The organism is Arthrobacter sp. ATA002, from assembly GCF_026898095.1.
Taxonomy (GTDB): Bacteria; Actinomycetota; Actinomycetes; order Actinomycetales; family Micrococcaceae; genus Arthrobacter_B.
Window position 1 is genome coordinate 3,204,740 of the sequence record NZ_CP114015.1, and the last position, 226,106, is coordinate 3,430,845.

Here is a 226,106-nt window from a genome sequence, read left to right on the forward strand (position 1 = left end):
ATCCGCTCCTGGACCGGGCGGACCGCCTCACCGATGTTGGCCACGAAGTTGGCGACCAGATCGTCCTTCTCCCACTGCTCCAGCAGCTGGTAGCGCTGGCCGGCCTGGATGTAGTCATTGGTGCGCGGAATCCGGGCCCGGGTCAGCTTTCCGGTCAGGTCCGGCCCCTGCTCCTCATGTGCGGGCTTGACCGCCTCCGGAATGCCGCCGGTGATGGACGGTTCGTAGTTCACGTGCGGGTTCTGCCCCGGTGCGAGGTCCGTGAAGTAGGACATCTGGCCGCCGCGCTGGTTGGTGGCCGCGGGAGCGTGCTTGGGCGAGTTTACCGGCAGCTGCAGGTAGTTGGGGCCAACCCGGTAGCGCTGGGTGTCGGAGTAGCTGAAGGTGCGGCCCACCAGCATCTTGTCGTCCGAGAAGTCCAGCCCGTCCACCAGGACACCGGTGCCGAAGGAGATCTGCTCGGCCTCGTTGTGGTGGTCGGTGATGTTCCGGTTCAGGGTCATGGTGCCCACGTACTTCGGCTCGAAGTCCTGCTCCGGCCAGGTCTTGGTGTCATCCAGCGGATCCCAGTCCAGCTCCGGGTGATCGTGGTCATCCATCATCTGCACGTACAGGTCCCACTTGGGATAGTTGCCCGATTCGATGGCTTCGTACAGATCCTTGGAGGCATGGCCGAGGTCATTGGCCTGGATGTTCGCCGCGTCCTCCTCGGTCAGCGACTTCACGCCCTGCTGCGGCAGCCAGTGGTACTTCACCAGCTTGGTGTCGCCCTGCTCGTTCACCCACTTGTAGGTGTTCACTCCGAAGCCCTGCATGTGCCGGTAATCCGACGGGATGCCGCGCGGGCTGAAAAGGTTCACCAGCATGTGCATGGATTCGGGGGTCTGGGACATGAAGTCGAAGATCCGGGCCGGTTCCTGCCGGAAGGTGATGGGGTCCGGCTTCAGGGAGTGGATGACATCCGGGAACTTGATGGCATCGCGAATGAAGAACACCCCCAGGTTGTTGCCCACCAGGTCCCAGTTGCCGTCCTCGGTGTAGAACTTCACCGCGAACCCGCGCGGATCACGGGCAGTTTCGGAGGAGTCCCGGCCGCCGATCACGGTGGAGAACCGGATGGCGACGTCGGTCTTCTTGCCCGGTTCGGCCAGCAGCCGGGCCCGGGTGTAGCGCTCGATGGGTTCATCGCCCCATTTGCCGGACGCCTCGAATTCGCCGTAGGCGACGAATCCGCGGGCATGCACTACGCGCTCCGGGATGCGTTCCCGGTCGAAATGGCTGATCTTCTCCAGGAACGGATAATTTTCCAGGGTGGCCGGACCGCGCGGACCCACGGTGCGGCTGTTCTGGTTGTCATAAACAGGGTGGCCCTGCCTCGTGGTCAGGTGCTGCTGGACGGCGTCGTGTCCGTCACCGGCGGCGGAATTCTGGTTTGCGGCGTCTGTCATCACGGTTCTCTCTGTCTCGAGGTCATGGGCTGATCAGGGTTTACCTTCCTCACTCCACTCTTGTTGCGCGGTACGTCACTCGTCAAGCCCGATCGGGGACGCTGCAGTGGCGGCCGCGGCCTCCCCTTGGCAGACTGGGGCCATGACTACCGACGAACGGCCCCCTGTTGTCGAGCTGACCCCGGAGCAGAGCTGGAAGTATCTGGAGAAGACCTACCACGGCCGTTTAGCGGTCAGCGTAGCCAACCGGCCCAGTATCTATCCGCTGAACTACTACGCACACGACGGCTTGATCCTGTTCCGCACCAGCCCCGGCACCAAGCTGGCGGAGCTTACCGTCAATGACCATGTTGCCTTCGAAGCGGACGGCATCCTCAGCGACCAGGCCTGGTCGGTGGTGGTCAAAGGCACTACGCGGCTGCTCGAGGCACAGAGCGAGATCGACGCGGCCGACGAACTGCCGCTGCAGCCGTGGGTGCGCACTTTGAAGTACCGCTATGTGGAAATCATCCCGGAGACCATCACCGGCAGGTTCTTCAATTTGGGCCCGGAACCGGAACGGTATCCCGAAGAGATCTGACCGGGCCGCGGCGCTCAGGCCGAGGTCAGCTGCTGCGCATCGAGGATCCGCACGCCCGCCGCGTCCAGGCGCCGGCGGGTTTCCGCCTCGTCCACACGCTCTCCGACTGTCCGGTCCTCCTCCAGCGGAACCACCGAATGAACCACTGAGTCCCCGTACACGTGCACCATGTTGAACGCCTGTCCGGCATCCTGTCCGCGGGTTCCGGGCGTCGCCAGGTCCTGGGTGTAGCACGTGGCCGAGGCGACGGAGACGGGGACCCCCGCGAAGGTCGCGAACGTGGAGTAGTGCAGGTGCCCGGCAATGATCGACCGCACGTCGGTCCCCTCCACCACCGCGGCCAGGTCCCGCTGGTGGCGCAGCTCCACCAGGACGGTCAGGTCCTGGACGCTGGGCACCGGAGGATGGTGCATGGCCAGGATTGTTCCGTCCGGCGCCGGTTTCCGCAGGACGTCCCGGAGCCAGTCCAGCTGCGAACCGCTGAGTTCGCCGTGGTGATAGCCGGGGACAGTGGTGTCAAGGGTGATGATCCGCAGTCCGTTGACCAGGTAGACGCGGTCCACCGGCGCCATGTCCGGCGCTTCGTCCAGCAGTGCCGCTTTGAAGTTTCCCCGGTGGTCATGATTGCCCATGGCCCAGATCACCCGGGCTCCCATCCGTTCGGCGGCAGGCAGGACAATGTTCCGGAGTTTGGCGTAGGCCTGCCGTTCTCCTTTATCAGCCAGATCGCCGGTAATGACGATGGCCTCGGGCTTTTGCCCGGAACTTTCCAGCCTGTCGAAGAGCCCGGCCAGTTTTGCCCGGCTGTCCACTGCTCCGTAAAGCGGGCCGGTGCCGCCGACCAGGTGCGTGTCGCTGAGGTGAAGAATGAAATGACGCGGCCGGGGGTGCTCGGCCGGGAGGAAATCCATGAGGACCTTCTAGTGTCGACGACAGCTGCTACTGCGTTCCTTCACCTCCATGAAAGCAGAGTTTTGAGCTGAGGGTTAACCAAGGCCGGCGTGTTCTCCCCCGGCCTGTCCAGGCCACCGCCCGGACGGGACCGGGCAGCCGCCTGTGCGGGTGGATGGCATGCTCTGGCGCACTTTCCCTCCCGGCCGTAGGCTCAGGGATGTCAGCGACGTCACGGAAGGACCCCCCATGAGAATCAGCCACATTCCGCTGCGCCTGGTCACCGGCGCCTACATCCTCAATTCCGGCCTGGGCAAGCGCAACCTCGACAAGGAAAGCGCCGCCGGCCTGCAGCAGATGGCTTCCAATGCCTTCCCGCAGGTCATGGACCTTGATGCGGTCCGGTTCGGCAAGCTGCTGAGCGCCGCCGAGATCACCGTGGGCGTGACCCTGCTGACCCCGTTTATCCCGAGCCGGCTCGCCGGACTGGTCCTCGGAGTATTTTCGGGCGGAATGCTGACCATGTATGCCAAGACCCCGGGTCTTACCGAAGCTGACGGCGTCCGGCCGACGGCGCAGGGCACACCGCTCGCCAAGGACGTATGGATGGCCGGCATTGCCGCTTCGCTGCTCCTGGACCGCAGGAACAGGACCAAGATCAAGGAAGTCACCAAGGTCAAGGAAGTCAAGGTGCCGGCGCCGGTCAAGGCCGGCGTGGCTGCTGCTGCCATCAAGACCGCCAAGAATGTCGCTGGGAAGAAGGAGCGGAAGGACGGCAGGAAGTCCAAGTCCGCCAAGTAAGGCCTCATTCCGGCCGGGGAACTTCCGGTCTGGGAACTGTTACGTAACACGCAACACATCGGAAACATGCCGGTGCCAGAATTCCCCCCATGTTCCTGACTCCCTCTGACACGGAGAAGCTGCTGCTCAGTGTGGCCGGCATGGTCGCGCGCGACCGCCGGGCCCGCGGCGTGCGGCTCAATTATCCGGAAGCCGTCGCGCTCATCTCATGCTGGGTCATGGAACGGGCCCGGGAGGGCGGCCTGGTGGCGGACCTGATGAGTGAGGGCCGCAGCGTCCTGGGCCGTGATGACGTGATGGAAGGCGTTCCGGAAATGATCCCGGACCTGCAGATTGAGGCCACCTTCCCTGACGGCCGCAAGCTCGTGACCATCACGGATCCCATCTCATGAGCGCTCCCCTCGTCCCCGGTGAGCTCCGCCCGGCAGCCGGCGGGCTTTCCTTGAATGCCGGCCGTGAAACCCGGCAGCTGGTGGTGACCAACACCGGCGACCGGCCGGTCCAGGTTGGCTCGCATTTCCACTTCGCCGATGTCAACCCGGCACTGGCCTTTGACCGGGCTGCAGCCGCCGGTTTCCGGCTGAACGTGCCGGCCGGCACCGCGGTGCGCTTTGAACCCGGAGCATCCCGGGACGTGGCGCTGGTCCGGCTGGCCGGCAGCGCCAGCGTGCCCGGCCTGCGGATCCGCCCGGACAACGACGGCGGCGCGGGCGCGGGCGCGGGCGGCGCCCCTGCACCCGTTTCCCCGTCCGCCCCGAAAGCGGAGGGCTGACATGGAGATTTCACGGCACGACTACGCGCACCTGTACGGGCCCACAGTGGGAGACTCCGTCCGGCTCGGCGACACCGACCTGTGGATCAGCCCGGAAAAGGATTACACCTTCGGCGGCGACGAATCGGTGTTTGGCGGCGGCAAGAACATCCGCGAATCCATGGCCCAGTCCACCCGCACCTCGGCCGAAGGAGCCCCGGACCTGATCATCACCAATGTGCTGATCGTGGACCACTGGGGCATCGTCCGCGCCGACGTCGGGGTCAGGAACGGACGCATCGCCGGCATCGGCAAGTCCGGGAACCCCGACATCATGGACGGAATCGATCCGGCGCTGGTGATCGGTCCCGGCACCGAGGTGATTGCCGGCGAAGGACGGATCCTCACCGCCGGCGGCATCGACACCCACGTGCACCTGCTGGGTACCGACGCGCTGCGGGAGGCACTGGCCGCCGGCATCACCACCGTGGGCGGCGGCGGCACCGGACCCGCGGAAGGGTCCAAGGCCACCACCGTCACCCCCGGTGCCTGGAACCTGCAGGTGATGCACCGGGCCCTGGACACCCTGCCCATGAATTTCCTGCTGTACGGCAAGGGCAACACCGTGAGCCAGGCTGCCCTGGAGGAACAAGCCCTGGCCGGTGCCGCCGGCTACAAGGTCCACGAGGACTGGGGCTCCACCCCGGCAGCCATTGACGCGGCGCTGACCGCCGCGGACCGGTGGGGCGTGCAGGTGGCGCTGCACGCCGACTCCCTCAACGAGGCCGGTTACGTGCAGGACACCCTGGCCGCCATCAAGGGCCGCGGCATCCACGTCTTCCACGCCGAGGGCGCCGGCGGAGGCCACGCCCCGGACATCATCACGGTCGCTTCCTCCGTCAATGTGCTGCCCGCCTCCACCAATCCCACGCTCCCGTTCACAGTGAACACCGTGGCCGAGCACCTCGACATGCTGATGGTCTGCCACCACCTGAACCCGCGGATCCCGGAGGACCTGGCCTTCGCGGAGTCACGGATCCGGGCCAACACCATGATGGCCGAGGACGTACTGCAGGACCTGGGCGCCATGTCCATCACGTCCTCGGATGCGCAGGCCATGGGACGCATCGGTGAAACAATCACGCGCACCTGGCAGGTGGCCCACATTATGAAGGACTACATGGGGCCCGCTGAGTCCGCGCTTCCCGCGGACAATGAGCGGGTGCGCCGGTACATCGCCAAATACACCATCTGCCCCGCCGTGGCCCACGGCATCGACGCCGAAGTCGGCTCCGTGGAGGCCGGCAAGATGGCCGACTTGGTGCTGTGGAACCCGGCGTTTTTCGGCGTCCGGCCGTCACTGGTGATCAAGGGCGGCGCCATCGTCGCGGGACAGATGGGCGACCCGAATGCCTCCCTGCCCACTCCGCAGCCGGTCTGGATGCGCGAGTCGCTGGCGGGGCGGGCGGCGTCGGCTCCGCATCTGTCCACCTCGTTCGTGGCGCAGGCGGCACTTGATGACGGTCTGGCGGACCGGCTGGGCCTGGTGCGGAAGCTGACCGCAATCAGGTCCACCCGGAACGTGACCAAGGCGTCCTTGCCCAACAACACCGCGCTGCCGGACATCCGCGTGAATCCCGAGACCTTCATGGTCAGCATCGACGGGCAGCTCATCGAACCCGCGCCCGCCGCCGAGCTGCCCCTGACCCAGCGCTACTCCCTGTTCTAGGCCGCCGCGGTGACCGAGACCATTCCCCCCGCCGCCGAGTCGGCAGTAGCGGCCTTCCTGCTCGCCGATTCCCGGCTGCCCTCGGGCGCCTATTCCCATTCCGCAGGCCTGGAGCCGGCGGTGATGGCAGGGCTGCAGGCCGACGGCGTCTATCCCTATCTGGTGTCCCGGCTGCAGAGTGTCGTGCGCATGGAGACAGCAGCGGCCGTGCTGGCCCACCGGCGGGCGGCGGTGCTGGCCGCCGGCCCGCCCTCCGGGGAGCACGACGGCGGCGGGGACCCGCCGGCCTTCGCCGCCCTGGAAGCAGCACTGGATGCCCGCACTCCCTCCCCCGCGCAGCGGGACGCCTCCCGGCGGCTCGGGCGGGGAATGCTGCGGCTGGCGCTGACGCTCAAAGCGGGAAACTGCGCCGTCGCCACCCTCAAACGGGAGGTTCCGCGCCCCACCCGCCCGGTGGCGCTGGGGGTTGCGGCGCAGGCCCTGGGCGTGGGCGAACTGCAGCTGGCGAAACTCTGCTGCTACGACGATGCGCAGTCGGTGGTTGCCGCCGCCCTGAAACTGCTGCCCATCGATCCCATGTCCGCCACCGCCTGGATCCTGGCCGCCGAACCGCAGATCAACGCCGTCGCCCACCACGCGGTGCAGGCCCGGACGGCCGAAGACATCCCCGCACTCAGCGCTCCCTGGATGGAGCACTGGGCCGAAGACCACACCGAAAGAACAAGGAGACTATTCGTTGCCTGAGAACACCGCACCGAAGACCAACCACACCGCCGATACCGCTGCGGACCCGTCCCGTTCCCTGCGCCTGGGCGTCGCCGGACCGGTGGGAACCGGCAAGAGTTCCCTGATTGCCACAATCTGCCGCGCCATGGCCGGGGAACTCTCCATTGGGGTCATCACCAACGACATCTACACGGACGAGGACGCCCGGTTCCTGCGCTCGGCCGGTGTCCTGCCCGCCGAACGGATCCGTGCCGTGGAAACCGGTGCCTGCCCGCACACTGCCATCCGCGACGACGTCACCACCAACCTGCTGGCGGTCGAAGACCTGGAGGTGGACTTCGCCCCGCTGGACCTGGTGCTGGTGGAAAGCGGCGGAGACAACCTGACGGCCACCTTCTCCCCTGCCCTCGTGGATGCCCAGATCTTTGTCCTGGATGTGGCCGGCGGCGGCGATGTGGCCCGCAAGGGCGGCCCGGGATTGCCCGGGCCGACCTGCTGGTCATCAACAAGATCGATCTGGCCCCGCACGTGGACGTGGACGTGGACCTGATGGTCGCCGACGCCACCGCAGCCCGCGAGAGCGGCCCGGTGCTGGCGCTTTCCCGCAAACAGCAGCACACCATCGATGACCTCAGCGCGTGGGTCCGCTCCATGGTGGCCCTGCACCGCACCGGTTCGCACACGCCGCAGGATCCGGGCCCTATGGCGCCGCACTTCCATGCCGATGAGGACGGCGGCTACATCCACACCCATGATGAGGAGCCCGACACTGTTCCGCACCGGCACTGAGCCCCGCCCCACCCGGATCTGCGTGGAAGCGTCCGGCGGACGGGCCCGCTTTTCAGTGCTGGACCAGGGCCTGTACCTGGCGCCCCGGCCGGTTCACGGCGGCGCCAACCCGCTGCACCTGCGCGTGGCGCTGATCGGCATCCACATGATGCTGCTGGGCGGCGACGACGTCCGGATCGAGGTGTCCGTCGGCGAGGGGGTCACGCTGGAGGTGGTTGAGCCGGCCGGCCTGGTGGCCTACGACGCCGAAGGGGTGCCGTCCCGCTGGTCGCTGCAGGCCGAGCTGGGACCCAACGCCGCCCTGATTTGGGACGGGGCCTCCTTCGTCGCGGCAGCAGGCTCGAACGTCCTCCGGGAAACCCGGGTGCACCTGGCCGCCGGTGCCCGCGCCCTGGTCCGCGAAACCCTGGTGCTCGGCCGCAGCGGCGAATCCGGCGGCAGCCTTCGCAGCGTCACGCGGCTTACAGGGCCGGCCGGAGACTGGCTGTACGACGACCTGGATCTGACCGGGCCCCGGGCCCGCGCCGTCGGGATCCTCGGCGGCTCCAAAGTTCTCGGGGGCGCGACGGCGGCGGGCTGGCGTCCGGCGGAACTGCCGGCAGCGGACGGAGCGGATGGAGATGATGCAGCGTCCGGAGCGGCCGGGGACGCCGCACCGCACCGGGTGCGCCGCTTCGATCTTGCGGCGCCCGGCGCCGTCGCACGGAGCCTGGCCGGGGACGCCCATACCGCCGACGGCGGAACCGGAGCGGTGTTTACCGCGTGGCGTGACGAGTTGCTGCAAACAGCCGGCGTCCGAGGACACCGTGGTGCGGGGCAAACAGATACACCAGCGTGAACACGGCCCCCTGGCACAGCACCATCATTCCGCCCGGTGACGTGTCCAGGTACCAGCTCAGGTACAGCCCCGCAACGGAACAGGCCACCGAGATGCCCGGGGCGATCAGCAGCATGCGGTTGAACCGGTCGGTGAGCAGGTGGGCGGTGGCTCCCGGGATGATCAGCATGGCCACCACCAGGATGACTCCCACTGCCTGGAGTGCGACGACGGAGGTCAGCGCCAGCAGCCCCAGGAGGGCGGCGCCGAGCATGCGCGGACTGAGGCCGACGGCGTAGGCATGGGTGCGGTCGAAGGCGTAGAGAGTGAAGTCCCGCCGCTTGAGCAGCAGGGCCAGCAGCGTCAGCCCGCCCAGAACGGCAACCTGGGTGAGGTCGGCGGCGCTGACGCCGAGGATGTTGCCGAAAATGATGTGGTTCAGGTCTGTTTGGCTGGGGGTGACGGAAATAAGCACCAGTCCCAGCGCGAAGAGCGTGGTGAAGACGATGCCCATCGCAGCGTCTTCCTTGACCCGGCTGGTTCCGTTCACCAGCCCAATCAGCGCCACGGCAATGAAGCCGAAAAGGACCGCGCCGACGGCGAACGGTGCCCCGGCAATGTACGCCAGCACCACGCCCGGCAGCACCGCGTGGGACACGGCATCCCCCATCAGCGACCAGCCGATGAGGACGAGCCAGCAGGAGAGCACTCCGCAGACGGCGGCCGCAATGACAGCCACGGCCACGGCCCGGAGCATGAAGTCATAGCTGAGCGGGTCGAGCAGGATCTCAAGCATGGCCGGCTCCGGTCCGGGGCGCCGGCGTGCGGGCCTGCCCGGCCGCGGCGGCCGGATCCAGGCCGAAGGCGCGGGCCAGGTGCTCGGGACGCAGCACCTCAGAGGGATGTCCATGGACCAGGACCCGGCGCATCAGCAGCGCGGCCTCGTCGGCCAGGCCGGGCAGGGCCTGCAGGTCATGGGTGGAAACGAGGATGCTGCAGCCGTCATCGGCCAGCGCCCGCAGCTGGGAGGTAATCGTGGCCTCGGACCGTTTATCCACCCCGGCGAACGGCTCGTCCAGCAGCAGCACCGAGGCTTCCTGGGCGATGCCGCGGGCGACGAAGGCCCGCTTCTTCTGTCCGCCGGACAGCCGGCCAATCTGCCGGTCCGCGAATTCGCCCAGTTCCACCCGTTCCAGCGCGCGGTCCGCTGCCTCGTGGTCCGTTTTCCGCGGACGGCGGGTGAATCCCATCCGCCCGTAGCGGCCCATCAGCACCACGTCGCGCACGGAAACGGGAAAGGACCAATCCACTTCCTCGCTCTGCGGAACGTAGGCCACCTCGCCCCGGCGGCGGGCCGGGACGGCGGTGCTCCGTGGATAAGCACTCCGCCGGCATCGGGTTTCACCAGTCCCATGATGGTTTTGAAGAGCGTGGACTTGCCGGAACCGTTCATCCCCACCAATCCGCAGATGCTGCCGGAACCGAGGGTGAGGCTGGCACCGTCGAGCGCCGTGACGTCTCCGTACCGGACGGTCACGGCGTTCACCTCTACAGCCGGCACGCTCACGCCGCGCCCCGGTGAGGCCGTCGACAATGACGCGGCTGTCATGGCGCAGCAGGTCCAGGTAGGTGGGAACCGGGCCGTCAGCCCCGGAGAGCGAATCCACGTACAGGACGCCGCCGAACCCGGCGCCGCTGGCCTCGACCACCTGCTGCATGGGTGCGTCGGAGACGGTCGACTCGCAGAAGACCGCCGGGACATTGTTCCCGCGCACGAACTCTATGGTCTCCGTGATCTGCTGCGGCGTGGCCTGCTGCTCGGAGTTGACCGCCCAGAGGTACTGCTCGGTGAGTCCGGCATCACGCGCCAAGTAGGAAAATGCGCCTTCGCAGGTCACCAGGGCGCGCTGGGTCGGGGGAAGGGTGGCCAGTTCGCCGGCCAACTCATCCTGAACCGTCTGCAGTTCTGCCTTGTAGGCGGATCCGTTGGCTTCATAGTCGGCTGCGTTCGCCGGATCGAGGCCGCTCAGGGCCGCCACGATATTGTCCACGTAGACCTGGCCGTTCACCGGGGACATCCAGGCGTGCGGATTGGGTTTCCCCGCAGACACATCATCGGCAATGTTGATGGTCTGCACCCCCTCGCTGACGACCACGTGGGGTACGTCGACGTCGGCCACGAACTTGGCGAACCAGGCCTCCAGGTTCAGGCCGTTATCCAGGATCAGGTCGGCGGAAACGGCTCTGCGGAGATCCCCCGGCGTTGGCTCGTAGCCGTGGATCTCGGAACCTGGTTTGGTGATGGATTCCACCCGGACATGGTCTCCGGCCACGTTTTGCGCCATGTCCGCCAGCACCGTGAAGGTGGTGAGCACCACCGGCCGTTCGTCGTCAGCGGGCTCCGCCCCGGCGGAGCCGCTGCATCCGGCAAGGACCAGCAAGCTCAGGAGCGCGGCGGCTGTGCGAAGCGGTGTGAAGAGAGTGTGTGGGGTCATGGCAGGACCCTAGTATTAGGCATGCCGCATACACAAGTTCGGTTCACCTAACATTTCACGGTCCGTCATTCGATCCCCGGACTGGCGGCCGGGAGCCCTGCGTGATTAAGTTGGCCCAGCCGCGCCGAGGAAAAGGAAAAACCGGATGACCGGAGATTTGCCTGGATGGAAACTCTTTGAGCAGTTTGCCGTGAAGGTCAACGGCATCACAGTAACCGGCCGCATTTCACGGACCGGCGGAGCAGCCGGCAAGCCTCCGCTGCTGCTGCTGCACGGCCATCCGGAAACGCACCTGATGTGGCACCGGATCGCGGATGCCCTGGCGGAAGAGTTCACTGTGGTGGCCCCCGACCTGCGCGGCTACGGCGGCTCCTCCAAACCGGCGGGAGAGGGGACCACTCCACGTACAGCAAGCGCGAAATGGCGCTGGACGCAGTCCTGCTCATGGAGCATTTCGGCGCGGAGCGGGGCTTCGGCAGTTTCGCACTGTGTGCCCACGACCGCGGGGCCAGGGTGGGGCACCGGATGCTGGCCGACCATCCCGGCCGGGTTACGAAGGCCATGTTCCTGGATATCGCCCCGACGCTGGACATGTACGCGGGAACCGACCGGGACTTCGCCGAGGCGTACTTTCACTGGTTTTTCCTGATCCAGCCGGAGCCCCTTCCCGAGGCCCTGATCGAGGCCAGTCCGCGCTCCTACGTTCAGAACATCATGGGCAGCCGCTACGCCGGACTGGCACCGTTTCCGGCGCCGGTCCTGGACGCGTATGTGGCCGCCCTGTCCTCCCCGGCGCCGTCCACGCCATGTGCGAGGACTACCGCGCCGCGGCAACCATCGATCTCGAGCACGACCGGGCGGACCGGGCGGCAGGCCGCACTCCGGACGTTCCGCTGCGTGTGCTGTGGGGAGCGCACGGGGTCGTGGAAAAGCAGTTTGATCCGCTCGCACTGTGGGGCAAAGCAGTGCCCGGCGCCACCGGCAGGGCGGTGGACGCCGGGCACTATCTTCCCGAGGAAGCTCCCGGCGAAGTCCTGGCCGAGATGCTCGCGTTCTTTTAGTACACGATCCCGAAGACCCAGACCGCCAGTGTGAAGGTCACCAGCGTAGTGAGCACCAGGGCGATCAGGTTCAGCCATATCCCGGACTTAACCATGTCGGCGATCTGCACGTGGCCCGAGGAGAAGGCAATGGCGTTCGGCGGAGTTGCCACGGGCAGCATGAAGGCACAGGTGGCGGCCAGAGCCACCGGGATGACCAGCAGCAGCGGATCAATGCCCAGGCCCAGGGCGACTCCGCCGATCAGCGGCAGGAACGTGGCCGCCGTCGCCGTGTTGCTCGTCAGTTCCGTCAGGCCCAGGACCAGGCCGGCAATCACCAGCACGATCAGGATGAGCGGCAGCGCCTCCAGACCTGACACCTTGGTGCCGATCCACTCGCTCAGCCCGCTGGCCGTAAAACGGGAGGACAGGGCCAGGCCGCCGCCGAACAGGATCAGGATGTCCCACGGCAGTTCCTTGGCGCTGGACCAGTCCAGCAGCGGCACTCCCGTCCTGACGCTGGCCGGAATGACAAAGAGCAGGACCGCAACGCCCATGGCGATCACGGCGTCGGCAATGTTGGAGCCCGGCCACAGCAGCGGCACCGTGATCCAGGAAGCGGCGGCCAGGACAAAGATGGCCAGCACCTGCTTCTCACCGAAGGACATGGCCCCGAGTTTCTTGTATTCACGCTGGATCATTTCCCGGCCGCCGGGGATTTCGGTGATCTCGGGCTTGAAGATCACACAGGTCAGCAGGTACCAGGCAATGGCCATAAAAATTACGGCGAGCGGCACGCCCACCAGCATCCACTGGCCAAACCCGATGTTCACGTCATGGGCGTCCGCCATGTAGCCCACCATCAGCGCGTTGGGCGGCGTACCAATAATGGTGCCCAGCGACCCGATGGACGCGGAATAGGCAATACCGAGCATCAGCGCAATGCTGAAGTTCCCTGGAGCTTTCTTCTCTTCATTGAGGTTGGCCACGAGGGTCAGCACGGAAATGCCGATCGGCAGCATCATGACCGCGGTGGCGGTGTTGGAGACCCACATGCTGAGGAATCCGGTGGCCACCATGAACCCGGCAATCAGCTGCCTGGGCTTGGTTCCGACCAGGAGGACGGTGGCCAGGGCGATGCGCCGGTGAAGATTCCAGCGCTGGAGTGCCAGGGCGAGGAAGAACCCGCCCATGAACAGGAAAATGATGGGGTCGGCGTAGGGCGGTGCTGTTTCCTGGATCGTGGCAACACCGAGTGCCGGGAACAGCAGGAGGGGAAGCAGGGCTGTGGCGGCGAGCGGGATCGCTTCCGTCATCCACCAGACCGCCATCAGCACGGCGACGGCGGCGGTCGCGCGGGCGGGCTGGGCCAGGTCCTGGGGCATGATGAAATAGACGAGGACGCCCAGGACAACGCCGAGCAGCAGCCCTGACCGCTTGCGCCGGAGTACCCGTCTGTCCTCGGCGGGGGCGAGCATCCCCGGTGCTGTGTCTTGATCGCTCTCCGTGCCTTGTTCGGCATTCGGCGGCGCTGGTTCGGCAGTCGGTCTTGTCGGCATCGTCAAGGGTCGGTCCTCCGGATGAGTGGGCGGGCGTCCCACCATCCAACCCCACCGGGGCGGCAGAGTAAAAAAGTCCGGTGGTGGAGGCGGAGGGTGCCGCCGCTACTGCACCCGGGAAACCAGCCCTTCGGCGACCATCCAGTCATAGGCCACCTGCTCCGGTTCTTCCCCCTGCACGTCCACCTTGAGGTTCAGCGAGCGCATGGTTTCGTCGTCGAGCCTTTCCGCCACCTGTTCCAGCACCGCTTCCAGCTCCGGATACTTTTGCAGCGTCTCCGTGTAGATCACCGGTGCCGCGTTGTAGGCGGGAAAGAAGTTGCGGTCGTCTTCCAGCACGAGCAGGTCGAGGGCATCGATCCGGCCGTCGGTGGCGAAGACTTCGCCCACCAGGCACTCGCCCTGGTCCACCGCGCCGTAAACGGCTCCCGTGTCATAGATCCCGACGTTCTGCTCCGGAACGACGGTGCCGCGGTCAAGGCCGTAGAGCGCCAGCATGGGGTTGAACCCGTCCTGCCGGGAATTGAACTCGGCATCCACGCAAAACGTGAGGTCCTCCACCGGAAGGGCAGCCAGGTCCGAAATGCTGGTCACTCCCAGTTCCGCGGCCAGGTCCCGGCTCATGGCCAGGGCATAGGTGTTGTTCAGTTCCGCCGGCGCTCCCCAGGTCAGGCCGTTGGCCTGGTCCGCGTCGTAGACCGCCTGCCACTGCTCCTGCTGGTCCGGGATTCCCTGCTCATACCCCAGGTAGGTCAGCCACGCTGTGCCGGTGTATTCCCACATGATGTCCGCCTGCCCGCTGCGCAGGAGTTCCCGGGCCGGCAGGCTGCCGGGAACGTTGCTCAGGTCAGTGACCTGGAATCCGGCCGCTTTGGACGCCAGCACGGCCATTTTGCCCAGGATGAGCTGTTCGGTGAAGTTCTTCGAGGTCACGGTCACCGATGCGTCGTCCGGCAGGCCCGGGACCGGCTCGATGCTTCCCGCGGCGACCGGAGGAACGTAGGACCCCGCGGGCTGCAGTCCGCAGCCGCCCAGGACCAGCAGGACGGCGGCGAGCGCGGCGGCCAGTGCAGCGGCGCTTCGGGAACGCAGGGGAAGCTTTGTCCGCATCACAGTCCTTTCGGCCGGGCCAGGTACTCCACCAGACGGCCCACCCAGTCCACCATCAGCGCCAGCAGGGCAACCGTGACGGCGCCGCTGACCAGCACCCGGGGAAGATTCAGGTTGACTCCGGTGGTGATCAGCACACCCAGCCCGCCGCCGTTGATGAATGTGGCGAGGGCTCCAGTCCCGACCAGCAGCACCAGGGCGGTGCGGATGCCGGCCAGCATCAGCGGCACGGCCAGGGGAAGCTCCACCCGGAGCAGGACCCGGGTGGCACTCATTCCCATGCCGCGTCCGGCCTCCACCAGCCGCGCATCCACACTGTCCAGCCCGACCATGGTGTTGCGCAGCACCGGCAGCAGCGCGTACAGGACCAGAGCGGCCACTGCCGTCCAAAAGCCGAACCCCAGCCAGAAGGCGAGCAGGACCACGAGGCCGATCGCCGGCGCCGCCTGCCCGATGTTGACGACGGCGAGGACCGGACCGGTCAGGAAGCGCAGCGGGCCGCGGGTCAGCAGGATTCCCAGCGGGATCGCCACGGCGAGGACGATCACCGCGGAGATTAGCGTCAGGCGCAGGTGTTCCACGGTGTAGACCCAGAGCGTCTGCGGCGCCAGGGTCGCGAGTTCGGTTTCCGACAGTTCGGTGGCCGACAGCCAGAACAGCAGCAGGGCCACGGCGGCGAGGATCGCGGCCAGCTGCCAGATCAGTCCGCGGGCCGAGTTGTCCCGGACCGGGGCGCCCGCTGTTGTGTTGGTGTACCGCCGCTCCTTTGCGTCCGCATCCTTCGACGCCGGCGCCGCTGCCGCTGCGCCGATGCGCCGCCCGGCCGCCTGGCTGCTGCTCATGACAGGCCTGCTTCCGCTGCCGGGCGCCGGGCCCGCACGGCCTGCAGGACCAGCGGCGCATCAATAACCCCGGCGAGCCTTCCTGCGCGTCCGTGGCCAGTGCCAGACCCGAGGCTGAAATGAGGATGGCGTTCAGCGCATCGGCGAGGGTGTCATCGGGTCCCACCAGCGGCAGGTCAGCCTCCCGGCTCTCCGGCAGGGACTGCAGCCGTTCCAGTTCGGCCACCGGGATCCAGGCAAGGGGCCGTCCGTCCCCGTCAACGACGGCTGCGTGGTCCTGTCCCGCGTCCAAGACCCGGGCCAGCACCTCCCCGGGGCTGCTGTCCGGGGTTCCGGCCACCACCGGCAGCGCAGGAACGGCGCTGACCAGCGCCAGGCCCAACTGCTTGAGTCCGGCGTCGGAGCCGGTGAACTGGCGCACGAAGTCGTTGGCGGGGGCAGCGAGGATTTGGCCGGGGGAATCGTACTGGACCAGCCGTCCGCCTTCGGCAAACACGGCGATCCGGTCCCCCAGTTTCACTGCCTCGTTGAAGTCGTGCGTCACGAACACAATGGTCTTTTGCAGGTCGGAGTGGATGCTGACCAGTTCATCCTGAAGCCGCTCCCGGGTGATGGGATCCACGGCGCCGAACGGCTCGTCCATGAGCAGCACGGGCGGATCGGCGGCGAGTGCCCTCGCTACCCCCACCCGCTGCTGCTGGCCTCCGGACAGTTCCTTCGGGTACCGGTCCCGGTACCGGGCGGGATCCAGGGACACCAGTTCCAGCAGTTCGTCCACCCGGCGGGCGGTGCGGCCCCTGTTCCAGCCGAGCATGGAGGGAACGACGGCGATGTTCGCCGCCACGCTCATGTGCGGAAACAGGCCGCCGGCCTGGATGACGTAGCCGATGCCGCGGCGCAGTTCGTCGGCGTCGGCGCCGGTGATGTCGCTGCCGCCGAGCAGGATCCGCCCCGACGTTGGCTCGATGAGCCGGTTAATCATTTTCAGGGTGGTGGTTTTTCCGCAGCCGGACGGGCCCACGAGCATGACCATGTCACCGGCGGGGATTTCCATGTTCAGGTTGTTCACTGCGGCCCGGTCCTGCCCGGGAAAACGTTTGGAGACGTTTTCCAGCTGGATGCCTTCGGAGGAGGGGGACGAGGCGGAAAGATTCGTTTCAGACACGGATACCTCGCGGGATTGTGAGCCTGCCCAGTCCAACGAGCAGCAGGTCAAGGATGAGGGCCAGCAGCACGACGCCGACCACTCCGGTCACCACTGATTCCAGGGAGTTGGCTCCGCCCAGCCTGGACAGGCCGGAGAAGATGAAGCCGCCCAGCCCGGGGCCGAGGGCGTACGCGGCCACGGCGGCTATGCCCATCACCATCTGGCCGGAAACGCGGATGCCTGCCAGGATCACCGGCCACGCCAGCGGAAGTTCAATCCGTAAGAAGATGCGGATCCGCCCCATGCCCAGGCCCCGGGCGGCTTCCACGGTGCTCGCCGGGACCTCGGACAATCCGACAATGGCATTGCGGAGGATCGGCAGCAGGGCGAAGAACCCCACGACGACGACGGCCGGGCGGACGCCGAAACCCAGGGGTGTGATCAGCAGCCCGATCATGGCGAAGGACGGAATGGTCAGGCCGATGGCGCTGATACTGTCAGCGGCCGAGCGCAGCACCGGGCTGCGGTACGCCAGCGCCGCAGCGAGGACGGCCAGGACGGCGGCGGCCACCAGGCACTGGGCCACCAGGCTGAAGTGCTGCCAACTGGAAAACAGGATGTCGTTAAGACGCTGGGCCACGAATTCATTCACGCCAAACCCACTTCCGGTGTCGGGTGGGGAGCCTGCAGTCTTTCCAGCGTAGACCGGCCCGGGACGCCTGTGCAGGGGCCAGTCCGGCGGGGGCGGGCTAGGGGATCAAAACCAGCCGGATCGGGTTGCCCTCCTTGGCATCGAGTTGTTTGACCGCCTGCGCGGCATCCCGCAGCGGTATGCGTGCACTGACGGACTTCGCGAAGTCCAGCCGGCCCAGCCGGGCCAGTTTCACTAGTTCCGGCACATGCTGCGCTTCAGAACCGTAGTGCCCCAGGATCTGCTTGCGGGCGTAGGAGAAACCCGTACTGTCGCTGATGGTGATCGGAGTGCCGCTTAATCCCACCAGCACCAGCCGGCCGTGCCGTCCGAGGCTTTTGACGGCCTGGGCACGGACCGCGTCGACGCCGGCAAAGTCCAGGGCCGCGTCCAGCCCCCGGCCGTCGGTGGCGGCTTTGACGGCACCGCTGAAATCCTCTGCCAGCGGATCCAAGGCGTAATCGGCACCATAATCGAGGGCCCGCTGCCGTGCTTCGGGAAGCGGGTCCACGGCAATGATGGGCGCGGCTCCGACCAGGCGCAGCAACTGGACCCCGTGTGCCCCCAGCCCGCCGATGCCCCATACTCCGACGGCTTCACCGGCCCGCACGCCGGCCGTGGACGAGATGGCAGCCCAGGGGGTGGACACGGCGTCGGGGATGATGGATGCCTGGTCGAAGGGAATGTCATCCCCGAGCGGAACCAGGACGCCGGCCGGAACGACGACGTAGTCGGCCCAGCCGCCGTCGTAGTCCACGCCCATGGTCAGGGTGGCGCCCCGGTGCTCGTACCCGGCCTGGATGACGACGCGGTCGCCCGCCGCCGCGGAAGTCACTCCGGGCCGGGCAGGTCAACCGTGCCGGCGGCTTCGTGGCCCAGGGTGACTTCGCTGCCCTGGAGGAACTGCGGGCGCAGCAGGCCCTGGATGAGGTGCACGTCGGAAAGGCAGACACCGGCGGCGCCCACCTTGACCCGGACAAACCCGGGGCCGGGCTCCGGAATCGGAACCTCCGACAGCGTGAATTCCTTCGTCTCGATGTTGAGACGTCCTGCGAGCATGGTGCCGGCTGACATGGGAACCTCTTTTCACTGGGGAACGGCGGGACTGCCCGCCGTTCCCCATTATGTTCCCCGCCGCCGTCAGGCGTTCAAAATAACCTTCAGGGCTCCGGTCTCGGCGGCCCGCGAGAACGTGTCGTAGGCTTCCATGATGTCCTCGAGCGGATAGCGGTGGCTGATGAACTCGTCGGCGGGGAGCTTGCCCTCCGCGATCAGCTTGAGCAGCATCGATGTGGTGTTGGTGTTCACCAGTCCGGTGCTGATGTCGATGTTCTGGATCCACAGCCGGTCCAGCTCCAGACTGACGGGTTTACCGTGCACGCCCACGTTAGCCACGTTGCCGCCGGGCCGGACGATCCTGGTGCACATGTCAAAGGTGGCGGGAATGCCGACGGCTTCCACTGCCACATCCACTCCCCATCCGTCCGTTTCGGCCATGATCTGCTCGAGCCAGTCCTGCTCGCCGGAGTTTACGCCGTGGGTGGCGCCAAACCTGCGGGCCTGTTCCACCCGGTTGACGTCCAGGTCCACGGCGATGACCTTAGCCGCCCCGTACAGTCCGGCGGTGGCGATGACCGCCAGGCCCACGGGTCCGGCGCCGATCACCGCGACGACGTCACCGGGCTTCACCTGTCCGTACTGCACCCCGATCTCGAAGCCGGTGGGAAAGATGTCGCTGAGCAGGACCCCGTGTTCGTCGGAGACGTTTTCAGGCAGCCGGTACATGGAAGTGTTCGCATACGGCACCCGCACATACTCGGCCTGCGTCCCGTCGATCAGGTGCCCGAAGATCCAGCCGATGCCCGGCTGGCCCTCGTCTCCCGTGCAGTGCGAGTACAGGCCTTCCTTGCAGAAGCTGCACGAACCGTCCGCCGAGACGCAGGAGAGAATGACTTTGTCCCCGGCTTTGAAGGCGTTGACGCCCGAGCCGGTTTCCGTCACGGTGCCAACCCCTTCGTGCCCGAGAACCCGCCCCGGCGTCACCGCCGGCACATCCCCCTTGAGGATGTGCAGATCGGTTCCGCAGATTGTGGTGCTGTCGATCTTAACGATGGCGTCCCGCGGTTCCTGAATTTGCGGATCCGGCACGTCCTTCCAGGATTTCTGTCCGGGTCCTTCGTACACGAGTGCTTTCATGGTGTCCTCATCTGCTCCCGCCGGCCAACTGCAGGCTGTGATGCCAGCCTGGTTCGGGTGAATCCGGGAACGGGCCTGTCGGCTCCGCAAGGGCCGGTCATTTTCCAGCCTAGGAGCGGGGCGGGATCGTCCGTAAGGGGCCGGGCCTATTCCCCGTCAACATAGAGCCAGTTCCCTCCGGTCCGGACGAAGCGGCTGGTTTCCTCCTGCACCCCGCGACCGGCGCCGTCGCGGTAGTGGGCACGGAACCGAACGGTCCCGCGCCCGTCCAGCGGTCCGCCGGCGGCGGTTTCCAGGATGTCCAGGCGCCGCCACTGCAGTTCCGGGTCCAGGTCCAGGGCTGCCGGGCGGGTGGAGGGATGCCAGGTGTCCAGGAGGTACTGCCGTCTGCCCGCGGCGAAGGCGGAATACCGCGAGCGCATCAGCGCTTCGGCCGTGGGGGCTGTTTGTGCTCCCGAGTGATACTTGCCGCAGCAGGCGGCGTACGTTTCGCCCCCTGAGGCACGGGCAGCGGTCCCCGGGTGCGGGCACGGCGAAGGCAGGATCCGGTGTGTTCATTCGTCCAGTATTCCGGGTTTCGGGAACTGCCTTCGCCGTTTCACGGCCCCGGGGCTAGTTTCCCCCGCCGCTCAGGGAAAGCTCGGTTTCCAGGTTCAGGCGGACCGCGGCGATCGCGTCGCTGATCCGGTCCTCGCGGGTTCCGGACACCTCCCCCAGCTGCTCCGCTGCGTCCAGCCGCACCGTCAGCTCCTCCAGAGCCGAAAGCGCCGCCTCGTAGTCCCCCGCCGCAGCAGATTCGGAGACTTCGGCCACCTGGGCCTGGAGCTCCTCCGCTGCCTTCGGCTCAAGTGCCGGCACCTCGCAGCCAGCCAGCACGGCCACGGCAGCCATCCCTGCGGCCACCGCCAGCGCACCCCTGCGGTACCTCACGGAGTAACGCTTTCCTGCAGCTCCTGCAGGTGTTCGCCGAGCTGTCCGGGAACCGCCGGATACCCCTGGTTCTGGGGAAAGACCCCCAGCCGTTCGGCCACCAGGATCACTGACGTCACCAGCACAGCCATTGCGACCATGGCCAGCAGACTCCTTCCCGCCAGCGCCAGCCGTGACGGGCGCTGCGGCGCCGCCGCTGCTGCACCGGCAGTCCCATTCCGGGCAGGTCCACTTCGAGGCGCTGATCCGATCCGGGGCGGAACCCGGGGCGGGGACACCGCACGGTACACGCCGCCGGAGTCCGCGGAATGGTACACGGGCCCGTCATGCTCCGGACGGGCGGGGTGGGCCGGCTCCGAAACCGGCTCCGGTTCCTCCACTGCCCGGCCGGTCGTACGGAGGTCCCCGGCCGTGCTGACGCCGCCGGCGGTGGCACCGCCGTCGTCGTCAGCAGTTTCCACCGCCTGCTCCGGCCGCGGCAGGGGCAACGGTTCCGGCAGCCCGCCGGCGGTCCAGCGGTACTCCAGCAGGGCCGCCGAAACTTCCGCCGCGGAGGGCCGCTGATCGGGGTCGCGGGTCGTCATGGACTTCAGCAGGCTGCACCAGTAGTTCCCGAGTTCCGCCGGAACCTCCGGGTCACGGCTCAGCCGGGCAATGGCTGCCTCGACGGCGCTGCCGCCAAATTCAATCCGCCCGGTCACCGATTCCAGCAGCACCAGGCCCAGGGAGTAAATATCGCTGGAAAATCCGACGTCCTGGGCACTGGCCTGCTCCGGGCTGAGATAATTGGCGGTGCCCAGCGTGGCATTCGCGGCCGTGATCCGGGCGCCGTCGAGCATCCGCGCAATGCCGAAATCCGTGAGCTTGGCCCGCGGCAGGGTACCGGCTATCACCGGAGGAAGCAGGATGTTCGCCGGTTTCACGTCACGGTGAATGACTCCCCGTCCGTGGATGTACGCCAGCGCGCCGGCCAGTTCGGCCCCCAGATAGGCGGCCTGGTCCGGTGCGAGCCTCCTGACGTCGCGGAGCTGCTTGCGCAGGTCCGGTCCGTCCACAAGTTCCATCACCAGGAAGGCGCGGGGTTCGCCGGCTTCGCCGTCGTCGCGGCCGGCGTCGTCCTTGCCGGCGTCAAAAAGTGTTACCAGGCCCGGATGGGAAAGGGACGCCAGTAAACGCATTTCGGTTTCCTGGCGGTCAACGTCGTCTGGGGCGACTGCGCTGGCCCGGAAGAGCTTCACGGCAATGTCACGGCCGAGAGCTTCGTCCTGTCCTCGGTAGACGGTGGCCATGCCACCGTGGCCTATGGGTTCGTTGAGACGGTAACGCCCTGAAATGAGCCGGTTGAGGCCATTTGCTGCGAAACTTTCCATACTGCAACCTCTTCTCGCCCTTCCAGCGTAGCTGAGGGAAATCGTGGCGTAGATGGGCCGTGACGACTTTTTTTAGGCCCCCGGGGGGGCCTCGCGCAAGCGTTGCCGCTGCGCTAAACTGCCCTGCCGCGGCGGTTCACTTCAGCGCGGCGGCAGGGCAGTTCGGGAGGGTTTCCGCGCAGGTTCAGTGCCTTGTGAGAAGGCCTTCATGACGGCGTCCACCAGCTGCTGGATACCGAGCACGATGAACAGCAGGGCGGTAATTCCCAGGGCGATGTTGGTGTGCAGTTTGTTCGCCCAGGCCTTTGGTACCCGGCTGCCGTTGAGCAGGCCGAGCAGCGTGATCGCCAGGAACGGCATGAAGAGGGAGCCGAGGACGCCGTAGGCCAGGATCAGGCCAATCGGCTTGCCAAGGATGAACAGGAGCATCGGGGGGAAGGTCAGCCACAGCACATAGAACTTGAAGTACTTGCCGCCGACGCGGGTGTCCGGATGGCCGGATTCCCTGCCGCGCATGTTGCCCCAGAAATCGGCGAACATCAGGGACACCCCGTTCCAGACACCGATGATGGAGGAGAAGGATGCGGCCCAGAACCCCACCAGGAATCCGGTGCCGACGAAGTCGCCGTATTCGGCCTTCAGCACGTCGTAGAGGTCCAGCAGGCCCTCGTCGCCCGAGCTGAGGGAAACACCGGCGGACCGGACCACTTCGGCGCCGACGATCAGCATCGCGATGACGAAAATGCCGGTCATGACGTACGCCATCGAGTTGTCGATGCGCATGACCTTCATCCACTTGGGCGTGTACCAGCCCTTTTCCCGCAGCCAGTAGCCGTACGCGGCGAGGGTAATGGTTCCGCCGACGCCTCCGGCCAGCGCCAGCGTGTAGACGACGCCGCCCTCGGGGATGGTCGGCACCAGTCCGGTGAACATCTCCGGCAGGTTCGGCGCCGCGATGACGGCGAGCCCGACAACGGTGACGAACATGATGCCCACCAGGACCGCCGTGATTTTTTCGAAGGTCGCATACCGGCCGAACCAGACCATGACAAAGCCGGCCAGGCCCATGAAAATGGCGAAGGCCCACAACGGAATCCCCGGGAACAGGGCGGCCAGCGGCAGTGCTGCCGAGGACATGGCGGTGGCTCCGTAAACAAAGCCCCAGATCATGATGTATGGGCCGAAGTACCAGGTGGTCCATTTCCCCAGTGAACGCCATCCCTCAAAGATGGTCTTGCCGGTGGCCAGGGTGTACCGGCCGGCGCCTTCCACCAGGATGATCTTGAGGATCACGCCGAGGATGACGGCCCAGAGCAGCCCATAACCGTATTTGGAGCCGGCCACCAGGGTGGCAACCATGTCGGCCGCTCCCACTCCGGCGGCGGCAACCACCAGCCCCGGGCCGATGACCTTCCACTTGGCTGGTGCGCCGCCGTCGTCATCCACGCGGTCCGCGTGCGTGCCCTGCGGCTGGGGAGGAGAACTGTTGTTGGCCATGTGCCCGGGAATTCCTTACTGCTTGCTTGAATTTGGACAGCCGCCATCAACTGTGGTTGCCGTCACGGGGATGTATGCATTGTCTCACGCTGGATGCCTGCTCCCCGCTGTGTTACCGGCCGTCAGCCCACGGGTCCACAGCGGCGGCACCAAGCACGGAATAGTCCTGCGGCCGGTCCGTAACCACACACAGGTCATGGAGGATGGCGGTCGAGGCCGTTAGTGCAGTGAGCGTTCCGGCACCGTGATCCATCCGCGCGGAAGCGAGCGCCGTCTCGTGGTCCACGGGCAGGATGTGGCAGGCATAGCGTCCGGTCAGTTCGCGCAGCCAGGACAGGTCGGGGTCGGGCAGCTCCCCCAGGGCCAGGACCGAGATGAAGATCCGAAGGCTGCTGCGGTTCCGCAAGAAGCCGACGACGGCGGGGCTGGCCTTGCCGCTGCGGATATCGGCCAGCACGGGAACGTCCAGCAGCAGCCCGGAGCGCCCGTTCATTGCCGGTCCTCCGTTCCGGCCAGCAGGAAATCCACGAAGGAGGCCCGGGCCGTGACCACCTGCTCATAATCGTGCAGGGATACTGCCTGCAGCACGGTGTCCGGCTGTTCGGAGGATGCGGCGCGGGGATGCGCCGGGGTGTTGGCTGGGGCTGGGGTCATGAGAATACGGCGCGTGCGCCGGTCCTTTCGGCGTGCTCTTGCCGGCACCGGTTGCCCGAAGGGCGAGTGCTGGCCGCTTCTTCATCCGAACCACCCAACGAGCGTGGGGTTGGTATGCGGCCAAGTCGGAGCTTGGCGGCCGCAGTTCTTGAAGCTGTTGGCAGTATAACCAGCTTTGCCCCCGGCCCGCGTCAGCGCACGTGTTGCCTCGGCACTGTTGCGCCCGGCGACCGGAAGCAGGAAAAACTGTTGACCGGGACAGGTCTCGGGGCTAGCGTTCATCGAACTGGTCAGACCAGTTCGATGACCGGGCGCACGGCCACAGGCACCGGCCGGCCGGAGAGCAGGAGGACCCCGCGTGACCAATCCACGACCCCACCCGGACGGACTTCCCCTCGGGGCAGACCACCTGCGCTGGGCGGAATGCGCACAGACCGAACCCGTGCTCTTCCCCTTCGACGGCACCGAGGTGGCCCGTGCGCCGGTGGGCACGGCGGAACACGCGGCGCAGGCGCTGGAAACGGCGGCCGCCGCCCGTCCGGAGCTGGCAGCGCTGAGCAGCGGCCGCAGGCGTGCCGTTCTGCTCGCCGTGCAGAACATCCTCGCGGAGCACCGGGCCGCCTTCGAGGACCTGCTGGTCCTCGAAACGGGCAAACCCCTGGTCGACTGCCGGACGGAGGTCGCGCGGACGCTCACCACATGGAGTGCTGCGGCCGAGGAAGTGGCACACATCCGCGGAGAAACCGTGCCCCTGGATCTGCAGCCGCAGGGCGAAGGAATGCTGGGCTACTACACCCGCCGTCCGGCCGGCGTCGTCGTCGGCATTTCCGGCTTCAACTATCCCCTGCTGCTTGCCAGCCACAAACTGGCTCCGGCCCTTGCCGCCGGATGCCCCGTCATCCTCAAGCCCTCCCCCGAAGCGCCGCTGGCCGCCCTGTGGGCAGTTGACCTGATCCGCGGGGTGCTGGCGGCCCACGGCATAACGCCCGGCGCGGTTCAGCTGGTGACCGGAGGCGCGGAGGCCGGGGAGGCGCTGGTGAAGGATCCGCGCACGGCCGTCGTTTCGTTCACCGGCTCCGCCGCCGTCGGGCACCGCATCGCCCGGGACGCCGCACCGCGCAGGGTGCTGCTGGAACTCGGGTCGAACACGGGTTTGATCGTGGCTGAGGATGCCAACCTGTCCGCTGCCGTGGATGCGGTGATCCGCGGCGGTTTCTACGCCAACGGCCAGGCGTGCATCTCCGTGCAGCGGGTGGTGCTCACCGAACCGGTCGCTGACGCTTTTGAGGAGCTGCTGCTCTCGCGCCTTCCCGGGGTCCTCGTGGGCGACCCGCGCGACGGGAACACCCGGCTGGCGGAAGTCATTGATTCCGCTGCGGCTGACCGGATCTCGTCCTGGATTACGGCGGCGGTGGACGGCGGCGCCCGGCTCCTGGCCGGCGGGACGGCGGAGGGCAGGTCGGTGCCGCCCACCGTCCTGGCGGATGTGCCGCCGGACTGCGCGGTGTGGCGGGAGGAGGTGTTCGGCCCGGTCGTGTGCCTGCAGCGGGTGCCGAATTTTGCCGCCGCCGTCGAGTCCGTCAATGATTCCCGGTACGGCCTGCACGCAGCCGTGTACACGGCATCCCTGCAGAATGCCTTTGCTGCCATTAACGCGCTCGACGTCGGCGGAGTGGTGGTCAATGAAATTCCGGGCTTCCGCTCCGACATCATGCCCTACGGCGGCGTCAAGGATTCCGGCATCGGCCGGGAGGGGCCGCGGTACGCCATCGAGGAATTCACGGTCACCCGCATGGCCCTCATCCGCCCCGAATAGCACCATCCCCCGTTCATCCTTATGGAAGCAGACGCATGAAGTACGCGAACCTCTTTGACCTCGCCGGACGCCGCATGATGGTGGTGGGCGCCGGAAGCGGCATCGGCCGCGAAGCAGCCCTGGCCCTGGGCGCCCACGGGGCAAAGGTGGTGTGCGCGGACCGGGACGCTGCATCCGCGACAGCCGCTGCCGGGCTGGCCGGCCCCGGCGCCGAGGCCCTGGCGCTCGATGTCCTGGACACAGCCGCCGTGGAGGCTGCCGCGGAGCGGTACGCGGACCTTGATGCCCTCGTCTTCACAGCCGCCACCAATGTGCGCAAACGCATCGCGGACTACACCATGGAGGAATTCGACCGGGTGGTCAATTTGAACCTCCGGGCGTCCTTCGCCCTGATTCGTGCGTTTGCCCCGCGCATGGCCGCCAACGGGGGCGGGAGCATCATCGGGTTCTCCTCCATCCGGGCATCCACGGTCGAGCCGGGCCAGGGTGTCTATGCGGCGACGAAGGCCGGGCTCGTCCAGCTGGCGAAAACGGCTGCCGCGGAGTTCGGCCCGGCCGGTGTCCGGGTGAACGTGGTTGCACCGGGCGTCGTCGAGACACCGCTGACCGCGCAAATTAAGGAAAATCCCGCCTGGTACGACGCGTACGCGGCGAAAAGCGCGCTGGGCCGCTGGTCCCGTCCGGAGGAGCTGGCCGGCGCCGTGGTGTATCTGGCCTCCGACGCCTCCAGTTTCGTCACCGGATCCGTCCTGACGGTCGACGGCGGCTGGACCGCCGTCGACGGACGCTTTGACCCGCCTGCCTCCTAGCGCAGTCCCGCCCAGCCGGGCACGGCCGACGCCGGGCGGTTGGCTTCGTACCAGGCGGCGGCGCGGAGCAGCCGGTCATCGCTGCCCACCGGACCGGAGAGCTGAACCCCGATCGGGCGTCCGTCCGCGGTAAACCCGCAGTTGACCGTGGCCGCCGGCTGGCCCGACATGTTGTACGGAACCGTGAAACCGATGTGGGACATGGTCCGGTCCGGGTCCGGGTCAGGCATCGGCTGTTCCGCCGGAAAAGCGGCCATGGGCGCCACCGGCGAAATCACGACGTCGAACGCTGCCGTTGCGCTGATGGTCCGCTGCCGCACCGAGTCCATGCAGTGGTAGTGGCGGATGGTGTCGGCGCCGCTGAACGAGGCCCCGCGGGAGCACCACCGGGCAACGTATTCCAACACGAGCGGCCGGTCCTCCGGTGCCAGGAGCTCGAAGTCGGCCCAGGACCGGGTGCGCCAGAAGTTGTCCAGTCCGTCCAACAGCTCCTGGTCCATAAACGGACCCAGCACTTCCGGAACGGCGCCGGCCGCGGCGAACACGTCCGCCACGCCCTGCACCGCCGCCAGGATTTCCGGCTCCACCGCAGCTCCGCAGCCGGCATCCAGGTGCAGCGCCACTTTCAGCTGCTCCACGCCGGCGGGGGCGGCGTCCCAGTCCATTTCCGGATACGGCCGGGTGGAATAGTCGCGCATGTCATGCCGGGCGACCAGGCTCATGAGCGCGGCCGCGTCCCCGACGGTCCGGGCCAGCGGACCGGCGGCACGGCCGGGGTAGGGCATGTCCAGGGGAACCAGGCCTGCGCTGGGCTTGAGCGCCGCCAGCCCCTGCCAGGTTCCCGGCAGGCGGATGGAGCCGCCGATGTCGGTGCCGACGTGCAGCGGGCCGTACGCGGCGGCAGCGGCGGAACCGGCCCCGGCGCTGGAACCGCCCGTGGTCCATGCCGGGTTCCAGGCGCCGCGGGAAATTCCGTGCCGGCTGGAGACGCCGGAGGAAAGCATCCCCCAGTCCGGCATGGTGGTGGAGCCGAGAATGACCACACCGGCTTCGACCAGCCGGTCGGTGACCGGTGCGTTGGCGGCGCTCACCGGTGGATGGGGAAGCGCCGTTCCGGAGGGTTTGGGATGGCCCGCCCGGGCAATGTTCTCCTTCACGGTGCACGGAACGCCGTCGTAGTGGCTAAGCGGAGCCCCGGCCCGCCAGCGGGCGGCGCTCGCGCGTGCCTGCGCCCGAACGTCGGCGGCGTCGAAGAGATACAACGCGTTCAGCTCCGGTTCGCGGTCCCGTATCCGTGCTACGACTGCCTCTGCGACATCCTCCGGAGTCACGGCTCCGGAGCTGAAGGCCCGGCTCATGTCAGCGGCCGACAGCGCATGCAGCGGAACCTGCTCCGCGTGGGCCCCGGCGGTGGAACCCGGCTCGTGTGCAGTTTCAGTCATCGTGGACCTCCGTTGTGCGGGTTAGGGCTGGGCCTGCCGTGCTGCCAGTTCCCCCGCAGGGTCATGGAGGAGCGCACCAGGGCTTTCGTGTAGTTCTGGACGGGGTTGTCGTAAATCTGCGCGGTCCTGCCGCTTTCCACGATCAGCCCCTGGTGCATGACCACCACGTTGTCGCAGATGTGCCGCACCACCCCGAGGTCGTGGGAAACAAAGACCAGGGTCAGCCGGTAGCGCTCCACCAGGTCGGAGAGCAGGTTCAGCACCTGGGCCCGGACCGAGACGTCCAGGGCGCTCACCGGCTCGTCGGCCACCAGCACCCGGGGTTCGCAGATCAGGGCCCGGGCGATGGAAATCCGCTGGCGCTGGCCGCCGGAGAACTGGTGCGGGAACCGGTCGGCTGCGTCCGGGCCCAGGCCCACGGCCTCGAGCATTTCCTCCACCCGGTCCCGGTGCCTGCGGGCATTGGCCGGCTGTCCCGGAAGCAGCAGCGGTTCAGCGACGATATCCCTGACCCGCATCCTCGGGTCCAGGGATCCCATGGGATCCTGGAACACGATCTGGAGCTGCCGGCGCAGCTGCAGGAGCTGGCCTTCACGGGCGCCGGCCACTTCGTTTCCGGCCACGCGCACGCTGCCCGACGTCGGCTGGTCCAGCCCCGCAAGGATCCGCAGCAGCGTGGATTTTCCGGATCCCGACTCCCCCACCACGCCAAAGCGCTGGCCGGCCGCAACATCGAAGGAGATGCCCCGCAGGGCGTGCACCTCATCGGGCTTCCCGAACAGGGTGGTCCGGCCCCGGCGGTACGTCCGGACCAGGTCCTTCACGCTGATCAGCGGTGCGCCGCCGTCCGGCTCCACCGCCGCGGCTTTGGGGACTGTGGCGGCTGTGGCGACGGTGGCGGCTGTGGCGGCGGTGGCGGCTGTGGCGGCGGTGGCGGCTGTGGCGGCGGTGGCGGCTGTGGCGGCGTCTTGTTCGTGCAGGGCGGCAGGCCGGGCCGGCGTTCCGGGCGGGGCTGCCGGCGTTCCGGGCGGGGCCGCCGGCGTTCCGGGCGGCGGCGGAGCGTACTCGGCGGCCGACGCAACGGTGAAGAGCCGGCCGCGGCTGTCCGTCGCCTCGAGGTCCGAGGCGCCCAGCAGGGCCTTGGTGTACAGGTGCCGGGGCCGGGTAAAGACGTCGTCGGCGTCTCCTTCTTCCACCACCTGCCCGTTGTTCATCACGAGGACGCGTTCGCAGATGTTCGCGACCACGGAGAGGTCATGGGTGATGAACAGGAGGCCGGTGCCCCGTTCACTGACCGCTTCCAGGATCAGATCCAGCACCTGGCGCTGCACCGTCACATCCAGCGCCGTGGTGGGCTCATCGCAGATCAGCAGTGCCGGGTCATTGGCCAGCGCCATGGCCAGCATGACGCGCTGGCGCTGGCCGCCGGAGAGCTGATGCGGATAGGCTGCGGCGGTTTGGGCGGGATGCGGCAGCCGGACGGATGCGAGCATCTCGACGGCCCGGGCGGCTGCGTCGCGGGAATTGTCCGCCGTGCGGTGCTTGAGCATCACCTCAGCGACCTGCTTCCCCACCTTCATCAGCGGGTTAAGCGCGGTGAGGGGTTCCTGGAAAACCATGGTCATGTCGTTGCCGCGGATCCGGCGCAGCCGCGCATCGGGCGCGCCCACCAGGTTCCCCTCCGTTCCGGCGAGCCGGATGGAGCCGTCCGCGGAGACGCCGTCGGGAAGCAGCCCCATCAGGGCAGTGGCCGTCATCGACTTGCCCGAACCGGATTCACCGATGAGCCCCACCCGCTCTCCCCTGCCCAGGGACAGGGAGAAATCGTCGACGAGAACCCGGTCCTTCGTGGAAATGGTCAGGTTCTCGACCTGCAGCAATGGCTCGGACACGGGCTACCGGCCTCCGTTCAGCTTCGGATCGAACCGGTCACGCAGGCCGTCGCCGAGCAGGTTGAAGCCCAGGACGGCCACTGCAATGGCGGCACCGGGCCAAATGGCCAGTGACGGCTGGCTGCCAAGGAACTGCTGGGACTCCTGCAGCATGCGTCCCCAGGACGGCACCGGCGGAGGGGTGCCCAGCCCCAGGAAAGACAGGGCTGCTTCAGCCAGGACCGCCAGGGCAAAGGTCACGGAGCACTGCACCACCACCATGCCGGCAATATTCGGCAGCACGTGCCGGCGGGCGATCCGCAGTCCGCTTTGGCTTGAAGCCCGCGCGGCAAGAACATATTCCGTGCTCATCACCTGCAGGGTGCCGCTGCGCGCCACCCTGGCAAAACCGGGAATGGACCCGATCCCGATGGCAACCATGGCTGTTCCGGTTCCCGCGCCGAACACGGCGCCGAACACGATGGCGACCAGCAGAGCCGGAAAGGCCAGCAGAATGTCGGTGCCCCGCATGGTGACTTCTTCGGTGATGCCGCCGCGCATGCCGGCCAGGACGCCCAGCGGTGTTCCCACCAGCAGGGCAATGCCGACGGCGATCAGCCCCACGAACAGCGTAATGCGGGCGCCGTAGAGGATCCCCGAAAACACGTCGCGCCCGTAGCGGTCAGTGCCCATCAGGTGATCGGCGCTGGAACCGAGCAGCCGGTCCGAAGGCACGGCCCGCACCGGGTCGTACGGCGTCCAGAAGAAGGATAGGAGTGCTGCCAGGACGACCACTCCAACCAGCAGCGACCCCACGAGGAGGGTGGCGGAGATCCGCCGTTTCGGGGCGCTGGTCGACGGCGAACCGGCGGTTCCGGGGACGGCGGTGGGAATTTCGCTCAACGTCCTAGGCCTTCTTTCGGATGCGCGGGTCAAGGACGGTGTACAGGACATCCACCACCAGGTTAACGATGAGGGTGACCGCCACGAGCACCATCACCACGGACTGAACCGTCAGCAGGTCGCGGTTGCCCACCGCGTCCAGGAGCATCGATCCCAGTCCCGGAATCACGAAGACCCGTTCAATGACGACGGCGCCGATAATCAGTGCCGCGAACTGGACGCTGGCGACAGTGAGGACCGGAATGGCGGCATTGCGCAGCCCGTGCTTCACCAGGGCTTCAAGCTTGCCCAGGCCTTTGGCACGGGCGGTGCGGAGATAGTCCTCGCTCATGATTTCCAGGACGGCCGAGCGGACGTACCGGGTCAGGATGGCTCCCTGTACGGAGGCGAGGGCCAGCACGGGCAGGCACACCCGGCGCAGGAAGTCGCCGAAGTCCTCTCCCGGCGGAGTCCAGCCGTTGGCGGGGAACCACCCCAACCCCACCGCGAAGACCACAACGAGCATGATTCCGGCCAGGAAACCGGGAATAGCCACACCCACCTGACTCAGTCCGCTGAGCAGGATCCCGCCAACCTGCCGGTGGCGGACGGCCATGAGGGTGCCGAACGGGATCGCGATCAGCAGGGCTGCGAGCATGGCCAGCCCCACCAGGATCAAACTGACCTGCACCCGGTCCAGGACCTGCGGGCTGATGTCCTGCCGCGTCACGTAGCTCACGCCAAAGTCACCGCGGGGCAGCCCCAGCACCCAGTCGAAATACTGCACTGCGAGGGGCCGGTCGGTGCCAAACTCCCGGCGGGTCGCGGCCAGCAGTTCCGGCGTCGCATTCACGCCCAGGGCGATCTGCGCCGGATCGCCGGGCACGGCGCGCATGAAGAAGAATACGGCCACCGTTGCCGCAACGAAGGTGACGGCAAAGCGTGCTGCGTTGATCAGCAGCCTCAGACCCATGGTGCCGCTACTCCCAGCCGATGGACCCCAGGTCCAGGGCTTCCGTGACTGAGTTGGCGGGGATCCCGGTGACGTCGGCCTTGGCTACCACGATGTTCGGGAAGAGGAAGAGCACTCCGGCCGCGGCGTCGTCGGTAATGGTGCGCACCACCTCCTGCATCCCGGAAATGTAGCCGGCCTCGTCGGCGGTATCGGCGGCGGCTGCCGTTTCGGCGATGGCTGAATTGTCGTAGCCCAGGTAGTAGTCGGGGTTGTTGAACATGGTGAGCAGGTCCCGGCTTTCCACCGCCAGGACCACGGACATGTCGTAGTCGTGCTGGGTGAAGACCTGGTCGAGCCATACCGCGGGGAACTCCGCGGATTCGATGGTGGCATTGATGCCCACCTCGGCCAGCTGTGACACCACGATCTCGGAAACCGCGGTGGCGTAGGGACGCGTCGGAACGGTAAACGTGATGTCGAGGTTCCCGGCACCGGCTTCCGCCAGCAGCGCCCGTGACTTCTCCGGGTCGTAGGGGTATTTCCCGTTGAGGTCTTCGTAGTACGGGTCCGTGGGCGGAACCGGCGCACCGATCAGCGTGCCGTAGCCGCTCCAGGCCGTGTCGATGACGGCCTGGTTGTCGATGGCGTGCAGCACCGCCTGGCGGACACGGACGTCGTCGAACGGGGCCCTCCTGTTATTCATCGACAGCATGATCTCGCCGTTGGAGGTGCCGTCGAGCACCTGGTAGGCCGGGTCGCTTTCGAAGTCGGCCAGCAGCTCCGGCGCCTGCATGTTGTGCACCACGTCCACGTCTCCGGAGCGGAGGGCATTGGTGGTCGCGACGGCGTCGGCGAAGTACTTCAGGGTGGCCGTCCCGACCTTCGGCGCCTCGCCCCAGTAATCGTCCCGTGCCTTCATGTCGATGGACTGCCCGCGGTTCCAGGCTTCAATGGTGAAGGGGCCGGTGCCGATCGCAGTGGCGGCCAGGTCGTCCACCCCGTTCTCGTCGAACATCGCCCCCACAGGGGTGCCAAGGTCGAAGAGCCAGGCGTTCGAGGGCCGGGCCAGGACAACCTCCACCTCCGTGTCCCCCAGGACGTTGACCGCTTCCACCACTGACATCTTGGTTTTCAGGCTCGAGACCCAGGCGTCGGACAGGACGCGCTCGATGCTGAACTTAACGTCGTCGGCGGTGAAGGCCTCTCCGTTCGAGAAGGTCACGTCCGGCCGCAGGCTGAACGTATAGGTCCGGCGGTCATCGCTGATCTCCCAGGACTCGGCCAACAGCGGCTGGATGGTGCCTTCCTGGTCGATCTCGACCAGGCCTTCGTAAACGTTGGACATCAGTGCCTGGGGAATCGCCGCGCCCGCTGTGGTGGTGAAGTCCAGGTTGGTGGGTTCCCCGGTCAACGCCACCGTGATGTCCGTCCGTTCCGACGGCTCGGCGGCTTCCGTGCCGCCCGAGCCTGCCGAACAGGCCGAAAGGGACAGCGCCGCGGCCAGGATGACGGCAGGTACCCGCAGGTGAGTGGGTCGCATTAGGATTCTCCATCTTCGAAAAGTGCCGGGGACACCGATGGCGTCCAGCCAACAGCATGCACATATATATGTCTACACGTTGGAAGGTCAGACCAGTTACAAAAAGTCCGAAACGGGGTGCGCTGCTCCCCACAGCCGGGTACATTCGGTACTCACCCGTCAACCGGAGGACCGCATGAGCAAGATTAGCTTCACCCCGGCTGTTCCTGTGCTGACCTATGAGCGCGTCGTGGAGCAGATCGAGGAAGCCATCCTCTCCGGCGCCCTGGCACCGGGACAGCATTTGCCGAGCGAGCGGGAACTCGTGGTCCAGTTCTCCGTCAGCCGGCCCACGGTCCGGGAAGCCCTGCGGGTGCTGCAAAGCCGGGGGCTGATCGCGTCGCGCCCCGGAGTCCGGACCGGACCCGAGGTGCTGCCGCTCACCGGGCTGGCGCTGGAGCGCTCCTTCAGCACCCTCACGCGCGTGGCAGCCCTGTCCCTGTCCGATCTGGTGCAGTTCCGGGTCATCCTGGAAAGCTCGGCCTGCCGCCTGGCCGCCACGCTGCACACCGGCGAGCAGCTCGACGCCATGTCATCCGCCGTCGGACGCATGAAAGCATCGGTGCACGACGCCGACATGTTCAGCCGTGCCGATCTGGACTTCCACACCGCCGTCTGGGAGGCAAGCGGCAATCTGCTGCTCCAAACCAGCGGGCAGGCCGTCTCGGCAGCGATCCTGAGCCTCATGAATGACAGGATTTCCATGGCTCCGGATCCCCGCCTCGCCATGGAGGAGTCAGCCGCCAGCGACCGCATCCTCTTTGAAGCCATCGCCGCCGGAGCCGCGTCGGCCGCCGGAGCCCATGCCCGCGCGGCTATTGCGGATCATTTTGCACTGTATCTGGACGACCGCGGCAGGACAGCGCTGGCCGCCCTCGCCGCCGGGGCTTAACGAAGAAACAGGACGGGAAATGCTTCCCGTCCTGCAACTTATTCAAGCCGTTCCCGAAGGAACCCAAATCTGGATTTAGAGGGCCTGGATGTTTACGGCCTGGGGACCCTTGGGGCCCTGCTCGGTGTCGAAGCTAACCTTCTGGTTCTCTTCGAGGGAGCGGTAGCCACTCGAGTTGATAGCGGAGTAGTGAGCGAAAACGTCGGCGCTTCCGTCATCGGGCTCGATGAAGCCGAAGCCCTTTTCGGAGTTGAACCATTTCACGGTACCTGTTGCCATTTTTAATCATCCTTCTAAAGAAACCACCCCCGACCTTCGGGGAGTTTCACGCTGCAGCGCCGTACGCGGCAATCTATAGAAAAAGCGGCTGGCCCTTGATTTGGGCTTCGCCGCTTGGAACACAGAACGCCCCACGCTACAACTTCGTCCAGTATACACAGGGCCCCCGAAGCGCGGCACCCCTGTTGCCGTACTACTCGTTAGGCTGATGGTATGCGTTCCGCCACCGTTTCCGCCGCTTCGGACCCGTCCCGTCAGCAGGCGCCATCATCCATCTTTCCGCCCGTACCCTCCCCCATCGACGCGTATCTGCAAAAAATCCACTCCGAAATTGCGGAGTTGAAGGACGGCAAGCCGTACAGCAACATTCCGGCCATGGCCAACGTGGATCCCAACAACTTTGGCATCGCGCTGGCAACGGCCGACGGATTCGTCTACGAGATCGGTGACACGCGCGAGGAATTCAGCATCCAGTCCATCTCCAAACCCTTCACCTACGGCCTGGCCCTGGCGGACAGGGGCATGGAGGCCGTGGATGCGAAGGTGGACGTGGAGCCTTCCGGGGACTCCTTTAACGAGATATCCCTGGCCGAAGGCACCGGCCGCCCGGCCAACGCCATGATCAATGCCGGCGCCCTCACCGCAACCTCCCTGGTCCGCGGCTCCGGCGGCATCACCCGCTTCAACCGGATCCTGAACACATACTCCGCCTTCGCCGGCCGCCAGCTGTCAGTCAGTGAACGCACCTACCGGTCCGAACTGAAGTCCGGCCACCGCAACCATGCCCTGGCCTACCTGCTGCGGTCCTTCGACATCATTGAGTCTGATCCCGCACCGGTCATCAAGGACTACTTCCGCCAGTGCTCGGTCATGGTCAACACCCTGGATCTGGCCATGATGGCAGCCACCCTCGCCAACAGCGGCCGCAACCCGCTCTCCGGAGACCAGGTGCTGGAGATTGCACCCGTCGAGCGGGTCCTGTCGGTCATGGCCACCTGCGGGATGTACGACGACGCCGGTGCCTGGCTCTCCAGCGTCGGCATGCCGGCCAAGTCCGGCGTCGGCGGCGGCACCATTGCCGTCCTGCCCGGGCAGGTTGGCCTCGCCGTCTATTCGCCCCCTCTGGACGCGCACGGCTCAAGCGTCCGCGGGGTGGCCACCAGCCAGCGGATCTCCCATGACATGCAGCTGCATTTCGTCCGGGCGGCGCGGACCGGCCGCTCCGCCATCCGCAACGTCTTTGACATCACGGCCGCCCCGTCGGGTGTGCGGCGCACCGACGAAGCCAGCGAGGTGCTGCGCAGCCACGGCCACCGCGCCCGGGTCCTGGAGCTCAACGGAGACCTGCTCTTCGCCGGTGCCGAATCCGTGGTGCGGGCAGTCTCCGGCCTGGAGGACGACGTCGAACTCGTGGTCCTGGACCTGCGCAGCGTCGATGAGGTTTCCGGGGTGGCGCTTCGCCTGTTCGCTGAGTCGGCCGCGATGCTGGCCGGGACCGGCCGCGGTCTGGTGCTCGTGGACGGCGAGGGAACCGTCGCCGAAGACCTCTCCGGGAGGGGGCTGGAGGTTCCCACGTTCGTGACCCGCAACGCCGCCGTCGAATACTGCGAGAGCCGGCTCATCGACTCTTACGGAACCGAACTCATCATGCCGGACGTGATGGAACCCGTGGATTCTCCGGCGCTGCGGCAGCTCGCTCCCGAGGATGCCGCGGCAGTCCAGGAGCGCATGCTGGAACGGGACTACGACGACGGCGATGTCATCCGCCGGGTCGGGCAGCGGTTTGGCGGGGTCTTCTTCATTGTCTCCGGCACCGTCACCACCTCCATGCCGGCACCGGATGGTTCCCGGATCAAGCTCACCACCCTGGGGCCGGGCATGACCTTCGGGGAAATGGCACTGGCCGAGGACCGGCGCCAGGAAACCACGGTGAAGGCGGGCGGCCGGTTACGGCTGAAGGTCCTGACCGCCGACACCATGGAGTCCCTCGAGGAGGAAAACCCCCGGCTGGCGGTGGAGCTATGGAAAGCCCTCACCCGCGATGCCTACACCCGGGTGGAGCAGTACCTGCGGGAGAGCGCGCTGCGCGCCCGGGATTGACGCACCCCGGCCCGGGTTTCGCAGACTCCCGGGCCGGGGCGGCGGCCGCTTCCGCAGTGGCAGGGAAGAATCCCGCGGGCCGGGCCCGGTGTTCGAGTTAGACACAAAAGCAGGACGGGAAACCCGTCCTGCTTTTGTAAGGCAGATCAGTACAAGTACTGAACCAAAGTCTCTAAATTAGAGCGCCTGGATGTTCGTAGCCTGGGGACCCTTGGGGCCCTGCTCGGTATCAAAGCTAACCTTCTGGTTCTCGTCCAGGGACTTGTAACCATTGGAGTTGATAGCGGAGTAGTGAGCGAACACGTCGGCGCTGCCGTCATCGGGCTCGATGAAGCCGAAGCCCTTTTCGGAGTTGAACCATTTCACGGTACCTGTAGCCATTTTAATATTCCTTCTGGATTGAAGCAGATCCCGACTTTCGGGTAGCTTCAGTCGCGGTGTTCCTTACCGCTTTTACAGAAAAGCGGCTAGCCCGTTTGGGGTTTCGCCGCTTGAAATACAAAATGCGCAACAACCAACAACTGAGTAAGACTCTACACCACTTTCGCTGCGGCGGTTAATCGGCCTCCCTGAACACCTGAACATCCCTGACTGCCGGTGATCGGGCCTCCCCGCTGCGGCCCGATCACCGGCAGCGGGGCCCCTATCGGGGCATCAGCAGATGGGCGGGAATTGCAGACTGGTCCGTGATCCGCCGCAGCAGCATCGGGTCGATAAGTTCCCCGCGGCGCAGAACGCTGACATCGCCCGTCGGTTCCAGAATGACCAGGGCCACCTCGGAGAAGTTCCTGATGCCGGCCTGGCGCAGCTTGAAGTACACCTCATCCTCTTCAATGCGGGCGGCCTTCAACCCGCCCTGCACAAGGTCCTCGCCCGCCATCAGAAGAATCGGTCTACTCGAGAGGTAAGCGCCGCGCCTGGTCCGCCGCAGCACGGCCTCCAGCCGGAACAGGGCAAACATGGTCGCCAGACCAATGATCCCGGCGGCCAGCGTGGGGGTGTTCCCCAGCACAACGCGCCCCAGCACCGAGCCGAAGGCGATCACTATGGCTTTGTCCATCGTGGACCAGCTCGCCAGCGCGCGCTGTCCGGCTGTCCGGATAAGGACAAAGAAGGCTGCATAAATGCCGATGGCGGACAGGACAACCGCGAGCGCTTCCAGCGGCGTAATTCCGAGATTCTGCCACACTGTCATTCTCCTCACGTTGAAAGGACGGAACCGTGTTCCGGTTCCGGACAGTCAGCGGCGACGGAGAGCGTCTGGCCTGGTTTGTGCATGCTGCAGCCGGCGCCTGCAGCCGCGTGCCCGCTAGAAAAATGCTAGCCGTGCGGACCCGCGCCGTGACAGGCCGCGGACCGGGCGGAGCCGGCTCAAAGCCGAGACGGCCGGCTGGCGGGGAGGGCTCCGGCGGCGGCCGCCGCCTGCGCCTCCCCTGCAGCCTGGCCGGGCGCCGCATTGTTAGCCGGCCGCCGCTCCGCCGGCCATGGACTGGACAGCGCGGTAGGCAAAGACCATGGCCGAGCCCAGCGGAATCCCCGGTCCCGGATAGAAACGGCCGGAGAAGGATGCGCTGGTATTGCCGACTGCGTAGAGCCCCGGAATCGGGTCACCGCCGTCGGTGAGGACACGGGCGTCCGGATCCGTGCGCAATCCGCCCTTGGTGCCCAGATCGCTGAGCACCATGCGGGCAGCAAAATACGGCGGCTGCGCCACCGGCACCAGGGCGGGATTGGGGCCGTGCGAGGGGTCTGTGAAGAAGAGGTCGTAGGGGTCCTCGCCGCGGTGGAAATCCTCGTCCACTCCGCTCTCGGCAAACCCGTTGAACCGGGCGACGGTGTCGGTCAGGGCAGCCGGGGGCAGACCCGTCAGTTCCGCCAGTTCCCCTACGGTCTCCGCCTGGAGCCACGTTCCCGCCGACAGATGCTCCGCGGGGGAAGTGTTGTCCGGGCGCATGATGGCCGGCAGCTCCTCCGAAGCGCGAATCGAAGATAAACCAGGAGGGAATCCGGTCAGCAGCAGCCGCCGCCATGACCCGTCCCATCTGGTCGTAGGGAAGGGACTCATTCGCAAAGCGCTTTCCGTTTCCGTCCACCATGAGCCCGCCACGGAAGCCGAGGGTGAAGGCGCAGTCTCCGGCAGGCTGCGCGGCCCCGGGCACCACCAGGCCTGGTCCATAAGTTCAACGGCGCCCCCTGCCTCCCGGGCGGCGCGGATAGCGACGCCGTTGTTGGCGGCCGCCGGAGCCATGGTCCAGTCCGCCGAGCCGGGCGTGCCGTTATCGGCGCGCATCTGCGGATTCGCCTCGAATCCACCCGCCCCCAGAAGCACACCCGCACGGGCACGCACCCGGCCCGGACCGCCGGAGCCTTCCACCGTCAGGCCCACTGCTTTGCCGTCCTCAATGACAAGGCCGGTCATCGCCGTGCCCGTAAGCACCGTCCCGTTTCCCGTATTGGTCAGGGCCAGCAGCAGGCGTCCGATCAGTGCCTGCCCCGCGGTGAGCGGACCGTCCGGATGTGACTTTCCCAGCCGGTCCCGTTCGATCCGGGGCCGCACCAGCGCGGCCAGCTCGCCGATCTCTTCACGCGGCAGGTCCACAGGCATGATGGACCGTCCCACTTCCATCCGTCCCGGGCCCGGGAAGTAATCAGGAAACGCCGTCCATCGGAACTCGATGGCCGGATCGTGCTCCAGTGCCTTGACGAGCTCGGGTGCCGTAGCCAGGAACGCTTCCCGGCGCTCCGCCTGGTCCCCGCCGAGCAGCGATACCAGAAACGTGTTGGCCGCTTCCCGGGAATCCTGCACGCCGGCACGTTCCTGCACCTGGGTCCCCGGCAGCCAGCAGGAGGCCCCTGCATAGGAAGAGGCCCCGCCCAGGAGGTCCGTCTTTTCAAGCACCAGGGTTTTCAAACCGCGGGACGCAGCGCTGAAGGCCCCCGCCATTGCTCCGGCACCGGACCCAACCACGACGACGTCGTACTCGCTGTCCCATTCCTGCCCAATGTTTTGCCCGTTTGCCATGGTTTCCCTTTTCGTCGTCGCCGGTGGAACGCAGGCCCGGCTGCGGTGTTCCGCCGGATGGCCCGCCCCTTAGATTGTCAGGCGGAAAATCCGGTGGTCCGGGCTGTCCCACACATCGGGACTGGCCCAGCCGGCGGTGTCACATGTGCCTAGCCTCAAGGTTCGAGACGTTCGCACACGGGTGTATTTGAAGGGAACGGTTCCAGATGAGCATTGTTGAGTCAGACCAGGACGAGATCAGGCAAATTGAATCAGGTGAGGTACCCACGCGCTACGCGCGTGGATGGCACTGTCTTGGCCTGTCGGATAAGTACAAGGACGGCAAGCCGCACACTGTCAATGCCTTTGGCCAGAAGCTGGTGATTTTCACCGGAAGCGACGGCAAGATCAATGTGCTGGACGCCTATTGCCGCCATCTGGGCGGTGACCTTTCCAAGGGCACCGTCAAGGGCAACGAAATTGCCTGCCCGTTCCACGACTGGCGCTGGGGCGGCGACGGACGCTGCAAGTCCGTTCCGTACAGCCGGCGGGTACCCATGCGCGCCCGCACGAGTACGTGGCAGACCATGGACCAGGACGGCCTCCTGTTCGTCTGGAATGATCCGGAAGGCAACCCGCCGCCGGAAGACGTCGCGATTCCCCGCATTGAGGGCGCCGAGGACGAGGGCTGGACCAAGTGGGTCTGGAACGAGATTGTGGTCAACACCAGCACCCGCGAAGTCATCGACAACGTCGTCGATATGGCCCACTTCTTCTATATCCACAACAACTTCCCCACCTACTTTAAGAACGTCTTCGAGGGGCATGTCGCCACCCAGTACTTCGACGGCATCGGCCGTGAGGACGTCACCCCGGCCAATCCGGATCCCCGCGCTCCGAAGATGCAGAAGACCAGTTCGGTGGCTTCCTACTACGGTCCGTCCTTCATGATCGACGATCTGGTTTACACGTACGAGACCTTCGAGATGAAGACGGTCCTCATCAATGGGCATTACCCCATCGATGAGAACTCCTTTGTCCTGATGTCGGGGATCATCGTGGAAAAGAAGCCGGAGCTGCCGGGGGATCCGGACCAAATTGCCACCACCCAGGCACAGTACATCCTCCGGGGCTTCAACCAGGATGTGGAGATCTGGCAGAACAAGGCCCGGATCGACAACCCGCTGCTGTGCGAAGAGGACGGCGCCGTCTACCAGCTGCGCCGGTGGTACGAGCAGTTCTTCGTGGACGTGGCCGACGTCAAGCCGGAGATGACCGACCGCTTTGAGCATGAGCTGGACACGAGCCGGCCGGTGGAGAGCTGGCAAAAGGAAGTGTCGAACAATCTGGCCCTGCGCAAGGCTGCCGAGGGGCAGTTGATCTAATGACAGCGCGCAGCGATCTCCGCATGCTGGACAATCCGATGCAGCCGCTGGACTGCAGCGCCTGCGCTGCCTCCGTGCTGGTGCGCAAGTCGAATTGGCAGCAGACCAGCATCCAATGGAATGAAACCGCGCAGAAGGCTTGCCGGGAGCGTCCGCTCGCCTGCCGGGGAGACAGCCCGACGGAACAGTTCGCCGGCTGCGAGACCTTGGGGGCGACCATCCGCAATGCCTCCCTGGAGGGCAGGATTGACGTGATTTTCAAGGACGTGCCGGAGAAGTAACCCGGGATGCACGAAAACACGAAAGCGGAAGGGGCCGGTTCCCAGTGAACCGGCCCCTTCCGCTTTGCTGTGCCCTGCTCCGTTACCGTTACCTGGTTACTCGTCGTAGGTAATCCTGACCTTCTCGCTGACGGCCACCGCCTGGCAGGCCAGAATGTAGCCCTCACCGAGGTCCGCCGCGTCCAGGACTTCGTTCTTTTCCATCCGGATCTCGCCCTCCACAATGCGGCAGGTGCACGCACTGCAGGCCCCTTCCCGGCAGGAGTACGGAGCATCCATTCCGGAGTTCAGCAGGACATCGAGCAACCGGCTGCCGCCCGGCCAGGACAGGGACCGGGTCTCGCCGTCCAATCGGACCTCCACTTCGGTGCTCTCCCCCTCGACGTCGTGAACAATTGCTGCCGACGGCGCAAAGGGATCGGTGCCCAGGGAGGTGAACCGCTCAATGTGCACCTGTTCCTTCGGCATGCCCAGGGCCTCCAGGGCCTGGGCAACGCAGTCCATGAACGGCCCGGGGCCGCAGATGAAGACGTCACGGTCTGTGTAGGGTGCCGCCAGGGCACCGATGGAGGGCTGGTCCGGCAGCCCCTGGACGGTTCCAAGCCAATGGATGACCGTGAGCCGGCCGGGATGCTGCTGGGACAGGGCGATGAGTTCGTCCCGGAAGATAATGGAGGACTCGTCCTGGTTGGCATAAACCAGCGTCACCAGTCCGGTTCCGGCCACCAGCGCCGATTTCAGGATGGACATGACCGGTGTGACGCCGCTGCCTCCGGCGAACAGGAGGAAATCCCTGTCCAGCGAGCCCGGGGTGAAGGTTCCCGCCGGACGCAGGACGTCCAGGACGTTGCCTTCCACCACGTTGTCGCACAGCCAGTTTGAACCGTAGCCGTCCCTGGTGCGCTTGACCGTGACCTTAAGCTTTTCGTCCTGCTGCGGCGAGCTGCACAGCGAGTAGCAGCGTGCAGCGCCGCCGGGACGGTCGCTTGGAATCCGGATGGTGAGGAACTGCCCCGGCTTGTAGGTGAAGGTTGTGCCCGGCTCCCCCTCCGGTTCCAGAACGAGGGTATGGGCGTCCGGTGTTTCCCGGATGACCTCCACCACCCGCACCTGCAGGGGCGCCACGACTGACGAGGTGCTCATGATGCCGCTTCTTCCCGGCGCAGGAAGGCCAGTACGGTGCTTTCGAAAGCAGCTTTCTGTTCGATCATTGCCCAGTGCCCGCAGTTGGGGAACACATGCAGTTCCACGTCGGGAATGGTGCGCAGCGGCACCAGTACGCCGTCCAGCGGGGAAACCCGGTCATCACGGCCCCAGGTGATCAGCGTTTTGGCCTTGAGCTTGTGCAGCTGCGCCCAGGCCGGCGCGGCCTCGGAAGTGGCCGCCGCCGCAGCTGCAGCCTTCATGGCGGCCCTGCTGTACATCCTGCGGGCGCTGGCCAGCGTCGTCGGGTCGGTGGCCTGCTGCCAGCGTTCGTTGATCAGTTCCTCGGTGACCAGCCCCTGGTCATAGACCATGGACTCCAGCCACTGGACCAACCGCTCGCGGGTGGGATCTTCGGTGAAGGCAATCAGGAGATTGATCCCCTCGGCAGGTGAGGGGCTGAAGATATTCATGCCCATGCCGCCCAGCGTGACCAGCCGCCGCACCCGGTCCGGGTGAGCGATGGCGAACCGCGTGCCGATCATGCCGCCCATCGAGTTGCCGATGATGTCCACGCGGCCCAGGCCCAGTCCGTCCACCAGATCGATGACGGCCTGTCCCCCGGCCTGCATGGGATGCAGGTCCGAGGGGTCGCTGACGCCAAATCCCGGAAATTCCAGCACATAGCAGCGGAAGTGCCCGGCGAAGGCCGGAAGGATGCCCTTGAAGTTGCCCATGCCGGTCACCCCGGGGCCGGAGCCGTGCAGGAAGACCAGCGGCGGGCCCTCACCCGCTTCGTGGTAGCGCAGCACGCCGTTGGCGGTCTGCAGCTCGCGCAGCACTGTACGGCCGGTTCCGGCCGCACTGCCCTCTTCATGTCGAAGGTCCGTGGTCATTTCTCAGGCTCCTCGTGTACGAATCTCTTCGGTCTTCCTGAACCCTAAACAGTCCCCGCAAGGCGCAGCCACGCAGGTCCCGATCACCGGGATGGACCCGCGGTGGCCGCGGACCCGCAGCCAATCCCGGTGACCGGGACATTCCCGGCTGCCCCGCGCCGAAGAACCCTAGATTTTGCACAGAGGCGGAGTGCAGGCCCTGATGAGGAAGCGAGAAGCATCAATGACAACCACCGTAAATTCCGATGTGCTGACCGAGCGCGGCGAAGAACTTCGCTCCTACGGCCAGCCCAACGAAGACCTGGGCAAGCTCAACGACGGAACCGTCGATATTCTTCGCCAGTCCGGCGTCATGAAGCTGCTGGCCCCCGTCGAGTACGGCGGCACCCGGGCGCACCCCACGGAGTTCGCGGAAACAGTCATGAAGATCGCCAGCCTCGACGGCGCAGCCGGCTGGGTGGCAGGCGTCGTCGGCGTGCACCCCTGGGAGCTCGAGCTGATGGCTCCGAAGCTCCAGGAGGAGATCTGGGGAACCGACGACAACACCTGGGTGTCCTCCCCCTACGCCCCTATGGGCGTTGTCATCCCGGCCGACGGCGGCTACCGGTTCAGCGGACACTGGCAGTTCTCCAGCGGCACGGACCACGCGCAGTGGGTCATCCTCGGCGCCTTCGTCGGCGACGCCGAGGGCAAGCCCCTGATGCCCTATGAATCAGTGCATGTGGTGGTCCCGCGCGCCGACTACACCATCGTGGAAGACTCCTGGGACGTGGTGGGACTGCGCGGCACGGGCAGCAAGGACGTCATCATCAAGGACATTTTTGTCCCCGGGTACCGGGTCATCAACCAGGCCGACCTGTTCAGCGGCAAGGTGGCCCGCGATGCAGGCAAGACAGAGCCCATCCACCGCATTCCGTTCTACAGCCTGTTCCCTCTCGGCCTGACCTCCGCTGTGGTGGGCATCGCCGAGGAGCCTTGCACGCGCACCTGGAGTACCAGCGCAACCGCATGCAGGGCAACGGCTTCAAGAGCACCGAGGATCCCTACTCGATGTACGCAGTCAGCGAGGCCGCCGGAGAAATCCGGGCCTCCCGCTCCGCACTCCTGGACAACATCAGCAGGATCTATGACACGGCCGCCGCCGGCCGCGAAATCAGCCTCGAGCAGCGCGCCGTGGGCCGCCGCACCCAAATCCAGGCTGCCTGGCGCGCCGTCGCCGCCGTCGACACGATCCTGTCCCGTTCCGGCGGCAACGGGCTGCGGATGAACAATCCGATCCAGCGCTTCTGGCGCGACGCCCACATGGGCCTTGCCCACGCCATCCACGTACCCGGCCCCACCTACCATGCAGCAGTCCTGACGGAACTGGGCGTGGAACCGCCGGCAAAACTGGCCTCGATGGTCTAGCGCCGGGCGGTCCCCGGCACAAGCAGCGACTCTCAACCCAACAGCAAAGCGAGGAACACCATGACTCACATTCGAGGACTGGGCTATCTCAAGGTCCAGACCCAGCACATCGACCGCTGGCGTGAACTCACCGTTGAAGGTCTCGGCTTCGCCGAGGCCGTGGGCCCCGACCCCGACGGCCTGTACCTGCGCATGGACGAACGCGAAGCACGCCTGATCGTCCTCCCGGGGACTTCGGACCGGGTCCTGGCCGTGGGCTGGGAAGTCCGCGACCAGTTCGCCCTGGCGCAGGTGGCCAGGGACGTGGAAGCGGCCGGAATCACCGTCACCTGGCTTAATGAGGAAGAAGCGGACCAGCGCGGGTTGGAACAGGTCATCACCTTCGCTGACCCGGGCGGAACTCCGGTGGAGATCTTCTTCGGCCCCCGGCTGGACCACAGCATCCTGAAGACCGGTTACGCCCAGAAGTTCGTCACCGGCGCGCAGGGCATGGGCCACGTTGTCCTGCCCACGATGGCAATGGACAAGACCACGTCCTTCTACACCGACGTGCTGGGCTTCCTGCCCCGCGGCGCCGTCCGGCTGGGTCCGCGCCGCCCGGCCAACCGTTTCCGGTTCTTCGGCGTCAACCAGCGCCACCACAGTCTTGCCATTGGCGGTGCGCCCCATGCCGATGCGCCGGGTCTGGTGCACCTGATGGTTGAGGTCGAGGACCTGGACACCGTGGGGCGGGCTCTGGACAAGGTCACGAAGCAGGGCTTCAAGCTGTCGGCAACGCTCGGACGCCACACCAACGACAAGATGGTCTCCTTCTATGTTCGGGCTCCCGGCGGCTGGGACATCGAGTACGGCACCGAGGGCATGCTGGTGGATGAGACCTACTTCACGGCTGAGGAGATCACGGCCGAAAGCTACTGGGGCCATGATCATTCGGGCGCAGCGGACGAGCCGCTGGCCGCGTTTGTTCCCCAGAGCGCTGCCGTTTAGCCCCGCAACAAGCTGCCGGACCTCCGGGCGCGGGAAAGCCGCAACAACCGGTTTCCCCCTCCGCCCGGCGGTCCGTCTTCATCCGCTCCGCCGTTAGGAAACCCATGACTGCCTCCGCATCCGGCGCTGTTTCGTCGCCCAGCGCTGTTTCATCACCCGGACCGGTATCCGGGAGCGACGTTGAGCTGATCCGGCGCCTGACCCACGAGTACGTGTCCGCCCTTGACGGCGGCCGGCTCGACGACCTGGTGTCCCTGTTCACCGAGGACGGCGTCTGGGACGGCACCGGCTGGGGAATTCCCGCGGTTCAGGGGTCCGCCGCCCTGCGGGGGTTCTTCGAATCCACGATGTCCTCCAACCGCGGCACCTGCCATCTGGTCCTCAACCACATTATTGACGTTGAGGGGAACTCAGCGACGGGCACCGCCTACTTCCATGCCTTTGGCCGGCGCCTCGACGGCAGTCTGCAGGATTCCCTGGGACTGTATTCGGACGTGTTTGCCAGGACCTCCCGGGGATGGAAGTTCGCACGCCGCTCGGTGTCCGGGCTGCTGGCTTCCCCGGCTGCAGACTAAGCAACGGCTGATGCGGGCACCCGGACGCCAGCCGCTTTGGAAAGACGCGGGCCCGGACTGCTGCCCGGGCCCGCGTGCGTTCCGGCAGTCAGGAGCCGGTCCGACGGTCCTGCGGGAGATCCCCGGGAAACAGCGCCGCCGATACGCGGCGTGCGGCATCCAGGACCAGCGGAGCCACGCGTTCAATGGGATCCCTGACGGTGCCCACCAGGGAAATGCTTGCCACCGGCTCGCGCCGGCTCCGGATGGCCGCGGCCACGCAGGAAATCCCCTCGTAGCTCTCACCGGATTCATACGCCAGCCCGCCGCGCTGGCGGATCCGGTTCAGTTCCGCGTACAGGGCGGGAACATCCCTGATGGTCCGCGGCGTGTTTGCCGGCAGTCCGTGCCGGAACATCTCGTCCAGCTGCTCCGGGTTGATCCAGGCCAGCATGGACTTTCCCAGTGCCGTTGCATGGGCGGGCGCATTGCCGCCCACCCGCGACGGAACGGAGGTGGCCGAGCGGCCGCCGGCCTTGTCCAGATAATGGATGCTGGTGCCGTTCAGGACTGCCAGATGGACCACCATTCCGGTGCGCATCTGCAGGCTGTGCAGCAGGGGCGCAGCTTCCGCACGGATCCGGCTGTTTCCATTGTCCAGCCCGCCGAACTGCAGGGACCGCCAGCCCATCCGGTAGCCGTCCGGGGTGTGTTCCAGCCACCCCAGCTGCACCAGCTGATCCAGGATCCGGTGGGTCGTCGAGCGGGGCAGCCGGGTCCTGGAGGCTATCTCGTCCAGCAGCAGCCGGACGGAGCGCGAATCGAACACCTCCATGATCAGTGTCATCCTCGCCGCCATGGCGGGGGGCGGGCCGGAGGGTGCCGCGGCCGGCGCCCAGTCGACAGGAGCTGCAGTCAGGGAAACACTCATCGGCACCGCCCGGGAACATCGCCGGCGGAACGCCGGGGTGACCTGCAACAGGAAACATTCATTAGCTGGGACCTCCTTGGCACATCTATGGACCACAAAACCTATGTGAGCTAACGCACATTTGTTGCTTCACTGTACACATCACTACAGGAGTTGCGCCACCCTTTCCCATCCCGCTCTTCGGGACTGCCCCCGGGCAGGGCCGCACATCGGCGCAATACTGAAGGCTCACTTGGGAGGGACAGATGACTGCAACCATCGAGACCGCACCGGTTCAACCGGCAGGCATTGCGGAATTGGCAGCTCGGCTGCGCCGTGCCGAGCGGGACGGAACGCCGGTTGAGCCAATCCGCGGCCTGCTCGCGGACGGCGGCATCAGTGCTGCCTATGATGTCCAGCGAACCAACGAGGACGCCTGGATTGCCGAAGGCCGGCGCGTGGTTGGGCGCAAGATCGGGCTCACGTCACGTGCCGTACAGGCGCAGATGGGCGTGGACCAGCCGGACTTCGGCGTCCTCTTCGCGGACATGTGCCTGGCCGAGGGCGAAGCGCTGGCGGCCGGGGCGGTCCTGCAGCCGCGGGTTGAAGCCGAAGTGGCCCTTGTCCTGAAAAAGGACCTCCCCGAGCCGGACACCACACTCACCGAGCTGATTGCCGCCGTCGACTACCTGCTTCCGGCTATTGAGATTGTCGGGTCGAGAATCACCAACTGGGATATCTCCATCCTGGACACCATCGCCGACAACGCATCCAGCGGACAAATAGTTACCGGCACCCGCCCTGTCACGCCGTCGTCAATTGACCTGGCGGCCGCCGGCATGGTCATGGAGGTCAACGGCACGGTGGAATCAGTGGGCTCCGGCGCTGCCTGCCTCGGCCATCCCTACCGTGCCGCGCTCTGGCTGGTGAGGCGCATGGCGGAGCTGGAACGGCCGCTGAAGGCAGGCGAAATCGTCATGACCGGAGCCCTCGGCCCCATGGTCGCTTTTCCGCCCGGCGCCAATGCAGTCGTAAACATTCAGGGACTCGGACAGGTCCGCATCAAACATGAGGAGAAGTAGTGGGAACCAAGGAACTCTGGCCGGTGGCCATCATCGGCTCCGGCAACATCGGAACCGATCTGATGATCAAGGTGCTGCGCGGGGCCACACGGCTGGAAATGGGTGCCATGGTGGGCATCGACCCGGAGTCCGACGGCCTCCGGCGAGCCGCCGGCATGGGCGTTCCCACCACCGCGGACGGCATCCAGGGCCTGCTTGAGCTGCCCAATTTCAAGGACATCAAAGTGGTTTTCGATGCCACCAGCGCCTCCGCCCACCTCGCCAACTGGGAGCTGCTGAAGGACACCGGCGTTCGCGTGCTGGACCTGACGCCGGCCGCCGTCGGACCCTACTGCGTCCCGGTGGTGAACATTGAGGACCATCTGGATGACACCAACCTGAACATGGTCACCTGCGGCGGGCAGGCCACCGTGCCCATGGTCGCCGCGGTCTCGCAGGTGGCTCCGGTGCGCTACGCCGAGATCGTGTCCTCCGTTGCATCCCGTTCAGCCGGGCCCGGCACCCGCGCCAATATCGACGAGTTCACCGAAACCACGGCCCGTGCCCTGGTGGAGGTCGGCGGAGCGGCGGAGGGCAAGGCCATCATCATCATGAATCCTGCCGAGCCGCCGATGATGATGCGGAACACGGTCTACTGCCTGGTTGACGGCGAAACAGACCATGCCGCCATAGCCGCGTCGGTCGAGGCCATGGCCGCAAAGGTGCAGAAGTACGTTCCCGGGTACAAGCTCAAGCAGACGGTGCAGTTCGAGACCTTTGGCCCGGAGAATGCACTACACATCCCGGACACCGGCAGTTTCACCGGCACCCGGGTCACCGTGATGCTGGAAGTGACCGGCGCGGCGCACTATCTTCCCGCCTATGCGGGCAACCTGGACATCATGACCTCCGCTGCCATGGCCGTCGCCGAACGCTGGGCCGAACGCGGCGGAGTCCAAGAACAAAACATCGCTGCGGCGATGCAGGAGGCATAACCATGAGCAGGCTCTACATCTCCGACGTCACCCTTCGTGACGGCATGCATGCCATCCGGCACCAGTACACGGTGGACCAGGCCGTGGCCATCGCCACCGCCCTGGACGCGGCCGGCGTCGCGTCCATCGAGGTTGCCCACGGCGACGGGATCAACGGATCCTCCTGCGTGTACGGATTCGGGGCCCACACGGACCTGGAATGGATTTCCGCGGTTGCGGGCGCCGTCAAGCAGGCCAAGGTTGCCACGCTGGCTCTGCCCGGGATCGCCACCATCCACCACCTCAAGGATGCCAACAGCGCCGGTGCTTCGGTGGTTCGCGTGGCCACCCACTGCACCGAGGCCGACGTTTCAGCCCAGCACATCGGCGCCGCCCGGGACCTGGGAATGGACACCGTGGGCTTCCTGATGATGTCCCATATGTCTCCTCCCGCCGAACTGGCCAAGCAGGCCAAACTCATGGAAAGTTACGGCGCCACCTGCGTGTATGTGGTCGACTCGGGAGGTGCCCTGACCATGCCCGGCGTGGCCGAACGGATTGACGCCTTCCGGCAGGTACTGGACCCGGCCACTGAGATCGGCATCCACGCCCACGAGAATCTCTCACTGTCCGTGGCAAACTCCCTCACCGCTGTGGAACACGGCGCCAACCGGGTGGATGCGTCGCTGGCCGGCATGGGAGCCGGAGCCGGGAATGCTCCGCTGGAGGCGTTCATTGCCGCGGCAGACAAGTTTGGTCTTGACCACGGCTGCAACCTGCCGGCGCTGATGGACGCGGCCGACGACCTGGTGCGTCCGTTGCAGGACCGCCCGGTCCGGGTGGACCGGGAAACCCTGTCGCTGGGTTACGCCGGGGTGTACTCCAGCTTCCTGCGGCACGCGGAAACGGCCAGCACCCGTTACGGCATCCCCACCGCCGACATCCTGATGGAACTGGGCCGGCGGCGCATGGTGGGCGGCCAGGAAGACATGATCGTGGACGTGGCCCTGGACCTGCTGGCCCAGAAATAAACCGTCCAACCGCTTTCGAAAGGAACCACAATGACCGAAGTCAGCATGGAACAGCAGCGGCCGCTCACGAGCGATCCGATGGTTTTCCGCAACGTGCTGGGCCACTTCCCCACGGGCGTGGTTCTGATTACCGGCATGGCCGAGGACGGCGAGCCGGTGGGCATGATTGTGGGTTCCTTCACCTCGGTGTCGCTGGATCCGCCGTTGGTGGCGTTCCTGCCCACCGTCGCTTCGCGGACCTTCAGCAAGCTCCGCACTGCCGGTTCCTTCTGTGTCAATGTGCTTGCTGCGGACCAGGAGGACCTGTGCCGCCGCTTTGCCGGCAAGTCCGCGGACAAGTTCGCCGGCTTGTCCTGGCAGCCGTCGCCGCTCGGCGCACCTGTGCTGGACGGGGTGGTGGCCTACATCGACTGCACCTTCGATTCGATCAACGATGCCGGCGACCACTACATCGTCCTGGGCGCCGTCCATGAGCTGCAGGTGTGCAGCCCGGTGGCACCGCTGCTGTTCTTCCAGGGCGGGTACGGCCGCTTTGCTCCGATGTCGCTGAGCGCCCCCTTCGACGCGGACCTGATTGCCGGCGTCCGGCTGGCCGAGCGCGGCCGGAACGAAATGGAGCGGCTCGCCGCGGAGCTGGGTGTCGAATGTGCGGCCATGGCCGTCATCAGCGACCAGCTGGCCGTCATAGTCGCCGCCGCCGGTACGGCTCCGGAACAGGACGAACGCATCGGCGAACGCATTCCGCTGATGCCCCCCATGGGCGAACTCTGCCTTGCCTGGGAAGATCAGAAAACGATCGACCGCTGGCTGTCCCGTGCCCTGCCCAGCGACGAATGCACTCCCGACGAATACCGGGGGCGCCTGGAAGCGGTGCGGAAGCGCGGCTGGTCCATCACGATGCGGGGCGGTTACCGGGACGATCAGGTTTTCGAGGCCCTCCGCGAGTATTCCGCCGGCACCTACACCCCGGCCAAGGAACGCGAAATCCGCGAGATCATCTCCCGCACCTCCAACAGCTACGCTCCGGTGGAGCTGGAGGAAGGGCAGACGTACGACGTCGATTCCCTGCTCGCACCCGTCTTCGATGCCGCCGGAAAGGTCCGGCTGGTGCTGCGCATCGCCAACCTGCCCCGCCACGCCGAAGCATCCCGGATCCAGGCCTTGGCGCAGGAACTGCTGTCTGCGGCGCAGGCAATCGGCGCCGTGGCCGACGACTGAGGTTCAGCTCCGGGGCGGAGGGACCGAACCTGCCAGGACCTGTTCGGCTGCCCGGTGCAGACCGGTGGCCAACAGATCGGCCAGCAGCTCCGGTTCCCAGGTGCGTGCGTCGATCTGCCGGCTGAGCAGCAGGCCTTCCAGGAACCGGAAGAGACACTCGGACAGATGCTCCGCCAGCTCGGCTCCGTATGCTCCCGTGCCTGTGTCCGGCAGCACGGTGGAGAACCATTCCGCCGTTGTGCTCTGCATGTTTTCCATCACCGCCTCCAGACCCTGGACGCCGCCGAGGGCACGGTTGCTGTCCCGGAGCAGGAGCAGCAACCCCAGCCGCAGGATCCCGGTACCGGCGGACGTTCCCGCGAGGACATCCCGGAGCTGGCTGCGAAGCGGCACAGTCCAGTGGATGTTTTCTTTTCCGGACCGGCCGGACAGCACCGGCTGGACCGCTTCCCACTTCTCCGCAGCGCCGGCCACCACCTCCGCCACAAGGTCATCCTTGTCCTTGAAGAACCAGTAGAGCGAGCTCGCCGGCAGGGCGGCCCGTTCGCAAACCCGGGCTACCGTGACGCCGTCGTATCCGAATTCCGCGATGATTTCCTCGGCCGCCTGCAGGAAGGCCTGGCGCCCGGACTCGGTGCCGGTGCGCTCCACCGCCTGCACCGGTGCGCCTTCATAAGCGATCGGACGGCCGGCCGCCAGTTCAGCCAAGCGGTCCGCCATCGCCTCCAGGGACAGCGCCAGCAACCAGACAATGCGGTCCTCATCGAACCGGCGCCCCGCGTGCCGCCGGAGGAAGTAACTGTCCCGGACCGCGAAGGTGAGGTTGCCCAGCATCAGGGCTCCAACGGCCCGCTGCTCCATGTGCCCGGGGAGGCCGGGTTCCCACCATCGGGCCAGCCAGTCAATGCTCTCCCGCCGGATTTCCAGGAACCGGTCCCGGGTCGGTGCGTCCTCAGATGGCCGGACCACGGCCATCTGCAGCCCAAAACGCCAAAAGTCCTCGCGGGGCCACTGGAAAATCTGCTTATACAAATCCGCGCTCCGGTCGTCGCCCGAGGCAAACTCCGGCCACGTGGGGATTACCCGCAGATGGGCGCCGATGGCATATTCCAGGGCCGCTGCAATGAGTTGTTCCTTGTCCGAAAAGTGCCAGTATATGGAACTGGCTGACAGGCCGGTGGCCTTCCGGACCATGGAAATCCTGGTTCCCTCATAGCCGTGGCGGGCGGCAAGCCGCATGGTCTCTTCAAGGATCCGTTCGCGGGTTTGTTCGCCCTGCCGGTTTTTCCGGTCCGTCTTGCGCTGTGCCACTACCACCCAATGTTTTCCGTTCGAAACCCGGTCAGTTCCGGCGGGTTCATCCTTACACAGCCCGTTGCCCGCCGTCCGCCGCGGTCCCGGCTACCGATACCGGCCCAAACACGGATTGCCCGAGATAGGGCAGCATCAGCGCCTTTTGTTCCGGGGCGATCCGCAGCAGCCTGCCGGTTTCCCCCTCCACAAAAGCGAGCGTGGTCTCCGCTTGGGCGCAGGCCTGTGCCGTGACGGGATCCCTGATGACGTAGGCGATCGTGAAGCTCGCGCCTTTGAGCGCGCTGATCCAGACGGCGATCTCCGCCGGAATGGTGCGGTAAGTCAAGGGCGAGAGGTACTTGACCCGGTGCTCCGCTACGAGTGCCTGGGTGCCTGCGGGCACGTCGTTGAAGAGTGCGACAGCGGGTTCGCGCCCCGGGCCGGCGGTTCCGCCGGGAGGCCCGAAGGCATGAATTCTGGCCTCTTCGAGAATCCGCAGAATTTCCACATTATTGACGTGCCCGTAGGCGTCCATATCCCCCCAGCGCATGCCGACGGAGCACCGGATGACCTGCGGGGTTTCATTCATGGTTCGTTTCTAGCACACGCTGCGGCCCTCACCTTCCCGGCACCGCTGCGGCCGCTGCACCGGCACGCCGGCCAAAGAACGTGCCCTCGCCCAGGGAAGTGCCGCTGATGTATCCCTGTCCGTAGATCCCTGCGGTGGCGCGGCCGGCAGCGTAGAGGCCCGGAACCGGTGCCCCGGAGACGTCCAGCACTTCGCCGTCCATTCCGGTGCGCAGCCCGCCGAGCGTGAAGACACTCGCGCCGCCCCCGCCGGTGGAACCCGACTCGGGAGAGGTCATGCCGCGGCTGACATCGATGGCGGCGAAGGGCGGTTCCAGGGGCCGCAGCCAGCGCTTGTTCTTGGCGAAGTACGGGTCCTCCCCGCAGCCGCGTGCCGGTTGTACTCATGCACCGTCCCTGCCAGCGACCCCTCGGGCATGCCCACTTCCTGTTCGAGTTCTTCGATGGTCTCCGCCGCGTAGTGCGGCACCACGCCCCAGCGTTCCTCGACCGGGACTTCCTCGTAGGCCTGCTCATCGAGGATGACCCACACGGCCAGGTCCTGCTTGAAGAGGGCGGCCTGCCCGAGCAGCCCGGGATACTGGTCCTCGTTGATGAACCGCTGCCCCACCGCATTCACCAGCAGGCCCCGGACCACCAGCCCCGGAATCAGGGTGATCCCCACTTGGGCGGAGGACATCCGTGCCGTGCCGGCGCCCAGCGCCTGGGCCATGCGGATTCCGTGTCCGTCGTCCCCGCCGTCGCTCGTTACCCCCAGCCCCGTGAGCCGCGGGGCATGCAGGGCCACCATCTCGGCGTTGTCGGCGAAACCGCCCGTGGTCAGGATGACGCCCCGCCGGGCACGGTAGGTCACTGTCTTTCCGAAATGAGTGGCAACCACACCGGTAACCGTGCCGCCGTCGAGAATGAGCTGCCCGGCATAGGTGTCGGTGTGGACCCGGATACCCGCCCGCTCCACGGCCTCGGCCAACACTTTCATCAGCACCTTGCCGCCGTAGCCTTCCGAGGTAACCCGGTGTCCGCGGGGTGCAGGCTTTGCGACGGCGGCAAAAGGCATGGCGTTTTCACCCAGCCACATCAGTCCGTCGTCGGTGGGCGGCACCCAGGACGGGCTGTCCCACAGCGAGGGCTTGAACGGGACGCCGCAGCTGCTCAGCCACTCGTAATGTTCCAGGCTGCCCTCGCAGTAAGCGCGGATCTTCCCGGCATCGGCGTGCGGCCCCAGTGCCGCCAGCAGGTAGGCTTCCATGTCCTCGGCAGTATCGGTGAACCCGCATGCCTGCTGGATGGGCGTGCCGCCGCCGAGGTAGATCTCGCCGCCGGAATGGGCTGACGAGCCGCCTCCCCCGCCGGCACGTTCCAGGAGGATAACGTCCGCGCCGGAGGCCCGGGCCTCCAGGGCGGCGGCCGCCCCGGCGCAGCCGTAGCCGACCACCAGGACGTCCGTCTCATAGTCCGCCGGGCCGCTCCGCGGGAATCCACCGGTCCTGCCGTTTTTTGCGCGCTCATCCTCGAGCCCCTTCGTTTAGCCGCTTGTAGGGCTACTTAGGCACAGGATTCAGGAGCGCGCCGCGCCAGTCCCGGCTGCCGGGACCGGCGCGGGGGACGGCTCCCCGGCTGCATTACGCCCGGGCCAGCTCCGTCACGCCCGCCAGCAGCTCAAACGACCGCAGGCGTGATTCCAGCGTCGGTGTCTGGGTGGCCACGATCAGCTCATCGGCGTCGGCATGGGTGGCGAACCAGTCCAGGTAGCCGCGGACCTCGGCGGGGGCGCCCACGGCGGAGTAGCGGCCCATTTGCTTAACCTGCTGGCCGCCCGGGGATTCCAGGATGAGGTCGGCTTCCTCGTCCGTGAAGGTACGGTCCCGTCCGAACAGCTGGGTGACCCGCCGGCGCTGTCCGTCCTCGAACATGCGGTTTGCTTCCTCGGTGGTGTCCGCCGCAATGACGTTGACGCCAGCGATGACGTACGGCTCGGCCAGCTGTTCCGAGGGCCGGAATTCGCGCCGGTAAATGGCCACGGCGTCCTGCAGCGCCTGCGGAGCGAAGTGCGAGGCGAAGGAATACGGCAGCCCCAGCGCAGCGGCCAGCTTGGCTCCGAAGAGCGAGGACCCCAGGATGTACAGCGGCACGTTGGTGCCCTTCCCCGGAGTGGCGTCAATGCCCTCGATCAGGGTGTTCCCGGTCAGGTAGCCCTGCAGTTCCTGCACATCCTGCGGGAAGCTGTCGGCGGACATGGGATCGCGGCGCAGTGCGCGCATGGTCTTCTGGTCGCTGCCGGGGGCGCGGCCGAGGCCCAGGTCAATCCTGCCGGGGAAGAGTGTTTCCAGCGTGCCGAACTGCTCGGCAATGGTCAGCGGCGCATGGTTGGGGAGCATGACTCCCCCGGCGCCCAGCCGGATGCTCTGCGTGTGTGCCGCGATGTAGCCGATCAGCACGCTGGTGGCCGACGATGCGATGGTGGGCATGTTGTGGTGTTCGGCGTACCAGATCCGGGTGTAGCCCAGCTTCTCGGCGTGCTGCGCCAGGGTCAGGCTGGACGCGAACGAATCGCGCGCTGTTTCGCCCTCGTCGATGATGGCCAGATCGAGGATCGAAAGCGGGACAGTCATAAAATTGCGGCCTTTCGTTGCGCGGTGTCCCAAGCCGATTGCCCGGACACGTTAGTTAGGTGCAACCGCAAAGCGCGCCGCCTTATTTCATTTCCGGCAGGTTATGGCTCACACCGCGCACGACGGCGGCGGCCCACCACCACGGCGGCCGGCTACGCTCCACGGTGCCGCGCCAAGTAGCGCGCGAGGCGGTCAAAGGCGGAGTTCCATCCGGCCTGGTGGCCGTTAAGCTCCCGCCGGTCGGCGAACGGTCCCTGCCGGAAGGTCATTTCTGTTCCGCCGCCGTGCGGAGAAAAATCGACGCTCACCAGCGTTTCCGCGCTCACCGCACTTCCGTCCGGGGCCTGCCGGTCCATGGTCAGGGCGAGCCGGTTCGGCGGATCAACCTCGCGGAGGGTTCCTCCCCACCACAGCTCATCGCCGGTGACCGGGTTAACCATGCATGCACGGTAGGTCCCGCCCACCCGGCCGTCGATGCTCACGTGTCCGGCCGGCACCGTAAATCCTTCCGGCCCCCACCAGTCCGCGGCGTGCGAGGGATCGGACCAGGCATCGTAGACGGCTTGCTGCGGAACCGGAAAATGCCGCACCAGGAGCAGCTCGTTCTCCTCCCCCTGCGGGGACACTGGATCAGTCATGGCAGTCCTTTCGGCCGGGTCCGCACAAATCTGTCTTCAAGTGTGGTCCGCCCCGCCCCCGCAGGCCACACCGCTGCGGCCTGCGGGAACCGGCCGGAGGGATCCCCCCGGGTTCGGTTCCGGCGGCTGCCCCTACCCGGCACAATGGCATGCATGGACAACAGCACCGCTGCGGCCTCAAGCGCAGACCCACGGCAGGACGACGCCGTCCCCCGGCTTGAGGAGGCCATCCTGGCATTACTTGCCGCCAGGGCAGCCACCGCCACGATCTGCCCCTCGGATGCCGCCCGCGCCGTGGCCCCGGACAATTGGCGGCCGCTGATGGATCCGGCCCGGCAGGCCGCGGCCCGGCTGGTGGAGCGCGGCGACGTCGAGATTACCCAGCGCGGCGAGGTGGTGGACCCGGCCGCGGCCCGCGGACCGATCCGGATCCGCCGCAGGCGCTGACCCCCGCGATTTCACTGCTCTGTGTGACCCTTGGCATACTTGGACGGGCCTTCGGGCCGGACCGCGATACGAAACCAGAGTGAACGGCTAAGAAAACAATGACTGACCAGACGTACAAGCTGATCGCCATGGCGATCTACATGCTCGCCATGTTGGCGATTGGCTGGTGGGCCTACCGGCGCACCAACGACCTCGACGATTACATGCTCGCCGGCCGGGACCTGAAGCCCGGCGTAGCGGCCCTGAGCGCCGGGGCGTCGGACATGTCCGGCTGGCTGCTGATGGGCCTCCCGGGCGCCATTTACGTCTCCGGCCTGGTGGAGGGATGGATCGCCGTCGGCCTCACGGCCGGTGCCTGGCTGAACTGGAAGTTCGTGGCTCCGCGCCTGCGCTCCTACACCCTGGTCTCCAATAATTCCATTACGGTGCCAAGCTTCCTGGAGAACCGGCTCAAGGACCGTTCCCGGGTCCTGCGCGTGGTTTCGGGCGTCATCATCCTCGTGTTCTTCACGTTCTACGTCTCCTCCGGCATGGTGGCCGGCGGCGTTTTCTTCGAGAGCTCCTTCGGCTCCACCTACCTGGCCGGCATGCTGATCGTGGCCGGCGTGACCATCGCCTACACGCTCTTCGGCGGCTTCCTGGCCGCCAGCTACACCGACGTGGTCCAGGGCCTCATGATGCTTGGCGCCCTCATCCTCGTTCCGCTGGTGGGCCTGGGCCAGGTTGGCGGGTTCGGCGGAATGGCCGACTCGCTCCGGGAAATCAACCCGGACATGCTGGATCCGATCGCCGGCGGCACCGCCGTCGGCATCATTTCCGCCCTCGCCTGGGGCCTGGGCTACTTCGGCCAGCCGCACATCATTGTGCGCTTCATGGCCCTGCGCTCCCCAAGGATGCCGTGGCCGGCCGCCGGATCGGCGTGGGCTGGATGCTCCTGACCGTCATTGGTGCCATCATGACCGCACTCATCGGTGCGGCCTACTTCCAGCAGAACAACCTCACCCTGGCTGATCCCGAAGCCGTGTTCCTGGAGCTTTCGCAGATCTTCTTCCACCCCCTGGTGGCCGGTTTCATCCTTGCCGCGGTCCTGGCCGCGATTATGAGCACCATTTCCTCGCAGCTGATCGTCACGTCCTCCGCCCTGGTGGAGGACCTCTACAAGATCGTGCTCAAGCGCGATGCGTCCCCGCGCTCCATGGTGATGCTCAGCCGCGTGGCCGTGCTGGTCGTTTCGGTGATTTCGGTCCTGATCGCCCTGGACCGCAACGCCTCGATCCTGGAGCTGGTGGGCTTTGCCTGGGCCGGCTTCGGCGCCGCCTTCGGCCCGACCATCCTGCTGGCGCTGTTCTGGCGCAGGCTCAGCACCGCCGGCGCCCTGACCGGAATGATCGCCGGTGCCGCCACCGCATTCCTGTGGGGCACCTTTGAACTGCCCGGTGTCCTGGGTGACGTGTACGAAATCATCCCGGGCTTCCTGATTAACCTGCTGCTGGCCGTCGTTGTCAGCCGGTTCACGTTCAAGCCGTCAGCCGAGATCGGCGCCGAATTCGACGACGCCGTGCGAATCGCCAAGGGCGGCGCCGCACCGGCAGCGCCCGTCCGCGCCTAGCTCCGCGCGCGCAGGCCGGCACCCCGGCGCCGGCCTGCCGCGGGTCGCCGGCCTTCGGCGGGCTCCCGGCACGCGGCGGGCTCCCGGCGACGGTGCACCTAAACACCGAGTTCCGCCAGCGTGTTCCGCAGAGTCCCGGCGGAGTCCTGCAGTTTCCTGGTCTCCGTGTCGTCCAGCGGCATTGCCAGCATTTCGTAGACACCGTTGATGCCAACGATCGATGGCAGGGACAACGCCACGCCCTCAATGCCGTAGGCGCCCTGCATGATCGCCGAAACCGGCAGCACCGCGTTTTCCGCCTGCATTATTGCTTCCACAATCCGCACACCGGCCAGCCCGATGGCGTAGTTGGTGGCGCCCTTGCCCTCTATGACCTTGTATGCGGCAGTCACCACGTCATGGGTGACTGCGTCCAGATACTCCTGGGTGAAAACCTGCCGGCCGCTGATCGTCCAATCCCGAATCGGCACCGGACCAATGGAGGCACTGGACCACACCGGAAACTCTGAGTCCCCGTGCTCTCCAATGATGGTGGCGTGCACGCTGGTCATCAGCACGTGCGCTTCCCGTGCCAGCAGCAAACGCAGCCGGGAGGTGTCCAGCACGGTGCCGGACGAGAAAATTCGGTTCCAGGGCAGACCGGAGACCTTCTGTGCCGCGACGGTCAACACATCACAGGGGTTCGTGACGACGACGTACACGGCATCCGGCGCCTGTTCCATCAGCTGTGTCATCAGGTTTTGAATGATCCCGACGTTGACCCCGGCCAGGTCAAGCCTCGACTGCCCCGGCTGCTGCCGCGCCCCGGCCGTAATGACGATGACGTCCGATCCCGCCAGTGCCTCGATATTTCCGCCGCCGGTCACCGTATTGGCACCGGTGAACTGCGTGCCGTGCGCAAGGTCCAGCCCCTCAGCCTCGGCCCGGACGGCGTCGATGTCATAAATGGCAATTTCACGCGCCGCGTCCCGGATGATCGCGGCATAGGCAAGCGAGGTTCCCACGCTTCCCGCCCCGACGATTCCCAGCTTCGTTACCGGCCTGGTGGTGATGTTAGCCATGGCTCAAGCCCCGCTCACGGTTGGAGGATTCCCTTTCCAGCAATGGTAGGCGCGGGCACCGGGCAGGGGAACGGCAGGGGCGTTCCGGGGCTCTGCTTCAACGGGAGTCGTGCAGACACTGGGCGCAGAGTCCGTACCGTCCGTCCCCGAACCGGCCGTAAAACTTGTCACCAGGGGGTAGACAACGGGCACAACGGCGCGCAAACTTCACAGCATGGATAGTCACCCCGGGGATGACAGCCCCGAAACCCGGTGGGACAGTGTTCTGTCCCACCGGCCTCCGGAAGAGCGGAGGGCCATTGCCGGCCGCTTCGAGGCAGCCGGATTGTCAGCAGAGCGCGTGCGCGAGGTACTGGCCGACGGCGGCGACCTGCTTTACGCTGCCGCCGCCAAGGTTCCCCCGGATGGGCGGACCGGTTTGGCGGCACGCTGGCCACAGCCTTGCTGGCCGGTGAAATCGGCGCACTCGCGGCCCAGCTGGGCCGGCGGGCCTCGGGCATCAGGTCAGTCGCGGCCGCGGACCTGCTCGAAGACTTCAGCGCGGTAACGGTCGCCGAAGAGCTGGGCGTGTCCCGGCAGAAAATCTACGAAATAGCCCGGGGCGGCCTGCGCGGCCCGCACCTGGCCACGGTCCCCTGGAGGTCCCCGTGAAACAGATCAAAGAACGCGTCGGGCTCCCCGACGCCAACAAGCAGTACCTTGTCCATCCGCTGGATCTGGCACCCGCCCGCAGGCCGTTCATGCTGGCCTGGGGACTGGGCATTATCGGCTCGCCCCAGGTTTTTGCCGCCATCGCTGCCCTGGTGTGGGTTGGAAGCAACAACTTTGTGGTGCCGTTTATCGCGGCCGGAGCGACCCTGCTCTTTGCCAACCTCGCCGCGGCCTGGTTCCGGCGCGAGGCCTGGTCCAACATCCCGGGCAAGCGCCGGGACACCGACCGGCAGCTCACGGGGCTGACCCTGCTGGCCGCCGTCATCCAGGCGCTGGCACTGGCAGCCGCGGTCCTGACGCTGATCCTGTGGTTCGCCAACCGTGCGGTCTCCCCGGAGGTGGTGGCCTTTGCCACCGGCACGGTGAGCGCGGTTACCGTGCTGATGGCGGGCGACGTCGTCGTGACGGCGGTCCGGACCCGCAGCGGCACAGCAGCCATGGGGCCGGCGGTGAACCTGCTGGCGGTGGCCGCCGTGTCCTGGTGGGGATTCCTGATTATCGCCGGACGGACCGGTCCGCTGAATGTCTCCACGTTTATTGCCGGAGCCGTGGTGCTCCTGGTGGTGTGGGGCCTGTGGCTGGCCTGGTCGGTGTGGCAGCGCCGGCGCATTGCCCGCGGCACCACCGGCGGAAATCCGGCCCCGCCTAGGCGTTCCCCGGTGCAGCAACCGCAGCTGCCGTCCCGTCCAGGGGCGGCAGCTGCAGTTCCTGCGGCAGGGCGGCTCCTGCCGCTAGACGACAGGCGGCACGGGGGTGAAACGGCTCAGGTACCCGGCGCGGGACTGTTCCACGTGGGAACACATCAGTTCCTGGGCCCGGTGCGCGTCTCCGGCGTCGACGGCGGCCATCAGCACCCGGTGCTCGCTCCAGGAGTCCTTGCCGCGGTTGTCCACGTCCGCTGCGTAGAGCCACTCGATCTTGCCCGCCAGCTGGCGCAGCGGTGCGGTAAGCGAGCGGCTGTCCGCCAGCTCGGCCACGGCAAGATGGAACCGCACATTCAGGTCCGGCAGCATTTCCAGCCTGCCTTCCGCCACAGCCGCATCACCGGCGGCCAGAATCTCGGCAACCCTGCCCCGGGCCGCCCACCACTCGTCGTCGGGCGTTCCGGCGGCCAGCTGCCGGCCGGCGCGTTCGGCGGCCCGGCGCGCGGTGGCCGTTTCGACCACGGTCCGGACGGCGAAGAGATCATCGGCCTCGTCCACCGGAATGTTGGAGACCGTGGATCCGGCGTAGGGCCGGGATTCCACAAATCCTCCGCTTCCAGGATGCGCAGCGCCTCCCGGACCGGAACCCGCGACATGCCGTACTTCCGGGCCAGCGACGCCTCCGTAATCCGGGCGCCGGGCGTCAGGACGCCGAAGATAATGTCACGGCGGATCTCGTCTTCAATGCGGTCCCTGGGCGCACCGGACGGTTCGGACAGCCCGGCCGGTGCCGGTTCAGCGGGCAAATGCCGCTCCCGGAATCGCGCTCAAGAGCTCCGAAGTGTAGTCCTGCCGCGGAGCCAGGAAGACCTGGTCCGCCGTTCCGCTCTCAATGACTTCTCCGGATTTCATGACTACCACTTTATGGGCAATCTGCCGGACGACGGCGAGGTCATGCGTGATGAACAGGTAGGTCAGCCCCAGCCGGTCCTGCAAATCGGCCAGCAGGGACAGGATCTGGTCCTGCACCAGCACGTCCAGCGCGGACACCGCCTCGTCGCAAATCAGCAGCTCCGGCTCCGGTGCCAGGGCCCGGGCAATGGCCACCCGCTGGCGCTGGCCGCCGGAGAGCTCGTTGGGCCGGCGCTGCGCAATGCTCCGGGGCAGCGCCACCTGGTCCAGCAGTTCGGCCACCCGGCTGCGGCGGCTGGCGCGGTCGCCGATCCCGAAGATGCGCAGCGGCTCGTCGATCAGCCGCTCGATGCTGAAGGTGGGATCCAGTGACCCGTACGGATCCTGGAACACCGGCTGCACCATCCGGCGCAGCCGGCGCCGCTCCGGGCCCCGGCTGGCGGAAATTGATTCTCCGCCCACCAGCGCTTCGCCGCCGGTGGGCGTTTCCAGTCCCAGCAGGATGCGGGCCACCGTGGTCTTGCCGGATCCGGATTCGCCTACGACGGCGGTGGTGGTTCCCTGCGCCACGGTAAAGGACACGTCCCGAAGCGCGCTCACCACCTGTCCGCGCTGTCCCCGGAGCTTGAATTCCTTCACCAGCCGGCGGACCTCGACCACCGGAACCGGAGCGTGTTCTTCGGGCTGCGCCGCCGCTGAGGTGTCCTCGGGCGACAAGGCGGCGGAGACCGACGGCGCCGCCGCCACCAGCGTCTTGGTGTAGTCCTGCTGCGGGTCCAGCAGGATGTGCCGCGGGGTTCCTTCTTCGACGATCCTGCCGTCCGCCATCACAATGATCCGGTCGGTCCGGTCCGCGGCCAGGCCCAGGTCATGCGTGATGAACAGCAGGGTGGTGCCGCGCGCTTCCACCAGTTTCTGCAGGTGGTTCAGGATCTGCCGCTGCACCGTCACGTCCAGGGCGGAGGTGGGCTCGTCGGCGATCAGCAGCTCGGGATCGCCGGCCAGGGCAACGGCAATGAGCACCCGCTGGCGCATGCCGCCGGAAAACTCGTGCGGATACTGTCCGTAGCGGCGTTCGGCGTCGGGGATGCCGGCCTCGGCCATGAGTTCCACCGCGCGGCGCTTGAATTCCTCCCGGTTGTTTTGTGTCACCCCGGGCCGGCCGTTGCTGACCAGGGCGTCGGCAATCTGCGCCCCCACCTTCATGGCCGGATTCAGGTTGGACATGGGGTCCTGGGGAACCAGTCCGATCCGGCTGCCCCGGATGCCGCGCATCCGGGCTTCGGGCGCGGAGGCAAGATCTTCACCGTCGAGATCGATGGAACCGCCGGTGATCCTTCCGCTGCCGGGCAGCAGCCGCAGGACGGCCGCAACAGTGGTGGACTTACCGGAGCCCGACTGCCCCACAATGGCCACGCGCTCGCCCCGGCGAAGAGTCAGGCTGATGCCGTGCAGCACGGGGGTGCCGCCGAAACTGACGTCCAGGTCCCGGACCGCAAGCAGCGTCTGCGGACCGGCAGTGTTAGCGTCCTGCTGCATATCCCTGCGCTCCCCTCGGGTTGGCGGCGGCCTGGAGCACCCCGGTGGCCGGATCACTGACGACCGAGGACAGGCGCCCAAGGGCCCAGTCCCCGGCGCGGGTGACCCGGTGGCCGCGGGCTTCCAGGCCCTCGATGACGGCGTCCCCCAGCCGGTCCTCGACGACGGCGCCGCCGGGCGTCCAGGTCCGGGGGTAGAACGATCCGGGGATGGAGGTGGTGTGCAGGGCCGGGGCGTCCACCGCCTGCTGCGGAGAATATCCGCCAACGAGCGTGCGCAGCAGGTACAGCAGCTGCCACTGGTCCTGCTGGTCGCCGCCGGGCGAACCCAGGGCCGTGACCGCTTTGCCGTCCTTGAGCACCAGGGTGGGCGTCAGCGTGGTGCGGGGCCGCTTCCCCGCGGCCAGGGTGGACGGGGCGCCTTCTTCCAGCCACGTCATCTGCAGCCGGGATCCCAGGCAGAAGCCCAGTTCGGGGATGGTGGGCGAGGACTGCAGCCAGCCGCCCGACGGCGTCGCGGAGACCATGTTGCCCCACTGGTCCACCACGTCCACGTGGCAGGTGTCGCCGCGGGTCTCCCCGTGGGCATGACGGTGGGCTCCCCCACACCGGCGAAGGCATGCTGCCCGGCCAGCGCCGGCGCAAAGTACTCGGTCCGCAGCGGCGGAATGAAGGGCGTGTGTCCGGGGACGGTGCCGGGGCGGAATTCATGCGAGGCCCGGTCGGTGATCAGTGCGCGGCGGGTGGCGGCATATTCCTCGCTGAGCAGGTAATCCATCGGGACATCGGCGTCGCCGTAGTACGCCTCCCGGTCCGCGATGGCCAATTTCTGCGCCTCCAGAATGGTGTGTGCGCCCAGCTCGGTGGAGGGGTCCAGGTACTCGTCGTCATACCCGGCCAGGATCGCCAGGGTTTGCAGCAGCGCCGGCCCCTGCCCCCAGGGGCCGGTCTTGGCGATGGTCCAGCCGCGGAATTCATAGGTCAGGGCCGGCTCGTACGCCGCGGATGCCGATGCGAAGTCTTCCAGGGTCATGACCCCTGCGTGGTCGGCGCCGGAGGAGTGGCGGTGCGGGGCGGACAGGAAGTCCACCGCGGCACGCGCCACGAATCCTTCGCGCCACTCCCTGCGGGCGGCGTCAATCCGTTCCCCGCGGCTGTCCGCGGAGCTGCCCGCTGCCGCCAGCCGGTCCAGGACCGCTGCGTAGGCTTCGTTCCGGATGACGTCGCCGTCCGCCGGGATCCGTCCTTCGGGCATCCACTGCGCTGCCGAGGTGGGCCAGTGCTCCGCGAAGAGATCCGCCACGGAGGCAATGGTGGCGCCCACCCGGCCCACCACGGGATGCCCGTTGCGTGCGTATCCCGTGGCGAAGGCCAGGACATCGCCCAGTTCCCACGTTCCGTGGTCCCGCAGCAGCATCAGCCAGGCGTCCACGGCGGCCGGAACGGCGGCGGCCAGGGCGCCGGCCCCGGGAACCAGTTCCAGTCCCTCGGAGCGGTAATGTTCCGGCGTCGCCCCGGCCGGAGCGGCGCCCTGCCCCATCAGGACCACCGGTTCGGACGGATTTCCGGCGGTGACGAAGACACCGGTCATGTCCCCGCCCGGCCCGTTCAGATGGGGTTCCACCACATGCAGGACGAAAGCTGCGGCCACGGCTGCGTCAAACGCGTTGCCGCCGCGTTCCAGCACCGCCTGAGAGGATGCTGTGGCCAGCCAGTGGGTGGACGCGCTCATGCCGAACGTGCCCTGCAGGGTGGGGCGGGTCGTAAAGGAATCGGGTGCTGTGTAAGTCATGGCGCGGATGTCACTTTCGGCTGGAGTTGGTCGGATCAAGGGCGTCCCGCAGGGCGTCCCCAAAAAGGTTGAAGGAAAGGCAGATGGCCGCGATGGCGAGGCCAGGGAAGATGGCGGCGGTGGGCGAACGGAAGATGTACTGCTGGGCATCGGAGAGCATGATGCCCAGGCTCGGGGTGGGAGGCTGGATGCCCAGGCCGAGGAAGGACAGCAGCGCCTCCCCGATGACCGCCACCGGCATGATGACCGTTGCCTGCACAATAACGGCAGAGGCCGCGTTGGGCAGCACATGGCTGAAGATGATCCGCAGTCCGGAGGCATCCATCGTCTTGGCGCCGAGGACAAAATCGCTCTCCTTGATGCGGAGCGTTTCGCCCCGGACCACCCGGATCATGGTGGGCACCTGGGCAATGCCCAGCGCCACGGCGGCGTTGGTGAGGCTCGGACCGCTGATGGCCGCCAGGGCCACGGCAATGATCAGGAAGGGAAAGGCCAAAGTCACGTCCGTGAGGCGGGAAATGATGCCGTCGAGCCAGCGCCAGTATCCGGCCAGCAGGCCCAGCGGAGTGCCAATCACCACGGCGAGCGCCACGGACAGGGCGCCAACCTTCAGCGAAGCCTGGATTCCGTGGAGCAGCCGGGAAAAGATGTCCCGGCCCAGGTCATCGGTGCCCAGCAGGAATCCGACGGTGCCGGGCTTCTGGAACGGTGTCTCGAAGTGCACCTGGGTGGGGCTGTAGGGGGCCAGCACGGGAGCAAGGACCCCGGCAACGACGACGAGCGCCAGCAGGATTCCGCCCGTGAGGCCCAGGGGGTTGTGCAGGAGGGACCTGAGGACCCTGCCGCGCCCGGTGCCCAGCCCCCGGTCCGATCCGGGAGGGGTGGGCGGAAGGACGGTCTCGGTAACAGCCATTAGTTGCTTCCTCCGACTCGGATGCGCGGGTTGATCAGGGAGTACAGGATGTCCACGGCCAGATTAATCAGGATGTAGGAGACCGTGATGATCAGCACCACGGCCTGGATCACCGGGTAGTCCCGGGTGAAGACGGCGTCCAGCGTGAGCTTGCCGAACCCCGGCAGGGCGAAGATCCGCTCGGTCACTACGGCCCCGGAGATCAGCCCGCCCAGCTGCAGGCCCACAATGGTCACCACCACGATCAGGGAGTTGCGCAGCCCGTAGCGCAGCAGCACCTGCTCCGGCCCAGCCCCTTGGCGCGGGCGGTCCGGACGTAGTCGGTGTTCATGGTCTCGATCATGGACGCCCTGGTCTGGCGCATGATGACGGCTGCCAGTCCGGTGCCCAGGATCAGCGCCGGCAGCGTCAGGTAGTAGATCCCGCGCAGCGGATCCTCGGTGATGTCCACATAGCCGGAGGCCGGGAACCAGCCAAGGGTTACGGCCAGGTAGAGGATGGCGAGGATGCCCAGCCAAAAGTTGGGAACGGACAGGCCCACCAGGGCAAAGCCGTTGGCGGCCCATTCCGGCCACCGGCCGCGGAAGCGCTCGGCGACGACACCGAAGAGGATGCCCACGACCACGGCCACCACAATGGCGTAGGCGGACAGCCACAGGGTGACGGGCAGCGTGGTGGCAATCAGGTCGGTCACGGGCGTGCCGGTGCGTGTGGAGGTGCCGAAATCGCCGCGGAACATGTTGCCGATGAATTTCAGGTACTGGGTGATGACTGATTCGTTCAGCCCCAGCTGCTCACGGACGGCCTCCACCTGCTCGGGGGTGGCTTCCTCCCCCGCCATGGCCAGGGCGGGGTCCCCGGGAGCTGGCGGACGCCAAAGAAGATCACCAGCGAGGCCAGCACCAGGGTCAGCGCCGACTGCCACAGGCGGGTGCCTAGATAGCGCAGCATGCTCAGCCCTCCTCTTCCACGAAGGCCGCTGTGCCCAGCCGGACCACGCCGTCGGGATAGGTTGCCACTCCGGCAACATCCTTGGTGTAGCCCGTCAGGCTCCGGACCCGGTACAGGTACAGAATGGGGTTGTCGAGGTGCACCTGCTCCACCACTTGTCCGTAGAGTTCGGCCCGGACGTCAGGATCAGTGGACTGGGCGGCCCCGGTCAGCAGCCGGTCCACCTCGGGGTTGGAGTAGCCGGAGTAATTATTGCCGCCGCCGGTCTTCAGGAAGTTGGACATGTTGCCGTGCGGATCGATGCGGCCGGACCAGCCCAGCTGCAGGGCTTCGAAGTCGCCGCGGGTCTGCACGTCCAGCAGGGTGGAGTACTCCACCGGGCGGATGGTGAGGTCAAAGCCGCCTTCGGACACCGCCGCCTGCAGCGCCTGGGCGTAGCGCAGCGTGTCCGGCGAGTTGGTGACCTGCATGGTGATGGGGAACGGCACCGGCGCCCCGGTGGATTCCAGCAGGGCCCGCGCGGCCTCCGGATCAAAGTCCACGCAGTCTTCGCTGAGGTCGGAAGCATAGGGGCTGTCCGGCGATATCGGCGAGCAGGCCGGCTCGTACCAGCTGTTGAAGACGGTGTTGACCAGCGCCTCACGGTCAATGGACATGGACAGCGCGCGGCGGATGTCCGCTTCACGGGCCAGCGGCGTGCCGAGGTCACCGGGCGGTTCTCCGGTGCCGTCCACGTTGCCGATGTTCACTGTCATGGCCTGGTAGCCCAGCGAACCGGTCTGGAGGACACCGAGTCCTTCCTCCTGGACCAGCGCATCCACATCCTGGGGTGAAATGGTGTCAGCCACCTGCACGTCACCGGAGCGCAGGTTAGCCGCGCGGATGTTGGCGTCCGTCATGATCCGGTAGGTGATGCTGTCCAGATGGACGGAGCCGGCGTCGTAATACAGCGGGTCCCGTTCCACTGATATGGACGTCTGGGGCACCCGTTCCTTGAACTTGAAGGGGCCCACGCAGACCGGATGGTCGCCGAAGGTGTCCCCGGCCTGCTCCAAGGCGGCGGGTGAGAGCATCATCCCGGCGCGGTCGGCGAGGGCTGCGGTCAGCGGGGCGAAGGGTGTTTCATAGGCGATCTCCAGCAGGAACTCGCCGGCAGCGGTTATGCCGGTGATTGGCCCCAGCTCGCCCCTGCGGGTGGAGCCCTCCAGCGTCAGGTGCCGTTCCAGGGTCGTCTTCGCGGCCTCGGCGTTGAAGGGGCTCCCGTCCGCGAAGACGGCGTCCGTCCGCAGCGGGATCCTCACGGTCAGTCCGTCCGCGGAAATCTCCGGAAGCCCGGTTGCCAGCTGCGGGGCCAGCTGGCCGTCCGCATCAATGTCGTAGAGCTTCTGGCACATGGTCTGCATGACGTAGCGCGTGTACAGCGAGGATGAGGTGGTGGGGTCCAGGCGGTCGGGTTCAGCCGAAAGGGCCATGACCAGGTCTCCGCCTTCAATAACCGTTTTTCCCTCCAGCTCGGCGGCAGGAACATTCTGGCGCTCCGGAGCGGGTTCGAGGGCTTGAATCGGGGCGCACGAGGCCAGCAGCAGCACTGCTGCGGAGCCGGCGGCAACCGCCGTGACTGCGGACAGGCCCCGGCCCGGCGGTCGATGTGCGGTACGAAAAGGTGCCATGGGGATCCTTGATTCTCGGGAGTCCGGCTTTGAATACAATCGAAGCTACACCCACAAGTTCGTATACAGTTACCGGCATCACACTTTATTAAGCGGAATTTTAAGGAGTTGCCCAGCGTGAAGCGTTTGAATGCGGTGCCCACCGATCGGGTCCATCTTTGGCTGATGCTGGCACTGACCTTCTCCACCGGAGTGGTGGACGCCGTGGGCTATCTGGGACTGGACCGGGTCTTCACCGGCAATATGACGGGAAACGTCGTCCTCCTGGGCATGGCCTTCGCCGGCGGGGCGGACCTGCCGATCCTGCGGCCCGCGCTGGCCCTGGTGTTCTTCATGCTCGGCGCGGCCCTGGCCGGACGGATGCTGCGCAAGGGCCCGGATGGCTGGTCCTGGCACACCTCCGTTGCGCTGACAGTCGTGGCAGCCGGTCTCACTGCGCTCGCCGTGTTCGTGGCGGTGGCGGATGTCCGGGGCAATGAAATCCTGGGCAGCCTCACCACCTCCACCATGGCCGCGGTCATGGGGGTGCAGGCGGCCACCGCGAAGCGGCTGAAGGTTGCTGAAATCACCACCGTCGTCGTCACCTCCACCATCACCGGCCTGGCCGCGGACTCCAAGCTGGCCGGCGGCGGCAGCCAGTACTGGCAGCGGCGGGCCCTGGCCGTGGCGCTGATCCTGCTCGGCGCACTTGCGGGTGCGGCGGCCCTGAAGGTCGATCTGTGGCTGGGCCTGGCGATCTCCGCCGCGATTTCCATCGCGGTGGCAGTGGCCGGCTACGTCCGGCATCACCGCGAGCGCGGGGCGGACGCCGCGGCGGCTCCGGAGGCCGGCTGAACCGGCCGCCGGTGGTGCCGGGGCGGCCGGTCCTGCCTTAAGGTTGATCCATGCCCGCACAGGATGTTGCCGATTGGACGCCGGTCCACACCGACCGGCTGATGCTGCGGAGGCCGGAGGGAACCGACGAAGCCGCGGCTCTGGACCTGCACACCGACCCGCGGACGAATGTGCACCACCCGGCCCCGCACACCGTTACCCGGGCGTCCTCGGCCCGGATCTTCCATGAGATCGGACTGCACTGGTACCGCCACGGCTTTGGCGTCTGGGCCGTGTCCACCCGCGAGGATCCGCAGACGCTGATCGGTTTCACCGGGCTGTCCCACCGGCTCGTCCAGTCCCGGCCCGCCCTGAACCTGTACTACCGGTATCTGCCAGAGGCCTGGGGCCGCGGCTATGCCACGGAGGGCGCCCGGGAAGCCGTCCGGCTGGCGGACCGGCTGCTGCCGGGGCTGCCCGTAATTGCCTACACCACGGTGGACAACATCGGCTCCCAGCACACGGCGCTGGCCGCGGGACTGATCCGGCGCGCAGACCTCGACGTCGACCGGGGCACCCACGTGGACGTGTACCTGGCCCGCGGCTGGTACACCGACCCCGCCTGACCTCCCGCCGGCGCTCCGTTTCCCGCCGGCGTCAAGGCCGGATCCGGAACAGCAGGTATTTCACCGGTTGTTGGCGCCGGTGCCGCGGAAGCGTCCTACGCTGATTCTGGGCGTCTCCGCTGAGTGGCGGACGCGCCCGCACCGCTGTCCGGCTCGACCGGAGGTAACCATGGAAAGCTTCACCCCCTCAACCGACGCGGTGGCCAACAGCATCACGTTGTCCGCGCTGCTCGCCCTCGTCCCCCTGCTCGTGTTTTTCCTGCTGCTTGCCGTGGCCAAGACCAAGGCCTACGTTGCCGGAGCCTGGGCCCTGCTGGCCGCCCTGGTCATTGCGGTCCTGGGCTTCGGCATGCCTGCGGGACTGGCCCTGCTTTCAGCCACACAGGGCGCGGCGTTCGGCCTGTTTCCGGTGGTTTGGATCATTGTGATGGCAGTGTGGCTGTACCAGGTCACCGTGCTCAGCGGGCGCTTCGAAGACCTGCGCCGGGTGTTCGACGCCGTCGGGGGCGGAGACCTTCGCGTCCAGGCCATCCTGGTGGCCTTTTGTTTCGGCGGACTGCTCGAAGCCCTGGCCGGATTCGGCGCCCCGGTGGCCATTACCGTGACCATGCTGCTGGCCCTGGGCATCGCGCCGGTGCGGGCCGCCACCGCGGTCCTGGTGGCCAACACCGCCCCGGTCGCGTTCGGAGCGCTCGCCATTCCCATTACGACGGCGGCCAACCTGACCAGCTACACGGGCGAGGAAATCGCTTCCGTGGTGGGACGGCAGACGCCGCTGCTGGCCTTCTTCATCCCGCTGGTGCTGCTGTTCATCCTGGACGGGGCCCGGGGCGTCAGGGACTGCTGGCCGGTGGCCCTGTTTACCGGCGTCGTCTTCTCCATTGCGCAGTTCCTGTGTTCGAATTACTTTTCCTACGAACTCACCGATATTGTGGCCTCGCTCGTGGCCATGGTTGCGGCAGTGGGGTTCCTGCGGGTCTGGCATCCGCGCAACGGGGCGGAGGCCGGCGCCCGGATGAACGGCGAGCTCGCTGCGGCCCGCGCTTCGGGCTGGACGCCGTCCGGGTCCGGCTCCTCCGATATCGGCACGGCTGAGACCGATACCGCGGCGGACCGCCTCACCCCCGGCCGGGCGTGGATGGCGCTGTTTCCCTATGTCCTGGTGATCGTCGTCTTCGGAGTGGTGAATCTGTGGCGGTGGGGCGTGGACGTTCCCGAAACCCTGGCCAAAACCAACATCGAGATTCCCTGGCCGGTGCTTCACGACGCGCTCCTGGACAGCAGCGGGCAGCGGCAGTCCTCCACGATTTACAACCTGGACTGGCTCATCAGCCCCGGCACGCTCCTGCTGATCAGCGGACTCATCGTCGCACTGGTCTACTCCCGGTTTAACGACGGCGGCCGGTATCCACTGGCCGTGGGGACCGCGGTCGCCGAGATCGGCCGGACCGCTGTCCGGATGCGGTCGGCAGCCCTGACCATCCTCGCCGTGCTGGCACTTGCCTACGTCATGAACTTTTCCGGACAGACAGTATCCATTGGTACGTGGCTTGCCGGGACCGGCGCCTTCTTTGCCTTCCTGTCCCCCGTGCTGGGCTGGATCGGCACCGCCGTGACCGGATCGGACACTTCGGCCAACGCCTTGTTCGCAAGGCTGCAGGAAACGGCCGGCGCCCAGGCCGGAATCGATCCGAAGCTGATGGTGGCAGCCAATACCGGCGGCGGCGTGATGGGCAAACTGATCAGTCCGCAGAACCTGGCCATTGGCGCCGCCGCCGTGAACATGAGCGGGCAGGAGTCCGTCCTGTTCCGCAAGGTCCTGGGCTGGAGCGTTGGGCTGCTGCTGATCCTGTGCGTGCTCGTTTTCCTGCAGTCCACGCCGGTGCTGGGCTGGATGCTTCCGTAGCCCCGTGCCGGTTCTCCGCCGCCGGGTCCGTGTCCGTCCCGCAGCCATCCGGTTAGCCGCAGCCGCCGCCGCAGGGGCCGCGGCCGCCGCGGCCGCCGTCGCCGTTTTCCGGCTCAGCCCCTGGCCCTCGGTGCTGCTGATCCGTGCCGTCTTCTACTGCGGCGCCCGGCAGCTGGCCGCCCTGATGCGCCCGCACGCCCCGCACCGCGGGGTGGCAGTTTACCGGGGGCTGCGGTATCCCGCGCCCGGCGGCCGGACCCAGCGGCTGGACGTCTTCCTTCCTGCGGATGCCGGGGCCCCGGTGCCGCTGGTGGTGTGGCTGCATGGAGGTGCCTGGCTGTCGGGCAGCCGGCACGACGTCGAGCCCTACCTTCGGCTGCTGGCCGGCAGCGGCTTCGCAGCTGCCGGCGTGGATTACACCGTCTCACCGCGGGGTATCTATCCGATGGCCCTTCAGGAAGCTGCCGCTGCGGTGGGCTACCTCCGGCGGCACGCGGCTGAGCTGGGACTGGATCCGCACCGCGTGGTGCTGGCCGGGGACTCCGCCGGCGCGCAGCTGGCAGCACAGCTCGCCGTGCTGGCCACCAACCCGGAGTACGCCCGGCTGACCGGGCTGGAACCCCCACTGGACCCGCCGGACCTGCGCGGGGTGATCCTGCACTGCGGGGTGTACGACCTCCAGGCGCTGGCCGGGCTGCGCGGCATCCCCGGCTGGGGGTTCAGAACCGCACTGTGGGCCTACACCGGCGGCCGCAACTGGGCCCACACTCCGGCCGGCCCTGCCGCACGAGTATCAGTTCCACTCAAACCGTTCCGAAGCACGGGCGGCCCTCGCCGAAACGCTGGCCTTCCTGCAGGCAGTGTGCCGAACTGACACAGCCCCGTAAAACGCGTGAAACAAAAGAAATACCAGGGAAATGAAATTCATCAAAACATGAAACATCAGTCACCTAAATTGAGGAAACCGGCCCAACAAGAGGCCCGTTGAAACGTCTGCGCCGCTGGTTCGGCGCAGCCCTCATGAATAAGGTGCGCAGTGAAAGTACAGAGTCTTAAAGGCGCTTTCATCCCGGCGGCGGCAGCCTTCTGGCGGCTGCCCTGGCAGGCTGCGGTTCGCAGATCAGCGATCCGGCCGCGGCCGGGGAAGCCTCGGGCAGCCCCGAATCCTGCGTGGACACGTCCGGGGACAGCGTGAAGGTCGGGTTCCTGAATTCCCTCTCCGGCACCATGGCCATTTCCGAAAGCACCGTCTTTGATTCCCTGTCCCTGGCCGCCGAGGAAATCAACGCCGGCGGCGGCGTCCTCGGCAAGCAGCTGGAGGTCATCAGTGAGGACGGCGCCTCGGAACCCACCAAGTTTGCCGAGCGGGCGGGAAAGCTGATTCAGCAGGACTGTACCGCCGCGGTGTTCGGCGGTTGGACGTCCTCCTCCCGCAAGGCCATGCTGCCGGTGTTCGAAGCCAACAACTCACTGCTGTTCTACCCGGTGCAGTATGAAGGGCTGGAATCGTCGGAGAACATCTTCTACACCGGTGCCACGACCAACCAGCAAATCATTCCGGCCCTGGATTACCTGGCCGAGCAGGGCACCAAGAGCATTTTCCTCGTCGGCAGCGACTATGTATTCCCGCGGACCGCCAACAAGATCATCAACGCCTACGCGGAGGCGCACGGCATGGAAATTGTCGGGGAGGAATACACTCCCCTCGGTTCCACCGAGTTCTCCACCATCGTCAACAAGGTCCGCGACTCCGGCGCCGACGCAGTGTTCAACACCCTCAACGGCGACTCCAACGTGGCGTTCTTCCGCCAGTACAAGAGCGTGGGGCTGACCGCCGACGCCATGCCCGTGGTCTCCGTTTCGATTGCCGAGGAGGAAGTGCCGGGCATCGGCGTGGAGAACATCGAGGGCCAGCTCACCGCCTGGGACTACTACCAAACCCTGGACACTCCGGCCAACACGGCCTTCGTCACCGCGTTCAAGGACAAATACGGCGCCGACCGCGTAACCAGCGACCCCATGGAAGCGGCCTACACCTCGCTGTACCTGTGGAAGGCGATGGTGGAAAAAGCCGGCTCCTTTGAGGTGGACAAGGTCCAGGACGCGGCCGACGGCGTGAGTTTCGAAGCGCCGGAAGGAACCGTGACCGTCAACGGGGAAAACAACCACATCACCAAGACCCCGCGGATCGGCAGGATCACCCCCGACGGGCTGATCGAAACCGTGTGGGAAGCACCCGAAGCCGTGGAACCGGACCCGTACCTGGAGACCTACGACTGGGCGGCCGGACTCTCCTAACCCTCCCGGAGCCCGGCCCCGCGGGGCCGTCGTTTCTTCCGCTTCCCCTTTGAAAGGTCCACCGTTATGGAACTGCTGATCGGACAGATGTTTGCCGGGCTCAGCCTCGGCTCGGTGCTGCTGCTGGCAGCGCTGGGACTGTCACTGACCTTCGGGCAGATGGGCGTCATCAACATGGCACACGGCGAATTCATCATGGCCGGCGCCTACACCGCTTTTGTGGTGCAGCAGGCCCTGGGCAGCGCCGGCGTCTCCCTGCTCATCTCCCTGCCGGTGGCCTTTCTCGTGGGCGGAACCCTGGGGCTGGTCCTGGAAGGACTGCTGCTGAAACGGATGTACCACCGTCCGCTGGACACCCTGCTGGTGACCTTCGGGGTCTCCCTGATCCTGCAGCAGGTGGCCCGGGATATCTTCGGGCACCCAGCGTGGACGTCCGGGTGCCGGCCTGGCTGCAGGGCAACGTGGAGCTGCTGGGTGCACCGATTCCGCTGACCCGGCTGTTCATCCTGGCGCTGGCGCTGGCCTGCCTGGGCGCCCTGGCGCTGCTGCTCCGGGCCACCCCGCTGGGCCGGCGGATCCGCGCCGTCGTCGTCAACCGCGACCTGGCCGAGGCAAGCGGCATCTCCTCGCGCCGCACCGACCAGCTGACCTTCTTCATCGGCTCCGGGTTGGCCGGCATCGCCGGGGTGGCGGTGACCCTGATCGGTTCCACGAGTCCGTATCTGGGCCCGAACTACATCGTGGACGCGTTCCTGGTGGTCGTTGCCGGCGGCATTGGGCAGATCAAGGGAGCGGCCATCGCGGCCTTCGCGCTGGGCGTCCTGCAGTCGGTCTTTGAATTCTCCACCACCGCCAGCATCGGAAAAGTACTGATCCTGGCAGCCATCGTGATCTTCCTGCAGGTCCGCCCGCAGGGCATCTTCACACTCAAGACGAGGAGCCTGGCATGAGCATCCAACCCTGCGGGCGGCACGTGCGGCACGTTCCGGCCGGACAGCAGGCAGTTCAGACCGCCCGGACAGCCCGGAGAGCCCGGAGAGCCCGGAGAGCCCGGTCAGCCCCGGCGCCGGCGCCGCTCCGGGCCCGGCCGGCCGGGCGGCAGCCTTCGCCCGGTCCCGGGCCGGGGTCCTCACCGGCTTTGCCGCGGGCGCCCTGGTGCTGCTGGTGGCGGCGCCGGCACTGCTGCCGGTCTTCAGCCTGACGTTGCTGGGCAAGTTCATCTGCTTCGCCATTGTGGCAGTGGGCATCGGCCTGGCCTGGGGGCGCGGCGGCATGCTGACCCTGGGCCAGGGCGTGTTCTTCGGCCTCGGCGCGTACATCATGGCCATGCACATGAAACTGGCCGACGCCGCGCTCTTCGGCGGCTCCGGCGTGCCGGATTTCATGCTCCTGTACGGCTCCGGCACCGTGCCGGGCTGGTGGGAACCGTTCCGCAGCCCGGTGGTGACCGTTCTCGCCGTCGTGCTGGTACCCGGGCTGGTGGCGCTGGTGCTCGGCCTGGCGATCTTCAAGCGCCGGGTCAAGGGCGCCTATTTCGCGATCCTCAGCCAGGCCCTGGCCGCCGCGTTCGCCGTCCTGCTGATCGGGCAGCAGGCCACCACCGGCGGCTCCAACGGGCTCAGCGGGTTCCGCTCGTTCTTCGGCCTGGACCTGGCCGATCCGGCCAACAAGCGGATGCTGTATCTGGCCGCCGCCGTCCTGCTCCTGGCCGTGGTCGCGGCCTCCCGGCAGCTGGTGCACAGCCGTTTCGGGGAACTGCTGGTGGCCGTGCGCGACCAGGAGGAGCGTGTGCGCTTCCTGGGCTACGACCCGGCCACCGTCAAGACGGCGGTCTACGTCCTGGCCGCCGTGATGGCCGGCATGGCCGGGGCCCTGTTCGTGCCGCTCGTGGGCATCATCTCCCCCGCCGACGTCGGCGTGACACCCTCCATTGCCTTCCTCATCGGGGTTGCCATCGGCGGCCGCGCCACCATCCTCGGACCGGTTCTCGGAGCCCTCGGCGTGGCCATCGCGCAGACCTCGCTGGCCTCGACATTCCCGTCGTTCTGGGTGTACTTCCAGGGGCTGCTGTTTGTCCTGGTCATCGGGTTCCTGCCCGGCGGACTGGCCTCGCTGCCCGCGGTCCTGGGCAAGCTGCGCAGGCGCCGCCGCTCCGCCGGCTCCGGCACCGCGTCCGGGCCTGCCGGCACCCCCGCCGCATCCGGTTCCATTCCAAAGGAGATCCCCCTGTGACCACGGCACCGAACACTTCCCCCGCCGCCGCTTCCCTGCTGCCGAAGGGCCGGCCGCTGGCCGGAGGGCAGCGCACGGGCCGTCCGCAGTACCTGGAAATCCGCGGCCTGCGGGTGGTGTTCGACGGCTTCACCGCCGTCGACGGCGTCAACCTGGACGTCACCCAGGGCGACCTGCGCTTCCTCATCGGCCCCAACGGCGCCGGAAAAACCACCATCATCGACGCCATCACCGGGCTGGTCCCGGCCACCGGATCGGTCAACCACACCGGAACGGAAATTCTGGGCCGGAAGGTGCACCGGATTGCCAAGCTGGGCGTGGGCCGCACCTTCCAGACCGCCAGCGTCTTCGAAAACCTGTCGGTGCTGCAGAACCTGGACATTGCCGCCGGCTCCCGGCGCCGGCCCCTGGAGCTGCTGCGCCGCCGCCGGAACACCGAGCCGGCCGTGGAGGAGGCTCTGGAGATCATCGGCCTGGAACGCCTGGCCTCGCGGCAGGCCGGAACCCTGGCCCACGGCCAGAAGCAGTGGCTGGAAATCGGCATGCTGCTGGTGCAGAACTCGGAACTGCTGCTTCTGGATGAGCCCATTGCCGGCATGAGCCAGGACGAGCGGGCGCAAACCGGAGAGCTGCTGCGGCGCATCGGAGCGAACCGGATCACCCTGGTCATTGAGCACGACATGGATTTTGTGCGCGAATACGCCACCTCGGTCACCGTGCTGGCCGCCGGCAAGGTGCTGAGCGAGGGCAGCGTGGCGCAGGTGCAGGCGGATCCCCGCGTTCAGGAAGTCTATTTGGGCGCCGCGCCCGCGGAAGGACACTAATGCTGGAAATCAAGGACCTCAAGGCCGGATACGGGCGCACCGAGGTGCTGCACGGTGTGTCCGTAACCGTTCCCGACAACGCCGTCGCCTCCGTCCTGGGGCACAACGGCGCCGGAAAGTCGACCCTGCTGCGCGCCGTCGTCGGCATCCTCAAGCCCTCCGCCGGGAGCATCAGCTTCAACGGCGAGGACATTTCCGGGCTGCGCCCGCACCAGCGGGTGGCGCGCGGGCTGGCGTACGTGCCGCAGGGCCAGCAGTCCTTCGGGCCCCTGACCACGCTGGAAAACCTGCGGCTGGTCGCTGACGGGCGCACGCGCGGCAAGGCCCTCGTGGACGAGGCCCTGGACATGTTCCCGGCGCTGAAACCGCTGCTGGGCCGGCGGGCGGGGCTGCTCTCCGGCGGGCAGCGGCAGCAGCTTGCCATTGCGCGGGCGCTGATTACCGAACCGTCGCTGCTGATCCTGGACGAGCCCACCGAGGGCATCCAGCCCAATGTGGTGGCGGAAATTGAACAGACCATCATGAATCTGGCCGCGCGGCCGGGGATGCATGTGCTCCTGGTCGAACAGCACATCGGCTTCGCCCTGCAGGCAGCCGACAGCTACTACGTGCTGGCCGCCGGGCGGGTCAGCTCGGCCGGCTGCGGCGGCGCGGGGGCGGCGGAGGATGTCCGCACCGCCATGCTGATCTAAGCGGCAGCGCCCCGGCCGGCGGGATCCGCGCTAGGCTCGTCGGAACTCCACCGCCGACTGAGGAGAAGCCATGCGCCGGGCACTGACTGCTTTACTGCTAAGCCTCATCGCACTGACCGGGGGTGCGGCCGCGGCCGCCGCCGTGGCCCCGGACGAGATCATCGTGGAGGACACAGCCGGCGTGCTGGACACCAACACGCTGGTGCCCGCACTGGAGGGCATCGAGTTCCGGGAACCGACCACGGTGGCGGTTTACACCTACAACGGGCCGGAAAACAACGACGACGGCCAGGTCCTCAACGCCGAAGTGCTGCGGTTCGCCCGCGAGGAGCATCCGGACTGGCTGAGCGGGGACGGCCAGAAGTGGGCCGACGGACTGTTCATCTTCGCCCTGGATCCCGTGGGGCGCTGGACCGGAACGTACTACGGCGAGGACCGGAAAATTTCGCTGGACCAGCAGGAGGACATCCGGGAAGAGACCAACGAGCTGTTCGCCGAGGCCAACTGGACCGAAGGAACCATCGCCGCCGTCGAAGAAGCGGCCAAGCTGATCAACCGTCCCTGGTACCTCTCCCCGGGCGCTCTCATCGGCGCCGGAATCGCCGTGCTGGCAGCGCTCGGATCGGTCATCACGTACGTGGCGGTGCGCCGGAACCGGCAGGCCAAAAACCGCAAACTGCTGGCGGAAGCGGATGCCGCCTATGCCAGCGTGACCCGCGACCTGGACGCAACGGAAGTGAACGCCAACACCATCCCGGCGTCTTCGGCCTACGGATCCCGGGTGCTCGAGGAGTACCGGACGTTCATGAGCCGCTACAACAAGGCCACCGAACTTAACAACGCCGCACATGCCCTTGCGGACAAGGAGTTGAAAAACAAGCCCAGTACCGCCGCCGTGGAAAATTATGCCGACGCCGCCATGGAACTGGATGCGCTGGATGACGTCATTGCGGACACCAACGCCCTGCTCAACAAGGCTCCGGGATGGGAACGCGCCTGGGACCGGCAGGCCGGCCCGCTCAACGAGGACCTGGACCGGCTCGATGAACAGCTCGACGGCAAGGATGCCCTAGAAAAGGACTCCGCCACCGCCCAGGCGCTGCGCGCATTCCGGCAGCAGGCCCGCGAAGGGCTGGCCGCTGCCGCCGCCGGCCTCTCCGACGGCCGCATCACGCCCGAGCAGGCGCTGGACCGGATCAAGGCCAGCCGCGCGGAGCTCTCCGACCTGCTCAAAGACCACGCGCAAACCGTCATCGCAGCCCGGGCGAAGTCCGGCGAAGAACGCAAACTCATGCAGGAGGAGCTGGACAAGGCAGCCACCCCCGGGATCCGAAACCGCAGCGGCTACCGGCCGGGCATCGTGGACACTGCGTTCCCGGCGTACTTTTACTATTCCGTGGGCAGCTTCAGTTCCGGCATCGAGGAGGGCACCAGCAGCGTGGAGCGGGCCCGCTCCGCGGCGCAGAGTTCCTCCACCGGTTACGGCAGTTCAGGCGGCAGCTTCTCCGGGGCGGGCAGTTCCGGAAGGTTCTGAGAAATCACTTGTAGTACTAGTTGGCTAACTTGTACTATAAGTGAACTCCGTCACTTAGATAAGGACCGCAATGCCCTACGCCGTTGATGCCATCCGACACGTGAAACTCTCCACCGCGACGCTTCCGCTCACCACCCCCATCTCCGACGCCAAGGTCTTCACCGGCCGGCAGAAGCCGATGACGGAAGTCGTTTTCCTCTTCGCGGAAATCACCACCGAACAGGGGCACCAGGGACTGGGCTTCAGCTACTCCAAGCGGGCAGGCGGACCGGCCCAGTACGCACACGCCAAAGAAGTGGCCGAGGGAATGCTGGGGGAAGATCCCAACGACATTGGCCGGATCTACACCAAGCTGCTCTGGGCCGGAGCTTCGGTGGGCCGCTCCGGCGTCGCCACCCAGGCACTGGCTGCCCTGGACATTGCCCTGTATGACCTCAAGGCAAAGCGTGCCGGCCTGCCGCTGGCGAAGCTGCTCGGCTCCTACCGCGATTCGGTGCGCACCTACAACACCTCCGGCGGCTTCCTGAACGCGTCCCTGGAGGAGGTCAAGGACCGCGCGAGCCAGTCCATCGAAGAAGGCATCGGCGGCATCAAGATCAAGGTGGGGCTGCCGGATTCGGCGGAGGACCTGCGCCGGGTTGCGGGCGTGCGCGAGCACATTGGCCCCGATGTCCCCCTCATGGTGGATGCCAACCAGCAGTGGGACCGCAGCACGGCCCTGCGCTTGGGCCGCCGGCTGGAGGTGTTCGACCTCACCTGGATCGAAGAACCCCTGGACGCCTACGACGCCGAGGGCCACGCGCAGCTGGCGCGCGCCCTGGACACGCCGATCGCCACGGGAGAGATGCTGGCCTCGGTGGCCGAGCACGAGCGCCTAATCGCTCTCGGTTCCTGCGACATTATCCAGCCGGACGCCCCGCGGGTGGGCGGGATTACCCAGTTCCTGCGGCTGGCTACCCTGGCGGATCAGCGCGGCCTGGACCTGGCCCCGCACTTCGCGATGGAAATCCACCTGCACCTGGCGGCGGCCTACCCGCGCGAGGCCTGGGTGGAGCACTTTGACTGGCTGGACCCGCTGTTCAACGAGCGGCTGGAGACCAAGGGCGGGCGCATGCTGGTGCCGGACCGGCCCGGCCTCGGGGTGAGCCTGAGCGAGCAGGCCCGCGCCTGGACCACCGACAGCGTGCAGTTCGGGCTTGCCTGAGCCGCATGCGGGGAGGAAGACACCCGGCTGAGGGCCACCGCCGCTGTGGAAGCATGGAATGATGAACCCGAATCTGACCAGCTCCCTCATCGGGCACCTCCGCAGCAGCATTATCAGCGGCACCATCGCGCCCGGCCAAAAGCTGCCCAGCGAAAATGCCCTGATCGCGGAGCATGGTGTTAGCCGCACTGTGGTCCGCGAGGCCATCACCCGACTGCAGGCGGAGGGCCTCGTGTATACCCGCCGGGGCAGCGGCAGCTTCGCTCTGACGCCCCCGGCGGTGGAGGCGGCATCCCTGCAGCCGGTTGGACAGGTGCGGACGCTTGAGGAGCGCCGGCATTTGATGGACTACCGGGCCGGGCTCGAAAGTGAAGCTGCCGCGTTGGCCGCACGCCGGCGTTCGGAAGATCAGCTGCGGGCGCTTCGCGGCTGCCTGGCGGCGTTCAACCAGGCAGCCGGCAGTCCTGCCGAGTCGCTCCGGCACGATTTCACTTTCCACCGCACCGTCGCTGAAGCGAGCGGCAATCCCTTTATGGTGCACGCCGTCGGCAGCCTCGGCCCCGCCATGATTGCGATGCCCCGCCAACGGCTGGACCTGCGCGGAGGCACCGCCGAAGATGTCCGTCTCGCCCAGGTTTCCGTGGAGCACGATGCTGTCGTGGCCGCAATCGAGGCCGGCGATGCCGTCGCCGCTGCTGCGGCGATGCGCACCCACCTGGCGAACTCAAAACACCGGCTCGGGCAGGAAACCCATCCGGCTGAGCGCGGTTGATCTGACATCACCACAGACACCACCGACTCTTATAAGCGAGGAAACACATGCCCGAATCCCAGCAGCCGGAGCACTTCGACGCCGTGGTCATAGGAGCCGGGATCATGGGCGCCACTCTGGCCAGTTTACTGAGCCGGCTTGAACCGCAATGGCGTATTGCCGTCCTGGAGCGTTTACCGGAGGCAGGCCTGGAAAGCTCCCACGCGTGGAACAACGCCGGGACGGGTCACGCCGGGCTGTGCGAATTCAACTACACCCCCCGTGGCGCCGACGGCAGTGTTGATGTTTCGAGTGCGCTGACAATTAATGCGCAGTTCCAGCAGTCCTGCGAGTACTGGGCGCATCTTGCCCGGGACGGCAGGCTTGGGAACCCCGGCGGCGTCATCCGCCCGATTCCGCATCACAGCTTTGGCCAGGGGTCCTTTGGTGTCGGGTACCTCCGTGCGCGGCATCAGGCGATGTCGGCCCACCCGCCCTTCGCGGCCATGGAGTACACCGAAGATCCGGAGTTGATCGCACAATGGCTGCCGCTGATGTTTGACGGCCGGCCGGCGGACGAGCAGGTGGCGGCAACCCGGGTCGTCAACGGAACGGACGTGGATTACGGCGCGCTGGCACGGCGGCTGCTCGCGGATGCTGCGGGCAACGGAGTGGAAATCCGGCTGAGTGAGGAAGTGACAGGAGTCTCCCGGGGAAACCCGGGATGGACCATCACATCACGGTCACCGGCAGGCATCCGAAAAACAACGAGCCCGTATGTCTTCCTTGGCGCGGGCGGAGCAACCTTGCGCCTGCTGCAGCTCGCAGGTATCCCGGAGACCCGCTCTTTCGGCGGGTTCCCCATCAGTGGGTGTTTCTACCGCACCTCCAAACCCGAGCTGTTGCAGCGCCATCGTGCCAAGGTCTATGGCCACGCTGCCGAAGGTGTCCCGCCCATCTCAGTTCCACATCTTGATTCCCGTTTCGTTGACGGACAGGAATACCTGATGTTCGGTCCGTACGGGGCCTTTTCTCCGCGGTTCCTAAAGAGCGGTTCCCTGTGGGATCTGGCCCGTTCCATCCGGCCGGCCAACCTGCCCACTCTGCTGTCGGCGGCCCGTGACAACTTCCCGATGGTGGCCTATCTCGTGCGCCAGATCCTGCAAGGCCCCGGGACAGGTTCTCCGAGCTGCGCCGGTTTGTGCCGGACGCCGATCCGGCGGACTGGGAATGGATCACCGCGGGCCAGCGCGTGCAGGTCGTCAAAACAGTTAAGGGCAAGGGAACCATTGCCGGCTTTGGCACCGAGGTCGTGACCTCCGGGGACGGGTCCCTCGCCGCCCTGCTCGGGGCTTCACCCGGGGCCTCCGCGTCGGTGTGCATCATCTTGGATGTGCTTCACGCAAGTTTTCCCAAGCGGTTTGCGCAGTGGGAATACGCGCTCCGCGGCATGATTCCTTCGTATGGTGCCGAACCGCAGGACGATCCGGCAGAGGCCTCGGAACGGTGGCGGAGGATGGCGCGGGCCCTTCATCTGGACCGCACGGAGAAGCCGGAAGCGGAAACACATTCGGCGCCGCCAAGCTAATTCCGGCATCGCCATGCTAAATGGCAAAGGAACGGGTCCCCGGCTGTCTGAACTGCCGGGGACCCGTTGCTTTCCGCTGTGGCTTGAAGGGGAGGAGGACGTTACGGCGTTTCGGCGGCTTTGACCGCGAGCACCGGCCGGTCTGCCTGCAGCAGAATCCTCTGGGCAGCGGAGCCCATGATGAACTTGCCCACCTGGGACCGCTGACGAAGGCCAATCACGATGAGGGAGACATCGTGGGCGCGGGCCAGGTCCAGGATTTCCTCGGCCAAATCATCCGTGTGCGTGGACTGCAGGACAGTGACCTGCACGCCGGCGGCGCTGCTCGCTTCCGCCAGGCGCTTGAGGTCCGACGGCGTGGCTACGCCTTTTTCCACCAGTGCGCCCTGCCTGCTGGAGTTCACGATCAGCAGTTCCTCCCCGCGCAGCTTGGCTTCGGCGATGGCGGCAGCGGCCGCCGCCTCACCTACCGGGCTGGGGACGTATCCGACGAGAATGCTCATACTGTTTCCTTAGGTTGGGCCGGCGCCTCAGCGGCGTTCCTGCGGCGGCGAAGCATGGACTGGATGAGGGGAAGAACGGCCACGAACACGAAGACCACCAGCAGCGAAGCGGAAATCGGCCGGCCAAAGAAGCCCAGGACGTCACCGTCCAGGACCAGGAGCGAACGCCGCAGCGAGGACTCCAGCAGCGAACCGAGAACGAAGGCCAGCACCAGCGGGCCGGGCTCGAAACCAAATTTCTTCATCAGGTAGCCGACGGCTCCGAAGAAGACCACCAGCAGCACGTCGAACATCGAATTGTTAATCGTGTAGGCACCGAGCATGGTGATGAGTGCCGTAATCGGAGCCAGGATTGCTGCCCGGACGCGCAGGATGCGGATGAAGATGCCCACCAGCGGAATGGACATCAGCAGCAGCAGGATGTTGCCGATGTACATCGAGTTGATGACGCCCCAGAACAGTTCGGGATCATTTTCCACCAGCTGCGGTCCGGGCGTGACGCCCTGGATGAGCAGCGCACCGAACATCAGCGCCATGGTGGCGTTGGCGGGAATGCCCAGGGTCAGCAGCGGAATGAACGAACTGGTGGCCGCAGCGTTGTTGGCGGTCTCGGGTCCGGCCACGCCTTCGACGGCGCCGCGGCCGAAGCGTGAGGGATCCTTGGCGCGCTTCTTCTCCACGGCATAGGCCGCCATGGAAGCGATCGTGGCGCCTCCGCCGGGCAGGATGCCGAGGAAGAAGCCCATGACGGATCCGCGTCCAATGGCACCGGAGGACTGTTTGAGGTCCTTCCGGGACGGCCACACGTTGCCGACCTTGGCCGGCACTGAAGCGGCCCGGTGGCGTTCCTCGAGGCTGTGCAGGATTTCGCCCAGTCCGAACAGGCCCATGGCCACGGGGACGAAGTCGATGCCGTCGGCCAGGTTGAGGTTGCCGAAGGTGAACCGTTCGGCGCCCGTGAAGGAGTCGCGGCCGACAGTGGCCAGCAGCAGGCCGATGCCCGCGGCGATCAATGCCTTGATCTTGCCGCCGTTGCTGATCGTGGCGACCAGCAGGATGCCAAGCAAAGCCAGGGCGGTGTATTCGGGCGGTCCGAAGTCCAGGGCGAAGCCCGCAACCAGCGGCGCCAGGAAGGTAAGGCCGATGATCGCCACGGTTCCGCCGATGAAGGAGCCGACGGCGGCAATGCCCAGCGCGGTTCCGGCCCGTCCCTGTTTGGCCATCATGTAGCCGTCAAAGACTGTGACGACCGAACTGGCTTCGCCCGGAAGGCGGAGCAGGACCGAGGTGATGGTGCCGCCGTACTGGGCGCCGTAGAAGATGCCCGAGAGCATGATGATCGCGGTGACCGGTTCAATGCCGTAGGTCAGCGGCAGCAGGATGGCGATCGTGGCGGCGGGGCCAAGCCCCGGAGCACACCGATCAGCATGCCGATGACAACGCCTATCAGGCAGTAGAGCAGGTTGGTGGGGTCAAGGACAACGGTGAAACCGTTCAAGACCGGCTGAAGGAAATCCATGTTGAATCGTGCTCGTTTCCGCTAAAACAGGTGGGGAATGGACGTTCCCAAACCCAGGACGAAAATGCCGTAGAACGCTGCAACCACGAGCAGTGAATAGAGGACCGCTGAACGCCACGTTTCGCCGCCCAGGAACTTCATCCAGACCAGGCTCAGCAGCAGGGAGGGTATCTCAAACCCGATCACCGGCATCAGGAACGCCAGCCCCAGCAGGGTGCCGAACCCGAACAGCGGGAAGAGCGAAAAGCGCGAGAACTTTTCCCCGTCGCCGCCGCCCCGTCCGGTGAACACCTGGGCCACGGCCAGGACGAGCACGACCAGGCTGACAATGAACGGCCACATGCCCGGCTCGGGCTGTGCCGGGGCACCGAGCCCAAGGCCCAGGGACAGGACGATGCCAACGGCGCCAATGGCGGCAGCGACCAGCGATGAGACGGTGTTCGCCGTTCCGCCTGCGGACGGCGGGGCATCAGCTTCCCAGCGGGCGGCCAGCTCTTCCGGGGTGAGGGCGTCGTCGGTCAGCAGCGGGTCGCCGACCGCAGCCGCGCCGCCGGGATGCGGCTCTGTGGGGTGTGGGTCTTGCTTCATGGGGCTCCTGGAAACTGGAACGGCGTCCGTTGGCTGCCCGGCTTCGATGATGCAGCCAACGGACCGTGGGGTGCGGAATCAGTTCCCGGACAGGGAAATGTCCAGCTCTTCGGTCAGCGACCGGTACCGGTCACCGAGAGCGGTCCACTCGGTGACGACTTCCTCGCCGGAAATCACCTTGGGGGTCAACAGGCTCTTTTCGTTGAACTCCGTGTACTGCTGCTCTTCGACGGCGGCTTCCAGTCCTTCGACCAGCCGGGCCTTTACGTCCTCGGGCAGGCCCTTGGGCGCTGCGATGGCACGGTACTGGGCCACGGGAACGTCATACCCCTCTTCGACGGCGGTGGGGACATCGGGCAGGAAGGTGTTGCGCTCGGAGGAGAAGACCACCACGGGAATGACCTTGCCGGCATCGATCTGCGGCTTGGCCTCGCCCAGCTGGATGGTGGCGAGCTGCACCTGGTTGCCGAGCACTGCGGTCAGCGCCGGATTGCCGGAGTCGAACGGAACCTCGGTTCCGGTGATGCCGGCCTGCTTGAACAGCACGCTCTGGGCCAGCTGGGATCCGGTGCCTACGCCCGCGGTGCCGTAGGTGAAGTCCACCGGGCTGTTGACGATGTCGTCCACCGTCTTCACCCCGGCGTCCGGGCTGGCCACCAGCACGTAGTCGTCCTGGGACAGTCCCATCAGGACATCAAGGTCGGCGATGTCAACAGCTTCGTCTTCGGAAACAGCCAGCGGGGTGATGGTGATGAGCGAGGCGTTGAGCATCAGCAGGTTGTAGCCGTCGGCGTTCTTGCCGCTGACTTCCTGAGTGGCCAGGGCGCCGTTGGCGCCGGGTTTGTTGACTACGGGAACGGCGACGCCGAGGTCCTTGCCCAGGCCGTCGGCAACTGACCGTGCCACCAGGTCGCTGGATCCGCCGGCGGCCTGGCCAACCGTGAGTGTGACCGGCCCGGAGGGGTATTCCTGCGAGGAATCGCCGGTGCCGACGTTGCCGCCGCAGGCGGTGAGGGCCAGGAGCATCGAAGCGGCGGCGGTGCCGATGACGGTGCGGGTGGAGAAGCGTTTCATGGGGTCTCCCAGGTGAGGTGAGGAAAAGATGCCGGGCCGGAAATACCTGTTGCAGTGTGGCCCTGATCACTGAGTGTAAAAAACCACTATGATGCATGTCCAAGGCCAATACGGCATTGAGTAATACCCGAAAGGCATCATGTTCACACTGGATCAAGCGCGTAGCTTCATCACCGTGGCCGAGGAGCTGCACTTCGGACGGGCTGCCCAGCGCCTCAATATGACCCAGCCTCCGCTCAGCCGGCAAATCCAGAAGCTGGAGCGGGAAGTGGGCGTGGAACTGCTGGAGCGCGACAAACGCAAAGTGGTCCTGACCGCCGGCGGGCGGGCCTTCCTCGAGGAGGCACGAAAGCTCGTCTCCGCCGCTGACCGCGCCCCGCACACCGCCCGGCGAATGGCCCGGGGCAGTGCCGGCATCATCCGGATCGGCTTCACGGCAGCCTCCGGCTACAGCCTGCTGGGACCGATGCTGCAGGAAATCGCCGAAGCCCTCCCCGGCGTCGAGGTGGAGCTGCAGGAGCTCGTGACGGGCGAACAGATCCAGGCCCTCTCGCGCGGAGACTTGGATCTGGGGCTGGCCAGGCCTCCCATTGACACTGAGCGCTTCGATTCGCACCTTCTGCTCTCCGAGGACCTTCGGCTGGCCGTTCCCGCGGGCCATTCCCTGGATGCCCTGAACCGGCCGGTCACTGCCGCAGACCTCCGCGACACCCCGCTGATCATGCACTCCCCCACCAAAGCGCGGTACTTCTACGATCTTGCCGTGCGCCTGCTGCCGATCGAGCACCACAACGTTATCCACACCGTCAGCCAGATCCTGACCATGGTTGCCTTGGTGGCTGCCGGCCGCGGGGTGGCCGTGGTGCCCGAGTCGGCGCGCGTCCTCCAACTGGACGGTGTCTCCTATCTGCCTCTGGCGGAGGTGGCCTCCGACGTCGTGCAGCTGCACGCCATCTGGAACCGGGATGCCGCCAACCCGGCACTGGCCCGGGTCTTGGAAGTGCTGCACGCCCCCGGCTCCTGATCAGCCATGACAATACCTTTTAAGCATCTGTTCATATAAAAGAGGGCTTGGACAGGCATCACAAACGCTTCCTAGGCTGGGTTCCATCCCGTATCCGCCGAACCGGCACCTCTGCTAAGGAACGATGCACCATGGCGCAGTACACGCCCTCCGAACTAGCCAATACCCTCAAAGACGGACTTCTCTCCTTCCCGGTGACCGCGTTCGACGCCGACCTGCAGCTTGACGAGGCAAAGTACCGCGAGCATCTGGCCTGGCAGGCCAGCTTCGGTGTTGCGGGCCTGTTCGCAGCGGGCGGCACCGGCGAAGGATTCAGCCTGACGCCCCTGGAACTCGAGCGGACCGTCACCATCGCCGTCGAAGAGGCAGGTTCCATGGTTCCGGTGCTCGCGTCCGTGGGCGGTTCCACGGCCCAGGCCGTGGCCGCGGCCCGTGCCGCCGAAGCAGCTGGCGCAGAGGGGCTGCTTCTGCTCCCGCCGTACCTGACCGAATGTGACCAGGCCGGCCTCGCGGCTCACGTGGACGCGGTGACCAGCGCCGTCGGCATTGGCGTCATCGTCTACAACCGGGCGAACGCACGCTACGATGCCCGCACGGTGGCCGGACTGGCCGAGCGCCACGGGAACTTCATCGGCTTCAAGGACGGCGTCGGCGACATTGAGCACCTGACCAAGGTGTACGCCGCCAACGGCGACCGCCTCTTCTATCTCGGCGGCCTGCCCACGGCGGAAACCTTCGCGCTGCCCCTGCTGCAGCTGGGGATGAGCACCTACTCCTCCGCCATGTACAACTTTGTTCCCGAGTTCGCCCTCGAGTTCTACCGTGACGTCCGCAACCAGGACCGCAATGCCGTTACGGAAAAGCTGAACCGCTTTGTCCTGCCCTACATTGAAATCCGTGACCGGGTCAAGGGCTACGGGGTTTCCATCGTCAAGGGCGGGCTGAAGGCCGTGGGCCGGGACGCCGGTTCTGTGCGCCCGCCGCTGCAGGACCTCACCGAGCAGGACCTGTCCGACCTGACGGACCTCATTTCCCGGGCCGGCGTTGGCTCTGCCGCCGCCGCAGTCCGGGCCTGATTCCACCGACGACCAAGGAGCACCAATGACTGAGCAGTCCCTCACCGGCCATTCCATCATCGCCGGCCAGACCGTGACCGGCCGGGGCGGCACCGCTTCCGGCGTTAACCCGGCCACCGGCGAGAACCTCGAGCCCGAATACTCCCTGCTGGACACCACGCAGCTGGCCGCCGCTACGGCCGCGGCACAGGACGCCTATGCCTCCTTCAGCACGCTGGATCCGGAAACCCACGCCTCCTTCCTGGAACGGATCGCGGACAACATCGAGGCAGCCGGTCCCGCCCTGGTGGAACGGGCCATGGCCGAAACAGGTCTCCCGGAAGCACGCATCACCGGCGAACGCGCCCGCACCACAGGCCAGCTGCGGCTTTTCGCCTCCGTCGTCCGGCAGGGCGACTTCCGCGGCGTCCGGGTTGATCCCGCCATGCCCGGACGCACCCCTCTGCCCCGGGCGGACATCCGCCAGCGCAAGATTCCCGTGGGTCCTGTAGCCGTTTTTGGCGCGAGCAATTTCCCGCTGGCCTTCTCCACAGCCGGCGGTGACACCGCCTCCGCCCTGGCGGCCGGGTGCCCCGTCATCGTCAAGGCCCACAACGCCCACCCCGGCACCGGAGAAATCACCGGCCGGGCGATCACCGACGCCGTCCGCGATCTGGGCCTGCATCCGGGTGTCTTCTCCCTGGTCTACGGCCCCGGCGCCGTCATTGGCCAGGCCCTGGCGACGGACCCCGCGGTCAAGGCCGTGGGCTTCACCGGCTCCCGCTCCGGCGGCATGGCCCTGGTCACGGCAGCGGCCAACCGTCCCGAACCCATCCCCGTGTATGCGGAAATGAGCTCCATCAATCCGGTGTTCGTGTTCGAGGGCGCCCTGGCGGACGACGCCGAGGCTCTCGGCAGTGCCTACGTCACCTCGGTCACCGGCTCCTCCGGGCAGCTGTGCACGGCTCCGGGCCTGCTCTTTGCGCCCGCCGGAGCGGCAGGAGACCGCTTTGTTGCCGCCGTCGAACAGGCCGTGAAGGCAGCCGCGGGACAGACCATGCTGACGCAGGGAATCGCCGCGTCCTGGCAGGAGGGCGTCACCACCCTGGCCGGCGAGGCCGGCGTCGAATTGCTGGCCGCTGGCACCGAGGGCAGCACCCTCAATGCGCCGGCTCCGTCCATTTTCTCCACCGACGCGGAAACGTTCCTCGCCAATGATGCGCTTCAGGCCGAGATCTTCGGTGCCGCTTCGCTGGTGATCCGGTACTCCTCGGCGGGTGAACTGGCGGACGCCGTAGAGAGCATGGAGGGACAGCTGACCGCTTCCCTGCACCTGGCCGAGGCGGACTATCCGGCAGCACGCGAACTCCTGCCGGTCCTGGAACGGCGGGTCGGCAGGATCCTCGTCAACGGCTGGCCCACCGGGGTGGAAGTTGGCCATGCCATGGTCCACGGTGGCCCCTTCCCCGCGACCTCCGACGGCCGCAGCACCTCGGTGGGAACCCTGGCTGTCGACCGGTTCCTCCGCCCCGTGGCCTACCAGAACATCCCCGATGCGCTCCTGCCTATCCCCCTGCAGCAGGATAACCCGTGGAAACTGAACCGGCTGGTGGACGGCACCATGGAATACGCCGGAGGCAACGCATGACCGCACAGCCGTCCATCACCGCCGTCGAGGTGGTACCGGTCGCCGGACACGACTCCATGCTGCTGAACCTCTCCGGTGCACACGGTCCCTTCTTCACCCGCAATATCGTGATCGTCACCGATTCCGACGGGCGGACCGGGCTCGGTGAGGTTCCGGGCGGGGAGAACATCCGCCGCACCATCGAGGAGGCCGGGGACCTGATCACCGGCCAGCCGGTGGCCAGGTTCCGCACCCTGCTGCGGCAAATCGCGGCAGCGTTTGCCGGCCGTGACGCCGGCGGACGCGGGCTGCAGACCTTCGATCTGCGCACCACGGTGCACGCGGTAACCGGTCTCGAATCCGCACTGCTGGATTTGCAGGGCCAGTTTCTGGGCGTTCCCGTCGCCGAACTCCTTGGCGACGGCCAGCAGCGCAGCGCCGTGCCCATGCTGGGCTACCTCTTTTTCATTGGCAATCCGGATTCCACCGACCTGCCGTACCTTCGGGAAACGGCAGCGGCAGGAAACTGGGAGCGGCTGCGGCGCGAAGAAGCCATGACCCCCAAGGCCGTGGTGGCCCTGGCCGAGGCCGCCGCCGAGAAGTACGGTTTCACCGACTTCAAGCTCAAGGGAGGGGTTCTAGACGGAGACACCGAGGTTGATGCGGTCCTAGCCCTGAAAGAACGTTTTCCGGCGGCCCGAATTACCCTGGATCCCAACGGCGGCTGGCTCCTGGCCGATGCCATCCGGCTGGGCCGGCGGATGGAAGGCGCGGTGGCGTACGCCGAAGACCCCTGTGGAGCCGAAGGACGCTACTCCGGCCGCGAAATCATGGCCGAGTTCCGCCGGGCCACCGGCCTGCGGACCGCCACCAACATGATCGCCACCGACTGGCGGGAAATGTCCCACGCCGTACGCACGAACGCGGTGGACATTCCGCTGGCTGATCCGCACTTCTGGACCATGGCCGGTTCCGTCCGGGTTGCCCAGCTGTGCTCCGAGTTCGGGCTCACCTGGGGCTCGCATTCGAACAACCACTTCGATATCTCGCTGGCCATGTTCACCCAGGTGGGGGCGGCGGCTCCGGGAGAGATCACCGCGCTGGACACGCACTGGATCTGGCAGGACGGACAGGGACTGACCCTGGAGCCGCTGGAAATCCGGGGCGGCGAAATCCAGGTCCCGGACAAGCCCGGGCTGGGCGTCGAGCTGGACCGCAGCAGGCTCAACGAAGCCCACCAGCTCTACCTTAAGCACGGGCTGGGCAGCCGGGATGACGCCGCCGCCATGCAGTACCTTGTACCGGGATGGTCGTTCGATCCGAAACGTCCCTGCCTGGTCCGCTAGGCACCGGCCGCCGGCGGGTGTTCCGCCGGCGGCCGTCCACCCGTAACGATCCGGAGTGCTCCGGAAATTGGAGTTCCCGCCGTGCTGGGCGTTATTGAGGGCTTTGCCATTGTCATGATCATCGCGGTGGTGGGCTACGTCTTCGCGGCCCTTCGCCGGAACGGGGACAGCGACCCCAAGACCGCCCTCACTTCAGTCATTTACTACGTCACCAATCCGGCGCTGATGTTCATCCTTCTGGCCGAGGCTCCGGTGGACGAGGTGCTGCGCACTTTCGCTCCGGCGGCGCTGCTCATCGCAGTGGCCTGCGGAGCGCTGTATGCGGGCCTTTCCTTTGTCTTCTTCCGCCGCAGCGCCGCCGACGCGGCGGTGGGCGCCATGAGCTCCTCCTACGCGAACGCGGGAAACATCGGCCTGCCCATTGCGCTGTACGCCGTCGGCAGCTCAACCCCCGTGGTATCCGTGCTGGTGGCCCAGCTGCTGATCCTCGCTCCCGCCTACATTGCCGTTTTCAGTTTCACCGGCCGGCGCCGCGCCGCTGCTGCCTCCGGGCCCGGCGCGCTGGCAGCGGGCCGCCGGAGCCGGGCACGCCCGCTGGCGCTGCTCTCCGCCGTCGTGCGCCCCTTCGCCAACCCCGTGACGCTGGCGACACTCGCGGGCCTGGCCGCAGCGCTGACCGGTTTCCGGCTGCCCCCTGTCCTGTGGGAACCTGTGTCGCTGCTGGGGCACGCCTCAGTGCCGCTGCTCCTGCTGACCTTCGGCATGAGCCTGCACGGCCAGCGTCCGCTGGGAACCCCCGGTGTGCGCACCGAAGTTCTGGTCTCGTCCGCGGTGAAGCTGCTGGCCGCTCCCCTCCTGGGCTATGCCGTGGGACGCTGGATTTTCGGATTGGAAGGCCTGGACCTGTTCGGAGTCGTGGTCATGAGTGCGCTGCCCACGGCACAGAACGTCTATCTCTTCTCCCACCAGTTCGGCATGAAATCCGTCATTGCCCGCGACGTCGTTTTCCTGACCTCGTTCCTGTCCTTCCCGGTCATCCTGCTGGCTGCCGTCCTGCTGGCCTGACGGCGTCCCCTTAGCCGGAATGGTGCCGGGAAGCGCCGGAATGAGCCGGGATCCGCCGTGCCCGGTCGCCGCGGGAGCCGCCGGAATCCCGCCCGCGAACCGCTGCCGCACCATGCTGCACCGGGGGATTCCCGCGTGCCGAACCGGCAGCGGGCCGGGAAGCGGCCGCTGCGGCCGTCCGGCGCGACACCGCCGCACGCTCCCCCGGCGCCAGGTACCGTATGTGCCGGCCGCTGCTCAGCCGCCGGGCGCTTTGGTTGAGGACCGGCCGCAGCTCCCGCATGCGCGCCTGATAGTTGCGGGCATTGCCCTCGGTTTCCCGCAGGTAGGCGTCACACGCCCGGTGCATTTCCAGCAGCGCCGCAGCAGGCGAGGATGAGCCGGGCCTCAGTTCACTCAGTGTCTCGCGCACCTGCTGCCGGATGTCCGCGACGGCGGAGCGGCACCGGGCAGCGTCAAAATCCGGCTCCGCTGCCCCCGGCCGTGTTTCCGCGAGTGCCCGCTTCAAGTGCACCTGCGTGATCAGGGCCTGCAGTGCCCGCTTCTCACGCGCACCCTGCAGCCAGCGGCCCGCGCCCGCCCAGACCAGCGCGCCGAAGACCGCGCCGATCAAAGTTCCTCCCAGAAAACCCCACATGCCGTGCCCCTTCCCCCACTCCGGGCGGCGGTTCACCTCCACCGCTGAGAGGGAAGAGTACGAACACGGCGGCCCGTGCACCAGAGAGGTTCGGGGAAATCGAAAACCACCTGCTCCGGTGCGTGCCGCAGGCCACGGGCGGCCATGAGATTGCCCGCAGCCTGCGGGCGGGAACCGCCCCGTGGCGGCAAACCCGCCGCAGGGCGCCCATTTCGGGGATCTAGCTTAAAAATATGAAGCTCTCTACGCTGACTGCGGCGGGGCTCCTGTCCGGGGTGGCCGCCGCTGGAATTGCAGCCGCCGCTGCCCTGCACCGGCATCCCCTGCCGTCAGCGCTGCTCATCCGCGGTGTCTTCGCCGGGGCGGGCAGGGTCCCGGCGAAAAAAATGCTCCCCCACATTCCCCGGTTCACGGTGACCGGACACCGGGGACTGGAGTATCTGGGGACCGCAGCCAAGCCGTCCCTGGACCTGTTCCTGCCGGATGATCCGGACCGCACACCTCTTCCGGTGGTGCTGTGGATCCACGGCGGTGCCTGGATTTCCGGTTCCAAGGAAGATGTTGCCCCGTATCTGAAGGTCCTCGCCGGATACGGGTACGCCGTCATTGGAGTCGGCTACTCCGTCTCCCCCAAGGCGATCTATCCGGCCGCCGTGCGGGAGCTGAACTCCGCCCTGGGCTTTGTCCGCGAACACGCGGACCGCTACGGGCTGGACCCCAACCGGATTGTCCTGGCCGGTGACTCCGCCGGGGCGCAGCTGGCGGCGCAGCTGGCCCTGGCCGTCACCAATTCCGGCTACGCCGCGGAAACCGGAGTGATCCCCGCCGCCTCCCCCGAACAGCTGTGCGGAATCGTGCTGAACTGCGGAGTCTTCGATCTGGAGTCCGTGGCGCGCCTGCGCGGCCCGGTGGGCTGGGGGCTTCGGAAGGCGCTGTGGTCCTACACCGGTTCCAAGGACTGGGCGGCCACCAGCGCAGCGGGCCACATGTCCATCCCGGAGCACGTGGATCACCGTTTTCCGCCCACGTACATTTCCGGCGGAAACGGCGACAACCTGACCCTCACCCAGTCGGTGCCCCTGGCGGACCGGCTGGAGGCACTCGGAGTGCCCGTGGTGCGCCGGTTCTGGCCGAAGAACTACAAACCGTCTCTGGGCCACGAGTACCAGTTCCAGCTACACCGCCCGGAAGCCATGGAATCGCTGCACGAGACCGCGGCGTTCCTTGAGGCGGTGACCGGAGTGTCGGCCCTGCCGCGCAACCCGCTGGAGGATCAGGTCCTCCGGCCGGACTTCGACGTCCGGCCGGACGTGCGCCTCAGCGCCTGATCGGCGCCGGTCCTGGGCCGGGCCGGCCCAGGACCGGGGCCGCCCTGGACAACGTCAGGACCGGACGATAACGACGTCCAGGGTCCGGGGGCCGTGCACGCCCTCCACCCGTTCGAGCTCAATATCGGAGGTGGCACTCGGACCGCTGATCCAAGTCAGCGGCCGGGTTCCGTCCAGCCGGCGCAGGGCCTCGGGGAGGATCCCGGCAACGTCGTCTTCCCGCACCACGCAGATGTGGTGGTCCGGTACCAGGGTGATCGCGCGCCGCCCCTGGTTCGGGCTGCCGTCCAGGATGATCGTGCCGGTTTCCGCCACGGACACGGCGCTGCCGGTCACCACGGCGTCGACGGCGTCGAGTTCGGGCACGCTCAGCGGAGCCTCAAAGGCGTCGGCGCGCCGGCGGCCAGGGCCCGGGCGTCAGCGTCCGCCAGCCAGGCGCCGTCGATCCCCGCGGGAACCGCGTAACTGGCAGCGTCCCGGAGCAGCTCGGCGATCCGCGGAGCCAGCCCCGCCTCGTCAACCACGGTCACGCCGGCTTTGTAGTCCAGCAGCCGGTCCACCAGCAGCTCAATGCGTTCCCCGGCGCTCATTCCCGACTCTTCTCGGTACGTCCGCGGAATCTCCGGCACCGCCGGGTGGTCACGCAGCGCCGAGCGCAGCCGGTCCAGGATGTCATCCCGCGCGCTCATGCCTGTTCCCCTGTTTCGGTGGAGTTGTGCGTTTCGCTGTGGTTGTGCGCGGACCCGCCGGCGGCGGACTTTTCGTGTTCCTTGGCCCACCAGTCGCGGAAGGACTCCGACGGCGGCGCCGGGATGTCGCGGCTCTGTGTCCAGCCGCCCACCAGGCCGGGCAGCTTGGTGATTTTCTTCTTCCGTCCGGCAGCGATCCGGCCCAGCGGCAGCCCCTTTTCCAGCAGGCCCAGGTGCCTGCCGGAGGAGAAGGCCCAGGATGCGCCCTTCATCATGAGGTCCATCTGGGTGGGGAGCTTCTTCTTACCCCGCTTGCTGTCCACGTCCTCGGCGCGCAGGTGCACCAGGATTTCGGGGATGTTGATCTTCACGGGGCAGGCGTCGTAGCAGGCGCCGCACAGCGAAGAGGCGTACGGCAGCGAGTTGTTTTCCTCGGAGGTAATGCCTGTCATCAGCGGGGACAGGATCGCACCGATCGGCCCCGGGTAGGTGGATCCGTAGGCATGGCCGCCGGTGCGCTCGTAGACCGGGCACACATTCATGCACGCCGAGCAGCGGATGCAGTGCAGGGCGGAGCGGCCCATTTCATCGGCCAGGGCTGCGCTGCGGCCGTTATCCAGCAGCACCAGGTGCACGTTCTGCGGACCGTCACCGGGGGTGACGCCGGTCCACAGCGAGGTGTACGGGTTCATCCGCTCCCCGGTGGAGGAGCGCGGCAGCAGCTGCATGAACACTTCAGGTCCTGCCAGGACGGCAGCAGCTTCTCCACGCCCATCACGGTGATCAGGGTTTCGGGCAGCGTCAGGCACATGCGGCCGTTGCCCTCGGATTCGACGACGGCGAGGGTGCCGGCGTCGGCGATCGCGAAGTTGGCGCCGGAGATGGCCACCTTGGCGGAGAGGAACTTGCGGCGCAGGTGCGCCCGTGCCGCTTCGGCCAGCTTGGCCGGGTTGTCGGTGAGGTCCGGGTCCACCCCGGGCATTTCCCGCAGGAAGATGTCGCGGACCTGCGTGCGGTTCTTGTGGATGGCCGGGACCAGGATGTGGCTGGGCTTGTCGTGGTCAAGCTGGACGATCAGTTCGGCGAGGTCCGTTTCGTACGCGGCGATGCCCTGTTCTTCCAGGTACTCGTTCAGGCCGATTTCCTGGGTGGCCATGGACTTGACCTTGACCACCTCGTCCACGCCCTGTTCGCGGATCAGGCCGCGGACAATTTCGTTGGCTTCAGCCGCGTCCCGCGCCCAGTGGATGATGCCGCCGCGCGCGGTGAAGTTCTTTTCGAACTGTTCCAGCAGTTCGGGAAGCTGTGCCATGACCGCTTCCTTGGTGGCGCTGCCGGCGCTGCGCAGGTCCTCCCAGTCCGGCAGTTCCCCGACCACCCGCAGCCGCTTGTCGCGGATGGTGTGCGTGGCGTGGCCCAGGTTGGCCCGCAGCTGGGCGTTGCCCAGTTCCCGCTTGGCTGCGGAGGGAAAGGACTCGGTGGCGTTGAGGTTGCCCTGGCCAAAAACCGGCAGGGTGGGCATGCCCAAATACGTGGTGCTCATCGTGAAACCTTTCCGCCGACCAGGACGTCTCCGGTGACGGATACCGGATTCTCCCGAGTGCTGGCGAGGATGTCCGCAAAGTGCAGGGTGGTGACGCTGCTGCCCTGCCGGGAAAGCCCGCCGCCAATGTGCAGCAGGCAGGACGCATCGCCGCCGGAGCACAGCTCGGCGCCGGTGGCCGTGATGTTGGCGGTTTTGTCGTCCAGCATGGCCGTGGAGACGTCGGCGTTCTTCATGGAGAAGGTGCCGCCGAAGCCGCAGCACTGGTCCGCCTCGGGCAGCGGCTGCACGGTGATCCCGCCGACGGTCTGGAGCAGGTTCAGCTGCCGGTCCCCCAGCCGCAGCAGGCGCATGCCGTGGCAGCTGGGATGGTAGGTGACATTGTGCGGGAACCAGGAGCCCAGCTGCTCGGCGGCATTGGTGACCCCCAGCACGTCGGTGAGCAGCGCGGACAGTTCATAGGTCTTGGCGCCCACCGCCTCGGCGCGGGCCTCCAGGGCGGCATCGCCGCAGGAGCGCGCCACCATCGCGTGCTGGTGCTTGACGGAGGCGACGCAGGAACCGGAAGGCGCGACGGCGACGTCGTACTCCTGCGGTTCGAAGGCCTCCACGTGGTTCCGGACCACGGGCACGGCCTCGGGCAGATAGCCGGAGTTCACGTGCATCTGTCCGCAGCAGGCCTGGCCTGCCGGGAACACCACTTCGTGGCCGAGCCGCTCGAGGATGGCCACCGTTGCCCGGGCGGTGCGCGGGTACATGGCATCCACAATGCAGGTGGCGAATAGAGCAATTTTCATGGCTGCCTTTCAGCGGGGCAACACCCCGCACGTGTGGTCTGACCATAGTAGAACATGTTGGCCGCGTCACTTCCAAGCGGCGGTCGCTGGTGACAACCATCACAGACATCCGTGATTTGCGCTAGACTCTCCAATGGTCTGACCACAGTGGCCTGACCATACCCGTTAACAGTTATGCGGAGGACCCCGTGGAGTCGTTCATTCCCAGCACTGATCCAGTGCTCAACAGTGTCGCCGTGTCGGCGCTGGTGGCCCTGGTGCCGCTGCTGACCTTCTTTGTGCTGCTGGCCTACGTCAAAGTCAAGGCCCACGTCGCTGGTGCGGTCAGCCTGCTGGTGGCCCTCGCCGTCGCCGTCTTTGCGTATCAGATGCCGGCCGGCCTGGCAGTGCTGTCAGCCACCCAGGGCGCCGTTTTCGGCGCCTTCCCGGTGCTGTGGATCGTCATCATGGCCATTTGGCTGTACCAGGTCACCGTGCTCAGCGGCCGGTTCGAGGACCTGCGCCGCGTCTTCGACGTGATCGGCGGCGGCGACGTCCGCGTCCAGGCCATCCTCGTGGCCTTCTGCTTCGGCGGGCTGCTCGAAGCCCTGGCCGGCTTCGGCGCGCCGGTGGCCATTACCGCCACCATGCTGGTGGCCCTGGGCATCAAGCCGCTCAAGGCCGCCGCCGCCGTCCTGGTGGCCAACACCGCCCCCGTCGCCTTTGGCGCCATGGCCATTCCGATCACCACCGCCGCCTCCCTGACCGGCCTTGACGCCGGACACCTCGGCGCCGTCGTGGGACGCCAGGCACCGCTGCTGGCCCTCTTCGTGCCGCTGATCCTGGTGTTCATCCTGGACGGCCGCCGCGGCGTGAAGGACACCTGGCCCGCCGCCGTCGTCACCGGCGCCGCCTTTGCCGTTGCACAGGTCCTGTGCTCCACCTACTTCTCCTACGAACTCACCGACATCGTGGCAGCACTGGCCGGCCTGGGTGCCGCCGTCGTTTTCCTCAAGTTCTGGCAGCCCCGCGGCCTGGAAGCCGCCCGTGAGCGGATGGGCCTGCCGGCCCTGGCCACCGCCGGATCCGGCTCCGCTTCCGGCGGCGCCGGCGTTTCCGGCACCCGCGGCAGTGCAGCCAAGGACGGCGACTCGCTGACCCGCTCCCGCACCCTGCTGGCGCTTTTCCCGTACTTCCTGGTGATCCTCATCTTCGGCATCGCCAAGCTGTGGAAGTGGGGCGCGGACATTCCCGCGTTCCTGGCCTCCACGGACATCAAAATCCCCTGGCCCTGGCTGCATGAGCGCCTGCTCAGCGACGCCGGCGAACCGGTTTCGTCCACCATCTACACCTTCAACTGGCTGTCCAGCCCCGGCACCCTGCTGCTGATCACCGGACTGATCGTGTGCGCGGTCTACGCCAAGTACGACGACGGCGGCCGGTACGCGATGAGCGTGGGCAACGGCGTGGCCGAGATTTTCCGGACGATCTGGAACATGCGCTGGGCCGGCCTGACCATTCTCTCCGTCCTGTCGCTGGCATACGTCATGAACTTCTCCGGACAGACGGTGGCCATCGGCACCTGGCTGGCCGGTACCGGAGCGTTCTTCGCCTTCCTGTCCCCCGTGCTCGGCTGGGTGGGCACCGCCGTCACGGGTTCGGACACCTCTGCCAACGCGCTCTTCGCCCGGCTGCAGCAGACCGCCGGCCTGGAGGCGGGCATCGATCCGAACCTGCTGGTCGCCGCCAACACCACCGGCGGCGTGGTCGGCAAGCTGATCAGCCCGCAGAACCTCGCCATCGCGGTCACCGCCGTGAAGCTGGACGGGCAGGAATCAGTGCTGCTGCGCAAGGTGGTGGGCTGGAGCGTAGGCCTGCTGCTGGTGCTCTGCACCCTGGTCTACCTGCAGTCCACGCCGGTCCTGGGCTGGATGCTGCCCTAGCTCCCCGGAAGGGAACACCGGAATGCGGGGCCGGAATTCTCCGGCCCCGCATTCTTCTTAAAGAGTCCATTGTTTCATCCGGAGGTTCGGGAAACTCCTACCAAACCAAGTACCCCTGCTTGTACGGAACGTCCACGGTGTTGTAAACCGTCTGCGTCACTTCGCACGAGGGTGTCCGATACTGGGACATACCCGAGACGCGTGCCTGAAACACACCGTGCTGTCCGTGTCCCATGCTCTGCGGGGCCACCGTCAAGTAAGCGGACTCGCCGTAGGTCGTTGTCCTTTCGACCGTCGCGGCAATTCCTAATGTTGCACCGATATCCACAATTGCCACTTCGACGCCTACGTTGAGTTCCCCGCTGACGGTGGTTCCCACGGTCCCTGAGGTCTCCGAAGTAAAGACGAAGTCGACCGGTACGTCCCTATCATTCTGCGCGGCCTGCACGGGGCCGGTCGGAATGAACTGATCATCCCCGCGGCTCTGCACTGAGTAATACCAGCCGGCCTCGCACGCCCCCATCGGCGTTGCGGCGTCGTCAATCTCCGTTGCACTCGCGCTCCCTGCGGTCAGCAGGCTTCCGCCGCCAACCAGACCCAGGGCAAGTGCCGTTGCTGCGATTCGGTGATTCTTGCGTGACATATTATTTCCCTAACCTCAGGGAGGCCCATGGTGGTGTCTTGCCCGATATCTTCGGGCGGTGACCTCAACGGATGGTGCTAATTTGTCGTGCTTTATCGCGGAAGAGCAATGGAGCTTTTCCGATCAGATCCGCAATGACCGTTCCGATCAGGGGTACAGCCCTTCTCCAATTTGCGTCCTATGTCAACGGTTGTGCATTGTTTTGACTTCCGGGAATACCCTGAATCCCAAGCGGCACAAGGTAAGAAAGCTCATTAAAATAAATTGTTCCGGCTACTCGGATTGACCCTGCAGCGCTGCTCTCCGCCCCTCCGATTTCCTCTCCCCCGGAGCCGGTGGATGCAGCCGCGCATGCTCCCGGCACATGGCAGGATGGAGCGGTGACAGAACACCCGCGCCGCAGCTACGACCTGCTGCTGGAAAACATTGAAGCCGACCTCCGCTCCGGCGCCATTTCCCTGGGCGACCAGCTGCCCGGTGAACGGACGCTGGCAGAGACCTACGGCATTTCCCGCGCTTCCGTCCGGGAAGGAATCCGCATCCTGGATGCCATGGGCGTACTGCGGTCCTCCTCGGGCTCGGGGCCGAAATCGGGGGCGATCATCATCTCCGAACCCTCTGCCGGGCTGTCCTCAGCGCTGCGCCTGCACATGGCCAGCAGCAGGCTGCCGGTGGCGGATATTGTGCAGACCCGGGTTCTGCTGGAAACCTGGGCCGCCGCCGCGGCAGCAGCCAGGCCCCCGTCCGGGGCGGTGGATGAGGCACTGGCACGCGCCGCAGCCCTGCTCGAAGCGATGGACGCCCCGGAGATTGAACGGGAGGCGTTCCATTTGCTGGATGCCCAATTTCACGTCGAGCTGAGCTCGCTGGCCGGCAATGCGGTCATCGAAACCATGATGGCCTCCCTCAGCGGTGCCATCAGCGGCTATGTGAAAAACGCCGTGGACCGGATGGAGGACTGGACCGCGGTCATGACCCAGCTCCAGCTCCAGCACCACGGCATTTTCGACGCCGTAGCATCCCGGCGGGGCGACGACGCCGCCCGGCTGCTGCGCGAACACATCGAGTGGTTCTACGCCCGGATTCCGGCGGACGACGGCGATGGGCAGTAAGACGGCGATGGGCAGTAAGCGGGACGCCGCTGGGCCGCGGCACTAACCACCGCCGCTAACCGCCGGCCCACCACGGTCCGCCGCTGGCCCGGATAGTAAGCAGCCTGATAAAATTCCAGCAGCAACAGTGAGAGCCTACGAAGAGGAGAGTCCCTTGTCTATTTCCAGCCAGGATGCCGCGTCCACTGAAACGGCCAAACGCATCGCTGAGCGTATCGCGGACACCGGTGTCAGCATCGGCGTTTCCGAGTCTCTGACCAGCGGACTGCTCGCTTCTTTCCTCGGGGCCGCGCCGTCGTCGTCGGACTGGTTCCTCGGCGGGCTCACGGCCTACGCCACCTCGGTGAAGCGCTCGGTCCTGGGTGTCACGGCCGGGGCCGTGGTGTCGGCGGAGTCAGCGGCGCAGATGGCGGAGGGCACGGCCGGGCTCCTGGGCGCCGACCTGACCCTGGCCATCACCGGCTCCGGCGGCCCGGAACCGCAGGACGGCCGGGAACCCGGCACGGTTTTCTTTGGGATCACGGCCGCCGGGCAGGAACAGCCCGAAGTCGTTGAACGGTTCTTTGAGGGCGACCCGGAGGTTGTCATCCATGCCACGGCCGGCGCCGCCCTCGAACTGCTCGACGAGCGGCTGGAGAAGCTGCTCGCCGAGCGCGGCAGCCAGCGGTAGCTACTTGGGTAGGGGTCCCGGATTCGGCTTCGCTGAAGCCGAATCCGGGCTTCTGTGGTCTGACCAACTTTCGTCCTGCTGTGAACCGGCCTACATTTGGAGGTGGAGCACCGCAGCTCCCTGGAACGGTTGGATCGAAAAATGAGCCTTCACACGGAATTGCCCGCCCCGACGACGACCCCGGTCGCCGATCTGGGCTCCGAGAACATCAGCACCCGGGAAATCGACCGGCGCAAAATGGCCCACGACGCTTCCCATTACCTGATGATCCCCGAGGCAGTGGCCACCCCGCGCACGGCCGAGGAGGTCGCCGCCCTGCTGCGCCGCAGCCGGGAACTGGGCATCCCTGCCACGTTCCGCTCCGGCGGAACCTCCCTCTCCGGCCAAAGCCAAAGCGACAGCCTCCTGATTAACACCCGCCAGCACTTCCGCGGCATCGAGGTGCTCGACGGCGGCGCCCGGGTCCGCGTTCAGCCCGGCGCCACGGTGCGCGCCGTGAACTCCCGGCTGGCCGCCCACGGCCACAAGCTCGGTCCCGACCCCGCATCGGAAATTGCCTGCACCATCGGCGGCGTGGTGGCCAACAACTCCTCCGGCATGGCCTGCGGCACCGAGTTCAACACGTACCGGACGCTCGAATCCATGGTCCTGGTCCTGGCGTCGGGGACCGTGATCGACACGGCGGCGCCCGATGCCGAAACCAAGCTGCGCACGCTGGAACCGGAGCTCTTTGACGGGCTGCTGCGCCTGCGCGGACGGATCATTGCCAATCCGCACTCCGTGGCCACCATTGAGCGGCTGTTCTCCATGAAAAACACCATGGGCTACGGGCTGAACTCCTTCCTGGACTACGAGAACCCGGTGGACATCCTGACCCATCTGATGATTGGCAGCGAAGGCACGCTGGGTTTTGTGGCCGAAGCGACGTTCCGCACGGTTCCGGCGCTGCCCAAGGTGGCCACCGGGCTGATGTTCTTTGACTCCCTGGACCGGGCAGCCAGCGCGCTGCCGGATCTGGTGGCCTCCGGGCTGGCCACCATTGAACTCATGGATGCGACGTCGCTGCGCGTGGCGGCCGCCGACCCGACCGCTCCTGCGGAACTGCGCGGGCTGGACATCTCCGACCACGCCGCCCTGCTGGTGGAGCACCAGGCCCGCACCGCTGAGGAGCTGGCCGAAAAGCGCGACAGCTCCCGGGCGCTGTACGAGTCCCTGCCGCTGGCCGCCCCCTTGCCATGACCTCCGCCGCCAAGGACCGGGCCGCTATGTGGCACCTGCGCAAGGGCCTCTACACCACGGTGGCCGGAGCACGCCCGTCCGGAACCAACGCCCTGCTGGAGGACATTGTCGTCCCGGTCCCCTCCCTCGCGTCCACCTGCGGCGAGCTGTCCCGGCTGTTCACCGAGCACCGTTACCGCGACTCCGTCATCTTCGGCCATGCCAAGGACGGCAACGTCCATTTCATGCTCAATGAACGCTTCGACGACCCGGCGGAGCTCGCCCGCTACCAGGCTTTCACCGAGGACATGGTGGATTTGGTGCTGGGCAACGGCGGCTCGCTCAAGGCCGAACACGGAACCGGCCGGATCATGGCCGCGTTTGTCCGCCGGCAGTACGGCGACGAGCTCTACGCCGTCATGCGCGAACTGAAGGCACTGATCGATCCGCCGAACCTGCTCAACCCCGGCGTGCTGATCAACGACGACCCGCTCTCCTACATCGCGGACCTCAAGGTGGCCCCCACCGTGGAGGCCGAGGTGGACCGCTGCGTGGAGTGCGGCTACTGCGAACCCGTCTGCCCCAGCAAGGACCTGACCACCACTCCGCGGCAGCGGATTGTGCTGCGCCGTGAGATCGCCGCGGCCGAAGCCCGCGGCGACACTGCCCTGGCAAAGGAACTGCGCAGGGACTACGACTACGACGGCGTGCAGACCTGCGCGGCTGACGGCATGTGCGTCACGGCCTGCCCGGTGCTGATCAACACCGGCGACCTGGTCCGCCGGCTGCGCCAGGAGAACGCCAATCCCGTGGCTGACCTGGGCTGGAAGAGCGCGGCCGGGCACTGGTCCACCGTGACAGTGGCCGGCGGCATGGCACTGAGCCTGGCCAAGGCGATGCCGCCGCTGCTGCCCAAGGCGGCCACCGCCGTCGCGCGCGCAGTGGCCGGCAGCGAAACCGTTCCGGCCTACGAAACCGTGCTTCCGGCCGGCGGATCCAAGCGGAAGCCGCTGGAAAGCCCGGCTGCCGTCGCCGTGTATTTCCCGGCCTGCATCGGCACCATGTTCGGTCCCGCCGAAGCGGACGGAGCGGGCGGCGGCGTCTCAGCGGCGTTCCTGGAACTGTGCGGACGCGCCGGGGTTGATGTGCGCATTCCGGCCGGCATCGGCGACCTCTGCTGCGGAACCCCGTGGAAGTCCAAGGGTTTCGCCAAGGGATACTCGGTCATGACCGAGCGGGTACTGGCCAACCTGTGGGAAGCCACCGGCGGCGGGGCGCTTCCCGTGGTCTGCGATGCCGCATCCTGCACCGAAGGACTGGACACCATGAAACGGCTGGCCGGGGAGAGCCCGGAGTACCCGGGCCTGATGTTCGTGGATTCGGTCGAATTCGTGCGGGACACCGTGCTGCCGCAGCTGGAGGTGACCCGCCGGCTGCCCTCGATGGCGCTGCACCCCACCTGCTCCTCCACCCAGCTGGGAGCCAATGAAGCCCTGCATGCCCTCGCGGACGCGGTGGCGGACGACGTCTTTGTACCGCCCAGCTGGGGCTGCTGCGCGTTTGCGGGTGACCGCGGACTGCTGCATCCGGAGCTGACGGAATCAGCCACGGACAGCCAGGCCGCCGAAATCAACGAGCGGGAATTCGCCGCCTACGCCTCGGTGAACCGGACCTGCGAGATCGGCATGTCCAAGGCCACCGGGCACACCTACCGCCATGTGCTGGAGTATCTGGCCGAGGCCACGCGGTAGGACGGCTGCTCCCCACCAGTGTCACCCCGGCCGCCTAGGGTGGGGCCTGTATACGCATCGATCGCCGGCACCGGCACCGAAATTTCCGGAACCGGCGTCGAAATTTCAGGAACGGGAGCAGCCAATGGAAAACAACCAGACAGTGGAGCGCATCCGGCAGACGGGGCGGCTGGGCTTCGGCACGGCCCCACTCGGCAACCTCTACCGTGCCGTACCGGAGGATGAGGCCCTGGGTGCCGTCGAAGCCGCCTGGCAGCATGGCATCCGGCATTTCGACACCGCGCCCCACTACGGTCTTGGCCTGGCCGAACGCCGGCTCGGGGAGGTCCTTGCGGGCAAGCCGCCCGGGGATTACCTGCTGTCCAGCAAGGTTGGCCGGCTGCTGCGTCCGAACCCTTCACCGCAGGGCATGGACCCGGAGGGGTTTGACGTCCCCGATGACCTCACCCGAATCTACGATTACTCCCGCGACGGCGTGCTGCGCTCCATCGAGGAGAGCCTGGAGCGGCTGGGCACGGACCGCCTGGACGTGGTCTACATCCACGACCCGGACGACCACTGGGAGGAAGCCATTTCCGGCGCCGTCCCGGCCCTGTCCGGGCTGCGGGACGAAGGCGTCATCGGCGCCTACGGGGCGGGCATGAACCAGTCGGCCATGCTGGAGCGGTTCGTACGGGAGGCCGATCTGGACCTGGTGATGCTTGCCGGGCGCTACACGCTGCTGGAACAGACCGGCGCCCGCAGCCTCATCACTGCCTGCCGCGAGCGCGGTGTTGGCATCGTCAACGTGGGCGTTTTCAACTCCGGCATCCTGTCGGCGGACCGCCCGGCACCGGACGCCATGTACAACTATGCCCCCGCCCCATCGTCCGTCCGGGAACAGGCCACTGCCCTGGCGGACCTCGCCGAGAAGCACGGCACCACCCTGCCCGCGGCCGCCCTGGCGTTTCCCTACCGCGAACCTGCTGTGGCCGCCGTCGTGCTGGGCATGAGCACGGCCGGTCACGTGGAACGGAACACACACCTGCGCGGCGCCGTCATTCCCGAACAGTTCTGGCAGGACGCAGCCGCCCTCGATACGGTCAACTAAGGCAGCGCACCGCAACGGACAGCCGCCGGGCGTCGCCGGCGCCGTCAAGCGAACGACCCTCAGGAAGACTGCGAGGGCAGTGTGGGTGGAATCTCAGGCATCTCCTGCAGTGACCACTGGTTGCCGTCCGGGTCGCTGAAGTACACGAACGTTCCCCACTCCAGCGGGGTGATTTCGCTGGCGGTGATCCCGTGGTCCGCCAGGTGCTGCCGGGCCTCGGCGGCGCTGGGAACCACCACCTGGATGCGCTGCGTGCCCGGTTCCATGTCCGTGGTCCCCGGGCCGATCACCACGGAGCAGGCGGACCCCGGCGGAGTGAGCTGCACGAAGCGGAGCTCCGGATTCACGCGTTCATCGAAGTCCGCGGTGAACCCGACTTGGTCCACGTAGAACGCCTTGGATGCGTCCACGTCGGAGACCGGCACGGGTACGAGTTCAATTTTCCAGTCCATGCCCGTCACGGTACGGCTGCCGGTGGCGCCGGAGAATCCCTCTGCGGCCAGTTACGGTCCGCATTTTTTCGCTCCGTCATGTAAGTATGCTGAGGAATAACGTCAGGGATCCCCGTGTTGCCGCCTATATGACAGAGCAGAGCGTATCCCCCGTCCCCCCGACCATTGATCTCAAGGACCTGGGCACTGTCCGCCGTCTGGGCTTCGGTGCCATGCGCATCGTCGGGCCCGGCGTTTGGGGCGAACCCGAAAGCCGCGGCACCGCCGTCGACGTCGTACGCCGTGCCGTGGAACTGGGCGTGGACTTCATCGACACCGCCGACTCCTACGGTCCGAACATCAGCGAGGAAATCATCGCCGAGGCGCTGTACCCGTACCCCGACGGCGTGCGGATCGCCACCAAGGTCGGCTTCGTCCGCACCGGCCCGGACGTCTGGGTGCCGGTGGGCCGCCCGGAGTACCTGCGCCAGCAGGTGGAGCTGAGCCTGCGCAAGCTAAGGTTGATTCCCTGGACCTGTTGCAGCTGCACCGCATCGATCCCAAGGTTGACGCCGAAGAGCAGTTCGCCGTGTTGCGGGATCTGCAGCAGGAGGGCAAGATCAAGGCCCTCGGCCTGTCCCAGGTTTCGGTGGAGGAGCTGGAAGCCGCCGGGAAGTACTTCACTGTCTCCACCGTGCAGAACCGCTACAACCTCACCGACCGTTCCTCCGAGGACGTGCTGAACTACGCCGAGGCCAACGGCATCGGCTTCATCCCGTGGGCTCCGATTTCAGCCGGCGAGCTGGCTCAGCCCGGCGGTCCCGTGGCCGAAGCCGCCAAGCGCCTGAATGCCACCGATTCCCAGGTGGCCCTGGCCTGGTTGCTGCGCCGCTCCCCCGTCATGATGCCAATCCCCGGCACCGGTTCCATTCCCCACCTCGAGGAAAACCTCGCCGCCGCTGATCTGGTGCTCGACGACGCCACGTACGAAGAGCTCAGCGCCGCCAGCAAGTAAGCTGCCTCCAGGCAAAACCCACGCACCACCGCCGGGCCGCCCCGGCATGCACCACCGTTTCCCACCGAAGGAGTACCACCCCATGGCAAATATCCTCATGGTCGTTTCAGCAGCTGATTCCCTCACGATGAAGGACGGCAGCGAGCACCCCACCGGTTTCTGGGCCGAGGAACTCGTTGAATCGCACCGCGTCCTCCGCGAAGCCGGGCACACCGTCCGCATCTCCACCCCGAACGGCACCAAGCCGACCGTGGATGCGGTCAGCCTGGATCCGGCGCAGGCCGGCGGCGAGGAGCGGGCCGTGGCCTTCACCAACTACCTCTCCTTCATCGACGCCGAACTGACCGCGCCGCTGGCCCTCGCGGATGTGGACGCGGCGGAGTACGACGCCGTGATCATGCCGGGCGGGCACGGGCCCATGGCGGATCTGGCCTTCGATAAGGATCTCGGCCGGATTCTGATTGCGGCCGACAACGACGGAAAGATCATCGCTCCGTTCTGTCACGGCCCGGCTGGCTTGCTGAGCGCCGAGACCGAGAACGGCGACTTCGTTTTTGCCGGCCGCAAACTGACCGTCTTCACCGATGAGGAGGAGCTCGGCGGCGGCACCGGGGAAAACACCCCCTGGTTTGTCGAGGACGTGCTGCGCAACAAGGGCGCCGAAGTGGAAACCGGCCCGGCCTGGTCCAGCTTCGTGGTCCGGGACCGGAACCTGATTTCCGGACAGAATCCGCAGTCCAGCGAGGACGTGGCCCAGGCTGTGCTCGCTGCACTGGGCGAACAGGACTGAACCTGTGACTGTCCTGATTGCCGGCTGCGGTGATCTGGGCACGGAAGCCGGCCTGCGGTTCGCCGCGGCCGGCTTTTCCGTGCTCGGATGGCGCCGCTCGCCGGAGAAGCTCCCCGCCCCGCTCACCGGGGCGGCCGCGGATCTGACCAGCGCTGACCTGCCACCCATCCCCGCCGACACCGACGTCGTCGTCATTGCGGTGGCGGCGGGCAGCCGCAGCGTTGAGGCCTACCGGGCCGCGTACGTGGACGGCACCGCGCACGTCCTCAACGCACTGGAGCGCGACGGCGTGAACCCGCGCCGGATCCTGTTTGTCTCCTCCACCGCGGTGTACGGCGACGCCGGCGGCGGCTGGGTGGATGAGGAAACCCCGGCAGCGCCGGCGACCGCCACCGGAGCCGTCATCCTTGAAGCGGAGCAGTTGCTGCACGCGCGCCGGCCGGACGCCGTGGTGCTGCGGCTCGCCGGTATCTACGGGCCCGGCCGCACCCGGCTGATCGATTCCGTGCAGGCCGGCACCGCCGTCGTGCCCGCCTCCGCCCAGCTGACCAACCGGATCCACCGCGACGACGCCGCAGCCGCCATTGTGCATTTGGCTGCGGAGGTTGCCGATCCCGCCCCGCTGTATGTGGGTGTCGACGACGAGCCGGTGGATTTGGCCGCGGTGCTGCGCTTCCTGGCCGCGGAACTGGGGCGGGACCTGCCCGCCCCGGCGGAAAGCGGCTCCAGCCGCGGCGGCAACCGTAAACTCTCCAATGCCCGGCTGCGTGGCACCGGATTCGCGTTTGCCTACCCCACGTTCCGGGAGGGCTACCGGGCGGTCCTAGCCGGGCAGGGGATCCGCCACCCCTAGTTCGGCTTTACCTCCAGCAGCTCCACCAGCACCGCGGGAAAGTCGGTAATGAGCGCGTCGGCGCCCAAATCGATCATCCGGGACATCTCCGCGGTGTCATTGACCGTGTAGACCCACAGTCCCAGCCCGGCAGCCCGGACGGCGGCGGCGCTGTCCGGCGTGAGGGAATGATGATCCGCCACGATTCCCTGCAGGCCCCGGACGGCGCCGCCGGCGAGCACCGCCGCGTCCGGCACCGTTTCCACGAGCTGCCATGCCGGAACCTCCGGCGCCAGCCGCGCAAAGGCCCTGACCGCTTCCGGGTCAAAGGAGCTCACCGCCACGGGGTTCTGCCCGCGCAGCCGCATCCAGTCCGGTTCCCGCAGGGCGGCGGCAACGGCCTCCTCGACTCCGGGGGATTCCTGCGGCGCCTTGATTTCCAGGTTGATGCCCAGCGCAAAGTCCACCGCGGCGGGCAGCTCGGACAGGAACAGAACCGGTTCCCCGGCGAACTCTTCACCGAACCAGCCGCCGGCATCGAGGCGGCGGAGTTCGGCGGCCGTGAAGGACGTGATCGGAGCGTCGGCGCGCTCCGGAAAAACCTCCGCCACATTGGTGGTCCTGCCGCCGGTGCCGTCATGGCAAAGGAACGGCTCGCCGTCGGCGCTGAGCCGGACATCCGTTTCCACCATGTCCGCCCCGGCCGCCAGCGCGCGGGCGAAGGCTGCCGCCGTGTTTTCCGGTGCCAGCCCGCTGTTGCCGCGGTGTCCCACCACCAGCGGTCCGGGCCTGTTGCCTGATTTCATGGTCCCTGCTCCCTCACCCTGCTGCGGTCCTGTCCTCTCCACACTGTAGTTTGCTGGCTCCTGCACCACTCCCAAACGGCGGAAGGTGCCCGTTCCATTGCTGGGACGGGCACCTTCGGCGGACGTGCGGGGATTCGGGGTCAGCTCAGGGAAACGGGCGGACCCAGGATCAGGAGAACATTGAAGACGACGACGACGGCGGCCAGCACCACGACCACCGAAACCACAGGCCGGCGGAGCACCATGGCCTGGACCTTTTCCGGAAAGTTAGCCGGAGACTCGCCGCCGGGCGCCAGCCGCCAGCCGCCGTCGAGCTTTCCCCTGCGGTCCATCGTGCGTTCGAAGGGGATGGTGGCGTACGGAATGACGGCGGTGACCAGGCCGAGGAAGATCGTACCCACGGACCACTTCTGGTTGACGCCAACAAAGACCGTGCTGACGGCGTAGGAGAGGAACACAAAGCCGTGCAGGCCGCCGGCGATCGGAGTGAAAGCCTCGTTGTCCAGAACGTACTTGGCGAACATGCCGGCCAGGAGCAGGGTCCAGGTGACGGCCTCGGCGAAGGCCAGGGTGCGGAACAAAGTGCGGGGAGTCATCAGGCTCTCTCGGTAGGGAGGGTACTGCTGCCGTACCGCTGGAGCAGCTGCTTGCCAACGGGTTGTCAGTATCGTACCGCGGCAGGGCCTGGCCTTCCCCACGGAAACCGGTCCGTGCGAGCAAGATCAACCTTTTGACTGACCCTGTCCCGCGGCCCGGCGAGCCTGGGCGGGCGCCTGCTTTCGGCGGTCCGGCGCTTTCGGCGGTCCGGCGCCTTCGGCGGGCGCGAGCCTTCCGCGGTCCGGTGGACACATTCAAGTAGTCCGGATCCGCGGCCGCACGGGATTGCCGGGATAGGCTCGGCACGCGCAGCGGTTCGAAGCCCTTCGAACTGCGGTGCGTTCAGCCGGCACCGTTCACGTTTGGGGAAAATCCGTGATTACGTTCATTAAGGCCCTGCCGCAGCCGCTCAAAACGCTGTACATTCTCGTGTTTGCCGTCTTCGCGGTGGGATTCGTCCTCACGGTCGCAGGCAATCTCAGCGGAACCACCGCCGACGGCCTGCCCGTATGGTTTCCGGTCATGGGTGCCCTCATGGTGCTGATTGGCATCTGTCTGGCGACCGACTACAAGTCATCAGCCGTGATTTCCGCCCGGGCCGCGGGGAACCACCGACCGATGGGCATGCGCAACTCCCGCACCTTGAGCCCACGCCCGGGTTCGTGCGGTTGATCGGCGCATTCTTTACGGTGCCCGGCTCCATCTTTGTTGTCCTGGGCATCACCAGGTTTCTGTGATCCGGAAGCTACTTCCCATACGTCAGCGGTTCGGTGATCCAGTCCAGGTCCTTCCAGCGGTCCACCCGCTGCAGGATGGCGAAGCTGCTCCGGCAGAACTCCTCCACCGCCTGCTGCGGATCGGGGGCGGCAAAGGCATCCTCGAGCCGGAAGACAAACTCGTTTTCCTGTTTCAGGAACTGCGCCTTGTGCGGTGCCAGCAGGGAGCCGTAGCTGCCGATGTCCGCCAGGAACGGATACGGCAGGACATAGAACGACGGCGCCGCTGACTTGGTGTCGCCGGGCCAGAAACCGAATTCGCAGAACTGCTCGTCGAAGCCGTTCCTGCCGATTGCGTCCGATCCCGGATAGGGCGCCGGCTGACCGCTGAAGACATTGCCGGACAGGTCCATGGTGCCGAACCAGTACGCCGGCATGTCCACTTTTCCGCGCATCGGGGCCAGGAACCCGGCCAGCGACCGGTACGCAAACTGCAGGTTCGCCAGAAACAGCTCCACCGCTTCCCGGTCATAGGAACGGTGTTTTCGGTCCCGGTCAAAGGGCGTGGGATCGTAGAACTCCTGCGGGGTGGTGTTGATCGGGGTCGGCGTGCCGATCGTCTCGAGCGAGGCCATCAGTTCGCGGTGGAAGTCGGCCACGCTGAGTCCGTCCAACAGCGGAATCCGGACCCGTATACCCAGGCTGTTCTGCACATCCACATGGTGCTGGGCCAGATTGAAATAAATCTCGAAGTTGCAGCCGTCGGCGGGAATGATGCCGGTGCCGATGCCCTGGATGGTGGGTTCCAGCCGAATGTGCGCCCACTCCGGGCGTTTGTAGCTGCGTGCCAGTTTCACCTTTCCCGCCATCTGCAGGAACAGGTGCAGGGTGTCGGCGGTGTCCTGCCAGTCGGTGTAGTTTCTGAACCTCTTGTCCATGGAATTCACCTCTTCATGGCGGCGGGATGGCGGCGGGAACCGGCGGCTGGACATGCCCGGCCGGGGTCCTCCCAGTGTGAAACGTGCCTGTTTGCCGGTCAACGACCGGCAGCCTGCTGGCTAGACTGAAATCCCAACCAGACGGAGCCCTGATGAACGCCCCACCCTATGCTGTCCCCGGTGCCGCCGCCGGCCCCACGGCCAGCCATGTCCCAGCGGCCGTAATCGCCGACGTCGACACCGGCATGGACGACGCCCTGGCCCTGGTGTTCCTGGCGCGGGATCCCCGCATCGACCTGCTGGCCGTCACCTGCGTGGCGGGGAACACCGGCGTCGACCGCGTGGTGCGCAACACCCTGGACGTGCTGCACGCCGCCGGTGCCGGCGGCATCCCCGTGGCCCGCGGCGCGGAGCGGCCCTGATCAACGATCCCCTCGACGCCCATGCCTTCCACGGCGACAACGGGCTGGGCGGGATCGAGCTGCCGCGCAGCCCGCACTCCCCGCCGCCGCGGCCGCCGTCGAGCTGATGCACCGCACCGTCGAGGATTCGCCGGTTCCGGTGACGCTCCTGGCGCTGGGCCCGCTGACCAACGTGGCGCTCTTCCTGCGCGCCTATCCCGCCACCGCGCGGAAGCTCGGCCGCATCGTGTTCATGGGCGGCTCCGCCGGGATCGGCAACGCCACGTCACACGCGGAATTCAATGCCTGGCATGATCCCGAAGCGCTGGCCGTCGTAATTCACAGCGGCATCCCCACCGTCATGTACGGCCTCGATGTCTTCGTGCAGGCGACAGTGGAGCCCGGGCAGTACCTTCCGCTGAAGGACGCGCCCGACGACGGCGTCCGGCTGGTCGGCGGGCTCCTCGCCGTCGGCGGACTGCGCGGCGGGACGGAGCCGCAGCCGGTGACCATCGGCGACGCCGGCGCTGCGTGCCTGGTCGCGGTGCCCGAAACCGTTGAGCTCCAGCGGTATCCGGTGCGGGTGGAACTTACCGGGCACAGCCGCGGCCAAACGCTGGTGGACCGGCGCCTGCAGCCTGGGGAAAGCGAGCACCATGGCACGGCCGGCCCGGTGCCCGTCATCGACGTCGCGGTGGGTTTGGACCACCGGCTGATGACCGGGACGTTCCTGAACACCGTGCAGCTGCCCGCCGTCGTGAACCGTTAGCTGCGGCGGATCGGCGGCCAAGGTCCGCGGTTGGGCCCGCCGGTTCACGGCCCCTAGTGGTACAGGCCACTGCAAGGCACCCTTGTTCCACGGCACCGGACGCCCCTAGGCTGGACGGGGCCGCCGTCGTCCCGTCACTTCCCTTCATCCTCCCCCCTGAACTAAGCCCAGGAGCACTGTTGAGCACTCCCCCCAGGGCCGGCGCACGCCCCGGTTACCGTCCCGGGTTCAAGTACGTCCTGATGCTGGGCGCCCTCGCGGCGCTTCCGGCCGTCACGACGGACATGTACCTGCCGTCGCTGCCCACCGTCGCGTCGGAGCTGAACACCAGCCAAGCGGCAGCGCAGTTCACGATGTCCGGCACGCTCATTGGCGCCGCCGTCGGACAGCTCGTCATTGGCCCGTTCTCCGACCGGTTTGGCCGCCGCCTGCCGCTGCTGATCGGCATTAGCCTCCACGTCATCGTGTCCCTGCTCTGCGCCGTCGCGCCGGACATCGGTACGCTCATTGGACTGCGGATCCTGCAGGGTTTCTTCAACGCCGCCGCCGGGGTGGTGGCGATCGCCGTCATCCGGGACCGCTTTGTTGGTTCGGACGCCGCCCGGCTGCTGTCGCGGCTGATGCTGGTCATTGGACTGGCCCTGCTGCTGGCGCCCACGATCGGCCAGGCAGTGGCGGGTATCTGGCAGTGGCGGGCCGTGTTCGTGGCCCTGGCCCTGATTGGACTGGTGCTCGTGGTGATCGTTTGGCGGTTCATGCCCGAAACGCTGCCCGCGGACCGGCGGCACCGCAGCGGAGGAGCCGGTGCCTTCCGCGGCTACGGGGTGCTGCTGCGGGACCGGCATTTCCTGGCCCTGGCTTTCATTCCCGGCCTGGGCATGGCCGTCATCATGAGCTACGTGGTAGGTTCCCCGTTCGTGTTCCAGGACGAATACGGCCTGACCCCCGGGCAGTACGCCTTGGTTTTCGCCATCAACGGCGCCGGCATGGTTCTCTCCGCGCAGGCCAACGCCGCCCTGGTCCACCGGTCCTCGCCTACGCGCATCATGCGTGTCACCGTCCCCGTACTGCTGGGGCTGTCCCTGCTGCTTCCGGTTCTTATCGTCACCGGGCTCGGCGGAGTGTTCGGCCTGGCTGCGGGCCTGTGGCTGGTGCTGGGCATGCACGGCCTGATCGCCGCGAACGCCACCGTGAGCGCACTGGGCAACTACGGCCACATGGCCGGTTCCGCAGCGGCCCTGATCGGTGCCCTGCAGGTGGGCGTTGCCGGCGTCGTCAGTCCGCTGGTGGGGGTGTTTGGCGGCGGGGCGCTGGCCATGTCCGGCGTGATCATCGGCTGCTGCCTGGCGATGATGCTCATCCTGGCCGTCGCCACGCCGGCCTACCGCCGCGGCGGCGTTGCCAAGCTGGACGGCCCTGCCGCTTCGCAGGAACCCGAGGCTGCGGCCGGCGCCGCTGCCGAGGCGGAGCTGCCTGAGCGGTAGGGCCGCCGCCGGCGCGGTCGAGTGTCTGGATCGTGTCCCACCGCCCCGCCGAGTGTCGGGATCATTCCCCACCGCTCCGCCGAGTGTCGGGATCATGCCCCACCGCCCCGCCGAGTGTCGAGATCATTCCCCACCGCCCCGCCGAGTGTCGAGATTTTGCACCAAATCGCGAGTTTTTCCGGCATGAGCTCGACACTGGAACGGGCTAAGGGCCACCGTCCCGTCACTCGATGCGCCTCGCTCCCGAGCCCTCGATACGCCGGCCGCTTGAAGTCCGGTGCGGCGAAGAATGACCGGCACTGTGCCGCGGCTACACTGTGACGTGGCTATCACCGCCGCGGCGCCGGTGACGCCCGGCCGATATCGAACGCCCGGCGTCAACCGGACGGCTCCGGCGCAAAGGATTCCAGAGACAGGACACTTTCCGCATGTATTCCGATCTGCCCGCTGACCAGCTCGAGCGATACGCCAGCAGCCAAACCCGGCCGGAGGACTTCACCGGGTTCTGGACGGAAACCCTGGAAGAGGCCCGCTCCCATCCGCTCAATCTGCGGGTCACCGCAGAGCCCACGGTGCTGGAAGCGGTTGACGTCTACGACGTCGTGTTCGCCGGCTGGAACGGGGAACCGGTGCACGCCTGGCTGCGGGTGCCGCACGGCGCCGCCGGGCCGCTGCCCTGTGTGGTGGAATACGTCGGTTACGGCGGAGGGCGCGGCGAGGCCCACGAAAACCTGCTGTGGGCCGGCGCCGGTTTCGCGCACCTACACATGGACACGCGCGGCCAGGGCGCAACCTGGAGCAAAGGCGCGACGCCGGACGGCGCCGGCAGCGCCGGCCCGCAGGTCCCCGGCGTCATGACCCGCGGCATCCTGGATCCGCAGACCTATTATTACCGCCGGCTGTTCACCGATGCCGTCCGCGCGGTTCAGGCGGCGCGCGAGCTCGCCGTCGTCGACCCGGGCCGGGTGGCCGTGACCGGCATCAGCCAGGGCGGCGGCGTCGCCCTGGCCGCGGCGGCCCTCTGCCCGGATCTGCGGGCAGCCGTGGTGCGGGTACCGTTCCTCACCGATTTCCCCCGTGCCCTGCAAATCACCGACGCCTACCCCTACCGGGAAGTCCGGGACTTCCTCGCCGTCCACCGCACCGAAGCGGCGCGGGCGCAGCAGACCCTGCGCTACTTCGACGGCGTCAACTTCGCCGCGCAGGCCACGGTCCCGGCTCTGTTCACGGCCGGATTGATGGATGCGACCACTCCTCCGTCCACCGTGTACGCCGCCTACAACGCTTACGCCGGGCCCAAGCAGATCACCGCATGGCCGTTCAACGGGCACGAGGGCGGAGGTTCCGAGGACGACGTCGCCGCCGTCCGCTTCCTGCGCGACATGACGGCCGGGATTCGCACCGAGGAAGAGTCAGAGGCCACGGCCGCGGCCGGCTCGGTGGTTGCCGGTTAACTGAGCGCGCAGCAGGTGGGCGGCTGGCCGGTGGTTAGGCTGTATCGAACTAGCCGATGGCGAAGGAAACTGCGACGAGGGCGGCCAGGACCACGGCCCGGACCGCTACCGCCCTCCTGCCGGGTTCCTTCTTCGGTTTCTTCCTCAGCTGCTTCCGCGGCTTCGTCCGGAGCGGGCCGGTATTCCCGGGTTCCGCAGTGCCCGGTTCCACGCCGTCGTCTTCCGGATCCGGAAAATCCAGTAGCCCCGCATGGGAGGGCAGCTGCGGCCAGCGGATGACCGTTCCGGCAACTGCGGCGGCCAGAGCCGCCATGGCCAGCACCCACAGCAGGATGGTGCCGGTGTTCCATGTCACCACGAGGCGGAAAAAGACGGCGACGGCGGCTGCGTCCAGCACGCTCGAAAGCAGTGCCATCCGGCTGATGCCGGCATCCCGCCCACCCAAATTCCACGCGGACCGGGCCACGGCCAGGCAGGTCACCACGAGAACTCCGGCAAGCAGCCAGGAAATTAGGGAAACTGCCATTACAAGCCCTCCTTCAGCAGGGTCAGAGCGGCTTCTTCCTGGCCGGAACTCACGTTGGAGAAGATCAGCGCTGCCCGGCCGGCGCCGCGGTCCAGCGCCGCCATCGCAGCGAACCCTCCGGTCTGGCCGTTGTGCCAGGTCGCGGCCCGGGCCGGTGGTTCGGACGGGGCCTGGGTGAACCAGGCCAGGCCCACCCGTTCGCCGTCGTCGCCGGAGTCCCACTGCGGATTCAGGGCTTTGGCGCCGGGGGCGGTGCCATCCAGCAGCGCCTGGGCGTAAGTAGCCATGTCGGCGGCAGTGGACCGGATGCCGCCGGCCGGAGCGGTACCGTTGGCGGTCCAGGCCGCCTGGCCCAGCCCGGCGGCACTGCGGCCGGCCGGAGCGCCGGGGCGCAGGTTGTCCACCGTCACCGGCGCATAGGTATCCGTCATATCCAGCGGGCCCAGGATGCGCTGCTGCAGCAGTTCGGCGTAACTCGTGCCGGCAGCCTTTGCGAGGAGCTGGCCCAGAAAGGCATAGCCGAGGTTCGAGTAGTCCACGCTGCCCCGCCCGCCCACCGGGGCGGACTGCGCCCGCTCCAGGATCTCGGCCGGTGAGGCCGTGTACGGGTCGCGGTGCAGATAGGTTCCCAGCAGGGCGGAGACCATGGAGGCGGGATCCGGAGCAAGCCGGGGAAGCCCGGAGCGGTGACTCGCCAGCTCCGCCAGGGTGACGGTGCCAATCTCCGCGTCCGGGTCGGCCAGATCGGGTCCCATAATGTCCGCGACGGTCGTCTCCAGGGTAAGTTCGCCCCGGTCGACGGCGTCCGCCAGGAGCGCGGCCGTGAAGGTCTTGGAGATCGAGCCAATTTCGAACTCGGTCTGCTCATCGGCGCCGAACCCGGCGAACCGGGCCTCGCCGCCCTCCAGGTAAACCACGCTGACTCTGTCCGCGGGATTCTTCAGCAGGGGGCGGACGGCTTCGGCCAGTGCGGTGTCACCGGAGACGTCCGGCGACAGCCGCGGAGTCCACGGTGCCGCCAGCAGTCCGCAGGCCAGAACAGCCGCGGCGGCCAGGATTCCTGCAACCCTGCGTCGTTGAATTCCCATGTCAGGCACCTCCGGTTGCAGCGGTCAGAATGGCCAGCAGCGGAATAACCCGGGCCGGCGGTATTTGGTAGCGGGAGCGGGCATGCGGGGCGAGCCACCCCGCGGCAGTCAACTGGTGCACGTGATGGTAGATCTGCCCGGAGGTCCCGGATTCCAGCTCCTCCACCAATCCGGCCACTGTCTCGGTTCCGCCGAGCACCGCGCGAAGGATCGTCAGCCGGACCGGGTGGCTCAGGGCGGCCAGGGAGTCGGCGAACCGGGCCCAGTCGACGTCGAGCAGGTGCTCGGTTTCCAATCCGTACTGGTACTCATAACGGGCACCGGCCGCGGTAGCGGCGGTCCCTGCGAAAAGGACCGCCCCGGGGTCCGGATACCGGTCCCGCATTCCGTTGAGCGCCCAAAACACATCGGCCTCGTCTACTGCCGGTGCCGGCGCCGTTTCCCGGCTTTGCTGTTCCAGGGCGGCGACGCGCTCTTCGAGCTCCCGCAGCCGGTTCTCAGTGGAAGTCATGCCTCAGAATTACGGATTCTCGGACCAATTACAAGTATTTCGTAAATATTCCGGAATCGCTAGAGATCCACGTCGGTCGTGCCGCTCAGAGCCCGCCTCGCCCCGCCGAGAGTAGACATCGTGCCGCTTCGGTGCACCGAGTGTAGACATCCTGCCGCTTCGTTGCACCGAGTGTAGACATCGTGCCGCTTCGTTGCACCGAGTGTAGACATCGTGCCGCTTTCACACGGGCTAAATCAACCGGTTAGTGCAACGCGGGTTTAGGCTGCTGCAGGTTGCAGCAGCTCAGCAAGTTTCTGAGCCGGTGTCGCCAGCCCGAGGGTCGGGCGGGGCCGCCGGTTCAAGGAGTCCTGGACCTTGCGCAGATCGGCTTTGGTATACACGCTCAAATCCGTATCCTTCTCGAACCAGTGCCGCAGTAATCGGTTCGTGTTCTCGTTCGTTCCGCGTTGCCAAGGCGAATGCGGATCACAGAAATAGACCGGCGCCCCGAGCTCTGCAGTGATCTGCCTGTGCTTGACCATTTCCGAGCCCCGGTCCCAGGTCACCGTGCGCAGCAGGTCCGCCGGCAGGTGCTTCATCGCCGCGATCATGGCCTCCGCGACCGCTTCGGAGGTATGCCGTTCGGGAAGGTGCAGCAGGATCGTGAATCTGGTCGAGCGTTCCACCAGCGTGCCGATCGCTGAGCGGGAGCCGGTTCCGACGATCAGGTCCCCTTCCCAATGCCCCGGCACTGCCCGGTCTTCGGCCTCGGCCGGGCGCTGGCTGATCGTGAACGCGTCAGAGAAGAGCTTGCCGCGCCCGGTGGTGTGATCGGTGGTCAACGGTTTGCGGCGGGCCCGCTTTAGGCTCAGGGTGCGGTAAAGGTCCTTGCGGAGCTGGCCCCGGGTTTGAACGTAAAGGCACTGGTAGATCGTTTCGTGGCTGACCTGCATGCTCTTATCATCGGGGAAGTCCTTGGCCAGGACCAACGAAATGAGTTTTGGGCTCCAGCCCTGATCCATCCATTGCGTGATCTGGGTGCAGAGTCCCGGGTTGTCTATGAGTTTGAACGGTTTGGGCCGGTCGGCGCGGATATGGGCGCGGGAGTGCGCCATCCCTGCGTGGTAGATCCCGTTGGCGTTGAGGTTGCGTCTGATTTCCCGGCAGATCACGGATTTGTCCCGGCCAATCATGCGCCCGATCTCGGCTTGGCTTTTACCGGCCCGCAGTCCGCACATGATCTCGATCCGTTCGTCCAGGTTTAGCCGGCGTCCCGGGCCGCCGGGTCTATTCGACGGGCCAGGTCTTGCCAGTCCGCCACCACCGGGTCTTTGAACTAGTTTCATTGCACCAGCATCACGCCACCAGTTCCTTGCTCCCATCGCTGACACGCCCATGAGCTCGCACGCTCTGGTCAGGGAGACGCCGGAACAGATCAGGTCGTAAAACCGGTCCTTGAAATCTTGGCTGAAGGGGTAACCGCTGGGCATCGCATCGCTCCTGTATTTTCAGAGCGTTGCATTGACCATATGACTCTGCCACGCGGAATCCCGCATCAGCCCGACACTCGACGGAGCGAAGAGACGTTATCCCGACACTCGATGTCGGCGCTGAGGCGTTTGCACGCATCGGTGCGCCGAGTGTCGACATCGTGCCGCTTCGGTGCACCGAGTGTAGACATCCTGCCGCTTTCACACGCGGAATCCCGCATCAGCCCGACAATGGACGGAGCGAAGGAACGTTATCCCGACACTCGGCCACGCGCAGACCGCGCCTGGGCCCGGGGAACCAGCACACCAAACCCCACAAACGCGGCGGTCCAGAGAACCAGTCCGACCACCAGGAACGTCCCCACTATGGCCAAGTAGTCCGAAGCCGTCCGCGTCGGAAACCAGCCGCTGAGAAAGAGCAGCGGCAGGACAGTGCCCACCATCAGGGCAAAGTGAACCACCGTTTGCCGAAGAAGCGTCCACTTCTCCACGTCATAGAGCACGGATGCCGCCGACACCACCCCGAAGATGAGCGCGGCGAACAGCGTGCTCCGCCCGTCCGCCGTCTGCCCCTGCGCATAAAGCGCAGCAGAGATCCCCGACATGATGACGAGCGGAATTCCGCCTCTTAGTGCTGCCTGCCCCCAGAGCTTCATGCGCCCAACCTACCGGCCGGAACACGCACCCTGCCGCATCCGGGAGTCACCGCGCCGTCGCGGCGGCCCGCCGGTAACGCTGCAGCACGTCCGGGGCGGCAACAGCCTCCACCACGGTTTCGCTCGCCGCCGTCCACTCCGGCCATCCACCCGTGAGAACGGCCGCAGCCTGCCGGGCGGCGCCGTCGGCCACGTATTCCCCCGGAGACGGCACGGTTACGGGAAGGCCAAACACTGCGGAGACGGCCTGCTGCATCGCTTCGGAGCGGGCGGCGCCACCGACCAGGATCACGCGCCGCGCCTCGATGCCCAGGTCCTGCAGCGCCTGCAGCCCGTCCGCCAGCGAACAGGCCACGCCTTCGACGGCGGCGCGGGCCAGGTTTGCCGGCGTGAAGTTCGCCAGGGTCATGCCCTGCAGTGACCCGGTTGCCTCGGGAAGGTTCGGGGTCCGCTCCCCCTCGAAATACGGCACCATGCTCAGCCCGCCGGCGCCGGCCGGTGCGCTGAGCGCCAGCCGGGTCAGCTCCGAAAGATCCACGGAGAGCAGTGCGGCGGTGGCGTCCAGGACCCGCGAGGCGTTGAGCGTGGCCGCCAGCGGCAGGAAATGCCCGGTGGCATCGGCAAATCCGGCCACCAGGCCGGTGGCGTCTGCGGAGGGATCCTCCGTCACCGCAAACACGGTGCCGGAGGTCCCCACGGAAACGATTACGTCGCCGACGCCGGCCCCCACACCCAGCGCGGCTCCGGCGTTGTCCCCGGTACCCGGAGCAATGACGGCGCCCGACGGCGTCCGCTGGTCCGCCTCCAGCGGCCCCAAAACCCGCGGCAGCAGCGGCACATGACCGAGGGTCTGTTCCAGCACGGCGGGAAGATACTCCCCGGTGGCCGGTGACCAGTAGCCGGTCCCGGACGCGTCCGAGCGGTCGGTGCGCAGCGCCTCAAGTCCGGCACGGCCGCTGCCCGGGCCGTATCCCGCCAGCCGCCAGCTCAGCCAGTCGTGCGGCAGGCAGACCGCCGCCGTGCGGGCAGCATTTTCCGGTTCGTTCTCCGCCAGCCAGCGCAGCTTGGCAGCGGTAATGGAGGCGACCGGAACGGTGCCGGTCTCCTCCGCCCAGTACCGGGCGCCGTCGGGTCCGGCGTCGGAAATCATCTTCGCGGCCGCTGCCGCCGACCGCACGTCGTTCCACAGCAGGGCCGGGCGGACCACGGCGCCGTCCTCATCCAGGCAGACCATGCCGTGCTGCTGGCCGGAGACCGCCACCGCGTCCACGTCGTCGAGTCCGCCGGCCGCCTGCAGCGCCTCCTGCAGGGCAGCCCACCAGACCTCCGGATCGATTTCGGTGCCGTTGGCGTGCCGGGCGGTGCCGGAACGGACCAGGGCGCCGGTGGCGGCGTCCCGGATCACCACTTTGCAGGATTGGGTGGAGCTGTCCACTCCGGCGACCAGTGCCATGGCGGTACCTTTCGTCGTTCGTCAAAGTTCGCGGTGCCGGACACCAGCGGCCCGGACACCAGGGGGCCGGACACCGCGACGCCGGGCCCGTGGCAACGGACCCGGCGGCAGGGCGGCAGCGCCTTAGCGGGCGCCCATGAGGTGTTCCAGCGCGAGCTGATTCAGCCGGACAAAACCGAAGGAGCGCCCGGCGGCCTTCTCGGCGTCGAAATCCTCGAAGGATGCCGTGTCCGCGAGGAAATCCGCGGTGCTTTCGCCGGCCGCCAGGGTGGGCTGCGCCAGTTCAAACACACCGGAGGTGGCCAGGGCTTCCTGGACCTCGGGGTCGGCGCGGAAAGCCAGGGCGCGTTCCTTGAGCAGCAGGTACATGGACATGTTGGCCTGCGCCGAGGCCCAGACGCCGTCGTAGCCTTCGGTGCGGGAGGGCTTGTAGTCGAAGTGCCGCGGGCCGTCGTACGCCGGACCGCCGTTGGGGAACCCGTTTTCCAGCAGGTCCACCGTGAAGAAGGCGCTGGTGAGGTCGCCGTGGCCGAACACCAGGTCCTGGTCGAATTTGATCGACTTCTGGCCGTTGAGGTCAATGTGGAAGAGCTTGCCGGCCCACAGCGCCTGGGCGATGCCGTGGTTGAAGTTCAGCCCGGCCATCTGCTCGTGGCCGGTCTCCGGGTTCAGGCCGACAATGTCGCCGTGCTCGAGTTCGTTGATGAAGGCCAGGGCATGGCCGACAGTGGGCAGGAAGATGTCGCCGCGGGGTTCGTTGGGCTTGGGCTCCAGCGCCAGGCGCAGGTTGTAACCCTTCTCCTTGACGTAGCCGGCGACGGTGTCAACGCCCTCCTTCATCCGGTCGTAGGCGGCGGCAAAATCCTTGGAACCGTCGTATTCGGAGCCCTCGCGTCCGCCCCACATGACGAAGGTTTCGGCACCCATTTCGGCGGCCAGGTCCATGTTGGCCATGACTTTGCGCAGCGCGAAGCGGCGGATGGAACGGTCGTTGGAGGTGAATCCTCCGTCCTTGAACACCGGATGGCTGAACAGGTTGGTGGTCACCATGGGAACCTTCAGGCCGGTCTCGGCCAGGGCTGCCTGGAAGTTCTTCAGGATCTGCTCCCGCTCGGATGCCGTGGCGTTGAACGGAATCAGGTCATTGTCGTGGAACGTGATGCCGTACGCCCCCAGGTCGGAGAGCCGGTGCACGGCCTCCACCGGGTCCAGGTCGGCGCGGGTGGGAACACCGAACGGGTCGTTGCCGGTCCAGCCCACAGTCCAGAGGCCAAAGGTAAAACGGTCGGATGGTGAGGGCGTCGTTGTCACAGTTCACTCCAAAAGCCGGTATTAGTTGGGAACAACAACTTATGGCGGTATGCACGTTCTGTCAATGGTTTTTTCCAACCCTTCTGCGCCCTGAAAGCGTTCTTCGTGGGATTCCTCATCCCTGACAACAAAACGGACCAAACGGCGGCGGACGGGGTTAGGCTGAGAAACCGGGCCGCTTGGCTGCTCCGGCAGCAGGCCCGGCCCGGACACCACCTCCAGCAGAAACGGCAGCAGCATGAGCACCGGCACTTCCTCCGGCACGGAGAGCATCCGCGCCCAAAATTTGTCACGGATCCTGACGCTGCTGCACCGCCGCGGACCGCTCTCCCGTGCCGACCTGACCCGGCTCTGCGGTTACAACCGTTCCACCGTGGGGGCCCTCGTGACCGAACTCGGCGAACTGGGACTTGCCTATGAAACTGATCCGCCGGCGCTCAAGCGGGTGGGACGGCCAAGCCCACTGGTCCACGCCAACGAACGCGTTGCCGCCATTGCGGTGCATCCCGACGTCGACGCCGTCACGGTGGGCGTGGTCGGGCTGGGCGGCACGGTGCACCGCCGGGTGCGCTACGATGCCGGGTCACCCCCCACGGTGTCCGACACGGTCAACATTTCCCGGGCGGTGGTCGAGGGCATGCAGACGGAACTGGCCGGCATGACCCGCGTCGCAGGGGTCGGAGCCGCCGTGCCCGGGCTGGTTAACAACACCGACGGCACCGTGCTGCTGGCACCGCACCTCAAATGGTCCGATGAGCCCCTCGCCGCGGCGCTCAGCGCCGGACTGGGCCTGGCGGCCCGCGCCGCGAATGACGCCAACCTCGGTTCGCTGGCCGAAAGCCTCTTCGGCGCCGCCGTGGGAGCGTCCGACGTCGTGTACCTCAACGGCAGTGCCAGCGGTATCGGCGGCGGCGCCGTGGTGGGTGGCGTACCGCTCCGCGGAGCCAGCGGATATGCCGGGGAACTCGGGCACACCGTCGTGACGCCCGGCGGGAGCCCCTGCCACTGCGGCCGCACCGGATGCCTGGAAACGGAGGTCAGCCTGGGCAGGCTGTTGGCCGTCCTGGGACTCGAACACGCCGACCAGGACCAGCTCGAAGCCGCCATGGTCCGGGACAGCTCCCCCGCCCTGATCGCCGAAACCCACCGGCAGCTGGACCTGCTTGCCGTGGCGCTGACCAATTTCGTGAACATTTTCAACCCGGGCATCATCGTGCTCGGCGGCTTCCTGGGCGTCCTGCACTCCTTCGCCCCGGGCCGGCTGGAGGCCGCCGTGGCCGCCGGCGCCATCGGCGGCCTGGGCAGCGGCGTGTCCATCCGCCGGGCGGCCCTCGGCACCGAGCTGCTGCTGGTGGGCGCGGCGGAACTGGTGTTCGCCGGGCTGCTGGCGGATCCGGCCTCGGTGGGCGCGCTGCCGGTGCCCGCGGCGGGCTGACCCCGGCTGCCCGGCGCAGTTGCCCGGCTCCCCGCTATGCGGGGCGAGCTTCCGGTCCCCGGTTGTACAGATAACGGGCTTCCGGTCCCCCGGTTGTACAGATAACGGGCTTCCGGTCCCCCGGTTGTACAGCTAACGGGCTTCCGGTCCCTCCGTTGTACAGCTAACGGGCTTCCGGTCCCTCCGTTGTACAGCTAACGGGCTTTCGGCCGCCGGATAGGCCCATTATCTGTACTACGGAGCCGCCCCCGCCTGGTCAGCGCCCACCGCCCAGTCCGCGCGAGGCCCGGCTGCACCGGTCGCCGCCCCGGCCGAGTCAGGCCCGCCGCCCGGTCCGGGCGAGGACCAGGCTGCACCGGTCTCCGCCGTCGGGAACCGAAACCGGCGGACCGAAGAGCCCGGGCGCGTAAGCCTGCTCCCCGAACATATCCATCGCGGCGTCCACGGCCTCCAGATCCGCGCCGGTGAGCCCGGCGTCCAGTCCCTGCGACACAGCCAGGTCCCAGCGGTGCACCACCAGATCGACCCCGTAAAACCCGGCAAGCCAACCGCCGACGGTATCCGGGCCTAACCAGCCGTCGAACTGCTTCCCGGCGATGGCGGAATCGGCCAGCAGCCCGGACACGAGCCGTTCGTGGCTGCGCCAGATTCGGCCGGGATCATCGCCGTCGGGCATCTGGCCGGCCAGGCCGTGCCCGGCCAGGAACTCCAGCTGGGTGGACACCACGTGGTCCACGATGTCCCGCGCCGCCCACTCAGCGCACGGGGTGGCAGCGTTCCAATCCCCGGTCCGGGCCACCACTGAGCTGAACGCATCCGCACGGGTGCGCCACATTTCCAAGGCTGTTTCCATGATTCCCTCCACGTTTGCGCCGGTCTGGGCTAGGTTTTCCTCAACCTATCCGGCGTTCGGACGGGTGTCTTGAACGAATCCGACAGTCACCAAGGTGCGTGCAATGTTCGACGACGGCGGCATCAGTGAGATTGGCCGGGGCCACCTCCGCGGTGCGGGCGACCGGTCGTTCACCATCTACCGCTACGACCCCGCGCCGCCATCACAGCAGTGGCTGCGGGTTTTCTGGATTCCGGTGTGGGAGGTCCCCGGGGGCGAAGTCCGGGAACAACGAATCCTCACCTATCCCGTGTGCCTGCTGAGCATCTCCGCGGAGTATGCGCGGCTGGTCGGGCCCAGGATGACGGCGGCCCGGGTGCCGCTGACGGGCAGCGGCTGGACGTTCGGGGTCATGCTCCGGCCCGGCGCCGGGCGGACACTGCTGGGCCGGGATGTCTCCGCACTAACGAACCGGCACCTGGACCTGGCGGAGATCCCGCTCCTGGCCGGGGTGGTATCCGGCATACGGACGCTCATGCGGGAGCAGCCGGGCCTTCCCGCGGCACACGCCGCGGCACGCGCCCTGCTGGAGGAGCGGTTCTCCCTGCTCGGCCCGGTCGACTCCGGGGCGGCACTGATCAACCGCGTGGTGGCCCGGGTGGAGGAAGACCCGGGCATCACCACGGTGGCTGCCCTCTGCGGCGCCTTCGGCCTGAAGGAGCGGACCCTGCAGCGGCTGTGCAGCCGGTACCTGGGCCTGACTCCCCGGTGGCTGATCCGTCAGCGGCGGCTGCAGGACGCCGGCCAGGCGCTGCGTTCCGGCGCGGGGTCGCTCAGCGCGATCGCGGCCGGCCTCGGATATGCGGACCAGGCACACTTTTCCCGCAACTTCCGCCGTGCCACCGGATGGACCCCCGGCGAGTTCGCGGAGCTGGCTAATCCGCTGGGCAACGGCGGGCGCGGTTAGGCTGCCCGTCCCCTTAGGTGCGTCCTATGGAACCAGGGCTCACTCCGCCCGAGGGCTCCGTCGGAAGACCGCGGCCTGAACGGCCAGCAGGATGACAGTTCCCAGCAGTCCGGCAGCGGTCAACGAAGGCCCCAGCGTGTACAGGTTCAGCCGCAGCACTTCGGATTGTGTCTCGGGTATTCCGCTTTCGTCCCACGGCGAAGCGGTGAACCCGAAAAGCCATGCCATCCCCACGGCCAGCATCAGTGCCACCAGAGCCCAGGCCGCCCAGAGGCTCAGATTGCGGCGGTGCACCGCCGGCGGATCAGAAGGACTCTGAGCAAAAACTTCACCGTTAGCCCTGACGGAGTCCGGGTTTTCATCGGAGTCGAGGGACGTTCCCGGCGGCTGAGCGGCTTCAATCCGGCGGCCGCTGCCGTCGTCGACGACTTCCACCCAACTCTCACCGGAGCCGGGTTCGGGCCGGGCATAATGCCGGTAATCCTCTTCGGGCGTGTGCTTGGAATTCCCCATGCGGGGAGCCTATGGCATTGCGCGTGTCCCGGAACACAACACGCGCGTACCCCCGCCGCGCATCTCCGCTTCCGTGACAAACATCGATCCCGCAGCAGTGGCCACTGTGTCACGGCCCCACCCGGCTGCCCTGTGTTGTCCCAGCCGCGTAACGATCCCTGCCTGGCTAGCAGATGCCGCGTTGGGAGACTGAAAGCAGACCCTGCCTGGCCTTCTCGGTCATGGTGTCGGAGATTTCTGCCGGTTCGGCGCAGGTCCTGGAACCGGAGGAACTACACCCGGCTGCTCGAGGTACTGTTCCCCAGTTCTACGGAGGCCTGGGTCCCCAGTTCTACGGAGGCCTGGGCCGAGCAGCGGGCGGTCCGCATCTGATGGCGCTTTCCGTTGCGGCTTGAGGGACACACTGGCTGGTAGGGTCATCCTCGACCGGCACAACCACCATTGGAATGGACCCCCATTGATTACTGACACCGACCCGTTGCTGCCCAACGCCGTAACCGAGATGAGCGCGTACGACCAGCAGGTTTGGGACAGTCTCAATAATCATTGGAAGCGCCGCAGCAACCGCCGGGGCCTGCCGAACTGGGCTAATTCGGCAATTAGTCGCAGCGGTGAAGTAGCGGAAAGCGCCGGGCGGCGGGTAGTAGCTGCCATGCCTGACAGGGTCAGGAACCCATCCACCGTGCCGGCGGCGCGGTGGCTGATGCAGCCACGCGGCCTGCCATTGAAAGTGCGGTCGCCATGCTGGAGTTGTTCAACGCTTGGGCACTTGAGCTCAACGATCCCAAGAGCGTCGAGAAGCTTGCTCGCAAGCGTGGCCTTGATATCAACAGCTTCAGCGAGCTGCGACAGCAAGACCTGAAGGTCTGCGATCGATTGTTGACGCTAAACACCCTCAGGTGGCGGAGCGCCGGCGCTCTCGAAGGCGGAGCGATGGGCGTGCTGGCGATGGTACCGGTCGCGGGAATCCCAGTCGCGATGACGGCAGACATACTCGTCGTTCAGGTGCTCAGTACCTCTATCGCAACCCAGATAGCGTACTCCTACGGCTATGACGCGAAAGACCCCGACGAACAAGCTTTCATCCAGCGTCTCGTTAACAGATCCTTCATGGCGCAGGCAGCAAAAGCCAAACCGATAATGGACGCCGCGAACGCTGCGGGCGCCTTAAAGGGAAGGGTGAGATGGTCCGACAAGCTCCGCACTGATCATCGACTCGTGGCCGTGCTTGAGAAATTGATGAAGCAGCTTGGGCCGGCCGGATCCCGGGTGCCTGTTCAGAGTGTTGCCAAGGTTGTACCCTTCGTCGGTATCCTGATCGGCGCCGGCACCAATGCCACGGTTCTTGGTGCTGTGGCCGCGGACGCCCAGAGGTACTGCCAGACACGTTTCCTCTGCGAGAAATACGGCCTGCGCCTGCCTGCTGCACTTGCAACCGATCCCGTGGACGAGGTTGTAGGTGACGTAACAGCAGGAGCCGGAGGGTCGGCGCGGGGAACTGGAGCATCCGTTCCGATGCCCGACTTCAGCTAACGGGCGGTAAACCCGGGCGCCATCTGCGCCATCTGCGCGGCCGACACGGTATCGCGTGCTGCGGCACCGACACCTATGAGAGTGGCCGACGACGGCCCGCACCAGTCCCCGTAACCCAGGAAAAACAGGGCCGGGCTGTCGGCCGAGCGGGTGGGCAGCGCCGGGTCCGTTGCGGGAACGCCGTTGCGCGTAGTCAGATCCAGGGCCTGCAGGTGCTGCAGATCCGGGCGGAAGCCGGTGCACCAGATAACCACATCTGCATCCAGCTGCTCCCTGTCCTCCCACTGCACCCCGTCAGGGACGAACCGGGAGAACATCGGCCGGGCCCGCAGCAGGCCGGCGTCCCGGGCTTTCCGCACCGCGGGCACGGCCACAATGTCGCCCAGATCGGCGACGCCGGCCGGTGCCGGCTCCCCTGCCGCGAGGGCTCTGACGCGCCGGGTGGCGATGTCGAACAGCGCCCGGCCGTCGACGTCGTCGGGCAGGTAGCGCGGCGGATGCCGGGTCACCCAGGTGACTGCCGCCGCCTGGGCAAGGTCCGCGGCGATCTGCGCTCCCGAGTTGCCGCCGCCCACGACCACCACATTTCGTCCGGCATACGGTTCCGGCCCGCGGTAGTCCGCGGTGTGCAGCTGCTGTCCCGTGAACCGGTTGCTGCCGGGCACCAGCGGAACGTACGGACGGCTCCAGCTGCCGGTGGCGTTGATGACCACCCGGCTGGTCCACTGGCCGCGGTCGGTGTCCGTGAGGTATCCGCCGCCCGTTGCCGCCCGCACGGACGCCACCCGCACGGGTCGGTGCACCGGGAGCTTGTACCGGCCTTCATAGGTGCGCAGATACTGCGCAACGTGGTCTGCCGAGGGGTTGCCCCCGCCCTCCCAACCGGGCATGGGGTAGCCGGGCAGGGAACTGTAGGCAGCCGGGGAAAACAGCTCCAGGCTGCTCCAGTAGTGCTGCCACGCCCCGCCGGTCTCCGGATTGGCATCGAGGATGGCAAAGGATGGCGCCGGCCCGGACCTGCCGGAGGCCTCGTCCCGCCGCAACCGGTTCAAGTAGTAGCCGGCAGCGAGACCGGCCTGCCCTCCGCCGATCACCAGGACGTCGACGTCCTGCAACGGTGCGGCGGGCATCAGGTCCCCTGTGCTGCGGAGCGGCCGTGTTCCAGGCCGGTGGGGATGCCGAGGAACTGCGGTTCGGGCGTGCTGCAGCACGAGGATGCCGTTTCCGCTTCTGCCGTCGTGTCCGCATCCGTGGCACAGCACGACGACGACGCCGGTTCCGGTTCGGGCGTGCCGCAGGGGAGGCAGCCTCCCCGGCCGCGGGTGCCGGCGCCGTGACACAGCAGGAAGCTTCGACCGGTCCGTCAGCCGGTGCATCGCAGCTGCCGCCTAGGTCGGTGGAGCAGACGCCGGTTTCGGGCAGGACGAGCTGTACGTCGTCGGCGGCCTGCTGGTCTCCGGCCAGGGCGGCGGCGATGGAGCGCACCTGCTCGTAGCCGGTGGCCATCAGGAACGTGGGGGCCCGGCCGTAGGACTTCATGCCGACAATATAGAAGTCCTTGTCCGGGTGGGACAGCAGCTTGGCGCCGTGCGGTGCCACGGTGCCACAGCTGTGCAACTCGGGGTCGATCAGTGGACCGAGCTCCCGCGGCGCCTCCACCACGGGGTCAAGGTCGAGCCGGAGTTCGCGCAGCAGGTCCAGATTCGGGCGGAAGCCGGTGGCCGGAACCAGCAGGTCCACGTCCAGCTGCTTCTCGCCGGCCGGCGTGCTGCCGGTGACGGCCAAGGTGTCGGCGGTCTTAAAGCCGGTGATGGTGAAGGAGGTGTGCAGCTCAATCCGGCCGTCCTGCACCAGTGTGCGCAGCCGGCTGCCCAGTGCGCCGCGGGCGGGTAGGCCGTCCAGGTCCCCGCCGCCGTAAACGCCGTTAGCGGAGGCACTGCGGATGACCCAGCTGATCCGGGTACCGGGCTCCTGCTCAGCCAGCTCGCCCAGGGAGAGCAGGGTATTCGCGGCGGAGTGCCCGGCCCCCACCACCAGGATGTGCTTGCCGGCGAACCGGTTGCGGTCGCGGCCGAGTACGTCCGGCAGCGGGCCGGTGATGACCCCGGCGGCAGACGCTTCAGCTTCACCGACGGCGGCCAGCCCGGCCTGCCCCAGCGGGTTCGGAGTGTTCCAGGTGCCGGAGGCGTCGATGACGGCGCGGGCCCGGAAGTCGGTGACGGCGCCGTCGGCATCCTGCACCCGGATCAGGAACGGGGTGGTGTCCCGGCCGCTGGTGCGGGTCTTGTCCAGGCCCCCGCGGCTGACGGCGAGCACCCGGGTGGAGGTGTGCAGCGCGTCGGCGATCGCCGGGACCGCGGCCAGCGGTGACAGGTACTGCTCGTGGAGTTCGGCGCCGGTGGGCAGGGTTTCGGCGTCTGGTTCCTGCCACCCCGTGGAGGCGAGCAGGCGGCGGGCGGCGGCGTCGACGTCGTACTGCCACGGCGAGAACAGGCGAATGTGGCCCCAGGACGCGACGGCCGCCGCCGGGGTGTCGCCGGACTCGAAGATGAGCGGGGTCAGGCCGCGTTCCAGCAGTTCGGCGGCGGCGGCCAGGCCCACGGGTCCGGCACCGATCACGGCGACGGGAAGGTTGGACATCTCGGTGTTCTCAGGCATGGGTGTTCTCCTCTAGGCGTGCCCGGGCAGCAGGTCAGCGATCAGGTCTTCGATCCGGGCCTTGATGTTGTCGCGGATGGGCCGGACCGCTTCCACACCCTGCCCGGCGGGGTCCTCGAGTTTCCAGTCCTCGTAGCGTTTGCCGGGGAAGATCGGGCAGGCGTCGCCGCAGCCCATGGTGATCACGACGTCGGATTCCTGCACGGCCTCGGTGGTGAGGATCTTGGGCAGTTCGGCGGACATGTCGATGCCGTCCTCGGCCATCGCGGCCACAGCGGCGGGATTGACGGCGTCGGCGGGTGCGGAGCCGGCGGAGCGGACCTCGACCCGCCCCTCCCCCAGGCTGCGCACGTAGGCGGCGGCCATTTGCGACCGGCCGGCGTTGTGCACGCAGACGAACAGGACGGAGGGCTTGGCTTCGGCGGTTTCGGAGGTGCTCATCGGTTTGTCATTTCTGGAGAGGCGGGTGCGGCTGCGGGCCAGTACTTCTTCTGCGCCCGGAGAGCCACGTAGACCAGGGCGACCAGGACGGGAACTTCGATCAGGGGTCCGACGACGCCGGCCAGCGCCTGCCCGGACGTCACGCCGTAGGTTCCGATCGCCACGGCAATGGCCAGTTCAAAGTTGTTGCCGGCAGCCGTGAACGCCAGCGTGGTGGTCCGGGGATAGCCCAGATTCAGGAGTTTGCCCAGGACCATCCCGGCACCAAACACCACCACAAAGTACACCAGCAGCGGCAGCGCGATCCGCGCCACGTCCAGCGGGTTCGAGGTGATTTCGTCCCCCTGCAGGGCGAACAGCAGCACGATGGTGAACAGCAGTCCGTACAGTGCCCACGGGCCGAGCTTCGGCAGGAAGGTACCCTCGTACCAGTCGCGGCCGCGGGCCTTTTCGCCCAGGGTGCGGGTGAGGAAGCCGGCCAGCAGCGGGATGCCCAGGAAGATCAGGACGCTGGCCGTGATGGCCCAAAAGGAGAACTCCACGCTGGTGGTTTCCAGGCCCAGCCAGCCGGGCAGCACCTGCAGGTAGAACCAGCCCAGGGCGCCGAACGCAAGGACCTGGAACACGGAGTTGACGGCCACCAGGACGGCGGCCGCTTCGCGGTCCCCGCAGGCCAGGTCGTTCCAGATCATCACCATGGCGATGCAGCGGGCCAGGCCCACAATGATCAGCCCGGTGCGGTATTCGGGCAGGTCCGGCAGGAAGATCCACGCCAGGACAAACATAAACGCCGGTGCGGCCACCCAGTTCAGCACCAGGGAGGTGACCATCAGCTTCCGGTCCGCGACCACCCTGCGGGTTTCGTTGTAGCGGACCTTGGCCAGCACCGGATACATCATCACCAGCAGGCCGACGGCGATGGGCAGCGACACATTGGCCACCTTGAGCGAGTCCAGGGCCGGTCCGATGCCGGGAACCAGACGGCCCAGCAGCAGGCCGGCAGCCATGGCGGCAATGATCCACACCGGCAGGAACCGGTCCAGGGTCGAGAGCCGGGCGGTAACCTGGCCGGTGTCGGATGGTGCGGGGGCGCTCACGCGGCTCCTCTGGGAGGTTGAGTGGGGGGTCATGGAAACCGGACGACCAGGCCTGCGGCTGAACCGGCAGGCATCGAGGCATATCGATATCCTTCGATACTGAGTATTCGCTCAGACATCGACGTCTGTCAATCCAGGTGCATAATGGACGGGTGACCACCGCTCCCACAGCTCCCGATCCCGTCGCAGAGGCCTGCTGCACGCCGCTGACGTCCGAGCCGCTCAGTGTCGAGGATGCCCAGCGGTTCGCCCAGCTGCTCAAAGCCGTGGCGGAGCCGACGCGGCTGCGCCTGGTGTCCCTCATTGCCGCCCAGGAGAACAAGGAAGCCTGCGTCTGCGATCTCACGGAACCGGTCGGCCTGGGCCAGCCCACGGTGTCGCATCACTTGAAGATCCTGGTGGACGCCGGCATCCTGCACCGCGAAAAGCGCGGCGTGTGGGCCTACTACTCCATCGTCCCCGGGGCCCTGGAACGGGCCGCCGCTGTCCTTGCTCCCCGATAGTGCGGCCAAGGCCGAAACCACTGCGGCAGTTTAGGCTGGAACCGTGAACCCGATGCGTCTTACAGGGACGATGGAACGGCACCAGATTCCCCTCTACCTCCTGGCGATCGCCGCCGGCGGCCTGTTCGGCTGGCTGCTGCCGACAGCCGCGGGCACGCTGGAAACCGCGACCAACCCCGTGCTGGGGCTGCTGCTGTTCGCCACGTTCCTCGGCATACCGTTCGCGAAGATCGGGGCGGCGCTGCGCGACGGCCGGTTCATGGCCACGGTAATGGTGCTGAACTTCCTCATCGTGCCGGCCATCGTCTTCGGACTCTCCCGCTTCGTGGCTAATGACCAGGCCCTGCTTATCGGGGTCATGTTGGTCCTGCTCACCCCCTGCATTGACTACGTCATTGTCTTCTCCGGGCTGGCCGGCGGCGCCAGCGACCGCCTGCTCGCGGCGGCTCCGCTGTTGATGCTCACGCAGATGCTGCTGCTGCCGCTCTACCTGCTGATCTTTGTCGGCCCGGACCTCGTGTCCGTGATCGAACCGGGACCGTTCGTGGAGGCCCTGGTCCTTCTGATCATCATTCCGCTCGCAGCGGCAATGCTCGTCCAGCGGTGGGCCCGCCGTGCCCGGGCGGCGCGCCGTGCTGCGGCGCTGATGCACAACCTCATGGTTCCCCTCATGATGCTGACCCTCGCCGTCGTCATCGGTTCCCAGATTGCCGGCGTGGGGCAGCAACTCCGCTCACTGCTGGCGGTTGTCCCGCTCTATGCCGCGTTCCTGGTTCTCATGGTCCCCATGGGGCTGCTCGCTTCCCGCATCATGCGGCTGGACGCCGGGAGCACGACGGCCGTGGTGTTCAGCGGTGCCACCAGGAATTCGCTCGTCGTCCTGCCCCTGGCTTTGGCCCTGCCCGAGTCCCTGGCGCTGGTGGCCCTGGTGGTCGTGACCCAGACACTCGTTGAGCTCATCGGGATGGTCATCTACGTCAAGGTGCTGCCCGGGCTCATTCGGCGGCCTGCCGCCGGTGCGGGCGCCGCCGGTGCGGCCGGTGCCGCCGGTGCCGCCGGTGCCGCCGGTGCCGCCGGTGCCGCCGGTGCCGCCGGAGTCCGGTCACGCGGCCTGCCCGGCAACTAACGCCGGTTCAGCCGGGAACGGCATCCCCGGCAATCTCCGGAACGAGCCGCTCCGGCCGGAACGGAGCCAGCATGGGATGCCGCCGGCCGGTGAGGATTTCCGGGCCAGCAGCTCGCCGGCGATCAGCCCCAGTGTCGCTCCGGAATGGGTGAACGCCACGTGGCAGCCGGGCAGGGCTGCGAGCTCCCCGAGGACGGGAAGGCCGTCGCCGGGCACCGGCTTCAGCCCGATCCGCCAGCTCTGCGGCACCAAGCGGGGATGCCCGGCCAGCAGCGCGGAGGCCTCATCCACCAGATCCAGCACCACCTGCGGATCCACGGACCAGCCGCCGTCGTCGTCGGGGGTGATTTGCTCCAGATACCAGGTGGAATCCATCGCCAGCCGGGAGCCCGGATGCGGCCGCAGGGACACCCGCGGAGTGTTCAGCACCGCTTTAAGGCTGTGGGCCTTGGGCTCGGTGACCACCAGCATCGCCGGGTCCGATTGATCCGGCAGCGTGACTCCGAGCGGCCCGAGGACGGCCGGGGTGCCCGCGCCGGCGGCCAGCACGACGACGTCGGCCCGGTACAGTCCGGCGGCGGTGCGGATTCCGGCGGCGGCTCCGGCCTCCACTTCGACGCTGGCCGGACCGGCGGCAGTGACCAGGATTCCGCCGCGAAGCGCGAACTCGCGCAACAAATGCCGGATCAAATGCGGGAGACTCACCCAGCCTTCGCCCGGGTTGAACAACACCTCCGGCGGCAGGGCCGCAGGGTCCAGGCCCGGGACCAGGTGCGGGATTTCCGCGGCCGGCACCAGCCGCGCGTCGTACCCCTGGTCCGTCTGCGCCGCGCACCGTTCGGCGAGCGCGGATCCGACCCCGGACTGCGGCTCCCCGGCTGTTGCCGCCGGTCCGTCCCAGTAGATCCCGCCGTCGAACCGGAGCCAGTCGAGGTCCGGATGCCGGGCCAGCAGGGTGCGGTAACGGTCCATGCCGGCCACCCGCAGCCGGTGGTATTCCGGCAAAAAGCCGCCGCCGGAGTTCAGCCAGGACAGCGAGCGCCCCGACGCCCCGCTGGCCGGATGCGCCTCCGTTACCAGGGTGACCCGGGCGCCTCCGCGCAGCAGCTCCACGGCGGTGGACACCCCCAGGATCCCGCCTCCAAGCACGGCGGCTTCCGGTCCCGAGCCCGGCTGCCCGGAATCCCCGGGACCGCCGGAAGCCCCGGAATCCTCGAAGACCACGGGAGGATTTGTCACCGGCCCCTCAGATCTCGCCAAGCGCCATTTGGGCCGCCAGGTATTCGGCCTGCCGGATGGCCAGCGCCACGATGGTCAGCGTGGGATTGGCGGCGGCTCCGGTGGTGAACTGGGAGCCGCCGGAGATGAACAGGTTGGGCACGTCATGGGTCTGGCCGAAGCCGTTGCATACCCCGTCCTCCGGCCGCGAACTCATCCGCGCGGTGCCCATGTTGTGGGTGGAGGGGTACGGCGGAGTCCGCACCGCCGACGTCGCGCCCGCCGCCTCATAGAGGGCCGAGCCCTGCCCGTACCCGTGTTCGCGCATGGCGATGTCGTTGGGGTGGTCGTCGAAGTGCACGTTGGGCACCGGCAGCCCCAGCGGGTCGGTGACGGTGGTGTTCAGGGTGACCCGGTTGGTTTCCTGCGGCATGTCCTCGCCCACGATCCACAGCCCGGCCGTGTGCCGGTAGCCGTCCAGGATGGCCGCGAAGCCCGGGCCCCAGGCGCCGGGGTCCACGAAGGAGGCCAGGAACGCCGGGCCCAGCGAAATGGTCTCCATGTAGTAGCCGCCGGCGAACCCGCGGTCGGTGTCGTGCCGGGACTCGTCCGCAATCAACCCGGCCATGGTTTCCCCGCGGTACATGTGCACCGGGGACCCGAACTGCGCGTAGACCGACCCGGTGGTGTGCCGCATGTAGTTCCGGCCCACCTGGCCCGAGGAGTTTGCCAGCCCGTCCGGAAACAGCGGCGAGCCCGACAGCAGCAGCAGCCGCGGCGTTTCAATCGCGTTGCCGGCGACCGCCACCACGCGTGCCTTTTGGTGGTGCAGCTGCCCGCCGGCGTCGGCGTACACCACCCCGTCCACGCGGCCCTCCGGGGTTGAGGTGATTTGCACGGCCTGGCTCTCCGGCCGCAGATCCAGCCGGCCGGTCTTCAGCGACTTCGGGATTTCCGACACCAGGGTGGACCACTTGGCGCCGGATTTATCACCCTGGAAGTTGAAGCCGTCCTGCACCGAAGCCGGCCGGCCGTCATAGGGCTCCGCGTTGGTGGCATACGGGCCGGTGGCAAAGTGCCGGTAGCCGAGTTTCTCCGCGCCGTGGGCGAACACCTTGTAGTTATTGTTGGCCGGCAGCGGTGGACGGCCGTGGACATGGGTGGACCCCATCTTCCGCTCCGCGCGGTCGTAGTACGGTTCCAGATCCTCCAGGGTCAGCGGCCAGTCGAGCAGGTTCGCACCGTCGATCCGGCCGTAGACGCTGCGGGAGATGAACTCGTGCGGCTTGAACCGCGGCGTGGCTCCGGCCCAGTGTGTGGTGGTTCCGCCCACGGCCTTGACGATCCACGCCGGCAGGTTCGGAAAATCACGGGCAATGCGCCAGCTGCCGGAGGTGGTGCGCGGATCAAGCCACGCCATCTGGTTGAACGCTTCCCACTCGTTGTTCACATAGTCCGAGTTGGTGAGGAACGGCCCGGCCTCAAGCAGCACCACCTTTAATCCCTTTTCCACCAGTTCGTGGGCCAGCGTGCCGCCGCCGGCGCCGGAGCCGATGACGACGACGACGGACTCGTCGTCGAGCTCAAAGCGTGCCGACGCGGCCAGCGGATCCGCCGACCCCGTGAAACTGCGAATCTGCCCGCTCATTGACTTCCTCCTCCGCGCTGCTTCGGTGCCTGCGCTCCGGTGCCCGATTCCGGTGCGGGTCCGGCCGCCCGTGCCGCTGCCGAGCCTGCCGCGGCGTCGCGGTCCGGTGCGCTGTCCGCGCTGCCGGCGGCGGCGTCGCTGCCGGCTCCCGGTGTTCCCGGCCGCTGCCCGGGGCCCGCCACCGGATACGGCAGAGGACCGGTATCCGGGACGTACCCCTCGGGTGCCTCGATCCGGGGCGTCGGCAGCCAGTCCAGGTCGTCGAAGCCGCGGTTGAGGTAGCCGCCCTTGTCGAAGGACGGCCCTTCGTAGCCCAGCACCTCCCACACCTGCGGATCGTCGTAGAGGTTCAGGACGGTGGTGCGGCGGATGAAGCCGAAGAACTCCAGGTCGGACACCCGGCGCAGCACCGCGAGCGCCCGTTCGTCCGAAAGTTCCAGGAACGGTTCCGCCGACTGGGCGCCCAGCGCGATCAGCCCCTGGGTCAGGACCACCCGGAACCAGGTGGAGGCGTCCGCTTCGGTCACGATGCGGTCCGTCATCCGCTCGTAGGCAGCGTCGGGAAAGTCCGGATGGGGAAAGGCTGTCCGGATGATCCGCTTCAGGATGGCCCGCGCTTCGGGCGTGAGGTTGGTTTCGTTCAGGGTGGGATATTTCGCGGGATACGTCACGATGCCCTTCTTCCTGCCGGCGGGATGAGGATGCCGCGGCCGGTGAGCTTGCCGGCGTCGAGGTCGTGCATGGCCTGGACCGCGTCGTCGAGGTCATAGGCCGTGGTGTGCAGGGAAATGTCGCCCTGGGCGGTGAGCGTCATGAGTTCCACCAGGTCCTGGTAGGTGCCCACCAGATTACCCACCACGGAGATTTCCCGGGAGATCAGTTCGATGGTGGGAATCCGCACCTCGCCGCCGTAGCCGATGGCGTAGTAGCTGCCCCGGTTCCTGAGCATCTCCAGTCCCTGCGCCTCGGTGCCGTGTTCGCCCACGAAGTCGAAGACGACATGCGCTCCCCCGCCGGTCGCTTCCCTCAACGCGTCGGTGTCCGGGCTCCGCAGCACCGTGTCCGCGCCCAGGGAGGCGGCCAGATCCAGGGCCGCTTCCGAGGTGTCGATAACGGTGATGTCCGCGGCGGTCAGCGCTTTCAGGGACTGCACGCCGATGTGCCCCAGTCCGCCGGCGCCGATGACCACGGCCTGCGTGCCCGGATACAGCAGCGGGACTGCCTTGCGGACCGCGTGGTAGGCGGTCAGGCCGGCGTCGGCCAGGGCCGCGATGTCGGCCGGCTGCAGGGAGGGATCGAGCTTCACGACGGCGCGGGCGTTGGTCTTGAGCTGTTCGGCCATGCCGCCGTCGGTGTTCAGCCCCGGAAAGGAGGCGTTTTCGCAGTGCGAGTCCTGCCCGGCGCGGCACGGGGCGCAGAGCCCGCAGGTCACCAGCGGATGCATGATCACGGTGTCCCCCGGCACCACATTGGAAACGGCGGAGCCGACCTCGCGGACCCAGCCGGCGTTTTCATGGCCCAGGATGTATGGCAGCCGCGGATGCTGGATCGCGTCCCACTGCCCCTCGATCACGTGCAGGTCGGTTCGGCAGAGCCCGGCCGCCCCCACGTCAACGATCACATCCCACGGACCGGTAATCTTCGGCTCAGGCACCTCGTCAAGATGCGGATCCTCACCGTAACGGTGCACCCGGACAGCTTTCACGCCGCACTTCCTTCTTCGTTGAATTCCGTCAGCCGTTGGCCCCCAGTCTTATCCGGCCCGGCCGTGCGGGTCAACGGTGCCGGGTCCGGGGATGCCGGTGCGGGCTGCCCCCGACGGGTGCGGGGACGCCGGGTGCGGGGACGCCGGGTGCGGGGATCCGGGGCCACCGAGTGTCGGGAAAACGCCTCTTCCCTCCACCGAGTGTCGGGAAAACGCCCCTTCCCTCCACCGAGTGTCGGGAAAATGCCGTTGCGAGGGCGGTTTGAGTGCATCGTCGCGTCACTCGACCGGGGAGAGGTGCACCATCGCGTCACTCGACCGGGGAGAGGTGCACCATCGCGTCACTCGACCGGGGAGAGTGCACCATCGCGACACACGACCGGGCAAAGCCGCGACATCGCGACACTCGGGCCGTGGGCCCTCAAACCCCGCACGCCATGCCAGGCCCGTCTCCTACGGGGCAACGAATCCCAACTGCTTGTCCACGACATTCGCCAGCGGCCGTCCGGCCTTCCACGCTGCGAGGTTGTCCGCGAACTGGCGGGCCAGCGCCGGCAGCTGATTCTGCGAATCCCCGGACAGGTGCGGGGTGATCAGCACGTTCTCCAAACCCCAGAGCCTGCTGTGCTCCGGCAGGGGTTCGGTCTCGAACACGTCCAGTGCCGCACCGGCGAGGCTTCCGCTGAGCAGCGACTCCTCCAAGGCGGCCTCGTCGGCCAGGGCACCGCGGCCCACGTTGATGAGCACCGCCGTCGGCTTCATGGCCGCAAGGACGCTGCGGCCGAGCATTCCGCGGGTGTCCGGCGTCAGCGGCGCCGCCAGGACCACATAGTCGTACGCGCCGGCCACCGCGGCAAAATCGGCGCCCGCGTGGATGACGCCGAAGTCGGCATCTCCGCTGCGGGCGGTGCGGCCCAGACCGTCCACGCGCAGGCCGACGGCGGTGAGCAGCCGAGCGGTGCACCGCCCGATGCTGCCCGTCCCCGCCACCAGCACGGACGCGCCGGCAAGATCCGCGGTGGCGTAGTGCCGCCACTGCCGCTGGCGCTGCTGGGCGGCGGCGCGGCCAAAGTCCTTTGCGAAATGGAGCATAGCGCCGAGTACGTGTTCTGCCATCGGCCGGTCGAAAATGCCGCGCGCGTTGGTGAGGACGACGTCGGAGTCCACCAGTTCGGGGAACATCAGCTTGTCCACACCGGCGGCGGGAACGTGAATCCAGCGCAGGGAATCCGCGGCCGGCCAGGCCCGCCGCACGCCGTCGGCGAAGTAGTCCCAGAGGTAGAGAATGTCCGCTCCGGCCAGCGCTTCGGGCAGTCCGGCGTCGTCGGTCACCCGGACTTCGGCCTCCCGCTGGAGCTCTTCCAGGCCCATAAGGGGGCGGTTTCCGGCAAGGACGGTGAGGACGGGCTGGGAATTCATGCCCCCAGCCTAGCCAGAGAACCACAAGAACCGGCCGGCGCGGGATGCGCCGGCCGGTTCCTCTGTCCTGCCTATGGTGATGCGGGTTCTGCGCCGCGTGTTATTTCTCGACGAAATCCAGCGTGTAGTCGACTTCTTCGCCGCTGCCGGTTCCCTTGACCAGTTCCAGCTCCATGGTGTGCACCTTGCCATCATCCGGAACCGGGATCACCACCGTTTCCACCGTGTTGCCGACCGGGACGGTGTATTCCTTGCCGTCCAGCGTCGCCACGAGGCTGCCGGGCTCGTCCCATTCGGAGTAGCTGCCCCTGGCCTGAAGGACGAGTTCGACGTCGTTGCCCTTGGGCACCTCGATGATCAGCTCTTCCGTGGGCCCGGGGTAATCGTCCAGGGTCAGGTAGCCGTACTCCTCGCCCGGATAGTCGTTGATCATCGGCGGTTCCACGACTCCCTCGAAGGTCATCGTTGCGGAGTAGTCCACGCCGTTGCCGTCGCTGGCGAACTTGTCGGCCCAGTCCTCGCCCGCAAAGACCACCACTTTGTATTCTCCGGCCGGAGTTTCCTCCCGCTGGTAGTCGTCGGAGGAGGTGATCGTTTCCTTGCCGTCCGGGGAGTAGACGGTCAGGCTGCTGTACTCGTCGGTGCTGTCCAGGATCACGTCTTCATCCAGCTCCAGCTTCATGACGGCGTAACCGGCGGAGTTGAACTTGAGCTCGGTGTCCTCGCCGAGCACCAGGGTGCCGGCGGTGTCCTCGCTGCGGGCCAGGTCCAGCATCGCCAGGGCCTGCTCGCGGGTGATGGAATCCAGCCACTGCAGGGTCCAGTCGGTGGTGGACTCCATGACGCTGACCTTCCAGCCGCCGTCTTCCTTGAGGGTGGTCAGGCCCAGCGGCGGAAGCGCGCGCACCACGGCGTCACCGTCGACGTCGCCCTCCAGCATCACGTACCCGGACTTTCCGCGGCACATTTCATCCGAGCCTTCAAGCTCCATGCAGTCTGCGGTCACCCGCAGGCTGTCCCCTTCCACGTCCGCTTCCAGGGTCTCCACGGTGGCCCGGCCACGGTCGCCATCCTGATCGGTATCCTTGAACGTGTTGGTGGTGACCTGCAGATCGACGTCCGATCCGCCCTCCATCGCCTCGTTCAGCGCACGGCCGTAGTAGTGGACGGCGTTGCCTTCGTAGCTGACGAGGTAATTGCCCAGGTCGGTGAACTTTCCGCTCTGCACAATTCCGGGCACGGCGCCGATCAGGTCCTGCGCTGCTTCCGCCGGCGAACCGGCGCCGTCGGTGGCTTCGGGCAGGCTGCCCCGCTCGTTGCCCATGGACTGGGTCACGAACTCCAGTCCGGTGTAGAGCGGGCTGAGGTACCAGCGGCCGCCGTCCTTGACCGCGGCCATCAGCAGCGGATCGCCGTCGAGGCCCAGTTCGGAAAGCTCCGTGGTTTCATCCACCGGGTCCATTTCCCCGGCAGCCTCCAGCGCGGAGCGGATGGCACCCGTGGTCTCTTCCGGGTCCATCTGCACCCGGACGCTGCCGGAGGAAAACGCCATGACGGCCAGCTGGTCATCCACCTCGGTGATGTCCGGTTCCACGTTCTCAAAGGTGACGGTGATGCCGTCGAAGCTGATGTCGTCGTCCATGTCCTCCAGGTCTTCGCCCACCTTGTTGGCCGCCTCGAGGATGCCGAACTCCTCAACCTTCTCGGTGAGGCCTTCCCGCAGCCGGTTGAGGGATTCGCGCTCCGCCGGAGCGACCATGGTGACCAGACCGATTCCGTCCTTGGCCTCCACGGACTCGATCAGCTTTTCCGCGACCTGTTCCGGCGAGCCGGCACCGCCGCGGATCATGTTCTGGATGAAGAGGAAGGCGCCTACCCCCACCACGACCAGGACGACGGCGAGGGAGGCCAGCACGATCGTCTTGCGGCTGGGCTTCTTCCGCGGTTCCCCGTCCCCGTTAGCTGCGGAACCGGGCCCTCCGCCCGAACCGCTGCCGCCGGATCCGTCGCCCGAACCGCTGCCGCCGGCGCCGTTGCCGGAAGACGGGGTGATGACGGTGGGTGCTCCGGCGGCGGGGGGTTCGGCGGCCGGGGGCACGGGAGCGCGCGGGGTCTCCGCCGTAGAGTTCTCCGCGGCTGTGTCCTGCCCGGTCAGGTTCTGCGCGTCGGACTCGCTGCCGGGAAGCGGCGGCGGCGCAGCGGCGGATTCCGCCTGCTCGCGGCCCTCTCCAACCGGGCGCCGGCAGTTGCCGCAAAAACGCCATTCCGGCTGCAGCTGGGCGCCGCAGGACATGCAGTAATTCATTAACTTCCCCCCAAGTCGTCGGGGAGGTTTGCAGTGCAATATCCCCCCGGAAATAACAACGCAATTACCGGATTCTAACATGTCAGCGAAGGATGGTTCGAATGTGGAAAGGCAGGCAACGGCTCTATTAAGCCCCTGCCTGCTTTTCGACTCCCTATTATTCCAGCTAGCCAATCTGAATCATGTTAAGGGCAATTTACCCGGCCTTCTTTGGGGTCAATTCCGTTTTGCAGCCACACGGCATAGGTACCGTGTTCCGCCGCCAGGGAGCAGATCGCGGCGGTGTCGCTGCCGGCCGGCAGATAGGCGGCGTAAATCGGCTCCCGTCCGCCGCGGTCATCGGAGGTCCGGTTGAACCCGTCGCAGGACAGGTCGGTGCGCAGGTAGCGGGCTCCCGGGTGCTGTTCGAGCTGCGCTTTTACCTCGTTCGCGGCGTTCGCTGCACCGAAGCTGCTCACCAGCAGGACAACCGCTGACCCGTCGCACTGCGGATAATCGATCGGCGTCGACAGCCCCAGATCCCCGGGACGGAACGGATCCTGGTCCGGGGTGACATAGGTGGTGACCTTGTCACTGGCAATCGCGTCGCCGTTCAGGGTAATCGTGAACACTGCCGGGCTGATCTCATAACGGGTGTTTCCCAGCACCCCGGCATAACCGCTGGAAGTCTTTTCGGCCCCGGTGCTCATTGTCAGCCCGTTGCTCTTGTCCAGGCCGCGGTAGACCATACCGCCGTTGCGCATGCAGATGACGCCCTGGAACTTCGGGGAGTCCGCCACCGTAACGAATTCGCCGTCGTGCTGGCAGTACGCGGCATTCAGTGCTGCGGTATCCCAGCCGGCAGCGCCGTAGTTTCCGGTGCTGCCGGCGGGGCGCCCGCTGTCGCCGTCGGACGCGGGGTGGCCCCGGGGGATGAGGACGGGGACGGCGGCAACGCCGACGCCGTGGCTTTCGCCGGGCCGCTTGGTGTGGACGCGGGAGCCGATGACGACGGGGCAGCCGCGGACTGCGCCGGCGACGACGGGGCAGCCACTTGGTCTGACCCGGTCTCATCGACGAGGTACCCGTAGCCAAAGTAAGCACCGGCACCCAACACGAGGACGACTGCCGCAATCATCGCAGTAATCAGCCACGGGGACCGGCGCTGCCGCTCGTCGGCGGCATCGGCAGTGGTGCCGCTCTCGGTCCAGGCCGATTCCGGCTCCTCCGGAACGGCGGCCCACGCGGTGACGGCCTCCGCCGCACCTGGCGCCGGGTTTGCCGCAGCCTGTACCGGGGCGCCGCAGGACCGGCAGAACCGTGCTGCGGCGGGCAGCTGCTGGCCGCACCGGGCGCAGAACTGCCCCCGTGCGTTAGTTGTTTGAGGATTCACCGGTTACCACCACGGTCCCGGGTAAACACCGTTGTCGTTGACTTCGAGCGAATAGCTTCCGTCGCTCTCGTCGGTGACGAGTGTCCAGTCCGCGCTGACGGCCTGCGCGGGGCGGACCTGCCAGTCGGCGGCCAGTTTTTCTCCCGTCAGGGCGTCAAGAACCGGCTGTTCATCGGTGTTCTCGATGTACAGCTTGGAGCCGAAGAGATGCAGCGTCTGCAGGTTCAGCGCCTCGCCCTGCTCGCTGGTCACCTCCAGAGTGGAAGCCCAGGTTGTGGTGTCGTATACGCGCAGTGCCGGGAGGGTGGCGTCTGAGGAACCGTACTCGACAACCGCCAGCGGACCGGCCGAGTCGAATTTCACGCTCTGGGCCCCGGTGAGCTGGGTGCGCAGTGTTCCGGTGGCCGGGTCGACCACGGCGACGAAGTCCTCGTTGCCGTTTACCGCCACGGCGAGGCCGCCGGCGTCCAGCGTTGCCGTGCAGCTCGGGTACGTCACGGTGCCGTAGTTGTTTTCCCAGAGCTTGGCGCCGGTGGTGGTGCTCCACGCCGAGATCAGGCAGTCGTCGTTCCGGTCGGACAGGATGGCGGTGGTGCCGTGGTGTGCGGTGAATACCCCGCTGCCCTCGCCGACCTGTTCGAGTGCGGCATTGAAGAACCGGACCGAAGGCTCGCTGTAATCCTCGTTCTCCAGCGCGATCGAACCGTCGCCGCTGCCGTGCAGGGTCAGTTCATAAAAGTCGTCGTGTTCGATTCCGGACACCGGCGCTTCCGCCAGCGGCGCCGTCTTCTTCTCGTCATACGTGCGCAGCACCGTTGCATACTGCTCCGGATCCAGGCCGGAAGCCGGGGTGCGGATTTCCACCAGGGCCGCGAGCTTCGGGGCTGTGCCGGTACCGACGATGTCCAGGGTACTGCCGGACACTTCCTGGCCCGATGGCGCTGCGGGCAGCGGGTACGTGCGCGCAATGGGCTCCCCGGGACGTGAGCCGAGACGCCGTTGGACGTGCGGTACACCACCATGCCGTCGCGGACTTCCGAGGTCGACGGCTCGAAGCCGGAGAGCAAAATACTGTCCGCCGCCTGCGCCGCGCTGGCCGACGGCGAAGCGCCGGCGGACCGGTTGGCAGAAGCGCTGGACGTGGACGTCGAGCTGGGGCTGGGGCTGGCCGCGGCAGATGCCGACGCGGTGGAAGACGACGACGGCGACGCCGCCGCGGTTGCCTCAGTCTCGTCATTCCAGGGTTGCCAAACGTAGGCCCCGGCGCCCAGTGCCGCCACCAGGATCGTCGCCGCGGCGATGGTCAGCGGTGTCCGGCGGCTTTTCTGCGGTTGGACGTCCGGCTGGCCGTCCTCCTGCCCGGGATGCCGCTGGGACTGGGTCACCGGCTGAGGTACGTCTCCTGCGTCGGACCCGCCGTCGACCCCTGCATTGGACCCGGACTGGAGCTCGGGCTGAGGCTGCAGCCGCTCGGTGCGGGGTTGTGGGGACGCAGCCGGAACGGCGGCGGACGGTGCCGGGGGCGCGGGAGGCGAGGGGCCTCGGCTCTCCCACCCGGTTCCGGGGGCGGCGGCGGAGCAGCCGCTGATGCCGGCGTCCCGCAGTTAGTGCAGAAGCTGACTCCTGCTTCCTGCGGTTCCCCGCATGCTGAACACTTCATGTTTTCCTTCCAAAGGGATCAAAGCGCTGTCTAAGCTGCGGTACGCCGCGTCGCCGGCACTAGGCCGGATGTTCTTCCAGCCACTGCAGGAGGTCCGCCGTTAAAATCCGGTAGCCCTCCGCGGTGGGATGCAAAATTTCCTGGGATGCTGCAACCGAAGTGGCTGCCCCCAGAAGCGGTCCGATGCGGGCGGTGTTCACCAGGGGATCGTCGCTGCAGGCGCCCCGGCCGGCAAAGGACCCCTCCAGCGCGTCCACGTACCGGACGTTCGGCAGGCCGGCTGCCAGCACGGCCTGTTCAATCGTCTCGTTCAAGGCGTCGGTGATCTTAAGTCCGAACTCCTGTTCCCCGGCAGTCAGCCGTCCGCAGTCCCCGACGCCGGTTTCAAACATTCGCGGGTACGGCAGGACGAGCACCGGAGAGCGGGCCGCGGCCCCGAGACCGCGGTATGCATTCTCGAGTTCGCTACGCAGCTGAACCAGCCGCTGCCCGGTTTTCTCCTGAAGCCCAGGGTCCTGGCCGCACGGATCTGTTTCCGCCACACATGCCTGCAGCAGGTCCGCGAAGCCCAGATCATTGCCCCCGAGATACAGCAGGACAAGATCCGGACGAACCCTGGCCATCTGCTCGAGCTGCGCCGAAACTCCTCCGGAGCCGTGGCCCTCCACCGGCTGCGCTTTTTTCAACGCGGCGATGCGGGCCCGCGAGCATGCGAAGTTATGGACAACGACGCCGGGGGAACCGATCGCGTGTTCCGTAACCGCACCCGCCACCAATGCCTCGGAGCTGTGGTGGCAGAGGCTTTCCGCAACACCGTTGACCGGCTCATAGGAACCGGCACCCTCGCCCGCAGCAAATGAGTCACCGAGCAGGACCACGCGCGCCGGGCGCCCTCGGAACCGATCAGCGGTGGCAGCCGTTCGGCGATATCGGCAGCCGGTTCGCCGGGCACCGGTCCCGGGCCGGGAGCCGCCCCGGGACCGGACGATGCCGGGCCGGACGGCGCGGACCCGGACGGTGTCCGCGTTTCCGCCGGGGTGCTGCCGGCGGACGGCGCGCTGTCTTCAGCGGCAGGAACAGGCGAGCAGCCCGCCACGAAAATTCCTGCCAGCAGCACGCCGGCCGCCAGCTTTTTCATTGGCTGCGCTGGCGGAGCGCCTGGTCCACTGCCGGGTCGTCCAGCTGTCCGAGCCACGTCAACAGGCCCGGGTAGGTGGACGGGTTGGCCGCCACGGCCGGGCGGGTGTGCGGATGGTTGGCCGCCAGTTCCTGCAGCCGTGCCAGTGGAGTCTGCGGATCCGCTGCTTCCGTCAGCAGATCCGCGCTGGCGGCATCGGAATCCGGTACCGCAGACGGGTTTCCGCTGGCACCCGCATTCAGGGGCTGCTCCGCTGCGGCCGGGATTGCCGCTCCGGTTTCCGTCGCGGCCTTGGTGTCCGTTGCGGATGCCGTTGCGGTCGTGGTTTCGGGCTGGGCCTTCGTTTCGCCCGTCCCTGAACGCCGGCCGTTTCGGCCGGGCGGGCCTGAGGCGTCGCCTGCTGAACCTGCTGAGCGTGCGCGGCCGGAGCCTGCGCGGCGGGTGCACCGGTAAACGTAAAGCCGGACGTTCCGGAACCGTTGCCGCCGGGAAGCGACGCGAAATGCTCCCGGGACGCGCGCGGCAGCCACAGGACCGCCAGGATGCCAGCGGGAACCACGAAGGTCAGCAGCATGATGACCGCGCCCAGGGAGCCCTCATTCTGGACGGCCCAGACGATCATGAGCACCAGGCCAAGAACGAACAAAAGTCCGGCGTATCCGCTGGGAATGATGTAGGCGGACCGGGGGTCCTTGCTCATGAGGCGCAGGGTCAGCACGGCTCCGGCCGTGAGCAGCAGTCCGAAGAACAGGGCGAGGACCTGCGGAACAATGCCCTCGGAGTAGTCGCTCGTGGTCTTCGTGATCAGCCCGACGGCGGCGGCCACCGTAAGGACGGCGCTCAGCCCTGCGGCCAGGAGCAGCCAGGGCTGGAGCCGGCTGTGGGGATCGGTCGGCGCTGCGGCCGTGCCCTCGGTGAGGCGGGCAATCGAGGGCGCGGAGATGGACGCGCCGAACGCGAGCCAGAACATCAGGGAGAAGCCGGGAGAGATGGAGTTCAGGTTGAGGTTCAGCAGCGTCTGGTCCTCGAACAGCGCGATCAGGGCCAGGAAGGCAGTGCCGTAGGCCAGGCCGACGCCGGTTGAACGCCAGCTGTCCGAACGCTTGTTGATCTGCAGGGCCAGGAAGACCAGGACGGCGGCGCTGGCCAGGGCCGTGAAGGTGGCAAGGATGCCCCAGCCGGTGGTGTCGGGAATACCGGCGTCGCCAATGGCAACCCAGTAGCGGATAATCTGGACCAGGGCCACCACGGTTGCCAGCGCGGCGATGCCCAGGCTGACGAAGATCCAGCGCCGGTTGCGGGACTCGTCGCCGGTTCCGGGAGCGATTTCTCCGCGCCGCGGCTGGGCCGCCAGAACGGCTCCGGCCAGGCCAAAGGCCAGGGCCGGGCCGAGGGTTCCGAAGGTGCTCGGCTCAAAGGTTCTGGATGTGATCAGGTGCAGGGCGATGTACACGAGGACCAGGAGAAAGTACGGAATGTTGGCCAGAAGTTTCAGGTCCTGGATTTTGCGGTAGCCGACGCTGGGGCCGAAGACGCCGGCACGCCAGATGTAGCTGATGCTCAGCGAGAGCAGGCTGACCAGGGTGATCAGGATGACGTCCACCCTGGTGCCGGCCCGCGACTCGTCGTAGGAGCCGTAGCTGAACGCGCCGGCGTCATCGACGATCCACACCATGAACAGGGAGGCGATCAGTGCGAGGGCGGCAATGCCGTCACGGACGTAGTCGCTGACCGGGATGCCGGCAAAGGCACCGGTGGACTTTTCGCTGCTGCTGCCGGAGCGGCCTGTGCCTGGGAGCTGCCGGCCGGGCCGGGCCCGCCGTGATGTCCGGCGCCGGCAACAGCATATTCAGGCTGCCTGGCTCCGGCCTGTACCGGCGTTTCGGTGTCGCTGGCTGCGGAAACCGCCGGCGCCGTCGTTTCCCCGGATGGGGCCGGCGTACCGCAGCTGACGCAAAAGCGCGCTTCCGGTGCCAGTTCTTGTCCGCATTGAACGCAGAATCTCATAACACTTCCCTTTTGTGATGGTTGCCGGCTGCAGGCCGAAGCCTATTTACGGACGAATTCGAGTGAATAGCTGACGGACCCGTATTTTCCGCCCATGTCCAATTCCAGGCCCAGTGTCTCGGCTTCGGAATCGGCGGGGTAGGGAATGACCTGCTCCGCGTCGCCGCCGTTGACCGGCACCTGGTACCGGTTGCCGTCGAGCGTGAGGATGAGGGATCCCGAAGTACTTGAGCTGCTGGTGTACAGGTCCGTGATGGTGACGACGAGTTCAACGTCGTTGCCCTCGGGCACCTCCAGCTGAACTTCGTTCGTGGAGTAGCGGTTGGATTCCGTGTAGATGCTGTCGCTGTAGGCGTAGTCCGAGCCGTCGATCCGGGGCGGGCTGATGTACTTCCGGGCTGTGACCGGCTCCGAGTACTGCACTCCGCTGCCGTCGCCGGCGAACTTGTCGCTCCAGTCGTTGCCGGCAAAGATAACCAGTTTGTAGTCGCCCGGTTCCAGCTCCTTGGGATCCGCGTTGCCGCCGAGCGTGGCCAGCCGCGCCCCGCTGCCGGCCGGGTACACATGCACCTTGCCGTAATTTCCCTGGAACTCGACCCGCTGCTTTTCCTCCACCGTCAGGGTTTTCACCGCGTACCCGGCGGAGTTAAACGCGACGTCGCTTTCCTCACCGACGGCCATGTCACCGGAGGGGTCCTCGCTGCGGGCCAGGTCCATCAGTGCCAGCGCCTGTTCCCGGGTCAGCGACCGGACCCAGCCCGCGGCCCAGTCGGCGGCGGAATCCAGGATGCTGACCTTGTGCTTGCCGTCTTCCTTGACCGTGGTGAGGCTCCACTCAGTCGAGGAGTTGAGCAGGCTGAGCCCGTCCGGTTCCGGCGAGCCGCCGTAGCGCAGTCCGTAACCGGAACCGTTGGCGCACATCTGCTCGTCGCCGTCCTCCATGATGCAGTTGGAAGTCAGGTTGAACCGGTCACCGTATTCGGTTTCCACCGTGATGTTCTCCACCACGGCTTTGGTCCGGTTCCCGTCTTTTCCGCCGTCGCGGAAGGCGACCTCGCCCAGGTAAAATTCGTCGCTGCCCGAGCCGCCGAGCACGCTGTCGATCAGTCCGCCGTAGTAATACAGCGCGTTGCCCTCGTAGCCGGACAGGTACGGGGCCAGCGGCATGACGCTGCCGTTGGAGACCATCTGCGGGAGCACCGCCACCGCGTTGCGGGCAGCATCGGCGGCGCTGTCGCTGCCGGGCGCCGGTTGCCCCGGGACGTTACCCCGGGAGCTGCCCGTGAACTGCTGGGCGAATTCCAGGCCGGAGTACAGGGGGCTGATATACCAGCGGCCCTGCGTTTCCGTCGCCATCAGAGTCAGGCCCGAGTTGTTGATGCCCAGGGAGGCGAAGGGGGTGGATTCATCGATGGGGTCCATGTCTCCGCCGGCTTCGAAGGCACTCCGGATGGCGCCCGTGGTCTGGGCGGGGTCAATCTGCACCCGCAGTTCCCCGCTGCTGAATTTGATCATCGCAAGGTGCTCATCGATTTCAGTGACCACGGGCTCGGCTCCGCCGAGGCTAATGTCGATGCCGTCGAGGGAGAGGTCCATGCCGTCCTCGTCCCCGGAACCGGCATCCCCGTCGGAAACCTTCGCAGCGGCGTCCAGGATGCCGTGTTCTTCAGCCTGCTCTTCGGCAGCCTCCTGGACGCGCTGCAAAGCGTCGCGCTCCTGCGGAGGCAGCATGGTGAAAAAGCCGGTCAGGTCCTTATCCTCCACGGCCTCAATCAGTTTATCGGCCGCAGACTCCGCGGAACCGGCGCCGCCGCGGATCATGTTCTGGATGTAGAAGTACGCGCCGATGCCCGCCACGGCCAGCGCAAGCAGCACGCTGACGCTGATTATCACCTTGCGGCTGGGTTTCTTGAATCCTTCGGCGGTGTCGGAGGCACCGGGGCCACCGGGGCCGCCGGGGCCTGAGAATTCCGCTACCGCTGCGGTTCCGGAAGCGGGCGCGGCCGCTGTGCCGGAAGCGGGAGCTGCCCCGGTGTCGGAAGCTGATGCCGCGTCCGCGGCCGGTGCGGTCCCGGTCTCGCGAATGGCGGGCCGGCCCGGCGCGGCGTCGCGGGGAACAGGTTCCCGGCATGTGCCGCAGAACTTCCATTCCGGCTGGAGCTTGGCGCCGCAGGACATGCAAAAATTCAACAAAACTTTTCCCCGAAAAGCGGGGGACTGCGAGTGTAGCTATCCCCCGATAAAACAACACTCTTACAGCGAGGAGCTTAGCATGCAGCCCCAGGAATATAGTGCTGAATTTTATTTACGGATTTTGCGGTCCTTTCCGTTAGTCAAAGGCTTCGGCGACCCCCGGAATTGTCTGCCGGTAAACGTCCAGGAGTTTACGGGCAACCGAGACGGAATCCACCAAGGGGTGGGCGGCGAAAGCCCGCCAGGCCAGCACCGGATCGCGGTGCACCGAGGCGGCGATGGTCAGCTGCTCCGCTGCCTTGACCTGCTGCAGCAGCCCCAGCATGTCTCCCCGGACCGGCGCCACCTTCCGGGCGGCGGGGCCCTCGGCGTTGATGTCGCAGGCCACCTCGATCACGGCGTCGTTCGGCAGTTCCGGCACCGTGCCCCGGTTCGCGACATTGAGGATCATCGTGCCGGCGGTGCCCTGGGTCAGTCCGCCCATCAGTTCCAGGGCCACGCCCTGGTATCCCCCGCCGTCGACGTCGCTTTCCTGCCGGTTGTTGCGTTCGTTCTCGGGACGGCTTTCGGCCATGTAACTGGCCTCGCGCTCGTGCCGGGTCCGGTTCCACAGGTCCAGCGCGCTGTCCGGATGCCGGTGCGCCTGGTCGTAAAAGCCGGCCTGCTGGCGGTGGAGGAACTCGCCGCGGGTCTCGGCGGCGGTGCGGATGCGGTCGGTCGCCTCGCGCTGGAAATAGTAGTAATAGAGGTATTCGTTGGGCACAGCGCCCAGTGCGCGCACCCAGTCGAACCCCATGAGCCGCGCTTCCTCCATCTGCACCAGGGCCGCGTCGTTGGCGAGGAGCCCCGGCAGCCGGTCCTCGCCGGCCACGGAGATCCGCCGCAGCCAGCCCAGGTGGTTCAGGCCGACGTAGTCGAAGTCGACGGTCCCGGGGGTGGCGCCGACGGCGTGCACGGCGCGGCGCAGCAGGCCGATCGGGGTGTCGCAGATGCCGATGACCCGGTCGCCCAGGACTGCGCGCATCGCTTCGGTCACCATGCCGGCGGGATTGGTGAAGTTTATGACCCAGGCCCGGGCGCCACCGCCGCCATCCGTTCGGCCAGCCGCCGCGCGGCCGGCAGCGTCCGCAGCGCATAGGCCAGGCCTCCGGGCCCCACGGTTTCCTGGCCGAGTACGCCCAGCTCCAGTGCCACCCGTTCGTCGGCGATCCGGCCCTCCGCCCCGCCCACGCGCATGGCGGAGAAGACAAAGGCCGCTCCGCGCAGTGCGGCGTCGAGGTCGGTGGAGACGGTGACGCGCGGCGGGCGGGCGGTGGCGGCCGCCAGCTGGGCCAGCACCGACTGCATCACGGCCAGCCGCTGCGGTGAGCTGTCGTACAGGCACAATTCCGTGACGCGGGCAGCGGCGTGCCCGGCGGCGAGGGCTTCGAAGATTTGCGGTACGCGAAAGCCTCCGCCGCCAATCAGTGTGAGTTTCATACGGTAATGACGTCGCTTCCTGCGTGCCGGAACCGGCCCAGCGTTTGCGGGTCGGAGGAGGTTGAGGTGACCAGGGTGGTGAAGGCTGCCGCGGTGGCTACGGGCACCAGCCCCGTGCCGGGGAACTTGGTTTCATCGGCGGCGAGGACAACGTGCGGGGCGGCCCGCAGGATGGCGCGTTTGGCCGGAACTTCGGTTCCGGTGGCATCCATGACGCTCCCGTCCGGCTGCACGCCGCTGGCGCCCAGGAAACAGACGGTCGCCCGCAGCCGGCGCAGGGCGTCTTCGGCCAGGCTCCCTGCCAGCAAGTGACAGGAGCGCCGAAGCACTCCCCCCAGCAGAACCAGTTCAGTCGCGGGGTCATCGCGCAGCTCGTCCAGCACGGCAACGCTGGCGGTAATCACCGTGACGGCGCGGCCCCGCAGTTCCCGGGCGATCAGGGCGGTGGTGGTGCCGCTGTCCAGGACGACGACGTCGCCGTCCCGCACCAGCGCGGCCGCCCGGACCGCAATCCGCTGCTTTGAGGCGGGCCGGCGGACCGGCGTCACCGCAGCCGGGTCCGCACCGGCAGAGCCGGTTCCGGCACCCCCGCCCCGGACCCGGCGCAGCAGGCCCCGCCCGTTGAGCGTTTTGAGGTCCCGGCGGATGGTGGACTCGCTGACCGCCACCAGCCGGGCCAGGTCCGCGACGGAGGCACCGCCGGTTTCCTGCACCCTGCGCACAATTGCGGCATGCCTGCTGTCGGTGAGCATGGGCCGACCCTAGCAGTCAAAATCAGCCAGCTTCAAGCATTTCATTCCTTGTTCCGCTCACTGCTGCGTGCTAGCGTCCAAGGGCAAGCGGCAGAACCACACCCTGCCCGCCTGCCCCACCGATCACGAAACCCGTGCAGTGACGCGCGACAGGGGAAGAGGACCCAGGTGACCACCACGCAGACCTCCGACGCCCGGCTGGACCTGTTCCTCACCGGCCCGCTGTTCTTCGACATCGTGTTCACCGGCCTGCCCGCCGCCCCCCAGCCGGGCACCGAGGTCTGGGCCGAGGGCATGGGGTCCCTGCCCGGGGGCATCGCCAACCTCGCCGTCGCCGCATCCCGGCTCGGACTGCGGACCGGCTTAGCGGCAGGCTTCGGCGATGACGCGTACGGCGCCTGGGCGTGGTCGTTGCTGGAACAGCAGGAGAAGATCGACCTGACCCGCTCGCGCACCTTCCGCGGCTGGCACTCCGCGGTGACGGTGTCCCTGGCCCGGCAGGGCGACCGCAGCATGATCACCCACGGACACCCTATTCCGGTTCCCCAGCGCGAGCTGATCGGCGCTCCACCCCGGCCCGGGCCGCACTGGCCGAACTGGTCCGCCCGGACGGCGAAGAACCCTGGTGGAAGGACTACGGCGCCGGGGAAACCCTCGTGTTCGCCGGCGTGGGCTGGGACCCCAGTGAACTGTGGGATCCCGCGGTGCTCGCGGACCTGCCGCTGTGCCATGCCTTTCTGCCGAACCACGTCGAGGCCATGGCCTACACCCGCACCGACAGCCCCGAAGCGGCACTGCGCCGGCTCTCCGGGCAGGTGCCCCTCGCCGTCGTCACCAACGGCGCCGACGGCGCGATGGCCAGCGATGCCTCCACCGGTGAGACCGCCGCCGTTCCCGGCCTGCGCGTCAATGCCCTGGATCCCACCGGTGCCGGCGACGTCTTCGCGGCGGGCATGGTGACGGGAACCCTGGAGGGCTGGCCGCTGGAGCAGCGGCTGCTCTTCGCCTGCCTGTGCTCGGCCCTGTCCGTGCAGCACTTCGGCGGGTCGCTCGCCGCGCCGGGCTGGGGCGACATTGCCGACTGGTGGGAAGCTGCCAAGGCACAGTCCGCCCGCGGAGGCGATGCCGCCGACATCGCCCGGCGGTACGGGTTCCTCGAGGAGCTCGTGACCGACAAGGCACACAATGCCGTCCGGCGGGCCGAAGCCACCTTCGGCCTGCTCACCGAAGTGGAGGCCTTCTCGTGAGAGTTCACCGCCGCCACTATCCGCAGCACAGATATCCGCAGCACAGTTAAAGGACAATCCCATGCCCGCTTCCCGCCGTCGCCGCCGTTCCCGCGCCGCGCTGACCGCCGCCCTCTCCGCCCTGGCCCTGTCCCTGGCCGCGTGCACGCCCGGCTCCGGCTCCAGTACCGAAAGCCCTGCCGCCGCCGATCCGGACCGCGCGGTGGAAACCGACGTTGCCGGCATGGGCGAGCAGACCCTGACCGTGTGGGACCAGGAGGTGCGCGGCGGCCAGAACGAACAGATGACCCAGCTGAACGACGCGTTCATGGCCAAGTACCCCAACATCACGATCGAGCGGAATTCACAGTCCTTTGATGATTTAGCCACCACCCTGCGCCTTGCCCTGAGCGGCGATGACGCTCCGGATGTGGTGGAAGCGAACAACGGGCGCAATGCGATGGGCGACTTCGTCGCCGCCGGCCAGCTGCTGCCGCTGGATCCCTGGTCCGAGGAATACGGCTGGGCCGACCGCTATCCGGAGAGCGTGCTGCAGTACTCGCAGTACAGCGGGGACGGCAAGACCTTCGGCAGCGGCAACCTGTACGGGCTGCCGCAGGTCGGCGAGGTGGTGGGCGTCTTTTACAGCAAGCCCAAGCTGGCTGAGCTGGGGCTCGAGGTTCCTGCGGACTGGTCCGGATTCGAAGCGGCCCTGGACACCGCCAGGGACGCCGGCGAAACGCCGATGCTGCTGGGCAACATCGAAAAGTGGCCGGCCCTGCACCTCTTCGGCCCGGTCCAGGGGTCCCTGGTTCCCACCGAGGACGTGGAAAAGCTGGGCTTCGGCAACGCCGGCGCGTCCTGGACCACGCCGGAAAACGAGGCCGCGGCCCAGAAACTTGCCGACTGGCAGGCCCAGGGGTACTTCAACGACGGCGTGAACGGCACCGATTACGACGCCGCGTGGCAGTCACTCGCGGCCGGTGACGGGGTGTTCCTGATGGGCGGGTCCTGGCTCGCCGCGGATCTGCAGGACGCCATGGGCGACGACGTCGGGTTCTTCGTGCCCGCCGCAGCCGCCGGCGAAGCGGCCAAAACCACCGGCGGCACCGGCCTGCCGTTCACCCTCACCAGGGAATCCGAGAACCCTGACCTCGCCGCGGCGTACATCAACTTCATCACCAGCGACGAGGCCATGGCGGTCCTGGCCGAAACCGGCAACCTCCCCGTCGTCGATACCCAAACGTACGCGCCGGAATCGGGTGTGCTGCAGGACGTGTACTCCGAATTTGGAAAAGTCAGCGCCGAGGGCGCGCTGCTCCCCTACCTGGACTACGCCACGCCCACCATGGCCGACACCATGGGCGAGGCACTGCAGGGAGTCCTCGACGGCCGGATGTCGCCGCAGCAGTTCACCGAAGCGCTGGAAGCGGACTATGCCGAATTCACTGGCGCAGGCTAAACCGGCGGCGCTCGCCGCCGCACGAGCGGCGGGGACGGGCGGTCCGGGCGCGCCGGGCACTGGTGGGTGCCCTATCTGTATATCCTTCCGGCGTTTGGTGTCTACGCCGCGTTCATGCTGTATCCGCTGGGCCGGGCCGTGCACCTGTCCCTGTTCGACTGGGACGGACTCACGCTGGCCACCTTCGTGGGGCTGGACAATTACACGGACATCCTGTCCGATGACCGGCTCCGGGCCGCCTTCGGGCATGCCCTGGTGTTCGTGTTCTTTTACGCCGTGCTGCCCGTCGGCCTGGGACTGGTTCTTGCCGCGGTGCTGACCCGGGCCAAGGTCCGCGGCCTTTCAGCGTTCCGGACCATTGTGTTCCTGCCGCAGGTGATTGCCATGGTGGTGGTGGCCGTGGCGTGGCGGCAGATTTACGCCCCCGACGGCGCACTCAACACCCTGCTGCGGGCCGTCGGCCTGGATGCCCTGACCCGCCCCTGGCTGGGCGACTACACTTTCTCGCTTCCCGCCGTCGGGCTCATCGGCACCTGGGTTTCCACCGGGCTGGTGACCGTCCTGCTGCTGGCGGGCATGGCCCGGATCCCGCAGGAGCAGTTCGAAGCCGCACGGCTGGACGGCGCCGGCGGGGTGCGCGAGTTCTTTTCCATCATTGTGCCGTCGGTGCGCGCGGAGATCACCGTGGCCCTGACGCTGACCATCGTGGCCTCGCTGAAGACCTTCGACCTGATCTATGTGACCACCAGCGGCGGACCGGGCAGTTCCACCACGGTGCCCAGCTACGAGGTCTACCGGCGGGCCTTTGAACTGGGCCAGGTCGGCTCCGCGGCCGCAGTGGGCGTGACGCTGACCGTGCTGATTTTCGCGATCACCGCCGTGGTGAACCGGATCGGAGAACGAAATTCATGAAGGTCAGCAGCACCGAACGGTTCCTGAACTACGCCGTCCTGATTGTTTTTTCCCTGCTGGTGCTGGCGCCGATGCTGACCATCCTCACCCAGGCCTTCGGGCCGCACGACGCCGCCGCCGGCCGGGAGGGCGCCTTCCATCCGGGCAACTTCCTGGCGGCCTGGCAGGAAGGAAGGTTCGGGCAGTACATGGGCACGTCGGTGCTGGTGGCCGCCATCGTGGTGTCCCTGACGGTGATCCTCTCCGTGCTGGCCGGCTATGCCTTCGGCACCATGACCTTCCGCGGCAGCACCGTCCTGTTCTACCTGTTCCTGCTCGGGATCATGGTTCCCGGCGAAACCATTGTGGTGCCGCTGTTCTTTGACCTGCGCGCCCTTGGCCTCACGGACACGGTCTGGGCCGTGGCCATGCCCCAGGTGGCGCAGTCCCTGGCCTTTGGCACCTACTGGATGCGCACATATTTCCGCGGCGTGAGCCCGGCGATCGTCGACGCCGCCCGGATGGACGGCGCGAGTCCCCGGCGGATCCTGTGGTCCATCCTGGTGCCGATGGGCCGTCCGGCGATCACCACCATGGTGGTGCTGGTGTTCATGTGGACGTGGAACGAATTCCTGATTCCGCTGGTCATGTCCCCCACCGGCGCATTCCGCACCGCACCGCTGGGCCTGGCATTTTTCCAGGGCCAATACACCCAGGGCACCGCCCTGCTGGCGGCCGGCGCGGTGCTGGTCGCGCTGCCGGTGGTGGTGCTGTACTTCATCCTGCAGCGGCACTTCATCAAGGGAATGCTCGAGGGTGCGGTGAAGGAGTAGGGAGCGCTCCTGCGCATATCCGCTGTCGCCGTTCCTAAAGCCGCACGGTGCGGAAACCCACCAGCTGAAAACGGCCAATCCGCAGCGTAAAAACCGGCCATTCCACCGCGGGCGTCCTGGTCCGTTCCTCTTTGCCGCTGCGCTCTCTGGCCTGGTCCCGTGCCGCCCTCCGCCTTCGCCGCGATTCGACTTCCGCCATGCGTTCGCGGTGCGCCACGCGGGCCAGTTCTATTGTCATAGCCATCGTGTTTCTCCTTCGCGGCTTCGGAAGCTCCAGTGGTGGGACCACGCCATGAACTTTCACGCTAGGTGCGCGAAATCGGCGGACGCTGTAGCGATGCGGACAGCCAGGGTCCTGAAGAAGCAGGCCGCCGGTTTTCCGCCCGCCCGGGAGCCGGGAACGGGCAGCGTCCCTGTCCCGTGATCCGGCCATGCCGGTACCGTCGGAGAACGCGTCTTCCGGAGGTTCCCGATGGACTGGTTGGCAGTATCCCTTCTGGCCCTGGCCTCCCTGTTCGTGGGGGCCGGAGCCGGCTGGGGCGTCCGCGCCGGCATCGACCGGCGGGATGAAAACGCGGCCCTGAACGCGCTCATAACCGACCTGCATCTGAAACGTCCGCTGGCACCGATCGAACCGCGGGTCATCGCCGGCGCCGGCGATGCGGAGCGCTGCCGCGCCACCGTGCTCGATGCCCGGGACAGGATCATCGAAACCCTGGCCCACCTGCGCAGCGGCTCCGCCAACACCGACGTGCTGATGCGGATGTCCACTGCCTGCACCCGTTACCTCCGCGAATCCTCCCGGGTACCGGACCGCTACCAGTTCGCCCTCATGGAGCTGCGCGAAACCATGGTCGACGGCGTGCGGCTGCTTAGTGATGCCCGCTGGCGGGTGCGCTACCGTTCACCGGGCGAGCGGCCGGCCGCTAAGCCGGGCGGAGCAGCGGCGCGCCGGCCCGGCCGTCTCCGCCGCTAACCCGGCTGTCCCAGCCGTCCCCAGGAAAGACATGGTGCGGGAATGGGCGTACCACTATCCCATGTGGGAACTAGCCACACCTTGCCTGCGACATTTACGCCATCTGCGTCTAGCAACCAAACCCGGACGGATTCAGGAGACAGTTCTCGGCTACGGAACGTGATTCAGATTTCCATACGCTAAGAGTCTGCGCCGGGGGAAGGCCAGCGCTCGGCCGTCAATTGGTATCATTGGGCCGCCGTTAATCGAATATTTACCAGAATAGTAAACTGCAACGGATACGAAATAGTCACCAGGGTCCTCGTAAATGTGGCTCGTTTCGGTTGCGTCTCCCATACGCTCTTCCGGAAGTGGACCGCCTGGCCGGGACGAGGGCCCGTATATTGTTCCATCCCCGTAATTCCATTCATACTCAGTGGGCCGAACCTCAATCCGGACATTCTGGCCCAACAGTGTCATGTCGAATGCTTGCTCCTGCGCCTCTACATAGAGGTTGGTGGGCATGTTAACCAAAGAGAAAGGGCTCGGCTGAAGAGCGAACCGGCCGGGTTCAATCGGAGCAGTTTGGAATTCGGTCAGAACGAGTCCGACCAGCTCTGCGGCTACTTCATCGGGATCCGCAGTGTAGATGCAGGTGGGAGTTTCTCCGTATCTGGGCCAGGTCTCACGAGGAGTCGTCTTCAAGCCGCTATGCCACCACACGTACCGCCCGTCAGGTGCAGCGTCACATTCCACGGGTTGGCCGGCCAAGCAATCAATGTCACCGTTGTTCTCATCGAAACAGACCGGCCGATAGTAAAAGCCATACAAGCTGTCGGGCGTGCCCACATCCACAGGCACGACATTTCCTGTCACTGGGTCCTTCTCGCGCACGACTCCTTTGACCCCACCTGGCACATAGCTGCCTTCTCCGTCTTTTTTGGCGTAAACAGGCTGACTTACAGTTCCTGTGATTACAAGCACAAGAACCACTACAGCCAGGAATCCATGTTTAGGCCTAAGCACTTGCCGTCTCACATTTCTATTGTCTCAAGCGTTACGACGTACCATCCGGTTGGCGTGAACACAGCCTCCATCAGTTGAACACCCGGAATAGTATTCCCAGGGTCACTTCCTAAATAACCGGAAGGGCTATAATATTGCAATTCATCTTGTAGGATAAGCGTTGTCGCCTGATAAGCCCCTTCAGCAGTCTTAACAAAGTTGGAACTGACATCCTGAACATGTAATCGAGCTCCTAGCATCCAATCATTATCTGCGTATCCGTTACCAAGAACACGGTAGTAACTAATGCAGCTGAAACATGTTTCAGCGCTTACGGCACGGACAGGCGCTGGGTCCCCAGTTTCGTATCCGTAGTTGGCCAGCGCGTACCAGTATTCGGCGAAAGCCTCGAGGCCTTCCTTGGACTCCTGCTTCGCGAGTTCCGGCATGACGGGCAGCGGCACATTCTCCGCAGGACCCTGGGCAGTCGCCGGCTTATAGGCAGCAGAAGGCGTCGGTGCCGCAGTAGGAGACACGGACTCGGTGGGCGCAGCACTTGCGCTTCTGCTGGGACCAACACTGCTGGAGCTGCTGGAGCTGCCTTCGGCAGCCTCGGCATCAGGCTCATTGCCGGAACCGGAACACCCACCCAAAACCAGAACAGCAGCCAACCCGGCAGCACACAGTCGGCCAGAAACAGACGCGGCAGGTAAATCACGGGTGCGGAACATGCGAAGAACCCCCAGGGCAAATGGTGCGGGACTGGACGTGACGCCAATACTACGAGGCTGCGCCACAGCATACGCAGTTATCCACAGCACGCCAGAGAAAACCGACAGCCGCCGCTCCCGCCGCTAGCCAGGCCTTCCCGGCGGCCCGGCGACTTATATGACGGTCCGTGTGACACGCAAGGGACGTATTTCGTCACGCCCCGGCGTATGCGGCAACGGTTCGTCATTGTCTTGCCCGGCCGGCCCGCCCCGGGATTTTATGGTGTTGTCCGCTTCGAGAAGCCGGACATCACCCATCCAGAGCGGCTGAGAGACCTGGCTCGTTGACGCCGCAGCAACCACCCTTTGAGGGCCGGTGCTCATGCCAGGACCGATGGACTCACTTCCCCGTTGGACCCCGGCCGCAGTTCCGTGCGCGGCGGCGGCTCCGGCGTGCTCGAATGCCGTGTTCCTCGGTGCGAACTGAGAGGACCCCATGGTCAACCCCGCTTCGAACCGTCCCGCCCGCCCCGCCGGAACGCAGCCGCCCCGCGTCCGCCTGCGAACCGCAGCCCTCCTGGCTGCGGCGGCCCTGGCGCTTGCCGGCTGTGGGTCCGGCTCGCCGGCCGGCGGAACAAACGCCGCCGCCGCTTCCGCCGCCCAGTCCGGAGCGCCGGTGGACGGCGGCACCCTCGTGTATGCCGAAGTCACCCCGATCAACAACTGGCAGACCCAGGCCGCCCGGTTCTACGAAAAGTCCAATGTGCTTCATTCCGTGCTGGACCGCCTGACCTACTTCGACCCGGAGAAAGGCGAACTGGTCCCGTGGATCGCATCGGCCTTCTCCGCGAACGCCGACAGCACCGAGTTCACGTTCACCATCCGACCCGGCGTCACGTTCAGCGACGGCTCTGCGCTCGACGCCGCGGCGGTCAAGGCCAACCTGGACAGCTTCGGCCTGGGAATTCCCGCAGCGCAGATCCAGCCGAACGTGGACTTCGCCGGCTACCAGGGCAGCGAAGTGATCGGCACCGACCAGGTCAAGGTCACGCTGGACGCTCCGAACTCCAACTTCCTGCGCGCCACCTCCTCGGTGACCGCCGGACTGGTCTCCCCCGCCACCCTGGCCCTGGACACGGCCGGCCAGTCCGCCATCGCGAGCATCTCCGGCTCCGGACCGTTCGTCTACGAGTCCGAGAAACCGGACGAGGAAGTCGTGCTGGCCAGGCGCGACGGGTACGCCTGGGCTCCCGAGGACGCGGAAAACCCGGGCGAGGCCCACCTGGACAAAGTGGTGATCAAGTACCTGCCCGAGGTCGCGCACCGTGCCGGTGCCGTCCAGTCCGGTCAGGTGGACCTGGTCCGCGGCCTGCAGCCCGTCGACGAGGCAGCGCTGGCAACCGCCGGCCACCAGGTACTGGCGGCCGACGGCGTGGACCTCACCGTGAACATGGCCGCCGTGCGGACCGGCAGCGGAAAGCTGGCCGACCCCGCCGTCCGGCAGGCCCTGCAGGCCGGCATCGACCGGCAAAGCATCAAGGACACGGTGCTCTCCGAGAGCTACACCCTGGCCGCCTCGGTCCTGAACCACCGGGCCCCGGGGTTCGTGGACTTGAGCGCGGACCTCGCCTACGACCCGGAGAAAGCAAAGCAACTGCTGGACGACGCCGGCTGGAAAGCCGGCGCCGACGGCATCCGCGAGAAGGACGGGGAACGGCTCGAGGTGACGGTCACCAGTTCCAACAACTCGGTGGTGATCAAACCGGCCTTCGAACTGATTGAGCAGCAGTGGCGGCAGATCGGCGTGCAGCTGAACAACCGCGCCGGCGACAACACCTTCCTCGCCACCGCCATGCCCGATCCGAAGGTGGAGTTCTTCGGCACCCGCCAGTTCATCTACGGCGGGCTGGGTCCCATTTTCGAACCGGCCAACAACACCATGACCCATACGTCGGATCCGGAGCTCAACGCCCTGTTCGCAGCCGAGCGTGCCGCGGCTCCCGGCCTGGAACGGGACCGGATCCTGGCGGCGGAACAGCAGGCGCTCGTGGTGGACAAGGCCTTTTCCCTGGTCCTCTGGGACGAGGTGCAGGTTTACGGCGCGCACCGCAGCACGCACATCGAGTTCACCTCCGGCACGGCGCCCATCTTCCAGAGCGCGTGGAAAGTGGACGGCTAACCGGTGGCCCGCTATCTCGTCCACCGGATCGGGCAGGCCCTGCTGGTGATCTGGCTCGCCTACACGCTGGTATTCCTTGCGGTGCAGCTGCTGCCCAGCGATCCGGTCACCATTTTCCTGACCTCCGACTCCGCCGTGGACCAGGCCGCGGTCGACGCGATGAAAAAGCAGTACGGCTACGACCAGCCGCTGCTCGTCCAGTACGTGCAGCAGTTTGCCGCCCTGCTGCGCGGCGACGCCGGCTTCTCGCTGACCTCGGGCGAGCCCGTCACCGAGCGCATCGGCGGCGCCGTCGGCTCCACCCTGGCGCTGGCCGGCGCCGCCCTGGGCACCGCCGTCGTTCTCGCCCTGACCGTGGTCGCCGCCGCCTCCCTCGCGCCGTCGCCGGTGCTGCGGCGGGTCCTGGTGAACCTGCCGCCGCTGTTCTCCGCCGTGCCCGTCTTCTGGCTGGGGCTCGTGCTGCTGGAACTGCTGTCCATCCGGCTGGGGCTGCTCTCGCTGTTTCCCGACGGGTCCTTCCTCTCGCTCGCCGTGCCGGTGTTCGTCCTCGCGGTCCATGTGTCGGCGCCCATGGCGCAGGTGCTGCTTAAAGCGTGGACGGGGTGTACCGGCAGCCCTTCATCGACGTGCTCCGCGCCAAGGGGGCGTCGCCGGCCTGGATTTTTACCGGCACGTGCTGAAGAACGCCGCCGGACCCGCCCTGTCCGTCCTCGGCATCGCGGTGGGCACCCTGTTCGCCGGGTCAGTGATTACTGAAACCGTGTTTGCCCGTGCCGGCCTGGGCTCGGTGGTCCTGCAGGCGGTGACCACCCAGGACGTGCCCCTGGTCCAGGGACTGGTCCTGCTCACGGCCACGGTGTTTGTGGCCGTCAACCTCCTCGTGGATCTGGCGCACCCGCTCCTGGATCCGCGCATCCTCCACGGTACGCGGCAGGCAGCAGCCCCCGCCCTCGCCTCCTGACACCATCCACCCCAAGGATTCTCGATGACTTCGCTTCTTCCTTCCACAGCCGTCGACGGCGGTGCGCTTCCTCCGGGGCGGCGGAAACCGCACCGGCGGCCGCCGTGCAACCACGACGGCGGCGGCCGGGTGCGCGCCGGATCCCCGGGCTGGCCGCGGCGCCGGTCCTGCTGCCGGTGCTGCTGATCGCCGCGTGGGCGTTCTTTCCCACCCTGTTCACCGGCCACGATCCGATCAGCGGGATCCCGCAGGACAAGTTCCTGCCGCCCACGGCCGAGCACTGGTTCGGCACCGACCACCTGGGCCGCGACGTGTTTTCCCGCGTCGTGCACGGCACCTCCCAGACGTTCCTCACCGCCGGACTGGCCGTGCTGATCGGCCTCGTGGCCGGAACCCTGCTCGGTGTTCTTGCGGCGACCGGCGGGCGGGCCGCCGATGCGCTCACCATGAGGCTGGTGGATGTCCTGCTTGCGGTGCCGGGTTTCCTGATCGCCCTGATCATCGTGACCGCGTCCTCGCCCGGGCCGGTATCGCTGGGCGTCGGGGTGGGCATCGCCGCCGTCGCATCCTTTGCCCGCGTGGTTCGGGCCGAAGTGCTCCGGGTGCGGAACCTGGCCTTTGTCGAGGCCGCCTTCCTGTCCGGCGGAACCTACTGGACCGTACTGCGCCGGCATCTGCTGCCCAACGCCGCCGGACCGGTGCTGTCCCTGGTGGCAGTGGACCTGGGCGCGGCCGTCCTCGTGGTGTCCTCGCTGGGATTCCTCGGGTTCGGCACTCCCCGCCGCAGCCCGAATGGGGGCTGCTGATCGCCGAGGGGCGCCAGTATCTGGGCACTGCGTGGTGGATGACCACGCTGCCCGGCCTCGTTATCGTCGCCGCCGTGGTGCTGCTGGCCGCTGTCGGCCGGCAGCTGCTCAAGAACCTCCGGTTCTGAGAAAGGAATCCCAGCATGAACCGCTCCGCACATTCCCTGTCCTCCGCCGGGCCTTCCGAGGCCGCCGGGCTTCCCGGCGAATCCCCCGGATCCCCCGCTTCCACCGAATCCCCCGCTGCTCCGCTGCTCTCGGTGCGGGGCCTGACCGTCGAATACGGCGCGCCCCGCCTCCGTACCGGTGCAGCCGCCGCCACAGCCGCCGCCTCCACGGCCGGCCCGGCCACCGCCGCCGTGGACCTGGAGGTGCACCGCGGCGAAGTCGTGGCAGTGGTCGGTGAATCCGGCTCCGGAAAGTCCACCCTGGCCCGGGCGATCATCGGGCTGCTGCCGGACACCGGCCGCATCACCGCCGGCAGCATCACCTTTGACGGGCAGGACCTGGGCAGCCTCCCGGACCGCGGCTTCCGGCGGCTGCGCGGCCGGCGGATCGGCCTGGTTCCGCAGGATCCGGGGGCGTCCCTGGATCCGGTCAAAACCATCGGCTCCCAGGTTGCTGAAATCTACCGGCTGCATCCGGACGCGGGCCGGCGGGGAAAACGGCTCACCCGGGCCGAGCTGCACGGCGAGGTCATCCGGCTGCTGGAGCTGGTCGGCATCGACCGCCCGGAGGAACGGATGCACCAGTATCCGCACGAGCTCTCCGGCGGCCTGAAACAGCGCGTCCTGATTGCCATTGCCTTCGCGCTGCAGCCGGATCTGCTCATTGCCGATGAACCCACCTCGGCCCTGGACGTCACGGTGCAGAGCCGCGTGCTGGAGGTCTTCGACCGGCTGGCCCGCAGCTACGGAACCGCTGTCCTGTTCGTGACCCATGACCTGGCCGTCGCCACCGACTACGCCTCGCGCGTCGTCGTGATGAACGGCGGACGCATCCGCGAGGACCGTCCGGTGCTGGACATCCTCACCCGGCCCCAGGACCCGTACACTGCACAGCTGCTCGCCTCCGCCGCCCCCGGGCACCAGGGGAACGACGCCGGAACCCGGCCGCCGTCGTCGGCGCCGGCTGTGCGCGTGCCGGGCGTACCCGCTGTAGCTCCGTCGTCGTCGGCGCCCGCCGCGCTCGAGGTGCGGAACCTGACCAAGGTTTTTGCCCGCTCCGGCGCCGAACGGCGGGCCGTGGACGATGTGTCCTTTACCGTGCGCGCCGGAACCACGTTTGCGCTCGTCGGCGAATCAGGCTCCGGCAAATCCACCACGGCGCGGCTGATCCTGCGGCTGCTGAATCCCACCGGCGGCACCATCCGTGTCGCCGGCGAAGACGCCACCGCCACCGCCGGGAGTGCGCGGCGGGAACTGTGGCGCAGCCTGCAGCTGGTCTACCAGAACCCGGACACCGCACTGGATCCGCGGCTCAGTGTCGCGGACATCATCGGTGAGCCGCTGCGCAACTACCGGATCGGTTCCAGCGCGGAGCAGCAGGCGCGGGTTGCCGAGCTGCTGGAGCAGGTGAAGCTGCCCGGCCGCCTGGCGCGGAGCCGGCCGATGGAGCTGTCCGGCGGGCAGCGGCAGCGGGTCGCCATTGCCCGTGCACTGGCTCCCGGCGCCGGCACACTGGTCCTTGACGAGGCCCTGAGCGCCCTGGATGTCCTGACCCAGACGCAGGTCCTGGAGCTGCTGAAGTCGCTGCAGGACCAGCTCGGCCTGTCCTATCTGTTCATTTCCCACGACCTGCACGTGGTGGAACGGATTTCCGACGACGTCGGGGTGATGCACCGCGGGCAGCTCGTGGAGACCGGACCCACCGCCGACGTGTTCGGCAGTCCGGTCAGTGAATACACCCGCCGGCTGCTAGCCGCCAACCCCGGGCGCCGGCTCCGGGACCTCGCCGCCGCCCGGGAGCCTGCCCCGTCCCCGGTCTGGGCGCTTCCGGTCCTGAGCTCTTCTGGTCCTGAGCAGCTTCCCGTCCCGGCCCTTCTTCCCTCGTCCCTTCCGAAAGGAACGTCATGACCAGCACCAGCAGCCCTTCCCTGGACCTTCGCTCCGGCATCGGCCGGCTCGCCACCGGCCAGCCCGCCGAGCCCGCCACCACCGCGGCCGCCCGCCGCGAACCCGCCACCGGCGAGGCCCGGTACGCGGCCCTCATCACCCGGTTCCGTCCCGTCTTTGACCGCATCGCCGCCGGATCCCTGGCACGGGAGCAGTCCCGGAACCTGCCGTTCGAGCAGGTGGGCTGGCTCAAGGACGCCGGCTTCACCGCACTGCGGGTCCCGGCCGAACACGGCGGGGATCCGGTGAGCGCCGAACATCTGTTCCGGCTGCTGATCGAGCTGGCCGCAGTCGATTCCAACGTGGCGCACCTGCTGCGCTCCCACTTCGCCTTCGGCGAGACGGCCGCCCTGCAGCCGGCCGCCTTCCGGGAGCGGTGGTTTCCGCGGATCCTCGCGGGCCAGCTCTTCGGCAACGCCGCCACCGAGCGCTCCGGCAACGCGCTGGGCACCACCTCCACCACGCTGCGGCAGCAGGACGGCCAGTGGCTGCTGCACGGGGAAAAGTACTACACCACCGGCAGCATCTTCGCGGACTGGGTGGTGGTCATGGCCAGCACCGCCGGCGTTCAGGGACGGCAGTACGCCGTCGTTCCCGCCGACGCCCCGCAGGTGCGGATCGTGGATGACTGGGACGGGTTCGGCCAGCCGCTCACCGGCACCGGCACCGCCGTGTTCGACGACGTGCCCGTGGACGCCGGAAACATCCTGCAGCGCCAGGTCACCAGCACCCTGGAACCGGCCTTCTTCCAGCTGTTCCTGCTGGCGGTCCTGGCCGGCATCGGCCGCGCCGCACTGCATGATACGGCGGCCCTGGTGCAGACCCGCACCCGCACCTTCAACACCGGCTCCGGCGAACTGTTCCGGAACGATCCGCTGATTCAGGAACACGTCGGCCAGCTCGCCGCCAAGGTCTACGCCGCCGAAGCCGTGGTGACGGCCGCCGCCCGCGATCTGGACGCCGCCGCGGATCCGTCCCTGAATCTCTCCCCCGAGCAGGCATTCCTCCGCGCGGAACTCGCCGTGCAGCAGGCCCATGTGGTGGTTCCCGGCCTGGTGCTGGACGCGGCGAGCGCCTTGTTCGACGTCACCGGAGCCTCCGCGGTCAGCCGCGGCAAAGGCCTGGACCGGCACTGGCGCAACGCCCGCACGGTCGCCACGCACAACCCCAGTGCCTTCAAGGCCCGGTCCGTCGGCGACTACTTCGTCAACGGCACCATCCCCACCGGGCTGCACAGCATCGGCGACGCCCCGTCACCGCCGGTTTCCGCAGCGGCGGCCCCGCCACCGTCGTCGGCCGCCTCCCCCGTACCGTCCCCTTCCACTACATCCCCCGCCCCTTCCACCGCAGGAGCAGCATCCTAATGGCCACCTTCTCTCCCCGTCCGCGGCTGCTCCTGAGCGCCTTCGCCATGAACACCACCAGCCACATCCTGGGCGGGCTCTGGCGCCACCCCGACGCGCAGCAGCACCGCTTCAACGAACTCGGTCTGTGGACCGATCTGGCGGCCGAGCTGGAAGCGGCAAAGTTCGACGCCCTCTTCCTGGCCGACGTCGTCGGGCTCTACGGTGATCACGACGGCGGCTGGGCCTCCCATGTGCAGCGCGGGCTGCAGGTGCCGGCCAATGATCCGCTGGTGCTGCAGTCGGCGCTGGCCGGGCGGACCGAGCATCTGGGCCTGGCCCTGACCGGGTCCGTGGTGCAGGCGCACCCGTTCCAGTTCGCCCGGCAGCTGTCCACGCTGGACCATCTGAGCGGCGGCCGGGCGGCGTGGAACATTGTCACGTCCGTGCTGGAGAACGCGCACCGGAACTTCGGCGGCGACGGGCTGGCCGAGCACGACAGCCGCTACGACTGGGCCGATGAGTACCTTGAGGTTTGCTACAAGCTGTGGGAAGGGTCCTGGGACGTGGGTGCCCTGCGGCAGGACAAGGCCGCCGGGATCCATGCCGATCCGGCGCGGGTGCATAAGATCCTGCACCGCGGGCCCCGCTATTCGGTGGACGGCCCGCATCTGTCCGCGCCCTCCCCGCAGGGCACGCCGCTGCTGTTCCAGGCCGGCAGTTCCGGGCGCGGCCAGCAGTTCGCCGCCGCCAACGCCGAAGCGGTGTTCATCTTCGCTCCGCACACCGCGTATGCGAAGAAGACCACCGGCGCCGTGCGGGCGCTGGCCCGCGGCCTTGGGCGGCGGAACGAGGACATCAAGTTCTTCGCCGGCCTGTCCTTTGTGGTCGGCTCCACCGAGGCCGAGGTGAAGGCGAAGCAGGCCGAGTATGACGAGTATTTGGACCTGGACGCGATTGTTGCGCACATTGGCGGCGGCATCGGCGTCGACCTCGGCGGCCTGCCTCTGGACACCACGCTGGGCGAGCTGCGGACCGACGGCGCCCGCGGCGTGCTGGAGGCGCTGTTCGCCTCCGTGCCCGGCGGCAATCCCACCATCGCCGATGTTGCCCGCTACCGCGCCTACAACCAGCAGATCGCCGGCACGCCGGAGCAGATCGCGGACCAGCTGGAAACCTGGCAGGACGCCGGGGTGGACGGCATCAACATCATCAACCAGATCCTGCCCGGCTCCTACACGGACTTCATCGACGGCGTGCTGCCGGAGCTGCGGCGGCGCGGGCTGGCGCAGACGGAGTACCGTCCCGGCACACTGCGGGAGAAGCTGTTCGACGGCGGGACTGACGGGCGCAACGGCGGCGCCCGGCTGCCGGCCCGGCATCCGGGTGCGAAGTACCGCGGCGCGTTTTCTTCGGTGGGAGTCTGAGGGGTCGCTGAACGGCCGGGGAAACTAGACCCGCCGCACGTGCTCCGGCGTCAGCTCCGCGAGGCTGGTGACGCCGAGCAGCTGCATCACCGTGGTCATCTCGGTGCGCAGCAGCTCCAGGGTTCGTACGGCGCCCTGCCGCCCGCCGGCCATCAGCCCGTACAGGTAGGCGCGGCCGATCAGCGTGAAGTCGGCGCCGGCGGCAATCGCAGCCACGATGTCGCCGCCGGACATGATGCCCGAATCCAGGATGATCTCGGCGTCGGGCCCGACGGCGGCGCGGACGGCCGGCAGGATCCGCAGCGGCACGGGGGCCCGGTCCAGCTGCCGGCCGCCGTGGTTGGACACGACAATGGCGTCGGCGCCGCGGGCGAAGACCTCGACGGCGTCGGCCGGGTTTTGGAGGCCCTTGACGATCAGCTTCCCGGCCAGGTTTCCCGCAGCCAGTCCAGGTCCACCATGTTCAGCGAGGGCTCGAACATGGAGTTCACCGTCTCGGCCAGAGACATCCGCTCCCCCTCGAAATTGGCGAAGCCGAGCGGTTTGGTGGTGAGGAAGTTGAACCACCACTCCGGCCGGTAGGAGGCATCTAGGACGGTCTTCGGGGTGAGGGTGGGCGGCATGGTCATGCCGTTGCGGGTGTCCCGCAGCCGGGCTCCGGCCACCGGGGTGTCCACCGTGACAATCAGCGCGCCGTACCCGGCGGCCGCCGCGCGGCTCACCAGCTCCTGGGACCGTTCCCGGTCCTTCCAGAGATAGAGCTGGAACCATTTGGCGGCGTCGGGCACGGTCTCGGTGAGTTCCTCGATCGATGCCGTGCCCATGGTGGAGAGTGCAAACGGAATGCCGAACGCGGCCGCGGCCTGCGCTCCCCGACCTCGCCCTCGGAGTGCATGAGCCGGGTCAGTCCGGTGGGGCCGATGCCCACCGGCATCGCCGCTTCAGTGCCGGCGATCTTGGTGCCCAGGTCCACGCTCGTGACGTCGCGCAGCACGTTCGGAACGAATTCGACGTCGTCAAACGCCGCCCGGTTTCGCCGCAGCGTCTGTTCGCCGAAGGATCCGCCGTCCACATAGTCGAAGGCCGCCGTCGGAATCCGCCGCTTGGCGATATCCCGCAGCTCCCACACGTTGGTGGCCTTCGCCAGCCGTGCGCGCCGGCGGTCCAGGTCGATGGCCTTGAACTGAACGAGGCCGCGGAGTTCGGAGTACTGGGGAATTCGGCGTTTCATGGCTGCTTTCTGGCTCGGTATGACGCCAGTCTAGGACCGCCGCAGTGCCGTGCAGCAGGCGATAACCGTTCGTTACGCGCCGTCAGCAACACCAGAGGTCAGTCGCCGAGCCGTTTGAGCTGAAGGCGGTCCGGATAGGCTTCCCACACCAGGCGCTGCGCAGACGTCTCTGCCTCAGTCATTGAGCATCTCTTGTATGACTCGTCGGCCCGCACTTCGTTCCCGTGTCCCTGCGGATTCGAGCAAGTCAAGGGCAACAGCTGCCAGGGGCACTTTGCCTCCGGCAAACGGTGCGGAGCTGGCGACCTCGCGGATCACCACATTGCCCTGCTGGTTCTCGATAAGTCCGTACGCGTCCCGGAGAGCATTGGCGTCCCCGACCAGCGCGTAGCCCTCGGCGACTGCTGCACCCCCGGTGAGTCCGAAGCGTTCGGCAAGGTCATCGTTTCCCATGGCCGCAGCGCCGCTGAGCAGCAGGTGGTTTCGCAGCAGGTGAACCACATCGGGCGTGGCCCGAAAGCGGCGGACTGAGGCACGCCTGCGTGCCAGCACGGGCAGCTCATCGGCACTCATGGTCCGAAGCTTTGACCTAAGCCGGGACACCGCAGAGGACCCGGCCCACCCAACTTTGGCATCACCGGACAGCAGGGCCAGCGCCGCCCAGGCGTTTTGCTCGGTCCAGGGCCGGCCGGGACGGGTACCCAACCTGGCCAGCTGGTCCACGGACGCCTTATCGACCAGGATCGCCCTGCCGACGGTCCCCGCTTGGATCAGCTGGCCGGTGCCGATGAGCTTGCGCGTTGCCACCTGGCTCACGCCAAGCCGGGCAGCAGCTTCACGGGTGGTCAAGGTATTCATGCACTAACGTTCTCTCGAAGAAACGTTGGTGTCAACCTTAGGGACCAACACCAACCTGCTACCCGGCCGCCCGCCCCGCGGGTGCCGAGAAATTAGACCTCCGTGGTCACCTTCCAGGACGAGTGGATGGCGCCGTGGATGTAGTTCACCGCACCGGCGTCGCCCACGACGTCGACGGCGATGCCCGCCTCCCGCAGCTCATCCGCCAGGGTGCGGCCGCCGTCGTGCCGTCCGCGTAAACCACCATGGACGCGGGTGCGGAGAAGCTCTCCTCCCCCTCGGTCCATTCCACGGTCTTCTCGGTGATCCGGGTAATCTTCACGTTGCGGTGGATCTTCACGCCGTGTTCGGTGGCGTCCTTGACCGCGGTCCAGCGGCGCGGCATGGCCAGCGGCAGGCCCAGCTGCTGGGTTTCGTGCAGCAGCGTGACCCGGCGGCCGCGCTCGGCCAGGAATTCGGACAGTTCCAGGCCCACCAGGGAGCCGCCGATTACCACCACGTCCTTGCCCATCGGCAGCCAGAACTTGGTGAACTGGCGCACGAATTCAGGGCTCTTGGTGACGCCGGACAGCCGGCCGAGCTTGCCCAGGGTGCTCAGCACCGCGCCGGCCTCCTCCGCGGTCGCCGTGCCCAGCATCATGGCGCGCAGCGTGTCGCCGGTCTGCACGTTGGGCAGGTCACCGCCCGGGAAGTCCGGTTTGGGCCGGACAGCGCCGGTGGCGACGATGACCTGGTCGGGGTTGAGCGCCCGGATGGTCTCGACGGTGGCCGGGGTGTTCAGCTTGACCGCAATGTTCAGGCGCTTGATCTCGGACTTGAACCACTTCAGCAGGCGTTCGTTGTCCGGGGTGGTCATAGTGGAGAACCACATGGTGCCGCCGAGGCGGTCGGACTTGTCGACGACGGTGACCCGGTGTCCGCGCTCGGTGAGTACCCGGGCGCTTTCCAGGCCGGCCGGGCCGGCTCCAACAACCACCACGTGCTTGGTAGCCGAGGCGGGCTTCAGCGGCAGCAGCGCCTCGTTGCCCAGCGCCGGGTTCACCGCACAGAACGGAGTGTCGTCGAAGAAGTTCTCCGCCACGCACAGGTAGCAGTTGATGCAGGGACGGACCTGGTCGAACTTGCCGTCGCGGATCTTGTTCGGCAGCTCCGGGTCGGCCAGCAGCTGCCGGCCCATGGCGGCGAAGTCGATCTGTCCGGCGGCCAGCGCCTTCTCCGAGACCTCCGGCAGCATGCGGCCGACGGCGATCACCGGCACGGACACGTGCTTTTTGACCTCGGCGGCGTTCTCCAGGTACGCGCCCACCTTGTTGGGCAGCGGGCCGTCGGTGAAGTTGTCGAACGGGTTCCGCCCCCAGCCGGTCACGTGGATGGCATCTGCGCCGGCCTGCACGAACATCTTGGAGGCGCCGATGGCCTCCTCAAGCGTCAGCCCGCCCTCCTGCCCGTATTCCTCGCCGGCCACCCGGACCAGGATGGCCAGGGAGTTGCCGACGCGTTCCTTGACGGCCTTGATGACTTCGCAGGCCAGGCGGGCGCGGTTGGCCAGGGAGCCGCCGTACTCGTCGGTGCGCTTGTTGTCCCGCTCGTTCAGGAACACGCCGAGAATATAGCCGTGGGCGGCGTGGATTTCGATGGCGTCGGCGCCGGCCTTCGCTATGCGCTCGGCGGCGTCGGCCCAGGTCTCGATCAGCCAGGAAATGTCCTCGGTGGTCATCTCGCGGTACGTGGTCTGCTTGCCGGCGGTGGCGGCGCCCATTTTGCCGAGCTCTTCGCGGGTGCTGTCGGCCAGGGCTGACATGTCGTAGCTGTAGTCCGGCTGGTTGGGGGCAAGCACCGGACGGTCGTTGGCCACATCCACGCGGGCAACTTTGCCGTGGTGGGTGGACTGGATGCAGAGCTTGCTGCCAGCGGCATGCACCGCATCGGCCAGAGCCTTCAGGCCCGGAATGTACTTGTCATCCGAGAGGCCCGGTTCCTTCATCGACGCCGCACCATGCGGGAAGGCGATCGCGCAGGCACCGGTGATGATCAGGCCGGCGCCACCTTCGGCCCGGGCCACATAGTGGTCGATCTCGGGTTGTTCGATCTCGCCGTGCTCGGAGACGTTCATGTCCATGGCAGGCAGCACAATGCGGTTGGTCGTTTCCATCGGACCGATGCGGCCCGGAGCCATCAGGTGAGGAAAGGTTTTGGTAGTCACGATCATGATGATACCGCCTAAGTTTACGACGTAAACGCACGACGGCGGGGCGCAGCGCGGGATGCAGGGCTGACGGGGAGTCGCTGTCGGATAGTGGGGAGGGTCCGGTGGGCCAACTCAACCGCTAAGGAAATCAAAAACGGACCCTGGTCCCGCTGAATGGGACTGCCGCAGCGGCGGTGCTTAAAGCAGCGAAGCCGGCGGAATCATCCGCCGGCTTCGCTCAGCAAGTATCCGCTGACCCCCCACAGGCAGCGGATATTTGCAGACTTATCGCTGTTTCATTCATGACTCACACATGTGTGAGTCATGAATGAAAATATAGCACCGCTCACATACCGGGTCAAAGCTTGATTTCCGTGGGAGGAAATCAGGAGTCCTCGTCGAGGATTGCCGCGATGGCCTTCAGCGCTTCCGGATCCACCGGCCCGAGAGCGCGGGCCGCGAAGTTTCGCACTTCGGCGCGGCGCAGGCTGCGGAGCAGTTCCAGCTCGGCTTCCACCCGTTCCGGCAGCTTGCCGCCGTCCTGCAATAAGTATTCGGGATTGACGTCAAAAACCGCGGCAATGGCCCGCAGCGCCTCGTCCGGGACGACCTGTTCCTTGCCTGATTTCAACAGCGACCAGCGGGTGCGGGACAGGTAATAACCGGCTTTCTGGGCGCCGTCCCGTATCGCCGGATAATCGAAGGGCTTGCCGGTGTCGGACATAATGACGTCCAACAGCAAATTGATCTTCCGGGCAAGCGTTTCGGCCCGCCGGATGCCCGCCGCACGTTCCGGGGGAAGATCAAAATTGTCCACTAAGTTCAGCTCCAAGTCATTGCTACGAGAAAACAGCAGAAGGTTGCCACTCCCAGGGCTGCGCCTGCGAACGCCTCCGGCCAGGTGTGTTCACGAAGAGACACCCGGCTGAACATCATCAACGGCGATAATATCAACAACCACGCCCAGGCTGTCCCAAAGATGACCGCGACCCACAGCACGCCAAAGGTAATCACGGACACGTGGGCAGACACGTTGAGCCAGCGGCGGAACAACACCAGCCCCGCGTTACCCACAAACAGCGCCGCCACGGTCAGCGGGACCGGCGCCGGCACAGGAATAACAAAGCAGACGACGGCGCCCGTGAACGTCAGCACGGCCAGCAGCTGAACCCGGAGCCGGTCCGGCAGGCCGCGCCGGCGGAACGGTCGTTTCAGCCCCTTGTACAGGAGCGCCGGAAACCCCACGACGCCGGCCAGCAGGGCGGCAACGCCCAGCGGGTCCAGCCCGGCCCTGACGCCGGCCAGGAGCACCAGGCCTGCCAGGACCAGGGCCGGCGGGAGAACCTTGGAGTAGCTAGCGGCCGGTGTCAGCCGAGCGCCGGACCGGTGAACCGTTGTGCTCAATTCGTGTACCTATCTCGTCAATAATGCGGGCCTCCTGCGGCGACAGCAGGTCCGGGTCCAGGACCCGGATGTCGCCGATGAAAATGAACCAGCGGTAGAGCTGGGCCTTGGAGCTGCGGGTCCCCGGGGAAACACTGTCCGCGCCCATCGACCGCCGTCCCTCGGGCGTCTGCGCCAGACGGGTCACGATGGGCTTCAGGGCTTCGAGGTCCTGCTCTCGTTCGGCCCGGGTGCGGAAGGCGTCCCTGATCCGCCCGGAGGACGGCAGGATGAACCCGGCTGCGAAGCCCACCGCCATCAGGGCCAGGAGGATCTGATAGCCGACCGCCAGCAGGCCGCTGTAACTATCACCGGTGCCGCGGAGCTCCATTCCGATCTGGAACATTTTCAGGCCGGCCGCGGCCACGCCAACCAGGCACCCGGCACTGAGGATATCGAAGCCGATCCGGAACGGACAGGACTCCCCGTGCCTGTTCCGGCGCAGCGTTTCCACTCCGGTGTAGCCGCTGATGACACCAAACCAAGCAAAGAACAGGCCCTGGTACAGGGCAATGGTCGGCAGGCTGCCGAACGTGTCGGTGAAACTGGCCGCGGATCCCTGCGTGTCCGAAATGACCAGCAGCACCAGCTGCGCCACCGCCAGGATAATTCCGGCGCCGACCAGCAGCTTGACGCGCCGTTCCTGACCGGTGGCCCGCAGCAGCAGGCGGCTCAGCTCCGTCATGCCCATGCCCATCAGCAGGTGCACCACCAGGTTGAGGGCGTTCCATCCGCCCAGCAGCGGATCGACCGCCAGATAGATCCGGTCGATGTTGAGGGTAGCCCCCAGCGCCACCATCGAAACAGCCGGGAGGATGCCCGGCTTCCAGCCGAACCGCAGGCCCAGCAGCCGGACCGCCACCACGGCCCAGAGAATGATGACCGGCACGACTTGCAGGTGCGTCATATAAAGGTGCGCTCGAAGTCGCTGGGACGTTCACGTTCCGTGGGCAGCAGGGCCAGGGAGAGCAGGTACGCCACGTGCTCTGCGGCCCGCTCGGTTTCGTTCCAGTCCAGTGACCGCGCCAGCATCCTTTGATGCCCCGGCGGCTGCCGATGTGCTCGAACACCGACGGCGTGGCCGTTTCCACTCCGCCGCAGCCGTTGTGCTGCAGCAGAATGTGGCCGAATTCGTGGCACGCCGCATGGGTGCGGTGCAGGCGGTTGTCGCCGGAGGGCAGCAGGATGATGGACTTTTGTTCTTTCTCAATCCACAACCCCGTCACTGCGGGAATGATGGAATGGTCAATATCCCGCAGTTCAATAGGCTTTCCGTGCGCGCGGGCAACAATGTCCAGCAATTCATCAAAGCTGACCCGCTCACCCAGGTTAAGCGCCGCCACGGCTGCTTCCGAGGCCGCCCGTTCGCGTTCTTCGCCGCCGGGCTTCCTAAATCGCACTGCCATTAATTCCCCATCGTTGTTTCACACACAGATAATGCAGTCTGCGAAAGAGACCGAACCCTAGGACTTTATCCCACATCCCCCGGCAGCGGGACGGGCAGGCGGTGTCAGGGCAACAGCAGTGCGGCGGCGAAAGCAACGCATCCGGCCAGGTGTCCGGCCAGGACCTGTGTGGGCGTGTGGTCGCCGAGCTTCACCCGGGACCATCCGGTGGCCGATGCCAGCAGCAGGGCCAGAGCCGGCCCGAACACCGGAACCGGAGCCAGCAGGGCCAGCCCAACATAGGCAGCCACGGCGGAATGGACCGAGAGCTTCCACACCAGGTTCGCCGCCAGGCACAGGACCAGTCCGATGAACACGCCGCCGATCTCGCCGAACAGCGCCGCCGGGGCACCCATGAGGATGAGCAGCAGTGCACCGACGCCGATGGACGCCGCGGAGGCGATCAGGATCGGTGCGCGCTGCTCGCGCCTGCCCACGTGGTGGTCGGTGACCGCTCCGCGCCGCTTCAGCCAGAGGATTCCGGCGAAGGGCAGCCCCACGGTGAAACCCGCCGCCACAATGCCCTGGAGCCAGGTGACCCCGGAGCTGAGCAGGGGCTGCAGCAGCAGGAGCAGACCCACGAGGACGGTGGGGGCGGTGGTTTCGGTGACGATGCGTGCTGCCCGGGTGGAGGCAACGGACACAGTCGACGTCGGGGCTTGCGTGGTTTCCGGCATCCGTCGATTCTACGGGGATCCGCGGCGCCAGCCGGGCCCCGTTACCGCCAGCCGGGTTCCGTTACCGCCCGCCGGGTTCCGTTACCGATGCAGCGGTCAGGGCAGCCCGCGCGCATTCCTCGTCCTGTTCCGGCAGCGCTCCGCTGACTCCCACGGCCCACAGCGGCTGCGCGGCGGAGTCGATAACGCCGCCGGGCAAGACGGTGGGCTGGAAGGACAGCTGGTCGGCGATCAGGGGAAGCAGGCCGGGGAACCGGACATCCAGATCCGCGAGGGCTGAGGTGTCTTTCTTCATGGCGGCAGCCGTCTGTGCCTTGGCCCGGGCGACACCGGGCGTGAACCACGCCGCTCCGTCCCCGCGGACGGTCAGGAGCTCGTGGCCGGAAGCATCGGCAATGCTGACGCTCACGGTGACGCCAAGTTCCCGTGCTTTGTCCAGCACGGCCTCGGCAAGGGTCCGGGACTCGGACACGGTGGGAACAGCTGGCATGGACATACGTACACTCCTTTGCGGGCGGGCCGGACAGCCACGCCCCTGTGATCCTAGCGGCGCCCGGACTCAGCAGCTGCCGGCGCCTCAGCCGCGGGCGCAACCCCGACGGCGGCCTCGGAAATTACGTGGTGCCGGCCCAGCGGGAGCATCAGCGGCTTGCCGGAGGACGGATCCGTGATCACTCTGTTCTCCATGCCGAAGACGGTGCGCACGGTGTCCTCGGTGAGCACGTCCTCGGGCCGGCCGGCGGCGTGCAGCTTTCCGGCCGCCACGGCCACCAGATGGTCCGCGTACCGGGCGGCCAGGTTCAGGTCATGCAGCACCATCACAATGGTGGTGCCGCGGGAGCGGTTCAGATCGGTGAGCAGGTCCAGCACCTCAATCTGGTGGCTGACGTCCAGGAACGTGGTGGGCTCATCCAGCAGCAGCAGGTCCGTCTGCTGCGCCAGCGCCATCGCGATCCAGACCCGCTGCCGCTGCCCGCCGGACAGCTCGTCCACGGCCCGGTCCGCCAGCCCGGCGGTTTCGGTGGCGTCCAGCGCGGCCGCCACGGCGTCGTCGTCGTCCTTGCTCCACCGCGCAAAGATGCCCTGGTGCGGATGCCGGCCGCGGCCCACCAGGTCCGCGACCGTAATACCTTCGGGCGCGATCGGCGACTGTGGCAGCAAACCCAGGGTGCGGGCCAGCTGCTTGGCGGGAATCGAGTGCACGGCCTTGCCGTCCAGCAGCACGTGCCCGGTGCGCGGGGCCAGCAGCCGGGACATCGAGCGCAGCAGCGTGGACTTGCCGCAGGCGTTGGCGCCGATGATCGCGGTGACCTTGCCCGGCGGCACTGCGAGGTTCAGGGAGTCGATGACCGTGCGGTCGCCGTAGCCCAGCGTGAGGTTGTCGATGGACAGGGTATGGGAGGCGGTCACAGCGAAGCTCCTGCGCGGTTGACACGGACAATGAGGTAAACGAGGAACGGGGCGCCGAGCACGCCGGTGATGATGCCCACCGGCATCCGGGTGCCGAAGGCGTACTGCCCGCAGAAGTCGGCCACGAGCACCAGCAGCGCCCCCACCAGTGCGGCGGGGACGAGCAGTGACGGGCCCGGGCCCACCAGCCGGGCGGCGATCGGCCCGGAGAGGAACGCGACAAACGCGATGGGTCCGGCGGCCGCGGTGGCGAAGGAAATGAGCCCGACGGCGGCCACGATCACCACAATCCGGGTGAGGTTCACGCGCACGCCCAGCGCGGACGCGGCGTCGTCGCCGAGCCGGGTCACGGCGAGGTTCCGGGACTGGCCCAGCAGCACCGGCGCCAGCACGGCCAGGGCGGCCAGCACCGGCAGCACCTGGTTCCAGGACGCGCCGTTGAGACTGCCGGTCAGCCAGCGCATGGCTTCCTGCAGCTCCCACTCCGGCGCCTGGTTCAGCACATACGCGGTGACCGAATCCAGCATCGCGGCAATGCCGATGCCCACCAGGATCAGCCGGGTGTCCGCCACGCCCCGTTTATAGGACAGCGCGTACACGGCCAGTGCCACCACCAGTCCGGACACGATCGCGAAGCTGGACACCGCGGCGCCGCCGAGCCCCAGCCCGACAATGGCAAACGCCGCGCCGGCACCGGCACCGGAACTGATGCCGATGATGTCCGGGCTGGCCAGCGGATTGCGCAGCATCGTTTGGAACGCGACGCCGGCCAGGCCGAAGCAGGCGCCGGTCAGCACGGCCAGCACCGCCCGGGGCAGGCGCAGGCGGCCGACGGCGAAGGAGGCGCCGGGCACGTCGTGCCCGAGGATGACGTTCACGACGTCGGCCGGCGCGTAGAAGGTGCGTCCGGCCATCAGGCTCAGCGCGAAGACGGCGAGGATGAGCACCGCGAGCAGGGTGGCCACCAACCGGTAGCGGACGGCGGCGCCGCGGCGGACCCGGGTGACGGCGTCGACCGTGGGGCGAAGATCCAGGCTCACAGGGCACGCACCTTCTGCCGGCGGACGATGTAGATGAAGACCGGAGCGCCGATCAGGGCGGTGAGGATGCCGACGTCGATCTCCGCGGGGCGGGCGATGATGCGGCCGACGACGTCGGCGGCGGTCACCAGGGCGGCGCCGGTGACGGCGGAGAACGGCAGCAGCCAGCGGTGGTCCACTCCGGCCAGCAGCCGGCAGGCGTGCGGCACCACGAGGCCGACGAAGGCGATGGGTCCGGTGACGGCGGTGGAGGCGCCGCAGAGGATCACGGCGCCAAGCGATGCCGCGCCGCGGGCCAGGGCCACCCGCTCCCCCAGCCCGGCGGCGAGGTCGTCGCCCAGAGCCAGCGAGTTCAGGCCGCGGGCCGAGAGCAGGCAGATGGCGAAGCCGGCCAGCAGGAAGGGCAGGATTTGCAGGATGCTCTCGTACGAGCCGCCGCCCACGCCGCCGATCTGCCAGGACCGCACGCCCTGCGCCATGTCGTTGCGGGGCAGCACAATGGCGCTGACAAAGGAGGCCAGGGCGGCCGACGTCGCGGCGCCGGCCAGCGCGAGCTTCAGCGGCGTGGCGGGACCGCGGCCGATCGAACCGACGGTGTAGACGAAGACGGCGGTGACGGCCGCGCCGGCGATAGCGAGCCAAATGTAGCTGGAGGCTGCGGTCAGACCGAAGAACGCCATGCCCGCGACGATGGCGAGCGAGGCGCCCATGTTGATGCCGAGGATGCCCGGATCGGCCAGCGGATTGCGGGTCACGCCCTGCATTACGGCCCCGGAGAGACCCAGCGCGGCGCCGGCGGCGACGGCGAGCAGGGTGCGCGGTATCCGTTTGGCCACGGCGGCTTCGTCAAAGCCCTCGGCCGAGCCGCCCAGAGCGGCAAGAATGTCGTTCCAGCCGACGTCGCGCGCGCCCACCGTGATGCTGGCGAGCATCAGGGCGGCGAGCACGGCGACGGCAGCCACGAGCCAGAGCGCGCGCAGGCGCCTGGGCGCCGCCGGGCATGGATGTCCGGCGCGGCGGCGTCGGGGGCTGCTGCGGGTGCTGCCCCGGCGGGTGCCGGGGCAGCGGAAGGGTGCTGGTGTGTCACTTCGCTTTGGCGGCGGCGTCGGCGAGCAGGCTCAGGTAGTCGTCCAGGACCCAGGAAATCGCCAGCGGCGTGGGGTTCGCGGCCGTGCCCAGCGGAGTGTTGGGCAGCAGGACAATGGAGCCGTTGGCGACGGCGGGTATCTGCGAGAGCAGCGGATCGGCTTCCAGGGCGGCAACCAGTTCCTCGCCGCCGTAGGTGACGATCATGTCGACGTCGTTGAACGCGTCGGCCTGTTCGGCGCTTTGGGTGAGGGAGAACTTGTCGGTGCCGTCGGAGGCGGTCTTCACGCTGCCGGCCACGGACATGCCCAGGTCCTCGAAGAACATGGTGCGGGTGTCCTTCGTGGTGTAGAAGCTGACCTCGCTGAGGTCCGTGGTGTCCACGTGGGTCAGGAACATGGCGTTCTTGCCCTCGAGTTCCGGGTGCTCGGCGGCGGCGTCGGCCATTTCCGACTCGAGGTCCGCAATCAGCTCCTCGCCCTCCTGCTGCATGCCAAGGCCTTCGGCGTTCAGCTCGATCATTTCGCGCCAGGAGGTGCCCCAGGCAGTCTCCGGGTAGGCAACGACGGGGGCGATTTCGCTCAGCGTGTCGTAGTCCTCCTGGGACAACCCGGAGTAGGCGGCGAGGATGACGTCGGGCTCGGTGTCGGCCACGGCTTCGAAGTCGATGCCGTCGTTCTCGTCGAAGAGCACCGGGGTTTCGCCGCCGAGTTCCTCGAGCTTTTCGCTGACCCACGGGAGGAGGCCGTCGCCGTCGTCGTCGCCGTAGTTCGCCGCGGCCATGCCCACCGGCACGATGCCCAGGGCCAGGAGCACCTCGTGATTGGCCCAGTTGACCGTGGCAACCCGCTCGGGCTTGGCCTCGATGGTGGTGGTGCCCAGGGCGTGTTCGATGGTGATCGGTTCGAAGGACGAGCCGGTGGCGTCGCCGCTGCTGGATGCCGGAGCGGAGCAGGCTGCCAAGCCGGTGGTGAGCAGTGCGGCTGCGCAGACGGCAGCGATACGGAAGGGGCGCACGGATTTTGCCTTTTCATCGATGGGGAGCAACCGGTGGATCACCGAAGCGCGCCGGGGTGGGCATCGCACTGGTTTAGGGTTGCCTAACTAACCAAGAGTAAGGGATGCCTAACCAAAGTTGGGACAGGTGTTACGTCTGTGACTTCCGATTTGACGGCGAACCGGATGCGCTGGATCTTCCCGGCAGCGCGCGGAGCGGCCCTTGCCGAAGGGTGAAATACGGTTGATTTTCGGGGAGAGAATGCGCACGCATGGGAGCCGGCGGACGACGACGGCGTGGGGCCGCTGTGGGTCCGGCGCCTCCGTGTGCCGCCGGCGGCCTATTGCCAGTTCGGGCTCATCCCGGCGGGGTAGCGGGAGCCGAACCCTCCTTCAGGGAGGATCTCAGAGATACGGGCTAGATCGGCCTCGGTGAGGCTGATGTCAGCGGCGCCGATGTTCTCCTCCACGCGCTTGGCGCTGCGAGTGCCGGGAATCGGGACAATGTGGTCTCCCTGCGCCAGCAGCCAGGCGAGGGCGAGCTGCGCGACGGTGGCGTCCTTGGACGCGGCGAGTTCGGTCAGCTGGTGGGTGGCGGCGACGTTCTTCTCGAAGTTGCCGGGCTGCCAGCGGGCATCCCAGCTGCGCATGTCGGTCTCGTCGTACTGGTCGGCAGGCTTCGCGGTACCTGTAAGGAATCCGCGCCCGAGGGGCGAGTAGGGGACGAACCCGATGCCCAGTTCGTCCAGGACGGGGAACAGCACCTCCACTTCACGCTCGAAGAGGGAGTACTCGGTCTGGAGCACTGAGACCGGCTGCACCGCATGGGCGCGGCGCAGGGTCTCCGGGCCGGCTTCGCTGAGGCCGAAGTACTTGACCTTGCCGGCGTCGATCAGCTCCTTCACGGTCCCCGCAACATCCTCGATGGGAACGTCGGGGTCAACGCGGTGCTGATAGAGCACATCGATGTGGTCCATGCCGAGGTAGCGGAGGCTGTTGTCAACTACCTCGCGGATGTGCTCCGGGCGGCTATCGAAACCGCCGTCGCGCGTGAAGCCGAACTTCGTGGCGATGACGGCCTCGTCGCGGAAGCTCTTAACTGCACGGCCGACTATTTCCTCGTTTTCGCCCCAGCCGTACAGCTCGGCTGTGTCAAAGAACGTCACGCCCAGGTCGTGCGCTTTTTGGATCGCGGCAATACCTTCCTTTTCATCGCCAGGACCGTAGGCGAGAGAGATTCCCATCGAGCCGTAACCGATGGCGGAAGTGGTCAGGCCTTGCCTGCCCAACGTGCGTGTCTGCATGAGGTCTCCTCATTCGTGGATCGAGCGGCGCCGGGAATGCTTGCTCGCCGTTGGTGTCGCAGTCTATGCCCCAAGTGGCAGGCACCAGCAGCGGTCGGCATTTCGCCCCGGAGCTTCCTCCGATATTTCGCCTCCAAGGAGCAGGTGGTCCCAGGTCTACGGCGAACCCGTTCGACAGCCCGCTAAGCAGTAAGCGGCTGCGTCCCTGTCCGCTCAGGACGGCACGTAGGCTTCGGGCGCCGGCCGCAGAGCAAACAGGGTTTCCAGGACCAGCTGCACCGGTCCGGCGCCGGCCATGCTGCGGCGCACCACCGCGTAGATGGAGCGGACCGGAGCCGGGCGGACCACCGGGACCCGGCGGACGTTGGCGGGCAGCTGCTGGGCGCTTAGTGCCGGCAGGACGGTGATGCCGATGCCGGCGCTGACAAAGGCAATGGCGGTGGCGTAGTCGTGGGCTTCGATCTGGAAGGTCGGGGTAAAACCCGCGGCCGTGCAGGTGTCCAGCAGGTTCAGCCTGCACAGTCCGTGGGCGAAGTCGTTGTCCACCCACTGTTCTCCACCCAGTTCCGCCAGCTCGATCTCCGTCCGGCCGGCGGAGGGATGATGGTCAGGCAGTACCGCAACGTAGGGGTCGTCCACCAAGTGGTGGGCGTCGAAGCCGCTTCCCGGAGTGATGCTCCTTGCGGCCGACCACCAGCTGGATGTCCGGCCGGTCCTCGGGGTTGGGAGCGACGTCGTCGCGCAGCTGAAGTTCCAGCCGTACCCCGGGCAGGTCGGCGGTCAGCCGCCGGGCCACTTCGGGCATCCAGGCGGCCCCGACGGATGCAAAATAGGCCATGGACAGCCGCCCGTGCCGTCCGGTCCGGAGATCGGACAGCACCGCCTCCGCCTCGCTGAGCCGGGCCAGGATTTCTTCCGCCTGGGCTGCCACCGCCAGCCCCGCCGCCGTCGGACGCAGGCCGCGGCCGGCACGCTCGAGGAGGGTGAGGCCGGTTTCGCGCTGCAGGGTCGTGAGGTGCTGACTGACCGCCGAGGGCGTGTAACCGAGGTTGGCCGCGGCGGCGGCCACGGATCCGCTGGCCACCACAGAGGAGAAGATTCGAAGCCGGTGCACATCCAACATGCCCCGAACCCTACAGTGTCTCTAAAGTGTCGATCAAGAATCGGAACTGGTGCTGAATCCTGGGGTGGGCAAGAATTCAGGCATGACCTCTACAGCTTCCCGCGCGGCCCAGGTTTCCGCCGGTAACACTCCGCGCCTGTGGGCCGCCATGGCCGTGACCGTTGTCCTGTGGGCCTCGGCCTTTGTGGGCATCCGCTCCGCCGGCGCGGACTACTCCCCGGCGCCCTGACGCTGGGGCGGATCGCGGTGGGGGCGGTGGTGCTGATGGCCATTGCCGCTATGACGGGACGACGACGCCGACAGGGTGCGGGTGGGCCGGGCGGCCCATCGGCACGCGGACGGCTGCGGGGCGGGATCCTGGCCCTAGTGATCGTCTGGGGGCTGGCCTGGTTCGGCGTCTATAACCTCGTGCTGAACGCGGCCGAACGGCATCTGGACGCCGGCACCGCGGCGCTGCTGGTGAACCTGGCACCCATGATCGTAGCCGTGCTCGCCGGGCTGCTGCTGGGCGAGGGCTTTCCGCGGCGGCTGATAGTTGGCATGCTGGTGGCCTTCGCCGGCGTCGCCGTCATCGCAGCGGCCACCTCCACCGGCACCGTCGATCCCGTGGGTGTGGGTCTCGGCCTTGCCGCAGCCGTGCTCTACGGCGGTGCGGCCACCCTGCAGAAGCGGCTGCTGCAGTACGTAGATGCGGCCACCATGACGTGGATCGGGTGCCTGGCCGCGGCTGTTGCCTGCCTGCCGTTCCTCCCCGAACTGATCCGGGAGTTAGCTGCCGCGCCGCTGTCCTCCACGCTGGCCATGGTGTACCTCGGGGTCTTCCCCACGGCGATCGCGTTCACCACGTGGGGTTATGTCCTGGCGCGGTTCAGCGCCGGCCGCACGGCCGCCACCACCTATGCGGTGCCGGCCGTGGTGGTGCTGCTGTCCTGGCTGCTGCTGCAGGAAGTGCCGCCGGTTGCCGCGCTGTTCGGCGGAGCGCTGGCGCTGGCAGGTGTCGCGGTGGCGACGCTGCCGCGGCGGCGGAGCTAAGCGCGGGGCTTTATGGAAGGCACGGCGGTGCAGGGCACGGCATCACCGTACTCTCCCCTGTGCCCGGGCCACCGCGCGCAGTTCGCGCCGCTGCCGGGCGGCGAGCCCTGGCCGTCTTCAAAGCGACCGCTACTTGGCTGCCGCCGCTGCTTCCTCTTCCGGCACGCGCTCGAACTCCACGGCGTACACGTCAGCTCCCTGCTTGCGGTTCCGCACGTTTCGGACGTGCCGGACGACGATGCAGACGAACAGAACCAGTCCCAGATAGCCTGCAACCGGGTAGAGGAAGTTGACGAGTTCCGCGAAAGGCACCTGGGCCAGCAGCACCGCAACCACCGTGGCGATGACGGCGAACAGCTTTGCCCGCTTGCTCTTGTCATTGGTCTCAACCCGGTTCACCACAGCCCACAGCAGCGGAACGGCGGTGGTGTAGATGCCCGCGAAGAGGATCACCGAGTAAACGTTGCCCGCACCGGAGAAGACCTGATCTGCGATCCACAGCATCGGGATCTGCTTGTCATAGACGTCACCGATGTTTGCCAGCAGCCCGAACGCCACCACGGCAACAGCCACCACCAGCGTGACGGCTCCGGCCAGCCCGCCGGTGATCGCTTCCTTCTCGTTCCGGACTTTCCTGCCCAGACTGGCCAGGAACGGAACAAGCATAAGAATTCCCAGTGCCGGAAAGTTGAGTCCCGAGATCGCCCAGTGCGGCGCCGCCTGCAAAACATCGATAGTGGGGAGGGTGTCCGCGGATTCCGCGATGCCCTGCGGGCTCCGAACGATGCCGGTAATCCCCACAATGAGGCACAGGGCAACAATGGCGGGACCAAGTTTGGACAGAATGGCCACGAGGCCGTCAAGCCCGAGCATCACGGTCATCAGCACGGCGACCGCCATGGCAAGAATGCCCACCTGCCCGTTCCAGCCGAACTGCTCGTTCAGGGTTGCCCCGGCCCCGGCGAGCATCACGGCAAACAGGCAAAAGAAGAACAATGGCGCAAAGACTCCAAAGAATTTGCCAATGTGCTTTCCGCAGTAATACTCAAAGATTTTGTTACCGGACCGTAACCGGAGGTTGTGCCCGTCACGGAGAACAATGGCCGTGACGTAGCAATAGAGAATGAAAGTAATCACGAGTGCGCCTGCCGCTCCGACTGCCCCGAAGGACGCGAAGTACTGCAGTCCTTCCTGGCCTGTGGCGAACCCGGAGCCGATCAGGTAGGCAACAATCGCGCCCATGATGGTGATGACCGTACCTATACGAATTCTTTTCGATGTTGTCTGAGTCATCCATTCACACTATGACAGCCACAACGGTCTCCCGAACAACTTCCAACATTCCGGATCCCAAATGTGATCATTTTGCATCTCATGCAATGGTCTGATATTCGGAATGCTCAATGTTGCAAATGGGTATCGATTTAATGGGACACTGAATCACTATCAGCGCATTAATTCTTAGCTGAAAGGAAAACCTCATTCAGCGCTGGCCGCACTGGATCGCGGAGAATGCCATCACCCACCCCGGAGTCATTAGTCGATGCCGTCGCGGATAATCGGGCAGGTCATGCAGTGCCCGCCGCCGCGTCCGCGGCCCAGCTCGGCACCGACAATGGGGATGACCTCGACGCCGGCGTTGCGCAGCGCCGCATTCGTCTGGGTGTTGCGGTCGTAGGTGAACACCACCCCCGGTTCCACTGCAACGGCGTTGTTCGCGCTGTCCCACTGCTGGCGTTCGGTGGCGTGATAGTCCCCGGCGGTTTCCACCAGGCGCAGTTGCTTGTAGCCCATGGCTTCGGCCACCACGTCCACGAAGCGGCGGTCCCGCTGGTCGCGGATTTCCAGGCCCGGGGCCTTGTCCGAGGGGTGGATGGTGAAGGGGTGGATGCCGTCCACGATGGCCGGGTGGATGGTGGCCAGGTCCCGGTCCGCGAAGGTGAACACGGTGTCCAGGTGCATGGCGGCGCGCAGCTTGGGCATGCCGGCGACCACGATCCGCTCCGCCGCCCCGTCCGTAAACAGGGCCTGCGCGAGCTGGGTGATGGCCTGCCGGGAGGTCCGCTCCCCCATGCCCAGCAGCACGGTACCGTTGCCCACGGGCATGACGTCGCCGCCCTCCAGGTAGGCCTGGCTCCAGTCCTTTTCCGCGTCGCCCCACCAGATCTTCGAACCCATGTAGTCCGGATGGAACCGGTAGATGGCCTGCATCAGCAAGGTCTCGTCGTGCCGGGCCGGCCAGTAGAGCGGGTTCAGGGTCAGCCCGGAACCGATCCAGCAGGTGGTGTCCCGGGTGTAGAGGGTGTTGGGCAGCGGCGGCAGCAGGTATTCGGGCCGGCCCTGGGATTCCCGGATGAGACCCACGTAGCCGCTGAGATAGTCGGAGGGAAGGTCCGACGTCGTGAGCCCGCCGATGAGGTAGCGTGCCAGCTCCGCTCCGGAGAGGGAATCCAGGAAGGCCCGGGTGCCGGGGACCAACCCCAGGCCAACCCGGTTGGCGATGATCTTGCGGTCTAGCAGCCAGGCCCGGGCCTCGGGAATGTCCATGGTGGAGCCGAGGAGGTCGTGGAGTTCGACGACGTCTACGCCGCGTTCGGTCATTTTGGTGACGAAGTCGGTGTGGTCGCGCTGGGCGTTCTCCACCCACATCACGTCGTCGAACAGCAGGTCTTCACGGTTCGTGGGTGTGAGCCGTTCGTGCGCCAGACCCGGGGCGCAGACCAGGACCTTGCGCAGCTTGCCCACCTCGGAGTGGACCCCGTAAGACGCGGCCGTGCCGGTGGCGGTTGGGGAAAGCATGGGGTTCTCCTTGGGTTGTAAAGCTAGTGTGCGCGCTCTGCCTGTTCGCGGCGTCGGAGTGCTTTGTTGACGGCCGGGTCCTCCAAAGCGCGGAGCCATTTGAGCAGTTCGGGTCCGGCGGCCGGATTGGCGGCGACGGCGGGGCGTGCAAGCGGCTGGTCGGTGGCCAGTTCCTGCAGGCGCAGCGGTGCGGTTCCGGGGTCTTCGGCTTCGGCAAGGATGGCGACCTCGGCGGGATCCACGTCCCGCGGCCGGGCTGCCGATGCTCCGGCGTTCACGATGTCCGCCGCAGGGATGTTCATCAGCGGGGACGCCCGTCGCGTTGTTGTGTTGGGGGTGGACGGGGCGTTCTCGTCAGCGGGATGTACCTGGATTTCGTCCTGCACGGGATCTCCTTCATCAGTAGCCTTATGAACATCCTTGCAGGACTTGAGTCGAGGACCGAATCCGGTAGCTGCCCCATAGGCCGCCGGGTGCACACCTGAGCAGGCGGTCAGCCGACAGGTCCCCTGCTCAGAGCGCTATCCAGCCCAGGGCCAGGGCGAGCACAGCTGCAACGGCTCCCGCCAGCGCAATGAGGAAAAGGAACAGCTCCCTCCCCGGAAGACGCGCTGCCCTTGTTCACGGCGCGCGATCACAAACAGGACGGTGGCGGGGGCGTAGAAGATCATCGAGAGCAGCACCAGCGGCAGGCCGGCGGCGTAGACCAGGAACACCGAGTAAATCGTGGCAATGACGGCAATGGCCAGGTCGCCCCGCCTGATGCGGCTTGGGGCTCCTTCATACGTTTCGCCGGTCCAGCCGAGCTTGAGGGCATAGAGGGCCGCGAAAAGGAGGGAAAACAGCGTCAGGACCGCGGTCATGTCCAGCGCGAAGTTGAAGGCGTCCTCGGAGAAGTAGGTGATGACCATGACCAGCTGGCTGAGCAGGGTGCTCAGCAGCAGGGCGTTGACCGGAACGTCGTCATCGCTGAGCCGGGACAGGAACCGCGGCATGTCCTTCTCCCGGGCGGCCACATACAGGACCTCCGCTGCCATCAGGCTCCAGGCCAGATAGGCCCCCATTACCGAAATGATCAGGCCTGCGCTGACGAACACCAGCCCCCAGGTCCCCACTCCCGCTTCCAGGACACCCGCCATGGATGGTTGGCGCAGCTCGGCGAGCTGTTCCATCGGCAGGACCCCGTAGGAAACGATCGTGACCGAGGCAAAGATGGCAAAGACGCTCAGGAAGCCGAGGACGGTGGCCCGGCCCACGTCCTCCCGCCGTCGGGCATGGCGTGAATACACGCTGGCACCTTCGACGCCGAGGAAAACGAATACCGTGACCAGCATCGTGTCGCTGACCTGCTCGAACAGCGTCCCCGCAGAGTCCGCCCCGGTGAGGTTTCCCGCGAAGACGGCGGGGTCAAACAGGAAGACAGCAAACAGCACAAAGACCAGGATGGGAACAACCTTGGCGATCGTGACCACCCGGTTAATGGCCGTGGCCTCCCTGATGCCGCGCCGGATCAGGAAGAAGAATCCCCACAGCCCGGCCGAGGAAAGCACGACGGCGGGGAGGGTGTCCCCCGCGCCCAGCTGCGGAAACAGGGCTCCCAGCGTGGACATGGTGAGCACCCAGTAGGTGACGTTTCCAACGCAGGCGCTGGCCCAGTAACCCGCTGCGGAGAAGAATCCCACGTAATTACCGAAGCCTGCCTTGGCATAGGAGAAGATCCCCGCATCGAGCTCTGGCTTGCGCATCGACAGCCGCTGGAAGACGAAGGCCAGCATCAGCATGCCGGAACCCGCAATCAGCCAGGCGATCAGCGCGCCCGCCACCCCGGTTTCCGCGGCGAAGCGCTGGGGCAGGGAAAACACCCCGGCCCCGACCATGGAGCCGATCACCACAGTGGTGAGGGTCAGCAGGGAGAGTTTGGACGCTGAGGTCTTCTCCCCTGAAGCAGCAGGATTAGACATGGTTCTTTCCCATCGGGTGTCGCGGCCGCTGGGGCAACACAGGGTAGACAAAAGTGGAGGGGAGGACCGCCTCTTACGGGGGATCCTTCGTCGGCAGCCTTTCCATTATCCTCGGAATGCCGGCGGGGTCCGAATCGGCGGCCAGCGCCTCGGTGCGGTTGCCGAAGGGGTCTTTTCAGCGGAACTGTGTGTAGCCGTCAAAGATGGTGCGTGCCCTGGAGCCCACGGTGAAACCGTGGCCGGAATTCCGATGTCGGGGCGTGGCCGCGGTCAAATGCCAGCCGCATCCGGCACGCCGTCGTCATCTCCCCGGACACTTAGTCGATCCCGTCGCGGATGATCGGGCAGGTCATGCAGTGCCCGCCGCCACGCCCGCGGCCCAGCTCCGCCCCCACAATCGGGATCACCTCAACGCCTGCGTTCCGCAGCGCCGCGTTGGTCTGCGTGTTGCGGTCGTAGGTGAACACCCCGCCCGGTTCCACCGCGACGGCGTTGTTCGCACTGTCCCACTGCTGGCGTTCGGAGGCGTGGAAGTCCCCGGCGGTCTCCACCAGGCGCAGGTGCTTGTGGCCCATGGCTTCGGCCCATCCGTCAGGACTGCATCGGACCGCCGTAGAGTTCTCGCAACTGTGGAGGGGTCAGCCATGGCCCCCGGTGAATCATGCGGTGGCAATTGGAACAAAGCAAGGCGAGGTTCCCCAGCGTTGTCGTGGTTGCACCACTTACGTGAAGAGGCAGTACGTGATGGACCTCGATATAGTCGCGGCCACGTTCTCCATAGGCAACAAAGAAATCAAAAGAACAAACGTTGCATGCAACGGCTTCTCCTCGTTGCTTCACCTGTTGGATTTTCCGAAGGCGCAACTTCGGGTCCCGTTCACGCTTGGTCTGCCAACTGCGGAGCAATCTACCCTCCTGCGCTTCTAATTCATCTTCAAGAAAACTCTCAAATGCATCAAGATCAGAATGCGAAACGGTACCATCCCGAATGACTTTCCTGATGTTAGCCGCTACTTGATGCATCACCTTAGGACTCGCCAAAAAGTCCTGCAGGACTTCCTGGTCTATCCTGTTCCCTCGGGTGGGTCTACCAGTGTAGGCCGGATGGCGGGTCGCAATATCCGAAGTCTTGCGTCCCACGCCTGCCGGGTTCCTGAACGTCGAGGGACGCCCCTCCAACCGGTGAAGGGGGATTGCCTCAGCAGCTCAGACAATTCAGTCACTTCTGCTCTAGTCGCATCCAATGCTCGCCAGCCATTTACCCAAACTAGGTCGCAAGCCAGGATAATTTCATCGCGCGTCCAATTAATTCGTATTTCCCCCATATGACCGACTGTATCCCGCGGAATATCGGCACCCGGGCTATTACAGATACCTTCGGCGCGGTTTTGGCCCTGTCGACTGTCCAAGGTTCGGTCAGTCAGGCGACAAAGCACCTCGATTCGCCAAGGCCCTCTTCGGACTTAATGTTCGATAACAAAGGGCTAACCGCTAACTCGAGAGTTTCGGGAGGGCGGCACCTACGTGGGCTTCCGGGCGGATAAGCATCCAGAGCGACCGCATCCAGGAACCGGAGGCGGCCGATAAAGGCTCTCGCACCTGCCGTCTTCCCTGCTGGCCTCGCGGGGGCCCCTGGCTCAGTAGGTCTTGTCGGCCAGCAGCCGCCACCCCGCACGCCGTCGTCGCTAGTCGATCCCGTCGCGGATGATCGGGCAGGTCATGCAGTGCCCGCCGCCGCGGCCGCGGCCCAGCTCGGCCCCGACAATGGGGATGACCTCGACGCCGGCGTTGCGCAGCGCCGCATTCGTCTGGGTGTTGCGGTCGTAGGTGAACACCACCCCCGGTTCCACTGCAACGGCGTTGTTCGCGCTGTCCCACTGCTGGCGTTCGGTGGCGTGATAGTCCCCGGCGGTTTCCACCAGGCGCAGTTGCTTGTGGCCCATGGCTTCGGCCACCACGTCCACGAAGCGGCGGTCCCGCTGGTCGCGGATTTCCAGGCCCGGGGCCTTGTCCGAGGGGTGGATGGTGAAGGGGTGGATGCCGTCCACGATGGCCGGGTGGATGGTGGCCAGGTCCCGGTCCGCGAAGGTGAACACGGTGTCCAGGTGCATGGCGGCGCGCAGTTTCGGCATGCCGGCCACGACAATCCGCTCCGCCGCCCCGTCCTTGAACAGGGCCTGGGCGAGCTGGGTGATGGCCTGCCGGGAGGTCCGCTCCCCCATGCCCAGCAGCACGGTGCCGTTGCCCACGGGCATGACGTCGCCGCCCTCCAGGTAGGCCTGGCTCCAGTCCTTTTCCGCGTCGCCCCACCAAATTTTCGAACCCATGTAGTCCGGATGGAACCGGTAGATGGCCTGCATCAGCAGGGTCTCGTCGTGCCGGGCCGGCCAGTAGAGCGGGTTCATTGTCAGCCCGGAGCCGATCCAGCAGGTGGTGTCCCGGGTGTAGAGGGTGTTGGGCAGCGGCGGCAACAGGTACTCGGGCCGGCCGGTGGATTCCCGGATCAGGGCGACGTAGCCGCTGAGGTAATCCACGGGAACGTCCGACGTCGTGAGCCCGCCGATGAGGTAGCGCGCCAGATCCGCTCCGGAGAGTGAGTCGAGGAAGGCACGGGTGCCCGGGACCAGGCCGAGGCCGACCCGGTTGGCGATGATTTTGCGGTCCAGCAGCCAGGCCCGGGCTTCGGGCAGGTCCATGGTCTGGCCGAGCAGGTCGTGGAGTTCCACCACCTCGACGCCGCGGCTGGTCATCTGGGCGACGAAGTCCGCGTGGTCGCGCTGGGCGTTCTCCACCCACATCACGTCGTCGAACAGCAGTTCTTTGCGGTTGGTGGGGGTGAGCCGTTCGTGGGCGAGGCCGGGAGCGCAGACCAGGACCTTGCGCAGCTTGCCCACCTCGGAGTGGACCCCGTAGGACGCGGCTTTGCCGGTGGCAGTTGGGGAAAGCATGGGGTTCTCCATATGTTTAGTGAAGCTGGACCTAGTGTCCCTGTTCAACCTGCGCGCGGCGGCGGAGTGCTTCGTTGACGGCGGGGTCGTCCAAGGCACGTAACCAGGTGAGCAGTTCGGGTCCGGCGGCCGGATTGGCGGCGACGGCGGGGCGTGCGATCGGCTGGTTGGTGGCCAGTTCCTGCAGTCGAAGCGGAGCGGTTCCGGGATCCTCGGCTTCGGCAAGGATGGCTACCTCAGCGGGATCCACGTCCCGCGGCTTGGCTGCCGATGCTCCGGCGTTCACGATGTCTGCCGCCGGGATGTTCATCAGCGGGGCCGTCCGCCGGGTTGCTGTTTTGGAGGTGGACAGGGCGTTCTCGTCAGCGGGATGTTCCTGCATGTCTTCCTGCACGGGGTTCTCCTTTGTAAGTAGCCTTATAAACATCTTGGCAGAAGGTGGCGCGGGTTCCGAATCGATATCGTCGTGCTTCAGGTCATTACCGCATACGAGCCAGGGGAAACGTGAATAGCTTGTCGGGGACGGCCACAATTGGTTCAAATCCCGCCGTCACAACCAAAATGAGACGCCCGTTCCCTTACAAGCTTCTCGCGACACCTCTCCTGTGGTCGCCGCGCCATTCTGAACACCCTCGGACGACAGCCTCCATCAGGCACCGAACCCGAAGACCTTTTCGAGTAAAAGTATGTAAGTGCATGGCTCAAGCGGGAGTTACTTCGGGCTGTCGTACGCTTCGGTCGCATCTAGTCAGAGTAGGTTTTTGGTATCACCCTGCCATGACTGTCAGTGAATCTGCAGACTAGCTGCAGGCTTCGGTGATCCTTGGGCTGAGTGACTGCACAAGTCGCGACATAGGCAACACCCCCGATCATCAGGCTGGAGTGTCACCTATGTATGGTGCGTAGTCGAGTCAGGGGTCCACGGCCAGCGCGCACGGCGTCAGCGCGTCCCGGAACCCGCCGTGCAATATTGAAGGCCGCGCAAGGCAGTTACAGTCCACATACGATTGTTGCGACGTGGGCGCATAGACGGGTAGTGTGAGGAAAGAGAAATAGAAGCCTTGCTTGCAAGGCCTCAACTTCAGCCGCACGAGCACAGAGTCTGTGACTTATTGACCGGGTCACTGGGCCGAGGTGTGAGACCCTTGAGGTGAACGCTAGTTCATGGTGTCTGAAGAAGTTTCGTCAACTGTTTCTCGCGTAGCTCGGGACTACCGTTCAGAGCTTAGTAACCACACGCGAGGAGCTTGGAATGACCAATCTGTCGAGAGAGAACGACACCCGCGAATGCGGTCCTGGGGTCCGAGAGGCCCCTGTCACACCTTCTCCGGAAACTGAGATCCAAGCTCCACTCGCAAAGACGTTTAGCGGAACTGCTGGGGCTCCACTTCATAGTGAGCCCCGGCAGTTCCCCACGACGGACGTCTTCACTCTCCTGGTATCCGTTATCAATGAGTTTGAAACCACTGGGAAAACGCCTACTGCAGCGGGAGTCTCCGCCCGGATGCGTGTCGTCGAGCCAGACTTCTCGATTGCAAGGACCGACTTCTCTACATTTCGCGGAATCACCAAAGCTGCGGAGAGCGCAGGCCTTGTAGAGGCACACCGTGCCGCCAGCGACTACGTCCTCAAGCTTGTCTCGGTTGAAGACGTCCGCGGGGCTACTCTGCGGCCTGACCTATGGCGTGCCGTTCAGGACTGGACATATGGCGCGCGGTACGCGTTTGATCGCAATACAAAAACCACTGAGCAATTTGCTGGCACCATCCCATCCGGCTCTGTGGAGGTTCCGTCGATAGACAAGGCGACCGTCCTTGATTGGATGACCAAATTCGCGTCGCGCCCGAGTGGTAGCCTGACTACCCAGCTCACGGAGGCTCTGAGGGAAGACGACCCGGTATCAGCCTTTTATCGGGTTATACGCGGAGACTCCAGCGTCAAGCGCCGATGGAACCGCCGGCTTCGATCAGGGATTCTTGACACCGCAGTAAAGTGGTCCGCTCGGAATGCTATTCCCCGGAAAGATATTTTCACATCTGCGGCCGCCCCATCTTCTCCCCCTGCCATCGCGCCCACGCGCCTTTCGGCATCTTCGTCGGTTGCCGTGTCCCCTCCGGATGTTGACCTTCGTAGGCGCATCCTGACCATCCTCGAATCCATGCCCCTGCATGAGCTGCTTCGCTTGCCGATTCCGCTTGAGCATTCCCTGAACCGGTAGCCGGCGGTGCCCGGGATCGACCTTCGCGCGCTCGTCAAGCAACCCATCGCGTTGACGGGCATTCTCGAAACATCTAAGGACCCTCACCCGCTACACGAAGGTATTAGTCGCGACCGAAAGTTCTCTTCATCGAGTGCCTCTCCCATTTTGCTTCCTGCTGGAGGAAAAGGGCTTCATCGGTTGAAGGGGCTCTGCAGGCACCAATTTCCGGCATGAGCGCGCAACGTTCACATGAAGCCCATGTCAGGCTTCTCACTGCTGCGTCCTTCGTACACACCGATCCTGGTCAGGTCCGAGTCGGACCTGACGGCAGTGTTCTCGAGGACGCCGAACGTGCCCGCGCTCGTTCTGTGCTTCTTGTAGGGGTGTTTCGGGACGAAAATGAGACTTTCGAAGGAAATGTGTTTTCGTCCGCGCGCTTCGCTGGCGTCGGAGTGCTCGCCGTACTGCCCAATGCGAGCAATTCCAAACAGTGCGACGATGCTTGGCTTCAGGTTGAGTGGGTGTATTCCACAAACTCGCTGTTGCACGCGCTCGGAAAGATTGACGGATTCCGCATTGAGACCCCTAAGCACAATCGTCGCATCGAGATTCTAGTGGAGCCGGAACTAGCTGGTACGAGTTCCTCCCTCAAAGCGGACATAGAGCGCTCCGCCCTTCTGCTGGGCGTAAATCCTCAGGTGCACGTAGTTACCGCCGCGGATCAAGGGGCAGTGGCGAGCATAGTGAAAGCAAGCAACCCCTACGAATTGATTGTGCTCGGGACTCGGGTCAGCGAATCAGTGGTGGCCGAGTTTACTCGCCGACACGGAGAGACAAACCTCCATCGGGCGGGCGTTAGCACTGCCGATGACGCTCTACGGTGGCTGTTCGATAATCTTCCTCACATCATGGGCGTGGGACCTGGCCTGATGAGCCATCCTGAGGTCGCGTCGGAGGCGGGCGCCCACCTATACCCGTAAGTGCCCCCACAAAATGCGTTCACCATGCGTCGAACGCTTACGTGCTGGATGAAACCACCAACGAATGGTGGACCCGCGACTTCGCCCAACATGGACGAGACGCCAAATCTATTTTCAAGACATATTCGCTCGAGGATGGCAGGTTTTGTTGGAAGACTGACCGTGACGGCGCGGGCGACATCATCGAGGTCAAACACAAAGGTCCGGTCGGCATAACGTTCAAGGAAAGCGAGACACACTCCTGCCCGCATCCTGAGTCCCACATTCGCTAGGTGCATCGGCTGCTGAGCTAGCTCTTACTTGTGCTTCTGCATATTAGAGTCAGGTCTCATCGGTGGAACCCTCGTTGGGGGCACCGATGCACTGGCAGAAGAGGGCAAGCAAGCACTGAGTCTATCGATCTCGATGCCCACGCTAACGGACGTTCTGTTGTGGGTTATTAGCCGCCCTGGAGGCTTACGATTACTCACCGTTGAAGTCGCCTCAGCCCTGCGCCACACCGCGATCGAGCGGGACTTTGTTCCGTCGGAACGCAATCCATACCCAGTCGTTGTGAAGGATGCCCGAGTTCAGCTCCAATGCAGGCGGATGTATGGCTACCTCGTCCTTGGCGTCTCGCGAATTGGCCTAGCGGGAAGCGGTCGCTCAAGGTGATGCGAACATCACATCGACGTTGCCCTCAAAAAAAACACGGTCGGCCAGATCGACCAGCTTTCCCGGTCCCCTGCCCGAAGGATGCAATTCTGGCACTGACACTGCTCCACTGATGACCGGAGCGTTCCCCTGTTTCGGTCCCCCTCCGCTGCTCTACGGCGGAGGGGGGTGGGGCTAGATGCATTGCTGCCGGCAGCAGAGAATCTCGAAAAAACTCAGAGAAGTCCGGCATTCGTTCCTGATAACTATCGTTATTTAGGGTACTGGCAGACCTCCCTATGCTCTGCTAGGGCATCGAGTTTCCAGGTTTTCCACAACCCCGCCGCTACTGTTGCTGGCCTCAGCGGCTGGCTGTTGCATGGGGAGTCCAACCGCTACTAGGGCAGAGACGGGATAGCCATGACCTTCGATCTCACCGAACACAACGCCACAGCTGGCGTGAACGTACCGGGAGCACCCCGGATAGGACCTTTGTCGCGATGCCGCTACCCGCAGCTTCTCGGACAAATAACAATCAGATACGAGCCCAAGCCGTGTGCGCTGCCGAACCTCAGTAAGACAAGTTAACGTCATGAAAAAGACCGTTGCAGACCTCTTCTCCCCCGAGGACGGCAGTGCCTTCATCCCGCTGATGTGGGGCGGACGGAAAGAGGAGCCAGCAGACGTGGCAGCCAGAGCAGACGCCACTATGTCCGCTCTCGTCCACAGCGTGCCTGAAGACTCCAGTTGGGAGCTCTTTTGGATGCGAATCGCTGACGATGATCTGAGTTATTCTCCTGCGCCGATCACAGCGGCCGGGCTCGCGGCGCTGGCAAGTCGCCAGGCAAGGCGAGACGCGACTTACAAACTGTCCGAAGCCACGACACTCCAACTACTGCTCTTTGCCGGGAACACGGATACAGGTCCCCTTGCCTCGTTTGCCCTGAGCGCGGGTGCAGAACAAACCTACGTGGGCAACAGCTGCACCGTCGTCCTTGAACAGGAGTATCCATTGGGGACCGCTGAGGCTGCTGTTGATCTTTTCAGGGAACTAGTTCGCATATGGCAACCGGAGTCCGCAATCCTTTGCACCGATCGGACGGTCACGGAGATTGACGACCTTTACGCCACGTACGCGGGGTATGCGACCTGGATTTCCGAAGGCACGTTCGGTGTTCCTCCGGGTCTGCGATCGGCCGCGTGGGAGCACTTCGGAGACGGAACCCTTCTCACGGCTGTCAATGGCCAATAGTTTGTGCCCATGGGCGGCCAGCAAAAGTGCCCGCTGGTGGACGTGAAAACTGCCTACTCATGGCCACCAGATCTGCCCACCGGGTATTCGGTGGCGTTGGCCATGTTGGGGTGTGGGTTTAGCTCATCGGGGTAACTCCCTTCCCGGCCAAGGCCTGGCTGAGGCGGATCGATTCCCCTGAGGTCTGACAGAGATGCGCGTGGTGCAGCAGCCGGTCGACGGTGGCGGTGGCCAGGGTCTTGGGCATGAGCTCGTCGAAGCCTGCCGGATGCAGGTTTGAAGAAACCGCGATGGAGCGTTTCTCATACCCGGCGTCAACGAGGCGGTAAAGGCCCTCGGCCGCGTCCGTGCCCACCGGCAACAGCCCGATGTCATCGACCACCACCAAGTCTGCTCGCAGGATCCGGGCGACGACTTTGGTGACACTGTCATCGGAGCGGTGGGCTCGCATAAGAGCCCCGAGATCCTCGAGCCGGAACCACGCCACCCGCAGGCCGGCCTCGACGGCCTGCTGCCCGAGGGCTTCGAGGAAGAACGTTTTACCCGTGCCCGAGGGCCCGCAGATCACGACGTTTTCCTTCCGCCCGATCCATTCCAGCGTCCGCAGCGCCTGCTGCGTCGGTGCCGGGATCGAGGAGGCCGCCGGATCCCAGGTATCAAAGGTCTTCCCGGTCGGGAAGCCCGCGGCCTTGCGTCTGGTGGCGAGCATGGACCGGGACCGGCCGGCGACTTCCTCAACGAAGAGCGCTTTGATGACCTCGGCCGGTTCCCAGCGCTGGGCGCGGGCGGTTGCGATCAGTTCCGGGGCCAATGCCCGCGCATGAGGCATCTTCAATTGCCGCATCAACGCTTCCAGCTCCGCCGGCAGCGCCGGTGCGGGGACCGGGACCGGGCTCATGCGCTTTCCTCCAGCTCGTCATCAGCACGGGCTGGAACGGGTGGCCGGCCGATCGCTGCCCACCCGGCGGTGCCTTGAGTCAGGGACCGGGTTTCCCCGGCGGCATGGGTGATGATGCGTGTGCCCGCGGCGTTCAGGATCGAGGCCAGGTCGTTGTTCGCGAAGCGGCCATGGATGGCCGCGGTCCCCAACGCCTGATCGACTTCGGGCTGCCCGGCGATCTTGGCCAGAGCGACTGCTTCGGCCATCTTCATGTTCATCCGGGCCGTGCCCGCCGCGGCGGCCTCGAGCAGCCATGCCCGGGCACCGTCACCGATGCTCAGGAACTCCGCTTCCGCGGCGGTCCTCGCTTTGGCCGTGTATTCACCCGGGACCCTGGGCCGGTGGCCGGGGAAGTGGGCGTCGTTGATCGCCGGGATGCCGGGGCGGGCGCGGCGGTGGCGGGCAACTTCCACCGGGCCACCGCTGGCGTGGTGGACGATGATGACCTGCTCGTCGGCACCGGCACCGTGGGCCCGGACGAACACCCGCGCGCCGAGCAGATGCGCCGGGACGGAGTACTGCCCGTTTTCGAAGGTGACCATCGGCGTGTTCTCCGGGACGCTGCGGGAGAGCCCGAACGCGACGGTGTGCGCGGTCTCCGGGACCCGGTGCAACCGTGGTGCCTCCTCGGCCAGCATCGTGGCGGGTTTGCGGCGGGTGGTCCGGTGCTCACGGTTGTTGACCTCGTCCGTGAACGCCTGGCAGGCTGCTTCGATCTCGGCGAAAGAAGCGTATTCGGCACGCAGGTTGGTGTCCTTGGGCACGATGTCTGCTTTGGCGAGTTTCACCGAGGACTCCACGCCGCCCTTGGATGCTGGGTCCGCCGGCTGGCAGGTCAGTACCGTCACCGCGTAGTGGCGGGCGAAGTCGACGGTCTGCTGGTTACGCACCGGGACCCCGGCAAGATGGGAGACCGTCACGGTCTTCTCGTTATCGGTCAATACATACGTCGGGGCGCCGCCTATGACACGGAAGCTGCGGTCCAATGCGGCGAACACGCTCGGCGCCGTGCGGTCCCGCAACGCGATGACGATCCTGAAGCGGGACCATGCCAGCCACGCCACGAACAAAACGGTCTTCTTCCCCTCGATCACGGGGCCGTCGCCGAAATCGTACTGAAGCCACATGCCCGGTTCCGTGATCCAGGGCCGGTGCACCCGGACATGGCCAAGACGCCAGGCAGCGCGGATCTGGGCGACGGCCCGGCGGGTCGAGCGCTCCGAACCCTCGTAGCCGAGGGCAAGGAGTTTCTCGTGGGCTTTGTCGGCGCGGATTTTGCCCTTGGAGGCCTCGATCCATTCTTCGATCTTGGGCAGGAACGCATCGGTGACCCGGCCCCGGTAGACGGGTTCGGCGATCGGCTGACCGGCGTCGCGGGCAGCGACGTGTCTGGCAACGGTGTGGTGCGAGCAGCCGGTGAGTTCCGCAGCGGCGCGCAACGATCGGGTCAGATCATACGCAGCGAGTATTTCCATGATTTCTCCGTCAGACTTCATTAGGGCCTCTTCCCGGGCGACTTTGATGCGACTTAGACACCGTCATCAAACCCCGGGGAGAGGCTCCCGCCGCTTAAGCGGTCGGGTTCAGTAAGGAAGTGGGCAGATCTCATGGCCACCGGCGGGCAGTTTTGATGGCCGTCAGTGGGCAGTTCCGTGGCCGCCTATGGGCAGTTTTCCATGGCCGCTAACACACGGCAACAGACTGGACCACGAGCGGATTCCGGCGAATGCACCGGGAACTCCTGGCGGAAGGCGTACCTCCGCTCACTCAGGCAGCCGAAGTCCAAGTCGTTCCACAGTTTCCGGTCCCCTAACGCACGCGCTTTCCGGCTGCCCGCCCACAATCAGCCGTGTCCAGCCGCAACCGTTGAATGCAGGTCGTTTCTGTTCAACTTATGACCAGGCAGGGTCAGCATGCTGCGCTCACTGCGGCTACTTTGAGCCATCAAGACCACGGTCTCTCCATCGTGACAGCTGGCTCAGACAGGGCGGTCAACAGCAGGTGCAAACATCTCGGCGGAGGAACGGCTCACCCAGCTACGGGTAGGTAGCAGCCGGCATGCTGGGCGCCACCCGGAATTGCAGGGACGTAATGACAGGCTCCCGTCTCCGTCGTTGTCTGTCCAGCGGCAGGTTGATTTCCGCGCGAGGGTTTGCGCCCGGTGTAGTGGTGTCCTGCCGCGTCGTGAGTGGCCGCAAGTTGATCCGGTAGTGCAGCCCCCTGACATGTAGGAGTGTCGGACATCGTCTCTGGCTTGGTGGCGCGCGGGACCGGTTGGCTTGCATAGTTTTTCTAGTCACAGGAGGGGTGCCCCAAAGCCCATCGGTTCACCACAGCTAGTGCACATCGAGTGCAAGCAAGGACACGGTGCCTGACAGGCTGTCAATTAGCACTTGGCCTGCTCCCGGAAGTAGCGTTAGGAGCATGAATCAAGTCCTCCCTCTCCCGTCTCTTTCGCGTACAACGATGCGCGCGGCAGAGTTTTTCGCTGGCATTGGCTTGGCTAGGGCAGGTCTCGAACCTGCAGGCTTCAAAATCGTGTGGGCGAATGACTTCGAGCCAGCAAAAAAGGAGATGTACGAAGGTAACTTTGGAACAGACCACGACTTTGCGCTGGGCGACGTCGCCGAGGTGAGTGGTGCAAACTTACCCGAAGATTTGGACTTCGCCTGGGCTAGTTTCCCCTGCACCGATTTGTCTCTTGCCGGCGACAGACGGGGACTCGCAGGCAAGGAGTCTGGAACCTTTTTCCACTTCACCCGCATCATGGCAGAGCTTGGAGATAACAAACCTCGGGTGGTCGCACTAGAGAATGTTAACGGGTTGGCGACGTCACATGGAGGAGACGACATGGCTGCCCTGGTGCGGGAACTCAACGCTCTCGGTTACAGCGTTGATGTCCTCGCGTTGGACGGGCGGCGCTTCGTGCCTCAGTCGAGGCCGCGGATATTTGTCGTAGGCAGCTTGGACGTTCCATTGGAGGACCCAGCCGCCGTTTCCGTCCTGCGACCCGAATGGCTGCAAGGTGTTTTTCAGGACGACACTCTCATTACTCATAGAGCGGCTCTCCCCGAGCCCCCTGCAATGTTGACTGTGGGGTTGGCAGACGTCGTTGAGTCCATGGGTACGCGTGACGATCGTTGGTGGGAGCCAGAACGCAAGGAGAAGTTTCTCGGGTCGCTATCAGCAGTCCAGCTCGAACGCCTAAACACGATGAAGGACAACGGCCGTGTCAGCTACAGGACGGCGTACAGACGCACGCGAGCCGGGGTACCCGTTTGGGAAATCAGGGCAGATGAGATTTCCGGGTGTCTGCGCACCGCTCGAGGCGGGTCCTCGAAACAAGCCGTGGTTATGGCTGGCAAAGGACGGATCGCGGTCCGCTGGATGACTCCTGTCGAATACGCGCGCCTCATGGGAGCACCCGACTACGTTTTGAAGGGCCTGCGTGACAACCAGATACTCTTCGGCTTCGGAGATGCCGTCGTCGTACCAGCAGTCCAGTGGGTGGCTGAAAACTACCTGGCACCACTGATCAGGGGCGACTTGTCACGGCCTGAGCGCATGGAGAAGGTGGCCGGATAGTGTCCTCCCGCGGTGATGTCACGCTGCCCGGAAACAGCCCAGCTGCACGCATTGACTCCCTCCTGCAGAAGATGTCCGCCAGTTCAGGTCAGAGCTCAAGGCATTTATGGAGTCGACGGACAGCGAAGGGCGAAAGATTGGATCAGCCAATTTCGGGATCTACGCGTTCTATGATTACGACGGAGAACCAATCTACGTCGGGCAGACACGCGAAAAGCTCTCCGGTCGGGTGGGCCGGCATCTGACCAACCAGCGGACCGATGCTGTTGCCATGCGTGTGCTGGATCCAATGGAGGTCGCCGCCGTCGAAATCTGGCCGCTGTGGGAATTGGATTCGCTGTCTCGCCAACCCACCACGACGAAAGAAGAGAAAAAGGAACTTTCGCGGAGGCTTTCTCGACATCTCGATGCGTATGAATACTCGGCCTATCTGAAAGCTATCGAAGACAGCCGCTTCAAAGCTATTTTGAATGAGAAAATACCACCTGTTTCGGTTCCTGTGCCCCTGCCCCAGTCCTACAAGGCATCCTTAATCACTGACCTTCATCTGGCTGAGCGGGGTCATGCTGATATCCGTATCGCACGACGGGCTGAAACGGTCTCGCGATTGGCTCATGTTGTTCGTGAGCGTGGAAAGGTCACTGTGGGCCTCCGGCGTGTCTTGGTCGTGCAAGCGGTACGGCTGGCCTTTTTGTCCGCTCAACGGCTGGCTGTCGCCGAAGGCCGCCCCACACCATCAGCCGACTCCATTAACGTCAGTCAACTCGTTGGGTCCGTACTAAGCGAATCTCCGGACACCGGCGAGGACGACGACTTGATGTAGCTCGTCGAACACTACCGGCCATTAAAATGTTGGCGGCCGCCAGCATAGGCTGGACGTCGCCGAATCGAATCGCAGCATGGGTTCCAACTCTAGGTCCACGCCGCAGTTCACGCCTGGGCGGCGACATTACGCACGCCTGGCACTTCAGTGGATCGCGACTTGCTTCCTACCCGCCGCCTCAGAATCGGCCAACTAAGCAGGCTCTAGTTGCAGTGCTTCCATGAGCTGGTATGCCTAACCCGTCCCACATTCAAGGCCCCACAAGGGCAACTTCAGTAAGTCAAAATCAGCAGGCCCTTATTGTTGGGGCCCTGTGCTCCGACCATGAGTCTCGAAAAACGGTCTCTGCTGCTTGAACACCGTAGAGTAGCTCATAATTATTCAACGTCGCAGCTGTAGGAGAGTCATGGCAGATCCGGTGTTTGAGATGAGTTTGAGTCTAAACGTGCTCAATCACCTCGGAATCAACCTCTATAGCAACCACCCGGCGGTATTGTCGGAAACGGTCGCGAATGCCTGGGACGCCGACGCCACCCAAATATCCATATCACTCGATGTGGCCAACGAGAGCATTGTTGTCCAAGACAACGGCATTGGCATGACTGTGGAGGACATCAACACGAGGTTCCTGCGGGTTGGCTATCGTCGGCGTGAGCACAAGGACACAGCCACGACGCCGTCCGGTCGTGCCGTAATGGGCCGCAAGGGTATAGGCAAGTTGGCTTTGTTCAGTGTGGCACGGGAGATTCTTGTCGAAACCATCCGTGATGGTGAAAAGAGCGCTCTTTTGATGGAGCTCGAAGAGATCAACGCCAGAATCGGTGGAGACGACCCAAGCACAACACGGCCATATCATCCCAAAGTGATGCCGGTAGACACAATCGACTTCCAACAGGGCACCAGGATAACCCTCACTGGACTCAAGAAGAGCATCAATAAGACAGCTCCCCATCTGCGCAGACGCTTAGCCCGACGGTTCAGTGTGATTGGAACGCAACACAACTTCGCTGTGACAATTGGCGGCGAGCCTCTAACTGTTGCTGACCGGGACTTAACGGGAAAGAGCCAATACATCTGGATTTACGGTTCGCCTGAGCAACAAAGCGAAATTCAGAGCACCATTACCCATTCGCCCCGAACTGAAATACGGGCGAGTGTCATAGGCCCTGGCATGACAGTAAGCGGTTGGATAGGGACTGCGGTCGATACTGCTACGCTTCGTGACGCTACAGGTGAAGATCATCTGAACCGGCTCCCTCTCATGATTCGGGGAAAGCTAGCTCAAGAAGATATTCTCGACAGTTTCAATGAAGTTGGGATCTTTAAAAGCTATTTGTTCGGCGAATTGCACGCCGACTTTTTAGACGAGGACGATAAGGACGACATTGCCACAAGCAGTCGACAGAATATCGTTCAAGATGATGAGCGATACCGCCTACTTTTAGAGTTTATAGGCTCTGAGATCAGGCGCATAAAGCTCCTTTGGACAGATTACCGAAATGAAGAAGGAGTCAAAACCGCCCTGGAGGTTGCTGAGATTAAAGATTGGTTCAACACCCTTGGCAAGGACACAAAGAAGAAGGCCCAACGATTGTTTGGGAAGATCAACCAGCTCGGGCTCCCTGAGGATGACAGGAATGAAGTCTTTGCCCAAGGAGTACTGGCCTTCGAAATCATGCGCCAGAAAGACAACCTAGACGCATTGGACAGTGTTTCTGCTCAAGACATGATTAGCCTTGGAAAGGTGCTAAACACTAGCGCCGATCTCGAAGCAGCCTTGTATCACAAGATTGTCGCTTCAAGGCTAGCGATTATTGAAAAGTTGAACCAGCTTGTCACCGCAAACCAAAAGGAGAAATTCCTTCAGGACCATATCTTTGAACACTTGTGGCTCCTTGACCCGGGATGGGAAAGAGCATCCTCTCCAACCATGGAACAGAGCATGCAGAAAGCATTTAAGGAAGTCGAAGGTAAGCTCACCAAACCTGAACGCGAATCGCGATACGACATCCGGTACCAAAAGACTTCGGGCCAGCACGTCATCATTGAATTAAAGCGTGCGGGCGTCATAACTGATACGGACTCCCTGAGCGCTCAAGTCAAGAAGTACCGCAAGGCACTTACACTCTGGCTGGAAAACCAAAACCGGGGCGATGAACCCCATGCGGTTATCTGTGTCGTTGGCCGAGAGTTACGTGACTGGAGTGACCCGAATGGACGACGGGAGAGTGCAGACCAGTTGCATGCCATAAATACTCGTGTCGTAATGTACGACGAGTTATTGGTTAATGCTCGAAATTCATACGAGGATTTCCTCAAAGAATCTGAGGGAATCGGTCGTGTACAGAAGATCCTGAACGCACTCGTTCCTGTCGTTGACAATTAGCGTACATTTGACACAGCCTCAAGCTATTAGTAAACCAAAAAGCATCATAGTCAGCCCTCTTCCTACGTTGACTATGAACTGAGGACGGCTGATGCCTCGACTTCACTACCACGGCGAATACGACGGGCACGCATCCTCGCCAAGACATGGGACTTTAAAAGATGCCATTTGACGAGGTCAATCTTGCCGACACGGCCTTGTCGGTCATTCGTGTACGAAAATAAGGCTTTGAAGCAGAAGCGTGGTGTGATTAGCCGTTTAGGTATGCCTCGAGATGCTCCCTCAGCGCTGGGTCGCAGACGTAAACGTACGTCCCTAAAGTTCCCCGAGTGAGAAGCACGCAGTAGATGTTCCTTACGTACTCGAGGATGTCGTCATCCGTATAGGTGATACCGAGTTTCGTGTTGTTTTCGCGTCCCTTAACGTCGAAATATTTTGAACGGTTGAAGACGATGCGTCCGCTCTCTGGGTTGTAGCGAATGTCCTCTCCGATGATGACGCCGGCATAGTTCAGGTCGTAGCCCTGGACGGTATGGATGGATCCAACCTCCTGCTCAGAACCGATGCGGTTGATCCAGTCTCGCTGCGTCGAGTTCCACCGAAGGCATTCACCGTCGATCTCAATATCGAACGCTTCTTTATCGGTCTTGCTGCGCCAAGGCCAGGCATACCCGGCGATCAACCGTGACAGACCGTTCTCTTTTTCTCTACGAAGTATCTCTCGTTTCATTTCGCCGAGATCGGAGAAGAATCGAAGATCGTAACCGTCAAAGCGTTCCGGGGCCGGGGGCGGACAATCGCTCAGGACGGCGCGAATGTAACCGACGTAATCTTGCTCGGCAGAGATCCTCATTTGAGAAGAGAGCCGGTATAAGCGGCCGTTGGCCAAGGCCTCTTCTAAGAGAGATGCGGTCGTCTCTGCGGGGAGATCCGCAGGCCGTACGGTCTGTCCGGCATCGAGCATAAGGATGGTGGTCTTGCTCTGATGCCGGATCCAATCCAACTGGGTACGTTGAGGATCGTCCCAACCAAAGAGTTTTTCGTTGATTTCGGCGAACTTCTTATTCAGCGGTCCGGAGGCCTGATTCGCCCGTTGATTCAGGCGGTGGGCCTCGTCCACGATGAGGAGATCGAATGGTTCCTTGCTCGCGCCGACGTCGAACGGCGTGAGTACGAGATTCTTGCGGAGTCCAGGCGTACGAGAGAACACCCTGGAGATGGAATCACGAAGCGATTGCTGAGGGACCACAATCCCGACTCTGAGCGAAGTCAGTAGCTCTGCGTGGCCCGCAGTGAAAAAATCGCTGAAAATCGACTCCCGGTCAAGCGGATCTTCCGAGTCGTGTCCCGCTATATCCATGAGCAACTTCAGAAGGTAAATCGCAACGACCGTTTTCCCAGTTCCGGGAAGTCCCTGGACTACTACGGTGTTGGGGCGGTTGTTCTCGAGATCCTCGAAGAGACCTTCTAAGATATCTTCGACCGCTAGCGCCTGATCATGGTTCAGGGCCTTGAATGGGGACAGCTTGAACAGATCACTGTTGATTATTTCCGGAAGGGTGCGTTGAAAAAGGTGTTCCTGGGACCGCAGCCTTTCGAAGACTTCGGCAAACGTTTTTTTGTAAGTACCACGGTCGTAGTAGTCGGCATCCGTGATACCGGCGTTGAGGTTGAGTACTTTAGCCGGCCTTCGCCGGAGAACATTCGGATAAGGAACGATTCGAGGTCCAAGCATGCGGACTTGTTAAAAGTTGAGTCCAGGACGACACGTGCCCATTTTAGGCGCCTCTTCTCCTCAGATCCGAGGTGCTGGCGCATACGTCCTTCGACGTTGAGTGACTCCCCCACGTACACTTCGGTGTCGTTGTTCATGACGTACACGACCGGCCAGTTCCGGTGCAAAGGATCGGATTCCCCCACACCCGCACTTTGTCGGACTTGAACGGGAACCGCTCCAGCCTAAAGCCGGTCATATTTCTCACTTCTGCCGCGCGCTTTGGCGACGGGGTACTTTTCCCGAGTCTTGGCGAGCTTCTCCATCACGATAGTGTCTGGTTCAAGATTCAAACGGTCGGCGAGCAACAGGCAGTAGGTCAGCACGTCCGCCAACTCGTCTTTTGCCGCCACCACATCGGCGTCGCCCCACTGAAAACACTCAAGAAGCTCGGCGGCTTCAATGCTGATACTTTTGGCCAGATTCTCGGGTGTATGAAACTGCCCCCATTCCCGCTCCCCGACGAACTCTCGGAGAGCGGTGATCACCGCCTTCTCATTACCCATTCCTAGAATTTATCAGGAGCCGCTGCCCTCCTTGGGTTTTCGTGCAGCCTCTGCTCTTCCGCGTGCTCACGGTTCAGGTCCAGTTACTCCCTTTCGGCTGCCCGCGAGCTCTCTGCCACAAGCGCCCTTCCTGCGCTTGTCGACCGCTTCGGCGGGCGGCCGGCATCCCACCGATCCGATTCCGGACCCATGGAAGGGCAGCGAAGCTATATTCGGAATCGGGAAACCGCTGTTGCTGGAAGTCTTCGGTACGGCTCAAACAGCAGACCCTGCAAGCAGCGCGGCCAGCGGAACCTCCACTACCTCGCCGTTCAGCACACGCGGATACTGCTGACCTGTGAGCTCAGAGAGGGTGAGCCGGATAAGGGTGCCGTGCGCCACGGCGATGATCCGCTGGCCGGGGAACTGTACGGCCAAAGCGCGCAGAGCAGCGAGTCCACGGAGTCCCACGGCTTGTTCAAGTTCACCTATGCCGAGGGCAGCTGTAAGCTGCGGTTCGGTCAGCCCGTTCAGGTGCATACCTTCCGCGGAACCGTAGTCCTCTCAATTAACTCAGGGACGGTGCCGGCCGGCTGCAGTCCGACGGCGTCAGCAATATGGCGTGCTGTCTGCACGGCACGCAGCAGCGGTGATGAAACCAGCACATCCCACGAATCTGCGGCCAGCAGCCGTCCGGCTTCGCGCGCCTGGGCGCGGCCCACAAGGTTTAGCGGGTTGTCTGTGTGGCCCTGCAGCCGCCGCTCCTGGTTCCAATTCGTTTCGCCGTGCCGAACCAGGACCAGCCGTTTCGGCAGCCTCCCGGTGCCACTTCCGCAAGCAGCGCTCACGTCCGCACCAGCGTGCGGAGGGTATCGCCGTTCGTCGGTTCCACCGGACCCATCGGGGCGACCCCGACCTCGGATCCGTCAGCTTTCCCAGCACCGTCAGCCGCCTCGGACGCCGCGGCAGCGAACACACGGGCCCGGAGCACCTCCGGCAACACCCGGTCTCCCGGCTTGGGTACCCAGCCGGTGACATGCGCCCGCAACGTCTTGCCATGCCAGTCCGCGGAGACATCAAACCCGTGCGGCCCGTAAAGCGCGGAGGTCACCACACCGGTCCACGCCCGGCCGGTGTCCTCGGCGAGGTTGGGGTGCGCGAGACTCGGATGCACCGGGTGCAGCACCAGGTCCAGCGGTGACACCGCGGCGGTCACCGCCAGCGCACCGTGTCCCAGACCGGCTGCACCGTAGCACGGCCCGGCTTCGAGCCGTTCCCCGGGGATGCTGATGCCCTCTGCGACCTGAAGCCGGCCCTCCGCCCAGGTCCCGTCCAGCAGCACGGCATCGTTGACGAAAGACGCCACAAACGCGGACGCCGGATTCCGCACCAGATCCTGGGGTGTGCCGATCTGTTCAATCCGACCGGCCCGCAGGACCGCCACCCGGTCGGCCAGGGCCAGGGCCTCCGCCCGGTCGTGCGTGACGTGCACCGACGTCAGTCCCTGCTCGTTCGTCAGCGCCTTCAGGTCCAGACGGAGCCGAGCCCGCAGCGGTTCATCCAGGGAAGACAACGCTTCGTCCAGGAGCAGTGCCTGCGGAGCGCCGACGATCGCCCTCGCCAGGGCCACCCGCTGGCGCTGCCCGCCGGAGAGCGCGGCCGGCGTCCGATCCCCCAGCCCGTCCAGCCCGACCAGACCCAGCACACTGCGCACCCGGGCCTCAGCATCTTTCCGGGGCACGCCCGCCAGGCGCAGCGGATACCCCACGTTCCGCGCCACCGACCAGTGCGGCCAGATCGCGTGATCCTGGAACACCATCCCCAGGTTCCGCTTCTCCGGCGGAACCCAGGCGCCCGGCCCCACCACGGTCGTGCCGCCGAGGCGGATGGTGCCGCCCTCCGGCTGAACAAACCCGGCAATGCTGCGCAGCAGCGTGGTCTTGCCGGAACCTGACGGACCCAGCAAAGCCAGGAACTCGCCGTCGTGCACGTCCAGGTCCACCTCCGCGAGGCCAACATGGCCGTTGGCATAGACGTGGCGCAGGTCCTGAAGACTGATCGAAGACATTTAGTTTCCCTTCCGGAAGCGGGTGCGCGCCGTGCGGCGGGCGCCCAGGGCGGCGGTGGCGGAGAGCCCCGCGACGCCGACGATGGTGACCAGCAGCGCCAGGGCGGAAGCCGAGTTATAGTCTCCGGCCTGCTGGAGGTTGAAGATGACCACGCCCAGCGTCTGGGAGCCGGGTGCCACCAGGAGGATGGAGATGGTCAGTTCGCGCACGGCGGTCAGCGCGACGACGACGGCGCCGCTCACCGCCGCGGGCACGCTCAGCCGCAGCGCTACGTCGCCCAGTGTCCGCAGCGGACCGGCGCCGGAGATCCGCGCCGCTTCGTCCAGGGACACCGGCACGGATTCCAGCGGCGCCCGCACGGACTGGACCACCAGGGCCAGGAACGCCATGACGTAGGCGCCGAGGATGACCCACGGCGTGTTGAAGATGCCCAGCGCCGGGGCAATCAGCAGCCAGGCGACGGCCAGGACCAGGCCCGGCAGTGCCTGCGGCAGCATGGCGGTGACGTCCAGTGCGGCGTTGGAGCGGTGCCTGGTGCGGGTGAGGAGCGCACCGACACCCAGTCCCAGGATCCCGCAGGCCAGCGCTGCACCGAGCGCGAGCAGCACCGAGTTGGCGATGCCGGTGAGCGCTCCGCCGCTGGTGACCGCGCGGGTGATGTTCGCCAGGGTCAGGTTCTCCCAGGTCAGCGGCACACCGGGAGCGGGCAGCAGCGCCTGCTCGGTCAGCGCCAGCAGCGGCAGGATGCAGACGACGGCGGCGGTGAACCACAGCAGCGCCGTCACCGCCGGTCGCCAGTTCCCCAGCTGCAGCGGCAGCGCAGCCGCTCCGGAGCCGCCAAGTTCGCTGCCGGTGGGCAGCCGGCGCTGCAGCAGCACCGCAGCCAGGCCCAGGACCAGCAGCACCACACCGATCGCGGCCACGGCGGGCAGCGGATTGGTCACGGTGCCGGAGGCGAGGTATCGGTACACCAGTGTGGTGAGCGTGGTGTACCGCTCGGGCAGGCCAATCAGTGCGGGAATGCCGAAGTCGGAGAGGTTGGCGACCAGCGTGAGCACGAACGCGGCCACCACGGCCGGACGCACCAGGGGCAGGGTCACCTGGCAGAACGTGCGCACCCCGCCGGCGCCGCTGATCCGGGCGGCTTCTTCCAGGCTGCCGGGAACCCGGCGCAGCGCTGCACTGATCACCAGATAGGCCAGCGGATAGGAGTGCACGGCAAGCAGGAACACCACACCGCCGCCGCCGTAGATATCCAGCACCGGGTCCGAGGATCCGGTCAGCGCCATCAGCGCCTTGTTCACCGTGCCCGCCGGAGCGAGCAGCGCCATCCAGGACATCGCCCCGATGAAGGGCGGAATGAGGAACGGCAGCAGGAAGATCCAGCGCAGCACGGTCCGGCCGGGCAGATCGGTCCGGTCCAGCACGACGGCGAGCAGCGCACCGAACGCTGTGGCCAGCGCGGCCGATCCGGCGGCCGAGGAAATCGAATTCCAGGCCGCCGCCAGCACGTCGGGGTCCGTGAGCACCCCGGCGTTGGACGGCTGGACTCCGCGGAACACGATGACACCGAGCGGCAGGAGCACCAGCAGCACCAGCACCGCCCAGACCGCCAGCCGGAGCCAGTGCAGTCCGTCGCCCCGCGGCCCCCGGCGAGCGCGGCCCTGGCCGGCTGGGCTGTGTCTTAATGGGCTGTGTCTTGATGGACCCTGTCCGGCGGGGCTCGGTCCTGCGGTGATGACCCGCCCCACCGGCAGGGCCGCGGATTGCAGGGACACGGAATTATTTGAGGAGATCATTGAACTTCGCGACGGCGTCTGCCTGCTTCCCGGCAATCACCGCAAGGTCCGGGTTCAGCAGCTCAATGTCGGCGAGGGACGGCGCACCCTCGGGGACGCCGGCGTCGTCGCGGACCGGAAGGTAGGACTGCGCCACGGCCAGTTCCTGGCCTTCCTTCGAGACCAGGAACTCCACAAACTCGTTGGCGGCGTCCGGGTTCGTCGCATCGGTGAAGACGCCGGCCGGCTGGGAGACGTACGGAACGCCGTCGGCCGGGTAGGACAGGCTGATGGGCGAGCCCTTCGCTGCCAGTTCGCGGGCCACGTAGTCCACCACGATCCCGATCCCCGAGGTGCCGGCGGCCACGGCCTGGCCCACGGGGCCGTTGCTTTCCAGCACCGTCGGTTCGTTAGTGATCAGGTCCTTCAGCCAGTTCTCCCCCAGCGCCGGGGTTTCCAGCCAGACGGCGGTGTTGAACGCGGCGGCACCGGACACGTCCGGGTTCGGCATGGCAATCATGCCCCTGTAGTCCTCCTCGGCCAGTTCGGCCCAGGACTCGGGAGCGTTATCCACCAGTGTGGTGTTGTAGGCGATGACGGTGGGAATGATGCGGGTGCCGACGTAGTAGCCCTCGGCATCGACAACGTCCTGGTTCAGTTCGGCGGTGTTGTCGATGTCCAGGACCTGCAGGTCGCCCTCGGCCGCGTACGCCTCGAAGGTGGGGACGTCGGCGGCGAGGATCACGTCGGCCTGGATGCCGCCGGTCTCCTTCTCGGTGGCGATCCGGGTTTTCAGCTCGCCGGTGCCGGCGCGGAAGACCTCAACGCTGACGTCCGGGTTGACCTTGTTATAGGCGGCGACTACTTCATCGATTTTGGCCTGCGGCTCCGAGGTGTACACCGTGAGCGTGCCGGCGGCGCCGTCCGAACCGGAGGCTGCGGCTGCCGGGGAGTTGTCGGCGCCGTCGGCGCTGCCGCCGCAGGCGGTCAGGAGAGCCAGCGAAGCAAGTGAGACGACGGCGAGGGCAGGGTACTTATAGGCGGGGTACTTATTACGGTGCAGCAACGGGTTCTCCTTGGGACACCGGCAGCAGCGGCTGCTGCCGGTAAGGGTGGCCCGGTGCCCGTGCGGGCTCCGGGAGGGGACGGGTAAAACGGGTGGTGTCCGCGGCCGGGACAGCCCCGGGGAGCGGGGCGGCAATGGGGTGCGCGGCGATGGGGTGTGCGGCGGCCTTGTGGTGGACGGCGGCCCTGCTGAACACCACGGTTCCGGCGGGCCGGAGCGGCACCGGCACGGCGCTGAAGCCGCCCTCGTCCAGCCGGATGACCGAGAGCCAGCTGCTGTCCAGACCCTGCACGGTCTGCGGCGGGGCGAAAAGATCCTGGCCGTAGGACACCGCCGGGCCAGCCCATACGGGCACAGTGCCCAGCCGGCCGGACACCGCATGGTGGTAGTGCCCGCACAGGACAGCGCGGACGTCCGAGCCGGCCAGCACCCCGGCGAGTTCCGCCGGCCGGGCCAGCCCGCGGCCGGCCAGCTGCGGCAGCAGCGAATCCACGGGAGGATGGTGCAAAGCCAGCACGGTGCCGTCGGGGGCAGACTCGGCCAGGACAGCATCCAGCCAGTGCAGCTGTTCCCCCGTGAGCCGGCCCGCAGGCTGTCCGGGGTCGTCCGAATCCAGCGTGACGAGGCGCAGTCCTCCCACAAAGTGCACCTCATTGCCCGGCCCGGGCCCCGTGTCGGTGCGCGAGCCCGTGAACGCTTCCGCCGTCCACGCCCGGGTGCCGGGAACGTCATGGTTACCGGGCAGCACGATCACCGGGCAGCCCAGCTCCCGCCCGGCCCGGGCGAAAAGACCCGCGGCGCCGGCGTAGATATCCCGGCCGGAATCGGCGATGTCGCCGGTGACCACGACGGCGTCGGGCCGGTAGCGGGCGGCGGCGCGCAGGGCCTCGGCGGTGCGCGCCCAGGTGTCCAGGGCTCCAAAGAGCAGCTCACCCGGGGGACGCAGATGAGTGTCGGTGAGGTGGATCAGGGTGTACCCGTTCATGCCGCGGGGAGCACGGTGCCGTGCAGCGCGATGCGGGCGCGGTCCAGCAGGTCCCGGCCCAGGCCGTGCCGCAGCAGGTAGGCAGCGGCACCCGTCTCGCCCTCGAAGGACTCTGCAGCCACGTCCTGCAGCGCTCTGTCCAGAACCTCGTGCGGGCTGGCCAGGTGCAGGCGGACAGCGGTGGCCATTTCCGCGGAATCGGTGATCAGGCCGCCGAGCCGGGCCAGCACCGCCTGCCGGAAGGAATCGGGAAGGGCCGCTTCTGTGCGTGAGTAGTCCTCCACAATGGCGCTGCGGGGAGCCCCCGCGGCGTCAAGCACCAGTGCGATGACCAGTCCGGTGCGGTCTTTCCCGGCAGCACAGTGCACCAGGACCCCGTCGTCAAGGTTCCGGATCACCTCGCCGACGGCGCTGGTGAGCGCCGGGGCGCAGTTCCGCAGCAGAAGCCGGTAGACCGTTTCGATCGGCTCGGAGACGGGGATGCTTCCGCGGTAGAGCGGAACGTTCAGCACCCGCGTTCCAGCGGGAACAATGTCCGGAGCGGCGGCAGCTTCAGCCGGTTCGCGCAGGTCCACCACCGTGGCGATCCGTGCGGCAGCCAGCTCAGCGAGACCGGCGGCGTCAAGGCCGCTCAGGGCGCCGGACCGGAAGAGCAGCCCCCTGCGCAGCCCCGGACCTCCGGTTCCTGCGGCCGCGTCACGAAAATTGAACAGTCCGCCTGCTGAGGGCGGAACGTCTGCAGAAGCCTGCGGACTGGAGGGCAACTCAGTATTCATGGAACCTCTGGGTCGTGCTCGGTTGGGACTCTCCGAGTTCACCCAGCCGAGGTTAATTGGCGGTGAACTCGGGGTGGCAGCCAGGCCAACCCTCTTCGAACACTCCGCCTCCCGGGGTTCTTTTCCGCGCAGTGGCCCGCCCCAGGCCCTGGTTCAGCACCCCCAGCAGCCGGTGTTACCGCCCGAACGGCCCCTCGCCCGCAAACGCGTACTTGGCGAACCGCTCCCCGATCAGCCGGTGCGTGGCGATATCCGGATGCAGCGCGTCCGGCAGCGGATGCTCCGCAGCATCCGCTGCTCCGTAAAGACTCAGTCCGTCCAGGTAGTAAAGGTTCGGGTCCTCGGCCCGGCGCTCCACCAGTGACTCCAACGCCTCGCGGATCACCCGCAGTGTCAGCTGCCCCGCAGCCACCCCGTCCGGCGAGCCGGTGGCGATGAACTTCAGCTGGTCGGTTCCGAATGACGCCGGATCGAAGGCCCCGGGGCCCGGGGTGTCTTCGTGGATGCCGCAGAAAATGGGCGAGATCAGCACCAGCGGCGTCTCCGGATGCCCCTCGCGGATGGTGTCCAGGAACCCGTGCACGGCTGGCACAAACGCACGCAGCCGCATGGAATCCATGTTCACCACGTTGATGCCCAGCTTCACGCTGACCAGATCCGCCGGGGTATCGCGCATCACCTGCGCAGTAAACGGATCGACCAGGGCGCTGCCGCCCAGGCCGAGGTTCTGCAGTTCAACGCCGCCGAGCCGCGCCGCCACCGCAGGCCAGATGCCCGACGGCGACGCAGCGTTGGATCCGTGGCTGATGGAGCTGCCGTGGTGCAGCCAGACCGGCAGACCCGAGGAATAAGGCTCCACCGGCGCATCCGAGTGCAGCTCGACCAGCTCCACCGACTCGTTGTGCGGCAGCCACACCTCCACCTGCTTGGACCCCTCCGGCAGCCGGGGAAATGCGCTGGTATGTGAAGCGCCGTCCACCTGCCGGCTCGCGCCGGTGGACATGTTCACCTCGGTGTACGATCCTCCGGTCAGCTTGTCGCTGTGCAGCAGCTCGCCGTCGACCAGCAGATCCATGGCGCCCCGCGGCCGGTCCGCCCCGAGATAGACCACGCGGGTCGGATGGATGATCACCTCCAGCTGCTCCGCCGTCGTCGTGAACACCAGCCGGACGCCGGAGGGCTGGGACTCGGCCATCATCAGCTGCGGGTCCGGAAACCTGCGGCGCACCTCCGCCGGCAGCCGGTGCGGCCGCAGCCCCCGCACGGTGGTTTCGAGTTCATTTGCTCCGCGGACCAGCGACGGCGTAATGGGCGTAGTAATCATGAAAGGTTAGGCCTCCTAAATTCAGGGTCAATTAAACCTTGGATTTCACGCCCACCCGCCCCGGCGGCCGCGAACGAATTCGCCCTACGGGCAGCAATGTGTTCGCGGGTGGAGTTGTCCAGAGCACGACAGGCCGGTGATTTCCTGCCGGCCGGTAACTTCGCGGCTAGGCTGGCGCTGACGTATCCGCCCGTAGACCACGGGCGGCACACCGCCAGCGCCGCCACGGCGCACCGTTTACAGGGGGAAATACCGCGTGAGTGAACCGACGCAGCCAAACAACAACCCCGGGGACGCCCCCGGGCCCTGGAATCCCGGAGGCCAGGGCCCGGGACAGCAGGGCTCACAGGGCTCGCAGGGTCCCGGCCAGGGCGGGAATTATCCCGGCCCGCCGGCCGGCAACCCCTACCCCGGTCCCCCGGCAGGAAATCCCTATCCCGGCCCTCAGGGCGGCCCAGGCTACCCGGCCCAGCCCGGATATCCAGGACAGCCCGGCCCCGGCTACCCCGGCCAGCCGCAGGGCTACGCCTACCCGGGCAGCCCCTACGGCCAGATGCCTCCCGCCGAGGACCCGCCCCGGCCCAAGCAGGTCAACCAGGCGTTCTGGCTTCTAATCGCCAGCGCCGTCCTGGGACTGATCTCGCTGCCCATCAGCATTGCCTACATGAATTCCCCGGAGTATCTGGAGTACCTGGAAGACGTCTTCGGGGGCATGGGTGCGGAGGTGGACTCGGAATACTTGTCCGCCGCCATCGCGGGCAGCACCGCCTCCTCCATCGTGTCCGGCCTCTTCGGGCTGGCCGTCAGGGTGGGACTGGCCTTCCTGGTCCGATCCGGGTTCAACTGGGCGCGGGTCCTGATCACCATCTTCGCCGTGCTTTCCCTCTTCTCGCTGCTCGGCCTGTTTGTCACCGGACCGCTGGTCGCCGCTCTGTCCCTTGCCGCGATGCTGGCCACGCTCGCCGCCGTCGTGCTGCTGTTCCTGAAGCCTTCCAGCGAGTACTTCGCGCGTAAGAAGGCCTACCGGCAGGCGCAGAAGTTCGGCGGCTACCAGGCATAAGCCTCCGCTGGCCCCCGGACCGGAGATGGGGCAACCAGCTACGTGTCCGGGCCGCCGTCGTCGTCATCACCGCGAAACCCGGTGGACTCGCGCCGAATAATCCGGAAGCCGGCCTTCACCGTCCGCGGCTCGGAATGCTGGCCCTTTTCCGCAATCCGCTCCACCAGCAGGTTCACCGCGGTTTCGGCGATCTCGTCCCGCCCGGGATCCACGGACGTCAGCGACGGCAGCGAGAACCGTCCCTCGTCGATGTTGTCGAAGCCGATGACGGCCACGTCGCCGGGCACGCTGAGGCCCGCCTCCGCCAGCGCGCGCAGGGCGCCCAGGCCGAGGGTGTCGTTCAGGGCAAACACGGCGTCGAACCGCTCGCCCCGGCGGCACAGATCCCGCACCGCAGCCGCTCCGGTGTCCCGGCCCCAGCTGCCGCCGCGCACCACCAGCTCCGGATCGGATTCGATCCCCGCCGCGGCCAGCGCCTGGTGGTAGCCGCGCTCGCGCAGGCTGGCCGAGCTCGCCGCGTCGTCCGAGGCATGCGAGGCCCCCACCAGGGCGATCCGCGACCGGCCGATCTCCAGCAGGTGTTCGACGGCGGCCCGCGCCGAAGACGTGTTGTGCATGGTCACGTGGTCGGTGGGGCCGCCGAAAATCCGCTCCCCCAGCAGCACCAGCGGCTCCTCCATGGTCAGCACATCCACGTCCTCCTGGCCCAGGTCGGCGGGGCTGAACAGCATGCCGTCGACAAACCGCAACGAGCCGCCGGACAGCGCCGCAAGCTCAAGTTTCCGCTCACCGTTGGTCTGTTCGATCAGGACCCGGAGTCCTTGCCGGGCGGCGGCGCGGATCACTGAATCGGCCAGCTCGGCAAAGTAGTTTTCCCGCAGTGAGGGAACCGCCAGCCCGATCACCCCGGTTTTGCCCGACCGCAGTCCCCGGGCGGAAAGATTGGGCCGGTACCCCAGCTCGTCGATGACCCGCCGCACCCGCGACCGGGTTTCCGGCCCGACCTTGGGATTGTCATTGATCACGTTGGACACGGTTTTGATCGACACTCCGGCCATCCGGGCCACGTCGTGCATCGTCGGACTCATGCTGGTGCCCTGACCCTTTCCTGCCCCGCAGCATCTCCGTCCGGGCAATGACCAAATCCTAGCCGCATCCCGGGCCCGCGTTGGCCACGGTGTTCCGCCCCGCCGTCGGGCACAAACCACTTGAGTAAAACGACATCTTTCACTATTTTTCCAAAAACTCTTGACGCCAAAAGCAACTAGGCCTAATGTCCGGTACAACGTTGTACCAACCCGTTCCACCATTCCCCTCCAATGCCCGATCCTGCCCTCAGGCACGGGCACGCAGTGACATTTTGACGACGGAGTCCCTATGCCCAACGCCCGCATCACCCTCGACCCCCACTTCACGGTGGCACCGGTCAGCCGCCGCATCTTTGGCTCCTTCGTGGAGCACCTCGGCCGCGCCGTCTACGACGGCATTTACGAACCCGGCCACCGCGCCGCCAACGCCGACGGCTTCCGCCGCGACGTCATCGACCTGGTGCGGGAACTGGGAGTGTCGACCATCCGCTATCCGGGCGGCAACTTTGTCTCCGGCTACCGCTGGGAGGACGGCGTGGGCCCGCGGGAGGCACGGCCGCGCCGGCTCGACCTCGCCTGGCACTCCACCGAAAGCAACGAGGTGGGCCTCGACGAATTCGCCCGGTGGACCAAGGAGGTCGACGGCGAACTCATGTACGCGGTCAACCTGGGCACACGCGGCGTGCAGGAGGCCCTGGACGTGCTCGAATACGCGAACATCCCCTCCGGCACCACGCTCTCCGACCAGCGCATCGCCAACGGCAGCCCGGAGCCGCACGCCATCCGCATGTGGTGCCTGGGCAACGAAATGGACGGACCGTGGCAGCTCGGCCACGGCACCGCCACCGAATACGGCCGGCTGGCCGCCAAAACCGCGCAGGCCATGCGCCAGATCGATCCCACTCTCGAGCTCGTGGTCTGCGGCAGCTCCGGCGCCGGCATGCCGACCTTCGGCGTGTGGGAGCGCACCGTCCTCGAGGAGACCTACGAGCACGTCGACTTCATTTCCTGCCACGCCTACTACGAACCGCACGACGGCGACGTCGCCAGCTTCCTGGCCTCGGCGGTCAGCATGGACCGGTTCATCGATTCGGTGGTCGCGAGCGCGGACCATGTGAAGGCCGTCCGCCGCAGCGACAAGACCATGTACCTGTCCTTCGACGAATGGAACGTCTGGTACCAGAGCGTGTACAACGACGTCGAGAAGATCACCGATCCGTCCGCGTGGCCGCAGGCGCCGCGCCTGCTGGAGAACGCCTACTCGGCGATGGACGCCGTCGTCGTCGGCAGCCTGCTGATCAGCCTGCTCCGCCACGCCGACCGGGTCACCGCCGCCAGCCTGGCCCAGCTGGTCAATGTGATCGCGCCGATCACCACCGAACCCGGCGGACCGGCCTGGCGGCAGACCACCTTCTATCCGTTCGCGATTACCTCCCGGCTGGCCCGCGGCACCGTCCTGGATCCGAAAATCGACTCCCCGCTGATAGCCACGGACGCCTACGGCGAGGTGCCGATGGTGGACGCCGTCGCCACCCATGACGACGCCGCCGGCACCGCCTCGGTGTTCCTGGTCAACCGCAGCCTCACCGAGACGGTCACCGTCAGCATTGACGCCGGCCCGCTGGGGATCCTGCACGTCCGGAGCGCCGAAACCCTGCACGACGAGGACTTCTCCGCCGGCAACACCCTCGCCGACCAGGACCGGGTGGTCCCCGAACCCAACAAAACCGCCCGCGTGGAGGGCGGAACGGTCACCGTGACCCTTCCGCCCGTGTCGTGGACGGCGCTTGACCTGCACTAGGCACTTTCCAGCCCTACCCCTGAACGAGTTCTCCGGTTCCACCATCACTCATACAAAGGAGTACGCAGTGCGAAAGAGAAAGATCCAGACAAAGAGCCTGCTCGCAGCAGGAATGACGACAACCCTGGCCCTGGCCCTGGTCGCGTGCGGCGGCAACGACGACGACGGCGGCGGCGGCGGGGAAGGTGCGGGCGCCAGCAAAACGAACTGCGCCAATGACATCAAGGTCCAGGACGTTCCCGTGGTCACGTACTGGGGCTGGTTCGAGGACACCGCGCAGACAGTGGACCTCTTCAACGAAAGCAACGACGACGTGCAGATCTGCTGGACCAACGCGGGCCAGGGCGCCGACGCCTACACCAAGCTGTCCACCTCACTGCAGTCCAACTCCGGTGCGCCGGACATTGCCCAGATCGAGTACGACTGGCTGAACAGCTTCCTCATCCAGGGCGGGCTCGTGGACATGACCGAACACGGGATCGAGGAGTACGAGGACAACTTCACCGCCGGCGCCTGGCGCGACGTGTCCAGCGGCGACGGGGTGTACGCGGTGCCGGTCGACCTCGGGCCCGTGGGCATGTGGTACCGGCAGGACATCTTCGACCAGCACGGCATCGCCGTGCCGACCACCTGGGAGGAGTACGCGGCGGCGGCCCAGCAGCTGAGCGCGGCCACCGGCGGAGAGACCCTGATCGGCAACTTCGCGCCCAACGGACAGGGCCAGCACTACGCCTTCCTGGACCAGGCCGGCGCCACGCCCTTCGACTTCGACAACGGCAATCCGACCGACATCAGCATCAACCACAACGACGACGCCAGCAAGAAGGTCTTTGACTACTGGATCGATCTGGTGGATGAGGACCTGGTGGGCACCGACCAGGCCTGGACTCCGGAGTTCAGCACCGCCCTGGGCACCGGCAAGTACGCCACGGCGATCTACCCGGTCTGGTACAACATCCACATCCCGGCGCTGGAAGGCGCTGACTCGGAGGCCGTGTGGCGCGCCGCTCCGATTCCGCAGTGGGACGGGGCCGAGGCCCGGCAGGTGAACTGGGGCGGCAGCACGCTGGCCGTCACGGTACAGGCCGACGACGCCGCCCTCGCCACCCGGGTCGCAGCCGAACTCTACGAATCCCAGGAAACCAAGGAACTCGGCGTCGAGGTGGGCGGCCTCTTCCTCGCCTATCCGGAAATGATCGAGTCCAGCTACTTTCAGGACCGCCCCTACGAGTTCTACGGCGGGCAGCAGCTGAACAAGGAAATCTTCGGTCAGGCTGCCCTGGACTATGAGGGCGTGACGTTCTCGCCGTTCACCCAGTTCTACTACGACGAATCCCAGCGCCTGCTCTCCGAAGCGATCGAAGGCAACATCTCGGCCGAGGAAGCGGCGGATGAGCTGCAGGCCTCACTGGAAACCTACGCCACCGAGCAGGGTTTCACCCTGAAATAAGCTGCCCCGTGCGGGCGGACGGAAACTCCGCCCGCACGGTGGTCATCCCCCGTTTGCGTCCCAAGGAAGAGACACATGTCAGCCAGCACAGCGCTCGAAACGCCGGCCCGTCCCCCGGCCACACCAAAGCGGGGAACCACTCTGGAGCGCAAGACCGCGCGGTTCGGCTGGGTGTTCCTGGCCCCGTTCGCGGTGGTGTTCCTGGTTTTCCTCGTCCTGCCCCTGGGGTACGCCTTCTGGATGAGCCTGCACACCAACACCCTCGCCGGCGGTGAACAGTTCGCCGGCCTGGCGAACTACACCAGGGCGTTCACGGACGAACGCTTCCTGTCCGGCCTGACCCGCGTGGGCGGGTTCGCCCTGGTTTTCGTGCCGCTGCAGATCGGGCTGGCGCTCGTGTTCGCGCTCATCCTCGACGACGTTCGAACCCGGCTGTCCCGTTTCACCCGGCTGATGATCTTCGCTCCCTACGCCATCCCCGGCGTCATCGGCGCCCTGATGTGGGGCTTTCTCTACAGTCCCTCCTTCGGGCCGCTGGTGGGTTTCTTCGATTTCCTGAACGTGCAGGCACCGGACCTGCTGAGCCGGGATTCGATTTTCTGGTCACTGACCAACATCGTCACCTGGCAGTGGACGGGCTACTACATGATCATCATCTACGCGTCGCTGCAGTCCATCGATCCGTCCATCTACGAGGCCGCCCGGATTGACGGGGCCACCCGGCTGCAGACGGCATTGCAGATCAAGATCCCCATTGTCACGTCCTCCCTGGTGCTCACCGGGGTGTTCGCGCTGATTGGCACGCTGCAGTTCTTTACCGAGCCGCAGGTGCTGGCGCCGCTGGCCGGCAACGCGATTGACGCCGCCTACACCCCCAACCTCTATGCCTACAACCTGGCGTTCTCGTACCAGCAGTTCAACTACGCGTCGGCCATTTCCTTCGCGCTGGGACTCATGGTCTTCCTCGCCTCCATCATTTTCCTCATTGCCACCCGCAGGAAGAGCGGACTCAACTGATGACAACTTCACCGGCCCCACTCCTCGACGACGCCGTCACCGCCGCCGGTCCGCGCGGCAAGCGCCGCGCCGCCAAAACCAAACCCCGGCGTGAACGCTCGGTCGGCCTGCATATCCTCCTCGCCGTCGCCTCCCTGTACTTCCTGCTGCCGATGTGGTGGCTCATCGTCGCGGGCACCAAGAGCACCCAGGGCCTGTTTACCGGCAGCGGAGGCCCGCTCTGGTTCGACTCGAACTTTGCCCTGTTCGACAACCTCCAGCAGCTGGCCACCTACAACAACGGCATTTACCTGCGCTGGCTGGGCAATTCCTTCCTGTACGCCATGGCCGGCGGCGTTGGTGCCACGGTGCTGGCTGTGCTGGCCGGCTACGCCTTCGCGAAATACCGGTTCCGGGGACGCACCGTCAGCTTCATGGTGCTCCTGGCCTCGGTGATGGTGCCGGCGACGGCGCTGGTCATCCCGACGTACGTGCTGTTCAACAACCTCGGCCTCACCAACACGGTCTGGGCCGTCATCCTGCCGTCCCTGCTGAGCCCGTTCGGCGTGTACCTCATGCGCGTGTACGTCCAGGACGCCATTCCGGACGAGCTGCTGGACGCAGCCAGAGTGGACGGCTCGGGGAAATCCGGACCTTCTTCACCATCGCCCTGCCGCTCATGCGGCCCGCCGTCGTCACGGTGCTGCTGCTGTCCGTGGTCGGCGGCTGGAACAATTACTTCCTGCCGCTGGCCATGATTTCGGACCAGACCCTGCTGCCGGTCACCGTGGGCCTGAACGCCTGGCAGGTGCAGTCCAACTCCGCCACCGCCAACAGCCTGGTGTGGAATCTGGTGACCAGCGGCTCCCTGGTCTCCGTCATCCCGCTCATCATCGCGTTCCTGATGCTGCAGAAGTACTGGCAGGGCGGGCTCTCGGTGGGAAGCCTCAAATAGCACCAGCCGGTCCGCCGGGCGCTCCGGTGTCCGGCGGGCTCAGCCCTGCGAGTCGGGAGTTTCGATGCTGATCATCCAGCTGGTGCCGAACTTGTCGGTCAGCATGCCAAACAGGTCACCCCACGGCGCCTGTTCGAGCGGCAGTGTCATTTGTCCGCCGTCGAGCAGCTTGTCCCAGTAGCCGCGCAGCTTCTCGCCGTCGTCGCCGCTGAGCGAGATGGAGTAACTGCTGCCCTGATCCAGGTTCATGCTGTTGGGGGTGTCCGAGGCCATGAGCACCAGACCGTTGTCGGTGGTCAGGGAGGAGTGCATGATCTTGTTTCCCTCGGAGGGGTCCTCGCTCATGTTCATGTCCGCGAAGGTGCTGCTCTCCAGGGTTCCGCCGAAGACGCTCTGATAGAACTCCATGGCTTCGCGGGCGTTGTCCCGGAAGCTGAGGTAGGGATTCAGGGTCGTGGACATGATGGTCTCCTTCAATCTCCGGGGATGCGTTTTTGGGTACGCCGCCAGAGTAAAACGCGGCCGGGGATGGAGGAAGAGTCCGCCGGTAGTCCGCGCCCGGGCGGCGGCAGTTCCGGACTCGGCCGGCGGCAGCGTCATGCTGGGCGGGGCAGCCTTTGCGGCGTACCTTACGGCGGTCACGCGCCGAACCCCGCCGCTACTTCTGCAGCGACGAAGACGCCCAGCCCCGCATAAACGGCCCCTGCCACGTAATTCAGCACTGCGCCCGCATACCGTGAACTGCTGAAGCGTGCATGGAAGACCCCCGCCAGCACGCCGACAGTTCCGTACAGCACTACCTCGGACAGCACATTGACAACCCCCAGCATTGCCAGCTGCAGCTCAGCATTCTGTGCGCTGCCAAGAAATTGGGGGAGAACGGCGAGGAAGAACAAGAGCAGCTTGGGATTGGTCAGGCTGACCAGCACACCCCGAAGGTACGGTCGTCCAGCGGAAACGCCCGTGGGTCCGTCGGCCGTGCGGCGGGCATTGCGAACCGTCACGTAGGCGAGCCGCAACAAATAGGAGGCACCAAACACCTTCACTGCATCGAGCAGCACCGGGTGATCCTGAACCACCTTCCCTACGCCGATGACCACTGCCGCGGCATAGATACTCATACCCGTTCCGATGCCGAGAATCGCCTGCAACGCGGACCGGCGGCCACTTTGCAGTCCAACGGCAAGCATGTATGCCATATCGGGCCCGGGCGGGATGAGAAAAAGCAGAATGACCGCCATAAAGCCGGGCAGAACACCGATATCAACCACAGCCCCGCGCTCCTCCCCCAGGTTGTCCAGCGGAGCCGGCGGACATCAGGCTGAACCGGCTAAGACGGTTCTATCAGTCTGCCGTACGGGTGCGCAACCGGCTAAGGTGGTTCCATGCATACCGGGTTTCCTGACTTCCGCCGCGGAAACGTGCTGGCTACCTGCTTCACAGGGACCCTCTCGGAGCGACACGGCGTTGCCGTGGAGCGCATTCCCACCCCGCGGCGGCTTCTCGACTGGCTTGATCTGAACGGCCTCGCGGTCCCGTCCTGCACTGATGAGGAGCTCGACCGTGCCCGGGAATTGAGGGAGTCAATTCACTCCGCCGCGACGGCTGCCGCAGTCCAGGACCCGCTCCCGGCATCGGCCCTTCGCGTCCTCAATGACTGCAGCGCGCAGGGCACAGCTGCGGCCGCCCTGACGCCCGACGGCAACCGGTTCTGGCGGCTGAGCCCGGCCTCCGGCGTCGAAGACGCACTCAGTGTGATCGCCGCCGATGCGATCAGTGTCATTGCCGGTGAACGGGACGGGAAACTGGCCCTCTGTGCATCACCTACCTGCCGGGCCGTCTTCCTTGACACCAGCCAAAGCCGCACCCGCAAATGGTGCGACATGAACACATGCGGAAACCGCCAGAAAAAGGCACGCCTTAAAGCCACCCGGGCGTAGGACCACCCCAAGCACCTCCCTGTTAAAGACGGTAAGCGGCGGCGAATCACGCGCGCGGAGTTCGTTTTCGGCGCCGGAGCCTGCCGCGGGCCACGGCACCGGACCTAGGCTGGGTGAACCTCCGGTTCCCGCCGGGACTTCGCCACGGGATTTCGCCATATCAGGGAGCATCAGCATGTGCACAGGCATTAGGTATACGGACGGCAGCGGCAACCTCTATTTCGCACGCAACCTCGACTGGACCTCCGACTTCGGGGAGCGGGTGGTCCTGACGCCCACTGGGTACGGGACCCGGTCGCCGTTCGGTGCGGTGCCGGACATCAAGCATGCCATCATCGGCATGGGCATCGTGCAGGAGGACACTCCGCTGTACTTCGACTGCGGCAATAACGCGGGACTGGCCGTCGGCGGCCTCAACTTCCCGGGATACGCGCAGTACGCGGACGGTCCGGTGGAGGGCAAGACGAACATC

Annotated in this window: 208 protein-coding genes, 18 pseudogenes and 2 riboswitches (2 of these 228 running past the window's edge); of the genes and pseudogenes, 94 read left to right on the plus strand and 132 right to left on the minus strand. The window is 66.4% G+C overall.

Annotated elements, in window-relative coordinates; genetic code table 11:
* Positions 1-1,448, minus strand: the 5' portion of a protein-coding gene (locus OL239_RS15800) for a catalase (RefSeq protein ID WP_268909691.1). Its footprint begins 226 nt before the window's first position; the window shows 1,448 of its 1,674 coding nt (coding positions 1-1,448); the start codon lies at positions 1,446-1,448; the stop codon falls past the left edge of the window.
* Positions 1,449-1,590: 142 nt separating this feature from the next.
* On the opposite strand from OL239_RS15800, the gene OL239_RS15805 reads away from it, so the two are divergent.
* Complete coding sequence (locus OL239_RS15805) at positions 1,591-2,028, plus strand: pyridoxamine 5'-phosphate oxidase family protein (protein ID WP_268909692.1); 438 nt, start codon at positions 1,591-1,593, stop codon at positions 2,026-2,028.
* 14 nt (positions 2,029-2,042) lie between these two features.
* On the opposite strand, the gene OL239_RS15810 is transcribed toward OL239_RS15805, so the two are convergent.
* Positions 2,043-2,939, minus strand: coding sequence for a phosphodiesterase (locus tag OL239_RS15810; RefSeq protein WP_268909693.1), 897 nt, complete (start codon positions 2,937-2,939; stop codon positions 2,043-2,045).
* A gap of 229 nt (positions 2,940-3,168) precedes the next feature.
* Here OL239_RS15810 and OL239_RS15815 point away from each other — a divergent pair, with 229 nt between their 5' ends.
* From OL239_RS15815 to OL239_RS15845, 7 genes and pseudogenes are all read left to right on the plus strand, one after another.
* Positions 3,169-3,720, plus strand: a complete 552-nt coding sequence (locus OL239_RS15815) for a hypothetical protein (RefSeq protein ID WP_329609256.1) — start codon at positions 3,169-3,171, stop codon at positions 3,718-3,720.
* 89 nt (positions 3,721-3,809) lie between these two features.
* The gene (locus OL239_RS15820) at positions 3,810-4,112 is read left to right on the plus strand and encodes an urease subunit gamma (protein WP_268909694.1); all 303 of its coding nucleotides are present in this window, start codon (positions 3,810-3,812) and stop codon (positions 4,110-4,112) included.
* Positions 4,109-4,492 (plus strand): urease subunit beta, encoded by a 384-nt coding sequence (locus tag OL239_RS15825; RefSeq protein WP_268909695.1) that lies wholly within the window; start codon positions 4,109-4,111, stop codon positions 4,490-4,492. The genes OL239_RS15820 and OL239_RS15825 overlap by 4 nt, the downstream gene beginning before the upstream one ends.
* A gap of 1 nt (position 4,493) precedes the next feature.
* Entirely contained in the window at positions 4,494-6,200 is a 1,707-nt protein-coding gene (locus OL239_RS15830) for an urease subunit alpha (protein WP_268909696.1), read from the plus strand.
* A 9-nt stretch (positions 6,201-6,209) separates the two neighbouring features.
* Positions 6,210-6,944 (plus strand): urease accessory protein UreF, encoded by a 735-nt coding sequence (locus OL239_RS15835; RefSeq protein ID WP_268909697.1) that lies wholly within the window; start codon positions 6,210-6,212, stop codon positions 6,942-6,944.
* Positions 6,937-7,715 (plus strand): annotated as a pseudogene (gene ureG, locus OL239_RS15840) (urease accessory protein UreG). Before OL239_RS15835 ends, ureG begins: the two are co-directional and overlap by 8 nt.
* Entirely contained in the window at positions 7,678-8,553 is an 876-nt protein-coding gene (locus OL239_RS15845) for an urease accessory protein UreD (protein ID WP_268909698.1), read from the plus strand. The pseudogene ureG and the gene OL239_RS15845 overlap by 38 nt, the downstream one beginning before the upstream one ends.
* Here OL239_RS15845 and OL239_RS15850 read toward each other — a convergent pair.
* From OL239_RS15850 to OL239_RS15860, 3 genes and pseudogenes are all read right to left on the minus strand, one after another.
* Positions 8,471-9,328, minus strand: a complete 858-nt coding sequence (locus OL239_RS15850; RefSeq protein ID WP_268909699.1) for a metal ABC transporter permease — start codon at positions 9,326-9,328, stop codon at positions 8,471-8,473. The genes OL239_RS15845 and OL239_RS15850 overlap by 83 nt on opposite strands.
* Positions 9,321-10,141 (minus strand): annotated as a pseudogene (locus OL239_RS15855) (metal ABC transporter ATP-binding protein). Before OL239_RS15855 ends, OL239_RS15850 begins: the two are co-directional and overlap by 8 nt.
* Positions 10,107-11,027 (minus strand): annotated as a pseudogene (locus tag OL239_RS15860) (metal ABC transporter substrate-binding protein); the annotation flags it as partial. The pseudogenes OL239_RS15855 and OL239_RS15860, both read right to left, overlap by 35 nt.
* 295 nt (positions 11,028-11,322) lie before the next feature.
* Here OL239_RS15860 and OL239_RS20300 point away from each other — a divergent pair.
* Entirely contained in the window at positions 11,323-11,676 is a 354-nt protein-coding gene (locus tag OL239_RS20300; RefSeq protein ID WP_442864312.1) for an alpha/beta fold hydrolase, read from the plus strand.
* Between the two features lie 157 nt (positions 11,677-11,833).
* Entirely contained in the window at positions 11,834-12,088 is a 255-nt protein-coding gene (locus tag OL239_RS15865) for an alpha/beta fold hydrolase (protein ID WP_268909700.1), read from the plus strand.
* On the opposite strand, the gene OL239_RS15870 is transcribed toward OL239_RS15865, so the two are convergent.
* From OL239_RS15870 to OL239_RS15935, 14 genes and pseudogenes are all read right to left on the minus strand, one after another.
* On the minus strand, positions 12,085-13,626 hold the full coding sequence (locus OL239_RS15870; RefSeq protein WP_442864162.1) for an SLC13 family permease: 1,542 nt from the start codon (positions 13,624-13,626) through the stop codon (positions 12,085-12,087). The two genes, OL239_RS15865 and OL239_RS15870, sit on opposite strands and share 4 nt — an antisense overlap.
* A gap of 105 nt (positions 13,627-13,731) precedes the next feature.
* On the minus strand, positions 13,732-14,736 hold the full coding sequence (locus tag OL239_RS15875; RefSeq protein WP_268909702.1) for a glycine betaine ABC transporter substrate-binding protein: 1,005 nt from the start codon (positions 14,734-14,736) through the stop codon (positions 13,732-13,734).
* Positions 14,736-15,578: an ABC transporter permease gene (locus OL239_RS15880; protein ID WP_268909703.1), complete on the minus strand. Its 843-nt coding sequence runs from the start codon at positions 15,576-15,578 to the stop codon at positions 14,736-14,738. Before OL239_RS15880 ends, OL239_RS15875 begins: the two co-directional genes overlap by 1 nt.
* Before the next feature lie 688 nt (positions 15,579-16,266).
* Positions 16,267-16,632: pseudogene (locus OL239_RS19730) on the minus strand (ATP-binding cassette domain-containing protein); the annotation flags it as partial.
* Between the two features lie 103 nt (positions 16,633-16,735).
* Positions 16,736-17,377 carry an ABC transporter permease gene (locus tag OL239_RS15890; RefSeq protein ID WP_268909704.1) on the minus strand — a complete coding sequence of 214 codons (642 nt, stop codon included), beginning with the start codon at positions 17,375-17,377 and terminating at the stop codon, positions 16,736-16,738.
* 97 nt (positions 17,378-17,474) lie between these two features.
* Positions 17,475-18,251 (minus strand): zinc-binding dehydrogenase, encoded by a 777-nt coding sequence (locus tag OL239_RS15895; RefSeq protein WP_268909705.1) that lies wholly within the window; start codon positions 18,249-18,251, stop codon positions 17,475-17,477.
* On the minus strand, positions 18,248-18,490 hold the full coding sequence (locus OL239_RS15900; protein ID WP_268909706.1) for an alcohol dehydrogenase catalytic domain-containing protein: 243 nt from the start codon (positions 18,488-18,490) through the stop codon (positions 18,248-18,250). The genes OL239_RS15895 and OL239_RS15900 overlap by 4 nt, the downstream gene beginning before the upstream one ends.
* A gap of 66 nt (positions 18,491-18,556) precedes the next feature.
* Positions 18,557-19,612, minus strand: a complete 1,056-nt coding sequence (locus OL239_RS15905) for a zinc-dependent alcohol dehydrogenase family protein (RefSeq protein WP_268909707.1) — start codon at positions 19,610-19,612, stop codon at positions 18,557-18,559.
* 146 nt (positions 19,613-19,758) lie between these two features.
* Positions 19,759-20,170: pseudogene (locus tag OL239_RS15910) on the minus strand (YchJ family protein).
* Between the two features lie 54 nt (positions 20,171-20,224).
* A complete protein-coding gene (locus OL239_RS15915) occupies positions 20,225-20,542 on the minus strand; it encodes a hypothetical protein (RefSeq protein ID WP_268909708.1) in 318 nt (105 codons plus the stop codon).
* Positions 20,539-21,912, minus strand: coding sequence for a serine/threonine-protein kinase (locus tag OL239_RS15920; protein WP_268909709.1), 1,374 nt, complete (start codon positions 21,910-21,912; stop codon positions 20,539-20,541). Before OL239_RS15920 ends, OL239_RS15915 begins: the two co-directional genes overlap by 4 nt.
* A gap of 141 nt (positions 21,913-22,053) precedes the next feature.
* Complete coding sequence (locus OL239_RS15925) at positions 22,054-23,409, minus strand: Nramp family divalent metal transporter (RefSeq protein ID WP_268909710.1); 1,356 nt, start codon at positions 23,407-23,409, stop codon at positions 22,054-22,056.
* 112 nt (positions 23,410-23,521) lie between these two features.
* A complete protein-coding gene (locus OL239_RS15930; RefSeq protein WP_268909711.1) occupies positions 23,522-23,902 on the minus strand; it encodes a hypothetical protein in 381 nt (126 codons plus the stop codon).
* Positions 23,899-24,063, minus strand: a complete 165-nt coding sequence (locus OL239_RS15935; protein WP_268909712.1) for a hypothetical protein — start codon at positions 24,061-24,063, stop codon at positions 23,899-23,901. Before OL239_RS15935 ends, OL239_RS15930 begins: the two co-directional genes overlap by 4 nt.
* 29 nt (positions 24,064-24,092) lie before the next feature.
* Positions 24,093-24,217: riboswitch (SAM riboswitch) on the minus strand.
* A 204-nt stretch (positions 24,218-24,421) separates the two neighbouring features.
* On the opposite strand from OL239_RS15935, the gene OL239_RS15940 reads away from it, so the two are divergent.
* A complete protein-coding gene (locus tag OL239_RS15940; protein WP_268909713.1) occupies positions 24,422-25,879 on the plus strand; it encodes an aldehyde dehydrogenase family protein in 1,458 nt (485 codons plus the stop codon).
* Positions 25,880-25,914: 35 nt separating this feature from the next.
* Positions 25,915-26,688: an SDR family NAD(P)-dependent oxidoreductase gene (locus OL239_RS15945; RefSeq protein ID WP_268909714.1), complete on the plus strand. Its 774-nt coding sequence runs from the start codon at positions 25,915-25,917 to the stop codon at positions 26,686-26,688.
* Here OL239_RS15945 and OL239_RS15950 read toward each other — a convergent pair.
* From OL239_RS15950 to OL239_RS15970, 5 genes are read right to left on the minus strand one after another with little or no spacing between them, the layout of a single operon-like run.
* Positions 26,685-28,130, minus strand: coding sequence for an amidase (locus OL239_RS15950; protein ID WP_268909715.1), 1,446 nt, complete (start codon positions 28,128-28,130; stop codon positions 26,685-26,687). The two genes, OL239_RS15945 and OL239_RS15950, sit on opposite strands and share 4 nt — an antisense overlap.
* Entirely contained in the window at positions 28,127-30,022 is a 1,896-nt protein-coding gene (locus OL239_RS15955; RefSeq protein ID WP_268909716.1) for a dipeptide ABC transporter ATP-binding protein, read from the minus strand. The genes OL239_RS15950 and OL239_RS15955 overlap by 4 nt, the downstream gene beginning before the upstream one ends.
* 3 nt (positions 30,023-30,025) lie before the next feature.
* Positions 30,026-30,904 (minus strand): ABC transporter permease, encoded by an 879-nt coding sequence (locus OL239_RS15960; RefSeq protein WP_442864163.1) that lies wholly within the window; start codon positions 30,902-30,904, stop codon positions 30,026-30,028.
* Between the two features lie 4 nt (positions 30,905-30,908).
* Positions 30,909-31,856, minus strand: a complete 948-nt coding sequence (locus OL239_RS15965; protein ID WP_268909717.1) for an ABC transporter permease — start codon at positions 31,854-31,856, stop codon at positions 30,909-30,911.
* Positions 31,857-31,863: 7 nt separating this feature from the next.
* Positions 31,864-33,378 carry an ABC transporter substrate-binding protein gene (locus OL239_RS15970; RefSeq protein WP_268909718.1) on the minus strand — a complete coding sequence of 505 codons (1,515 nt, stop codon included), beginning with the start codon at positions 33,376-33,378 and terminating at the stop codon, positions 31,864-31,866.
* A gap of 175 nt (positions 33,379-33,553) precedes the next feature.
* Between OL239_RS15970 and OL239_RS15975 the strand changes: the two genes are divergently transcribed.
* The gene (locus OL239_RS15975; RefSeq protein WP_268909719.1) at positions 33,554-34,309 is read left to right on the plus strand and encodes a FadR/GntR family transcriptional regulator; all 756 of its coding nucleotides are present in this window, start codon (positions 33,554-33,556) and stop codon (positions 34,307-34,309) included.
* A 75-nt stretch (positions 34,310-34,384) separates the two neighbouring features.
* Here the strand turns inward: OL239_RS15975 and OL239_RS15980 are convergent, their stop codons facing one another.
* Complete coding sequence (locus OL239_RS15980; protein WP_104055094.1) at positions 34,385-34,588, minus strand: cold-shock protein; 204 nt, start codon at positions 34,586-34,588, stop codon at positions 34,385-34,387.
* Positions 34,589-34,801: 213 nt separating this feature from the next.
* Between OL239_RS15980 and glsA the strand changes: the two genes are divergently transcribed.
* The gene (gene glsA, locus OL239_RS15985) at positions 34,802-36,688 is read left to right on the plus strand and encodes a glutaminase A (protein ID WP_268909720.1); all 1,887 of its coding nucleotides are present in this window, start codon (positions 34,802-34,804) and stop codon (positions 36,686-36,688) included.
* A 177-nt stretch (positions 36,689-36,865) separates the two neighbouring features.
* Here the strand turns inward: glsA and OL239_RS15990 are convergent, their stop codons facing one another.
* From OL239_RS15990 to OL239_RS16000, 3 genes are all read right to left on the minus strand, one after another.
* Positions 36,866-37,069, minus strand: coding sequence for a cold-shock protein (locus tag OL239_RS15990; RefSeq protein WP_104055090.1), 204 nt, complete (start codon positions 37,067-37,069; stop codon positions 36,866-36,868).
* A gap of 262 nt (positions 37,070-37,331) precedes the next feature.
* Positions 37,332-37,877, minus strand: coding sequence for a DUF421 domain-containing protein (locus OL239_RS15995; RefSeq protein ID WP_268909721.1), 546 nt, complete (start codon positions 37,875-37,877; stop codon positions 37,332-37,334).
* Between the two features lie 270 nt (positions 37,878-38,147).
* Complete coding sequence (locus OL239_RS16000; RefSeq protein WP_268909722.1) at positions 38,148-39,710, minus strand: FAD-dependent oxidoreductase; 1,563 nt, start codon at positions 39,708-39,710, stop codon at positions 38,148-38,150.
* Positions 39,711-39,916: 206 nt separating this feature from the next.
* On the opposite strand from OL239_RS16000, the gene OL239_RS16005 reads away from it, so the two are divergent.
* Complete coding sequence (locus OL239_RS16005) at positions 39,917-41,074, plus strand: Rieske 2Fe-2S domain-containing protein (RefSeq protein WP_268909723.1); 1,158 nt, start codon at positions 39,917-39,919, stop codon at positions 41,072-41,074.
* 23 nt (positions 41,075-41,097) lie between these two features.
* Entirely contained in the window at positions 41,098-41,355 is a 258-nt protein-coding gene (locus tag OL239_RS16010) for a hypothetical protein (RefSeq protein ID WP_268909724.1), read from the plus strand.
* 96 nt (positions 41,356-41,451) lie between these two features.
* On the opposite strand, the gene OL239_RS16015 is transcribed toward OL239_RS16010, so the two are convergent.
* The 3 genes from OL239_RS16015 to OL239_RS16025 all read right to left on the minus strand — a co-directional run bounded on the left by OL239_RS16015 (position 41,452) and on the right by OL239_RS16025 (position 43,875).
* Positions 41,452-42,498 (minus strand): ferredoxin--NADP reductase, encoded by a 1,047-nt coding sequence (locus OL239_RS16015; protein ID WP_268909725.1) that lies wholly within the window; start codon positions 42,496-42,498, stop codon positions 41,452-41,454.
* Complete coding sequence (locus tag OL239_RS16020; protein WP_268909726.1) at positions 42,495-43,394, minus strand: alpha/beta fold hydrolase; 900 nt, start codon at positions 43,392-43,394, stop codon at positions 42,495-42,497. Before OL239_RS16020 ends, OL239_RS16015 begins: the two co-directional genes overlap by 4 nt.
* Positions 43,395-43,614: 220 nt before the next feature.
* Entirely contained in the window at positions 43,615-43,875 is a 261-nt protein-coding gene (locus OL239_RS16025; RefSeq protein ID WP_268909727.1) for a hypothetical protein, read from the minus strand.
* Between the two features lie 527 nt (positions 43,876-44,402).
* Between OL239_RS16025 and OL239_RS16030 the strand changes: the two genes are divergently transcribed.
* The 3 genes from OL239_RS16030 (at position 44,403) to OL239_RS16040 (ending at position 46,363) form a co-directional block, all read left to right on the plus strand.
* A complete protein-coding gene (locus tag OL239_RS16030) occupies positions 44,403-44,801 on the plus strand; it encodes a hypothetical protein (protein ID WP_268911798.1) in 399 nt (132 codons plus the stop codon).
* A gap of 60 nt (positions 44,802-44,861) precedes the next feature.
* Entirely contained in the window at positions 44,862-45,788 is a 927-nt protein-coding gene (locus OL239_RS16035) for a VOC family protein (protein WP_268909728.1), read from the plus strand.
* Between the two features lie 104 nt (positions 45,789-45,892).
* Positions 45,893-46,363, plus strand: coding sequence for a nuclear transport factor 2 family protein (locus OL239_RS16040; RefSeq protein ID WP_268909729.1), 471 nt, complete (start codon positions 45,893-45,895; stop codon positions 46,361-46,363).
* An 88-nt stretch (positions 46,364-46,451) separates the two neighbouring features.
* Here OL239_RS16040 and OL239_RS16045 read toward each other — a convergent pair whose 3' ends face one another.
* Positions 46,452-47,273: an IclR family transcriptional regulator gene (locus OL239_RS16045; RefSeq protein WP_268909730.1), complete on the minus strand. Its 822-nt coding sequence runs from the start codon at positions 47,271-47,273 to the stop codon at positions 46,452-46,454.
* A gap of 245 nt (positions 47,274-47,518) precedes the next feature.
* On the opposite strand from OL239_RS16045, the gene OL239_RS16050 reads away from it, so the two are divergent.
* From OL239_RS16050 to OL239_RS16065, 4 genes are read left to right on the plus strand one after another with little or no spacing between them, the layout of a single operon-like run.
* Positions 47,519-48,334 carry a 2-keto-4-pentenoate hydratase gene (locus tag OL239_RS16050; RefSeq protein WP_268909731.1) on the plus strand — a complete coding sequence of 272 codons (816 nt, stop codon included), beginning with the start codon at positions 47,519-47,521 and terminating at the stop codon, positions 48,332-48,334.
* A complete protein-coding gene (locus tag OL239_RS16055; protein ID WP_268909732.1) occupies positions 48,334-49,308 on the plus strand; it encodes an acetaldehyde dehydrogenase (acetylating) in 975 nt (324 codons plus the stop codon). The genes OL239_RS16050 and OL239_RS16055 overlap by 1 nt, the downstream gene beginning before the upstream one ends.
* A 2-nt stretch (positions 49,309-49,310) precedes the next feature.
* Positions 49,311-50,318 carry a 4-hydroxy-2-oxovalerate aldolase gene (gene dmpG, locus OL239_RS16060; protein WP_268909733.1) on the plus strand — a complete coding sequence of 336 codons (1,008 nt, stop codon included), beginning with the start codon at positions 49,311-49,313 and terminating at the stop codon, positions 50,316-50,318.
* 30 nt (positions 50,319-50,348) lie between these two features.
* Complete coding sequence (locus OL239_RS16065) at positions 50,349-51,536, plus strand: flavin reductase (protein WP_268909734.1); 1,188 nt, start codon at positions 50,349-50,351, stop codon at positions 51,534-51,536.
* 3 nt (positions 51,537-51,539) lie between these two features.
* Here the strand turns inward: OL239_RS16065 and OL239_RS16070 are convergent, their stop codons facing one another.
* The 6 genes from OL239_RS16070 to OL239_RS16095 form a co-directional block, all read right to left on the minus strand.
* The gene (locus OL239_RS16070) at positions 51,540-52,853 is read right to left on the minus strand and encodes a TetR/AcrR family transcriptional regulator (RefSeq protein ID WP_268909735.1); all 1,314 of its coding nucleotides are present in this window, start codon (positions 52,851-52,853) and stop codon (positions 51,540-51,542) included.
* Positions 52,854-52,899: 46 nt separating this feature from the next.
* Complete coding sequence (locus OL239_RS16075) at positions 52,900-53,418, minus strand: acyl-CoA thioesterase (RefSeq protein WP_268909736.1); 519 nt, start codon at positions 53,416-53,418, stop codon at positions 52,900-52,902.
* Positions 53,419-53,446: 28 nt separating this feature from the next.
* Positions 53,447-53,695: an FAD-binding protein gene (locus OL239_RS16080; RefSeq protein WP_268909737.1), complete on the minus strand. Its 249-nt coding sequence runs from the start codon at positions 53,693-53,695 to the stop codon at positions 53,447-53,449.
* Positions 53,692-54,852, minus strand: a complete 1,161-nt coding sequence (locus tag OL239_RS16085) for an FAD-dependent oxidoreductase (RefSeq protein ID WP_268909738.1) — start codon at positions 54,850-54,852, stop codon at positions 53,692-53,694. Before OL239_RS16085 ends, OL239_RS16080 begins: the two co-directional genes overlap by 4 nt.
* 187 nt (positions 54,853-55,039) lie before the next feature.
* Complete coding sequence (locus OL239_RS16090) at positions 55,040-56,029, minus strand: LLM class flavin-dependent oxidoreductase (protein WP_268909739.1); 990 nt, start codon at positions 56,027-56,029, stop codon at positions 55,040-55,042.
* A 152-nt stretch (positions 56,030-56,181) separates the two neighbouring features.
* Positions 56,182-56,667 (minus strand): SRPBCC family protein, encoded by a 486-nt coding sequence (locus OL239_RS16095; RefSeq protein ID WP_268909740.1) that lies wholly within the window; start codon positions 56,665-56,667, stop codon positions 56,182-56,184.
* A 153-nt stretch (positions 56,668-56,820) separates the two neighbouring features.
* On the opposite strand from OL239_RS16095, the gene OL239_RS16100 reads away from it, so the two are divergent.
* The gene (locus OL239_RS16100; protein ID WP_268909741.1) at positions 56,821-57,114 is read left to right on the plus strand and encodes a DUF3253 domain-containing protein; all 294 of its coding nucleotides are present in this window, start codon (positions 56,821-56,823) and stop codon (positions 57,112-57,114) included.
* Between the two features lie 98 nt (positions 57,115-57,212).
* Positions 57,213-58,723 (plus strand): annotated as a pseudogene (putP, locus tag OL239_RS16105) (sodium/proline symporter PutP).
* 98 nt (positions 58,724-58,821) lie between these two features.
* On the opposite strand, the gene OL239_RS16110 reads toward putP, so the two are convergent.
* Positions 58,822-59,784: an L-lactate dehydrogenase gene (locus OL239_RS16110; RefSeq protein ID WP_268909742.1), complete on the minus strand. Its 963-nt coding sequence runs from the start codon at positions 59,782-59,784 to the stop codon at positions 58,822-58,824.
* Between the two features lie 441 nt (positions 59,785-60,225).
* Here OL239_RS16110 and OL239_RS16115 point away from each other — a divergent pair, with 441 nt between their 5' ends.
* Positions 60,226-60,435 (plus strand): hypothetical protein, encoded by a 210-nt coding sequence (locus OL239_RS16115; RefSeq protein WP_268909743.1) that lies wholly within the window; start codon positions 60,226-60,228, stop codon positions 60,433-60,435.
* A gap of 791 nt (positions 60,436-61,226) precedes the next feature.
* Here the strand turns inward: OL239_RS16115 and OL239_RS16120 are convergent.
* From OL239_RS16120 to OL239_RS16155, 7 genes and pseudogenes are all read right to left on the minus strand, one after another.
* Positions 61,227-61,742 (minus strand): GntR family transcriptional regulator, encoded by a 516-nt coding sequence (locus OL239_RS16120; RefSeq protein WP_268909744.1) that lies wholly within the window; start codon positions 61,740-61,742, stop codon positions 61,227-61,229.
* Positions 61,743-61,801: 59 nt separating this feature from the next.
* Positions 61,802-61,945 (minus strand): annotated as a pseudogene (locus OL239_RS16125) (GntR family transcriptional regulator); the annotation flags it as partial.
* Positions 61,935-63,590, minus strand: a complete 1,656-nt coding sequence (locus OL239_RS16130; protein WP_268909745.1) for a dipeptide ABC transporter ATP-binding protein — start codon at positions 63,588-63,590, stop codon at positions 61,935-61,937. The gene OL239_RS16130 and the pseudogene OL239_RS16125, both read right to left, overlap by 11 nt.
* Positions 63,574-65,381: pseudogene (locus OL239_RS16135) on the minus strand (gamma-glutamyltransferase family protein). The gene OL239_RS16130 and the pseudogene OL239_RS16135 overlap by 17 nt, the downstream one beginning before the upstream one ends.
* 10 nt (positions 65,382-65,391) lie before the next feature.
* Complete coding sequence (locus OL239_RS16140) at positions 65,392-66,294, minus strand: ABC transporter permease (protein WP_268909746.1); 903 nt, start codon at positions 66,292-66,294, stop codon at positions 65,392-65,394.
* Positions 66,294-67,324 (minus strand): annotated as a pseudogene (locus OL239_RS16150) (ABC transporter permease). Before OL239_RS16150 ends, OL239_RS16140 begins: the two are co-directional and overlap by 1 nt.
* Positions 67,248-68,915 (minus strand): ABC transporter substrate-binding protein, encoded by a 1,668-nt coding sequence (locus tag OL239_RS16155; protein ID WP_268909749.1) that lies wholly within the window; start codon positions 68,913-68,915, stop codon positions 67,248-67,250. The pseudogene OL239_RS16150 and the gene OL239_RS16155 overlap by 77 nt, the downstream one beginning before the upstream one ends.
* A 117-nt stretch (positions 68,916-69,032) precedes the next feature.
* Between OL239_RS16155 and OL239_RS16160 the strand changes: the two genes are divergently transcribed.
* From OL239_RS16160 to OL239_RS16230, 15 genes are all read left to right on the plus strand, one after another.
* Positions 69,033-69,749 carry a YoaK family protein gene (locus OL239_RS16160; protein WP_268909750.1) on the plus strand — a complete coding sequence of 239 codons (717 nt, stop codon included), beginning with the start codon at positions 69,033-69,035 and terminating at the stop codon, positions 69,747-69,749.
* 50 nt (positions 69,750-69,799) lie between these two features.
* Positions 69,800-70,354, plus strand: a complete 555-nt coding sequence (locus OL239_RS16165) for a GNAT family N-acetyltransferase (RefSeq protein ID WP_268909751.1) — start codon at positions 69,800-69,802, stop codon at positions 70,352-70,354.
* 169 nt (positions 70,355-70,523) lie between these two features.
* The gene (locus OL239_RS16170) at positions 70,524-72,260 is read left to right on the plus strand and encodes an L-lactate permease (protein ID WP_268909752.1); all 1,737 of its coding nucleotides are present in this window, start codon (positions 70,524-70,526) and stop codon (positions 72,258-72,260) included.
* Between the two features lie 4 nt (positions 72,261-72,264).
* Positions 72,265-73,134 (plus strand): alpha/beta hydrolase, encoded by an 870-nt coding sequence (locus tag OL239_RS16175; protein ID WP_268909753.1) that lies wholly within the window; start codon positions 72,265-72,267, stop codon positions 73,132-73,134.
* Positions 73,135-73,430: 296 nt separating this feature from the next.
* Complete coding sequence (gene urtA, locus OL239_RS16180; protein WP_268909754.1) at positions 73,431-74,558, plus strand: urea ABC transporter substrate-binding protein; 1,128 nt, start codon at positions 73,431-73,433, stop codon at positions 74,556-74,558.
* A gap of 66 nt (positions 74,559-74,624) precedes the next feature.
* Complete coding sequence (locus OL239_RS16185) at positions 74,625-75,050, plus strand: ABC transporter permease subunit (protein WP_268909755.1); 426 nt, start codon at positions 74,625-74,627, stop codon at positions 75,048-75,050.
* The gene (locus OL239_RS16190) at positions 74,996-75,508 is read left to right on the plus strand and encodes an ABC transporter permease subunit (RefSeq protein ID WP_268909756.1); all 513 of its coding nucleotides are present in this window, start codon (positions 74,996-74,998) and stop codon (positions 75,506-75,508) included. Before OL239_RS16185 ends, OL239_RS16190 begins: the two co-directional genes overlap by 55 nt.
* 205 nt (positions 75,509-75,713) lie before the next feature.
* On the plus strand, positions 75,714-76,790 hold the full coding sequence (urtC, locus tag OL239_RS16195; protein ID WP_268909757.1) for an urea ABC transporter permease subunit UrtC: 1,077 nt from the start codon (positions 75,714-75,716) through the stop codon (positions 76,788-76,790).
* On the plus strand, positions 76,787-77,614 hold the full coding sequence (gene urtD / locus OL239_RS16200; protein ID WP_268909758.1) for an urea ABC transporter ATP-binding protein UrtD: 828 nt from the start codon (positions 76,787-76,789) through the stop codon (positions 77,612-77,614). Before urtC ends, urtD begins: the two co-directional genes overlap by 4 nt.
* Positions 77,614-78,306, plus strand: a complete 693-nt coding sequence (urtE, locus tag OL239_RS16205) for an urea ABC transporter ATP-binding subunit UrtE (protein ID WP_268909759.1) — start codon at positions 77,614-77,616, stop codon at positions 78,304-78,306. Before urtD ends, urtE begins: the two co-directional genes overlap by 1 nt.
* A gap of 70 nt (positions 78,307-78,376) precedes the next feature.
* Positions 78,377-79,840 (plus strand): DUF5129 domain-containing protein, encoded by a 1,464-nt coding sequence (locus OL239_RS16210; protein ID WP_268909760.1) that lies wholly within the window; start codon positions 78,377-78,379, stop codon positions 79,838-79,840.
* Between the two features lie 70 nt (positions 79,841-79,910).
* Positions 79,911-81,044 (plus strand): L-talarate/galactarate dehydratase, encoded by a 1,134-nt coding sequence (locus OL239_RS16215; RefSeq protein WP_268909761.1) that lies wholly within the window; start codon positions 79,911-79,913, stop codon positions 81,042-81,044.
* Between the two features lie 58 nt (positions 81,045-81,102).
* Positions 81,103-81,816, plus strand: coding sequence for a FadR/GntR family transcriptional regulator (locus OL239_RS16220; protein ID WP_442864164.1), 714 nt, complete (start codon positions 81,103-81,105; stop codon positions 81,814-81,816).
* 47 nt (positions 81,817-81,863) lie between these two features.
* Positions 81,864-83,111, plus strand: a complete 1,248-nt coding sequence (locus tag OL239_RS16225) for an FAD-dependent oxidoreductase (protein WP_268909762.1) — start codon at positions 81,864-81,866, stop codon at positions 83,109-83,111.
* Positions 82,997-83,383, plus strand: a complete 387-nt coding sequence (locus OL239_RS16230) for a malate:quinone oxidoreductase (protein WP_268909763.1) — start codon at positions 82,997-82,999, stop codon at positions 83,381-83,383. The genes OL239_RS16225 and OL239_RS16230 overlap by 115 nt, the downstream gene beginning before the upstream one ends.
* 101 nt (positions 83,384-83,484) lie before the next feature.
* Here OL239_RS16230 and OL239_RS16235 read toward each other — a convergent pair whose 3' ends face one another.
* From OL239_RS16235 to OL239_RS16250, 4 genes and pseudogenes are all read right to left on the minus strand, one after another.
* Entirely contained in the window at positions 83,485-83,886 is a 402-nt protein-coding gene (locus OL239_RS16235; RefSeq protein WP_268909764.1) for a universal stress protein, read from the minus strand.
* A pseudogene (locus OL239_RS16240) lies at positions 83,883-85,405 on the minus strand (tripartite tricarboxylate transporter permease). Before OL239_RS16240 ends, OL239_RS16235 begins: the two are co-directional and overlap by 4 nt.
* A 21-nt stretch (positions 85,406-85,426) precedes the next feature.
* On the minus strand, positions 85,427-85,993 hold the full coding sequence (locus OL239_RS16245) for a tripartite tricarboxylate transporter TctB family protein (protein ID WP_268909765.1): 567 nt from the start codon (positions 85,991-85,993) through the stop codon (positions 85,427-85,429).
* Positions 85,994-86,071: 78 nt separating this feature from the next.
* The gene (locus tag OL239_RS16250) at positions 86,072-87,067 is read right to left on the minus strand and encodes a tripartite tricarboxylate transporter substrate binding protein (RefSeq protein ID WP_268909766.1); all 996 of its coding nucleotides are present in this window, start codon (positions 87,065-87,067) and stop codon (positions 86,072-86,074) included.
* Positions 87,068-87,206: 139 nt separating this feature from the next.
* Here OL239_RS16250 and OL239_RS16255 point away from each other — a divergent pair, with 139 nt between their 5' ends.
* The 5 genes from OL239_RS16255 to OL239_RS16275 all read left to right on the plus strand — a co-directional run bounded on the left by OL239_RS16255 (position 87,207) and on the right by OL239_RS16275 (position 93,184).
* Positions 87,207-88,091, plus strand: coding sequence for a LysR family transcriptional regulator (locus OL239_RS16255; protein ID WP_268909767.1), 885 nt, complete (start codon positions 87,207-87,209; stop codon positions 88,089-88,091).
* Positions 88,092-88,222: 131 nt separating this feature from the next.
* Positions 88,223-89,167 (plus strand): 5-dehydro-4-deoxyglucarate dehydratase, encoded by a 945-nt coding sequence (gene kdgD / locus OL239_RS16260; RefSeq protein ID WP_268909768.1) that lies wholly within the window; start codon positions 88,223-88,225, stop codon positions 89,165-89,167.
* 25 nt (positions 89,168-89,192) lie between these two features.
* Positions 89,193-90,794 carry an aldehyde dehydrogenase (NADP(+)) gene (locus OL239_RS16265; protein ID WP_268909769.1) on the plus strand — a complete coding sequence of 534 codons (1,602 nt, stop codon included), beginning with the start codon at positions 89,193-89,195 and terminating at the stop codon, positions 90,792-90,794.
* Positions 90,791-92,119: an enolase C-terminal domain-like protein gene (locus OL239_RS16270; protein ID WP_268909770.1), complete on the plus strand. Its 1,329-nt coding sequence runs from the start codon at positions 90,791-90,793 to the stop codon at positions 92,117-92,119. Before OL239_RS16265 ends, OL239_RS16270 begins: the two co-directional genes overlap by 4 nt.
* Before the next feature lie 81 nt (positions 92,120-92,200).
* Positions 92,201-93,184, plus strand: coding sequence for an AEC family transporter (locus tag OL239_RS16275; protein ID WP_268909771.1), 984 nt, complete (start codon positions 92,201-92,203; stop codon positions 93,182-93,184).
* A gap of 10 nt (positions 93,185-93,194) precedes the next feature.
* Here the strand turns inward: OL239_RS16275 and OL239_RS16280 are convergent, their stop codons facing one another.
* Positions 93,195-93,821, minus strand: a complete 627-nt coding sequence (locus OL239_RS16280) for a hypothetical protein (RefSeq protein ID WP_268909772.1) — start codon at positions 93,819-93,821, stop codon at positions 93,195-93,197.
* Positions 93,822-94,054: 233 nt separating this feature from the next.
* Here OL239_RS16280 and OL239_RS16285 point away from each other — a divergent pair, with 233 nt between their 5' ends.
* Entirely contained in the window at positions 94,055-95,149 is a 1,095-nt protein-coding gene (locus tag OL239_RS16285; RefSeq protein ID WP_268909773.1) for an alpha/beta hydrolase, read from the plus strand.
* A 54-nt stretch (positions 95,150-95,203) separates the two neighbouring features.
* Here OL239_RS16285 and OL239_RS19735 read toward each other — a convergent pair whose 3' ends face one another.
* The 4 genes and pseudogenes from OL239_RS19735 to OL239_RS16300 form a co-directional block, all read right to left on the minus strand.
* On the minus strand, positions 95,204-95,515 hold the full coding sequence (locus tag OL239_RS19735) for a LutC/YkgG family protein (RefSeq protein WP_329609258.1): 312 nt from the start codon (positions 95,513-95,515) through the stop codon (positions 95,204-95,206).
* A 2-nt stretch (positions 95,516-95,517) separates the two neighbouring features.
* Complete coding sequence (locus OL239_RS19740) at positions 95,518-95,838, minus strand: hypothetical protein (protein WP_329609259.1); 321 nt, start codon at positions 95,836-95,838, stop codon at positions 95,518-95,520.
* Positions 95,835-97,381 (minus strand): annotated as a pseudogene (locus OL239_RS16295) (LutB/LldF family L-lactate oxidation iron-sulfur protein). Before OL239_RS16295 ends, OL239_RS19740 begins: the two are co-directional and overlap by 4 nt.
* Positions 97,378-98,178, minus strand: a complete 801-nt coding sequence (locus tag OL239_RS16300) for a (Fe-S)-binding protein (protein ID WP_268909774.1) — start codon at positions 98,176-98,178, stop codon at positions 97,378-97,380. Before OL239_RS16300 ends, OL239_RS16295 begins: the two are co-directional and overlap by 4 nt.
* Positions 98,179-98,366: 188 nt before the next feature.
* On the opposite strand from OL239_RS16300, the gene OL239_RS16305 reads away from it, so the two are divergent.
* Positions 98,367-100,100 carry an L-lactate permease gene (locus tag OL239_RS16305; RefSeq protein WP_268909775.1) on the plus strand — a complete coding sequence of 578 codons (1,734 nt, stop codon included), beginning with the start codon at positions 98,367-98,369 and terminating at the stop codon, positions 100,098-100,100.
* A gap of 97 nt (positions 100,101-100,197) precedes the next feature.
* On the opposite strand, the gene OL239_RS16310 is transcribed toward OL239_RS16305, so the two are convergent.
* A complete protein-coding gene (locus tag OL239_RS16310; RefSeq protein WP_268909776.1) occupies positions 100,198-100,743 on the minus strand; it encodes a hypothetical protein in 546 nt (181 codons plus the stop codon).
* A 380-nt stretch (positions 100,744-101,123) separates the two neighbouring features.
* On the opposite strand from OL239_RS16310, the gene OL239_RS16315 reads away from it, so the two are divergent.
* From OL239_RS16315 to OL239_RS16330, 4 genes and pseudogenes are all read left to right on the plus strand, one after another.
* Positions 101,124-101,855, plus strand: coding sequence for a FadR/GntR family transcriptional regulator (locus OL239_RS16315; RefSeq protein ID WP_268909777.1), 732 nt, complete (start codon positions 101,124-101,126; stop codon positions 101,853-101,855).
* Between the two features lie 154 nt (positions 101,856-102,009).
* Entirely contained in the window at positions 102,010-102,525 is a 516-nt protein-coding gene (locus tag OL239_RS16320; protein ID WP_268909778.1) for a CinA family protein, read from the plus strand.
* A gap of 141 nt (positions 102,526-102,666) precedes the next feature.
* Positions 102,667-105,494, plus strand: a pseudogene (locus OL239_RS16325) (FAD-binding and (Fe-S)-binding domain-containing protein).
* Between the two features lie 124 nt (positions 105,495-105,618).
* A complete protein-coding gene (locus tag OL239_RS16330) occupies positions 105,619-106,584 on the plus strand; it encodes an aldo/keto reductase (protein WP_268909779.1) in 966 nt (321 codons plus the stop codon).
* Positions 106,585-106,643: 59 nt separating this feature from the next.
* Here the strand turns inward: OL239_RS16330 and OL239_RS16335 are convergent, their stop codons facing one another.
* Positions 106,644-107,036 carry a VOC family protein gene (locus OL239_RS16335; RefSeq protein ID WP_268909780.1) on the minus strand — a complete coding sequence of 131 codons (393 nt, stop codon included), beginning with the start codon at positions 107,034-107,036 and terminating at the stop codon, positions 106,644-106,646.
* Between the two features lie 212 nt (positions 107,037-107,248).
* Between OL239_RS16335 and OL239_RS16340 the strand changes: the two are divergent.
* The 3 genes and pseudogenes from OL239_RS16340 (at position 107,249) to OL239_RS16350 (ending at position 109,673) form a co-directional block, all read left to right on the plus strand.
* A pseudogene (locus OL239_RS16340) lies at positions 107,249-108,030 on the plus strand (aldo/keto reductase).
* An 82-nt stretch (positions 108,031-108,112) separates the two neighbouring features.
* Positions 108,113-108,820 (plus strand): type 1 glutamine amidotransferase domain-containing protein, encoded by a 708-nt coding sequence (locus tag OL239_RS16345; protein WP_268909781.1) that lies wholly within the window; start codon positions 108,113-108,115, stop codon positions 108,818-108,820.
* A 4-nt stretch (positions 108,821-108,824) separates the two neighbouring features.
* Positions 108,825-109,673 carry an NAD-dependent epimerase/dehydratase family protein gene (locus OL239_RS16350; protein WP_268909782.1) on the plus strand — a complete coding sequence of 283 codons (849 nt, stop codon included), beginning with the start codon at positions 108,825-108,827 and terminating at the stop codon, positions 109,671-109,673.
* Here the strand turns inward: OL239_RS16350 and OL239_RS16355 are convergent.
* On the minus strand, positions 109,670-110,458 hold the full coding sequence (locus OL239_RS16355; RefSeq protein ID WP_268909783.1) for a glycerophosphodiester phosphodiesterase: 789 nt from the start codon (positions 110,456-110,458) through the stop codon (positions 109,670-109,672). The genes OL239_RS16350 and OL239_RS16355 overlap by 4 nt on opposite strands.
* Positions 110,459-110,598: 140 nt before the next feature.
* The gene (locus OL239_RS16360) at positions 110,599-111,054 is read right to left on the minus strand and encodes a DUF3817 domain-containing protein (RefSeq protein ID WP_268909784.1); all 456 of its coding nucleotides are present in this window, start codon (positions 111,052-111,054) and stop codon (positions 110,599-110,601) included.
* Positions 111,055-111,430: 376 nt separating this feature from the next.
* Here OL239_RS16360 and OL239_RS16365 point away from each other — a divergent pair, with 376 nt between their 5' ends.
* Positions 111,431-111,727: a hypothetical protein gene (locus OL239_RS16365; protein ID WP_268909785.1), complete on the plus strand. Its 297-nt coding sequence runs from the start codon at positions 111,431-111,433 to the stop codon at positions 111,725-111,727.
* Between the two features lie 73 nt (positions 111,728-111,800).
* On the opposite strand, the gene OL239_RS16370 is transcribed toward OL239_RS16365, so the two are convergent.
* Entirely contained in the window at positions 111,801-112,709 is a 909-nt protein-coding gene (locus OL239_RS16370; protein ID WP_268909786.1) for a DUF5996 family protein, read from the minus strand.
* A 152-nt stretch (positions 112,710-112,861) separates the two neighbouring features.
* Here OL239_RS16370 and OL239_RS16375 point away from each other — a divergent pair, with 152 nt between their 5' ends.
* From OL239_RS16375 to OL239_RS16390, 4 genes are all read left to right on the plus strand, one after another.
* Positions 112,862-113,131: a nucleoside hydrolase gene (locus OL239_RS16375; protein ID WP_268909787.1), complete on the plus strand. Its 270-nt coding sequence runs from the start codon at positions 112,862-112,864 to the stop codon at positions 113,129-113,131.
* On the plus strand, positions 113,088-113,879 hold the full coding sequence (locus tag OL239_RS16380; RefSeq protein WP_442864165.1) for a nucleoside hydrolase: 792 nt from the start codon (positions 113,088-113,090) through the stop codon (positions 113,877-113,879). Before OL239_RS16375 ends, OL239_RS16380 begins: the two co-directional genes overlap by 44 nt.
* A gap of 176 nt (positions 113,880-114,055) precedes the next feature.
* Positions 114,056-115,363 (plus strand): multidrug effflux MFS transporter, encoded by a 1,308-nt coding sequence (locus OL239_RS16385; RefSeq protein ID WP_442864313.1) that lies wholly within the window; start codon positions 114,056-114,058, stop codon positions 115,361-115,363.
* Positions 115,364-115,791: 428 nt separating this feature from the next.
* The gene (locus OL239_RS16390) at positions 115,792-116,817 is read left to right on the plus strand and encodes an acetylxylan esterase (RefSeq protein WP_268909790.1); all 1,026 of its coding nucleotides are present in this window, start codon (positions 115,792-115,794) and stop codon (positions 116,815-116,817) included.
* Between the two features lie 49 nt (positions 116,818-116,866).
* Here OL239_RS16390 and OL239_RS16395 read toward each other — a convergent pair whose 3' ends face one another.
* The 8 genes from OL239_RS16395 to OL239_RS16430 all read right to left on the minus strand — a co-directional run bounded on the left by OL239_RS16395 (position 116,867) and on the right by OL239_RS16430 (position 124,080).
* Entirely contained in the window at positions 116,867-117,343 is a 477-nt protein-coding gene (locus tag OL239_RS16395) for a hypothetical protein (protein ID WP_268909791.1), read from the minus strand.
* Entirely contained in the window at positions 117,343-118,431 is a 1,089-nt protein-coding gene (locus tag OL239_RS16400; protein WP_268909792.1) for a serine hydrolase domain-containing protein, read from the minus strand. The genes OL239_RS16395 and OL239_RS16400 overlap by 1 nt, the downstream gene beginning before the upstream one ends.
* Position 118,432: 1 nt before the next feature.
* Positions 118,433-118,942 carry an ArsR/SmtB family transcription factor gene (locus OL239_RS16405; RefSeq protein ID WP_268909793.1) on the minus strand — a complete coding sequence of 170 codons (510 nt, stop codon included), beginning with the start codon at positions 118,940-118,942 and terminating at the stop codon, positions 118,433-118,435.
* 260 nt (positions 118,943-119,202) lie between these two features.
* Entirely contained in the window at positions 119,203-120,414 is a 1,212-nt protein-coding gene (locus OL239_RS16410; RefSeq protein WP_268909794.1) for an IS30 family transposase, read from the minus strand.
* A gap of 251 nt (positions 120,415-120,665) precedes the next feature.
* The gene (locus OL239_RS16415) at positions 120,666-121,070 is read right to left on the minus strand and encodes a DUF3021 domain-containing protein (protein ID WP_268909795.1); all 405 of its coding nucleotides are present in this window, start codon (positions 121,068-121,070) and stop codon (positions 120,666-120,668) included.
* A gap of 46 nt (positions 121,071-121,116) precedes the next feature.
* Entirely contained in the window at positions 121,117-122,523 is a 1,407-nt protein-coding gene (locus OL239_RS16420; RefSeq protein WP_268909796.1) for a xylulokinase, read from the minus strand.
* Between the two features lie 123 nt (positions 122,524-122,646).
* On the minus strand, positions 122,647-123,834 hold the full coding sequence (gene xylA / locus OL239_RS16425; RefSeq protein WP_268909797.1) for a xylose isomerase: 1,188 nt from the start codon (positions 123,832-123,834) through the stop codon (positions 122,647-122,649).
* A gap of 39 nt (positions 123,835-123,873) precedes the next feature.
* On the minus strand, positions 123,874-124,080 hold the full coding sequence (locus OL239_RS16430) for a hypothetical protein (RefSeq protein WP_268909798.1): 207 nt from the start codon (positions 124,078-124,080) through the stop codon (positions 123,874-123,876).
* On the opposite strand from OL239_RS16430, the gene OL239_RS16435 reads away from it, so the two are divergent.
* Entirely contained in the window at positions 124,073-125,269 is a 1,197-nt protein-coding gene (locus OL239_RS16435; protein ID WP_268909799.1) for an ROK family transcriptional regulator, read from the plus strand. The genes OL239_RS16430 and OL239_RS16435 overlap by 8 nt on opposite strands.
* A 316-nt stretch (positions 125,270-125,585) precedes the next feature.
* Here OL239_RS16435 and OL239_RS16440 read toward each other — a convergent pair whose 3' ends face one another.
* Complete coding sequence (locus tag OL239_RS16440; RefSeq protein ID WP_268909800.1) at positions 125,586-126,122, minus strand: TIGR03086 family protein; 537 nt, start codon at positions 126,120-126,122, stop codon at positions 125,586-125,588.
* A 103-nt stretch (positions 126,123-126,225) separates the two neighbouring features.
* Between OL239_RS16440 and OL239_RS16445 the strand changes: the two genes are divergently transcribed.
* A complete protein-coding gene (locus tag OL239_RS16445) occupies positions 126,226-127,068 on the plus strand; it encodes a helix-turn-helix domain-containing protein (protein ID WP_268909801.1) in 843 nt (280 codons plus the stop codon).
* Positions 127,069-127,107: 39 nt separating this feature from the next.
* On the opposite strand, the gene OL239_RS16450 is transcribed toward OL239_RS16445, so the two are convergent.
* On the minus strand, positions 127,108-127,581 hold the full coding sequence (locus OL239_RS16450) for a hypothetical protein (RefSeq protein ID WP_268909802.1): 474 nt from the start codon (positions 127,579-127,581) through the stop codon (positions 127,108-127,110).
* A gap of 741 nt (positions 127,582-128,322) precedes the next feature.
* Between OL239_RS16450 and OL239_RS16455 the strand changes: the two genes are divergently transcribed.
* A complete protein-coding gene (locus OL239_RS16455; protein WP_268909803.1) occupies positions 128,323-129,114 on the plus strand; it encodes an EcsC family protein in 792 nt (263 codons plus the stop codon).
* On the opposite strand, the gene OL239_RS16460 is transcribed toward OL239_RS16455, so the two are convergent.
* The 4 genes and pseudogenes from OL239_RS16460 to arsB form a co-directional block, all read right to left on the minus strand.
* A complete protein-coding gene (locus tag OL239_RS16460; protein WP_268909804.1) occupies positions 129,111-130,244 on the minus strand; it encodes an ArsO family NAD(P)H-dependent flavin-containing monooxygenase in 1,134 nt (377 codons plus the stop codon). The genes OL239_RS16455 and OL239_RS16460 overlap by 4 nt on opposite strands.
* A 235-nt stretch (positions 130,245-130,479) precedes the next feature.
* Positions 130,480-131,772, minus strand: a pseudogene (locus OL239_RS16465) (FAD-dependent oxidoreductase); the annotation flags it as partial.
* 12 nt (positions 131,773-131,784) lie between these two features.
* Entirely contained in the window at positions 131,785-132,213 is a 429-nt protein-coding gene (locus tag OL239_RS16470) for an arsenate reductase ArsC (protein WP_268909805.1), read from the minus strand.
* On the minus strand, positions 132,210-133,343 hold the full coding sequence (arsB, locus tag OL239_RS16475) for an ACR3 family arsenite efflux transporter (protein WP_268909806.1): 1,134 nt from the start codon (positions 133,341-133,343) through the stop codon (positions 132,210-132,212). The genes OL239_RS16470 and arsB overlap by 4 nt, the downstream gene beginning before the upstream one ends.
* A gap of 119 nt (positions 133,344-133,462) precedes the next feature.
* On the opposite strand from arsB, the gene OL239_RS16480 reads away from it, so the two are divergent.
* Together OL239_RS16480 and OL239_RS16485 are read left to right on the plus strand one after the other, a co-directional pair.
* On the plus strand, positions 133,463-133,813 hold the full coding sequence (locus OL239_RS16480; protein ID WP_268909807.1) for an ArsR/SmtB family transcription factor: 351 nt from the start codon (positions 133,463-133,465) through the stop codon (positions 133,811-133,813).
* A 70-nt stretch (positions 133,814-133,883) separates the two neighbouring features.
* Entirely contained in the window at positions 133,884-134,939 is a 1,056-nt protein-coding gene (locus OL239_RS16485) for an arsenic resistance protein (RefSeq protein ID WP_268909808.1), read from the plus strand.
* On the opposite strand, the gene OL239_RS16490 is transcribed toward OL239_RS16485, so the two are convergent.
* From OL239_RS16490 to OL239_RS16530, 9 genes are all read right to left on the minus strand, one after another.
* On the minus strand, positions 134,916-136,178 hold the full coding sequence (locus OL239_RS16490; RefSeq protein WP_268909809.1) for an NAD(P)/FAD-dependent oxidoreductase: 1,263 nt from the start codon (positions 136,176-136,178) through the stop codon (positions 134,916-134,918). The two genes, OL239_RS16485 and OL239_RS16490, sit on opposite strands and share 24 nt — an antisense overlap.
* Before the next feature lie 7 nt (positions 136,179-136,185).
* Positions 136,186-137,805, minus strand: coding sequence for a GMC family oxidoreductase (locus OL239_RS16495; RefSeq protein WP_268909810.1), 1,620 nt, complete (start codon positions 137,803-137,805; stop codon positions 136,186-136,188).
* Positions 137,802-138,476 carry a hypothetical protein gene (locus tag OL239_RS16500; protein WP_268909811.1) on the minus strand — a complete coding sequence of 225 codons (675 nt, stop codon included), beginning with the start codon at positions 138,474-138,476 and terminating at the stop codon, positions 137,802-137,804. Before OL239_RS16500 ends, OL239_RS16495 begins: the two co-directional genes overlap by 4 nt.
* A complete protein-coding gene (locus OL239_RS16505) occupies positions 138,473-139,510 on the minus strand; it encodes an NAD(P)-dependent alcohol dehydrogenase (protein WP_268909812.1) in 1,038 nt (345 codons plus the stop codon). The genes OL239_RS16500 and OL239_RS16505 overlap by 4 nt, the downstream gene beginning before the upstream one ends.
* A 453-nt stretch (positions 139,511-139,963) precedes the next feature.
* The gene (locus OL239_RS16510) at positions 139,964-140,929 is read right to left on the minus strand and encodes a D-2-hydroxyacid dehydrogenase (protein ID WP_268909813.1); all 966 of its coding nucleotides are present in this window, start codon (positions 140,927-140,929) and stop codon (positions 139,964-139,966) included.
* A 100-nt stretch (positions 140,930-141,029) separates the two neighbouring features.
* On the minus strand, positions 141,030-143,234 hold the full coding sequence (locus tag OL239_RS16515) for a zinc ribbon domain-containing protein (protein WP_268909814.1): 2,205 nt from the start codon (positions 143,232-143,234) through the stop codon (positions 141,030-141,032).
* A gap of 185 nt (positions 143,235-143,419) precedes the next feature.
* Positions 143,420-144,013 carry a hypothetical protein gene (locus OL239_RS16520; protein WP_268909815.1) on the minus strand — a complete coding sequence of 198 codons (594 nt, stop codon included), beginning with the start codon at positions 144,011-144,013 and terminating at the stop codon, positions 143,420-143,422.
* 38 nt (positions 144,014-144,051) lie between these two features.
* On the minus strand, positions 144,052-144,606 hold the full coding sequence (locus tag OL239_RS16525) for a zinc ribbon domain-containing protein (protein WP_268909816.1): 555 nt from the start codon (positions 144,604-144,606) through the stop codon (positions 144,052-144,054).
* A 3-nt stretch (positions 144,607-144,609) separates the two neighbouring features.
* Entirely contained in the window at positions 144,610-145,530 is a 921-nt protein-coding gene (locus tag OL239_RS16530) for a hypothetical protein (protein WP_268909817.1), read from the minus strand.
* Between the two features lie 81 nt (positions 145,531-145,611).
* Between OL239_RS16530 and OL239_RS16535 the strand changes: the two genes are divergently transcribed.
* Complete coding sequence (locus OL239_RS16535) at positions 145,612-145,863, plus strand: hypothetical protein (protein ID WP_268909818.1); 252 nt, start codon at positions 145,612-145,614, stop codon at positions 145,861-145,863.
* Positions 145,864-146,325: 462 nt separating this feature from the next.
* Here OL239_RS16535 and OL239_RS16540 read toward each other — a convergent pair whose 3' ends face one another.
* The 7 genes and pseudogenes from OL239_RS16540 to OL239_RS16560 form a co-directional block, all read right to left on the minus strand.
* Entirely contained in the window at positions 146,326-147,144 is an 819-nt protein-coding gene (locus OL239_RS16540) for an SGNH/GDSL hydrolase family protein (RefSeq protein WP_268909819.1), read from the minus strand.
* Between the two features lie 256 nt (positions 147,145-147,400).
* A complete protein-coding gene (locus tag OL239_RS20305; RefSeq protein ID WP_442864314.1) occupies positions 147,401-147,670 on the minus strand; it encodes a variant leucine-rich repeat-containing protein in 270 nt (89 codons plus the stop codon).
* Positions 147,643-149,142: a DUF7937 domain-containing protein gene (locus OL239_RS16545; protein WP_442864315.1), complete on the minus strand. Its 1,500-nt coding sequence runs from the start codon at positions 149,140-149,142 to the stop codon at positions 147,643-147,645. The genes OL239_RS20305 and OL239_RS16545 overlap by 28 nt, the downstream gene beginning before the upstream one ends.
* Entirely contained in the window at positions 149,094-149,411 is a 318-nt protein-coding gene (locus OL239_RS20310; protein ID WP_442864166.1) for a zinc-ribbon domain-containing protein, read from the minus strand. The genes OL239_RS16545 and OL239_RS20310 overlap by 49 nt, the downstream gene beginning before the upstream one ends.
* 42 nt (positions 149,412-149,453) lie before the next feature.
* A complete protein-coding gene (locus OL239_RS16550; RefSeq protein ID WP_268909821.1) occupies positions 149,454-151,589 on the minus strand; it encodes a hypothetical protein in 2,136 nt (711 codons plus the stop codon).
* Between the two features lie 151 nt (positions 151,590-151,740).
* Positions 151,741-153,083, minus strand: a pseudogene (locus OL239_RS16555) (6-phospho-beta-glucosidase).
* Positions 153,080-153,835 carry a DeoR/GlpR family DNA-binding transcription regulator gene (locus tag OL239_RS16560; protein WP_268909822.1) on the minus strand — a complete coding sequence of 252 codons (756 nt, stop codon included), beginning with the start codon at positions 153,833-153,835 and terminating at the stop codon, positions 153,080-153,082. The pseudogene OL239_RS16555 and the gene OL239_RS16560 overlap by 4 nt, the downstream one beginning before the upstream one ends.
* Positions 153,836-154,239: 404 nt before the next feature.
* On the opposite strand from OL239_RS16560, the gene OL239_RS16565 reads away from it, so the two are divergent.
* The 4 genes from OL239_RS16565 (at position 154,240) to OL239_RS16580 (ending at position 158,247) form a co-directional block, all read left to right on the plus strand.
* Positions 154,240-155,082, plus strand: coding sequence for a carbohydrate kinase family protein (locus tag OL239_RS16565; RefSeq protein ID WP_268909823.1), 843 nt, complete (start codon positions 154,240-154,242; stop codon positions 155,080-155,082).
* A 61-nt stretch (positions 155,083-155,143) separates the two neighbouring features.
* Positions 155,144-156,523 carry an ABC transporter substrate-binding protein gene (locus OL239_RS16570; protein WP_268909824.1) on the plus strand — a complete coding sequence of 460 codons (1,380 nt, stop codon included), beginning with the start codon at positions 155,144-155,146 and terminating at the stop codon, positions 156,521-156,523.
* 66 nt (positions 156,524-156,589) lie between these two features.
* A complete protein-coding gene (locus OL239_RS16575; protein ID WP_442864167.1) occupies positions 156,590-157,435 on the plus strand; it encodes a carbohydrate ABC transporter permease in 846 nt (281 codons plus the stop codon).
* Positions 157,432-158,247 carry a carbohydrate ABC transporter permease gene (locus tag OL239_RS16580; RefSeq protein ID WP_268909825.1) on the plus strand — a complete coding sequence of 272 codons (816 nt, stop codon included), beginning with the start codon at positions 157,432-157,434 and terminating at the stop codon, positions 158,245-158,247. Before OL239_RS16575 ends, OL239_RS16580 begins: the two co-directional genes overlap by 4 nt.
* A 34-nt stretch (positions 158,248-158,281) precedes the next feature.
* On the opposite strand, the gene OL239_RS16585 is transcribed toward OL239_RS16580, so the two are convergent.
* Positions 158,282-158,491 carry a hypothetical protein gene (locus OL239_RS16585; protein ID WP_268909826.1) on the minus strand — a complete coding sequence of 70 codons (210 nt, stop codon included), beginning with the start codon at positions 158,489-158,491 and terminating at the stop codon, positions 158,282-158,284.
* A gap of 237 nt (positions 158,492-158,728) precedes the next feature.
* Between OL239_RS16585 and OL239_RS16590 the strand changes: the two genes are divergently transcribed.
* A complete protein-coding gene (locus tag OL239_RS16590; RefSeq protein WP_268909827.1) occupies positions 158,729-159,223 on the plus strand; it encodes a hypothetical protein in 495 nt (164 codons plus the stop codon).
* 1,013 nt (positions 159,224-160,236) lie between these two features.
* On the opposite strand, the gene OL239_RS16595 is transcribed toward OL239_RS16590, so the two are convergent.
* Complete coding sequence (locus OL239_RS16595) at positions 160,237-160,938, minus strand: DUF6318 family protein (RefSeq protein WP_268909828.1); 702 nt, start codon at positions 160,936-160,938, stop codon at positions 160,237-160,239.
* Positions 160,939-161,228: 290 nt separating this feature from the next.
* Positions 161,229-161,318, plus strand: a riboswitch (SAM riboswitch).
* 95 nt (positions 161,319-161,413) lie between these two features.
* On the opposite strand from OL239_RS16595, the gene OL239_RS16600 reads away from it, so the two are divergent.
* The 7 genes from OL239_RS16600 (at position 161,414) to OL239_RS16630 (ending at position 169,747) form a co-directional block, all read left to right on the plus strand.
* Positions 161,414-163,096, plus strand: coding sequence for an ABC transporter substrate-binding protein (locus OL239_RS16600; protein WP_268909829.1), 1,683 nt, complete (start codon positions 161,414-161,416; stop codon positions 163,094-163,096).
* A 3-nt stretch (positions 163,097-163,099) separates the two neighbouring features.
* Positions 163,100-163,852 carry an ABC transporter permease gene (locus OL239_RS16605; RefSeq protein ID WP_268909830.1) on the plus strand — a complete coding sequence of 251 codons (753 nt, stop codon included), beginning with the start codon at positions 163,100-163,102 and terminating at the stop codon, positions 163,850-163,852.
* Positions 163,818-164,057 carry an ABC transporter permease subunit gene (locus OL239_RS16610; protein WP_268909831.1) on the plus strand — a complete coding sequence of 80 codons (240 nt, stop codon included), beginning with the start codon at positions 163,818-163,820 and terminating at the stop codon, positions 164,055-164,057. Before OL239_RS16605 ends, OL239_RS16610 begins: the two co-directional genes overlap by 35 nt.
* A 104-nt stretch (positions 164,058-164,161) precedes the next feature.
* Positions 164,162-164,863, plus strand: a complete 702-nt coding sequence (locus OL239_RS16615; protein WP_329609263.1) for an ABC transporter permease — start codon at positions 164,162-164,164, stop codon at positions 164,861-164,863.
* Positions 164,864-165,006: 143 nt separating this feature from the next.
* Entirely contained in the window at positions 165,007-166,938 is a 1,932-nt protein-coding gene (locus OL239_RS16620; protein WP_268909832.1) for an ABC transporter ATP-binding protein, read from the plus strand.
* Complete coding sequence (locus OL239_RS16625) at positions 166,935-168,341, plus strand: acyl-CoA dehydrogenase family protein (RefSeq protein ID WP_268909833.1); 1,407 nt, start codon at positions 166,935-166,937, stop codon at positions 168,339-168,341. The genes OL239_RS16620 and OL239_RS16625 overlap by 4 nt, the downstream gene beginning before the upstream one ends.
* Positions 168,341-169,747 carry an NtaA/DmoA family FMN-dependent monooxygenase gene (locus OL239_RS16630; protein WP_268909834.1) on the plus strand — a complete coding sequence of 469 codons (1,407 nt, stop codon included), beginning with the start codon at positions 168,341-168,343 and terminating at the stop codon, positions 169,745-169,747. The genes OL239_RS16625 and OL239_RS16630 overlap by 1 nt, the downstream gene beginning before the upstream one ends.
* A gap of 24 nt (positions 169,748-169,771) precedes the next feature.
* Here the strand turns inward: OL239_RS16630 and OL239_RS16635 are convergent.
* From OL239_RS16635 to OL239_RS16665, 7 genes and pseudogenes are all read right to left on the minus strand, one after another.
* Positions 169,772-170,978: pseudogene (locus tag OL239_RS16635) on the minus strand (alpha-hydroxy acid oxidase).
* 174 nt (positions 170,979-171,152) lie between these two features.
* A complete protein-coding gene (locus OL239_RS16640; protein ID WP_268909835.1) occupies positions 171,153-171,836 on the minus strand; it encodes a helix-turn-helix domain-containing protein in 684 nt (227 codons plus the stop codon).
* A 145-nt stretch (positions 171,837-171,981) separates the two neighbouring features.
* Positions 171,982-174,039 carry an FAD-dependent oxidoreductase gene (locus tag OL239_RS16645; RefSeq protein WP_268909836.1) on the minus strand — a complete coding sequence of 686 codons (2,058 nt, stop codon included), beginning with the start codon at positions 174,037-174,039 and terminating at the stop codon, positions 171,982-171,984.
* 370 nt (positions 174,040-174,409) lie between these two features.
* The gene (locus tag OL239_RS16650; protein WP_268909837.1) at positions 174,410-174,841 is read right to left on the minus strand and encodes a hypothetical protein; all 432 of its coding nucleotides are present in this window, start codon (positions 174,839-174,841) and stop codon (positions 174,410-174,412) included.
* A 5-nt stretch (positions 174,842-174,846) separates the two neighbouring features.
* A complete protein-coding gene (locus OL239_RS16655; RefSeq protein ID WP_268909838.1) occupies positions 174,847-175,428 on the minus strand; it encodes a hypothetical protein in 582 nt (193 codons plus the stop codon).
* The gene (locus OL239_RS16660) at positions 175,379-176,374 is read right to left on the minus strand and encodes a hypothetical protein (protein WP_268909839.1); all 996 of its coding nucleotides are present in this window, start codon (positions 176,372-176,374) and stop codon (positions 175,379-175,381) included. Before OL239_RS16660 ends, OL239_RS16655 begins: the two co-directional genes overlap by 50 nt.
* Entirely contained in the window at positions 176,371-176,499 is a 129-nt protein-coding gene (locus OL239_RS16665) for a hypothetical protein (RefSeq protein ID WP_268909840.1), read from the minus strand. Before OL239_RS16665 ends, OL239_RS16660 begins: the two co-directional genes overlap by 4 nt.
* 74 nt (positions 176,500-176,573) lie before the next feature.
* Here OL239_RS16665 and OL239_RS16670 point away from each other — a divergent pair, with 74 nt between their 5' ends.
* Positions 176,574-176,876, plus strand: coding sequence for a hypothetical protein (locus OL239_RS16670; protein WP_268909841.1), 303 nt, complete (start codon positions 176,574-176,576; stop codon positions 176,874-176,876).
* Between the two features lie 101 nt (positions 176,877-176,977).
* Here the strand turns inward: OL239_RS16670 and OL239_RS16675 are convergent, their stop codons facing one another.
* The 9 genes from OL239_RS16675 to OL239_RS16715 form a co-directional block, all read right to left on the minus strand.
* Positions 176,978-177,589: a phosphatase PAP2 family protein gene (locus OL239_RS16675; RefSeq protein WP_268909842.1), complete on the minus strand. Its 612-nt coding sequence runs from the start codon at positions 177,587-177,589 to the stop codon at positions 176,978-176,980.
* Between the two features lie 61 nt (positions 177,590-177,650).
* A complete protein-coding gene (locus OL239_RS16680; RefSeq protein WP_268909843.1) occupies positions 177,651-178,085 on the minus strand; it encodes a GlcG/HbpS family heme-binding protein in 435 nt (144 codons plus the stop codon).
* Between the two features lie 47 nt (positions 178,086-178,132).
* Positions 178,133-178,999, minus strand: a complete 867-nt coding sequence (locus OL239_RS16685) for an ABC transporter ATP-binding protein (RefSeq protein ID WP_268909844.1) — start codon at positions 178,997-178,999, stop codon at positions 178,133-178,135.
* Entirely contained in the window at positions 178,996-180,033 is a 1,038-nt protein-coding gene (locus OL239_RS16690) for a FecCD family ABC transporter permease (RefSeq protein WP_268911801.1), read from the minus strand. Before OL239_RS16690 ends, OL239_RS16685 begins: the two co-directional genes overlap by 4 nt.
* Positions 180,034-180,035: 2 nt before the next feature.
* Complete coding sequence (locus tag OL239_RS16695; RefSeq protein WP_442864168.1) at positions 180,036-181,001, minus strand: FecCD family ABC transporter permease; 966 nt, start codon at positions 180,999-181,001, stop codon at positions 180,036-180,038.
* Between the two features lie 121 nt (positions 181,002-181,122).
* Entirely contained in the window at positions 181,123-182,142 is a 1,020-nt protein-coding gene (locus OL239_RS16700) for an iron-siderophore ABC transporter substrate-binding protein (RefSeq protein WP_268909845.1), read from the minus strand.
* Between the two features lie 320 nt (positions 182,143-182,462).
* Positions 182,463-183,425 carry an aldo/keto reductase gene (locus OL239_RS16705; protein WP_268909846.1) on the minus strand — a complete coding sequence of 321 codons (963 nt, stop codon included), beginning with the start codon at positions 183,423-183,425 and terminating at the stop codon, positions 182,463-182,465.
* A 213-nt stretch (positions 183,426-183,638) separates the two neighbouring features.
* Positions 183,639-184,064 carry a LysR substrate-binding domain-containing protein gene (locus OL239_RS16710; protein ID WP_268911803.1) on the minus strand — a complete coding sequence of 142 codons (426 nt, stop codon included), beginning with the start codon at positions 184,062-184,064 and terminating at the stop codon, positions 183,639-183,641.
* Positions 184,033-184,548: a LysR family transcriptional regulator gene (locus OL239_RS16715; protein ID WP_268909847.1), complete on the minus strand. Its 516-nt coding sequence runs from the start codon at positions 184,546-184,548 to the stop codon at positions 184,033-184,035. Before OL239_RS16715 ends, OL239_RS16710 begins: the two co-directional genes overlap by 32 nt.
* An 82-nt stretch (positions 184,549-184,630) precedes the next feature.
* Between OL239_RS16715 and OL239_RS16720 the strand changes: the two genes are divergently transcribed.
* Both OL239_RS16720 and OL239_RS16725 read left to right on the plus strand, forming a co-directional pair.
* Entirely contained in the window at positions 184,631-184,777 is a 147-nt protein-coding gene (locus OL239_RS16720; RefSeq protein ID WP_268909848.1) for a hypothetical protein, read from the plus strand.
* A gap of 35 nt (positions 184,778-184,812) precedes the next feature.
* The gene (locus OL239_RS16725; protein WP_268909849.1) at positions 184,813-185,580 is read left to right on the plus strand and encodes a DMT family transporter; all 768 of its coding nucleotides are present in this window, start codon (positions 184,813-184,815) and stop codon (positions 185,578-185,580) included.
* A gap of 129 nt (positions 185,581-185,709) precedes the next feature.
* Here OL239_RS16725 and OL239_RS16730 read toward each other — a convergent pair whose 3' ends face one another.
* The 8 genes and pseudogenes from OL239_RS16730 to OL239_RS16765 form a co-directional block, all read right to left on the minus strand.
* On the minus strand, positions 185,710-186,873 hold the full coding sequence (locus OL239_RS16730; protein ID WP_268909850.1) for a YkvI family membrane protein: 1,164 nt from the start codon (positions 186,871-186,873) through the stop codon (positions 185,710-185,712).
* A 243-nt stretch (positions 186,874-187,116) separates the two neighbouring features.
* Positions 187,117-188,379 (minus strand): arginine deiminase, encoded by a 1,263-nt coding sequence (locus tag OL239_RS16735; RefSeq protein ID WP_268909851.1) that lies wholly within the window; start codon positions 188,377-188,379, stop codon positions 187,117-187,119.
* A gap of 23 nt (positions 188,380-188,402) precedes the next feature.
* Positions 188,403-188,765 (minus strand): variant leucine-rich repeat-containing protein, encoded by a 363-nt coding sequence (locus tag OL239_RS16740; protein ID WP_268909852.1) that lies wholly within the window; start codon positions 188,763-188,765, stop codon positions 188,403-188,405.
* A 135-nt stretch (positions 188,766-188,900) separates the two neighbouring features.
* A complete protein-coding gene (locus OL239_RS16745; protein WP_329609264.1) occupies positions 188,901-190,340 on the minus strand; it encodes a basic amino acid/polyamine antiporter in 1,440 nt (479 codons plus the stop codon).
* Between the two features lie 317 nt (positions 190,341-190,657).
* Positions 190,658-190,924: pseudogene (locus tag OL239_RS16750) on the minus strand (arginine deiminase family protein); the annotation flags it as partial.
* Between the two features lie 7 nt (positions 190,925-190,931).
* Positions 190,932-191,480, minus strand: coding sequence for an HNH endonuclease (locus OL239_RS16755; protein WP_329609265.1), 549 nt, complete (start codon positions 191,478-191,480; stop codon positions 190,932-190,934).
* 545 nt (positions 191,481-192,025) lie between these two features.
* Positions 192,026-193,288 (minus strand): arginine deiminase, encoded by a 1,263-nt coding sequence (locus tag OL239_RS16760; protein ID WP_268909853.1) that lies wholly within the window; start codon positions 193,286-193,288, stop codon positions 192,026-192,028.
* Between the two features lie 31 nt (positions 193,289-193,319).
* Complete coding sequence (locus OL239_RS16765) at positions 193,320-193,682, minus strand: variant leucine-rich repeat-containing protein (RefSeq protein WP_268909854.1); 363 nt, start codon at positions 193,680-193,682, stop codon at positions 193,320-193,322.
* Positions 193,683-196,509: 2,827 nt separating this feature from the next.
* On the opposite strand from OL239_RS16765, the gene OL239_RS16770 reads away from it, so the two are divergent.
* The gene (locus OL239_RS16770; protein WP_268909855.1) at positions 196,510-196,740 is read left to right on the plus strand and encodes a hypothetical protein; all 231 of its coding nucleotides are present in this window, start codon (positions 196,510-196,512) and stop codon (positions 196,738-196,740) included.
* 953 nt (positions 196,741-197,693) lie between these two features.
* Positions 197,694-198,353 (plus strand): Imm52 family immunity protein, encoded by a 660-nt coding sequence (locus tag OL239_RS16775; protein WP_268909856.1) that lies wholly within the window; start codon positions 197,694-197,696, stop codon positions 198,351-198,353.
* A 118-nt stretch (positions 198,354-198,471) separates the two neighbouring features.
* Here OL239_RS16775 and istB read toward each other — a convergent pair whose 3' ends face one another.
* A complete protein-coding gene (gene istB, locus OL239_RS16780) occupies positions 198,472-199,251 on the minus strand; it encodes an IS21-like element helper ATPase IstB (RefSeq protein ID WP_268909857.1) in 780 nt (259 codons plus the stop codon).
* Complete coding sequence (gene istA / locus OL239_RS16785) at positions 199,248-200,789, minus strand: IS21 family transposase (protein ID WP_268909024.1); 1,542 nt, start codon at positions 200,787-200,789, stop codon at positions 199,248-199,250. The genes istB and istA overlap by 4 nt, the downstream gene beginning before the upstream one ends.
* A 928-nt stretch (positions 200,790-201,717) precedes the next feature.
* Here istA and OL239_RS16790 point away from each other — a divergent pair.
* From OL239_RS16790 to OL239_RS16800, 3 genes are all read left to right on the plus strand, one after another.
* Positions 201,718-202,878 carry a DNA cytosine methyltransferase gene (locus OL239_RS16790; RefSeq protein WP_268909858.1) on the plus strand — a complete coding sequence of 387 codons (1,161 nt, stop codon included), beginning with the start codon at positions 201,718-201,720 and terminating at the stop codon, positions 202,876-202,878.
* Positions 202,879-202,984: 106 nt separating this feature from the next.
* Positions 202,985-203,701, plus strand: coding sequence for a GIY-YIG nuclease family protein (locus tag OL239_RS16795; protein ID WP_268909859.1), 717 nt, complete (start codon positions 202,985-202,987; stop codon positions 203,699-203,701).
* Between the two features lie 406 nt (positions 203,702-204,107).
* A complete protein-coding gene (locus OL239_RS16800; protein ID WP_268909860.1) occupies positions 204,108-206,087 on the plus strand; it encodes a BbrUII/HgiDII family restriction enzyme in 1,980 nt (659 codons plus the stop codon).
* 250 nt (positions 206,088-206,337) lie between these two features.
* Here OL239_RS16800 and OL239_RS16805 read toward each other — a convergent pair whose 3' ends face one another.
* The 11 genes and pseudogenes from OL239_RS16805 to OL239_RS16855 all read right to left on the minus strand — a co-directional run bounded on the left by OL239_RS16805 (position 206,338) and on the right by OL239_RS16855 (position 216,344).
* Positions 206,338-207,822, minus strand: coding sequence for a DNA/RNA helicase domain-containing protein (locus OL239_RS16805; RefSeq protein ID WP_268909861.1), 1,485 nt, complete (start codon positions 207,820-207,822; stop codon positions 206,338-206,340).
* Positions 207,823-207,848: 26 nt separating this feature from the next.
* Positions 207,849-207,959: pseudogene (locus tag OL239_RS19750) on the minus strand (GIY-YIG nuclease family protein); the annotation flags it as partial.
* An 87-nt stretch (positions 207,960-208,046) separates the two neighbouring features.
* On the minus strand, positions 208,047-208,367 hold the full coding sequence (locus OL239_RS16815) for a nucleotide pyrophosphohydrolase (protein WP_268909862.1): 321 nt from the start codon (positions 208,365-208,367) through the stop codon (positions 208,047-208,049).
* Positions 208,368-208,622: 255 nt separating this feature from the next.
* Positions 208,623-208,886, minus strand: coding sequence for a histidine phosphatase family protein (locus OL239_RS16820; protein WP_268909863.1), 264 nt, complete (start codon positions 208,884-208,886; stop codon positions 208,623-208,625).
* Positions 208,877-209,194, minus strand: a complete 318-nt coding sequence (locus tag OL239_RS16825; RefSeq protein WP_268909864.1) for a histidine phosphatase family protein — start codon at positions 209,192-209,194, stop codon at positions 208,877-208,879. The genes OL239_RS16820 and OL239_RS16825 overlap by 10 nt, the downstream gene beginning before the upstream one ends.
* Positions 209,191-210,414 carry an ABC transporter ATP-binding protein gene (locus tag OL239_RS16830; protein ID WP_268909865.1) on the minus strand — a complete coding sequence of 408 codons (1,224 nt, stop codon included), beginning with the start codon at positions 210,412-210,414 and terminating at the stop codon, positions 209,191-209,193. Before OL239_RS16830 ends, OL239_RS16825 begins: the two co-directional genes overlap by 4 nt.
* The gene (locus OL239_RS16835; protein ID WP_268909866.1) at positions 210,415-212,016 is read right to left on the minus strand and encodes an ABC transporter permease; all 1,602 of its coding nucleotides are present in this window, start codon (positions 212,014-212,016) and stop codon (positions 210,415-210,417) included.
* Positions 212,017-212,197: 181 nt separating this feature from the next.
* Positions 212,198-213,259, minus strand: coding sequence for an ABC transporter substrate-binding protein (locus OL239_RS16840; RefSeq protein ID WP_268909867.1), 1,062 nt, complete (start codon positions 213,257-213,259; stop codon positions 212,198-212,200).
* Positions 213,246-214,244, minus strand: a complete 999-nt coding sequence (locus OL239_RS16845) for a metallophosphoesterase (RefSeq protein WP_268909868.1) — start codon at positions 214,242-214,244, stop codon at positions 213,246-213,248. Before OL239_RS16845 ends, OL239_RS16840 begins: the two co-directional genes overlap by 14 nt.
* Complete coding sequence (locus OL239_RS16850) at positions 214,241-215,020, minus strand: tyrosine-protein phosphatase (protein WP_268909869.1); 780 nt, start codon at positions 215,018-215,020, stop codon at positions 214,241-214,243. The genes OL239_RS16845 and OL239_RS16850 overlap by 4 nt, the downstream gene beginning before the upstream one ends.
* Before the next feature lie 175 nt (positions 215,021-215,195).
* Positions 215,196-216,344 (minus strand): GDSL-type esterase/lipase family protein, encoded by a 1,149-nt coding sequence (locus OL239_RS16855; RefSeq protein ID WP_268909870.1) that lies wholly within the window; start codon positions 216,342-216,344, stop codon positions 215,196-215,198.
* Positions 216,345-216,600: 256 nt separating this feature from the next.
* Here OL239_RS16855 and OL239_RS16860 point away from each other — a divergent pair, with 256 nt between their 5' ends.
* A complete protein-coding gene (locus tag OL239_RS16860) occupies positions 216,601-217,404 on the plus strand; it encodes a hypothetical protein (protein ID WP_268909871.1) in 804 nt (267 codons plus the stop codon).
* Positions 217,405-217,442: 38 nt separating this feature from the next.
* On the opposite strand, the gene OL239_RS16865 is transcribed toward OL239_RS16860, so the two are convergent.
* Positions 217,443-218,492: a LacI family DNA-binding transcriptional regulator gene (locus OL239_RS16865; protein WP_268909872.1), complete on the minus strand. Its 1,050-nt coding sequence runs from the start codon at positions 218,490-218,492 to the stop codon at positions 217,443-217,445.
* A 289-nt stretch (positions 218,493-218,781) separates the two neighbouring features.
* Here OL239_RS16865 and arfA point away from each other — a divergent pair, with 289 nt between their 5' ends.
* The 5 genes from arfA (at position 218,782) to OL239_RS16890 (ending at position 223,694) form a co-directional block, all read left to right on the plus strand.
* Positions 218,782-220,293: an arabinosylfuranosidase ArfA gene (gene arfA / locus OL239_RS16870; protein WP_268909873.1), complete on the plus strand. Its 1,512-nt coding sequence runs from the start codon at positions 218,782-218,784 to the stop codon at positions 220,291-220,293.
* 67 nt (positions 220,294-220,360) lie between these two features.
* Entirely contained in the window at positions 220,361-221,743 is a 1,383-nt protein-coding gene (locus tag OL239_RS16875; RefSeq protein WP_268909874.1) for an ABC transporter substrate-binding protein, read from the plus strand.
* 75 nt (positions 221,744-221,818) lie between these two features.
* Positions 221,819-222,760, plus strand: a complete 942-nt coding sequence (locus OL239_RS16880) for a carbohydrate ABC transporter permease (RefSeq protein ID WP_268909875.1) — start codon at positions 221,819-221,821, stop codon at positions 222,758-222,760.
* The gene (locus OL239_RS16885; RefSeq protein ID WP_268909876.1) at positions 222,760-223,497 is read left to right on the plus strand and encodes a carbohydrate ABC transporter permease; all 738 of its coding nucleotides are present in this window, start codon (positions 222,760-222,762) and stop codon (positions 223,495-223,497) included. Before OL239_RS16880 ends, OL239_RS16885 begins: the two co-directional genes overlap by 1 nt.
* Positions 223,494-223,694: a hypothetical protein gene (locus tag OL239_RS16890; protein ID WP_329609266.1), complete on the plus strand. Its 201-nt coding sequence runs from the start codon at positions 223,494-223,496 to the stop codon at positions 223,692-223,694. Before OL239_RS16885 ends, OL239_RS16890 begins: the two co-directional genes overlap by 4 nt.
* 39 nt (positions 223,695-223,733) lie before the next feature.
* Here OL239_RS16890 and OL239_RS16895 read toward each other — a convergent pair whose 3' ends face one another.
* Together OL239_RS16895 and OL239_RS16900 are read right to left on the minus strand one after the other, a co-directional pair.
* The gene (locus tag OL239_RS16895; protein WP_268909878.1) at positions 223,734-224,156 is read right to left on the minus strand and encodes a VOC family protein; all 423 of its coding nucleotides are present in this window, start codon (positions 224,154-224,156) and stop codon (positions 223,734-223,736) included.
* A 176-nt stretch (positions 224,157-224,332) separates the two neighbouring features.
* The gene (locus tag OL239_RS16900; RefSeq protein ID WP_268909879.1) at positions 224,333-224,965 is read right to left on the minus strand and encodes a LysE family translocator; all 633 of its coding nucleotides are present in this window, start codon (positions 224,963-224,965) and stop codon (positions 224,333-224,335) included.
* A 114-nt stretch (positions 224,966-225,079) separates the two neighbouring features.
* On the opposite strand from OL239_RS16900, the gene OL239_RS16905 reads away from it, so the two are divergent.
* Together OL239_RS16905 and bsh are read left to right on the plus strand one after the other, a co-directional pair.
* Entirely contained in the window at positions 225,080-225,634 is a 555-nt protein-coding gene (locus tag OL239_RS16905) for a CGNR zinc finger domain-containing protein (RefSeq protein WP_268909880.1), read from the plus strand.
* Positions 225,635-225,809: 175 nt separating this feature from the next.
* Positions 225,810-226,106, plus strand: partial view of a choloylglycine hydrolase gene (bsh, locus tag OL239_RS16910; protein ID WP_268909881.1) — the 5' portion only. 651 nt of this gene lie beyond the right edge of the window; only the first 297 of its 948 coding nucleotides appear in the window; the start codon lies at positions 225,810-225,812; the stop codon falls past the right edge of the window.

What these genes read in the sequence shown, in the direction of transcription:
- OL239_RS15805 (WP_268909692.1), top strand. Translation starts at nt 1,591, where the DNA reads ATGACTACCGACGAACGGCCCCCTGTTGTCGAGCTGACCCCGGAGCAG.
- OL239_RS15810 (WP_268909693.1), bottom strand. Translation starts at nt 2,939, where the DNA reads ATGGATTTCCTCCCGGCCGAGCACCCCCGGCCGCGTCATTTCATTCTT.
- OL239_RS15815 (WP_329609256.1), top strand. Translation starts at nt 3,169, where the DNA reads ATGAGAATCAGCCACATTCCGCTGCGCCTGGTCACCGGCGCCTACATC.
- OL239_RS15820 (WP_268909694.1), top strand. Translation starts at nt 3,810, where the DNA reads ATGTTCCTGACTCCCTCTGACACGGAGAAGCTGCTGCTCAGTGTGGCC.
- OL239_RS15825 (WP_268909695.1), top strand. Translation starts at nt 4,109, where the DNA reads ATGAGCGCTCCCCTCGTCCCCGGTGAGCTCCGCCCGGCAGCCGGCGGG.
- OL239_RS15830 (WP_268909696.1), top strand. Translation starts at nt 4,494, where the DNA reads ATGGAGATTTCACGGCACGACTACGCGCACCTGTACGGGCCCACAGTG.
- OL239_RS15845 (WP_268909698.1), top strand. Translation starts at nt 7,678, where the DNA reads ATGATGAGGAGCCCGACACTGTTCCGCACCGGCACTGAGCCCCGCCCC.
- OL239_RS15850 (WP_268909699.1), bottom strand. Translation starts at nt 9,328, where the DNA reads ATGCTTGAGATCCTGCTCGACCCGCTCAGCTATGACTTCATGCTCCGG.
- OL239_RS20300 (WP_442864312.1), top strand. Translation starts at nt 11,323, where the DNA reads ATGTGGCACCGGATCGCGGATGCCCTGGCGGAAGAGTTCACTGTGGTG.
- OL239_RS15865 (WP_268909700.1), top strand. Translation starts at nt 11,834, where the DNA reads ATGTGCGAGGACTACCGCGCCGCGGCAACCATCGATCTCGAGCACGAC.
- OL239_RS15870 (WP_442864162.1), bottom strand. Translation starts at nt 13,626, where the DNA reads ATGCCGACAAGACCGACTGCCGAACCAGCGCCGCCGAATGCCGAACAA.
- OL239_RS15875 (WP_268909702.1), bottom strand. Translation starts at nt 14,736, where the DNA reads ATGCGGACAAAGCTTCCCCTGCGTTCCCGAAGCGCCGCTGCACTGGCC.
- OL239_RS15880 (WP_268909703.1), bottom strand. Translation starts at nt 15,578, where the DNA reads ATGAGCAGCAGCCAGGCGGCCGGGCGGCGCATCGGCGCAGCGGCAGCG.
- OL239_RS15900 (WP_268909706.1), bottom strand. Translation starts at nt 18,490, where the DNA reads ATGTCAGCCGGCACCATGCTCGCAGGACGTCTCAACATCGAGACGAAG.
- OL239_RS15905 (WP_268909707.1), bottom strand. Translation starts at nt 19,612, where the DNA reads ATGAAAGCACTCGTGTACGAAGGACCCGGACAGAAATCCTGGAAGGAC.
- OL239_RS15920 (WP_268909709.1), bottom strand. Translation starts at nt 21,912, where the DNA reads ATGGAAAGTTTCGCAGCAAATGGCCTCAACCGGCTCATTTCAGGGCGT.
- OL239_RS15925 (WP_268909710.1), bottom strand. Translation starts at nt 23,409, where the DNA reads ATGGCCAACAACAGTTCTCCTCCCCAGCCGCAGGGCACGCACGCGGAC.
- OL239_RS15930 (WP_268909711.1), bottom strand. Translation starts at nt 23,902, where the DNA reads ATGAACGGGCGCTCCGGGCTGCTGCTGGACGTTCCCGTGCTGGCCGAT.
- OL239_RS15935 (WP_268909712.1), bottom strand. Translation starts at nt 24,063, where the DNA reads ATGACCCCAGCCCCAGCCAACACCCCGGCGCATCCCCGCGCCGCATCC.
- OL239_RS15945 (WP_268909714.1), top strand. Translation starts at nt 25,915, where the DNA reads ATGAAGTACGCGAACCTCTTTGACCTCGCCGGACGCCGCATGATGGTG.
- OL239_RS15950 (WP_268909715.1), bottom strand. Translation starts at nt 28,130, where the DNA reads ATGACTGAAACTGCACACGAGCCGGGTTCCACCGCCGGGGCCCACGCG.
- OL239_RS15965 (WP_268909717.1), bottom strand. Translation starts at nt 31,856, where the DNA reads ATGGGTCTGAGGCTGCTGATCAACGCAGCACGCTTTGCCGTCACCTTC.
- OL239_RS15970 (WP_268909718.1), bottom strand. Translation starts at nt 33,378, where the DNA reads ATGCGACCCACTCACCTGCGGGTACCTGCCGTCATCCTGGCCGCGGCG.
- OL239_RS15975 (WP_268909719.1), top strand. Translation starts at nt 33,554, where the DNA reads ATGAGCAAGATTAGCTTCACCCCGGCTGTTCCTGTGCTGACCTATGAG.
- OL239_RS15980 (WP_104055094.1), bottom strand. Translation starts at nt 34,588, where the DNA reads ATGGCAACAGGTACCGTGAAATGGTTCAACTCCGAAAAGGGCTTCGGC.
- glsA (WP_268909720.1), top strand. Translation starts at nt 34,802, where the DNA reads ATGCGTTCCGCCACCGTTTCCGCCGCTTCGGACCCGTCCCGTCAGCAG.
- OL239_RS15990 (WP_104055090.1), bottom strand. Translation starts at nt 37,069, where the DNA reads ATGGCTACAGGTACCGTGAAATGGTTCAACTCCGAAAAGGGCTTCGGC.
- OL239_RS16000 (WP_268909722.1), bottom strand. Translation starts at nt 39,710, where the DNA reads ATGGCAAACGGGCAAAACATTGGGCAGGAATGGGACAGCGAGTACGAC.
- OL239_RS16005 (WP_268909723.1), top strand. Translation starts at nt 39,917, where the DNA reads ATGAGCATTGTTGAGTCAGACCAGGACGAGATCAGGCAAATTGAATCA.
- OL239_RS16010 (WP_268909724.1), top strand. Translation starts at nt 41,098, where the DNA reads ATGCTGGACAATCCGATGCAGCCGCTGGACTGCAGCGCCTGCGCTGCC.
- OL239_RS16015 (WP_268909725.1), bottom strand. Translation starts at nt 42,498, where the DNA reads ATGAGCACCTCGTCAGTCGTGGCGCCCCTGCAGGTGCGGGTGGTGGAG.
- OL239_RS16020 (WP_268909726.1), bottom strand. Translation starts at nt 43,394, where the DNA reads ATGACCACGGACCTTCGACATGAAGAGGGCAGTGCGGCCGGAACCGGC.
- OL239_RS16030 (WP_268911798.1), top strand. Translation starts at nt 44,403, where the DNA reads ATGCAGGGCAACGGCTTCAAGAGCACCGAGGATCCCTACTCGATGTAC.
- OL239_RS16035 (WP_268909728.1), top strand. Translation starts at nt 44,862, where the DNA reads ATGACTCACATTCGAGGACTGGGCTATCTCAAGGTCCAGACCCAGCAC.
- OL239_RS16040 (WP_268909729.1), top strand. Translation starts at nt 45,893, where the DNA reads ATGACTGCCTCCGCATCCGGCGCTGTTTCGTCGCCCAGCGCTGTTTCA.
- OL239_RS16045 (WP_268909730.1), bottom strand. Translation starts at nt 47,273, where the DNA reads ATGAGTGTTTCCCTGACTGCAGCTCCTGTCGACTGGGCGCCGGCCGCG.
- OL239_RS16050 (WP_268909731.1), top strand. Translation starts at nt 47,519, where the DNA reads ATGACTGCAACCATCGAGACCGCACCGGTTCAACCGGCAGGCATTGCG.
- dmpG (WP_268909733.1), top strand. Translation starts at nt 49,311, where the DNA reads ATGAGCAGGCTCTACATCTCCGACGTCACCCTTCGTGACGGCATGCAT.
- OL239_RS16065 (WP_268909734.1), top strand. Translation starts at nt 50,349, where the DNA reads ATGACCGAAGTCAGCATGGAACAGCAGCGGCCGCTCACGAGCGATCCG.
- OL239_RS16075 (WP_268909736.1), bottom strand. Translation starts at nt 53,418, where the DNA reads ATGAATGAAACCCCGCAGGTCATCCGGTGCTCCGTCGGCATGCGCTGG.
- OL239_RS16080 (WP_268909737.1), bottom strand. Translation starts at nt 53,695, where the DNA reads ATGACCTCTCCCGAGTCGGGTTCCACCGGCGGGGGCGGCGCGAGTGTC.
- OL239_RS16090 (WP_268909739.1), bottom strand. Translation starts at nt 56,029, where the DNA reads ATGACTGTCCCGCTTTCGATCCTCGATCTGGCCATCATCGACGAGGGC.
- OL239_RS16095 (WP_268909740.1), bottom strand. Translation starts at nt 56,667, where the DNA reads ATGACTGATCCAGTGTCCCCGCAGGGGGAGGAGAACGAGCTGCTCCTG.
- OL239_RS16100 (WP_268909741.1), top strand. Translation starts at nt 56,821, where the DNA reads ATGGACAACAGCACCGCTGCGGCCTCAAGCGCAGACCCACGGCAGGAC.
- OL239_RS16110 (WP_268909742.1), bottom strand. Translation starts at nt 59,784, where the DNA reads ATGGCTAACATCACCACCAGGCCGGTAACGAAGCTGGGAATCGTCGGG.
- OL239_RS16130 (WP_268909745.1), bottom strand. Translation starts at nt 63,590, where the DNA reads ATGCAGCAGGACGCTAACACTGCCGGTCCGCAGACGCTGCTTGCGGTC.
- OL239_RS16140 (WP_268909746.1), bottom strand. Translation starts at nt 66,294, where the DNA reads ATGGCTGTTACCGAGACCGTCCTTCCGCCCACCCCTCCCGGATCGGAC.
- OL239_RS16155 (WP_268909749.1), bottom strand. Translation starts at nt 68,915, where the DNA reads ATGGCACCTTTTCGTACCGCACATCGACCGCCGGGCCGGGGCCTGTCC.
- OL239_RS16165 (WP_268909751.1), top strand. Translation starts at nt 69,800, where the DNA reads ATGCCCGCACAGGATGTTGCCGATTGGACGCCGGTCCACACCGACCGG.
- OL239_RS16170 (WP_268909752.1), top strand. Translation starts at nt 70,524, where the DNA reads ATGGAAAGCTTCACCCCCTCAACCGACGCGGTGGCCAACAGCATCACG.
- OL239_RS16185 (WP_268909755.1), top strand. Translation starts at nt 74,625, where the DNA reads ATGGAACTGCTGATCGGACAGATGTTTGCCGGGCTCAGCCTCGGCTCG.
- urtE (WP_268909759.1), top strand. Translation starts at nt 77,614, where the DNA reads ATGCTGGAAATCAAGGACCTCAAGGCCGGATACGGGCGCACCGAGGTG.
- OL239_RS16210 (WP_268909760.1), top strand. Translation starts at nt 78,377, where the DNA reads ATGCGCCGGGCACTGACTGCTTTACTGCTAAGCCTCATCGCACTGACC.
- OL239_RS16215 (WP_268909761.1), top strand. Translation starts at nt 79,911, where the DNA reads ATGCCCTACGCCGTTGATGCCATCCGACACGTGAAACTCTCCACCGCG.
- OL239_RS16220 (WP_442864164.1), top strand. Translation starts at nt 81,103, where the DNA reads ATGATGAACCCGAATCTGACCAGCTCCCTCATCGGGCACCTCCGCAGC.
- OL239_RS16225 (WP_268909762.1), top strand. Translation starts at nt 81,864, where the DNA reads ATGCCCGAATCCCAGCAGCCGGAGCACTTCGACGCCGTGGTCATAGGA.
- OL239_RS16235 (WP_268909764.1), bottom strand. Translation starts at nt 83,886, where the DNA reads ATGAGCATTCTCGTCGGATACGTCCCCAGCCCGGTAGGTGAGGCGGCG.
- OL239_RS16245 (WP_268909765.1), bottom strand. Translation starts at nt 85,993, where the DNA reads ATGAAGCAAGACCCACACCCCACAGAGCCGCATCCCGGCGGCGCGGCT.
- OL239_RS16250 (WP_268909766.1), bottom strand. Translation starts at nt 87,067, where the DNA reads ATGAAACGCTTCTCCACCCGCACCGTCATCGGCACCGCCGCCGCTTCG.
- OL239_RS16255 (WP_268909767.1), top strand. Translation starts at nt 87,207, where the DNA reads ATGTTCACACTGGATCAAGCGCGTAGCTTCATCACCGTGGCCGAGGAG.
- kdgD (WP_268909768.1), top strand. Translation starts at nt 88,223, where the DNA reads ATGGCGCAGTACACGCCCTCCGAACTAGCCAATACCCTCAAAGACGGA.
- OL239_RS16265 (WP_268909769.1), top strand. Translation starts at nt 89,193, where the DNA reads ATGACTGAGCAGTCCCTCACCGGCCATTCCATCATCGCCGGCCAGACC.
- OL239_RS16270 (WP_268909770.1), top strand. Translation starts at nt 90,791, where the DNA reads ATGACCGCACAGCCGTCCATCACCGCCGTCGAGGTGGTACCGGTCGCC.
- OL239_RS16280 (WP_268909772.1), bottom strand. Translation starts at nt 93,821, where the DNA reads ATGTGGGGTTTTCTGGGAGGAACTTTGATCGGCGCGGTCTTCGGCGCG.
- OL239_RS16285 (WP_268909773.1), top strand. Translation starts at nt 94,055, where the DNA reads ATGAAGCTCTCTACGCTGACTGCGGCGGGGCTCCTGTCCGGGGTGGCC.
- OL239_RS19740 (WP_329609259.1), bottom strand. Translation starts at nt 95,838, where the DNA reads ATGAGCGCGCGGGATGACATCCTGGACCGGCTGCGCTCGGCGCTGCGT.
- OL239_RS16300 (WP_268909774.1), bottom strand. Translation starts at nt 98,178, where the DNA reads ATGAAAATTGCTCTATTCGCCACCTGCATTGTGGATGCCATGTACCCG.
- OL239_RS16310 (WP_268909776.1), bottom strand. Translation starts at nt 100,743, where the DNA reads ATGTCACGCAAGAATCACCGAATCGCAGCAACGGCACTTGCCCTGGGT.
- OL239_RS16330 (WP_268909779.1), top strand. Translation starts at nt 105,619, where the DNA reads ATGGAAAACAACCAGACAGTGGAGCGCATCCGGCAGACGGGGCGGCTG.
- OL239_RS16335 (WP_268909780.1), bottom strand. Translation starts at nt 107,036, where the DNA reads ATGGACTGGAAAATTGAACTCGTACCCGTGCCGGTCTCCGACGTGGAC.
- OL239_RS16345 (WP_268909781.1), top strand. Translation starts at nt 108,113, where the DNA reads ATGGCAAATATCCTCATGGTCGTTTCAGCAGCTGATTCCCTCACGATG.
- OL239_RS16355 (WP_268909783.1), bottom strand. Translation starts at nt 110,458, where the DNA reads ATGAAATCAGGCAACAGGCCCGGACCGCTGGTGGTGGGACACCGCGGC.
- OL239_RS16360 (WP_268909784.1), bottom strand. Translation starts at nt 111,054, where the DNA reads ATGACTCCCCGCACTTTGTTCCGCACCCTGGCCTTCGCCGAGGCCGTC.
- OL239_RS16370 (WP_268909786.1), bottom strand. Translation starts at nt 112,709, where the DNA reads ATGGACAAGAGGTTCAGAAACTACACCGACTGGCAGGACACCGCCGAC.
- OL239_RS16375 (WP_268909787.1), top strand. Translation starts at nt 112,862, where the DNA reads ATGAACGCCCCACCCTATGCTGTCCCCGGTGCCGCCGCCGGCCCCACG.
- OL239_RS16390 (WP_268909790.1), top strand. Translation starts at nt 115,792, where the DNA reads ATGTATTCCGATCTGCCCGCTGACCAGCTCGAGCGATACGCCAGCAGC.
- OL239_RS16395 (WP_268909791.1), bottom strand. Translation starts at nt 117,343, where the DNA reads ATGGCAGTTTCCCTAATTTCCTGGCTGCTTGCCGGAGTTCTCGTGGTG.
- OL239_RS16400 (WP_268909792.1), bottom strand. Translation starts at nt 118,431, where the DNA reads ATGGGAATTCAACGACGCAGGGTTGCAGGAATCCTGGCCGCCGCGGCT.
- OL239_RS16405 (WP_268909793.1), bottom strand. Translation starts at nt 118,942, where the DNA reads ATGACTTCCACTGAGAACCGGCTGCGGGAGCTCGAAGAGCGCGTCGCC.
- OL239_RS16410 (WP_268909794.1), bottom strand. Translation starts at nt 120,414, where the DNA reads ATGCCCAGCGGTTACCCCTTCAGCCAAGATTTCAAGGACCGGTTTTAC.
- OL239_RS16415 (WP_268909795.1), bottom strand. Translation starts at nt 121,070, where the DNA reads ATGAAGCTCTGGGGGCAGGCAGCACTAAGAGGCGGAATTCCGCTCGTC.
- OL239_RS16420 (WP_268909796.1), bottom strand. Translation starts at nt 122,523, where the DNA reads ATGGCACTGGTCGCCGGAGTGGACAGCTCCACCCAATCCTGCAAAGTG.
- OL239_RS16435 (WP_268909799.1), top strand. Translation starts at nt 124,073, where the DNA reads ATGAGCACCGGCACTTCCTCCGGCACGGAGAGCATCCGCGCCCAAAAT.
- OL239_RS16440 (WP_268909800.1), bottom strand. Translation starts at nt 126,122, where the DNA reads ATGGAAACAGCCTTGGAAATGTGGCGCACCCGTGCGGATGCGTTCAGC.
- OL239_RS16445 (WP_268909801.1), top strand. Translation starts at nt 126,226, where the DNA reads ATGTTCGACGACGGCGGCATCAGTGAGATTGGCCGGGGCCACCTCCGC.
- OL239_RS16450 (WP_268909802.1), bottom strand. Translation starts at nt 127,581, where the DNA reads ATGGGGAATTCCAAGCACACGCCCGAAGAGGATTACCGGCATTATGCC.
- OL239_RS16455 (WP_268909803.1), top strand. Translation starts at nt 128,323, where the DNA reads ATGCTGGAGTTGTTCAACGCTTGGGCACTTGAGCTCAACGATCCCAAG.
- OL239_RS16460 (WP_268909804.1), bottom strand. Translation starts at nt 130,244, where the DNA reads ATGCCCGCCGCACCGTTGCAGGACGTCGACGTCCTGGTGATCGGCGGA.
- OL239_RS16470 (WP_268909805.1), bottom strand. Translation starts at nt 132,213, where the DNA reads ATGAGCACCTCCGAAACCGCCGAAGCCAAGCCCTCCGTCCTGTTCGTC.
- arsB (WP_268909806.1), bottom strand. Translation starts at nt 133,343, where the DNA reads ATGACCCCCCACTCAACCTCCCAGAGGAGCCGCGTGAGCGCCCCCGCA.
- OL239_RS16485 (WP_268909808.1), top strand. Translation starts at nt 133,884, where the DNA reads ATGGAACGGCACCAGATTCCCCTCTACCTCCTGGCGATCGCCGCCGGC.
- OL239_RS16495 (WP_268909810.1), bottom strand. Translation starts at nt 137,805, where the DNA reads ATGAGCGGGCAGATTCGCAGTTTCACGGGGTCGGCGGATCCGCTGGCC.
- OL239_RS16510 (WP_268909813.1), bottom strand. Translation starts at nt 140,929, where the DNA reads ATGAATTCCCAGCCCGTCCTCACCGTCCTTGCCGGAAACCGCCCCCTT.
- OL239_RS16515 (WP_268909814.1), bottom strand. Translation starts at nt 143,234, where the DNA reads ATGAATTACTGCATGTCCTGCGGCGCCCAGCTGCAGCCGGAATGGCGT.
- OL239_RS20310 (WP_442864166.1), bottom strand. Translation starts at nt 149,411, where the DNA reads ATGAGATTCTGCGTTCAATGCGGACAAGAACTGGCACCGGAAGCGCGC.
- OL239_RS16550 (WP_268909821.1), bottom strand. Translation starts at nt 151,589, where the DNA reads ATGTCCTGCGGCGCCAAGCTCCAGCCGGAATGGAAGTTCTGCGGCACA.
- OL239_RS16560 (WP_268909822.1), bottom strand. Translation starts at nt 153,835, where the DNA reads ATGCTCACCGACAGCAGGCATGCCGCAATTGTGCGCAGGGTGCAGGAA.
- OL239_RS16570 (WP_268909824.1), top strand. Translation starts at nt 155,144, where the DNA reads ATGCCCGCTTCCCGCCGTCGCCGCCGTTCCCGCGCCGCGCTGACCGCC.
- OL239_RS16580 (WP_268909825.1), top strand. Translation starts at nt 157,432, where the DNA reads ATGAAGGTCAGCAGCACCGAACGGTTCCTGAACTACGCCGTCCTGATT.
- OL239_RS16585 (WP_268909826.1), bottom strand. Translation starts at nt 158,491, where the DNA reads ATGGCTATGACAATAGAACTGGCCCGCGTGGCGCACCGCGAACGCATG.
- OL239_RS16595 (WP_268909828.1), bottom strand. Translation starts at nt 160,938, where the DNA reads ATGTTCCGCACCCGTGATTTACCTGCCGCGTCTGTTTCTGGCCGACTG.
- OL239_RS16600 (WP_268909829.1), top strand. Translation starts at nt 161,414, where the DNA reads ATGGTCAACCCCGCTTCGAACCGTCCCGCCCGCCCCGCCGGAACGCAG.
- OL239_RS16620 (WP_268909832.1), top strand. Translation starts at nt 165,007, where the DNA reads ATGAACCGCTCCGCACATTCCCTGTCCTCCGCCGGGCCTTCCGAGGCC.
- OL239_RS16625 (WP_268909833.1), top strand. Translation starts at nt 166,935, where the DNA reads ATGACCAGCACCAGCAGCCCTTCCCTGGACCTTCGCTCCGGCATCGGC.
- OL239_RS16630 (WP_268909834.1), top strand. Translation starts at nt 168,341, where the DNA reads ATGGCCACCTTCTCTCCCCGTCCGCGGCTGCTCCTGAGCGCCTTCGCC.
- OL239_RS16640 (WP_268909835.1), bottom strand. Translation starts at nt 171,836, where the DNA reads ATGAATACCTTGACCACCCGTGAAGCTGCTGCCCGGCTTGGCGTGAGC.
- OL239_RS16660 (WP_268909839.1), bottom strand. Translation starts at nt 176,374, where the DNA reads ATGACGCACCTGCAAGTCGTGCCGGTCATCATTCTCTGGGCCGTGGTG.
- OL239_RS16665 (WP_268909840.1), bottom strand. Translation starts at nt 176,499, where the DNA reads ATGCTGGCGCGGTCACTGGACTGGAACGAAACCGAGCGGGCCGCAGAG.
- OL239_RS16675 (WP_268909842.1), bottom strand. Translation starts at nt 177,589, where the DNA reads ATGCCGGAAACCACGCAAGCCCCGACGTCGACTGTGTCCGTTGCCTCC.
- OL239_RS16680 (WP_268909843.1), bottom strand. Translation starts at nt 178,085, where the DNA reads ATGTCCATGCCAGCTGTTCCCACCGTGTCCGAGTCCCGGACCCTTGCC.
- OL239_RS16705 (WP_268909846.1), bottom strand. Translation starts at nt 183,425, where the DNA reads ATGCAGACACGCACGTTGGGCAGGCAAGGCCTGACCACTTCCGCCATC.
- OL239_RS16715 (WP_268909847.1), bottom strand. Translation starts at nt 184,548, where the DNA reads ATGTTGGATGTGCACCGGCTTCGAATCTTCTCCTCTGTGGTGGCCAGC.
- OL239_RS16720 (WP_268909848.1), top strand. Translation starts at nt 184,631, where the DNA reads ATGACCTCTACAGCTTCCCGCGCGGCCCAGGTTTCCGCCGGTAACACT.
- OL239_RS16725 (WP_268909849.1), top strand. Translation starts at nt 184,813, where the DNA reads ATGGCCATTGCCGCTATGACGGGACGACGACGCCGACAGGGTGCGGGT.
- OL239_RS16730 (WP_268909850.1), bottom strand. Translation starts at nt 186,873, where the DNA reads ATGACTCAGACAACATCGAAAAGAATTCGTATAGGTACGGTCATCACC.
- OL239_RS16735 (WP_268909851.1), bottom strand. Translation starts at nt 188,379, where the DNA reads ATGCTTTCCCCAACCGCCACCGGCACGGCCGCGTCTTACGGGGTCCAC.
- OL239_RS16745 (WP_329609264.1), bottom strand. Translation starts at nt 190,340, where the DNA reads ATGTCTAATCCTGCTGCTTCAGGGGAGAAGACCTCAGCGTCCAAACTC.
- OL239_RS16760 (WP_268909853.1), bottom strand. Translation starts at nt 193,288, where the DNA reads ATGCTTTCCCCAACTGCCACCGGCAAAGCCGCGTCCTACGGGGTCCAC.
- OL239_RS16775 (WP_268909856.1), top strand. Translation starts at nt 197,694, where the DNA reads ATGAAAAAGACCGTTGCAGACCTCTTCTCCCCCGAGGACGGCAGTGCC.
- istB (WP_268909857.1), bottom strand. Translation starts at nt 199,251, where the DNA reads ATGAGCCCGGTCCCGGTCCCCGCACCGGCGCTGCCGGCGGAGCTGGAA.
- istA (WP_268909024.1), bottom strand. Translation starts at nt 200,789, where the DNA reads ATGAAGTCTGACGGAGAAATCATGGAAATACTCGCTGCGTATGATCTG.
- OL239_RS16790 (WP_268909858.1), top strand. Translation starts at nt 201,718, where the DNA reads ATGAATCAAGTCCTCCCTCTCCCGTCTCTTTCGCGTACAACGATGCGC.
- OL239_RS16795 (WP_268909859.1), top strand. Translation starts at nt 202,985, where the DNA reads ATGGAGTCGACGGACAGCGAAGGGCGAAAGATTGGATCAGCCAATTTC.
- OL239_RS16800 (WP_268909860.1), top strand. Translation starts at nt 204,108, where the DNA reads ATGGCAGATCCGGTGTTTGAGATGAGTTTGAGTCTAAACGTGCTCAAT.
- OL239_RS16805 (WP_268909861.1), bottom strand. Translation starts at nt 207,822, where the DNA reads ATGCTTGGACCTCGAATCGTTCCTTATCCGAATGTTCTCCGGCGAAGG.
- OL239_RS16815 (WP_268909862.1), bottom strand. Translation starts at nt 208,367, where the DNA reads ATGGGTAATGAGAAGGCGGTGATCACCGCTCTCCGAGAGTTCGTCGGG.
- OL239_RS16820 (WP_268909863.1), bottom strand. Translation starts at nt 208,886, where the DNA reads ATGCACCTGAACGGGCTGACCGAACCGCAGCTTACAGCTGCCCTCGGC.
- OL239_RS16830 (WP_268909865.1), bottom strand. Translation starts at nt 210,414, where the DNA reads ATGTCTTCGATCAGTCTTCAGGACCTGCGCCACGTCTATGCCAACGGC.
- OL239_RS16845 (WP_268909868.1), bottom strand. Translation starts at nt 214,244, where the DNA reads ATGAACGGGTACACCCTGATCCACCTCACCGACACTCATCTGCGTCCC.
- OL239_RS16850 (WP_268909869.1), bottom strand. Translation starts at nt 215,020, where the DNA reads ATGAATACTGAGTTGCCCTCCAGTCCGCAGGCTTCTGCAGACGTTCCG.
- OL239_RS16855 (WP_268909870.1), bottom strand. Translation starts at nt 216,344, where the DNA reads ATGATTACTACGCCCATTACGCCGTCGCTGGTCCGCGGAGCAAATGAA.
- OL239_RS16865 (WP_268909872.1), bottom strand. Translation starts at nt 218,492, where the DNA reads ATGAGTCCGACGATGCACGACGTGGCCCGGATGGCCGGAGTGTCGATC.
- arfA (WP_268909873.1), top strand. Translation starts at nt 218,782, where the DNA reads ATGCCCAACGCCCGCATCACCCTCGACCCCCACTTCACGGTGGCACCG.
- OL239_RS16880 (WP_268909875.1), top strand. Translation starts at nt 221,819, where the DNA reads ATGTCAGCCAGCACAGCGCTCGAAACGCCGGCCCGTCCCCCGGCCACA.
- OL239_RS16885 (WP_268909876.1), top strand. Translation starts at nt 222,760, where the DNA reads ATGACAACTTCACCGGCCCCACTCCTCGACGACGCCGTCACCGCCGCC.
- OL239_RS16890 (WP_329609266.1), top strand. Translation starts at nt 223,494, where the DNA reads ATGATTTCGGACCAGACCCTGCTGCCGGTCACCGTGGGCCTGAACGCC.
- OL239_RS16895 (WP_268909878.1), bottom strand. Translation starts at nt 224,156, where the DNA reads ATGTCCACGACCCTGAATCCCTACCTCAGCTTCCGGGACAACGCCCGC.
- OL239_RS16905 (WP_268909880.1), top strand. Translation starts at nt 225,080, where the DNA reads ATGCATACCGGGTTTCCTGACTTCCGCCGCGGAAACGTGCTGGCTACC.